Annotated in this window: 203 protein-coding genes and 1 tRNA gene (2 of these 204 only partly in view); 93 read left to right on the top strand and 111 right to left on the bottom strand. The window is 65.3% G+C overall.

Annotated elements, in window-relative coordinates; genetic code table 11:
* The 3 genes from JEY66_RS02600 to JEY66_RS02590 form a co-directional block, all read right to left on the bottom strand.
* A protein-coding gene (locus JEY66_RS02600; protein WP_016840603.1) for an FMN-binding glutamate synthase family protein crosses the window boundary here: on the bottom strand, window positions 1–1163 show its 5' portion. Its footprint begins 463 nt before the window's first position; 1163 of the gene's 1626 nt are visible here — the first part of the coding sequence; it begins with the start codon at window positions 1161–1163; its stop codon lies off the left edge, out of view.
* Window positions 1164–1732: 569 nt separating this feature from the next.
* Window positions 1733–2602 carry a patatin-like phospholipase family protein gene (locus tag JEY66_RS02595; RefSeq protein ID WP_016840602.1) on the bottom strand — a complete coding sequence of 290 codons (870 nt, stop codon included), beginning with the start codon at window positions 2600–2602 and terminating at the stop codon, window positions 1733–1735.
* Window positions 2603–2992: 390 nt separating this feature from the next.
* Window positions 2993–3766, bottom strand: coding sequence for a ferredoxin--NADP reductase (locus JEY66_RS02590; protein WP_016840601.1), 774 nt, complete (start codon window positions 3764–3766; stop codon window positions 2993–2995).
* A 297-nt stretch (window positions 3767–4063) separates the two neighbouring features.
* On the opposite strand from JEY66_RS02590, the gene JEY66_RS02585 reads away from it, so the two are divergent.
* The gene (locus JEY66_RS02585) at window positions 4064–4999 is read left to right on the top strand and encodes an ATP-grasp domain-containing protein (RefSeq protein WP_016840599.1); all 936 of its coding nucleotides are present in this window, start codon (window positions 4064–4066) and stop codon (window positions 4997–4999) included.
* Between the two features lie 58 nt (window positions 5000–5057).
* On the opposite strand, the gene JEY66_RS02580 is transcribed toward JEY66_RS02585, so the two are convergent.
* The 3 genes from JEY66_RS02580 to JEY66_RS02570 all read right to left on the bottom strand — a co-directional run bounded on the left by JEY66_RS02580 (window position 5058) and on the right by JEY66_RS02570 (window position 6105).
* Window positions 5058–5258, bottom strand: coding sequence for a hypothetical protein (locus JEY66_RS02580; RefSeq protein ID WP_016840598.1), 201 nt, complete (start codon window positions 5256–5258; stop codon window positions 5058–5060).
* A gap of 20 nt (window positions 5259–5278) precedes the next feature.
* On the bottom strand, window positions 5279–5635 hold the full coding sequence (locus JEY66_RS02575) for a response regulator (RefSeq protein WP_026191968.1): 357 nt from the start codon (window positions 5633–5635) through the stop codon (window positions 5279–5281).
* Window positions 5636–5763: 128 nt separating this feature from the next.
* On the bottom strand, window positions 5764–6105 hold the full coding sequence (locus tag JEY66_RS02570; RefSeq protein WP_240536786.1) for a hypothetical protein: 342 nt from the start codon (window positions 6103–6105) through the stop codon (window positions 5764–5766).
* Window positions 6106–6453: 348 nt separating this feature from the next.
* On the opposite strand from JEY66_RS02570, the gene JEY66_RS02565 reads away from it, so the two are divergent.
* Complete coding sequence (locus JEY66_RS02565; protein WP_016840595.1) at window positions 6454–6681, top strand: hypothetical protein; 228 nt, start codon at window positions 6454–6456, stop codon at window positions 6679–6681.
* A 160-nt stretch (window positions 6682–6841) separates the two neighbouring features.
* On the opposite strand, the gene JEY66_RS02560 is transcribed toward JEY66_RS02565, so the two are convergent.
* Window positions 6842–7798 carry an amino acid ABC transporter substrate-binding protein gene (locus tag JEY66_RS02560; RefSeq protein ID WP_016840594.1) on the bottom strand — a complete coding sequence of 319 codons (957 nt, stop codon included), beginning with the start codon at window positions 7796–7798 and terminating at the stop codon, window positions 6842–6844.
* A 12-nt stretch (window positions 7799–7810) separates the two neighbouring features.
* Complete coding sequence (locus JEY66_RS02555) at window positions 7811–9100, bottom strand: dicarboxylate/amino acid:cation symporter (protein WP_026191970.1); 1290 nt, start codon at window positions 9098–9100, stop codon at window positions 7811–7813.
* 240 nt (window positions 9101–9340) lie between these two features.
* Between JEY66_RS02555 and JEY66_RS02550 the strand changes: the two genes are divergently transcribed.
* Window positions 9341–10342 (top strand): NADP-dependent oxidoreductase, encoded by a 1002-nt coding sequence (locus tag JEY66_RS02550; RefSeq protein ID WP_018269143.1) that lies wholly within the window; start codon window positions 9341–9343, stop codon window positions 10340–10342.
* A 469-nt stretch (window positions 10343–10811) separates the two neighbouring features.
* On the opposite strand, the gene JEY66_RS02545 is transcribed toward JEY66_RS02550, so the two are convergent.
* From JEY66_RS02545 to JEY66_RS02535, 3 genes are all read right to left on the bottom strand, one after another.
* Window positions 10812–11849 carry an IS110 family RNA-guided transposase gene (locus JEY66_RS02545; RefSeq protein WP_018269073.1) on the bottom strand — a complete coding sequence of 346 codons (1038 nt, stop codon included), beginning with the start codon at window positions 11847–11849 and terminating at the stop codon, window positions 10812–10814.
* Window positions 11850–12095: 246 nt separating this feature from the next.
* Window positions 12096–15263, bottom strand: a complete 3168-nt coding sequence (locus JEY66_RS02540) for an efflux RND transporter permease subunit (protein WP_018269144.1) — start codon at window positions 15261–15263, stop codon at window positions 12096–12098.
* Between the two features lie 12 nt (window positions 15264–15275).
* Complete coding sequence (locus JEY66_RS02535; RefSeq protein WP_018269145.1) at window positions 15276–16433, bottom strand: efflux RND transporter periplasmic adaptor subunit; 1158 nt, start codon at window positions 16431–16433, stop codon at window positions 15276–15278.
* Between the two features lie 249 nt (window positions 16434–16682).
* Between JEY66_RS02535 and JEY66_RS02530 the strand changes: the two genes are divergently transcribed.
* From JEY66_RS02530 to JEY66_RS02510, 5 genes are all read left to right on the top strand, one after another.
* Entirely contained in the window at window positions 16683–17471 is a 789-nt protein-coding gene (locus JEY66_RS02530) for a cysteine rich repeat-containing protein (RefSeq protein ID WP_018269146.1), read from the top strand.
* Window positions 17472–17511: 40 nt separating this feature from the next.
* Window positions 17512–17733 (top strand): cysteine rich repeat-containing protein, encoded by a 222-nt coding sequence (locus JEY66_RS02525; RefSeq protein WP_016844082.1) that lies wholly within the window; start codon window positions 17512–17514, stop codon window positions 17731–17733.
* A 121-nt stretch (window positions 17734–17854) separates the two neighbouring features.
* Window positions 17855–18055, top strand: a complete 201-nt coding sequence (locus tag JEY66_RS02520) for a hypothetical protein (protein ID WP_016844083.1) — start codon at window positions 17855–17857, stop codon at window positions 18053–18055.
* A gap of 115 nt (window positions 18056–18170) precedes the next feature.
* Window positions 18171–19301, top strand: coding sequence for an FAD-dependent monooxygenase (locus JEY66_RS02515; protein WP_016844084.1), 1131 nt, complete (start codon window positions 18171–18173; stop codon window positions 19299–19301).
* Entirely contained in the window at window positions 19298–20908 is a 1611-nt protein-coding gene (locus JEY66_RS02510; RefSeq protein ID WP_018269147.1) for a benzoate-CoA ligase family protein, read from the top strand. The genes JEY66_RS02515 and JEY66_RS02510 overlap by 4 nt, the downstream gene beginning before the upstream one ends.
* Window positions 20909–21110: 202 nt before the next feature.
* On the opposite strand, the gene JEY66_RS02505 is transcribed toward JEY66_RS02510, so the two are convergent.
* The 3 genes from JEY66_RS02505 to maiA are packed head-to-tail and all read right to left on the bottom strand — an operon-like array spanning window position 21111 to window position 23429.
* Window positions 21111–22295, bottom strand: coding sequence for a 3-hydroxybenzoate 6-monooxygenase (locus JEY66_RS02505; protein WP_016844085.1), 1185 nt, complete (start codon window positions 22293–22295; stop codon window positions 21111–21113).
* On the bottom strand, window positions 22295–22807 hold the full coding sequence (locus JEY66_RS02500) for a MarR family winged helix-turn-helix transcriptional regulator (RefSeq protein WP_026191972.1): 513 nt from the start codon (window positions 22805–22807) through the stop codon (window positions 22295–22297). The genes JEY66_RS02505 and JEY66_RS02500 overlap by 1 nt, the downstream gene beginning before the upstream one ends.
* A complete protein-coding gene (gene maiA, locus JEY66_RS02495) occupies window positions 22797–23429 on the bottom strand; it encodes a maleylacetoacetate isomerase (RefSeq protein WP_018269148.1) in 633 nt (210 codons plus the stop codon). Before maiA ends, JEY66_RS02500 begins: the two co-directional genes overlap by 11 nt.
* 157 nt (window positions 23430–23586) lie before the next feature.
* Here maiA and gtdA point away from each other — a divergent pair, with 157 nt between their 5' ends.
* On the top strand, window positions 23587–24627 hold the full coding sequence (gene gtdA / locus JEY66_RS02490; RefSeq protein ID WP_016844090.1) for a gentisate 1,2-dioxygenase: 1041 nt from the start codon (window positions 23587–23589) through the stop codon (window positions 24625–24627).
* A 184-nt stretch (window positions 24628–24811) separates the two neighbouring features.
* Here the strand turns inward: gtdA and JEY66_RS02485 are convergent, their stop codons facing one another.
* From JEY66_RS02485 to JEY66_RS02470, 4 genes are all read right to left on the bottom strand, one after another.
* Window positions 24812–25639, bottom strand: coding sequence for an ABC transporter permease (locus JEY66_RS02485; protein WP_016844091.1), 828 nt, complete (start codon window positions 25637–25639; stop codon window positions 24812–24814).
* Entirely contained in the window at window positions 25632–26405 is a 774-nt protein-coding gene (locus JEY66_RS02480) for an ABC transporter ATP-binding protein (RefSeq protein ID WP_016844092.1), read from the bottom strand. Before JEY66_RS02480 ends, JEY66_RS02485 begins: the two co-directional genes overlap by 8 nt.
* A 192-nt stretch (window positions 26406–26597) precedes the next feature.
* Window positions 26598–27602 carry an ABC transporter substrate-binding protein gene (locus tag JEY66_RS02475; protein WP_026191973.1) on the bottom strand — a complete coding sequence of 335 codons (1005 nt, stop codon included), beginning with the start codon at window positions 27600–27602 and terminating at the stop codon, window positions 26598–26600.
* 12 nt (window positions 27603–27614) lie between these two features.
* The gene (locus JEY66_RS02470) at window positions 27615–28976 is read right to left on the bottom strand and encodes an FAD-dependent oxidoreductase (protein WP_026191974.1); all 1362 of its coding nucleotides are present in this window, start codon (window positions 28974–28976) and stop codon (window positions 27615–27617) included.
* 116 nt (window positions 28977–29092) lie between these two features.
* Here JEY66_RS02470 and JEY66_RS02465 point away from each other — a divergent pair, with 116 nt between their 5' ends.
* Together JEY66_RS02465 and JEY66_RS02460 are read left to right on the top strand one after the other, a co-directional pair.
* The gene (locus JEY66_RS02465) at window positions 29093–29977 is read left to right on the top strand and encodes a LysR family transcriptional regulator (RefSeq protein WP_016844095.1); all 885 of its coding nucleotides are present in this window, start codon (window positions 29093–29095) and stop codon (window positions 29975–29977) included.
* Between the two features lie 63 nt (window positions 29978–30040).
* The gene (locus JEY66_RS02460; RefSeq protein WP_240536784.1) at window positions 30041–30304 is read left to right on the top strand and encodes a type VI secretion protein; all 264 of its coding nucleotides are present in this window, start codon (window positions 30041–30043) and stop codon (window positions 30302–30304) included.
* A gap of 2 nt (window positions 30305–30306) precedes the next feature.
* On the opposite strand, the gene JEY66_RS02455 is transcribed toward JEY66_RS02460, so the two are convergent.
* Window positions 30307–31104: an enoyl-CoA hydratase-related protein gene (locus JEY66_RS02455; RefSeq protein WP_016844097.1), complete on the bottom strand. Its 798-nt coding sequence runs from the start codon at window positions 31102–31104 to the stop codon at window positions 30307–30309.
* A 178-nt stretch (window positions 31105–31282) separates the two neighbouring features.
* Between JEY66_RS02455 and JEY66_RS02450 the strand changes: the two genes are divergently transcribed.
* Together JEY66_RS02450 and JEY66_RS02445 are read left to right on the top strand one after the other, a co-directional pair.
* Window positions 31283–32257, top strand: a complete 975-nt coding sequence (locus tag JEY66_RS02450; RefSeq protein ID WP_016844098.1) for a 2-dehydropantoate 2-reductase — start codon at window positions 31283–31285, stop codon at window positions 32255–32257.
* Window positions 32258–32297: 40 nt separating this feature from the next.
* Window positions 32298–33080 carry an SDR family oxidoreductase gene (locus JEY66_RS02445; RefSeq protein WP_016844099.1) on the top strand — a complete coding sequence of 261 codons (783 nt, stop codon included), beginning with the start codon at window positions 32298–32300 and terminating at the stop codon, window positions 33078–33080.
* On the opposite strand, the gene JEY66_RS02440 is transcribed toward JEY66_RS02445, so the two are convergent.
* Window positions 33072–33803, bottom strand: a complete 732-nt coding sequence (locus tag JEY66_RS02440; protein ID WP_016844100.1) for an aspartate/glutamate racemase family protein — start codon at window positions 33801–33803, stop codon at window positions 33072–33074. The genes JEY66_RS02445 and JEY66_RS02440 overlap by 9 nt on opposite strands.
* 158 nt (window positions 33804–33961) lie before the next feature.
* On the bottom strand, window positions 33962–34642 hold the full coding sequence (locus JEY66_RS02435) for an alpha/beta hydrolase family protein (protein ID WP_016844101.1): 681 nt from the start codon (window positions 34640–34642) through the stop codon (window positions 33962–33964).
* A 263-nt stretch (window positions 34643–34905) separates the two neighbouring features.
* On the opposite strand from JEY66_RS02435, the gene JEY66_RS02430 reads away from it, so the two are divergent.
* On the top strand, window positions 34906–36741 hold the full coding sequence (locus JEY66_RS02430; RefSeq protein WP_016844102.1) for a c-type cytochrome: 1836 nt from the start codon (window positions 34906–34908) through the stop codon (window positions 36739–36741).
* 226 nt (window positions 36742–36967) lie between these two features.
* Here JEY66_RS02430 and JEY66_RS02425 read toward each other — a convergent pair whose 3' ends face one another.
* Window positions 36968–38503, bottom strand: coding sequence for an aspartate ammonia-lyase (locus JEY66_RS02425; protein ID WP_018269150.1), 1536 nt, complete (start codon window positions 38501–38503; stop codon window positions 36968–36970).
* 323 nt (window positions 38504–38826) lie between these two features.
* Between JEY66_RS02425 and JEY66_RS02420 the strand changes: the two genes are divergently transcribed.
* On the top strand, window positions 38827–39540 hold the full coding sequence (locus JEY66_RS02420; RefSeq protein WP_016844106.1) for a hypothetical protein: 714 nt from the start codon (window positions 38827–38829) through the stop codon (window positions 39538–39540).
* Window positions 39541–39854: 314 nt separating this feature from the next.
* Here the strand turns inward: JEY66_RS02420 and JEY66_RS02415 are convergent, their stop codons facing one another.
* Both JEY66_RS02415 and JEY66_RS02410 read right to left on the bottom strand, forming a co-directional pair.
* Complete coding sequence (locus tag JEY66_RS02415; protein WP_018269112.1) at window positions 39855–41144, bottom strand: IS4 family transposase; 1290 nt, start codon at window positions 41142–41144, stop codon at window positions 39855–39857.
* A gap of 284 nt (window positions 41145–41428) precedes the next feature.
* A complete protein-coding gene (locus JEY66_RS02410) occupies window positions 41429–42265 on the bottom strand; it encodes a tetratricopeptide repeat protein (RefSeq protein WP_075969007.1) in 837 nt (278 codons plus the stop codon).
* Between the two features lie 231 nt (window positions 42266–42496).
* Between JEY66_RS02410 and JEY66_RS02405 the strand changes: the two genes are divergently transcribed.
* Window positions 42497–43747 carry a glycosyltransferase family 87 protein gene (locus JEY66_RS02405; protein ID WP_016846727.1) on the top strand — a complete coding sequence of 417 codons (1251 nt, stop codon included), beginning with the start codon at window positions 42497–42499 and terminating at the stop codon, window positions 43745–43747.
* 32 nt (window positions 43748–43779) lie between these two features.
* On the opposite strand, the gene JEY66_RS02400 is transcribed toward JEY66_RS02405, so the two are convergent.
* From JEY66_RS02400 to JEY66_RS02375, 6 genes are all read right to left on the bottom strand, one after another.
* The gene (locus tag JEY66_RS02400; RefSeq protein ID WP_016846726.1) at window positions 43780–45381 is read right to left on the bottom strand and encodes a hypothetical protein; all 1602 of its coding nucleotides are present in this window, start codon (window positions 45379–45381) and stop codon (window positions 43780–43782) included.
* Complete coding sequence (locus JEY66_RS02395) at window positions 45381–46127, bottom strand: SDR family oxidoreductase (protein ID WP_016846725.1); 747 nt, start codon at window positions 46125–46127, stop codon at window positions 45381–45383. Before JEY66_RS02395 ends, JEY66_RS02400 begins: the two co-directional genes overlap by 1 nt.
* Window positions 46127–47512 (bottom strand): FAD-binding oxidoreductase, encoded by a 1386-nt coding sequence (locus JEY66_RS02390; RefSeq protein ID WP_018269151.1) that lies wholly within the window; start codon window positions 47510–47512, stop codon window positions 46127–46129. The genes JEY66_RS02395 and JEY66_RS02390 overlap by 1 nt, the downstream gene beginning before the upstream one ends.
* Before the next feature lie 2 nt (window positions 47513–47514).
* Window positions 47515–48933 carry a UbiA family prenyltransferase gene (locus JEY66_RS02385; protein WP_016845920.1) on the bottom strand — a complete coding sequence of 473 codons (1419 nt, stop codon included), beginning with the start codon at window positions 48931–48933 and terminating at the stop codon, window positions 47515–47517.
* A gap of 156 nt (window positions 48934–49089) precedes the next feature.
* Window positions 49090–49166, bottom strand: a tRNA-Arg gene (locus JEY66_RS02380).
* A gap of 109 nt (window positions 49167–49275) precedes the next feature.
* The gene (locus JEY66_RS02375) at window positions 49276–50778 is read right to left on the bottom strand and encodes a flavin-containing monooxygenase (protein ID WP_016845919.1); all 1503 of its coding nucleotides are present in this window, start codon (window positions 50776–50778) and stop codon (window positions 49276–49278) included.
* Between the two features lie 85 nt (window positions 50779–50863).
* Between JEY66_RS02375 and JEY66_RS02370 the strand changes: the two genes are divergently transcribed.
* The 3 genes from JEY66_RS02370 (at window position 50864) to JEY66_RS02360 (ending at window position 53678) form a co-directional block, all read left to right on the top strand.
* Entirely contained in the window at window positions 50864–51514 is a 651-nt protein-coding gene (locus tag JEY66_RS02370) for a TetR/AcrR family transcriptional regulator (RefSeq protein ID WP_016845918.1), read from the top strand.
* Between the two features lie 199 nt (window positions 51515–51713).
* Complete coding sequence (locus JEY66_RS02365; protein WP_018269153.1) at window positions 51714–52811, top strand: helix-turn-helix transcriptional regulator; 1098 nt, start codon at window positions 51714–51716, stop codon at window positions 52809–52811.
* Window positions 52812–53012: 201 nt separating this feature from the next.
* Window positions 53013–53678, top strand: a complete 666-nt coding sequence (locus JEY66_RS02360; protein WP_338120988.1) for a hypothetical protein — start codon at window positions 53013–53015, stop codon at window positions 53676–53678.
* On the opposite strand, the gene JEY66_RS02355 is transcribed toward JEY66_RS02360, so the two are convergent.
* From JEY66_RS02355 to JEY66_RS02345, 3 genes are read right to left on the bottom strand one after another with little or no spacing between them, the layout of a single operon-like run.
* Window positions 53668–54090, bottom strand: a complete 423-nt coding sequence (locus JEY66_RS02355) for a CAP domain-containing protein (protein ID WP_016842381.1) — start codon at window positions 54088–54090, stop codon at window positions 53668–53670. The genes JEY66_RS02360 and JEY66_RS02355 overlap by 11 nt on opposite strands.
* Before the next feature lie 18 nt (window positions 54091–54108).
* A complete protein-coding gene (locus JEY66_RS02350) occupies window positions 54109–54315 on the bottom strand; it encodes a hypothetical protein (protein ID WP_016842382.1) in 207 nt (68 codons plus the stop codon).
* A 40-nt stretch (window positions 54316–54355) separates the two neighbouring features.
* The gene (locus JEY66_RS02345; protein ID WP_016842383.1) at window positions 54356–55378 is read right to left on the bottom strand and encodes a 2-dehydropantoate 2-reductase; all 1023 of its coding nucleotides are present in this window, start codon (window positions 55376–55378) and stop codon (window positions 54356–54358) included.
* A 148-nt stretch (window positions 55379–55526) separates the two neighbouring features.
* Here JEY66_RS02345 and JEY66_RS02340 point away from each other — a divergent pair, with 148 nt between their 5' ends.
* Together JEY66_RS02340 and JEY66_RS02335 are read left to right on the top strand one after the other, a co-directional pair.
* Entirely contained in the window at window positions 55527–56132 is a 606-nt protein-coding gene (locus tag JEY66_RS02340) for a YidB family protein (RefSeq protein WP_026191978.1), read from the top strand.
* A gap of 36 nt (window positions 56133–56168) precedes the next feature.
* Window positions 56169–56447 (top strand): GlsB/YeaQ/YmgE family stress response membrane protein, encoded by a 279-nt coding sequence (locus JEY66_RS02335; RefSeq protein ID WP_016842385.1) that lies wholly within the window; start codon window positions 56169–56171, stop codon window positions 56445–56447.
* 187 nt (window positions 56448–56634) lie between these two features.
* Here the strand turns inward: JEY66_RS02335 and JEY66_RS02330 are convergent, their stop codons facing one another.
* Both JEY66_RS02330 and JEY66_RS02325 read right to left on the bottom strand, forming a co-directional pair.
* Window positions 56635–57417: an SDR family NAD(P)-dependent oxidoreductase gene (locus JEY66_RS02330; RefSeq protein ID WP_026191979.1), complete on the bottom strand. Its 783-nt coding sequence runs from the start codon at window positions 57415–57417 to the stop codon at window positions 56635–56637.
* Between the two features lie 89 nt (window positions 57418–57506).
* Window positions 57507–58166, bottom strand: a complete 660-nt coding sequence (locus JEY66_RS02325; RefSeq protein ID WP_018269155.1) for an N-acyl homoserine lactonase family protein — start codon at window positions 58164–58166, stop codon at window positions 57507–57509.
* 304 nt (window positions 58167–58470) lie between these two features.
* Here JEY66_RS02325 and JEY66_RS02320 point away from each other — a divergent pair, with 304 nt between their 5' ends.
* The 7 genes from JEY66_RS02320 to JEY66_RS02290 all read left to right on the top strand — a co-directional run bounded on the left by JEY66_RS02320 (window position 58471) and on the right by JEY66_RS02290 (window position 66709).
* On the top strand, window positions 58471–60099 hold the full coding sequence (locus JEY66_RS02320) for an AMP-binding protein (RefSeq protein WP_063709264.1): 1629 nt from the start codon (window positions 58471–58473) through the stop codon (window positions 60097–60099).
* A 15-nt stretch (window positions 60100–60114) separates the two neighbouring features.
* Entirely contained in the window at window positions 60115–61332 is a 1218-nt protein-coding gene (locus JEY66_RS02315) for an ABC transporter substrate-binding protein (RefSeq protein WP_018269156.1), read from the top strand.
* A gap of 58 nt (window positions 61333–61390) precedes the next feature.
* Window positions 61391–62524: an NADH:flavin oxidoreductase/NADH oxidase gene (locus tag JEY66_RS02310; RefSeq protein WP_016842391.1), complete on the top strand. Its 1134-nt coding sequence runs from the start codon at window positions 61391–61393 to the stop codon at window positions 62522–62524.
* 2 nt (window positions 62525–62526) lie between these two features.
* The gene (locus JEY66_RS02305) at window positions 62527–63378 is read left to right on the top strand and encodes an IclR family transcriptional regulator (RefSeq protein WP_016842392.1); all 852 of its coding nucleotides are present in this window, start codon (window positions 62527–62529) and stop codon (window positions 63376–63378) included.
* A gap of 230 nt (window positions 63379–63608) precedes the next feature.
* Complete coding sequence (locus tag JEY66_RS02300; protein WP_018269157.1) at window positions 63609–64676, top strand: acyl-CoA dehydrogenase family protein; 1068 nt, start codon at window positions 63609–63611, stop codon at window positions 64674–64676.
* 31 nt (window positions 64677–64707) lie between these two features.
* Window positions 64708–65868, top strand: coding sequence for an acyl-CoA dehydrogenase family protein (locus tag JEY66_RS02295; RefSeq protein ID WP_018269158.1), 1161 nt, complete (start codon window positions 64708–64710; stop codon window positions 65866–65868).
* A gap of 40 nt (window positions 65869–65908) precedes the next feature.
* The gene (locus JEY66_RS02290) at window positions 65909–66709 is read left to right on the top strand and encodes an enoyl-CoA hydratase/isomerase family protein (RefSeq protein ID WP_018269159.1); all 801 of its coding nucleotides are present in this window, start codon (window positions 65909–65911) and stop codon (window positions 66707–66709) included.
* 308 nt (window positions 66710–67017) lie between these two features.
* Here JEY66_RS02290 and JEY66_RS02285 read toward each other — a convergent pair whose 3' ends face one another.
* From JEY66_RS02285 to JEY66_RS45020, 6 genes are all read right to left on the bottom strand, one after another.
* Window positions 67018–68055, bottom strand: a complete 1038-nt coding sequence (locus JEY66_RS02285; RefSeq protein WP_018269073.1) for an IS110 family RNA-guided transposase — start codon at window positions 68053–68055, stop codon at window positions 67018–67020.
* A 183-nt stretch (window positions 68056–68238) separates the two neighbouring features.
* A complete protein-coding gene (locus tag JEY66_RS02280; protein ID WP_018269160.1) occupies window positions 68239–70353 on the bottom strand; it encodes an acetate--CoA ligase family protein in 2115 nt (704 codons plus the stop codon).
* Between the two features lie 297 nt (window positions 70354–70650).
* The gene (locus JEY66_RS02275) at window positions 70651–71406 is read right to left on the bottom strand and encodes a VOC family protein (protein ID WP_016840374.1); all 756 of its coding nucleotides are present in this window, start codon (window positions 71404–71406) and stop codon (window positions 70651–70653) included.
* 3 nt (window positions 71407–71409) lie between these two features.
* Window positions 71410–72204: an enoyl-CoA hydratase gene (locus JEY66_RS02270; protein WP_016840375.1), complete on the bottom strand. Its 795-nt coding sequence runs from the start codon at window positions 72202–72204 to the stop codon at window positions 71410–71412.
* 142 nt (window positions 72205–72346) lie between these two features.
* Window positions 72347–73552 (bottom strand): ABC transporter substrate-binding protein, encoded by a 1206-nt coding sequence (locus JEY66_RS02265; protein WP_026191980.1) that lies wholly within the window; start codon window positions 73550–73552, stop codon window positions 72347–72349.
* Between the two features lie 158 nt (window positions 73553–73710).
* Window positions 73711–81225: a beta strand repeat-containing protein gene (locus tag JEY66_RS45020; RefSeq protein WP_026191981.1), complete on the bottom strand. Its 7515-nt coding sequence runs from the start codon at window positions 81223–81225 to the stop codon at window positions 73711–73713.
* A 476-nt stretch (window positions 81226–81701) separates the two neighbouring features.
* Between JEY66_RS45020 and JEY66_RS02245 the strand changes: the two genes are divergently transcribed.
* Together JEY66_RS02245 and JEY66_RS02240 are read left to right on the top strand one after the other, a co-directional pair.
* A complete protein-coding gene (locus tag JEY66_RS02245) occupies window positions 81702–82448 on the top strand; it encodes a thermonuclease family protein (protein WP_016848457.1) in 747 nt (248 codons plus the stop codon).
* A 70-nt stretch (window positions 82449–82518) separates the two neighbouring features.
* Window positions 82519–84012 (top strand): M48 family metalloprotease, encoded by a 1494-nt coding sequence (locus JEY66_RS02240; RefSeq protein WP_018269161.1) that lies wholly within the window; start codon window positions 82519–82521, stop codon window positions 84010–84012.
* 173 nt (window positions 84013–84185) lie between these two features.
* Here the strand turns inward: JEY66_RS02240 and JEY66_RS02235 are convergent, their stop codons facing one another.
* Entirely contained in the window at window positions 84186–84587 is a 402-nt protein-coding gene (locus tag JEY66_RS02235) for a c-type cytochrome (RefSeq protein ID WP_016848459.1), read from the bottom strand.
* Between the two features lie 192 nt (window positions 84588–84779).
* On the opposite strand from JEY66_RS02235, the gene JEY66_RS02230 reads away from it, so the two are divergent.
* On the top strand, window positions 84780–85589 hold the full coding sequence (locus JEY66_RS02230) for a transporter (RefSeq protein ID WP_016848460.1): 810 nt from the start codon (window positions 84780–84782) through the stop codon (window positions 85587–85589).
* A 176-nt stretch (window positions 85590–85765) separates the two neighbouring features.
* Here the strand turns inward: JEY66_RS02230 and JEY66_RS02225 are convergent, their stop codons facing one another.
* Window positions 85766–87055 carry an MFS transporter gene (locus JEY66_RS02225; RefSeq protein WP_016848461.1) on the bottom strand — a complete coding sequence of 430 codons (1290 nt, stop codon included), beginning with the start codon at window positions 87053–87055 and terminating at the stop codon, window positions 85766–85768.
* A gap of 246 nt (window positions 87056–87301) precedes the next feature.
* Between JEY66_RS02225 and cyoA the strand changes: the two genes are divergently transcribed.
* The 7 genes from cyoA to JEY66_RS02190 all read left to right on the top strand — a co-directional run bounded on the left by cyoA (window position 87302) and on the right by JEY66_RS02190 (window position 94381).
* On the top strand, window positions 87302–88468 hold the full coding sequence (gene cyoA, locus JEY66_RS02220) for a ubiquinol oxidase subunit II (RefSeq protein WP_026191983.1): 1167 nt from the start codon (window positions 87302–87304) through the stop codon (window positions 88466–88468).
* Between the two features lie 10 nt (window positions 88469–88478).
* A complete protein-coding gene (gene cyoB / locus JEY66_RS02215) occupies window positions 88479–90482 on the top strand; it encodes a cytochrome o ubiquinol oxidase subunit I (protein WP_018269162.1) in 2004 nt (667 codons plus the stop codon).
* On the top strand, window positions 90479–91108 hold the full coding sequence (cyoC, locus tag JEY66_RS02210) for a cytochrome o ubiquinol oxidase subunit III (protein ID WP_016842054.1): 630 nt from the start codon (window positions 90479–90481) through the stop codon (window positions 91106–91108). Before cyoB ends, cyoC begins: the two co-directional genes overlap by 4 nt.
* Window positions 91105–91497 carry a cytochrome o ubiquinol oxidase subunit IV gene (gene cyoD / locus JEY66_RS02205; RefSeq protein ID WP_016842053.1) on the top strand — a complete coding sequence of 131 codons (393 nt, stop codon included), beginning with the start codon at window positions 91105–91107 and terminating at the stop codon, window positions 91495–91497. Before cyoC ends, cyoD begins: the two co-directional genes overlap by 4 nt.
* A gap of 194 nt (window positions 91498–91691) precedes the next feature.
* The gene (locus JEY66_RS02200) at window positions 91692–92498 is read left to right on the top strand and encodes an SURF1 family protein (RefSeq protein ID WP_016842052.1); all 807 of its coding nucleotides are present in this window, start codon (window positions 91692–91694) and stop codon (window positions 92496–92498) included.
* Window positions 92470–93855, top strand: a complete 1386-nt coding sequence (locus JEY66_RS02195; RefSeq protein WP_018269163.1) for an ATP-binding protein — start codon at window positions 92470–92472, stop codon at window positions 93853–93855. Before JEY66_RS02200 ends, JEY66_RS02195 begins: the two co-directional genes overlap by 29 nt.
* On the top strand, window positions 93845–94381 hold the full coding sequence (locus JEY66_RS02190) for a response regulator transcription factor (protein WP_018269164.1): 537 nt from the start codon (window positions 93845–93847) through the stop codon (window positions 94379–94381). Before JEY66_RS02195 ends, JEY66_RS02190 begins: the two co-directional genes overlap by 11 nt.
* A 111-nt stretch (window positions 94382–94492) precedes the next feature.
* On the opposite strand, the gene JEY66_RS02185 is transcribed toward JEY66_RS02190, so the two are convergent.
* The 6 genes from JEY66_RS02185 to JEY66_RS02160 all read right to left on the bottom strand — a co-directional run bounded on the left by JEY66_RS02185 (window position 94493) and on the right by JEY66_RS02160 (window position 101858).
* The gene (locus JEY66_RS02185; RefSeq protein ID WP_129964792.1) at window positions 94493–94705 is read right to left on the bottom strand and encodes a hypothetical protein; all 213 of its coding nucleotides are present in this window, start codon (window positions 94703–94705) and stop codon (window positions 94493–94495) included.
* 14 nt (window positions 94706–94719) lie between these two features.
* Complete coding sequence (locus JEY66_RS02180; protein ID WP_018269166.1) at window positions 94720–95526, bottom strand: CarD family transcriptional regulator; 807 nt, start codon at window positions 95524–95526, stop codon at window positions 94720–94722.
* Between the two features lie 411 nt (window positions 95527–95937).
* The gene (gene fdxA / locus JEY66_RS02175; protein ID WP_016844914.1) at window positions 95938–96276 is read right to left on the bottom strand and encodes a ferredoxin FdxA; all 339 of its coding nucleotides are present in this window, start codon (window positions 96274–96276) and stop codon (window positions 95938–95940) included.
* A gap of 136 nt (window positions 96277–96412) precedes the next feature.
* Window positions 96413–96697: an RNA-binding S4 domain-containing protein gene (locus tag JEY66_RS02170; protein WP_016844915.1), complete on the bottom strand. Its 285-nt coding sequence runs from the start codon at window positions 96695–96697 to the stop codon at window positions 96413–96415.
* 29 nt (window positions 96698–96726) lie between these two features.
* A complete protein-coding gene (locus JEY66_RS02165) occupies window positions 96727–100272 on the bottom strand; it encodes a helicase-related protein (RefSeq protein WP_018269167.1) in 3546 nt (1181 codons plus the stop codon).
* Window positions 100273–101027: 755 nt separating this feature from the next.
* The gene (locus tag JEY66_RS02160) at window positions 101028–101858 is read right to left on the bottom strand and encodes a DUF3108 domain-containing protein (protein WP_016843497.1); all 831 of its coding nucleotides are present in this window, start codon (window positions 101856–101858) and stop codon (window positions 101028–101030) included.
* A 354-nt stretch (window positions 101859–102212) separates the two neighbouring features.
* On the opposite strand from JEY66_RS02160, the gene rpmB reads away from it, so the two are divergent.
* The 4 genes from rpmB to JEY66_RS02140 all read left to right on the top strand — a co-directional run bounded on the left by rpmB (window position 102213) and on the right by JEY66_RS02140 (window position 105032).
* Window positions 102213–102521, top strand: coding sequence for a 50S ribosomal protein L28 (gene rpmB, locus JEY66_RS02155; protein ID WP_016843498.1), 309 nt, complete (start codon window positions 102213–102215; stop codon window positions 102519–102521).
* Between the two features lie 254 nt (window positions 102522–102775).
* Window positions 102776–102973: a hypothetical protein gene (locus JEY66_RS02150; RefSeq protein ID WP_125459358.1), complete on the top strand. Its 198-nt coding sequence runs from the start codon at window positions 102776–102778 to the stop codon at window positions 102971–102973.
* A gap of 354 nt (window positions 102974–103327) precedes the next feature.
* Window positions 103328–103555, top strand: coding sequence for a hypothetical protein (locus JEY66_RS02145; RefSeq protein WP_016843499.1), 228 nt, complete (start codon window positions 103328–103330; stop codon window positions 103553–103555).
* A gap of 271 nt (window positions 103556–103826) precedes the next feature.
* The gene (locus JEY66_RS02140) at window positions 103827–105032 is read left to right on the top strand and encodes an ABC transporter substrate-binding protein (protein ID WP_018269168.1); all 1206 of its coding nucleotides are present in this window, start codon (window positions 103827–103829) and stop codon (window positions 105030–105032) included.
* A gap of 106 nt (window positions 105033–105138) precedes the next feature.
* Here the strand turns inward: JEY66_RS02140 and JEY66_RS02135 are convergent, their stop codons facing one another.
* The 4 genes from JEY66_RS02135 to JEY66_RS02120 all read right to left on the bottom strand — a co-directional run bounded on the left by JEY66_RS02135 (window position 105139) and on the right by JEY66_RS02120 (window position 112005).
* The gene (locus tag JEY66_RS02135; RefSeq protein WP_018269169.1) at window positions 105139–106101 is read right to left on the bottom strand and encodes an alpha/beta hydrolase; all 963 of its coding nucleotides are present in this window, start codon (window positions 106099–106101) and stop codon (window positions 105139–105141) included.
* Window positions 106102–106130: 29 nt separating this feature from the next.
* On the bottom strand, window positions 106131–107906 hold the full coding sequence (locus JEY66_RS02130) for an NAD(P)-binding domain-containing protein (RefSeq protein ID WP_018269170.1): 1776 nt from the start codon (window positions 107904–107906) through the stop codon (window positions 106131–106133).
* Between the two features lie 75 nt (window positions 107907–107981).
* The gene (locus tag JEY66_RS02125; RefSeq protein WP_018269171.1) at window positions 107982–111461 is read right to left on the bottom strand and encodes an acyl-[ACP]--phospholipid O-acyltransferase; all 3480 of its coding nucleotides are present in this window, start codon (window positions 111459–111461) and stop codon (window positions 107982–107984) included.
* A gap of 286 nt (window positions 111462–111747) precedes the next feature.
* The gene (locus JEY66_RS02120; RefSeq protein WP_016843505.1) at window positions 111748–112005 is read right to left on the bottom strand and encodes a hypothetical protein; all 258 of its coding nucleotides are present in this window, start codon (window positions 112003–112005) and stop codon (window positions 111748–111750) included.
* Between the two features lie 52 nt (window positions 112006–112057).
* Between JEY66_RS02120 and JEY66_RS02115 the strand changes: the two genes are divergently transcribed.
* The gene (locus JEY66_RS02115; RefSeq protein WP_026191984.1) at window positions 112058–112675 is read left to right on the top strand and encodes a TetR/AcrR family transcriptional regulator; all 618 of its coding nucleotides are present in this window, start codon (window positions 112058–112060) and stop codon (window positions 112673–112675) included.
* Here JEY66_RS02115 and JEY66_RS02110 read toward each other — a convergent pair whose 3' ends face one another.
* Window positions 112676–113095, bottom strand: a complete 420-nt coding sequence (locus JEY66_RS02110; protein WP_016843507.1) for a hypothetical protein — start codon at window positions 113093–113095, stop codon at window positions 112676–112678.
* 222 nt (window positions 113096–113317) lie between these two features.
* Here JEY66_RS02110 and JEY66_RS02105 point away from each other — a divergent pair, with 222 nt between their 5' ends.
* Both JEY66_RS02105 and JEY66_RS02100 read left to right on the top strand, forming a co-directional pair.
* Complete coding sequence (locus tag JEY66_RS02105; RefSeq protein WP_016843508.1) at window positions 113318–115585, top strand: DUF2235 domain-containing protein; 2268 nt, start codon at window positions 113318–113320, stop codon at window positions 115583–115585.
* Between the two features lie 228 nt (window positions 115586–115813).
* Entirely contained in the window at window positions 115814–117496 is a 1683-nt protein-coding gene (locus JEY66_RS02100) for a phospholipase D-like domain-containing protein (protein WP_018269172.1), read from the top strand.
* An 85-nt stretch (window positions 117497–117581) separates the two neighbouring features.
* On the opposite strand, the gene JEY66_RS02095 is transcribed toward JEY66_RS02100, so the two are convergent.
* Entirely contained in the window at window positions 117582–118682 is a 1101-nt protein-coding gene (locus JEY66_RS02095; RefSeq protein ID WP_018269173.1) for an LLM class flavin-dependent oxidoreductase, read from the bottom strand.
* A 104-nt stretch (window positions 118683–118786) separates the two neighbouring features.
* Window positions 118787–119113: a hypothetical protein gene (locus JEY66_RS02090; protein ID WP_016843514.1), complete on the bottom strand. Its 327-nt coding sequence runs from the start codon at window positions 119111–119113 to the stop codon at window positions 118787–118789.
* Between JEY66_RS02090 and JEY66_RS02085 the strand changes: the two genes are divergently transcribed.
* The gene (locus JEY66_RS02085) at window positions 118994–119716 is read left to right on the top strand and encodes an FAD-dependent monooxygenase (RefSeq protein WP_240536781.1); all 723 of its coding nucleotides are present in this window, start codon (window positions 118994–118996) and stop codon (window positions 119714–119716) included. The genes JEY66_RS02090 and JEY66_RS02085 overlap by 120 nt on opposite strands.
* A gap of 21 nt (window positions 119717–119737) precedes the next feature.
* Here JEY66_RS02085 and JEY66_RS02080 read toward each other — a convergent pair whose 3' ends face one another.
* From JEY66_RS02080 to cobS, 5 genes are all read right to left on the bottom strand, one after another.
* Window positions 119738–120850 carry an NADH:flavin oxidoreductase/NADH oxidase gene (locus tag JEY66_RS02080; RefSeq protein WP_018269174.1) on the bottom strand — a complete coding sequence of 371 codons (1113 nt, stop codon included), beginning with the start codon at window positions 120848–120850 and terminating at the stop codon, window positions 119738–119740.
* Window positions 120851–120986: 136 nt separating this feature from the next.
* Entirely contained in the window at window positions 120987–122081 is a 1095-nt protein-coding gene (locus JEY66_RS02075; protein ID WP_026191985.1) for an esterase-like activity of phytase family protein, read from the bottom strand.
* Between the two features lie 3 nt (window positions 122082–122084).
* Complete coding sequence (gene cobT, locus JEY66_RS02070; RefSeq protein WP_018269175.1) at window positions 122085–123983, bottom strand: cobaltochelatase subunit CobT; 1899 nt, start codon at window positions 123981–123983, stop codon at window positions 122085–122087.
* A complete protein-coding gene (locus JEY66_RS02065) occupies window positions 123980–124390 on the bottom strand; it encodes a GNAT family N-acetyltransferase (protein ID WP_016843550.1) in 411 nt (136 codons plus the stop codon). Before JEY66_RS02065 ends, cobT begins: the two co-directional genes overlap by 4 nt.
* A gap of 3 nt (window positions 124391–124393) precedes the next feature.
* Complete coding sequence (cobS, locus tag JEY66_RS02060) at window positions 124394–125395, bottom strand: cobaltochelatase subunit CobS (protein WP_018269176.1); 1002 nt, start codon at window positions 125393–125395, stop codon at window positions 124394–124396.
* Window positions 125396–125687: 292 nt separating this feature from the next.
* Between cobS and JEY66_RS02055 the strand changes: the two genes are divergently transcribed.
* Entirely contained in the window at window positions 125688–126350 is a 663-nt protein-coding gene (locus tag JEY66_RS02055; RefSeq protein ID WP_016843552.1) for a DedA family protein, read from the top strand.
* A 3-nt stretch (window positions 126351–126353) separates the two neighbouring features.
* On the opposite strand, the gene JEY66_RS02050 is transcribed toward JEY66_RS02055, so the two are convergent.
* Entirely contained in the window at window positions 126354–127577 is a 1224-nt protein-coding gene (locus tag JEY66_RS02050) for a citrate/2-methylcitrate synthase (RefSeq protein WP_016843553.1), read from the bottom strand.
* A gap of 76 nt (window positions 127578–127653) precedes the next feature.
* Here JEY66_RS02050 and JEY66_RS02045 point away from each other — a divergent pair, with 76 nt between their 5' ends.
* Window positions 127654–128748, top strand: a complete 1095-nt coding sequence (locus JEY66_RS02045) for a citrate synthase/methylcitrate synthase (RefSeq protein ID WP_018269177.1) — start codon at window positions 127654–127656, stop codon at window positions 128746–128748.
* A gap of 260 nt (window positions 128749–129008) precedes the next feature.
* On the opposite strand, the gene JEY66_RS02040 is transcribed toward JEY66_RS02045, so the two are convergent.
* Window positions 129009–129647, bottom strand: a complete 639-nt coding sequence (locus JEY66_RS02040) for a J domain-containing protein (protein ID WP_016843555.1) — start codon at window positions 129645–129647, stop codon at window positions 129009–129011.
* 109 nt (window positions 129648–129756) lie between these two features.
* On the opposite strand from JEY66_RS02040, the gene JEY66_RS02035 reads away from it, so the two are divergent.
* Complete coding sequence (locus tag JEY66_RS02035) at window positions 129757–130032, top strand: BolA family protein (protein ID WP_016843556.1); 276 nt, start codon at window positions 129757–129759, stop codon at window positions 130030–130032.
* A gap of 118 nt (window positions 130033–130150) precedes the next feature.
* Window positions 130151–130600, top strand: coding sequence for a hypothetical protein (locus JEY66_RS02030; RefSeq protein WP_016843557.1), 450 nt, complete (start codon window positions 130151–130153; stop codon window positions 130598–130600).
* 205 nt (window positions 130601–130805) lie between these two features.
* Here the strand turns inward: JEY66_RS02030 and JEY66_RS02025 are convergent, their stop codons facing one another.
* The 3 genes from JEY66_RS02025 to JEY66_RS02015 all read right to left on the bottom strand — a co-directional run bounded on the left by JEY66_RS02025 (window position 130806) and on the right by JEY66_RS02015 (window position 134004).
* Complete coding sequence (locus JEY66_RS02025) at window positions 130806–132113, bottom strand: HlyC/CorC family transporter (RefSeq protein WP_016843558.1); 1308 nt, start codon at window positions 132111–132113, stop codon at window positions 130806–130808.
* 119 nt (window positions 132114–132232) lie between these two features.
* A complete protein-coding gene (aroB, locus tag JEY66_RS02020) occupies window positions 132233–133375 on the bottom strand; it encodes a 3-dehydroquinate synthase (protein WP_016843559.1) in 1143 nt (380 codons plus the stop codon).
* The gene (locus JEY66_RS02015) at window positions 133372–134004 is read right to left on the bottom strand and encodes a shikimate kinase (RefSeq protein WP_016843560.1); all 633 of its coding nucleotides are present in this window, start codon (window positions 134002–134004) and stop codon (window positions 133372–133374) included. Before JEY66_RS02015 ends, aroB begins: the two co-directional genes overlap by 4 nt.
* A 145-nt stretch (window positions 134005–134149) precedes the next feature.
* Here JEY66_RS02015 and JEY66_RS02010 point away from each other — a divergent pair, with 145 nt between their 5' ends.
* The 4 genes from JEY66_RS02010 to JEY66_RS01995 all read left to right on the top strand — a co-directional run bounded on the left by JEY66_RS02010 (window position 134150) and on the right by JEY66_RS01995 (window position 138244).
* The gene (locus JEY66_RS02010) at window positions 134150–134296 is read left to right on the top strand and encodes a hypothetical protein (protein ID WP_016843561.1); all 147 of its coding nucleotides are present in this window, start codon (window positions 134150–134152) and stop codon (window positions 134294–134296) included.
* 16 nt (window positions 134297–134312) lie between these two features.
* Window positions 134313–135296 (top strand): site-specific tyrosine recombinase XerD, encoded by a 984-nt coding sequence (gene xerD / locus JEY66_RS02005; protein ID WP_016843562.1) that lies wholly within the window; start codon window positions 134313–134315, stop codon window positions 135294–135296.
* A gap of 265 nt (window positions 135297–135561) precedes the next feature.
* Entirely contained in the window at window positions 135562–136524 is a 963-nt protein-coding gene (locus JEY66_RS02000) for an acetyl-CoA carboxylase carboxyltransferase subunit alpha (protein ID WP_018269178.1), read from the top strand.
* A gap of 229 nt (window positions 136525–136753) precedes the next feature.
* The gene (locus tag JEY66_RS01995) at window positions 136754–138244 is read left to right on the top strand and encodes a L,D-transpeptidase family protein (protein WP_016843564.1); all 1491 of its coding nucleotides are present in this window, start codon (window positions 136754–136756) and stop codon (window positions 138242–138244) included.
* 435 nt (window positions 138245–138679) lie between these two features.
* Here the strand turns inward: JEY66_RS01995 and JEY66_RS01990 are convergent, their stop codons facing one another.
* Window positions 138680–138910, bottom strand: coding sequence for a hypothetical protein (locus JEY66_RS01990; protein WP_026191987.1), 231 nt, complete (start codon window positions 138908–138910; stop codon window positions 138680–138682).
* A 68-nt stretch (window positions 138911–138978) separates the two neighbouring features.
* Window positions 138979–140055, bottom strand: coding sequence for a flavodoxin family protein (locus JEY66_RS01985; protein ID WP_016843566.1), 1077 nt, complete (start codon window positions 140053–140055; stop codon window positions 138979–138981).
* Window positions 140056–140253: 198 nt separating this feature from the next.
* Between JEY66_RS01985 and JEY66_RS01980 the strand changes: the two genes are divergently transcribed.
* Genes JEY66_RS01980 through JEY66_RS01970 form a run of 3 tightly spaced genes read left to right on the top strand, consistent with a single transcriptional unit; the run spans window position 140254 to window position 141706 of the window.
* On the top strand, window positions 140254–140877 hold the full coding sequence (locus JEY66_RS01980; protein WP_026191988.1) for a phosphatase PAP2 family protein: 624 nt from the start codon (window positions 140254–140256) through the stop codon (window positions 140875–140877).
* Window positions 140874–141221, top strand: a complete 348-nt coding sequence (locus tag JEY66_RS01975; protein WP_016843568.1) for a DUF3147 family protein — start codon at window positions 140874–140876, stop codon at window positions 141219–141221. The genes JEY66_RS01980 and JEY66_RS01975 overlap by 4 nt, the downstream gene beginning before the upstream one ends.
* Complete coding sequence (locus JEY66_RS01970; RefSeq protein ID WP_016843569.1) at window positions 141218–141706, top strand: DUF3147 family protein; 489 nt, start codon at window positions 141218–141220, stop codon at window positions 141704–141706. Before JEY66_RS01975 ends, JEY66_RS01970 begins: the two co-directional genes overlap by 4 nt.
* Before the next feature lie 6 nt (window positions 141707–141712).
* On the opposite strand, the gene JEY66_RS01965 is transcribed toward JEY66_RS01970, so the two are convergent.
* The 8 genes from JEY66_RS01965 to JEY66_RS01930 form a co-directional block, all read right to left on the bottom strand.
* Window positions 141713–142414 (bottom strand): branched-chain amino acid ABC transporter ATP-binding protein, encoded by a 702-nt coding sequence (locus tag JEY66_RS01965; RefSeq protein WP_018269181.1) that lies wholly within the window; start codon window positions 142412–142414, stop codon window positions 141713–141715.
* A complete protein-coding gene (locus tag JEY66_RS01960; RefSeq protein ID WP_018269182.1) occupies window positions 142407–143141 on the bottom strand; it encodes an ABC transporter ATP-binding protein in 735 nt (244 codons plus the stop codon). The genes JEY66_RS01965 and JEY66_RS01960 overlap by 8 nt, the downstream gene beginning before the upstream one ends.
* A complete protein-coding gene (locus JEY66_RS01955; protein ID WP_050999328.1) occupies window positions 143128–144279 on the bottom strand; it encodes a branched-chain amino acid ABC transporter permease in 1152 nt (383 codons plus the stop codon). The genes JEY66_RS01960 and JEY66_RS01955 overlap by 14 nt, the downstream gene beginning before the upstream one ends.
* On the bottom strand, window positions 144230–145447 hold the full coding sequence (locus JEY66_RS01950) for a substrate-binding protein (protein ID WP_018269184.1): 1218 nt from the start codon (window positions 145445–145447) through the stop codon (window positions 144230–144232). The genes JEY66_RS01955 and JEY66_RS01950 overlap by 50 nt, the downstream gene beginning before the upstream one ends.
* A 4-nt stretch (window positions 145448–145451) precedes the next feature.
* A complete protein-coding gene (locus JEY66_RS01945) occupies window positions 145452–146309 on the bottom strand; it encodes a branched-chain amino acid ABC transporter permease (protein WP_018269185.1) in 858 nt (285 codons plus the stop codon).
* Between the two features lie 42 nt (window positions 146310–146351).
* Window positions 146352–147866: an amidase gene (locus tag JEY66_RS01940; protein ID WP_026191990.1), complete on the bottom strand. Its 1515-nt coding sequence runs from the start codon at window positions 147864–147866 to the stop codon at window positions 146352–146354.
* Window positions 147867–148163: 297 nt separating this feature from the next.
* Window positions 148164–149348 (bottom strand): substrate-binding domain-containing protein, encoded by a 1185-nt coding sequence (locus JEY66_RS01935; protein WP_026191991.1) that lies wholly within the window; start codon window positions 149346–149348, stop codon window positions 148164–148166.
* Window positions 149349–149427: 79 nt separating this feature from the next.
* Window positions 149428–150609: a substrate-binding domain-containing protein gene (locus JEY66_RS01930; RefSeq protein WP_018269188.1), complete on the bottom strand. Its 1182-nt coding sequence runs from the start codon at window positions 150607–150609 to the stop codon at window positions 149428–149430.
* Window positions 150610–150787: 178 nt separating this feature from the next.
* Between JEY66_RS01930 and JEY66_RS01925 the strand changes: the two genes are divergently transcribed.
* Both JEY66_RS01925 and JEY66_RS01920 read left to right on the top strand, forming a co-directional pair.
* Entirely contained in the window at window positions 150788–151231 is a 444-nt protein-coding gene (locus JEY66_RS01925) for a MarR family winged helix-turn-helix transcriptional regulator (protein WP_016847408.1), read from the top strand.
* Window positions 151232–151396: 165 nt separating this feature from the next.
* The gene (locus JEY66_RS01920; protein WP_016847407.1) at window positions 151397–151831 is read left to right on the top strand and encodes a VOC family protein; all 435 of its coding nucleotides are present in this window, start codon (window positions 151397–151399) and stop codon (window positions 151829–151831) included.
* Window positions 151832–151976: 145 nt separating this feature from the next.
* On the opposite strand, the gene JEY66_RS01915 is transcribed toward JEY66_RS01920, so the two are convergent.
* Window positions 151977–153497, bottom strand: coding sequence for a DHA2 family efflux MFS transporter permease subunit (locus tag JEY66_RS01915; RefSeq protein ID WP_016847406.1), 1521 nt, complete (start codon window positions 153495–153497; stop codon window positions 151977–151979).
* An 81-nt stretch (window positions 153498–153578) separates the two neighbouring features.
* Window positions 153579–154676 carry an HlyD family secretion protein gene (locus tag JEY66_RS01910; protein WP_100213794.1) on the bottom strand — a complete coding sequence of 366 codons (1098 nt, stop codon included), beginning with the start codon at window positions 154674–154676 and terminating at the stop codon, window positions 153579–153581.
* 147 nt (window positions 154677–154823) lie between these two features.
* Here JEY66_RS01910 and JEY66_RS01905 point away from each other — a divergent pair, with 147 nt between their 5' ends.
* A complete protein-coding gene (locus tag JEY66_RS01905; protein WP_026191992.1) occupies window positions 154824–155453 on the top strand; it encodes a TetR/AcrR family transcriptional regulator in 630 nt (209 codons plus the stop codon).
* A gap of 267 nt (window positions 155454–155720) precedes the next feature.
* Here the strand turns inward: JEY66_RS01905 and secA are convergent, their stop codons facing one another.
* The gene (gene secA / locus JEY66_RS01900) at window positions 155721–158585 is read right to left on the bottom strand and encodes a preprotein translocase subunit SecA (RefSeq protein WP_018269191.1); all 2865 of its coding nucleotides are present in this window, start codon (window positions 158583–158585) and stop codon (window positions 155721–155723) included.
* Between the two features lie 402 nt (window positions 158586–158987).
* Between secA and JEY66_RS01895 the strand changes: the two genes are divergently transcribed.
* A complete protein-coding gene (locus tag JEY66_RS01895) occupies window positions 158988–159914 on the top strand; it encodes a peptidylprolyl isomerase (RefSeq protein ID WP_016847401.1) in 927 nt (308 codons plus the stop codon).
* A 341-nt stretch (window positions 159915–160255) separates the two neighbouring features.
* The gene (gene argJ / locus JEY66_RS01890; RefSeq protein ID WP_026191993.1) at window positions 160256–161497 is read left to right on the top strand and encodes a bifunctional glutamate N-acetyltransferase/amino-acid acetyltransferase ArgJ; all 1242 of its coding nucleotides are present in this window, start codon (window positions 160256–160258) and stop codon (window positions 161495–161497) included.
* A gap of 162 nt (window positions 161498–161659) precedes the next feature.
* Here the strand turns inward: argJ and JEY66_RS01885 are convergent, their stop codons facing one another.
* Window positions 161660–162988: a TadE/TadG family type IV pilus assembly protein gene (locus JEY66_RS01885; protein WP_018269193.1), complete on the bottom strand. Its 1329-nt coding sequence runs from the start codon at window positions 162986–162988 to the stop codon at window positions 161660–161662.
* Window positions 162989–163162: 174 nt separating this feature from the next.
* Here JEY66_RS01885 and JEY66_RS01880 point away from each other — a divergent pair, with 174 nt between their 5' ends.
* A complete protein-coding gene (locus tag JEY66_RS01880) occupies window positions 163163–163573 on the top strand; it encodes a (deoxy)nucleoside triphosphate pyrophosphohydrolase (RefSeq protein WP_016847399.1) in 411 nt (136 codons plus the stop codon).
* A 369-nt stretch (window positions 163574–163942) separates the two neighbouring features.
* Here the strand turns inward: JEY66_RS01880 and JEY66_RS01875 are convergent, their stop codons facing one another.
* On the bottom strand, window positions 163943–164785 hold the full coding sequence (locus JEY66_RS01875; RefSeq protein ID WP_016847398.1) for a methyltransferase domain-containing protein: 843 nt from the start codon (window positions 164783–164785) through the stop codon (window positions 163943–163945).
* Between the two features lie 77 nt (window positions 164786–164862).
* Here JEY66_RS01875 and JEY66_RS01870 point away from each other — a divergent pair, with 77 nt between their 5' ends.
* From JEY66_RS01870 to JEY66_RS01850, 5 genes are all read left to right on the top strand, one after another.
* Window positions 164863–165672 carry a ComF family protein gene (locus tag JEY66_RS01870; protein WP_018269194.1) on the top strand — a complete coding sequence of 270 codons (810 nt, stop codon included), beginning with the start codon at window positions 164863–164865 and terminating at the stop codon, window positions 165670–165672.
* Between the two features lie 29 nt (window positions 165673–165701).
* Entirely contained in the window at window positions 165702–165974 is a 273-nt protein-coding gene (gene grxC / locus JEY66_RS01865; protein ID WP_016847395.1) for a glutaredoxin 3, read from the top strand.
* Complete coding sequence (locus JEY66_RS01860; protein WP_018269195.1) at window positions 165974–166852, top strand: carbon-nitrogen hydrolase family protein; 879 nt, start codon at window positions 165974–165976, stop codon at window positions 166850–166852. The genes grxC and JEY66_RS01860 overlap by 1 nt, the downstream gene beginning before the upstream one ends.
* The gene (locus JEY66_RS01855) at window positions 166849–167319 is read left to right on the top strand and encodes a DUF1178 family protein (protein WP_016847390.1); all 471 of its coding nucleotides are present in this window, start codon (window positions 166849–166851) and stop codon (window positions 167317–167319) included. Before JEY66_RS01860 ends, JEY66_RS01855 begins: the two co-directional genes overlap by 4 nt.
* 134 nt (window positions 167320–167453) lie before the next feature.
* Window positions 167454–167894 carry an EamA family transporter gene (locus JEY66_RS01850; protein WP_016847389.1) on the top strand — a complete coding sequence of 147 codons (441 nt, stop codon included), beginning with the start codon at window positions 167454–167456 and terminating at the stop codon, window positions 167892–167894.
* Here the strand turns inward: JEY66_RS01850 and JEY66_RS01845 are convergent, their stop codons facing one another.
* Window positions 167895–168794: a DMT family transporter gene (locus JEY66_RS01845; protein WP_016847388.1), complete on the bottom strand. Its 900-nt coding sequence runs from the start codon at window positions 168792–168794 to the stop codon at window positions 167895–167897. It abuts the gene before it with no gap.
* A 700-nt stretch (window positions 168795–169494) separates the two neighbouring features.
* On the opposite strand from JEY66_RS01845, the gene JEY66_RS01840 reads away from it, so the two are divergent.
* Entirely contained in the window at window positions 169495–170784 is a 1290-nt protein-coding gene (locus JEY66_RS01840) for an IS4 family transposase (RefSeq protein ID WP_018269112.1), read from the top strand.
* Window positions 170785–170827: 43 nt separating this feature from the next.
* On the opposite strand, the gene ubiG is transcribed toward JEY66_RS01840, so the two are convergent.
* Together ubiG and JEY66_RS01830 are read right to left on the bottom strand one after the other, a co-directional pair.
* Window positions 170828–171598, bottom strand: coding sequence for a bifunctional 2-polyprenyl-6-hydroxyphenol methylase/3-demethylubiquinol 3-O-methyltransferase UbiG (gene ubiG / locus JEY66_RS01835; RefSeq protein ID WP_016843302.1), 771 nt, complete (start codon window positions 171596–171598; stop codon window positions 170828–170830).
* A 14-nt stretch (window positions 171599–171612) separates the two neighbouring features.
* Window positions 171613–172080: a PH domain-containing protein gene (locus JEY66_RS01830; protein ID WP_016843303.1), complete on the bottom strand. Its 468-nt coding sequence runs from the start codon at window positions 172078–172080 to the stop codon at window positions 171613–171615.
* Between the two features lie 210 nt (window positions 172081–172290).
* Here JEY66_RS01830 and JEY66_RS01825 point away from each other — a divergent pair, with 210 nt between their 5' ends.
* From JEY66_RS01825 to prfA, 3 genes are all read left to right on the top strand, one after another.
* A complete protein-coding gene (locus JEY66_RS01825; RefSeq protein ID WP_016843304.1) occupies window positions 172291–173547 on the top strand; it encodes an aspartate kinase in 1257 nt (418 codons plus the stop codon).
* Window positions 173548–173986: 439 nt separating this feature from the next.
* Window positions 173987–176254, top strand: a complete 2268-nt coding sequence (ptsP, locus tag JEY66_RS01820; RefSeq protein ID WP_026191994.1) for a phosphoenolpyruvate--protein phosphotransferase — start codon at window positions 173987–173989, stop codon at window positions 176252–176254.
* 57 nt (window positions 176255–176311) lie between these two features.
* Window positions 176312–177391 (top strand): peptide chain release factor 1, encoded by a 1080-nt coding sequence (gene prfA / locus JEY66_RS01815; protein ID WP_018269196.1) that lies wholly within the window; start codon window positions 176312–176314, stop codon window positions 177389–177391.
* A gap of 34 nt (window positions 177392–177425) precedes the next feature.
* Here the strand turns inward: prfA and JEY66_RS01810 are convergent, their stop codons facing one another.
* Window positions 177426–177896: a MarR family winged helix-turn-helix transcriptional regulator gene (locus JEY66_RS01810; RefSeq protein ID WP_016843307.1), complete on the bottom strand. Its 471-nt coding sequence runs from the start codon at window positions 177894–177896 to the stop codon at window positions 177426–177428.
* A gap of 142 nt (window positions 177897–178038) precedes the next feature.
* Window positions 178039–178479 carry a hypothetical protein gene (locus tag JEY66_RS01805; RefSeq protein WP_240536780.1) on the bottom strand — a complete coding sequence of 147 codons (441 nt, stop codon included), beginning with the start codon at window positions 178477–178479 and terminating at the stop codon, window positions 178039–178041.
* A 293-nt stretch (window positions 178480–178772) separates the two neighbouring features.
* On the opposite strand from JEY66_RS01805, the gene JEY66_RS01800 reads away from it, so the two are divergent.
* The 4 genes from JEY66_RS01800 (at window position 178773) to JEY66_RS01785 (ending at window position 183682) form a co-directional block, all read left to right on the top strand.
* Window positions 178773–180128, top strand: a complete 1356-nt coding sequence (locus JEY66_RS01800) for a substrate-binding protein (protein WP_016843309.1) — start codon at window positions 178773–178775, stop codon at window positions 180126–180128.
* Window positions 180129–180243: 115 nt separating this feature from the next.
* A complete protein-coding gene (locus JEY66_RS01795; protein WP_016843310.1) occupies window positions 180244–181119 on the top strand; it encodes a branched-chain amino acid ABC transporter permease in 876 nt (291 codons plus the stop codon).
* A gap of 14 nt (window positions 181120–181133) precedes the next feature.
* Window positions 181134–182987 carry a branched-chain amino acid ABC transporter ATP-binding protein/permease gene (locus JEY66_RS01790; RefSeq protein ID WP_018269197.1) on the top strand — a complete coding sequence of 618 codons (1854 nt, stop codon included), beginning with the start codon at window positions 181134–181136 and terminating at the stop codon, window positions 182985–182987.
* Window positions 182984–183682, top strand: a complete 699-nt coding sequence (locus JEY66_RS01785; RefSeq protein ID WP_018269198.1) for an ABC transporter ATP-binding protein — start codon at window positions 182984–182986, stop codon at window positions 183680–183682. Before JEY66_RS01790 ends, JEY66_RS01785 begins: the two co-directional genes overlap by 4 nt.
* Window positions 183683–183999: 317 nt before the next feature.
* Here the strand turns inward: JEY66_RS01785 and JEY66_RS01780 are convergent, their stop codons facing one another.
* Window positions 184000–184425: an HIT domain-containing protein gene (locus JEY66_RS01780; RefSeq protein WP_026191995.1), complete on the bottom strand. Its 426-nt coding sequence runs from the start codon at window positions 184423–184425 to the stop codon at window positions 184000–184002.
* A gap of 105 nt (window positions 184426–184530) precedes the next feature.
* On the opposite strand from JEY66_RS01780, the gene prmC reads away from it, so the two are divergent.
* On the top strand, window positions 184531–185421 hold the full coding sequence (gene prmC, locus JEY66_RS01775; RefSeq protein WP_018269200.1) for a peptide chain release factor N(5)-glutamine methyltransferase: 891 nt from the start codon (window positions 184531–184533) through the stop codon (window positions 185419–185421).
* 513 nt (window positions 185422–185934) lie between these two features.
* Window positions 185935–186696 (top strand): DUF4167 domain-containing protein, encoded by a 762-nt coding sequence (locus tag JEY66_RS01770; RefSeq protein ID WP_016841126.1) that lies wholly within the window; start codon window positions 185935–185937, stop codon window positions 186694–186696.
* 219 nt (window positions 186697–186915) lie between these two features.
* On the opposite strand, the gene JEY66_RS01765 is transcribed toward JEY66_RS01770, so the two are convergent.
* The gene (locus JEY66_RS01765; RefSeq protein WP_016841127.1) at window positions 186916–187668 is read right to left on the bottom strand and encodes a class I SAM-dependent methyltransferase; all 753 of its coding nucleotides are present in this window, start codon (window positions 187666–187668) and stop codon (window positions 186916–186918) included.
* A gap of 184 nt (window positions 187669–187852) precedes the next feature.
* On the opposite strand from JEY66_RS01765, the gene gloB reads away from it, so the two are divergent.
* Together gloB and JEY66_RS01755 are read left to right on the top strand one after the other, a co-directional pair.
* The gene (gene gloB / locus JEY66_RS01760; RefSeq protein WP_016841128.1) at window positions 187853–188620 is read left to right on the top strand and encodes a hydroxyacylglutathione hydrolase; all 768 of its coding nucleotides are present in this window, start codon (window positions 187853–187855) and stop codon (window positions 188618–188620) included.
* Entirely contained in the window at window positions 188620–189051 is a 432-nt protein-coding gene (locus tag JEY66_RS01755) for a cupin domain-containing protein (protein WP_016841129.1), read from the top strand. Before gloB ends, JEY66_RS01755 begins: the two co-directional genes overlap by 1 nt.
* Window positions 189052–189139: 88 nt before the next feature.
* Here JEY66_RS01755 and yddG read toward each other — a convergent pair whose 3' ends face one another.
* The 3 genes from yddG to JEY66_RS01740 form a co-directional block, all read right to left on the bottom strand.
* Entirely contained in the window at window positions 189140–190012 is an 873-nt protein-coding gene (gene yddG, locus JEY66_RS01750) for an aromatic amino acid exporter YddG (protein ID WP_016841130.1), read from the bottom strand.
* A gap of 185 nt (window positions 190013–190197) precedes the next feature.
* Entirely contained in the window at window positions 190198–190923 is a 726-nt protein-coding gene (phbB, locus tag JEY66_RS01745) for an acetoacetyl-CoA reductase (RefSeq protein ID WP_016841131.1), read from the bottom strand.
* Between the two features lie 297 nt (window positions 190924–191220).
* A complete protein-coding gene (locus JEY66_RS01740; RefSeq protein ID WP_016841132.1) occupies window positions 191221–192399 on the bottom strand; it encodes an acetyl-CoA C-acetyltransferase in 1179 nt (392 codons plus the stop codon).
* Window positions 192400–192712: 313 nt separating this feature from the next.
* Here JEY66_RS01740 and phaR point away from each other — a divergent pair, with 313 nt between their 5' ends.
* Entirely contained in the window at window positions 192713–193303 is a 591-nt protein-coding gene (gene phaR / locus JEY66_RS01735; RefSeq protein WP_016841133.1) for a polyhydroxyalkanoate synthesis repressor PhaR, read from the top strand.
* 76 nt (window positions 193304–193379) lie between these two features.
* Here the strand turns inward: phaR and JEY66_RS01730 are convergent, their stop codons facing one another.
* A complete protein-coding gene (locus JEY66_RS01730) occupies window positions 193380–195770 on the bottom strand; it encodes an acetamidase/formamidase family protein (RefSeq protein ID WP_018269202.1) in 2391 nt (796 codons plus the stop codon).
* A 378-nt stretch (window positions 195771–196148) separates the two neighbouring features.
* Here JEY66_RS01730 and JEY66_RS01725 point away from each other — a divergent pair, with 378 nt between their 5' ends.
* Window positions 196149–197603 (top strand): acetamidase/formamidase family protein, encoded by a 1455-nt coding sequence (locus JEY66_RS01725; RefSeq protein ID WP_026191996.1) that lies wholly within the window; start codon window positions 196149–196151, stop codon window positions 197601–197603.
* Between the two features lie 96 nt (window positions 197604–197699).
* On the opposite strand, the gene JEY66_RS01720 is transcribed toward JEY66_RS01725, so the two are convergent.
* The gene (locus JEY66_RS01720) at window positions 197700–199391 is read right to left on the bottom strand and encodes a bifunctional diguanylate cyclase/phosphodiesterase (RefSeq protein WP_016844038.1); all 1692 of its coding nucleotides are present in this window, start codon (window positions 199389–199391) and stop codon (window positions 197700–197702) included.
* Between the two features lie 219 nt (window positions 199392–199610).
* On the opposite strand from JEY66_RS01720, the gene JEY66_RS01715 reads away from it, so the two are divergent.
* Complete coding sequence (locus tag JEY66_RS01715; RefSeq protein ID WP_016844039.1) at window positions 199611–199895, top strand: hypothetical protein; 285 nt, start codon at window positions 199611–199613, stop codon at window positions 199893–199895.
* Window positions 199896–199902: 7 nt separating this feature from the next.
* Here the strand turns inward: JEY66_RS01715 and JEY66_RS01710 are convergent, their stop codons facing one another.
* The 3 genes from JEY66_RS01710 to mtgA all read right to left on the bottom strand — a co-directional run bounded on the left by JEY66_RS01710 (window position 199903) and on the right by mtgA (window position 201696).
* A complete protein-coding gene (locus JEY66_RS01710; RefSeq protein WP_018269204.1) occupies window positions 199903–200535 on the bottom strand; it encodes a hypothetical protein in 633 nt (210 codons plus the stop codon).
* Window positions 200536–200678: 143 nt separating this feature from the next.
* Complete coding sequence (gene rpmF / locus JEY66_RS01705) at window positions 200679–200864, bottom strand: 50S ribosomal protein L32 (protein ID WP_021077536.1); 186 nt, start codon at window positions 200862–200864, stop codon at window positions 200679–200681.
* Window positions 200865–201024: 160 nt separating this feature from the next.
* Window positions 201025–201696: a monofunctional biosynthetic peptidoglycan transglycosylase gene (gene mtgA / locus JEY66_RS01700; RefSeq protein ID WP_026191997.1), complete on the bottom strand. Its 672-nt coding sequence runs from the start codon at window positions 201694–201696 to the stop codon at window positions 201025–201027.
* A gap of 199 nt (window positions 201697–201895) precedes the next feature.
* Here mtgA and JEY66_RS01695 point away from each other — a divergent pair, with 199 nt between their 5' ends.
* Window positions 201896–202816 carry a polyprenyl synthetase family protein gene (locus JEY66_RS01695; protein WP_018269205.1) on the top strand — a complete coding sequence of 307 codons (921 nt, stop codon included), beginning with the start codon at window positions 201896–201898 and terminating at the stop codon, window positions 202814–202816.
* A gap of 18 nt (window positions 202817–202834) precedes the next feature.
* Complete coding sequence (locus JEY66_RS01690; RefSeq protein WP_018269206.1) at window positions 202835–203515, top strand: DUF1345 domain-containing protein; 681 nt, start codon at window positions 202835–202837, stop codon at window positions 203513–203515.
* Window positions 203516–203599: 84 nt separating this feature from the next.
* Here the strand turns inward: JEY66_RS01690 and JEY66_RS01685 are convergent, their stop codons facing one another.
* Entirely contained in the window at window positions 203600–204034 is a 435-nt protein-coding gene (locus JEY66_RS01685; RefSeq protein ID WP_026191998.1) for a GFA family protein, read from the bottom strand.
* A gap of 203 nt (window positions 204035–204237) precedes the next feature.
* Here JEY66_RS01685 and JEY66_RS01680 point away from each other — a divergent pair, with 203 nt between their 5' ends.
* Entirely contained in the window at window positions 204238–204612 is a 375-nt protein-coding gene (locus JEY66_RS01680; RefSeq protein WP_016847513.1) for a nuclear transport factor 2 family protein, read from the top strand.
* 109 nt (window positions 204613–204721) lie between these two features.
* Complete coding sequence (locus JEY66_RS01675; protein WP_016847512.1) at window positions 204722–206329, top strand: Na+/H+ antiporter; 1608 nt, start codon at window positions 204722–204724, stop codon at window positions 206327–206329.
* Between the two features lie 176 nt (window positions 206330–206505).
* On the opposite strand, the gene JEY66_RS01670 is transcribed toward JEY66_RS01675, so the two are convergent.
* The 3 genes from JEY66_RS01670 to ispG all read right to left on the bottom strand — a co-directional run bounded on the left by JEY66_RS01670 (window position 206506) and on the right by ispG (window position 210332).
* Entirely contained in the window at window positions 206506–207846 is a 1341-nt protein-coding gene (locus tag JEY66_RS01670) for a Rieske 2Fe-2S domain-containing protein (protein WP_016847511.1), read from the bottom strand.
* 47 nt (window positions 207847–207893) lie between these two features.
* Complete coding sequence (locus tag JEY66_RS01665) at window positions 207894–208787, bottom strand: TauD/TfdA dioxygenase family protein (protein WP_016847510.1); 894 nt, start codon at window positions 208785–208787, stop codon at window positions 207894–207896.
* A gap of 255 nt (window positions 208788–209042) precedes the next feature.
* Window positions 209043–210332 carry a flavodoxin-dependent (E)-4-hydroxy-3-methylbut-2-enyl-diphosphate synthase gene (gene ispG, locus JEY66_RS01660; RefSeq protein ID WP_016847509.1) on the bottom strand — a complete coding sequence of 430 codons (1290 nt, stop codon included), beginning with the start codon at window positions 210330–210332 and terminating at the stop codon, window positions 209043–209045.
* Between the two features lie 257 nt (window positions 210333–210589).
* Here ispG and JEY66_RS01655 point away from each other — a divergent pair, with 257 nt between their 5' ends.
* A complete protein-coding gene (locus JEY66_RS01655) occupies window positions 210590–211465 on the top strand; it encodes a sulfurtransferase (protein ID WP_016847508.1) in 876 nt (291 codons plus the stop codon).
* Between the two features lie 220 nt (window positions 211466–211685).
* Here JEY66_RS01655 and JEY66_RS01650 read toward each other — a convergent pair whose 3' ends face one another.
* The 3 genes from JEY66_RS01650 to JEY66_RS01640 all read right to left on the bottom strand — a co-directional run bounded on the left by JEY66_RS01650 (window position 211686) and on the right by JEY66_RS01640 (window position 213678).
* The gene (locus JEY66_RS01650) at window positions 211686–211874 is read right to left on the bottom strand and encodes a hypothetical protein (protein ID WP_016847507.1); all 189 of its coding nucleotides are present in this window, start codon (window positions 211872–211874) and stop codon (window positions 211686–211688) included.
* Between the two features lie 126 nt (window positions 211875–212000).
* Entirely contained in the window at window positions 212001–212957 is a 957-nt protein-coding gene (locus JEY66_RS01645) for a DMT family transporter (protein WP_018269207.1), read from the bottom strand.
* 232 nt (window positions 212958–213189) lie between these two features.
* A complete protein-coding gene (locus JEY66_RS01640) occupies window positions 213190–213678 on the bottom strand; it encodes a Fur family transcriptional regulator (protein WP_026191999.1) in 489 nt (162 codons plus the stop codon).
* Window positions 213679–213845: 167 nt separating this feature from the next.
* Here JEY66_RS01640 and JEY66_RS01635 point away from each other — a divergent pair, with 167 nt between their 5' ends.
* From JEY66_RS01635 to JEY66_RS01620, 4 genes are all read left to right on the top strand, one after another.
* Window positions 213846–214325 (top strand): MarR family winged helix-turn-helix transcriptional regulator, encoded by a 480-nt coding sequence (locus JEY66_RS01635; RefSeq protein WP_100213793.1) that lies wholly within the window; start codon window positions 213846–213848, stop codon window positions 214323–214325.
* The gene (locus JEY66_RS01630) at window positions 214318–215490 is read left to right on the top strand and encodes an HlyD family secretion protein (RefSeq protein WP_016847503.1); all 1173 of its coding nucleotides are present in this window, start codon (window positions 214318–214320) and stop codon (window positions 215488–215490) included. The genes JEY66_RS01635 and JEY66_RS01630 overlap by 8 nt, the downstream gene beginning before the upstream one ends.
* Before the next feature lie 195 nt (window positions 215491–215685).
* Entirely contained in the window at window positions 215686–217242 is a 1557-nt protein-coding gene (locus JEY66_RS01625) for an MDR family MFS transporter (protein ID WP_026192000.1), read from the top strand.
* Between the two features lie 282 nt (window positions 217243–217524).
* Window positions 217525–218835 carry an ABC transporter substrate-binding protein gene (locus tag JEY66_RS01620; RefSeq protein WP_018269210.1) on the top strand — a complete coding sequence of 437 codons (1311 nt, stop codon included), beginning with the start codon at window positions 217525–217527 and terminating at the stop codon, window positions 218833–218835.
* Window positions 218836–219047: 212 nt separating this feature from the next.
* Here the strand turns inward: JEY66_RS01620 and JEY66_RS01615 are convergent, their stop codons facing one another.
* From JEY66_RS01615 to pcaF, 7 genes are all read right to left on the bottom strand, one after another.
* Entirely contained in the window at window positions 219048–220217 is a 1170-nt protein-coding gene (locus JEY66_RS01615; RefSeq protein ID WP_016847500.1) for a Gfo/Idh/MocA family protein, read from the bottom strand.
* Window positions 220218–220233: 16 nt separating this feature from the next.
* The gene (locus JEY66_RS01610; protein WP_018269211.1) at window positions 220234–221088 is read right to left on the bottom strand and encodes a shikimate dehydrogenase; all 855 of its coding nucleotides are present in this window, start codon (window positions 221086–221088) and stop codon (window positions 220234–220236) included.
* 21 nt (window positions 221089–221109) lie between these two features.
* Window positions 221110–221574, bottom strand: a complete 465-nt coding sequence (locus JEY66_RS01605; protein ID WP_016845546.1) for an SRPBCC domain-containing protein — start codon at window positions 221572–221574, stop codon at window positions 221110–221112.
* A gap of 11 nt (window positions 221575–221585) precedes the next feature.
* Entirely contained in the window at window positions 221586–221909 is a 324-nt protein-coding gene (locus JEY66_RS01600; RefSeq protein ID WP_016845545.1) for an ArsR/SmtB family transcription factor, read from the bottom strand.
* Window positions 221910–222051: 142 nt separating this feature from the next.
* A complete protein-coding gene (gene pcaG, locus JEY66_RS01595; protein ID WP_018269212.1) occupies window positions 222052–222654 on the bottom strand; it encodes a protocatechuate 3,4-dioxygenase subunit alpha in 603 nt (200 codons plus the stop codon).
* A complete protein-coding gene (gene pcaH, locus JEY66_RS01590) occupies window positions 222655–223356 on the bottom strand; it encodes a protocatechuate 3,4-dioxygenase subunit beta (RefSeq protein WP_026192001.1) in 702 nt (233 codons plus the stop codon).
* Window positions 223357–223461: 105 nt separating this feature from the next.
* Complete coding sequence (gene pcaF / locus JEY66_RS01585; RefSeq protein ID WP_018269214.1) at window positions 223462–224670, bottom strand: 3-oxoadipyl-CoA thiolase; 1209 nt, start codon at window positions 224668–224670, stop codon at window positions 223462–223464.
* A 313-nt stretch (window positions 224671–224983) separates the two neighbouring features.
* On the opposite strand from pcaF, the gene mutS reads away from it, so the two are divergent.
* Window positions 224984–227710, top strand: a complete 2727-nt coding sequence (gene mutS, locus JEY66_RS01580; RefSeq protein WP_018269215.1) for a DNA mismatch repair protein MutS — start codon at window positions 224984–224986, stop codon at window positions 227708–227710.
* 114 nt (window positions 227711–227824) lie between these two features.
* Here mutS and JEY66_RS01575 read toward each other — a convergent pair whose 3' ends face one another.
* Window positions 227825–228579, bottom strand: partial view of a hypothetical protein gene (locus tag JEY66_RS01575; RefSeq protein ID WP_016845539.1) — the 3' portion only. Its footprint extends 49 nt past the window's final position; 755 of the gene's 804 nt are visible here — the last part of the coding sequence; its start codon lies beyond the right edge, outside the window; it ends in the stop codon at window positions 227825–227827.

The following is a 228579-nucleotide window of genomic DNA, read 5'->3' as shown; positions in this document are numbered from 1 at the left end:
CGATCGCGCGCGCCGATGCCGACCAACGCGTTGTGGACGAAACTGACGCCCTCGCGCATCGGCATGCCGAGATGGTCCATGAACTCGAGCGGCGCGGCGCCGGTGCCGCCCTCATTGCCGTCGACCACGATGAAGTCGGGATAGAGCCCGCTCTCGTGCATCGCCTTGCAGATCGCGAGGAATTCCCAGGGATGGCCGATGCACATCTTGAAGCCGGCCGGCTTGCCGCCGGACAGCTTGCGCATCCGGGCGACGAATTCCATCATCTGCAGCGGCGTCGAGAACGCCTTGTGATAGGCCGGCGAGATGCAGTCCTCACCCATGGGCACGCCCCGGATCTTGGAAATCTCCTCGGAAACCTTCGCCGCCGGCAGCACGCCGCCATGCCCGGGCTTGGCACCCTGGCTGATCTTGAGCTCGACCATCTTGATCTGGTCTTCGCCCGCGACGCTTGCGAAGAGATCCGGATTGAAGGTGCCGTCGCGATTGCGGCAGCCGAAATAGCCGGAGCCGATCTCCCAGATGATATCGCCGCCCATCTCACGATGATACGGGCTGACACCGCCCTCGCCGGTGTCGTGGGCGAAGCCGCCCTTCTTGGCGCCGGCATTGAGCGCCCGCACCGCATTCGGGCTCAGCGCGCCAAAGCTCATGGCGGATATGTTGAAGACCGAGGCCGAATACGGCTTGGTGCAGTCGGGGCCGCCGATGGTGATGCGGAATTTCTGGTCGGCCCGCGGCTTCGGCGCCACCGAGTGGTGCATCCACTCATAGCCCTCGCGATAGACGTCCTCCTGGGTGCCGAATGGCCGCTTGTCGAGCACCATCTTGGCGCGCTGGTAGACCACCGCGCGGGTGTCGCGGGAGAACGGCATGCCGTCCTTCTCGCTCTCGAAGAAATACTGCCGCATCTCGGGGCGGATTTCCTCGAGCAGGAAGCGGACATGCGCCGAGATCGGGTAGTTGCGCAGCACCGCGTGGTTCTTCTGGGTGAGGTCGCGGATGCCGAGCAATGTCAGGGCGCCGAAGATGACCAGCGGAATCAGGACGATCTTGAAGACCTTGTGATCGAAAATTCCAACCAGCAGCAGCAGTGCGGTGACGACGGCGCAGATCGTCAGCACGATGAAGCGTGGCGAGAACGGAAGCAGCATCGTATCCATGAAATTCCTCCGGTCTGGCCAAATACCCTGTCGGCCGCGAGCCTAATCCAACTCGCGGAACAAGTGCACTACGGTTATACGGCCGAGCAGTCACAGATGTGACAACCGCCCGAATCGGCGGGTGCGGATACCGGTCAAATTGAAACGGTATCGCCTTTTGCACTGCAACGGAGCGCAGCGGATGCGACAACCTGCCCGTCGCAGGGGCGCGCTGCCAAAATATCGAAAACAACCCCATGCAAAGGAGCCGGCGACTGCCGGCGCTCGACAGGGCGACTTGACACGTCGGGCAACTCAGCGGCACAATTCCACTATTCCGAAATCGTGGTGTGAGTCTGCGGCTCCTCTAACCCGTCGTCCCTGCGAAAGCAGCGACCCATAACCACAAATGCCAATTGTTGGGCCACGCTGGAACGACGAGTCCCTTCAACAAGATCCGCCGCGGCGTATGGGTCCCTGCTTTCGCAGGGACGACGATGAGGATGGTTCTCGATTCAAGGCATCACACCACGCGGTGCCGCGCATGTGAGTGCGCTTGCGGGGGAGATGAGGAGAGAGCACCGTCCGCATCAATGCTCGTGCGGCTGCAGTTCGTGCGGGATGTGCCCGGGCTTCAGACCGTCGCCGTCAAGCCAGGCGTTGGTGGTGTCCAGTGCCCGGGTGATGTGATCCGCGGTCCGTGAGAAATCGTAGGGCGAGCCGACCAGCGGGCAGAGCGGCGGCACCACGAAATACTCGACATCGGGCCCGATGTTCTCGAGCTCGTTGACGAGCTGCCGCGCGATCAGGAGCGTCAGCGCGTGCAGGGCATTGGCGAGCGCGCCGACCGGCGGCGCCTGGTTGGCGCAGGCATGCCCGGTCGGCAGCACGATCAGGCGCTTGGCGCCGTGCCTGAGCGCGACGCGGACCGGCGTGTTGCTGGAGATCGCGCCATCGGCCAGGAAATGATCGCGGTAGTGCACCGGCGTGAACGCACCGGGAATCGCGGTCGATGCGACGATCGCCTCCGCGGCCGAACCTTCCGACAGCACCACGCTGTCGCCGCTGATGATGTCTGTGGTGACGATGTGGATCGGGATCCGCGCGTCCTCGAGATTGCGGAACGGAATGTAGTCGTCGATCAGCTTGCGGACGCCGTCATGCGGGATCAGGAAGTCGCGCCGCCACAGGAAGCTCACCAGCGTCCGCCAGGTCACCGGAAACACGTCCTGCCGGTCGAGGCCGCGCCAGATCTCGGCCAGCCGCGCGACGCCCGAGACCGTCGGGTCGCCGGCATAGAACGCGCCGTTCAGTGCGCCGACGCTGGAGCCGACCACCATGTCGGCGACCACGCCATGCGCGGCCAGCGCCTGCAGCATGCCGACCTGGATCGCGCCAAAGCTGCCGCCGCCGGCAAACACAAAGGCGGTCTTCGGTGCATCCGGATCGGTGATGGACAAGGTGCTGCTCCCAGATCGCCGCGTTCGGGAGGGGGTTGCGCGGCGTTGGGGGATTTATAGCAATGGGGGAATGAGTAGTGCCACGGTCCGATGTTTTGCCGAGTGGTGACCGCAGGCAAGCTGCGCTCCCTCTCCCGCTTGCGGGGGAGGGCTGGGGTGGGGGTATCGCCGCAACGAGGCTGTTCATTGCGTGGAGAAAGCCCCCACCCGTATCGCATCTTCGATGCGATACGGCCTCCCCCGCAAGCGGGAGAGGCGGACCGAGTTCGCCGATGTACCTTCCAAATGCAAAAGGCTGGAGCCCGATGGGGCCCCAGCCTTCGCAAAACAGGGAGCGGTGGTAATGGGTCCTGGCTTTCGCCAGGACGACAATCTTGACGCTCGGCGGCCTTAGCGCTCGACGAACGCCTTCTCGATCACGAAGTGACCGGGGGTGTTGCCGCTGCCTTCCTTGAAGCCGCGCGTCTCGAACAGCTGCTTCAGCTCTTCCAGCATCGCCGGGCTGCCGCACATCATGATGCGGTCGGTCTCGATGTCGAGCGGCCCCTGATGCAGATCGGTGAACAGCTGGTTGGAGGTGATCAGGTCGGTGATGCGGCCGCGGTTGCGGAACGGCTCGCGCGTCACGGTCGGGTAGTACGAGAGCTTCTCGGACAGCAGCGGCCCGAACAGTTCGTCGTCGCGCAGCTTGGCGACCAGCTCCTCGCCATAGGCGAGCTCGGAGACCTGGCGGCAGCCATGCACCAGCAGGATCTGCTCGTAGCGATCATAGACCTCGGGGTCCTTGATCAAGCTGGCGAACGGCGCGAGGCCGGTGCCGGTCGACAGCAGCATCAGCCGCTTGCCGGGAATCAGGTTGTCGGTGATCAGCGTGCCGGTCGCCTTGCGGCCGACCAGGATGGTGTCGCCCTCGCGGATCCTCTGCAGCTTGGAGGTGAGCGGGCCGTCCTGCACCTTGATCGAGAAGAACTCGAGCTCTTCCTCGTGATTGGCGCTCGCCATCGAATAGGCGCGCAGCAGCGGCCTTCCGTCGACCTCGAGGCCGATCATGGCAAACTGCCCGTTCTGGAAGCGGAAACCGGAATCGCGGGTCGCCCGGAAGCTGAAAAGCGTATCGGTCCAATGCTGAACGGAAAGAACTTTCTCTCGATAGAACGCGCTCATGGGTTTTCGTTTTCTCGACTGACCAGAATTAGAATAGTTTGATTTCTAGACGGCTCGCGACGGCGCGGAAGTGGCCGAAATCACTGAAGATCTCGCGTGTCCATTGCGCCAATGCAGGAGATAGTCAAGATCAACTGGCGTGCAAATGCGATCTCAGAATGGCAGTCGTTCGATTTCGCGCAGAGGTTCAACCGCGTCATCGTTAACACGTGGTGCTGCACGTAATTTACTTGCTGGGATCGGCATCGATCTGGCAATTAATTGCTACAAAAACCGCGGTGAAGGGAAAATGATCTCGTGGTCCTGATCAGCCAGCGAATCTTCCTGGAAACCATCAAAAAATATTGTTTGGCGCACGCGATTGCCGTCGAGGTGCGGTCCGGCGGCTGGCTGGTCACCATGACCAAGGGCAACGCGCGGCGGCTCGCGATCGGCTATGACGTCGGGCTGAACAGCGCGGTCGCGCATCAGGTCGCCAATGACAAATCGGCCTGCGCGGACGTGCTGGCATTGGCCGGCGTTCCCGCCATTCCGCACACGCTGTTTCTGGGCGCGAAGTTCAGCAAGCACATTCCGGGATCGGACTCGCTGGACGCGATGCAGCGTCTGCTCGAGCAGCATCCGCAGGGGCTGGTCATCAAGCCCAATGAGGGGACCTCCGGCGAGCTTGTCTTCCGGGTGACGACGCGGGCGCAGCTGGAGACGGCGGTTGCGCGCATCCTTGCCGCGCATCCAAGTCTTGCCATCTCGCCCTACGTCGAGATCGCGGACGAGGTGCGCGTGGTGCTGCTCGATGCGCGCGCGCTGATCGTCTACGGCAAGACGCGCCCGTCGGTGGTTGGCGACGGCATCCAGTCGCTGCGCGCGCTGGCGCAGGCGAGCGCGACGACCGAGCAGCTCAAGACCATCACCGAGGATTTCGATGCCGCCGCGCTCGACGCCGTTCCGCCCGCCGGCGAACGGCTTCTGCTCAACTGGCGGCACAACCTCGATGCCGGCGCGGAGCCCGTGCTGCTCGCCGATGACGCGACGCGCGAGGCCTGCGTCGCGCTCGCGATCAAGGCCGCGCAAGCCGTCGGCATCCGCTTCGCCTCGATCGACGTCGTGCGCACGGAGGGCGTGTGGAAAATCCTCGAGGTGAATTCCGGGGTGAAGATGGAAGCGCTGGGGCGCCGGCATCCGGCGCTGGTCGAGGCGGCCTATTCGGCGGCGCTGGACGAAGTGTTCGCGTAGCGTCTCCCCGCCCGATGACGCGGGCTCGACGGCGCTATCCTGCACTGTGAACGCCCGATCAGGCTTGCGGGTGCTCCTTTTCATAGGCGGCGACGATCAGTTCCGATTGCTCGATCTGTGCGGTGAGACGGTCGATCTCGGCTTGCGTCTCTGGAAACACGTCAGCCCCCGCCGTATTTCCGGATTGCAATTCCGCGATCAGCTCCCGGTTCTTCGCAATCTGCTCCCGGTGCCAATCGATTTCAGGATCGTCTTGCATGGGCCACCCGTCGGCGAGAATTACGACGCCAGCTCTCGCAGCAGCATGGGTGGATAAACCGGCTTCTCGAAAAACTTGACGCCCTCGGGCAGCGCGCTATCCGGGGGCCGACCCGAGATGACCATAACGCGCACACCCGGATCGCAATCGACGGCCAAACGTGCAAGCTCGACGCCATCCATTTTGCCCGAGAGCTTGATATCGGTAACCACCAGCGACGGGTGACGCATCTTGATGGCCAGCGCTGCCGTCTCGGCGTCCTCGCACTGGATGACGTCGAAATGGCCTTCCTGCAACAACAGCGCAATCATGTCGCGCTGGATCATGTCGTCTTCGACCACAATTGCTATTTGACGAACTGGTCTCGCGTAAGCCATGGCGACCTCCGAACGATCAACCAGAGTTAACGAATGAGGATGTTTATGGTTCTGGTTCCCGCTTCATGAGGGACTGCTCCGGCGAACCTTTGCAAGTTCCAAGCGGAACAACTTTGGAGGTTTCAGCGTCATTGATGGGCGACAAGCCGGACGAGTCGAACGGTTCGAGCCTGAGCAAGGGAATTCTTGCGAGATAGTGCCAGGAGGCAGAGCTCATGAAGGACGTTGTGCAGTCGGATCAGGATTCTTGCGAGCCCTACGGCGCTGACGTGACGGCTGGCGCGACAGGCCATGCGTCCTCTCGACGATGGATCGAGGATCAGGCGCTTCAACGACCCGCGGTCGCCAAGCAGCCCAGGATGCGGCACGAGACGACCGATCGGCTTCGCGCTCGCCTGCCGCACGACGTCATTTCCGAAATGGAAGCAGAGCTGAAGCAACAGGTCGATCGACTTGTCGCCGAACGACATTAGCCGCTGAAGCGACGAGTTCGCCGACTTCAACAGCCGAATCTTGCCTGCCGATGATGCTCCAGAGATCGCGGCGCGTGGACACTCGAAGGAAGATCCCGCCGGATCGACGGAGCCTTGATGGGAGCGATTGGAGCGATTCTTGGGCGCGCGATTTTCCAGGTCATGGTTGTTCTGGCGGCGGTCGGCATCGTTGCCCTCGCATGCATGGCGGTTCGCGGCGGCTGACGCGGGGACCATGGTGCGGCCGGCACGGAAGCTCTGGCCGTCATTTTGATCGATTCGGCGCCTTGCTCATCCCGCGCAAGGGAGTACGCTTCCGTGCATTGATTGATCCGGAAACAGATTATGCGCAAACTTCTTTTGGGCCTTCTCGCACTGGCGGCGTTCGCCGCCGCCTTCAATCCTCCGGCCGCCAATGCGGTGTTTTGGCGCGGCGTCACGGCCCCGACGAATATCGACATCCACGGCTACCCGATCATCAAGGAGCCGCCTCCGAGCACATGCCAGTTGATCCATGTGAACGGATACTGGGTCCGGCAGTGCCTGGATTTGTCGCGGCGCTATTGGCGGTGAACGATGCCGCGCCGGAATTCAGACCTCTCCCGCGAGGGGAGAGGTCGAAATTCGCGGCTAGAGCATTTTCGGTTCTGATTGAATCAGAACCGAAGCTCTAGATTCTTGTCTTGACGCGTTTTCCTCACGCGAACCGGTGCCCACTTCGCTCGAAAACGCTCTAGTTCGACCCGCCCGGTGAATCGTCGAGCGCCTTGAAGGCCTCTTCGAGCTGCGGCGACAGCGCGACGTTGAGCTTCTCGCCGGTCGGCAGCCGGGCGACGAACCATTTGTTGTAGAGCGGGACGATGTCGCGATTCGAGGCGAGCCTGCGGAACGCGCGCTCGACCACGTCCTTCATCTGCGGCTCGCCCTTGCGGTACATGATGCCGTAGGGGTCGTAGGACAGGTAGTCGCCGGTGACGCGGAATTTGTCCTGCGACTTGTGCCGCGCGATCAGGCCGTAGAGCAGGATGTCGTCGGTCGCGAACGCATCCGCCTTGCCGTCCACAAGCATCTGGTAGGACTGCTCGTGGTCGGGCGCCGTGACGATGTTGAGGCCGAGCTTTTGCTTGGCGTCGACATTGTGCATCGCCTGCTCGTTGGTGGTGCCCTTGGTCACCACCACCGTCTTGCCCTTGAGGTCGGCGACCTGGGTAACCCCCGAGGCTTTCGGCACCATCAGCTTGGTGCCGGCCACGAACATCAGCGGCGAGAACGCGACCAGCTTGCCGCGCTCGGCATTCGCCGTGGTCGATCCGCATTCGAGGTCGATCTTCTTGTCGACGACCGCCGGAATGCGGTCGTCGGAGGTGACCTTGACGTAGTCGACCTTGAGATTGGCGTCGTCGACCTCGGTCCCGATCTCCTCGACGATCGCATCGCACAGCTCGAGGCTGTAGCCGATCGGCCGGTTGGAGTGGTCGAGGAACGAGAACGGCGGCGAACTTTCGCGATAGCCGATCCGCACCGTGTGCGTGGCCTTGATGTTGGCGAGCGTCGGGCTGAGCCCCTCGCCCGCCGGCTGCGCGGAGGCCGGTGCGGCGAGCAGGCTTGCCGCCAGCAGACACGCTGACAGCAGGCACGTCGACAGCAGAGGCGCCTCAGCCCGTATCGGCCTCCAGCGGGCGCGATGCATGCATCCCTCCCCTCAATGGCCGGCCATCACGGCGCCGGGCACCGCATCCTGCGGCACCGCGTCGTCGGGCCCGAGCTCGTGCTCGGCCTTCAGCTCGCCCTCCCACTTCGCGACCACGGCGGTCGCCAGCGAGTTGCCGATCACGTTGGTGGCGCTGCGGCCCATGTCGAGGAAGGTGTCGATGCCCATGATCATCAGCAGGCCCGCCTCGGGGATGTTGAACTGCGCCAGCGTCGAGGCGATCACCACCAGCGAGGCGCGCGGCACGCCGGCGACGCCCTTCGAGGTGATCATCAGCGTCGCCAGCATCGCGAGCTGCGTGCCGATCGACATCTCGATGTGGTAGGTCTGCGCGATGAAGATGCTCGCGAAGGTGCAGTACATCATCGTGCCGTCGAGGTTGAAGGAATAGCCGAGCGGCAGCACGAAGGCCGAGATGCGCGAGGAAGCGCCGAACCTGTTCAGCCCCTCCAGCGTCTTCGGATAGGCCGCCTCCGACGAGGCGGTCGAGAACGCGATCATCAGCGGCTCGCGGATCAGCCGCAAGAGATGGCTGTAGCGCGGCCCGATCACGATGAACCCGACGACGACCAGGATGCCCCACAGGATCAGGAGCGAGAGATAGAAGCCGCCCATGAAGACGATGAGCTTCCAGAGCACGCCGAGGCCGTTCTTCGAGACGGTCGCCATGATCGCGGCCCACACCGCGAGCGGGGCGAACAACATCACATAGCCGGTGACCTTGAGCATGATGTGCGCGAGGTCGTCGATCAGGCTCATGATCGGCTTTGCCCGTTCAGGCATCGCGCCGAGTGCAACCGCGAAGAACACCGCGAACACGACGATCTGCAGAATCTCGTTCTGCGCCATCGCATCCGCGATCGAGGTCGGGATCAGATGGGTGAGGAATTTCTCGATCGAGAACGCCGACACCGGCAGGCCGGTCGACTGCGCCTTGTCGGGCAGCGTGCCGGGGAAGTTGGCGCCGGGCTGCAGCAGGTTGACCATCACGAGGCCGAGCAGCAGCGAGACGAAGGAGGCGGAGACGAACCAGCCCATGGTCTTGGCGAAGATACGCCCGAGCTTGGCGCCGCTTCCCATATGGGCGATGCCGCCGACAAGGGTCGCGAAAACCAGCGGCGCGATGATCATCTTGATCAGGCGCAGGAACAGCATCGCGATCAGGTTGACGTCTGCCGCGATCTCGGCACGGCTGTCAGGAAAGTAGTTGAAGACAATCGTCCCCATCGCGATGCCAAGGACCATCGCAATCAGGATATACTGCGTAAACCTGCTGGACATTCTCTTACCCCCGTAAGTTCCCGGCGAAGGGCAAGTGTGGCAGATTTACGCAGCTACGCAACACGCTTCGCGTCCAGCGCGACTTTGCCGAAACGTTCCCGTTGTGGAATGTCAGCGCGCGGATTAGCGTTCATGCAGCGCACAATCTGTGCAAGGCGCTGCGCGCGTCGCAGTCAATTGCATGCGAAACAACCAACGCCAAGGGAAGGCAAAGGGAAGGCAAAAGGGGGAGACATTGCAATGAACGACACCGTCAATCGCCAGATCCTGCTTGTCGAAAAGCCGACCGGCAAGCTTGGCCCCGAACATTTTCGTCTGACCAAGGGGACGATCCCCACGCCGAAGGACGGCGAGGCGCTGGTGCGGACGCGCTACATCTCGCTCGATGCCGCCAACCGCGCCTGGATGCACGGCGCCACTTACCGCGCTGCGGTGGAAGCCAACACCGTGATGGCCGGCGGCAGCATCGCCGAGGTGATCTCGTCGAACGATCCCGGCCTGAAGCCCGGCGATATCGTGTTCGGCGACACCGGCTGGCAGGATTACGCCGCCGTGCCCGCCAAGCACCTGGCGAAGATGCCGAAGCTCGAGCCGATGACGCATCTGCTCAGCGTCTACGGCGTTGCCGGCCTGACCGCCTATTTCGGCCTGCTCCATGTCGGCAAGCCCAGGGAAGGCGAGACCGTGGTGGTGTCGGCGGCCGCGGGCTCGGTCGGCTCGATCGTCGGCCAGATCGCTGGGATCAAGGGCTGCCGCGTCGTCGGCATCGCCGGCGGCAAGGACAAGTGCCATTGGCTGACCAGCGAGCTCGGCTTCGACGCCGCGGTCGACTACAAGGACGGCGCCACCTACAAGGCGCTGCGCGCGGCGGCGCCCAAGGGCATCGACGTCTATTTCGACAATGTCGGCGGCGACATTCTGGAAGCCTGCCTGGCGCAGATGAACAATCGCGGCCGGATCGCCTGCTGCGGCGCGATCTCGCAATATGACGGCGTCCCCTCCGCGCACGGCCCGCGCGGCGTGCCCGGCCTGATCGTGGTGAAGCGGCTGATCATGCAGGGCTTCATCGTGATGGACTACATGGACCAGCGCGATGCCGCGCTCGCCGACCTGCAGTCCTGGGTCGCCTCGGGCAAGCTCAAGGTGCAGGAGGACGTCATCGACGGCATCGAGAACACGCCGCAGGCGCTGATCGGGCTCTTGGCCGGCGAAAACCGCGGCAAGCGCATGGTGAAGGTGTAGGCGGAAGCCACGGCGTAGCTGTAATTTCTGTCATCCCCGCGCAAAGGCTTCGCCTTTGTCGCTGGAGGTGCGCGCTCTTGCGCGTCTCGAAGGATGCACAGCCCGGCTGGTGGCCGTCGACCCTTCGAGGGCCGCTGAAGAAGCGGCCACCTCAGGGTGACGGAGATACGGCGCAATCTCTCCCCTCGTCGTCCCGGCGAAAGCCGGGACCCATATGTGGACGGCCCCCGTGGCACAAGAGCTTTTTGGTGAGATCGGATCGCTTGCATCCATATGTCCGGCCTGTTGAGTGCGATCGGTCGATCGCTGGCCAAGATGGGTTGCGCGATGCGAGTTCCAAACAACCAGGCGACCTGTTGACGGCCGATGGGTCCCACGGATTGTCTCGCATCGTTGCTCGATCGATCGCTCCATCTGCTCCTGCAGCTCCGGGTCGACCGGCGAGCGAGCCCGCCGGCCGGCCAATCGATTAGGCGGCGGCTGTCATGGGCTTGATCCGTGCCGCCTCGTAACTCTCGCCCGTCGCCATCAACTTCCAGGCGATACGGGCTACTTTGTTGGCAAGCGCCACGGCCGCAAGCTTCGGCGGCTTGCGCTGGATCAGGGCCAGCAGCCAGCGCGAGTGATGACCGCGTCCGCGCCTGGCCTGCTGGATCACCGCCGTGGCCCCGATGACCAGCAGACGGCGCAGGTCCTCATCGCCCGCCCGCGTGATCTTGCCAAGCCTGGTCCTGCCGGCGGTAGAGTGGTCCTTGGGTGTCAATCCCAGCCAGGCCGCAAAATGACGACCAGAACGGAACGCGTGCGGATCAGGTGTCTTCATCACCAGCGCGGTTGCAACGATCGGACCGACCGAGGGGATCTCAGCCAGGCGCCGGCCCGTGGCATCGCCGCGGTGCCAGGCCATCAGCTTGGCCTCAACCGCCTTCAACTCACCCTCGAGCCTGGCGCGCTCCCGGCCCAGCACCACAAACAGCTCGCGTGCCAGGGCGGGAAGCGTCTCGTCCTGCGCAATCCGCGCCAGCAGTGGCTCGATCGCGTCCAGTCCTTTGGGTGCGATCAGGCCATACTCCGCCGCATGGCCGCGGATCGTATTGGTCAGCTGGGTGCGCCGGACGATCAATCCGTCGCGGACGCCCATCAGCATCAGCGCAGCCTGCTGCTCGGCCGTCTTCACCGGCACGAAGCGCATGCTCCGCCGGCTCATCGCTTCACACAGACCTTCTGCATCCCGCCCGTCATTCTTGTTCCGCATCACGTAGGGTTTAACCAATTGCGGTGCCATCAGCTTCACTTCGTGACCGAGCTTGGAAAGCTCCCGCGCCCAATGTTGCGAAGCCCCGCAGGCCTCCATCCCGATCACGGTCGGCGGCAATTTGGCGAAGAACTCCAGCACCTGTTTGCGCGACAGCTTCTTGCGCAGCACCACCTGCTCCGCCGCATCAACCCCATGCAGCACAAAAATATACTTCGACGTATCAATCCCAATGCGGATAATCTGGTTCACGGACGGCTCCCATGTATGAGATCTAGACAACCTCATTCTGGCACACTGATGCCGTAGGGGGCCGTCCACACCATCAACCACAGGGTTGAGTCGTTAGAAAGCTGTGGCCCCAGCGTCGGGCAACAATGACCTTCGGTGGTTATGGGTCCCGGCTTTCGCCGGGACGACATCGAGTATGTCGCATCATCGAGAGTCATACATTCACGGTCTCTCAGGGGGCACAGTGACAGGTTGGAATGCGCAGCCCTAATGCGCCGTGCCCGACACCTGCGGTGCAGCTTGCGGCGCCGTCTTGCCCTTTTTCGCCTTGCGCCAGTTCTCGAAACTCTGCACCACGACGAAGAACGCCGGCACGAACAGCACGGCGAGGCAGGTCGAGGCGATCATGCCGGAGAACACGGTGATGCCGATCGACTTGCGGGCGTTGGCGCCGGCGCCGGTCGCGATCACCAGCGGCAGCACGCCGAGGATGAAGGCAAACGACGTCATCAGGATCGGCCGGAATCGCGCGCGCGCCGCGTCGATGGCCGAATCCAGCACCGACCGTCCGTCGCGCAGATGACGCTCCAGCGCGACCTCGACGATCAGGATCGCGTTCTTGGCCGACAGCGCGATCAGCAGGATGGTGCCGATCTGGGTGTAGAGGTTGTTCTCGATATTCAGGCTCAGCAGCACCAGCGTCGGGCCGAGCAGCGACAGCGGCACGGCCAGGATCACCGAGATCGGCGCGTACCAGCTCTCATATTGTCCGGCGAGCACGAGATAGACCAGGAGCAGCGCCAGCGCGAACACATAGTAGATCTGGCTGCCGACCTCCTTCTCCTGGTACGACATCGCCGTCCACTCGAAGCCCGAGCCGGGCGGCAGCGTCTTTGCCGCGATCTCTTCCATCAACGCCATCGACTGGCCGGACGAGTAACCCTGCGCCGGCAGCCCGATGATGGAGGCGGACGGATAGAGGTTGTAAAGGCTGATCAGCGACGGTCCGATCGAGGGCGTGATCCTGGCGACCGTGCCGAGCGGGATCATGTCGCCGTTGCTGTTGCGCACCATCATGTTCTCGATGTCGCGCAGGCTCAGGCGGTACTGTGCGTCGGCCTGGGTATAGACCTGGAAGGTGCGGCCGAACTTGGTGAACTGGTTGACGTAGCTGGCGCCGAGATAGGTCGACAGCGCCGCGAAGATCTGGTCGGGGGTGACGTGCAGGGTCTGCGTCTTGATGCGATCGACGTCGACGTCGAACTGCGGCACCATCGAGCGGAACGACGACTGGACCCGTTGCAGCGCGCTCTGGGTCTGCGCATTGGCCACGATCGCGCCGGTGACCGCCTGCAGCTTGCCGTAATCGGCATTGCCGTCGCGCAGCTCGACCTGCATGGCAAAGCCGGCGGCGTTGCCGATGCCCTGGATCGGCGGCGGCGGGATCACCAGGATGCGCGCCTCCGGGATCACCGCGAGCTTGTCGTTGAGCCCATAGACCAGCGAACGCAAATCCTCGCCCGGCCCGCGCGCGCCCCAGTCCTTCAGGATCAGATAGGCGACGCCGGCATTGGCGAGGCTCGAGGAATTGTCGAGCGCGGAGATGCCGGCGATGCTGACCACCTGGTCGACGCCGGGGGTCTTGCCGGCGATCCTGGTGACCTCGTCGAGCACGTGCTGGGTGCGGTCGAGGGCCGCGCCGTCGGGCAATTGCACCGCGGCGAGCAGATAGCCCTGGTCCTCGATCGGAATGAATCCGGTCGGCACCCGCGACAGGCCGTAGCCGGCAAGCCCGATGATGACGAGCGCAACGGCGACCGAGGTCTTGGCATGCCCGGCGATGCCGCTGACCAGCCGGGTGTAGCCGCGCTCCAGCCGGTCATAGACCGCGTTGAAGCCGCGATAGAAGAAATTGCGCTGCTCGCGCGGCGCGGGGGGACGCAGCCATAGCGCGCATTGTGTCGGCTTCAGCGTCGCGGCATTGACGGCGCTGAGCAGCGCGGTGGCGGCGATCACCAGCGCGAATTGCGCGTACATCCGCCCGGTCAGCCCAGGCAGGAACGCCGCCGGCAAAAACACCGAGATCAAGACCAGCGTGATGCCGACGATCGGCGCGAACAATTCGTCCATCGCCTTGATCGCGGCGTCGTGGCCCGACATGCCGCGCTCGATATTGTGCGCCGCGCCCTCGACCACGACGATGGCGTCGTCGACCACGATGCCGATCGCCAGCACGATCGCAAACAGCGTCGACAGGTTGATGGTGAAGCCGAGCGCGGCCATGGCCGCGAACGCGCCGATGATCGTGACCGGCACGGTGGTTGCCGGCACCAGCATCGCCCGCCAGTCCTGCAGGAAGACCAGGATCACGACCAGCACCAGCAGGCCGGCCTCGAACAGGGTCTTGTAGACCTCCTCGATCGAGGCGTTGACGAATTTGGTGGTGTCGAACGGCGTGTCGTATTTGATGTCCTGCGGGAACTGCCTGGCGAGCTCCGCCATCTTCTTCTCGACGGCCTTCTCCACCTGCAAGGCATTGGCGCCCGGCGACTGGAACACGCCGATGCCGGTCGCGGGCTTCTGGTTCAGCGAGAAGATCTGGCTGTAGGTCTGCGCGCCGAGCTCGACCCAGCCGACGTCGCGGACCCGGGTGACGTCGCCGACATTGCCTGTCTTGACGATGATGTCCTCGAACTGGCTCTTGTCGTCGAGCCGGCCGTTGACGTTCAGCGTGTACTGGAACGCCTGGCCCGCCGGCGTCGGCGGTGCGCCGACCTGGCCGGCGGTGACCTGCTGGCTCTGCTGCTGGATCGCCTGGATGACGTCCTGCGGCACCAGCCCGCGCACCTGCAGCTTGTTCGGATCGAGCCAGACCCGCATCGAATATTGCCCGGCGCCGAACACCGTGACGTTGCCGACGCCGGGCAGGCGCGACAGTTCGTCCCGGATGTTGATGGTGGCGTAGTTCGACAGGAACAGGCTGTCATAGGTCTCGTTCGGCGAGGTCAGCGTCACGAACAGCAGGATCGAGGTCGACCGCTTCTGGACCGTGACGCCCTGGTTCTGCACCGAGGTCGGCAGCTGCGACAGCGCGCTGGAGACACGGTTCTGCACCAGCACCTGCGCGAAATTGAGATCGGTGCCGATCTTGAAGGTCACCGTCAGCGTATAGGTGCCGTCGGCGCCGCTGTAGGACTGCATGTACAGCATGTCCTCGACGCCGTTGACCTGCTGCTCGATCGGCAGCGCCACGGTGTCGACCACGGTCTTGGCCGAAGCGCCGGGATAGCGCGTCGTCACCTGCACCGTCGGCGGCACCACGTCGGGATATTGCGCGACTGCAAGATTGTACAGCGCCACGCCGCCGATCAGGATCATCAGGATCGCGATGACGTTGGAAAGGACCGGGCGCTCGATGAAGAATTTCGAGATCATGGCGCGTGCGTCCTATTTGGCGGCTGTCGGCGCCGCGTCGGCCTTCTGCACCTGCGGATCGACCTTCTGCCCGGGGATCGCGCGCAGCAATCCGGCGGTCACGATGCGGTCGTCCGGCTTCAGGCCGCTCTCGATGACGCGCAGCCCCTCATCGAGCGGGCCGGTCGTCACCTTGCGCTGCTCGACCACATTCTCGGCATTGACGACCAGCACGTAGCGGCCGGCCTGGTCGCTGCCGATCGCGACGTCGGGCACCAGCAGCGCGTCGTCCTGCTTTTCGAACGGCACGCGAACGCGGACATAGAAGCCGGGCAGCAAGGTCCGGTCCGGATTTGCGAACACGCCGCGGACCGCGAGCGTGCCGGTCGACTGGTTGAGGGTCGGCGAGATGTAATCAAGCTTGCCCTTGTGCGGATAGCCGGTCTCGGTCTGCAGGCCGACCTCGACCGGCAACTGCCTGAGTTCGTTGACCGTCAGACCACGACGGCGCGCTTCATCCCGCACCCGCTGCACGTCCTGTTCGTTGACGTTGAAATTCACATAGATCGGATCGAGCTGCACGATGGTGGCAAGCTGGGTCGGCGACGCCACGCCGACCAGCTCGCCGACCGACACAAGGTGGTTGCTGACGATGCCATCGAACGGCGCGGCGACATTGGTGTAGCCGTAGTTGACCGCGGCGATCCTGGTGTTGACCTGGGCCTGCTGCAGACTGGCCTGGGCGTTGTCCCGGGTGGACGTCGAGGTATCAAGGGTCGCCTGCGAGACCGCCTGCCGCTGCACCAGATCGGTCTGCCGCTTGAAGTCGAGCTCGGCCTGCTTCAGCGTCGCCTGCGCGCCGACCTCTGCGGCCTGCGCCTGTTCCAGCTTCAGCTTGTAGGTCTCCGGCTCGATCGTGAACAGCGTGGTCCCCTCTTTCACGAAAGAGCCGTCCTGATAGTTGATCGCCTGTAGAAAGCCCTGCACGCGCGCGACCAGATCGACGGTCTGGATCGGCGCGGTGTTTCCGGTGGCGTCCAGATAACGTGTGATGGCGCGCTGCACCGGCGGCGCAACCTCGACCTTGGGCGGCGGCGGCGCAACAAAACTGTTTTGCTCGCAGGCACTTAAACTGACGAAGGCCGATACGACGAACGCGATGCGCGCAAGCGGTGCATTTCGCAGCCGCACAAAACTACTCCGACCGAAATGTGCCGACGCGCGCGCATGCCTCATTTCCGAGCCTCGATTCAAATGACTAAATTCAAAGATCTCGTGACGGGCAAAAAATCCGCCTGCTTCATCCATAGCAACAATCCGCTTGCAGCGGAACTCGAAAGCGAAAATGATGTCGCGCGCCGAGGTTGTTACAACAAAGACTTTTCAGAACTCAGTTCAGTTGAGCCGGACGCATCCGGCGCGACCAGAGGATTTATTCAGATGATCAATGCGTTGACACGAGCAACGAAGCTGTCCGCATGTCTTGCGCTTGCGGCATTCATGAGCACCGCACCGGTCTTGTCGCAGGCGCCGACGCAGGCGCAGCGCGACGCCATCAAGTCGCAATGTCGCAACGACTACATCGCCCACTGCTCCAGCGTACCGCCGGGCGGCGAAGCCTCGCTGCAATGTCTGCAGAAGAACATGGCGAGCCTCGGCCCGGGCTGCGCCAGCGCGGTGAAGGCCGTCGAAGCGCCCGCCGCCGCACCGAAGGCAGACTCTGCGCCCGCGGCGGCCAAGACCGAAGCTGCTCCGGCGGCAACGGCCAAGCCTGCCACCGAAGCCGCCGCACCGAAGGCGGCCGGGACGCCGTCCAACGCGCAGATCTCCGCGATCCGCAGCGCATGCCGCTCCGATTATCCCAAGGTTTGCGCGGGCGTGCCGACCGGCGGCGCGCCGGCACTGCAATGCCTCGAAAAGAACAAGGGCAAGCTTTCACCGGCCTGCGAGAAGACCGTGGCCGCCGCCGGTGGCGGTGCCGCCGCGCCGGCCGCGGGCGCTGCAGCGACGACGGCAGCACCAGCCGCGGCGCCGGCCGTGATCGCGTTGCGGCCACTGCGGCCGCGCGAAGAGTTGCTCGTGCTGCGCTCGGCCTGCGGCGCCGACGTCCGCTCGATCTGTGGCGGCGTCCAGCCGGGCGGCGGGCGGATCGTGCATTGCCTCGCGACCAATGCCGGCTCGCTATCGCCGGCGTGCCGCGACGTGCTGGCGCCGTTCGCGGCGCGGTAATCCTGTTGTCACGCGATCGACCGGAAAAGGGGAGCGAACAATGCTGCGCATTATCCTGACCGCCGCGCTGCTCTGCGGCGCAACCACCGCCTACGCCCAGGAGCTGACATCAGCACAACGCGACGCCTGCATGGGCGATTACGAGAAGTTTTGCAAAAGCGTGACGCCCGGCGGCGGCCGCATCATCGCCTGTCTCGCCAAGCAGAGCGACAAGCTGGCGCCCGCCTGCAAGAAGGTGCTGGCGGAAGCGGAAAAGAAATAGCCGCGCAGGCGGTGAGACGACATGTGCCCGGCGATCGCCGGGGCACGGAGCCGTAGCACTTTGTTGTCACCTACAGGCCAAGCATACCTCACCCGGGAGAGGGAATTTCATGCGTTGAATAGTGCTGATCGCCGCAGCCCTGCTGTCCTTTGCCGCGACCACGACCTTTGAGTCCTCCGACGCCAACGCGGTCGTTTGCGCGCACGGCGTCTATCGCGCCGGCTGCGCCGGTCCCAACGGCGCGGTCGTCGCCCGCAAACCCGTCGCCGCCGGCTGCCGCTGGGTGTGGGTCGACGGGGTCAAGGTCCGCCGCTGCTACTGAGACTTTCAGCCCCAGGCGGCTTGTCGCCGCGCGCATTTTCCCTCTGGCGTTCCCGCCAGAGGGCGATTAGTCTGGACCCGGATTGTAAGTACACTGTCAATCTGGGAGGCAGACGTTGCGGATCGCCGTGATCGGCGGAGGGCCAGGCGGGCTCTATTTCGCCTATCTCTGGAAGAAGCGTCATCCCGACGCCGAGATCGACCTGTTCGAGCAGAACGCCGCCGGCGCCACCTGGGGCTTCGGCGTGGTGTTCTCCGAGCAGGCGCTGGACTTCCTGCGCGCCGACGACCCCGAGACGGTCGACGCCATCGCCCCGCTTATGGAGAGCTGGAAGAACATCACCCTCAATCTGCGCGGCGAGAGCGTCGAGATCGACGGCGTCGGGTTCTCCTCGATCGGCCGGCTGGCGCTGTTGACGATCCTGCAGGAGCGCGTCCGCAGCACAGGCGTCACGCCGCGCTTCGACACCGTGGTGCAGTCGGTCGACCAGCTCGCAGGTTACGACCTGATCGTCGCCGCCGACGGGCTGAACTCGATGGTCCGCCGCGGCTATGAGTCCGCCTTCGGCGCGTCGGTCTCGCAGTCCTCAAACAAGTTCGCCTGGTACGGCACCACGAAAACCTTCGCGACGCTGTCGCAGACCTTCGTGGCGACCGAGCGCGGCAGCTTCAACGCCCATCACTATCGCTATGCGAAGGACATGAGCACCTTCCTGGTCGAATGCGACGCGGCGACCTGGGCGGCCTACGGCTTCGCCGACAAGAGCATCGAGGAGTCGCAGGCGATTTGCGAAGAGGTGTTCGCCGCGACTCTGGACGGCCACCGGCTGATCTCGAACAAATCGGTGTGGCGCAATTTCCCGTGGATCTGGAACGAGCGCTGGTCGCACGGCAACATGGTGCTGATCGGCGACGCCTTGCATTCGGCGCATTTCTCGATCGGCTCCGGCACGCGGCTCGCGATCGAGGACGCGATCGCGCTGACCAAGGCGCTGGAGACCGAGAGCGGCATCGCCGCCGCGCTTGCCCGCTACGAGAGCGAGCGCAAGCCGATCGTGAAGAAGCTCGTCACCGCGGCGCGGACCAGTGCCGACTGGTACGAGCATTTCCCCGCGCACATGAAGCTCGATCTGATGGATTTCGCCTACAGCTACATCACCCGCTCCGGCCGGATCGACGACGCGCGGCTGCGCGCGATGTCGCCCGCCTTCATGGCCCGCTACGCAGCCGCAAAGGGACAATCATGACCGGGATCGCCGACCAGGTTCCGCTGGACAATCCCGGTGCGCGCGAGATCGGCTTTACGATCTCCGAGCGCTACAACGCGAGCTGCATCCTGTTCGACAATCTCGGCAACGGGAATGCCGAGCGCCTGGCGCTGACCGGCCCGGCCGGCACGCGGACCTATCGCGAGCTCTGCACTGAGGCCGCACGCTGGGGCCACGCCTTCCGGTCGCTTGGACTGCAGCGCGGCGACCGCATCCTGCTGTTCCTCGACGATACCCCGGCCTATCCCGCGGCATTCTTCGGCGCGGTGCGTGCCGGCTTCGTGCCGCTCTTGATCAACACGCTGACCACGCCCGAGCTGCTGCAATTCTACCTGTCCGACGCCGGCGCGCAGGTCGCCGTCACCGATGCGGAATTCTGTGCGCGCTTCAACGCGGAAGCCTGCAAGGACACGCCGCTGCGCACGCTGGTCGTGGTCAACGGCGCCGCCGGCGATCACGCCGTCGCCGAGGCGCGCAACGCCGGCGACTGGCTGCAAGGATTTCCGATCGAGCTCGACGCGGCCGACACCCACCGCAACGAGATGGCGTTCTGGATGTATTCGTCCGGGTCGACCGGCCGTCCCAAGGGCATCGTGCATCTGCAGCACGACATGGCCTATAGCGAGCGCGCCTTTGCCCGCAATGTGCTGAAGCTAGAGCCCGGTGACATCTGCTTCTCGGTGCCGAAGATCTTCTTCGCCTACGGTTTCGGCAATTCGATCACGTTTCCATTTTCCGTCGGCGCCGCCACGCTGCTGCTGCCGGGCCAGCCGAAGCCGGCTGCGATCTTCGCGGCGATCGGACAATATCGGCCGACCGTGTTCTTCGGCCTGCCGACGCTCTACATCTCGCTGACCAAGGCCGAGGGCGCCGAGCAGACCGATTTCTCGTCGCTGCGAATGGCGGTCTCGGCCGCCGAGGTGCTGTCGGCCGATGTGTTCAACGGCTGGAAGCGGCTCACCGGGCTCGAGATCATCGAAGGCCTCGGCTCGACCGAAGTGCTGCACGTCTATCTCAGCAACCGCGCGGAACGAAAGAAGCTCGGCGCCGCCGGCCTGCGCGTGCCCGGCTACGAGATCATGCTGCGCGACAGCGACGGCCGCGAGGTCGGCGACAATGAGGAAGGCATCTTGTGGGTGCGCGGCGATTCCGCGACCCCATTGTACTGGAACCGGCCGGACAAGACCGTCGAGACCGTGCGCGAGGACGGCTGGATCTACACCGGCGACCGCTTCATGCGCGACAGCGACGGCTTCCACTTCTTCCGCGGCCGCGCCGACGATCTGATCAAGATCTCCGGCCAGTGGGTCTATCCGCTGGAAGTCGAGCTCTGTCTCGCCGATCACCCCGACGTCCGCGAATGCGCCGTCTACGCCGCCGAATTGCCCGACCGGCGCATGACGCTGCGCGCCGTGGTTGTCATGAACAAGGCCGGCTTCGACACGGCCGAAACGACGCGGCGGCTGCAGGACTACGTCAAGACGAAGCTGTTGCCGTACAAATATCCGCGCGAGGTCAAATTCATCAACGAGCTGCCGAAGACCGGCACCGGCAAGATCGACCGGCAGGCGGTGATGCGGATGTGAGGGCGCGTTTCGTAGGGCGCGGCGGCCAAAAATTCGGTGTCGTCCTGGCGAAAGCCAGGACCCATAACCACGAATAGTCCTTGTTGAGGTAAGCTGGGGCCCCAGCCTTCGCACCACACACATCTGTGGTTATGGGTCCTGGCTTTCGCCAGGACGACGACTGAAGATGTGGCAATTGCTCGTCTACATTAGCCACCGGCGGCTACGCCTTCAGCCCCGTCCCACCATACAGCCAGGCGATATCATCGCACCACTCGGCCTGCGACTTCGCGCTCATGATCGCGTTGCGGATGCGGGCGTGCTCGCCCGAGGGATGGTAGACGTGTTCGCCGATCGCGCGTGACATCAGCTGCACGCGCGCAGTGCGAGGGAAGCGCTGCGCGCTGTAGGCCTCAAGCGCCATAGCCTGATCATCGTGACTGGCCAGCATGTGCGACAGGCAGACCGCGTCCTCCATCGCCTGGCAAGCGCCCTGCGCGAAATATTGCAGCATCGGATGCGCGGCGTCGCCGAGCAGCACCACGCGGCCGTCGATCCACTGCGCGTTCGGATCGCGGTCGCACAGCACCCAGAGCTTCCAGTTGGTGCCGTGGCGGATGATGTTCTGCGCCCGCTCATGGACGTGGGTAAAACCCTTCATCACCTCGGCTTCGGAGACCGGCTTGCCCGCGACCGGCTCCGGCGCGTCGTTGTGATAGGTGACGACGAGGTTGAACACCTTCCAGCCCGACAGCGGGTAATGCACGATGTGGCATTTCGGGCCGGCCCATAGCGTGGCCGCGTTCCAGCGCAGATCCTCCGGCATCTGCTCGGTCGGAATCACGGAGCGATAGGTGGTGTGGCCGGAGACGCGCGGCGGGCCATCCGCCGTCACCTGCTTGCGGATGTTCGACCACAGCCCGTCGGCCCCAATCAGCAGGCGGCCGGCGATCCGCTCGCCACCGGCGAGCTTTGCGGTCACGGACGAGCCATCCTGCTCGTAGCCTGTCACCTCGCTGGACACGCGCAGTTCGATCAGCTCGTGATTTTGGCAGGCGCGCAGGAACACGCCGTGCAAATCGCCGCGATGCACCACGGCATAGGGATTGCCGAACCGAGCGCGGAAGGCATCGCCGAGATCGATATGGGTGATCTCATCGGCGGTCAGCGCATCCATCAGCCGGAGCTGGTCGATATAGACCGCCATGTTGCGCGCGGCCTCGCCGACGCCGAGATAGTCGAAGGCGTGGAACGCGTTCGGCCCAAGTTGGATGCCGGCGCCGATCTCACCGAGCGCTGAGGCCTTCTCCAGCAGGATGGAGCGAATGCCCTTCTGCGCGAGGCCGAGCGCGACGGCGAGACCGCCGATGCCGCCGCCCGCGATCAGGACCGGTCTCGTCTGCGCCATCAGCCCGACCTCCCGAGATGCTCAAGCGCATCCTCGGCGCGCAGCGGCACCCGCGAGGCCTCATTGTTGAGGTCGACGAGTTGGGTCAACAGCGCCAGCAACGTCTTGCGGTCGGCCGGCTTCAGCGGCTGCAGCATCCGCGCCTGTGCCTTGTCGACCGAGGGCATGATATCGCTCAGCACCGCCGCGCCGGCCTTGGTGAGATAGAGCAGCTTGACACGCTTGTCCTCGGGCGCCGGCTTGCGCACGATGAACTCCTTGGCCTGCAGCCGCTCGATCACGTTGCCGAGCGTGGAGCGATCGAACGCGATCACCGCCGAAAGCCTTGTGGCGTCGATGCCGGGATGGGTCGAGATCGTGACCAGCGCGGCATATTGCACCGGCGTCAGGTCGAATGCCTTGCACTCCTCGATGAACAGCGCGACCGCGATCTGCTGCATCCGCCGGAACAGGTAGCCGGGCGCGGTGTAGACCGCGTCCATCGTGACGGGGGTTGGCTTGTTATTCGGCATCGGGCTGCTTGTCCGGGGCGGCGTCGGCGAACGCCTTGACCTGTTTGGCCGCGGCCTCGGCCTTGAGCAGGCGCGGATAGGCCGAGACGTCGACGCCGAAGCGCCGCGCATTGGCGAGCTGCGGCACCAGGCAGAGATCGGCAAGCGTCGGCTGGTCTCCAAAGCAGAACGGGCCGGACTCCGCCGCGATCAGGGTCTCGCAGGCCGACAGTCCCTCGCGATTGGCCCAGGCCGCCCATTCGGTCACCTGCTCCTCGGGAAGGCCGAGCTGACGCAGCCGCGCCAGCACCTTCAAATTCTGCACCGGATGGGTGTCGCAGGCGATCGCCTGCGCGAACGCCCGCACCTTGGCGCGCCGCAGCGGATCGTTCGGCAGCAGCGGCGGATTGGGATTGGTCTCGTCGAGCCATTCGATGATCGCGAGCGACTGGGTGAGGATCGCGCCGGCGTCGCTCTCCAGGGTCGGCACCAGCCCCTGCGGATTGATCGCGAGATAGGCCGGCGCGCACTGCTCGCCCTTGCGCAGATGATGCGGCAGATGCTCGGACGTGAGCCCCTTCAGGTTGAGGGCGATCCGGACCCGGTAGGACGCGCTGCTCCGGAAATAGCCATGCAGCTTCATCGGAACCTCCCTTGCATTGTTCTGGTTTGACGCGTTTTCTTTGCGCGAACCGTATCCACTTCGCTCGAAAACGCTACGGCCTGGTTGATTGACGCTAGCCATATTGTCAGTATACTGTCAATTAAATTGCACCGACAAGAATGATGGGAGGCTTGCCATGGAAGCCGTGCAGAAGACCCCGGAGCGCGAGGCATTCTACAAGAAGATCGACGGCCAGAACCTCTCGGCGCTGTGGAACGTGATGAACGATCTGATCACGCCGGAGCCGAAAAGCGCCTGCCGTCCTCACTTATGGAAGTTCGACCAGATCCGCGACTACATGAACGAGGCCGGCAAGCTGATCACGGCCAAGGAAGCCGAGCGCCGCGTGCTGGTGCTGGAAAATCCCGGCCTCCGCGGCCAGTCCAAGATCACGACCTCGCTGTTCGCCGGCGTGCAGATGGTGGTGCCGGGCGACATCGCTCCCGCCCATCGCCATGCCCAATCGGCGCTGCGCTTCGTGCTCGAGGGCAAGGGCGCGTTCACCGCCGTCGACGGCGAGCGCACCGCGATGTCGCCGGGCGACTTCGTCATCACGCCGTCGATGACCTGGCACGACCATTCCAACGAAACCAATGAGCCGATGTTCTGGCTCGACGGGCTCGACATCCCGATGGTGCAGTTCTTCGACTGCTCGTTTGCCGAGGGCGCCAAGGAGGACCAGCAGTCGATCTCCAAGCCGGCCGGCGCCAGCTTCGCGCGTTACGGCCACAATCTGCTGCCGATCGACCAGAAGCGGACCTCGAAGACCTCGCCGATCTTCAACTACCCCTATGAATACACCCGCGAGGCGCTGGAGAAGGCCAAGGTCGGCGACGAGTGGGACGCCTGCCACGGCCTGAAGCTGAAATTCTCCAACCCCGAGACCGGGGATTTCGCGATGCCGACCATCGGCACCTTCATCCAGCTGCTGCCGAAGGGTTTCAAGACCGCGCGCTATCGCGCAACCGATGCAACCGTGTTCGCCGCAATCGAGGGCAAGGGCCGCACAAGGGTCGGCGACCAGACCTTCGAGTGGGGACCGCGCGACCTGTTCGTGGTGCCGAGCTGGCACTGGGTCACCCACGAGGCCGATGCCGACTCCGTGCTGTTCTCGTTCTCCGACCGCCCCGTGCAGCAGAAGCTCGACCTGTTCCGCGAGGACAGGGGCAACGCGTAACGATCGTCTGCGCAAGGCACGCAGCGCTCACCTCACGTCGTCCCGGCGAAGGCCGGGACCCAACCACCAATCTCGATTGGTTGAACGCGTTGGGGCCCCAGCCTTTTTCTAACAACCACGCCCTGTGGTTATGGGTCCCGGCTTTCGCCGGGACGACGCCTTGGATGTGGTGGCAGCGCGTCCATCACCGCCAGTGCAGCAACCGTGTCTCGAGCAAATTGATCAGCTTCCCCACCGCAAGCCCGAACAGCGACAGGATCACGACGCCGGCGAGCAGCTGATCGGTCTGCATCAGATTGCCGGCCTGCAGCACGAAGGCGCCGATGCCGTATTGCGCGCCGATCATCTCGGCGCTGACCACGAGCAAGAGCGCCACCGATGCGGTGATGCGGAAGCCGGCGAGGATCGAGGGCAGCGCGCCGGGCCAGATCACGCGGCGCACGATGGCGTGGAACGGCACGTTGAAGCTTTGCGCCATCCGGATCAGGTTGCGCGGCACCGCATCGACGCCGCTATAGACCGAGATCGCGGTCGAGAAGAACACGCCTAGCGCAATGGTCGCAATCTTCGGCTCCTCGCCGATCCCGAGCCACAGAATGAGCAACGGCAGCAGCGCGATCTTCGGGATCGGGAACAGCGCCGAGATGAAGGTGATGCCGACGCCGCGCGCCATGGTCGACAGCCCGATCGCGAAGCCGACCACGACGCCGGCGGCCGTGCCGATGATCCAGCCGGTACCGATCCGCATGATCGACCACGACAAGTGCTGCCACAGCGCGCCCGACATCGCGAGCTTATAGATCGCAACCGCGATCGCCGACGGCGCCGGCAGGAACAGCGGATTGACCCAGCCTGCGCTGCCGGCGAGCTGCCAGATCGCGATCACCAGCGCGAGCGCGATCCAGCCGGCACGGCGGCTGCCGCCGGGCGTAAAGCCGGCGCCACGAAACGCGACGGGGCGCGTCGCTTCCACCGATTGGTCCTTGGTATCCTGCGGAGAGCGCTCAAGCATGCTGGACCTCGCGCTCGGCATCGATCGCTTCCTTGCGGATCAGCGACCACAGCTCACCTTGCAGCGCGGCCATTTGTCCGCGGGCATCCGCCATGCCACGCTCGGCGCGCGTCATCGGGATGGCCACGATCTCCCGGATGCGGCCGGGACGGCGCGACAGCACCACGACGCGATCGGCGAGCCGCACCGCCTCCTCGAGATTATGCGTGACATAGACCGCGCCCATTGCACCGTCGGCGAGCAGACGCACGAAATCCTCCATCAGAAGCTCGCGGGTCTGCGAATCCAGCGCCGACAGCGGCTCGTCCATCAGCAGGATCGCGGGACGAACCGCGAGTGCCCGCGCAATGCCGACGCGCTGGCGCATGCCGCCGGACAGCTGCTTCGGATAGGCGGCGCGAAAATCCGACAGCCCGGTGCGGCGCAGCGCATCGTCGATCACGGCGCGGCGCTCGCCGGCACTCAAGCCCGTATGGAGCAGCGGAAACGCGACATTCTGCTCGACCGTGCTCCACGGCAGCAGCGCAAAATCCTGGAACACGAAGGTCAGCGGATTGAGGCTGCCGGCCGGCGCCGCGCCGCGCAGCTCGGCGACGCCTTTGCTCGGCCGCAGCAAGCCACCAAGAATGGAAAGCAGCGTGCTCTTGCCGCAGCCGGACGGACCGACGATCGCGACGATCTCGCCGGCGCGCACCGTGAAGGAGACATCGTCGAGCACGTCGAGCGCGCCGAAGCGATGGCTGATATGGTCGGCGATCAGGTCCATGGCGTCATGAACTCACTGCCAGACCCGTCACCCCCGCGCAAAGGCTACGCCTTTGTCGCTGGAGGAGCCGCGCAGCGGCGTCTCGAAGGGTCGACGGCCCGGATGTAGCAGCTCGGCCGTCGACCCTTCGAGACGCGCGCAAGTGCGCGCTCCTCAGGGTGACGGGGATAGAGTTGTGCACGCGGTCCCACATCAATCCCCCTTCACATAATCCTTGGCGATGATCGCATTGGCATCGAAACCCTTGTCGACGAAACCCTGCCCCTGCAGCCATTTGATCTGGTTGTCGAGGTTCTTCACGTCGAGCTTGCCGTCGGGATCGATATAGGCGCAATTGCCGACCACCTGCGCAACCGGCAGGTTGGTGTATTTGGCGATGATCTCGAGCAGCGGTTTTGTCTTGTCGTTGATCGGCGCCACCCCGTCCTTGATCGCGGTCAGGATCACGTCGTGATATTCGTGGTCGGCGCGGGTGAGCGCGGTGAGCAGCCTGGTCACCAGCGGTGCGTTGGTCAGCGCCTTCGGCGACGCGAAGATCGCCCCCAGCTGCCACGGCGTCTCGTCGCCGACCCAGCCGAGCAATTTCGCGCCGTTGGAATCCATCAGCGTCCGCGCGGTCGAGACCGGCAGCAGCGCGGCGTCGACGGTTTCGCCCTTCAGCGCCGCGGCCGCGTTCGACAGCGACTGCAGCGGCACCACCTTCACGTCGGACAGCTTGAAGCCGTATTTGTCGGCGAGCAGGCCGAGCGAATAATGGAAGCTGGAGCCGACCTGGGTCACCGCGACGCGCTTGCCCGCCAGATCCTTCGGCGTCTTGAGGCCGCTCGCATAGGCGTTGTTGCTGGCGAAGTAGCCGATCAGGGGATAGCCGGCCTTCTCGCGGCTCATGCCGCCGATCACCTTCAGCGCGCCCTTTCCGGCGAGATTGTAGAGCCCCGCGGTGACGGCGGTGATGCCGAAATCGACGTCGCCCGACGCGGTCGCGACCGCGATCGGCTGTGCCGCGTCGAAGAACTTCAGCTCGACATCGAGCCCGGCGTCGCGGAAATAGCCCTTATCCTGCGCGATGAACACCGGCGCCGAGGACGACAGCCGCAACACGCCGATCTTCGCCTTCAGGAGATCATCGGCCCGCGCGAGGCCGCTCGCAGCCCACACCAGGAGACCCGCGAGTGCGAGCCGCGCCCAACCCATCATTGCCGTCTCCACTCATAATCCTTCAGGCACGGCCTGATCGCGGCCGATGAACGCGCCCTGCTTGCCAAGCTGTTGTTGCAACTTTTCGACGGAAATGTCGCGCGGAATCGTATTGCCCGACAATGCGAGCGCAGCCGCTGTTCCCGCCGCCTCGCCCATCACAAAACAGGCACCGGAGACCCGCGCCGCCGATTGCCCTTCATGGGTCATCGAGGCGCAGCGGCCGGCGATCAACAGATTGTCAACGCCTTCGGGCACCAGCATGCGGTACGGCAATTCATTGTAGCCGCGGCTCTCCGGGATCGGCGGAAACTCGAAGATCACATCGCCTGGCACATGGGATTCCTTCGGCCAGCCATTGACGCCGATCGAATCTTCGAACGAGGCGCAGCCCAGCACGTCCTCGCCGGACAGCATGTAGCCGCCGATCACACGCCGCGTCTCGCGGATGCCGAGCTGCGGCGGCAGATCGACGATGTAGGAATTCTCGAAGCCGGGCACCGTGCGCAGGAACTTGAACGCCTCGACTGCCTGGCGGCGCCCCTCGATCTCGCCGCGCGTCATGTCATCAGGATCGATGCCGGAGATGGCGCCGCCGTCGTTGCGCGTCACCTGGGTGAAATTCACCCGCCATTCGATCTGCGATTTCTGCGGCCGCACGATGGCGGATTTGCGCGGGAATTTATGCGTGCCGGCGGCCTCGGCCTGCGCCATCCGCTCCGGGATGGTGCGCCACGCATCGCCGGCCTTCGCCGGATCGATGCCGTTGAGGCGGAACATCATCGAGGGGTAGAGCATGCCGCCCTGGTTGTCGCCGACTTCATGGGGCGCGCCGGCCCACACCGCGAGATCGCCGTCACCGGAGCAATCGATGAAGATGCCGGCGCGCACGGCCTGCCGGCCGGCCTTGGTTTCCACCATCAGCGCACGGATGTGCGAACCGTCCATGACGACGCCGGCGCCGAGCGCGTGGAACAGGATGTCGACCTTGTGATGCGCCAGCAAATCGTCGGCTGCGATCTTGTAGGCCGCGGTGTCGTACGCCTGCGCGAAGATCTTGCCGAGGATCAGATGCGGCGCGTTCAGCCCGCCGAGCCGGTCGATCCGCGCCAAGAGGTCGGAGGCGATGCCCTGCACCACGCGGTGCATCTCGCCGAAGATGTTGGCGTGCAGTCCGCAGAAGTTGGTCACGCCGGCCGCGGTGCCCATGCCGCCGAGAAATCCGTACCGCTCGATCAGCAAGGTCCGCCGTCCGGCACGCGCCGCGCCGACCGCTGCCGCGATGCCGGCCGGTCCGCCGCCAAGCACCACCACGTCATATTCGCCATAGACCGGGACCTGCCGCGCAGGTTCTTCGATCGTGCTCGCTCGCATCATTTCCGCCCTGAACAAAGTTGATTGGGCCAACTATGAATTGATGCAGATTGCAGTACAATCCACCAAATTATGTAATCAGCTTTCGCGAATCGAGAAAGGCCCGAGCAAGGCAGATGGATACGCTGGTCAATCTCGAAGCCTTTCTCGCCACCGCCGACGCCGGCGGCTTTTCCGCCGCGGCGCGCAAGCTCAATATCGCGACATCCGTTGTCGCCAAGCGCGTCACCCAGCTCGAGGAGCGGATCGGCACCGCGCTGTTCCACCGCTCGACCCGCCAGTTGCGGCTGACCGAGGCCGGGCAGCGATATGTGCATCGCGCCCGTGGCGTGGTTGCCGATGTCGGCGATCTCTTGTCGCGGATGGGCGAGAAGCAGCGCGACCTCTCCGATCATCTGCGGGTCAAGGCGCCGACCTCGCTGACGGTTGCGCGGCTCGCCGATGCCTTCACGATCTTCCAGAAGCAGAACGGAAGCGTGAATCTCGAGATCGTGATGATCGACCGCCCGGTCGATCCGGTCACCGAAGGTTTCGACCTCGCGATCGGCGCCTTCCCGCATTCCTTTGGCGGCGTCGTAGATGAACCTTTGTGCCGGCTGCCGCGCCTCGTATGCGCCTCGCCGGCCTATCTGAAGAAGCACGGCATACCGAAGCATCCGCGCGACCTGGTCGATCATCGCTGCCTCAGCTTTTTGCCGACCGGACCGGAATGGCCGTTCGAGGGACCGCGCGGCCGCATCAATATCCAGGTGCGCCCGATCCTCTCCTCGAACGAAGGCCGCGTGCTGACTCAATGCGCCATCGCCGGCAACGGCATTGCGCTGCTCTCGCATTATCTGGTCGCGGACGCGCTGCGCGACGGCGCCTTGCAGCCGGTCCTCACCGACTTTCCGATCCCCGAATTGTGGGTCAAGGCCGCCGTTCCCGAGCGTCGCATCGATGCCGCCGCGGTGCAGGCGCTGCTCAAGACATTGAAAAAATCGCTGTCGCTGCCGCTGTGATGCGACGCCGGCCTTGCCGTCGGCATGCCGACCTGAGACAAGGACGCGAAAGGGATCGCCCGCTTGAAACGCCTGATCTCAATGTCGTTTGGTCTCATCATCGTTGCGACGCCCGCGGCGACGATCGAGACCTGCCGCTTCATTGAGGCCAGGGCGGAGCGCGAGGCCTGCTACCATCGGCAGGAGCAGGAACTTGCGGCGAAGCGCAGGCCCGAGCCGCCGGCGACGCGGTCGAGCGAATCGAAGACGTTCGATCAGCTGCAGCAGATGCGCCGCGACGACGAAGAGGTCTATCGCAGCATGCGCGGCATCTGCCGCGGCTGCTGAGCTTACGCGCCGCCGCCCCAGCGGCCCGCGCGCTTCTCGGCGAAGGACGCAAGCCCCTCGGCAGCTTCCGCGGTCTGCCGCTTGGCCGAATGCAGATGAACGAGGCGTTTGTAGGCCTCATCGTCCACCGCCATGCCGCCGAACGAGCTTTCCATCGCGAGCTTCTTGGTCTCGGCCATCGCGTCCGGCGCGTTGCCGAGCAGCTGCTCGACGACCTTGGCGCCGGCGCTGTCGAGATCGGCTGATGGCACCACCTCATGGACGAGGCCGATGCGGCGGGCATCCTCGGCGCCGAACCGTTCGCCGGTCAGTGCGTAGCGGCGCACCTGGCGGACGCCGATCGCATCGCAGAGCTGCGGGATGATGATCGCCGCGGTCAGGCCCCAGCGCACCTCGGTGATCGAGAACAGCGCATTGTCGGCCGCGATCACGATATCGCAGGCCGAGATCACGCCGGTGCCGCCGCCGAAGCAGCCGCCCTGCACCAGCGCCACGGTCGGGACCGGCAGCGTGTTGAGACGCTGCACCGCCTCGAAGGTGGCGCGCGATGCCGCCTCGTTCTCCTCGAACGATTTCGGCCGCACGCCGTTGATCCATTTCAGGTCGGCGCCGGCCTGGAAATGCTTGCCGTTGCCGTTCAGCACGACGACGCGCACCGGCCTGGTCGAGAGATCGTCGATCGCGGCGAGCACGCCCGCAATCAGCGCGCCGTCATAGGCATTGTTGACCTCGGGACGATTCAGCGTGACGGTCGCGACCCCGCGCGCATCGAGGCTCCACAGGACTGGGCTGGCCGACATGACGTTTCTCCCTCGTTCGGCATTGCTGTTGTCTTGTACCAGCTTGCACTATGGCGAGAGCAGATGCCTTGATCCATCACTTTCGAGCGCGCGCGACCGCGCCACGCGCATGACGGGTTGCGCGATGCCCCGCGCTTGTGGAAACTGACGGGGCACATTGCGGAGAATTGTTCCACTCATGCGTATTTGCATTTTCGGCGCGGGCGCCGTCGGCAGCCACTTCGCGGTCCGGCTCGCGCGCGCCGGCCACGATGTGTCCTGCGTGATGCGCGGGCCGCATCTCGACGCGGTCAGGACCAGCGGACTGACGCTGAAGGTCGGCGACACCAGCGTCAGCGCCAAGGTGAAGGCCTCAGCCGATCCTGCCGATCTGGGGCCGCAAGACATCGTCATCAGCACGCTGAAGGCGACCGGCATCGGCGCGCTCGCAACCGGGCTCCCGCCACTGCTTCAACGCGACACATCAATCGTGTTCGCGCAGAACGGCATTCCCTGGTGGTACGATCTCGGCCTGCCGCCGCAGCATCCCGCCATCCCCGACCTCGGCTTCCTCGATCCCGGCGGGCATTTGCGCAGCGTCATCCAGAAGGAGCGGATCATCGGCGGCGTGATCTTTTCCTCCAACGAGGTGATCGCGCCCGGCGTCGTCGCGAACCTGTCGCCGGACCGCAACCGCCTCATGATCGGCGAATGCGACGACCGCCAGGGCGAGCGCATCGCCACCCTGCGTGCGGCGCTCAACGACGCCGCGATCGAATCGCCCGAGGTCAAGCAGATCCGCGAGACGATCTGGTCGAAGCTGTTGACCAACATGTCGATGTCGGTGCTCTGCCTGCTGACCGGGCTGACCGCGCGTGGCGTCCGCGACGACCCCGACATGCAGGACGTGATACCGCGCCTGCTCGACGAGGCCAATGTGGTGGCGACACACTACATTCCCGAGGTCAAGCGCATCACCCGCAGTGGGCCGGCGCCGGACCACAAGCCGTCGATCCTGCAGGACTACGAACTCGGGCGCGCCATGGAGATCGATGTGCTGGTGCGCGCACCGGCGACATTTGCTCGCGCGGCCGCCATTTCGACCCCGATGCTCGACCTGATGGCCGCGCTCGCGATCCAGAAGGCGCGTGACAAGGGCCTGTATCAGGACTGACAATCCGACCCACCACGATAACAAGCAGGGACATCGAACCATGCAAGTCAAGGACAAGGTCTGTGTCGTCACCGGCGGCGCGAGCGGGATCGGCGAAGCGGTGGCGCGGGCCTATGCGGACGCCGGTGCACGCGGCGTCGTGGTCGCCGATCTCAAGACCTCGCGCGACCGGCTCGCCAGCGTCGCCGGCGATATCGACGGTCTGGCGGTCACCGCCGACGTCGGGCTCGAGGAGGACATCAAGGCGTTGATCGCCGCGGCCGAGGACAAATATGGCCCGGTCGACGTGTTCTTCTCCAACGCCGGACTGTCGCGCAAAGGACAAGAGACCGCGTCCGATGCCGACTGGGACGTGAGCTGGCGCGTGCATGTGATGAGCCACGTGTACGCGGCGCGCGCGCTGGTGCCCGGCATGCTCGCGCGCGGCTCCGGCTATCTCATCAACACCGCATCCGCCGCGGGGCTATTGGCCTCGCTGAACTCGATGCCTTACGGCGTGACCAAGAACGCCGCGGTCGCGCTCGCCGAACATCTCGCCATCCAGTATGGCGATCGCGGCGTCCGCGTCTCCGTGCTCTGTCCGCAATCGGTGCAGACGGGGATGACGACGCCGGGCCCGAGTGCGGCGCGCGTCGACGGCGTGCTGCAGCCCGGCGAGGTGGCGCGGATGGTGATCGAGGCGATGGCGGAGGAACGTTTCCTGATTCTGTCGCATCCGCAGGTGCAGGAATACATGCAGCGCAAGGCCACCAATCGCGAGCGCTGGCTGTCCGGCATGCGCCGCCTGCGCGACCGGATCTATGGCGGTGCGGCGTCAGGCTGACGGTGGCGCGAATTTCTCCAGCAGGCCGGAATAGGCCTTGGCCGCGGGCGACGCGTAAGCACCGCGACGCGACGTCGTCAGCTTGAGGCCGGCGAGCGCTTCCGCCTGCTTCACCGCGGCGGCCACGCCGTCGACCACAGGCACGCCGAACTGCATCGACAGCTCATGGGCAAGATCGGCCATACCGGCGCAGCCGAGCACGATGGCGTCCGCGCCCTTGTCCAGTGCCCGCGCGATCTCCGCCTCCAGCCTCGGTCTGGCGCCCGAGCCCGGCTTCTCGAGATCGAGCACCGCGACGTCGCAGGCGGTGACCACCGCGCGATCGGCAAAGCCGTAGCGGCGCACCAGTTCCTCCAGCGGCACGATCGAGCGCGGCAGCGTGGTGACGATGCCGATACGCTTGGCGATCTGCCCGGCGGTGACCAGCGCCGCCTCGCAGATGCCGACCACCGGATAGCGCGCCGCCGACCGCGCGGCATCCAGCCCGGTGTCGTCGAAGCATGCGATGATGCCGGCATCGGCATCGGGGGTCTTCAGCAGCGCCTCGATCAGCCCGGGAACGGCGAAGGCCTCGTCATAGAAGCCTTCGATCGAGGCCGGTCCCATCGCAGATGTGACGGCGACGATCTCGGTGCTAGGTGCGGCCACCGCTTGCGCGGCGGCCGCGATGGTCGCTGTCATCGACGCGGTGGTGTTGGGATTGACGATCAGGATCTTTGTCATGGGTGGAGAATAACATCCCTTTCGCGGCCAAGCGTAGCCCGGATGAGCCAACGGGTCGCGCGAACGCGCGCCCGATGACAGGCTCCGCGATATCCGGGACCGATCTCGCCCTCGGCATGCAGACCCCGGATGTCGCTTCGCTCATCCGGGCTACACACCTATGCATGCTTCGCCACCCAGCCCGCGAAGGCATCGAGCAGTTCGGTCATCACCTCGCGGTCGTTGCGGCCGGAGCGCTTGAGGACATGGAAGGAGTGGTCAGCCTCCTGCACCAGATGCAGCGTCGCGCGCGCGCCCAATCCCTTCACCACGGGCTCGAGCAGGTCGAGCTCGGCCAGCGCATCGCGCGTGCCCTGCAGGAACAGCAAGGGGATCTTGACCTCGGCGAGATGCTTGGCCCGCTCGCTCGACGGCTTGCCGGCGGGATGCAGCGGAAAGCCGAGGAACACCAGCCCGCGCACGCCGGCGAGCGGCACCTTGCCCTGCGCCTGCGAGGTCATGCGTCCGCCGAACGACTTGCCGCCGGCGAACAGCGGCAGTTCGCCGCAACGACGCACGGCTTCCGCCACCGCGGCACGCACCGTCGCCTGCGCGACGGCGGGCGGATCGGGCCGCTTGCTGCCCTTCTCCATGTAGGGAAACTGATAGCGCAATGTCGCGATGCCGCGCTCCGCCAAGCCCTCCGCGATCACGGCCATCGAGGGATGCGTCATGCCGGCGCCGGCGCCGTGGGCAAACACATAGGCGCTACGGGCCTGCGCCGGCCGCAACAGCAGCGCGGACACCGTGCTGTCGTCCGAGACGGTGATCGAAAGCGGTTGTGCGCCTGACGCGTTCAAGATGACATCTCGAAGAATTGTTGCTCCGTTACTTCTAGTCGCAGGCCTCGATGCGCGCAAATGCCGCCGCAACCGGCACGCCGCAAGTGAACTGGCTCACAGCCAACCAGCATTTCCTTTGCAACATTTCCGTTGTTAGACCAAGCGCCGCCACTGTAGGATGGCGCACACCGCATCACACGCTTAACGCGAACTCGTTTTTCGGCGAATTTTAACAACTCGTCCATATGACGCGCGGGTACCGCGAATTGGGGGAACGGGGCATGCCTCGCAAGACGATATTCGTCATCGGACTGTTGATTGTCGCCGGCGTCCTCTATTTCAAGGACGATATCGAGACGGTCGCGAGCGGCTTCCGGGTCAAGGTCGTCGACTACCAGCAGCCGGCAAAAACGGTGTGGCTGGATCAGAATGTCAGCGCCGAGCGGCTGCGCTGGTTCTATCACGCCGACCAAGGCACGCGGACCTTCGGCATTCCCCATGAATGGTTCATGGCGCTGGAGCAGCCGACGGTCTGGCCACTGTTCACGGCGGCGCCGCGGCTCAGCGAGACCAATTATCTCGGCCGCTTCGGCTTTATTCCCGACACGGTGATTCCGGGCAAACCCGATGCGCTGCCGATCGGCTTCGCGCAAGGCGGCCCGATGGCCGATGCCAACGGCGCCCCCTGGCGCAACCCGCACAGCAAGGCCGACATGACCGGCGTCGGCCTGACCTGCGCTGCCTGCCACACCGGGAGCTTCAACTATCGCGGCACCGAGATCGTGATCGACGGCGGGCCGGCCAACACCAATCTGTTCGAATTCCAGAAGAGCGTCGGCGTCTCGCTGCTGCTGACGCGGTTCTGGCCGGGCCGCTTTTCGCGCTTTGCCGACGAGATCCTCGGCAAGGATGCCAGCCTCGACGAGCGCATGGCGCTGCGCGGCCAGCTCGACCTCGTGCTGAAGCAATACGCCAACATCAATTCGCTCGAGAACAGGGTCGCCGCCAACAGCGTCGAGGAAGGCTATGCGCGGCTCGACGCGCTGAACCGGATCGGCAACCAGGTGTTCTCGATCGACCTGAACAACCCGAACAACTACGCCTCGCATTCGGCGCCGGTGCATTTTCCGCGGATCTGGAACGCGCCGTGGTTCAGCTGGGTGCAATATGACGGCTCGATCATGCAGCCGATGGTGCGCAACGCCGGCGAGGCGCTCGGCGTCAGCGCCGAGCTCAACCTGCTCGACGAATCCAAGGGACTTTACAAATCGAGCGCTCGGATCGACGTGCTGCACGAGATGGAGCGGATGATCGCCGGCGAGCCGCCCAGCGAGGACAAGGGCTTTGGCGGACTGGCGTCGCCGAAATGGCCGGAGAACATCCTGCCGCCAATCAACATGGATCTCGCGAAGAAGGGCGGCGAGCTCTACAAGACGCATTGCCAGGGCTGCCACGGCCCGGCGATCGACAGCAAGGCGCTGCCCGCGAGCGAAGCCTTTGCGCTGTTCAAGGACAAGAAGCGCTGGATCAAGAACGAGGCCGGCCAGCCGCTGCTCGATGTCGAGATGATTCCGATCAGCCATATCGGCACCGACAGCGCGCAAGCCGAGGGCCTCGCGCACCGCACCGTCGAGACGCCGGCCAATCTGAACATCAAGGACGGCAGTTTCGGTCCGGCACTCGGCGACCTCGTCGAGAAGACCGTCGACTATTGGTACGACCAGAACAAGGTCCCGCCGGAGGATCGCAAGCGCATCAACGGCTACCGGCCGAACGAGATCCAGGCGCCGCTCGCCTACAAGGTCCGGCCGCTCAACGGCATCTGGGCGACCCCGCCCTATCTGCACAACGGCTCGGTCCCGACCATCTACGCACTGCTGTCGCCGGTGAAGGATCGTCCCGCAACCTTCTATCTCGGCAGCCGGGAGTATGATCCCAAGGATCTCGGCTACGTCTGGAAGGACAAGATCAAGAACGCCTTCCTGCTCGACACCACCAAGCGCGGCAACAGCAATTCCGGACACGAATTCTCCAACGAGAAGCGCACCGGTGTGATCGGGCCGGAGTTGAAGGAAGACGAGCGCCGCGCCCTGATCGAGTTCATCAAGACGCTGTAGGCCCCGAAGGGGCTGCGCCCCCTCTCCCGCTTGCGGGCAGGGCTATCGCATATGACGTCTGCGGAAATCGTCCGCGGGCTGCATTCGCCTCTCCCGCTTGCGGGGGAGGCCGACGCGCGCGGCGGGTGGGGGCTCTCTCCACGATGCGACTCGTGGAGAGAGCCCCCACCCCAGCCCTCGCCCGCAAGCGGGAGAGGGAGCCGACTGCCGATGCAGCGGTTGTCCCTCAACTCTTCGGCACCGGCTGCCGGCGCGCCGGGCGGGTCATGGCCTCGAGCTCGAGGAGCTGATTGAGCTCCGCCTCGGTCAGCAGCTTCTCCTCCAGCACGATGTCGGCGACCGAGCGGTTCTCCTTGAGCGCACGGCGCGCCACGCGCGATGAGGCCTCATAGCCGAGCGACGGCGCCAGCGCCGTAATCAGGCCGATCGAGCCCTGCACCAGGCTGCGGCAACGCTCGCGATCGGCCTCGATGCCGTCGACGCAGCGCTTGGTCAGCGTATCGACCGCCGCCGTCAGCATGCGCAGCGAGCTCAAGACGCAATAGCCGATGGTCGGCTCGAACGCGTTGAGCTGCAACTGGCCACCCTCGGCGCACATCGTCACCGTGAGGTCGTGCCCGATCACCAGGAACGCCACCTGGTTGACGACCTCGGGAATGACGGGATTGACCTTGCCGGGCATGATCGACGAGCCCGCCTGCACGGCCGGCAGGCGGATTTCGCCGATGCCGGTGCGCGGCCCGGACGACAACAGCCGCAGGTCGTTGCAGATCTTGGACAGCTTGACCGCGACGCGCTTGAGCACGCCGGAGAACAGCACGAAGGCGCCGAGATCGGACGTCGCCTCGATCAGGTTGGAGGCCAGCACCATCGGCTGGCCGGACAGCCGCGACAGCTCCTCGACCGCGAGCGCCGCATAGCGCGGATCGGCATTGATCCCGGTACCGATCGCGGTGGCGCCGAGATTGACCTCGCGGAACAGCGCGGAAATCTCGTTCAGGCGCGCGACGTCCTCCTTCACGGTTACGTGGAAGGCATCGAATTCCTGGCCGAGCGTCATCGGCACCGCGTCCTGAAGCTGGGTCCGCCCCATCTTCAACACGTCCGCGAACTCCACCGCCTTGCCCTTGAGGGAGTAGGCGAGATCGTCCAGCGCGCGCACCAGCGGCTGGGTGGCGAAGATCACCGCGAGCCGCAGCGCGGTCGGATAGGCGTCGTTGGTCGACTGCGCCATGTTGACGTCGTCGTTCGGATGCAGCGCGTGATAATCGCCGGGCTTGCGCCCCATCAGCCGCAGCGCGACGTTGGCGATCACCTCATTGGCGTTCATGTTGGTCGAGGTGCCGGCGCCGCCCTGGATCGCGTCGACGACGAAGGACTCGGCATAGACCTTTTCGGTCGCGATCTGGGTGCAGGCCGCTTCGATCGCATCCGCCTTCTCGGGTGCAAGGTAGCCGAGCCGCTTGTTGGCGCGCGCGGCGGCCTGCTTCACCAGCGCCAGCGCGCGGACGAATTCCGGGAAGTGCCCGACCGGCACGCCGGTGATCGGAAAGTTCATCACCGCGCGCTTGGTGTGAATGCCCCACAGCGCATTGGCCGGCACGTCGTCCTCGCCGAGCAGATCGTGCTCGGTGCGGGACTGCGCCTGCTCGATCGGCACGGTGCGGACGGTCGCGACCGCGAGGTGGCTGGGGCCGCCGCTCTCGCCGGACGCGGACGCGGCAGCTGCAGTTTTGGCGGTCTCAACCTTCGATTCGGCCATCGGTATCTCCGTTACCTCTCGCAGATCCTGTCGTCGGCGACGCCGGCGATGATGCGCCCGCTGCGCGTCGAAAGCCAATGCCTATCGGCAGAGTCTTGCACACCGGCGAGTGGCCAGACGCGGAAAACCGGCATTGGCGCGCGCCGAACCGGGAGATTAAGGGCTTTGTCTTATCCGCCATGATAACAACAACTTATAGCTCGATATCGTGGCTCGCTTTGCGACCGATGCGGCTGCTTTCTCCGCCTCGTCGTCGCGTGCTAGACGAGCATCGACTGGCGCAAGGGCGCCGCCGACACTGAACGAACCAAGGGCCAAAAGCCGTGTCCAACAACAACGAAGCGATCACCATCAAATTCCGCTGCCCGGCGGAGCTCGAGGGCAAGATTCCGCCGCCGGTGCCGGCGTCGTTGGGTCTTCCCGGATGGCTCAAGGCGATGCCGACGCAGGCCTTCAATACGATGAGCAATCGCGACGAGGATACCGTCAAGCGCTGCCCGCCATTCGTCGATGCGATGACATCGGGTTTCCTGTTGCCGCTGGTCTGCGATCTCAAGGTCGAGAATGGCGCGATCACCTGGGACAACGACCTTCCGGCCGGCGGCGCGCTCGAATTCCCGCGCTCGCCGGTCGGATTCCACGACGAAAGCCAGGTGGTCGGCTCGCCGCTGTTCGAGCCCGACCGCTTCGTCATCAAGTTCATCAATCTGTGGACCATCGAGGCGCCGCCGGGCTACTCGCTGTTCTTCACGCATCCGGTCAACCGGTTCGACCTGCCGTTCACCACGCTTACCGGCATGGTCGATTGCGATCTGTTTCACGACAGCTGGGTTCATTTCCCGGCACGCTGGCACGATACCAGTTTCAACGGCGTGTTGCCCAAGGGCACGCCGGTTGCGCAGTGCTTCCCGGTGAAGCGCGAAAACTGGGTGGCGCAGACCGCGGCGATGACGCCGGATGAAACATCGCGCGCCCAGGAACTGACCAACAGGATGGCCCGCGAGCCCGGGCTCTATCGGCGCCAATTCCGGACGTAGAGCGGGCGCGCGAAGCTGCGCTACGGGGCCTCCGTCATTGCGAACTCCCCGGTGGGAGGCTCGGCATCCACCGTCGTCGTCCTGGCGAAAGCCAGGACCCATAGCCACCGTCTTCGGTGATGAGCGGGATCGCGGCCCGGTGTCGCTCAACAATTGAGATTTGGGGTAATGGGTCCTGGCTTTCGCCAGGACGACACCGAATATGTGGCGCGATCCTGAGCCAGTTCGGTGTCATCACCCGCATGCGGGTGAGAGACGCCAGTGCTTGAGCCGAGAGGCCGCGGCTTATCTCGGCTGTCGTCCCTGCGAAAGCACTAGGGCATGCACATATCTCTGAGGCTCCATCCTGCTGCGACGGCCAGGAAGTATTCGAGGCCATTTTTGAAGGTGATGGGGCCTGGAGGTTTAGACGACGGGTAGCCGTCCCAACCGCCAAGGCGGCCGATGATCCAGGCTGCCCAGGTGAGGCTGTCGGGCGGATGTGGGTTTTTCAGTCGCTTGCTCCTGGCCTCGAGTTGCCGGTTGAGGGCGGCAAGCGCGTTGATCTCGTTGTCGTTGAAGGCAACGCGAATGGGCTGCTGACCGCCATCGCGCGCTTGCAGAAGCTGGATGGTGATGACGGCTGCCTTGGCGGCGATAGCGACCAGTTTGAGGAGACGATCGGCGGTTCCGATCTGGCTGTCTTCGAGCTTGAGGCCCTGCGTCTTCAGGACGCGGAAGAACTGCTCGATGATCCAGCGCTGCTTGTACCATTCGACGATACGCCAGGCGTCGTCGACGGTGGCGATCTCGTGAGAGGTGATCAGACGCCAGTGCAGCGGCTCTGCGCCGGGCCCGGCATTGATCTCGCACACGTCGACCACCGCCAGCGGCAAGCTTTTCGGCAAATGGCGCAGGAACTTGCTCTGCGGGCGGGCAAGCTCGATTGCGCCAAAGCGGAGTTCGAGATGGGCCTGACGTGCCGGTCGCGCCGCGCGCGCAGGCAGTTGGATCGCCCTCCGATCCACCACAGGCATGGCGTCGGTGGCCTCATACAGGCCGGTGCGGTCGGCAAGCTTGCGATCATGCATGCTGCGCGCGATGACATGGAAGTGCTGCTCGGCCGAGCTGGCATAAAGGGCAAAGATATCGCTCTCGCGATCACCGAGGACCGTCACCGTTCCGGCAGCGGTGAGCAGCGGCTTGGCCGCAATGGCGGTGGATATCCAGCGTTGCGATTCCTTGTCAGACAAGTCACGTGCGTCATGCGTCGTGGTGCGACGCCCCTGGCGCGTCCATACCTGCCCACTCAAAAGTCCAAGACAGCTGCCATCGTCGGCATCCACGGCCAGCAGCGGATGCAGCAGCACGCCGTGGTTATTGCCCTTGCCGATTTCGCCGAGCCCGCGCCGGCGTTGCGGCGTGGTGTTGAAGTGGATCTCGCTGGTGTCCTGGATCGCCAGCACATGGCGGCCCTCTACCGCGGCAACCGTGCTGTCGCCCCAGCTTTCGATGATCCGCTCCGCCGTCACCTTGTCGTGGCCGAGAAAGCGGTTGAACCGCACCTCCAGCGCACGATCACCCCTGGAAAGCCGCCGCAGGCAGACCGTCTTGCCCGCAACCATGCGTTCGACGAGCGCCGCCCCCCTTTATCGAGACGACGATCCCCGAACCGTCCTAACGTCCAGTCAATTCGTAACAACACCCGACACCCCCGTCCAACCTGGAGCGTCGCAATAGAAATCACACGGATCGCCGATTCTGGAATCCCCTGTCTCCATCCCGAGTCAATCCGCCGCACCAAATATGTGCATGCCCTAGTGCGAAAGCAGGGACCCATACGCCGCAGCGGCTGTTGAGAGCGGGACTCGTCGTTCCAACGCCGCGGAACAAGCAGCATTTGAAAACGCTAGCTCAGGAATTCCGCAAAGGCGCTGCGACGGAAGAAGAAGCGGCCGTGCGATGACATGATCAGCGCGGCGGTCGTGCGGCCGATCATTTGCGGCCGGCCCCGCAACGCCAGACGCAGATTGGCCTCGCCGGCGGCGCGGTCGCCCATTTCCAGAAGACTGGCGGAGAAGCTGAGACGCATCAAGGGGTCGTCGGGCCGCTGCGCCATCACCTGGCGGTAGAGGTCCGCCGCGGCAGCATATTCGCCATCGAGCAGCAGCACACGCGCGAGCGCGGCGAGAACATCGGGATGTCCCGGCGCCGCAATGCGCAGCTTCTCCAGTATCGCGCGCGCCCGGCCGCGCTCATTGCGCTGGGGCAGCAGCTGCGCCAGCAGGAGCTGAAACTCGAGGCTTCCCGGCGCGAGAGCAAGCGCGCTCTCAATGACGGCAACCGCCTCGTCGATGCGACCGGCCGAGTGCAATTGCCCTGCCAGCGCCTGGAATGCCGGCAGGTAAGGCGGCCGCCGCGCGGTGGTTCGCCGCAGCACATCGATCGCCTCGCTGCCGCGACCGGCGCCGCCGAGCGCTGCGCCGAGCAGGGTCTCGAGGCCGGGATCCTCGACGCGACGCACGGCTCGCTCGAGCGGCGCGATCGCCTCCTCGTTGCGGTTCTGGATCATCAGCGCCCGTGCCAGGATCGAGGCCGCGCCGACATCGGTCCGGTTTGCCTTCAAGACCTCTGCCGCCAGCCGCTCGGCTTCGACGACCTGTCCCATCTGCAATGCGACCACGGCGCGTTGCAGGACCGGAGATGGGCTGGGCCCGCGATTGGAAGGAGGCGGCGGTTTCGGCATGCGGTCCGTCGTGAGATGGGTCTTGTCAGGCGTTATCACTGCCTCCGACGGAGCGTCCAGCGAAAGTCGCATCCGGACACCGAGATACCGTCCGGTTCCAGCCTCCACCGTCCGATTTCATGCATCCCTGCGGCTGTCAGGCGACAGGGGACCAACCGCCCTCGCCCTGCAATTTTTCGACTGCTTAACCTATTCAATCTAGCTTGGGTTGCCATAACAGGGCCCGGCTTGATGCTCGCAACAACGCTCGAAACCATTCAGTCGACGGACTCGAAGCGCACCAACTACACGCGCGGAATCCTCGTGATGCTGGTCGCCGCCCTCCTGTTCAAGGTCGTGTGGTTCTCCCAGCTGGGGCTGGGACACGGCCGCGAACTGGTCGACTTCGCCGCCTTCTACATTACCGCCAAGCTGGTGTGGCTCGGCGACCTCGACCAGGCCTATCAATTCGCGAAGCTCGCCATCATCGAGAAGCAGGCGTCGGGCGGGCACGACGGCTTCATGCCATGGACCTATCCGCCGCAATTCAACCTGCTGCTGGCTCCGTTCGCGCTGGTCCCGTTCGGAATGGCCTATCTGTTGTTCATGGCCTCGACGCTGGCTCTCTACCTCGCCGTGCTGCGGCGCATTGCCGGAAACCGGTTCGTGCTCGTGCTCATCGTTTTCTTTCCGACGATCGGGGTCACGCTGGCATGCGGTCAGAACAGCTTCCTTACCGCCGCACTGATCGGACTGGTGTGCCTGTACTTCGAAGAGCGACCGATGCTCGCGGGCGTGGCCCTTGGTCTCATGATCATCAAGCCGCATTTCGCCGTTGCCTTCGCACTCTATGCCATCCTGCGGCGCTCCTGGATCGTCGTGATGACGGCGGGCGCCGTCGTGCTGATCAGCTCGGCGATCTGCACAATGCTGTTCGGCATGCAGATCTGGACCGTGATGTTGCAGAGCGTGCATGATTCGTCAGTATTCCTGCGGGAAGCCTATTATCCGCTGTATCGAATGGTCTCGGCCTATGCCGCGTTGCGAACCACGGGATTCTCCGCATCGGCAGCGTTTATCGGCCAGGGCGTCGTCGCCCTCCTTGCGTTCGGCATCGTGCTGGTCGCGGCCTACCGCAAGATGCCGGTGCGCGAGAGCCTCGGCCTGACCGCGATCGTATCGGTCTGCATCAGCCCCTATGCGTATGATTATGATTTCCTGATCTTCAGTGTCGGAATGGCGCTGCTGTTGCCGGCGCTTCAGGCCAAGGCGCGCGAGTGGGAACGAGCGGTCATCTATGCCGCGCCGATACCGATCGGAGCCTTCGGCTACGTGCACACGGTCCATAACAACACGCCCCGCACCGACGCCCATTGGGTCGACGTGCTTTCGATCGGAGGCTTCGGGATCGCCGCGCTGATCACGCTGATCGTCGGAATCCTGCTACTGCGCGGGTCAAGCGCCGCCTCCGTTCCGGCGCAGGCGCCGCTTGCGAGGATTTGAGCACCCGGCGCGACATCCCCGCGATCACGCGCTTACGGCGCCATCATTTCGAGGCGATCGCGCGCCGGCAGGGTCGACGCGAAGGCCTGCAGGGCGCCGGCGACGAGCTTCGGCTCCGCGGCGGGCGTGACGTAGAAGGTTACGTCACCCCGTGCGCCGGTCACCGGAATCGTGTGCAGGATCGCGACCTTCCTCCAGCTCGCCGGCACGCCCTGCGCAAACCAGCTGTCGTAGATCATGGCGACGCCGACATGATACTCGTCGGCGAGCGCGGCCATCTCGGCCGGGCCATAGCGGCCCGCGCGCTTCGCCTTGCGCACGCGCTCCGAACCGAGCCCCCACAGATCCAGGACAAAGTTCGGATTTCCCCAGGCAACGAGCCCAAGATCGTTCACGGCAACCGGCCGCCGGTAGAGCTGCTGGGCGAAGCGGCCCAGCTGATAATGCTGCTCGTAGACGCCGCGCGAGGCAAACGGCGTCTCCAGGGCGGCACTGACATAGCCCACGCTGGCAAAACCGGCTAGCCCGACGCCGGCGAGCGCCGCGGCGGTCCATTGCGGGACGCTCAAGTGCGCTCGCGCGCGTGCAACCGCGTAGAGCAACGCCAGCACCGCAAGCGCAACGATGTAAACCTCATACCGGTAGAACCAGCCATATTGGCCAAAGCCGAGATGCGCAGCGATCGCGGCGAGCACCGTGGCACAGACGATCAGCGCGCCGCGGTCGGAGCGCAGCAGCGCCATCGCGCCGGCGAGCGCAAGGCCGAGCAGCATCAGCCTGAAGCCGGCGGGATCGGCGAAGCCGTCGCCGAGATTGCGGAGGACGGAGGCGAAGACGCCGCTTCCTTCATAGCCGGATTCGGCGATGCGCGATTTGAGCAATACCGAGCTCGGCAAAAGCGGCAGACCGAGCGAGGCCATTCGCGCGAAGTACGCGGCGAACGCGCAGAGCGTCACGGCGGCGGCCGCGGCGGCAAAACGGCGCCGGCCGAGCAGAGCAAACCCCATCATCGCCGCGATCGCAAACGCGATTCCCTCGAAGCGAATCAGCGGCAGCAGCACCAGCGCCGCGAAATGCATGGCGGTCGGCGACCGTCCGCGCGCGGCTTCGGTCAGGCCGCCGAAGGTCGCGACCGTGGCCCAAACGTGAAGACTGTGCTCCATGCCGGTCATCGGCAGGGCGATCGCGCTTGACGAAAAAATGGCGAGCAACGCGACGAAAAACAGCAGCGGCTTCTCTCGGCCGGGGCCGAGCAGTTCAGCCGATTCAAGAATGCGCAGGAAAGCCACGACGGTCGCGGCCGCGGCCGCGGCATTGATCAGGAGCGGACCGAATGCGCCAAGATGCAGCGTCTCGGTCACGGCCAGCAGATATGGCCAGATGATCGACGAGCTTGGCGACGAGACCTCGGACGCATTGACGCCATAGCCGCCGGACCGGATGTGATCGGCGACGGCAAGGTGAATGTAGGGATCGTCGAGGGTGAAGATCAGCCGGCCGTCGCAGAGCATGACGCTGAAGATCAGCATCGCCGCGAACAGCACGAGCCACAGCAATGCCGTCACAAGCGGGACGCTCTGCCGGATCGCACCGGATCGCGGGAACGACGCGTGGTTGGCGGCGACGCCAGGCATCAGATCCGCATCCGTTTGAAAATCGTCTCCGGCAGCGCGCAGATGATCGCCATCACGAGCCGGAAGCGGCGGGCCACATAGATCACGTCACGCGGCCTCGTCACATCGGCCCGGAAGATATCCTCCGCGACCCGATCCGGCTGCACCGTCAGGGGAGCCGGCAGCTTCATATGCGCCGTCATCCTGGTCCGCACGAATCCCGGCTTGACGGTGACGACACGGACCTTGCCCGCAAGCGCCAGGCGATTGCGCAAGCCGGACAGGAATTGCGAGAAGCCGGCCTTGGCCGCGCCGTAGTAATAGTTCGAGGCCCGCCCGCGATCGCCGGCGACCGAGCTCACGCCGACAATGGTTCCCGAGCCGCGCGTCGCGAAGGCTTGCGCGAACAGTTCGAGCAGCAGCGCGGGCGCCTCGAAATTGGTGCGCATGATCTTTGCAGCAAGCTCGGGATCGGTCTCGGCACGCGGTTGATCGCCGAGCTCTCCGACAACGCATGCGACGGTGTCGGGAAGTGTGGGAAGGCCGCCGACGAAGCCGGCAAGCTGCCCTGTCTGCAGCACGTCGAGCGCGACAACCGAGGTTTCGATGCCGCTTCGCGTCTTGATGTCGTCCGCATTGCGCTGTGCCGCCTCGATATCGCGGGCGGCGAGCATCACGCGCCATCCCTCGCTCGCGTAGCGCAGCGCGGTCGCGTGCCCGATGTCCGAGCTGCCGCCAATCACCAGAATTGATTTTGTGCCGGTCATCAAATTCCAAGCCGTGCTGAAAGATGGGACACGAGGCGGGTGTTCGCCCCGGTCTGCTGGCGAATGTCCCGCAAGGCCGCAAGGCCGGGATATCCGGATTCGAATGTCGCGCGGGACTGCCGCGCGTCCTTGGCGAGATAGAGCCGCCCGCCGGCATCGACCACCAGCGCGTCGAGCTGGTCAAGAAACCCGAACAGCGCGTCGCTGACCGGAAAGTCCATCGTCAGCGTGTAGCCGCGGAGCGGAAACGACATCGGCCCGCTGCCTTCGCCAAGCTGCTTGAGCACCGCGAGAAACGACGCATCGCCGCGCCGCGACACGCGATCGAGAATTTCGGCGAGAACGCGGCGCGCGCGGTCGAGCGGGATCACGCATTGATATTGCACGAAGCCACGCCGGCCGTAGATCCTGTTCCAATCGGCGATCGCATCGAGCGGAAAGAAATACGGGTCCCAATGGACCAGCCGCGGCTTGCCCGGATGCGCGGCGCCGCGGCGGAAGTACAGCTCATTGAACACCCGCATCGATGCGCGATTGAGCAGCCATCCCGGAAACAGCTCCGGGACCGCGAGCCGCGACGTGCGAAGCCTGGGAAACGTCTCGAGGTCGGGCCCCAGCATATCCTTGTCGCGGCGCGTGGCGTGCTCGGCCAGATAGAGCAGCGACCGTCCGAGCGCCGCGCCGCGCGCCAGGCAGTCGATCCAGGCCACCGAATAGGTGCTCGATGCGCTGCTTTCCAGCTGATCGATCGCCGCGTCGAGATTGCCGGCGACGCGGGTGTCCTGCCGCAGCCAGGCGGTCTCGATCGGCAGCAGCCGCAACGTCGCGTCGAGGATCATGCCCGTCAGGCCCATGCCGCCCAGCGTCGCCGCGAACAGCGCGGCGTTTTCCGAACGCGAGCAGGTGACGATCTCGCCGCCCGCCAGCGCGAGGCGGAACGAATCGACGATGGTGCCGAAACCGCCATCGCGATGATGGTTCTTGCCGTGAACGTCGGCCGCGATCGCGCCGCCGACCGTCACGAATTTCGTGCCGGGCACGACCTTGAGGAAGAAGCCGCGCGGCTCGAAAACGGCAAGGATGTCCGCGATAGTCACGCCGGCTTCGACCGTCAATCGCGCGGTTGCGGCATCGAAGCTCCGCATCCGGTTCAGGCCGCGCGACGAGATCGTGGATTGCGTTCCGATCGCGGCATCGCCGTAGGCCCGCCCGGCGCCGCGCGCGACGACGCCGGACCGCGCAAGCAGGTGGTCCCGCGCGCCTGCGGGCGTCTGCGGCGCCAGCAGTTCGGACGACGCCTTGGGATAGTTGCCCCAGCCGGACAGGCCAATGCCGCCCGGACTGGAGGTCGATAGCGCAGCTCCTGGTAACGCAGCCACCGGCATCGCTAGATGGCGGCGAGCATGATGGCGCCGATCGCGCCGAGCGCGACCCAGCTGACGCGATCCCTCAGCGCAAAGATGACCGGATCGTCGTCGATCAATCCGCGCTGCGCGAACAGCATCACGCGGCCGATCCAGTACATCAAGATCGGACACCCGACCCAGAGCAGTTGCGGGTGGCTGTAAAGCGCGCGCACCGTATCCGACGAGATGTAGAGCGTGAAGATCACGACGGCGTTGAAGCCTGACGCGGCGGCGAGGATCGCGATCATCGATTTGTCTTCGACCTGGTAGCCGCGCGCCGCCAGCACGGCGCCGTCCGGTTGGCTGGCGAGCTCGATATAGCGCTTCACCAGCGCCAGCGACATGAAGATGAACAGCGAGAACGCAAGCAGCCACTCCGACATCGGCACGCTGATCGCGACGGCGCCGCCGATCACGCGGACGGTGTAAAGCGTCGCGAGCACGACGACGTCGACGGTCGCGATGCGCTTGAGCCAGAACGAATACGAGGTGGTCAGCGCGAAATAGCCGAGCAGGACGCCGCCGAACTCGATCGATATCGACAAGGCGATCGCAAATGCGGCGACCAGCGCCAGGGCCATCGCGCCGACGGCCCGCGATGCCGGAATGGCGCCGCTTGCGATCGGGCGGCCACGCTTGGTCGGATGCGCGCGATCGGCCTCGACGTCGAGAAGATCGTTCAGGATGTAGGCGCCCGACGCGCAGAGCGAGAACGCGATCACGGCAAGCAGCGAGGTCGCCGCCGATCCCGATGCGAATTTGTGTGCGGTCAGCAGCGGCACCAGCACGAGGGCGTTCTTGGCGTATTGATGCACCCTGAACAGCTTCAGCCAGCTGCGCATGCCGACCTGCGCAGGCGCGGGCGGCTCGGATCGAGCGGGGCGCGCGAGGCGCGATGCGGAAGCGGGCAACGCGACTGCCGCGCTGCCGATATAGTCAAAGCCCTGGCGAAGCACGGGCGGCAGCTCTTCGCGCCGTGCCGCCGGCAATTGTCGTTCCGGCGCGGCGGCCCAGGCGGTGAAGACGCCAAGGTGCTGAGCGACCGCGCTGACGAACGGCTCGGGATGGGTTTCCGAGCAAAGGTAGACCGGGCGGCCTTCGCCCAGCACCTGCAGCAGGAACCTCACCGCGTCGTGGTCGAATTGCGCCCGGGATAGATCGAACCCCGATGGATCAGCACCACGGGTCGATTGCGCTTGCGGTCCAAAGAAAGCCGTGATCGCCACGGCGAACGCGCGAAGGCGGCGGATCAAGTCGAATACGAGATCGGCCGGGACGGAGCTTCCCCGCACCATGACCTCGTCGACATCGACGACGAGCGGCCGGGCCTTTGAACGCAGCGGATCGCGAACGGCATCGCCGCCCCCCTGCTCAACCCGTTCTGGAACGCTAGCTCGCATACGCGCGGTCTTCCGGTGCCCCCTCCCCATTGTCCCGGGCTTTCCCTAATTTGGGGTGAACTCGATCTCGGGTGAACTTGGGGGGAGCGAACGCCGGGCAGATGGCGCCGAAATGCGTGTTGAAAAGCCTCGCCGACAGCGCGCGGCGAGCAAAAATGGCGATCCCGGGAAGACTCGAACTTCCGACCTACGGTTTAGGAAACCGTCGCTCTATCCGGCTGAGCTACGGGACCGCACCGCCCGCAGCGAAGGCATGCTGGCGTCGCCATCCCATAGCAGAGCTGCCCGGTGATCGCCAGCCCGCGCCACATCGGGAGTGCGCGAAGTTGCGTGCGGCGCGCGTTACGCCACCTGCCGGGCCGGATTCGAGGCGGCGTCCGCGCGCGCCCGACGCGCCGGCAGAAACTCGATGGCTTCATCCTTCAGCGAGCCGAAGCGCAGCGTCATGATATCGAATGCATAATTCTGATAGAGCCGCCACGGCCGGCGCGAGCCCTGCTTGGGGAACCTGGCGGCGGCGCGCTGGATATAGCCCGAGGAGAAATCCACCCAGGGCAGTTCGGTCACGGTCGGATCGTTCCGCCGCGGCGTGACTTGCGCGTAGCCGTTCGCCTTCATGTGGTTGAGCATGCGGCAGACATATTCGCAGGTCAGGTCGCATTTCAGCGTCCATGACGCATTGGTGTAGCCGAAGGCGGCGGCGAGGTTCGGCACGCCCGAATACATCAGCCCCTTGTAGTTCATGGTCTTCGACAGATCGATACGCGCGCCGTCGACATTGATCTCGAGCCCGCCGAGCACCTGCAGATCGAGGCCGGTCGCGGTCACCACGATGTCGGCGTCGAGCACATTGCCGCTCTTGAGCTTGATGCCGCCGGGCGTGAAGGTCTCGATCTGGTCGGTGACGACGGACGATCCGCCGTTGCGCAGCGATTGGAAGAGATCGCCGTTCGGCACCAGGCAGAGCCGCTGGTCCCACGGATTGTAGCGCGGCGTGAAATGGGTGGCGACGTCGTAGTCGGGGCCGAGCGCGTGGCGCACGCCGCCGAGAATCAGCTTCTTCACGCGCTCCGGATCGCGCTTGCAGAGCCGGTAGAAATACATGCCGAACAGCACGTTCTTCCAGCGGGTGAGGCCGTAGGCGAGTTTCGCGGGCAGCCGCGCGCGCAACCAGTTGGCGACCTTGTCCTCGTCCGGCCGCGCCACGACATAGGTCGGCGAACGCTGCAGCATCGTGACATGGGCGGCGGTCTTGGCCATTTCCGGCACCAGCGTCACCGCGGTCGCGCCGCTGCCGATCACCACCACCTTCTTATCCGCATAGTCGATGTCGTCGGTCCATTTCTGCGGATGAACGACGCGGCCTGCGAAATCGGCGATGCCGGGGAAGTCGGGCGTGTAGCCTTGCTCGTATTTGTAGTAGCCGCTGCACATGAACAGGAAGTTGCAGGTGAAGCGCTCGATCGTCTTCTCCGGCCCGCGCTCGACCTCGACCGTCCATTGCGAGTCGGCGGACGACCAGTCGGCGCGCACGACGCGGTGGTTGAAGCGGATGTTCTTGTCGATGCCGTAGACGCGCGCGGTCTCGCGCACATAGTTCAGGATCGAGGGGCCGTCGGCAATTGCCTTCGGCTCGGTCCACGGCCGGAACGAATAGCCGAGCGTGTACATGTCGGAGTCGGAGCGGATGCCGGGATAGCGGAACAGGTCCCAGGTGCCGCCGATGCAGTCGCGGCCCTCAAGAATGGCGTAGCTGCGGTCCGGGCAGTTGGCCTGCAGATGGTAGCCGGCGCCGATGCCCGACAACCCCGCGCCCACGATCAACACGTCGAAATGAGCGGACATGCCCTGAGGCCTCCCGTGTCAGTATTGACAATGTATATTGTCAGATAACTTGACATCTGACAATGCCTCGTGTCAATACACTTTCATGGCAAGCAGCCGGAAAGCCCGCCTCTATGGCGGTATGGACGCCGAGGAACGCCGCACCGAGCGGCGGCTTAAGCTGATCGATGCGGCGATCGAGGTCTATGGCGAGGTCGGCTATCGCGGCGCCACCGTGAAGGCGATCTGCGAGGCGGCCGAGCTGACCGAGCGCTATTTCTACGAGTCCTTTGCCAACAGCGAGGCTTTGCTGATCGCCGCCTACGGCCATGTCGTCGGCCACCTGCACGAGGAAATGACCGCTGCCGCCGCAGCCGCAGGCGACGATGCCGAGATGAGGCTGCGCGCGGCGCTGACGCTCTATTTCACGCGGCTGAAGCAGCACCCGAAGCCCGCGCGGGTCTTTCTGCTGGAAATTTCCGGCATCAGTCCGGCGGTTGATGCCGTCAAGCTCGACGCCCTGCGCGTCTTCAGCGACATCCTGGTGCCGCCGGCGCTCGATCCGAAGCGCAGCGACAGGGGCGCGGCCACATCGCTGCTCTCGGTCGGCATGGTCGGCGCCGTCATCTCGATCGCGCGGCGCTGGGTGTCGAAGCAATACCCGCAGGCCGTCGAGGAGGTCGTCGCGATCGCCGCCAGCTTCTGCCGCGTGGCGCTGACCGAAGCCGACCACCGTGAGGATGGTCACTTATCGTAGCGGCCGGATCGTACCGGCGAGCCGACCCGCCGATTTTCGATCATGTTTCGCCAGTGCTTGCGGACCCGGCCCCTAGCCTGTCGCTGATTTAACTTGCATATCGGGCCCCTCGGTTTTCTTATGCCCGGTACCGGGCGCAACGAGGTGCAGCCTGTTTCGCCTTACAAAACAACGCTGTTTGCATCGGCGGAGCTGAATTTTGGTCGACCTGCGCAGGCTTGACGATGTGACCGCGCGCCTTGGCGATGTGGTTCTCGATCCCTCGACCTGGCCGTCCTTCATGGACGAGGTTTGCGCCGCCGTCGGCGCGACCGGCGCTGCGATGCTTCAGAGCGATATCCGCACCGAGGACATTCCGCGCACGGACTCCATCACCGAGTATTTCACCAAGACCTACTTCCCGCACAATCTTCATCTCACCGACATCCGCGCGGCCCGCGGCGTGCCGCTGATGCACGCCGGCGTCGACGTCATCACCGATGCGGATCTGTTCGAGTCCGAAGCCGAGATGCTGCGCGATCCGCTCTACGCCACGCTCGGCGAGTTCGGACTGAAATGGTTCGCGGCCGTCGGCTTCCACTCCGGCCCGGCATTGTGGGCGCTGACGATCCAGCGCTCACCCAGGGAAGGCTTGTTCGACGCCGACGAGATCAAGGCGCTGCGAAGGGTGTCGGCGCCGCTCACGGAAGCCGCGACGCTGTCCGCCGTCGTCGGCCGCTCCGCGCTCTCGGGCATCGCCAGCGCGCTCGATCTGATCCAGGTCGCCGCGATTGCCGTCGGCCGCTTCGGCACCGTCATTGGCATGAACAGCCAGGCGGAGAGCTGCCTCGGCCACGACCTTGCGATCCGCAACAATCGCCTCACCCTGCTCGACCGGCAAGCCAATGCCGATCTGACCAGGCTGATTGATCAGCTGGCCCACAGCTCGGACCTGCACCCATTACCGTCGTCGCCGATCGTGGTGCGCAGGATCGACAAGCGGCCGATCGTGATCCAGATCCAGCAGGTGCCGCCGGCCGCGCGCTCGCCGTTCCTGGGCGCGCGCGCGATCCTGTTGATCCGCGATCTCGAAGGCAGCGCGGCGTTCGATCAGGCGCTGCTGGCGGCGACGTTCGAGCTGACGCCGGCACAGGCGCGCCTCGCCACGCGGCTTGCGCGCGGCGATTCGGTCGAAGCGGCCGCGCAGGAGGCCGGCGTTGCCCTTGCCACCGCGCGCAATCAGCTCAAGACGATCTTCCAGAAGACCGGCACGCACCGGCAGGCGGAACTGGTCGCTTTGCTGCACAGGGTGAAGTGAACGATTCAAGGCGAATTGTTCTGATCTCCGCCCCCTACGATGGGAATTCTTCAATTATTCCAATCGGAAAGGCTGTGTTCCATCAGATGAGGCAACATTCCACAGGTCAGGAAAATCGTCGGGTTCCCGGGTGACAAGTGTCACTAAAATGGCGACAATCTGCTTACTCTGTGTCGTTCAGGTTTGGTCTCAATGTCCGTGATGCCGTCACGATCATCGACGTTGGCTGTTGCCGTTTACGCCGTCGCTTGCGTGCTGGCGCCGATGAGCGCGCACGCGCAATGGTGGCGCGGCGGGCCGAAGGACTTCGAGGACTGCGCCGACCTCGCCGAGAAGGCGAAGACCAGGGAAGACAAGACCGCGCAACTCGCCGATTGCAACGCCAAGTTCGCCGGCCGCCGCAAGCCCGGCGGCGGCTACACCTATTACGACTTCATGCAAGACCGCAGCTTCGACATCGCGGGTCCCAATCCGACGCCGGACGAGCAGAAGAAGATCGACCAGGAATACACCGGCTATCTCGAGCAGCAGCGCCGCTCGCGTATCGTCGCGGCATTCAATGCGAAGCAACTCGAGCGTCAGGAAACACAGCCGGCGCCGCCGCAGATCCAGCAGGCATCATTGCACAATGAGCCGGTGCGCAGTGAGACTGCGAAAGTCCCCGTCCCCGCCGCAAGGCCGGTCAAGCCGCGGGGCGCTGCCGTCCCTCTTCCCGAGCCGCGGCCGCGGGCAAGCAACTGCGTGAAGGGTACGTTCTCCTGCGAATGGCCGCGGCTTTCCGAGGGATTGGACGGCCTGAAGAAGCTGTTCACGCCGACACCGCCGCCACCGACCAAGGTTGCGAAGCGAACCGACGTCAATCGGTAATCACCATCGCCCAGAACCTCCGGTACGGCGACTTCGGATTGTCGACGAAGGCGACACCGACGCGCTTCGCGCCCGGCATCAACAGGTTCTCGCGATGGCCGGGCGAATTCTCCCACTGCTTCAGCATCTCGGCGAAGGCGATGAAGCCGGCGCCGATATTTTCGGCGGCGCGCTGTTTCTTGAGCGGCGCGATGCGCGTGAAGAAGCTGCCGCCTGCGGAGTGGCTGACCGATCCGGTCGCCGACATCGCCTGCGCCTGCTTCAGCGCCATCGCGTTCAGCTTCGCGTCGAGCTTCACCGCGGGCATGCGGTTGGCGCGCCGGTAGGCACTGATCGAGCCGGCATAGTCGTCGGCGCCTGCGGCCGTGGTGAAGCCAAACACGAAGGTGAGCGCGAGGAACAGCAGCTTCATCTGAGGTCGTCTCTGTAATCAGTGCGCGCGGGAGCGCTTGTAGTGTCGGGGTGCGACCGATTTGCGCGCAGGCGCGGCCGCTCGGCTCGCTGCCGCGGCCGCCGCGCGCTGCTCCTGCAAGCGCGCATCATAGCCCGGCGACGGTGTCACGGTCGGCGGCGCCGCACGGGCCGGGCCGGCCACGAGCGCAACAAGCGTGAGCAGCATGATGCTGGACCGTTTCATGATGTCACCTTCTCTGTTGTTCGATCGACGTGGCGAACGATCATCGGCGTTCATGGTCGCTGCCATCGCGGATCTGTTCGGGCGTCAGCCCCGGCGATCCCTTGCCGTCCGCCTCCGCGTTCCGGATCAGCGCGATGACGCGGCGCGACAATGGCACCGCGAGCCCGCGGCGATCCGCGATCGCGGTGATCACGCCCTGCAGATAGTCGATCTCGGTGCGGCGGCCGCGCTGCAGATCCTCCCACATCGAGGAGCGCGCCTCGGGATCGATCTTCATGGTGCGGCCGAGCAGCATGTCGAACAGCGCATCGGGCAGCCGCAGCAAGGGCGGCATCCAGCTCGACGGCAGCGGCGTCGGCGACACCGGCGCAATGCCTTCGGCGCGCACCGCGGCCAGACCCTCGGCCATCTGATCGGCAAGCAGTCGTCGCCAGCCGCGCTGCGCGAGCTGTTGCCGCAGCGGAATATTGGACAGCGCATTGAGCGCATTGTTGAGATTGACGATCAGCTTGCCCCACTGCACGCCGGCGATATTGGAGGTCGCCTTGATCGCAAGGCCTGGCACCGACAACCGCGCCGCGGTGCGCGCGTCATCCTGCGCGATCACGATGTCGCCGGAGGTCGAGCGATGGAAGCGGCCGTCGCCGAGCGCGACCACGTTGAACGGCACCATGCCGCCGAGCACCTTGCGGCCCGGCAGGCGGTCGCGCAGCAGCGGCACATTGCCGACGCCGTTTTGCAGGCTGATCACCGCGGCATCGCCAGACGCGTGGCGCGCGATCACATCGGCCATCGCAGCGGTGTCGGCACTCTTCACCGTCACCAGCACGATTTCAACGTCGGACAAGATCGACGGATCGTCGGACACAATCAGCCGGTCCGCGGATACCGTCCGCTCGGAGCCGTCAAAGCTGCTGATCCGCAAGCCGTTGCCTGCGATCTCCTGGATCAGCCGTGGCCGCGCCAGCAGCGCGACACGGCGCCCCGCGGCCGCGAGCATGCCGCCGACGAAGCAGCCGATGCTTCCGGCGCCCGCAATGCCGATCGGCCGGTCCTTGTTCATCTGGAACGTCCATCCATCATTGGCTCGATAGCAGACCTTGGGTTGCCTGCCTATTTCGACGCACCGCAGGCCGGGTGGCCCGCCTTGTAACCGTCATGGGCGGAAGCTATGTTTCCCGCTCGGGGCACGGTTGCGGCAGGAGACGATCATGGGTTTACTCGACGTACTCAACGGCATGCAGAACGGCCCCCGCGGTCCGAGCGGGCCAAGCACATCATCGGACAGTTCGAGCGGCGGCGGAATGTCGCCGATGACGATGGCGATCCTCGCGCTTCTCGCATGGAAGGCGGTCAAGCATTTCTCCGGCGGCCAGGCGGAGACGAGCGCCCCCGAGCCGAAGCCGGCGCAGGCGCCGCCGCTTCCTCCCGGCAACGTCACCGCAGGCCTGCCCGGCGGCGCCGGTGGCGGCGGGCTCGGCGATCTGCTGAAGGGCGGCCTTGGTGGCCTGCTCGCCGGCGGCGCAGCCGGCACCGTGCTCAGCGGCGGTCTCAGCGACCTGCTCAAGCAGTTGCAGGACAAGGGTCAGGGCGATGCGGCCAATTCCTGGGTCAGCAATGGTCCCAACAAGCAGATCGCGCCCGGCGATCTCGCCAGCGCGCTAGGCGCCGACCAGATCAACTCGCTGGCATCGCAGAGCGGCATGTCGCGCGACGAGCTGCTGCAGGGCTTGAGCCAGTACCTGCCCGACGCGATCAATCATCTGACTCCGGACGGACGGCTGCCGAGCGGCGACGAACTGCACCGCAGGCTCTGACGGCAACGTTGATTCCATCTGAGGAGGACGACAGTCATGGGCGGCATCATCTGGGTCATCATCGTCGGCTTTGTCGCGGGGATCATCGCGCGGTTCCTGTCGCCGGGGCCGAATAATCCGAGCGGCTTCATTCTCACCACCGTGCTCGGCATCGCCGGCGCGTTCCTCGCGACCTTCATCGGCCAGGCGATCGGCCATTACGGTCCCGAGCAAGGCGCCGGCTTCATCACCGCCACAGTCGGCGCGCTGGTGGTGCTGTTCATCTGGAACCGGCTGGTCGCGGCGCGCGTGATCCCGGATATCGGAAACAGGTGACGCCGTAGGCGTCATCCCGGAGCGATGCGAAGCATCGAATCCGGGATCTCGAGATTCCCCGGTGCGCAATTGCGCACCTGAGGTTCGATGCCAACGCATCGCTCCGGAATGACGGGGCAACGACCGGTTCAAAATCAAAATACCCGGGCCAGGCCCGGGCATTTTTCATCTGTGCAACGGCGCTCCGTCACTGAATCAGATGCATGCCGGCATCCATGCGGACGAACTCGCCGGTCATGTTGCTCGACGCCGGGCTTGCCAGGAAGCAGACCAGATTGGCGATGTCTTCGGCCGTGGAGGCGACCTTCAGCGGCACCCGCGCGACCACGGCATCGCGTACCTGCTTGGCGCCCGCCTCGCCGCGGCCCTTGGTGAACCAGGGCGTATCGATATAGCCCGGACACACCGTGTTGACGCGGATCAACGGCGCCAGCGCGCGCGCCAGCGACTGCGTCATGGTGTTGAGCGCGCCCTTGCTCGCGGCATAGGCGACCGACGAACCACCGCCGGAAATGCCGGCGACCGAGGAGACGTTGACCACCGCCGAGGGACGGCTGGATGCCTTCGCGCCGGCCTCGAGCAGCGCGCGCGCGGCACGAACCATCTGGAACGGGCCGATGGTGTTGACGGCATAGATGCGCTGGAAATCCTCCGCGGTCAGGCCGTCGAGATCGTGATGCGGGACGTGCTTGGTGGTGCCCGCATTGTTGACGAGCACGTCGAGGCGGCCCCAGCCCTGCGCGGCGGCCGCGATCTTCCTGCAGTCCTCATCGCGCGAGACGTCGCCCTGCACCACCAGCACCTCGGCGCCTTGCTTGCGGCAGGCTTCCGCGGTCGCTTCGGCTTCCACCTTGCTGTTGGAATAGTTGATGATGAGGCGCGCGCCCTGCGTGGCGAGGATTTGCGCGGTGGCGGCGCCGAGTCCCGATGCCGATCCCGTCACGATCGCGCACAAACCATCCTTGGACATCTGCATTTTCCTTGTTGTTGTGAGCCAGATGAACTCCGGCGGCGGCACACCATATCGCGTGAGACAGCATCTGCAAACCGCGCCAACCCTCACGTATACGCGTTCGGCCCCTTTTGCAGGCTGGCCCACTGCGCCTCGTCATGGCCGCAGATGATCTTGACGCCGGACGCCTCGAGCCTGGCGATCTCGTCGAGCGACTTCAGAAACTGGTCGACATCGAGGCTGTTCCTCGGTGAAGTCCGCTGGTCGAGATTGGCGCGCACACTGAGTGCGTCGGAGGCGAGCAGGAATTCGCCGCTGTTGTCGAGCTTGACCAGCGCGCCGGTCGTTCCCTTCGAGTGGCCGGGCAGCGGGACCAGCGTGAGCTTGCCGTCGCCGAACACATCCACCTGCTTATCGAAGATCTCCATCTTCAGCGGATGATCCCAATCCGCCTTGATGTATCCGCGATCAAACGCGTTATCGGCATTCGCGGCCTCGACCTCGAGTGCGTGGACGAAGATCGTCGCCTTCTTGAAGAAGGCGTTGCAGCCGCAATGGTCGGTGTGCAGGTGGGAGCAGATCACCACGTCGATGTCGTCGGCGCCGAGGCCAACGGCCTTCAGGCTCGTCAGCACATGATCATCCGCCGGCATGATCGGGCGCATGTATTTGGCCAGCGTGCCGAGCCGTCCTTCAGGATCGGTCGCGACATCGGGGTGGCATCCGGTATCGAACAGCACATTGCCTTGCGTGTGCCGCAACAGCACGCAGGACACCGGAGCTCGATCATCTCGCCGCGCGCCGCGTCAGGCAGATAGGTCCGCTTCGACATCTGGAGACGGCCGCCCGACAACATGTGCATCTTCATCTCTCGTTACCTCCGATTTTGGCTTCAAACTACATATGAGTTTTATAGAAACTCATAATGGATTTGACAGCATATTATTCGTCCTTATAGCTTCCGCGCAACGTCGCGATCGCATGACAAATGCGCTCAACGAAGCACCCGGGCTCCTTCGGATCTGCATCGTTGACATCGATCAGCGGCCGTCAAAGGGAAGTTTCGCCACGATGTACACCGTGTTCAGCACGTTTGCTGCGACATCCGATGCGGCAGCGTTCAAACCCTTTCTCTGCATTCCCGCGCGTCCCGACCGCGCATACTTTCCCGATGGCGTCGAACTGTCCTATGGCGCCATCGCGCGGCAGGTCTGCGCATTGCGCGATCTGTACCGCGCAGCAGGCTTCGGCCACGGACACCGCGCCTGCCTGCTGCTGGAGAACCGGCCCGATTTCATCGTGCATTGGCTGGCGCTCAACGGCATCGGCGTCTCGATCGTTCCGATCAACCCGGCCTATCGCGCGGCGGAAATCGCGTACCTGATCGCGCATGCCGAACCCGACCTGATCGTCACGCTGGCCGATCAGAAGGAATTGCAGAAGGCGCTGACCGGCGACGTTCCGCTGCTCACCGTCTCCGGGGACGATCTCGGCGCCAGCGTCGAGAAAGTCCCGCACGCCCAGCGGCCACCACCGCGCGCCGGCGAGCCGGGAAGCGCGACCGAGGCTGCGCTGCTCTACACATCAGGCACGACGGCGCGGCCGAAGGGATGCATCCTGACCAATGAATACGTGGTCTCGACCGGCCGCTGGTACGTCAGCCACGGCGGCGAGGCCACGTATCATGCCGGAACGGAGCGCCTCTACAGCCCGCTGCCGCTGTTCCACATGGCCGGCCTGACCTTGACCCCGATCGCGATGATGCTGACCGGCGGCTGCCTGATCCTGCCGGAACGCTTCAACGCGAAACATGCCTGGCGCGACATCGTCGCGTGCCGGGCAACCGTGCTGCATTATCTCGGCGTGATCGTCGCGGCCCTGCTGGCGCAGCCGGAAACGCCGGACGAGAAAGCCCATGCGCTGCGCTTCTCGATGGGCGTCGGCGCCAATCCCGAGCAGCGCGCGCGGGCCGGCGAACGCTTCGGCATCCCCTTCGTCGAAGGCTGGGGCATGACGGAGACCGGACGCAGTCCGTTCAACACGGTCGAACCGCGCCATCTCGAGACCAACACGATCGGCCGCAGCGTGCCCGGGCTCGAAATGATCATTCTGGATGCCGACGGCAATGCGCTGCCGGCAGGCGCAGTCGGTGAGCTCTGCGTGCGCCATTCGGAAGCGACGCCGCGGCGCGGGTTCTTTTCCGGCTACCTGAAGGACCCCGAGGCCACCGAGCAGGCCTGGCGCGGCGGCTGGTTTCACACCGGCGACAGCGCCTGGCAGCACGAGGACGGCGCCTTCGTGTTCGTCGACCGGCTGAAGCACCTGGTCCGGCGCGCCGGCGAGAACATCTCGGCGGCGGAGGTCGAGGCCGTGCTGACGACGTCGCCTCTGGTCAAGCAGGCGGCGGTCGTCGCCGCGCGCGATCCGATCCGCGACGAGGAAGTTGCGGCGTTCATCGTGAGCAACGACGACACCGATGCTTCACGCGAGCTCGCGCAAGACATCTTTCGCTTCTGCCGCGAACGCCTGGCGGCGTTCAAGCTGCCGGCGTGGATCGCCTTCGTGGCCGAACTGCCGCTGACCTCGACCAACAAGATCCAGAAACACGTGCTGCTCGGCGCGGACAGGGATCCGCAGTCGCATCCGGGCATGATCGACCTGCGGCAAGACAAGACCAACGCCATAAGGCAATCGAACTAGAGGAAACCAAGGACAATGATATCGAGATACGGATGGGTCGCCGCGAGCGCTGCAATCCTTTCAGTCGCCTTCGCCGCCGCGCCATCCCACGCGCAGATTTCCGACGACGCGGTGAAGATCGGCGTGCTGACCGATCAGGCCGGCCTCTACGCCGATGCTGCCGGCCCCGGCGCGGTCGAAGCGGTCCGGATGGCGATCGCGGATTTCGGCGGAAAGGTTTTGGGCAAGCCGATCGCGATGGTCGATGCCGACCATCAGAACAAGGCGGACATCGGCGCTGGCATCGCGCGGCGCTGGTATGAGCAGGAGAATGTCGACGTCATCGTCGACTTCGCCAATTCCGCCGTCGCTTTCGCCGTGCTCGAGCTCACCAAGCAGAAGAACAAGGCGATGCTGGTGTCGTCGGCCGGCTCTTCCGATCTGACCGGCAAGGGCTGTTCGGCGAATTCGGTGCAGTGGACCTACAATACCTATGCGCTCGCCAACAGCACGGTTCGGGCGCTGGCCAAATCGGGCGCCAAGAGCTGGTACTTCGTCACGGTCGACTACGCCTTCGGCCACGCCCTGCGCAACGACGCGGCCAGGACCGTGGAGAAGGTCGGCGGCAGCATCGCGGGCGAGGTGCGGCATCCACTCAACAGCATGGATTTCTCGTCCTATCTGCTGCAGGCCCAGAGCTCGAAGGCCGATGTGATCGCCTTTGCCAACACCGGCGGCGACCTCGCCAACTCGATCCGGCAGGCGCAGGAATTCGGGATGGCGCACACGCAGAAGCTCGCAGCCTTCCTGATGCAGACCAGCGACATCCACGCGATCGGCTTGCAGGCCGCCCAGGGGCTGCAGCTGGCGACCGCCTTCTATTGGGATCTCGACGACAAGACCCGCGACTTTGCCGCGCGCTTCATGGCCAGGACCAAGAAGCGGCCGACCATGGTGCAGGCCGGTCTCTACTCCGCGGTCATGAACTATCTCAAGGCGGTGGAGAAATCCGGCACCGACGACGGCCCCAGGGTGATCGCGCAGATGAAGGACATGCCGATCGACGACTTCTTTGCCCGCAACGCATTCGTGCGCGAGGACGGCCAGCTGATCCACGACATGTATCTCGTGCAGGTGAAGTCGCCGGCCGAATCGAAGGGCGCCTGGGACTACGAGAAGCTGGTTCAGGTGATCCCGGGCAAGGAGGCGTTCGCGACGCCCGAGGAGAGCGCCTGCCCGCTGCTGAAGAAATGATTGCGCGCACGAATCCACGCACCACAGGCAAGAAGCCACAGGCAAGGCTGGAGATCGCATGACCGAACTGCCGCTGCTCTTTACCCCGCTGCAACTGCGCGACCTCGAACTGAAGAACCGGATCATGGTCTCGCCGATGGCGACCTATTCGGCGCAGGAGGGGCGCGCCACCGATTGGCACACCGCGCATATCGGCAAGCTCGCCGCCGGCGGCGCCGGCCTCGTGTTCGTCGAGCAGAGCTCGGTGAACACCCAGGGGCGCATCACCCATGGCTGCCTCGGCATCTGGGACGATACGCACATCGCGGACCACGCCGCCCTCGCCGGGCTGATCCACAGCTTCAACGCCAAGGCCGCGATCCAGATCGCCCATGGCGGCCGCAAGGGCTCCTCGCAGCGGCCGTGGGAAGGCGGCAATCCGCTCGGCGAGGCCGACATCAAGGCGCGCGGCGAAGGCCCGTGGCAGATCGCGGCCTCGAGCGGCATTCCCTTCGACGACGGCTGGCCCGCGCCGCAGATGCTGACGTCAGAGCAGATCGATGCCCTGGTGGACGACTATCGCCAGGCGTTTCGCCGTGCCAGGGCGGCCGGTTACGACGTCATCGAGCTGCACTGCGCGCACGGCTATCTGATGCACTCGTTCCTGTCGCCGCTGGCGAACAACCGCAACGACCAGTATGGCGGGTCGCGCGAGAACCGCATGCGCCTGCCGCTGCGGATCGCGGCGATCATGCGCGAGGAATGGCCGGACAATCTGCCGGCTTTCGTCCGCATCTCGTCGGTCGATGGCGTCGACATTGGCTGGTCGATCGAGGACTCGATCGCGTTTGCGACCGAGCTGAAGGCGATCGGGATCGATATGGTGGACTGCTCGTCGGGCGGCATGAAGCTGCCGCGCGGCAATTCGCTGGTGTCGCGCACCCCCGGCTTCCAGGTGCCGTTCGCCGAGCGCATCCAGAAGGAAGTCGGCATGCCGACGGTGGCGGTCGGGCTGATCCGCGAACCGGACTACGCCGAAGCCATTTTGCGGGACGGCAAGGCGACGCTTATTGCGCTCGGCCGCGAACTGCTGTGGAATCCGAACTGGCCCGCGCAGACGGCACTTGCGCTCGGATGCGATCCGGAGTGGACGAGCTGGCCCGAGCAATATGGCTGGTGGCTGAAGCGGCGGGTGGCGCAGCAGGGACGATAGCGATGCCGGTGGCGAAGAAAGAATTGGCGAAGGCCGGCGCGGCTGCCGGCGCGCGGACTTTCGACGGCCCCGATTTCCCCGGCGACACCTCGCGCGACCTGCCGAAAATGGACAATGCGGTCAAGTCGGCGCGGCGCGTGTTCGATGTGCTCGAATTCTTCGAGGAGCACCAGCGCGCCGCTTCCGCGATCGAAGTCGCGGCCGCCCTCAAGTTCCCGCAGTCCAGCACCTCGGCGTTGATGCGAACGATGACGGCGTTCGGCTATCTCCACTATGACACCAGCCGCCGCACCTATATCCCGACGCCGCGGATCTCGATGCTGGGGCACTGGCTGAGCCCGACGCTGTTCACGAAAGGGCGCCTGGTCAATTTGATGGAAGAGCTCTCTGCGCGGACCGGAGAGACCATCATGCTCGCGGTGCGCAACGGGCTCAGCGCGCAGTATGTCCATATCATTCAGGCCAAGCTGCCGATGCGGCTGTATGTCAAGGCCGGAACGCTGCGGCCGCTGGCGCGATCCGCATCAGGGTATGCGCTGCTGTCGGCCTATCCGGACAAGGAGGTGCGCCGCCTGGTGCGCCTGATCAACGCCAACGAGACCCGGCCCGACCGGCAGGTCGACATCAAGGCGCTGCTGCTGGAGCTGAAGAAGGTCCGCGCCAAGGGGCACGCCTTCTCGCTCGGCCTGGTCACGCCGGGCGCGGGCGCCGTCGCCATGAACCTGCCGCCGATTGCGGAATCGAACGAACCGCTGGTGCTGTGCGTCGCAGGATTGAACGACGCGCTGGTCACCCAGGAGACCGAGTTCGCCGACCTGATGCGGAAGGCGATCGAGTTTCATCTGGCGGACTGAACAGATGTCGCTGGCCGATCCGCTCCCGCGCGTGGCATGCAAACAGGGACCATCGAAAGTTCACAATGCGGAATTCGTGCAAAGCGTCCGGCTTCATGCCATCCGCGCAAGTGGCCCTGCGGGCAGCGCTTGTCACGGCTATGGCTTTTCCCCATCATTGAGCGCAAGACAACATCACAAGCAGGGCATGGCCGAACGGCCAGCCCGAGCCAATCAACACGAGGAACGCTGTGGCGGAGAGTGAGAACATCGTCGCCGAGACCGCGGAAAAGATTTTCGCCGATCTCGCGGATGCCCAAACCATCAATCACGACAAGCAGGGCGCATGGAAGGCGCCGCTGTGGCAGGCGCTGACCGAAGCCGGCCTGCCGCTGTCCTGGGTGCCCGACGATCTCGGCGGTTCCGGCGCCAGTCTTGCGGAAGGGTTTAGCGTGCTCAACGTCGCCGGACGGCATGCGATTGCCGTTCCGCTGGCCGAAACAATGCTGGCCGGCTGGTTGCTGACGCAAGGCAAGATCAACTCTCCGGAAGGCGAGATGACCGTGCTGCCGGCAAGCCCGAAGGACCGCGTCACGCTCAACGCAGACGGCAGCCTCTCCGGCCGCGCCCGCGGCGTGCCGTTTGCCAAGGACGCAAAGCATTTCGCGGTGCTGGCTGTTGGCAATGGCGGGGTGTCGATTGCGCTGGTCGACGCCGCCAAGTGCCGGATCGAATCCGGCATCGGGCTCGGCGGCGATCACAACGACACCGTCACGCTCGACAAGGTGCAGCCGGTCACGACCAGGCCGGCGCCGAAGGGTTTTGATCAGACCACGCTGATGCTGATGGGCGGCGTGGTGCGCAGCCTGCAGATCGCCGGCGCGCTGGAAGCGATGCTCGACATTTCCGTGCGCTATTCCAACGAGCGCGTCGCCTTCGAGAAGAAGATTTCGAAATTCCAGGCGGTGCAGCACAACCTCGCCCGCCTCGCCGGCGAAAACGCCGCCGCACTGGCCGCCGCGACCTCGGCGGCCGACACGATCGTCAACGCCACGTCGCTCGATACCGACGCGGTGTTCCTCGAAGCGGCCTCTGCAAAAATCCGTTGCTCGGAAGCGGCCGAGAAAGGCAGCGGCATCGCGCACCAGGTGCATGGCGCGATCGGCTTCACCATCGAGCACATCCTGCACCGCTATTCGCTGCGGGCGCTGGCCTGGCGCGACGATTTCGGCTCGGAGAGCTACTGGGCGGTCGAGCTCGGCAAGCTCGTCGCGAATCGTGGCGCCGATGAATTGTGGCCGCTGGTGGCTTCGCGCTGAGATCAGGACAGAAAGATCAGGACTGGACATCATGACCGCAGCCCTTCGTTTCGATCCGATCCGCCTGCCGGAAAAGTGCGAGCAGCTCCGCAAGGAAGTGCGCGCCTTCCTCGCCGAGGAAATCGCCGCCGGCACCTTCGATCCCCACGCGCCGAACCGTGAGGACAACGACGCGCCCGAATTCTCCCGCCGCGTCGGCGCCAAGGGCTGGCTCGGCATGACCTGGCCGAAGAAATATGGCGGCCAGGAGCGCTCGTTCCTCGAGCGCTACGTGGTGACCGAGGAGATGCGGGTGGCGAACGCGCCGACCCGGCGCTTCTTCGTCGCCGACCGCCAGAGCGGGCCGGTGCTGCTGAAATACGCCCCCGAGCACATCAAGATGGATATCCTGCCGCGGATCTGCCGCGGCGAGGTCTGCTTCGCCATCGGCATGAGCGAGCCGAACTCCGGCTCCGACCTGTTCGCGGCGAAGACCCGCGCGACCAAGACCGACGGCGGCTATCTGATCAACGGCACCAAGATCTGGACCTCGTCGGCGCACATCGCCGACTACATGATCGCGATCTTCCGCACCTCGCCGCCGACCAAGGAAAACCGCCGCCACGGCCTGACCCAGTTCCTGGTCAAGATGAAGCAGCCCGGCATCCAGGTGAATCCGATCGGCCAGATCACCGGCCAGTTCGAGTTCAACGAGGTCGTGTTCACCGACTACTTCGTGCCCGACGATCACGTGCTGGGCGAGGTCGATGGCGCCTGGAAGCAGGCGACGTCGGAGCTCGCCTATGAGCGGTCCGGCCCCGAGCGCTTCCTCGAGACTTACTACGTGCTCACCGAGCTCGTGCGCGCGGTCGGCAAGAACCCGGACACCCGCAGCGCTGAGGGCATCGGACGCCTGGTGGCGCAGGTCCACACCATGCGCCGCATGTCGGTGTCGGTCGCGGGCATGCTGCAGGCCGGCAAGGAGCCGGTGGTCGAAGCCTCGATCGTCAAGGACATCGGCACGGTCTGGGAGCAGCAGCTGCCGCATCGCGTGCGCGATCTCGCCGCCTTCGTCGAGGAGACCGCGACCAACCGCGAGACGCTGGAAAAGCAGCTCGATTTCGCCATCAAGACCGCGCCCAAGCTGACGATCCAGGGCGGCACCACCGAAGTTCTGCGCGGCATCATCGCCCGCGGACTTGGTCTGCGCTAGCCGCGCGGGCTCGCCTTCGCTAGTTCAACGAGGACAGATCATGACCAAGTACACTGATATCGGCGTCGAAACCCACGGCCATGTCGGCCTGATCGAAATCCGAAAGCCGCCGCTGAATTTCTTCGACGTCGCGCTGATCAACCAGATCGCCGACGCGCTGGAGGAGTTCGACAACAATATCGAGATCCGCGCCTCGGTGCTGGCGGCGCAAGGCAAGGCGTTCTGCGCCGGCGCCAATTTCGGCGATCCGGCCCGCCAGGAGCAGGAAGAGCGCGCCAAGAGCGATCCGGCCTCCAACCTGCCGATCAACCATCTCTACGTTCAGGCGGTGCGCATCTTCCGCAACAAGAAGCCGATCGTCGCGGCGATCCATGGTGCCGCGATCGGCGGCGGCCTCGGCCTTGCCGTCTCCGCCGACTTCCGCGTCGCCTGCCCCGAAGCGCGCTTCTCGGCGAATTTCACCAAGCTCGGCTTCCATCCGGGCTTCGGCCTGACCACGACGCTGCCGGAGCTGATCGGCAAGAACAACGCCGAGCTGATGTTCTACACCAGCCGCCGCGTCACCGGCGAAGAGGCCTATCGCTGGGGCCTCGCCAATGTGCTGGTGCCGCAGGACCAGGTGCGGGCCGAAGCCATGAAGCTCGCGCAGGAGATCGCCGAATGCTCGCCGCTCGGCCTGGTCTCGACCCGCGCCACCATGCGCGCCGGCCTCGCCGACCGCGTGCTCGCCGCCACCAACCACGAGCTCGCCGAGCAGACCAAGCTGCGCGCGACCGAAGACTTCAAGGAAGGCGTCAAGGCGACGGCCGAACGCCGCGTCGCGAATTTCAAGGGGCGGTGAAGCTGCGCGCCCGTCTCTCTCAACACGTCGTCCCGGCGAAAGCCGGGACCCATATGTGGACGGCCCCCGTGGCACAAGAGCTTTTTGGTGAGATCGGATCGCTTGCATCCATATGTCCGGCCTGTTGAGTGCGATCGGTCGATCGCTGGCCAAGATGGGTTGCGCGATGCGAGTTCCAAACAACCAGGCGACCTGTTGACGGCCGATGGGTCCCACGGATTGTCTCGCATCGTTGCTCGATCGATCGCTCCATCTGCTCCTGCAGCTCCGGGTCGACCGGCGAGCGAGCCCGCCGGCCGGCCAATCGATTAGGCGGCGGCTGTCATGGGCTTGATCCGTGCCGCCTCGTAACTCTCGCCCGTCGCCATCAACTTCCAGGCGATACGGGCTACTTTGTTGGCAAGCGCCACGGCCGCAAGCTTCGGCGGCTTGCGCTGGATCAGGGCCAGCAGCCAGCGCGAGTGATGACCGCGTCCGCGCCTGGCCTGCTGGATCACCGCCGTGGCCCCGATGACCAGCAGACGGCGCAGGTCCTCATCGCCCGCCCGCGTGATCTTGCCAAGCCTGGTCCTGCCGGCGGTAGAGTGGTCCTTGGGTGTCAATCCCAGCCAGGCCGCAAAATGACGACCAGAACGGAACGCGTGCGGATCAGGTGTCTTCATCACCAGCGCGGTTGCAACGATCGGACCGACCGAGGGGATCTCAGCCAGGCGCCGGCCCGTGGCATCGCCGCGGTGCCAGGCCATCAGCTTGGCCTCAACCGCCTTCAACTCACCCTCGAGCCTGGCGCGCTCCCGGCCCAGCACCACAAACAGCTCGCGTGCCAGGGCGGGAAGCGTCTCGTCCTGCGCAATCCGCGCCAGCAGTGGCTCGATCGCGTCCAGTCCTTTGGGTGCGATCAGGCCATACTCCGCCGCATGGCCGCGGATCGTATTGGTCAGCTGGGTGCGCCGGACGATCAATCCGTCGCGGACGCCCATCAGCATCAGCGCAGCCTGCTGCTCGGCCGTCTTCACCGGCACGAAGCGCATGCTCCGCCGGCTCATCGCTTCACACAGACCTTCTGCATCCCGCCCGTCATTCTTGTTCCGCATCACGTAGGGTTTAACCAATTGCGGTGCCATCAGCTTCACTTCGTGACCGAGCTTGGAAAGCTCCCGCGCCCAATGTTGCGAAGCCCCGCAGGCCTCCATCCCGATCACGGTCGGCGGCAATTTGGCGAAGAACTCCAGCACCTGTTTGCGCGACAGCTTCTTGCGCAGCACCACCTGCTCCGCCGCATCAACCCCATGCAGCACAAAAATATACTTCGACGTATCAATCCCAATGCGGATAATCTGGTTCACGGACGGCTCCCATGTATGAGATCTAGACAACCTCATTCTGGCACACTGATGCCGTAGGGGGCCGTCCACACCATCAACCACCGATGCGAGTGGCGCGACAAGCCGTCTCCCCTTGTGCCCTTTCCGCGGGCCGCAGCGTATGGGTCCCGGCCTTCGCCGGGACGACGGTGGGGAGATGGCGCGCTATCCCTTCGGTACCACCAGCGCGTCGACGATCGTGACGCCCTGTCCCTCCGGATGCACCAGCACCGGATTGACCTCGATCTCGGCGATCTCGCTTGCGTGCTGCGCCGCCAGCACTGAAATCTGCGAGATCAATCGCGCGAGTGCCGCGACATCCGTCTTCGGCGCGCCGCGGAAGCCGTGCAACAGCGGCGCGGCCTTCAGCGTCTCCAGCATCGTGGCCGCTTCAGCCGCGCTCACCGGCGCGGGGCGATAGACCACGTCCTTGAACAGTTCGGTGGTGATGCCGCCGAGCCCCACCATCACCATCGGCCCGAAGGTCGCATCCGTCATGGTGCCGACGATGATCTCGACGCCCTTCCTGGCCATCGGCCCGACCAGCACGCCCTGGATTTCAGCGCCCGGCCGCTGCTTCTGCACCGCCTCCAGCATGTCGCGATAGGCCGTGAACGCCGCGCCCTTGGCGGCGATGTTGACGCGGACGCCGCCGACCTCGCTCTTGTGTGCGATCGCGGGCGACTGGATCTTCATGACCAGTGGAAATCCGGCGCGCTCGATCGCAGCATCAAGCCCGTCGCGGTCGGTCACCAGCACCTCGTCGGGCAACGCGATCCCGGCCGCGCGCAATAGCGCCTTGCTGTCATATTCGGACAACGTCTTCGATTTGAGATGCGCGGAGAGATCGCGCGCCTGCGCCGCGGATGCCGCGATCTCCGGCGCGGGCTTGAAGGCGGCATAGTCCGCCAGCCGCCGCATCGCGACGCCAACATGGGTCAGCCCCGAGAGCACCACCACGCCCGATTTGGCCAGCTCCTGCCGCGCGAACTGCGACGGCAGCGTGTAGGAATAGAACACCACCGGCTTGTGCTGCGCCGCGATCACCGGCTTCAATTCGGCTTCCTTGAACGGCATCCGCGTCTCGCTCGACAGCGACAGCACGACCAGCGTCGCGTCCACTTCATCAGATGTGTCGAACAGCTCGATGCTCTTCTGCAGCCCGCCGGAGGAGACGCCCTGCGCGGTGACGTCGACCGGATTGCCCGCCGCGCCATAGGACGGCATCCATTGCTTGATCTGGCTCTGGATCGCGGCCGATAGCTCCGGCACGCGCAGGCCTTGCATCGAGACGGTATCGGCGCCCCAGATGCCGGCGCCGCCGGACACCGTCAGCACCGCGACGCGATCGCCCTCCGGCAGCGGATTGGTGGTCAGAACCGCGGCAATGGTCACGGCCTCGTCGAGATCGTTGGAGACGATGAAGCCGTATTTCGCGAACACCGCGTCATAGGCCGCCGACCAGCCCGCCATGCTCGCGGTGTGCGAGGCCGCCGCGCGCTCGCCGGCGCCGGAGCGGCCCACTTTGGTTACGATGACGGGCTTCCTGAGCTCTGCCGCGCGCCTCGCCGCCGCCAGGAACTTGTCGACGTCCCTGATGCCCTCGATGAACAGCAGGATCACGTCGGTCGAGGCATCCTGCACCATGTAGTCGAGGAACTCGCCGGCGCCGAGATCGCTCTCATTGCCTGCGCTGACGACATAGCTGAGCGCGACACCAAGCGCCTTGGCGCGATGATAGATCGCAAAGCCGATGCCGCCGCTCTGCGCGACGATGCCGATCCGCCGCCTGCTCGCGGCCAGATCGGGCGCATCCGGCTTGACGTCGACGGTCGGGCTGAAGGTCGCGGCGACCTTCTGCACCTGGCTGTAAAACCCTTCGGCATTGGGCCCGGAGATCCGCATCCCGGTCCGCTTCGCCAGCGCCACGATCGCGTCCTGCATGTCAGCGCTGTCGCCGCCCTCTTCGGCAAAGCCGGATGAGATGATGACCGCATTCTTCACGCCGGCTGCGGCGCATTGCTCCAGCGCCGGCAGTACCGCACGCGCGGGAATGACGATAACGGCAAGATCGATCGGCGCGCCGATCTCGGCGACCGACTTGAAGCATTTCAGCCCGTCGATCTCGTCATAATTCGGATTGATCGGATAGAGCGCGCCGGGATAGCCGTTCTTGCGCAGCATCGCGAGCAACCGCCCGGGAATCTTCTCGTGATCGCGCGAGGCGCCGATCAGCGCGATGCTTTCTGGAGCGAAGAAGGTATCGAGCGAATGCGGCATGGGGGCGTGTTCCCGATTATTGTTGTTGCTCTTGACGATATTGGATCGCTACAGCGAGCTCAACCATTCGCCCGTCATCCCGAGGAGGCCGCGCAGCGGCCGTCTCGAAGGATGAACGGTCCGGCCGACGGCCGTACATCCTTCGAGACGCGCTACGCGCTCCTCAGGATGACGGGTTTTGTAGTCCCGTAGCCCGGATGAATCCCGTAGCCCGGATGCAGCGCAGCGCAATCCGGGGCGGTCTGTCCGCGAAGAGCCCGGTCCCGGATTTCGCTTCGCTGCATCCGGGCTACGAAATCACGCCGTCAGCTTGAACGTCACGCCGCTGAGCAGGAACTCGTCGCCCTTCACCGCACAGCCTCTGGCTTTTGCGGCCTCCAGCACCTTCGCCTTGTCGACGACCTTGAACGTCAAGCCGCTCATGATCTCGCTGTCGCCCTTGACGAAGCGGAAGGTGTTGTTCGGCAGCTTCACCACGGGACCATCGGCGGGAATGCCGATGATCCTGCCCCAATGCGCCGCCAACCCCTCAGGCTCGGGACTCTGCATCTCGACCTCGGTCAGCGACAGCGTCGTGTCCTTGCGGATCGACTTCTGCCAGTCCGGGCCGGCCGGCGGATACGGCCCCAGGATGTCATCGCTGCCGTCAGTGTGGTTGAACTCGATGAAGGCAGCGCGGCAGTCGCGCGGGTGCAGTTGCACGCCGTGATACGGCGCGTGCGTGATGACATTCGCGGTGCGCACGCCCATCGCATTGGCCTTGGCGCCGCGCGCGTCGGGATCCTCACAAGCGAAGATCGCCATATAGCCCCCGCGGCCACCGGTCTTCTCGATGAAGCGCCCGGCCGCCGTGCCCGGCCCCGGCTGGAACGGCGCGACGACTTCGAGCAGGATGGTATCGACCGGCAGCAGCGCATTCTCGAGGCCGTATTTCGCGACGTTGCCGTCGCGATAGCAGACGTCGAGGCCCATGATCGCGGAGATGTCCGCGATGACGGGCGCAAGCTGCGGCGCCACCAGGCAGATCTGCCGCAGCCGCATGTACTCGGCCATGGTCTACTGCCCCTGGAAGGTGGGCTTGCGCTTCTCGACGAAGGCTTTTGCCGCTTCCTTGTGGTCCGTGGTCTCGCCGGCACGCGTGTGATGGATCGCCTCGCCGTCGAAGCAGGCCTCCAGCGTCATGGTCTCGGCATTGTTGATGTTGCGCTTGATGTAGCCGAGCGCCACCGACGGGCCCTGCGCCAGTGACCGGGCCAGCTCCAACGTCTCGGCCTCGACATCGGCATCGGGCACCACCTTGGAGACCATGCCGAGGTTGTAGGCTTCCTGCGCCGACAGCACCGGCGACATCATGTAGAGCTCGCGCGCTTTCGCGCTGCCGAGCATCTTGGTCAGGAAATAGGTGCCGCCATAGTCGCCGGAGAAGCCGACCTTGGCGAAGGCGGTGGTGATCTTGCAGGAGGCGCCGGCAACGCGGAGGTCGCAGGACAGCGCGATCGAGAGCCCGGCGCCGGCCGCCGCACCGTCGAGCTGCGCCACCACCGGCTTCGGCATCTGGTGCAGGATGCGCGAGACCTCCATGCCGCGGCGCAGGTTGGCCATCTTGGCCTCGAACGGCAGCGGGGCGCGGCCTTCCGCCATCGACTTGACGTCGCCGCCGACGCAGAAGGTGCCGCCGGCGCCCCGCATCAGCACCGCGCGCACCTCGGTATCGTCCTGCGCCCGCCGCGCCGCCTCGACGAGGCCGCGCGTCATGTCGGGATTGAGCGCGTTGCGTCGATCGGGACGGTTCATGGTGATGGTGAGCAGGCCCTTGTCGAGGGATTGGAGGACCATCTGATTATCGCTCATGGCGTTTTGCCTTTCGTTGTTGTTTTGAATTCGTCATTCCGGGGCGATGCAACGCATCGAACCCGGAATCTCGAGATTCCCCGGTGCGCAGTTGCGCACCTGAGGTCTTGTCCTTCGGACCATCCCGGAATGACGCTTCGCGTCACTTCTTCACCAGCGGGCAGCGTGACTCCGACAGCGGCTGGAAGGCCTGGTCGCCCGACACGGTCGCCACCAGCTTGTAGTCGTCCCAGCGGCCCTTCGATTCCGACGGCTTCTTGACCTCGAACAAATACATGTCGTGCACCATACGGCCGTCCTCGCGGATCTTGCCGTTCTTGGTGAACATGTCGTTGATCGGGGTCTCCTTCATCACCTTCATGACGGCGGCCGCATCGGTGGTGCCGGCGGCCTTCACCGCCTTGAGATAGTGCGTCACCGAGGAATAGACGCCGGCCTGTGCCGAAGTCGGCACCCGCTTGGTGCGTTCCATGAAGCGCTTCGTGAAGGCGCGGCTGTCGTCGTTGAGATCCCAGTAGAAGGCTTCCGCCAGCAACAGGCCCTGCGCGGTATCGAGCCCGACGCTGTCGATGTCGGTGACAAAGGCCAATAGCGGCGACAGTTTCTGACCGCTCTTGGTGAGACCGAATTCCGCCGCCTGCTTGATCGCGTTGATGGTGTCGCCGCCGGCATTGGCAAGGCCGATCACCTTGGCCTTCGAGGCCTGCGCCTGCAGCAGGAAGGACGAGAAGTCCGAGGTGTTGATCGGATGCCGCACGCTGCCGAGCACCTTGCCGCCCGACTTCACCACGACGTTGCTGGTGTCCTTTTCCAGGTCCTGGCCGAACGCGTAGTCCGCGGTCAGGAAGAACCAGGTATCGAGACCGGATTTCACCGCGGCAAGGCCGGTCACATTGGCCTGCGCAAAGGTGTCGAACACGTAGTGCACGGTATAGGGGCCGCAGGCCTCGTTGGACAGGCGGATCGAGCCCGGACCGTTGAACATGATGATCTTGTTGCGCGCCTTGGCGATCTCGGCAGCGGCGAGCGCGGTCGCGGATGCCGCGACGTCGAAGATCATCTCGACGCCCTGGTTGTCGATCATGTCGCGGGCGATGTTGGCAGAGAGGTCTGCCTTGTTGAGATGGTCGCCGACCACGATCTCGACCTTGCGGCCGAGCACCTCGCCGCCGAAATCCTCCACCGCCATCTTGGCGGCGGTTTCGCTGCCCGAGCCGGTGATGTCGGCATAGAGGCTCGACATATCGAGGATGCCGCCGAGCTTCAGCGGAGGCTTGTCCTGCGCCAGCGACGCATTCGCTGAGATCGCAAACGCACAGGCCAACACGCCGGCCAAAACTCGTCTCATTCCAATCCTCCCTTGCAGCGCGGACCTCGTTCCATCAGGTCCGTTTCGAGGGCCGGATCATGCCGCATGGCCTGCACTGCAGCAAGCCGCGGCGGCAGCAATCTGTTTTCCGCTAAGCGGAATGAAGCGCCGCGCCGGAGCTTCCAGCCGCGCTGCGATCAGAGATGAAAGTCGGGAACGGTCTGATGGGGCGTTCCCGCCGGCAGGCCGAGGAACAGGTACTGCATGCCATAATGTCCGGCGAATGCCGCCGCCGTTGCATCCATGATGATGCGACCGCCCAGATCCAGATGCAATTCCGGCCGGGTAATGGCGCCGAGCGTGTAGGCCGGCACGATGGTCTCGTTGATATGCAGGGCGTCGAAGACGGCGGACACCGCCGAAAGCGAGGCCGCATTGCCGGCCAGGTCGACGACATCGGCGCCATTGGCGGCGAAGCCGGTCACCGCCAGCGAGCCGGCCCGATCCGTCGACGACACGATGTGATCGAATACCAGCTTCGAGGAATCGCCGAGCAGCGCCGTTGCCGCGGCGTCGTAGATTGCGGTGCCGCCATCGTTCAGCGTCAGGCTCGGCGTGCCGCCATTGACGTGCACCGCCTCGTTGAAGCCGACCGTCAGTTGCACCAGCGAACCCGGCGTCGCGACGCCACCGGAGGGCGTCGCCGTGATCCCGGTGAGATGAGGCGCCGTGGTGTCGAGGGTGAAGGTCAGGCTCGACGACGCGCCGACATTGCCGGCGGCGTCGACCTCCTGCACCGTGACGGAATGCACGCCGTCCGTTGTGAAGACCGGTGCCGCCGTCGAGAACCCCGACGCGCCGTCGGCCTTGTAGCGCAGCGTGTCGATCGCATCGAACTTGGTGTAATCGATCAGCGGATTGCTGGTGATGTGGTCGGCGCTGGAGACGCCGGTGTCCCGGTGCAGCATTAGCGTCGGTGCCGATGGCGCCTTGGTGTCGCCGGTGAAGCTGACCGCGTTGCTTGCTCCGCCGGCATTGCCGGCGATGTCGGTGTAGCTCGCCCCCGCAACCGAAATGTTAGCCGACAGATGGTCGGTGACATCGGCCGTAAAGGTCGCGGTGTAGATATCGTGGCCTGCGCCATTGACGCCGACATGGACGAGGCTGCCCAGCAGGCCGCCATGGACGGTGACGTCGCCGAGCCCGAAACCGGCGACCGCCTCGGAAAAGGTGAACGTCATCAGCGCGGCGTCGCCGGCGTGCAGCAGGGTGTGATCGGCCACCACCGATACCGTCGGCGGATGCGTATCGCCACCGATCGTCGCGGTATTGCTCGCCGCGCCGGTGTTGCCTGATACGTCGGCATAGCTCGCGGCGGTGACCCGGATCGAGCCCGCCACGACGTCGTTAATATCGGGCGTGAAGGTCGCGGTGTAGACGTCTTGGCCTGAACCATTGAGCCCGACATGGACCAGGTTGGTCACCGTGCCACCGGCAACGACGGTATCGCTGAGCGCAAAGCCCGCGACCGCTTCGGAGAAGGTGAAGGTGACAACCGAAGTCTGGCCCGAAAGCACTGTACTCGGGCTCGCGGCAACCGACACCGTCGGCGCCCTGGTATCGCCGGTGAAACTGATGGTGCCGCTCGCCGCGCCGGTATTGCCGGCAATATCGGTATAGCTCGAGGCGGTGACCTGCACCGAGCCCGCTTCAGTGTTGCTTTCATCCGGCGTGAAAACTGCCGTGTAGACGTCCTGGCCCGATGCGTTGACGCCGACATGGACCAGATTGCCCAACGCCCCGCCATGCACGGTGACGTCATCGAGCGCGAAGCTCGCGATTTGTTCGGAGAAAGTGAACGTCACCAGCGCGGTCTGGCCCGCCAGCAGCGCGTTACGATCCGCCGCGATCGACACCGTCGGCGCCAGCGTATCGCCGCCGATCGTCGCGGTGTTGCTTGCCGCGCCGGCGTTGCCGGCCACATCGCTGTAACCGGACGCATTCACCTTCACCGAGCCGGTCTCGGTGTCGCTGACATCGGGCGTGAAGGTCGCGGTGTAGACGTCCTGCCCAGCGCCATTGAGCCCGACATGCACGAGATTGCTCAGCGCGCCGCCATGGACGGTGATGTCGCCAAGGGCGAAGCCCGAGACGGCCTCCGAGAAGGTGAAGGTCGCGACCGAAAGGTCGCCGGCCAGCACCGTGTCGGGATTGAGCGTGACGGAGACCGTCGGCGCCAGCGTGTCACCGGTGAAGTTGATGACGTTGCCGGCGGCGCCGGCATTGCCGGCCGTATCGCCATAGCTCGATGCATTGACCTGCACCGAGCCAGCCTCGGCATTGGTGACGTCGGGCGTGAAGGTCGCGGTGTAGATGTCCTGGCCGGCGCCGTTGACGCCGACATGGACAAAGCTGCCCAGCGCGCCGCCGCTGACGCTGACGTCGCCGAGCGCGAAGCCCACGACCGCCTCGGAAAAGGTGAAGGTCACGACCGCGGTCTGACCGGCGAGCAGCGTGCCATGGTCAGCTGAGACCGACACGGTCGGCGCCTTGGTGTCGCCGGTGAAGCTGATCGTGTTGCTCGACGAGCCGGAATTGCCGGCCGTATCGCTATAGCTCGATGCATTGACCTGCACCGAGCCAGCCTCGGCATTGGTCACGTCGGGCGTGAAGGTCGCGGTGTAGACGTCATGGCCGGCGCCATCGACGCCGACATGGGTGAGATTGCCGAGCGCACCGCCCTGGACGGTGACATCCCCCAATCCAAAGCCGCCGACGGCCTCGGAGAAGGTGAACGTGACAACCGCGCTATCGCCGGCAACCAGCGTGGTGTGATCGGCTGCAACCGCCACCGTCGGCGCCTTGGTATCGCCGGTGAAGCTGATCGCGCTGCTTGCCGCGCCGGCGTTTCCGGCGCTGTCGGTATAGCTCGATGCGTTGACCTGCACCGAGCCAGCCTCGGCATTGGCCACGTCGGGCGTGAAGGTCGCCGTGTAGATGTCCTGGTGCGCGGCGTTGACGCCGACATGCACGAGGTTGCTCAGCGCGCCGCCGCTCACCGTCGTGTCCGTCAGCGCGAAGCCGGTGACCGCCTCGGAGAAGGTGAAGGTGACGGTCGAAGTCTGCCCGGCCAGCAGCGCGGTCGAGCTCGCCGCAACCGACACGGTCGGCGCGATCGCGTCGATCACGAGATGCAGGTCGGTCGCCGCATGGGTCACGTCGGCGTCCTGGCCGCCGGGATCCCTGATCGTGCCGCCGTTGAGCGAGAGGCTCTGCACCTGCAGATCGGACGTGCTGTCGCCGTCCTGCACCGTGTAGCTGAACACCAGCGCCTGCGAGCCGCTGCCGCTGAGATAGGTCGCGGCCTTGCCGTCGTTGAGCAGCAGTTCGGGCGCGCCGGTCACGCTCACCGTGTTGCTGAAGTTGACGGTGATAATCACGACCTTGCCGGCGTTCAGGATCGTGAGGTGATCGGTGGTGTCGGCCGTGATCGAGGCGATGCTTGCCTGCGACCGGATTTCCAGATGCGGCGTCGCCGAGCCATCGGAACCAAGAAGCAGCGAGCCGGCCGAGGCGCCGGCGCCAAAACTCAGGTTCAGCGAGGCGAGCGTCGCGCCGCTGCCGCTCTTCACCAGCAAGACGCCGTTCGCATAGGACAGCGTCGCCGCGGCGTCATAGCCGATGTTGCCGAAGTCGAGAGTATCGCCGCCGGCAAAGCCGGTGATCGACGTGCTGAACGAGGTGCCGGAGAATGCCGCGGCATCGAGCACGAGCTTCTCGGTGCTGCCGTCGGTGAAGGCGATCGCGCCGGTTCCCGCCGCGCCGTTCGCCGCCAGCTCGAGGATCGAGCCCTTGATGACGGTGCCGCCCGAATAGGTGTTGTGCGCGGACAGCACCAGCCGGCCGCCGCCGGTCACCTCGACATCACCAGGCGTCGCGCCATCGGAGATGACGCCGCTCTGGGTGACGGTCTCGCCGGCGGCGACATTGAAGACCGGATCGCCGGCGACGGTGATGTTGCGGGTCTGCGTGAAGCCATCGGTGAAGCTGATGCCGGTGCCGTCGCCGAGCTTCAGGACGCTGGTGACCGCGCCGAGATTGACATTGGCGGAGATCGATACCCTCGTGCCGGTGCCGCTGACCGTGGTGTTACCGGTGTAAGTATTGTTGCCACCGAGGATGACGGTGCCGCCGCCGCTAATGACGAGGCCGCCGACACCGGCATTCGCACCCGTGCCGCCATTGCCGCTCTGGTCCGCGATGTCGTTGGCGACAGTCAGCGTCTGGCCGCTGCCAGGCGTGAAGCTGAGATTGCTGTTGCCCTGGATGAAGATGCCGGAGCCGATGCCCGAGCCGCTGGCCTGGCCGCTCCCGTTGGTGCCGCCCTTGACGGCGTTGAAGCCAGAATCGTTTGAAAGCGAGCCGCCCTTGATGGTCAGCGAGCCGCCCTGCTGAACGAAGACCGTGCCGCCCGCACCAAGCCCGCCGCCGCCGCCCGGCGCGCCGTTGCCGTTGGTGCCGCCATTGCCGGCGCCGAACCCGCCCATGGCCCCGATGCCGCCGCCGCCGCCGAAGCCACCATTGCCGCCGTAGCCACCGCCGCCGCCGAAGCCGCCATTGCCGCCCGCGCCGCCGCCGCCGCCGTAACCGCCGTTGCCGCCGTCCAGCGAGTTTCCACCGCCGATGCCGCCGCCCGCCCCGTTCGCGCGGGAGCTGAGGCCGACGTATCCCCCGGCGGCGCCGCCACCGCCATTGGCGCCGCCGATGCCGCCCGCGTCGTAGTTATGAATGTACCCGTCCATGTACGGGTAGTCGTATCCGTAGCTGCCGCGGCCGGCCGAGGCCGCGCCGAGCACAATGCCGCCAGCGCCGTTGGAAAATGCGTCATTGTCCGGGGCTCGCGCGCCAAGGCCAATGCCGCCGCCGCCGCTGCTTCCGCCGCGGCCGCCCATCCCGCCACCACCGCCGAGACCGTAGATGTTGGCGAGACTTCCACTCCCGCCGGGACCGCCGTTGCCGCCGATGGCCGCGCTGTTGTGGAAGGTGACATTGTCGATCGTCGCGCTGCCGTTCGACGAGATGAACAGCCCGCCGCCAAGCCCGGCGCCGCCGCCACCGCCGCCACGGCTGACGCCACCGCCCACCGCCACCGTGTTCTGGATGGTCAGGTTCTCGAGGTTGACGTTGCCGGCATAGACGAAGAAGCCGCGTTGCGCGTTGAGGCCGTCGATCGTGTGCGTGCCGCCGTGGCCGTCGCTGCCGTTGATCGTCACGCTCGATCCGCTCAAGAGGTTGAACGCGTACAGCTCCGACGTCAGGCTGAAGTCGGCGGTGATGTTGATGGTGTAGTTGGCATTCTGGGCTGCGTTCTGCCCGCCGGAATCCATCTGCGTGATGGCGGCATTGAGCTCGGCGACGCTGGAAACGTTGAAGATCCGCGTCGAGACGATCTGCACGACCGTGCCGCCGTTCGCATCCTGCGTGAGCTGGAAGCGGGTGCCGCCGTCGAGCCCGGTCACGGTCAGCGTGTCGGTCGTGGTGCCGTTCGAGATCGAGAGCGTGTTGCCGGACAGGCTGACCGTGTTGAGCGAGGGGTTCTGGGTGTTATACGCCAACCCGGTCAGATCGATCTTCTGGCCGGGATTGAAGTTCGAGATCGTGTTGGTGAAGGCGTTGCCGTTCAGCGCGGCGTTGTCGATCTTCAGCGTGCCGGCAAGGCCGGTGCTGAAGGAGATGTTGCCGGTGCCGGCGGCGCCATAGGTCGTGAGCCAGGCGGTGCCCGAATAGATCGTCGTGCCGCCATAGGTGTTGGCATGGCTGAGCACGAAGGTGCCGCCGCCGTCGATGCCGAGATTGCCGCCACCGCTGATCAGGCCAGTGTCCGTGACGGTCGCGCTGGTCCCGACCGCAACAACGGAATTGCCACCTACGACGATGGCGTCATCAAAAATTCCGCCGGTCGTCAATCCGAGGTGCCCGCCGCTCAGGTTGAGCGTCCCGGTCAGCCTCGCGAGCTGACCAAGGCCAAGCTGCAACGTGCCGGCGCCGGACAGCGTGAACGTTCCGGAGCCGCTGATCGAGCCGGTGTCGACGATCGTGCCGGAGGATATGTCGAAAGTGCCGCCAGCGGCGGTGACCTGGATATCGTGAGTGAAGGTGTAGCCGCCGGTCGTGGTCAGCGTGCCGCCGTTGAGGATCAGTGCACTGGCCGAACCGCCGATATTGTTGTCGGCCGTGATCGAGAGCGTGTTGCCGGCATCGATCTGCGTGCCGCCGACATAGCTGCTCGCACCCGTCAACGTCAGCGTACCGCCGCCGGAGACCTGCAGCTTTCCGCTCGCGCCGGTGCCGCTGATGGCCTTTTCATCCGCGATGGTGTCGGCGATGGTCAGCGTGGTGACGGTTTGCAAGCCCTGGAAGAGCGTGGAAACGGTGTGCGTCGGCGTGACGACCATCGTGCCCTGGATGAAGATGTCGCCATAGGCCGAGCCGTTGCCGGCACCGTTGGCGCCGGTGCCGCCGGTCTCGGTTGCATCCATCAAGGTGCCGCCGATGACGGTCAGCTTGCCGCCTTGCTGAACGAAGATGTCGCCGCCGGCGCCGAGGCCGCCGCCACCGCCGCCGGCGAGCGAGCCGCTGCCGGCGCCGAATCCGCCGGTGCCGGGCGTGCCGTTCGAACCGCCGCCACCGCCGCCGAAGCCGCCATTGCCGCCGGTATGCGCGTATCCGCTGCCGTTGCCGGAGCCGCCGCCACCGCCGGCGAAACCACCGTTGCCGCCGCCATAAATGCCGCCGCCGCCACCGCCGCCCACGCCGCCGGCGCCGCCGAAGCCGATCAGGGTGCCCGAGGGGCCGCCGCCCACCGAGTTGGCGCCGCCGATGCCGCCGCCGCCGCCACCGACACCGCCGCCACCACCGCCGCCACTCGCGCCACCGCCGGCATGTGCGCCGTAGCCTGAGCCGCCGTAATTGTCGGCGCCCTGTCCGCCGCCCGCCGCACCTTCTATCGTCGCCGGCGTGCCACCCGCGGTCTGCGCCCCGGTCGAGGGATGCTGGCTGTCGGAGCCCGCCTCGCTGTAACCGCTGCCGCCATTGCCGTGGTAGCCGTAATAGTCCTGGCCGCCGAAGCCGCCGCCGCCACCACCACCGCCATTGCCGCTGCCGCCGTCAGCACCGATGCCGCCGCCTCCACCGCCACCGCCGGCTGGATCGACCGTGCCGCCATTGCCGCCCTTGGCGGTATTGCTGCCGAAGTTGACGTTGTTCAGCGTGACGTCGGCGTTCTGTCCGACGAACAGGCCGCCGCCCAGACCCGCGCCGCCGCCGCCACCGCCGACCCCGCCATTGCCGCCGCTTGCCACCGCATTGATGATGGTCAGGTTCTTGAACGTCACCTTGCCCGCGACGACGACGAAGCCTTGATGGCCGCGCGCGTCGATGACGTCGCTGTAGTCCTGTCCGCCGAGCTGGTTGTTGTAGTCGGTGTTGCCGTCGAAGGTGAGCGTCGAGCCGTTCATCAGATTGATGGCCGGCAGATCGTCGAGCAGCTGCAATGTGCGGGCGCTGCCGGAGGTCGAGAAGTTGATGACGTAGTCGGTGTTGGCCGACGCTAGTCCGCCGCCGACGCTGATCGCCGAGATCGCGTTGTAGAGCTGGAGATAATCGTGGAGCGGATCGCTGGTCGTCAGCGTCAGAACAACGGGATTCGACACAAGGACCTCGGCAATATGCGTGAGCGACCGCGACGGGTCGCTGTTTCAAAAAATTGCCGAATAGTTACCTTGTGCCGCAAGTCATTGGCAATAATGACGAATTCTCATTCCGTGCACGGAGTTGAGATGCTGAATGGGTAAGGTTGACGCGTGTGAGGGCCGCTCGACGCACGATCGGACGGCAATTTTCGTCACGACAGGGGCGCTGAAGACGGGTTCGTCCCGCGACAGGCACGCATTGATGTGGAACACGAATTTCGCCTGTGCACGCGATGAGAAGCGCTGCAGAAAAATTGACTACCGAATCAACGATGCATCCCTGATGCGATCTCGCTTCGCTTGTGGTGGCTCCGAAGCGATCTTTCCGTCAGACTGTCCTTGTTGGCGACCACGCTCCGAACGGAGCGCGCCGGAGTGACGAGTGCCGCATGACGCCTCCACGCGATAGAGCATGGCGTCGCCGTCCGCGGGCGGTGATGATGACAGCATGCGCCCTTGCGACCGGCACGTGCATCGGACGCGCCGAAGCGACTGGCTGCAATTTCGAGATTCAGGGCGAGGGTCGCGTCGCAGCTGTCGTTGATACGCGCAGCCTTCGGCTCGACGACGGCCGCGAGGTCAAGCTCGCCGGTATCGAGGTGGCCGACAAGACGAAAGCCACGGCAGCGCTGACGGCGCTTTTGGTCGGCCGCGAGGTGACGCTGCGCGGACAGGACGACACGCCGGACCGCTACGGCCGGCAGCCGGCCTACGCATTCCTCGAAGGCAGCGAAAAGCCCGTGCAAAGCGAGCTGCTGCGCCAGGGTCTCGCGCTGGCGTCATCCGAAGTCGCCGACAAGGACTGCGCCACGGCGCTGATGGCGGCCGAGGCCGAGGCCAGGGCCGCCCGATCGGGAACCTGGGCCGAGGCCACCGTCATAAAAAACGCCGAAAGTCCGGACGATATTTTGGCCGGGATCGGGCGCTTTACGGTGGTCGAGGGCAGGGTTTTGTCCGTGCGTCAGGCCGGGGCGACGACCTACCTGAATTTCGGCCGAAACTGGACACGGGACTTTGCTGTGACTATTTCAAGGCGCATAGTCCCTGCGTTCGAGGCGGCCGGGCTTGCGCCCAAGTCTCTGGAAAATCGTAAGATTCGTGTACGAGGCTGGGTGGAAGCACGACGTGGGCCGCGAATCGAACTGCTCCGGGTGGGGCAGCTTGAAGTGCTCGGCGGGAACTAGGCCCAAGGGACTCAAGAAACCCAAGGGCCCTGCCCCGGTCTTTTTACGGGACAATTTGTGAGTTTTTGACGTGATTGAGCGCGCAGGACGGCGTGAAAAGGGGACTGGCCGCCGCCTTTCGGCTGCGCCGGCGCTCGTTTGCGCCGCCCTGACGCTATCGGCCTGCGGCAATATCGGCCGGTTCGAGCAGGCCACGCCGACGGCAGCGGCGGCGCCGGTGAAGCCGAACCGCGTGGTGCAGCAGACGCCCACGAGCGAGCGCGAGCATGAGCGCATCCTGTCGTCCTATGGCGGCGCCTATGACGACCCGAAGCTCGAGGCCCTGATCAGCAAGACCGTGGAGCGGCTGGTCGCCGCCTCCGAACGGCCCGACCAGGCCTACAAGGTCACGATTCTCAATTCCGGCGCGGTCAACGCCTTCGCGCTGCCGACCGGCCAGCTCTATGTCACGCGCGGCCTGATTGCGCTCGCCAGCGACACCTCCGAGCTCTCCTCGGTGCTGAGCCACGAGATGGCGCATGTGCTGGCCAAGCACGCGGCGATGCGCGAGGACCAGGCCCGCCAGGCGGCGGTGGTGACGCGCGTCGTCACCGACATGAGCACCGATCCCGATCTCACCGCGCTGGCGCTCGCCAAGACCAAGCTGACGATGGCGAGCTTCTCGCGCCAGCAGGAGTTCGAGGCCGACGGCATCGGCGTCGGGATCGCCGCGCGCGCACATTTCGATCCCTACGGCGCGGCGCGCTTCCTGACCGCGATGGAGCGCAATGCCGCGCTCAAGATCGGCAAGACCGCGCTCGATCCGCGCGCGCAGGACTTCACCTCGTCGCATCCGGCGACGCCCGAGCGCATCAACAACGCGCAGACCACCGCACGGCAATACTCGTCGCCCGAGAGCAACGAGCGCGACCGCGAGACCTATCTCGCCGCGATCGACAACATCGTCTATGGCGAGGATCCCAGCGAAGGCTTCGTGCGCGGCCGCCGCTTCCTGCATCCCAAGCTCGGCTTCACCTTCACCGCGCCCGACAATTTCACGCTCGACAACACCGCGCAAGCGGTGATCGGCGTGCGCGAGGGCGGCAGCCAGGCGATGCGCTTCGACGTGGTGCGGGTGCCGGCCGAGCAGTCGCTCGGCGACTACCTGAATTCGGGCTGGATGGAAGGCGTCGAGAAGTCCTCGACCGAGGACCTCAACATCAACGGCTTTCCGGCGGCGTCGGCCACCGCACATGGCGACCAGTGGCAGTTCAAGGTCTACGCGCTGCGCTTCGGCAGCGACGTCTACCGCTTCATCTTCGCCGCCAAGCAGAAGTCCACCGAGAGCGAGCGCAACGCGCGCGAGACCGTCAATTCGTTCCGCCGCCTGACGCTCGACGAGATCCAGGCCGCGCGGCCGCTGCGCATCAAGGTCATCAACGTGCAGCCCGGCGACACCGTGGAATCGCTGTCGCACCGCATGTCCGGCGTCGATCACCCGGCCGAGCGCTTCCGCGTGCTCAACGGTCTCGACGCCCATGCCCAGGTGAAGCCGCGCGACCGCGTCAAGATCGTGGTGGATTGAGGCTGCGAGGCGTCGCGCTCGCGCCTCACTACCGCTGTCGTCCCGGCGAAGGCCGGGACCTATAACCACAGCTATCGATTGATTGAAAAAAGCTGGGGCCACAGCGCGCCCTAACAACATATTCCAGTGATCATGGGTCCCTGCTTCCCCAGGGACGACGTGGAGAGAGCGCTCTACTTCGCCTTCTCCTTGAGGAAGGCGATGATGTCGGCGCGGTCCTTCGGATCCTGAACCTCGTAGAACATCTTGGTGCCGGGAACCATGGCGTCCGGACCGGTGAGCCATTTGTCGAGATTCTCCTCGGTCCACACGATCTTCGAATTCTTCAGCGCGTCCGAGTAATTGTAGCCCGCGACGGAGCCGGCAAGCCGGCCCACCACGCCCCTGTGCATCGGGCCGACGTCGTTCTTCTCGATCGAATGGCAATCGCCGCAGCCCTGGTACAGCGTGGCGCCGCGCGCCGCATCTCCCGCGGCACGGGCGCTGTTCACGGCGAGCAGAATCGCGATCGCCGCCATCGCGGCAATTTTGGCTTGCCGCGGCGCCAGCACGCCTGCGATCGAACGAATGGTCATTCCCGGGGCTCTCCTGTTTGCCACCACAACAGGAGCAGCCATGCTGCCATTCTATTCCCTGAAATGCCGTGCGCTTCGCGCGGCCGGCGACTGACGAAGATTTTTGAGCCAGCCGGGAATTTCCCCGCGCGCCGCCGATCTCTATCGAAGCTGCCACCTCCGCAGCGGCGCCGGGCTATTGGAGCATCCCCAGTGTTTCAGAATCGGTTCGGCGCCGTCGCTCGACTTGCCGAACTCGGGTGCGTGCTTGCTGCGCTCACGCTCGCAGCAGCCACCGCCGCGCGCGCGGACGGCTGTCCCAAGCCGGGCGACGAAATCGCGACCGACCGGCCCGACGTCACCAATTCGAGTATCGTCGTGCCGGTCGGGAGCCTGCAGAACGAGAACGGCATCAACCTGACCGGCCGCAGCAGTGGTCGCAGCATCGACGGTAGCAACAGCCGCTGGCGGCTTGGGATTGCGCCCTGCCTCGAAGTGCTGGTCGACCTGCCGAGCTATGTCAGCACTGTGAAGTCGCCCGGCGCCTCGGGCTTTTCCGACGTCGCGCCGGGGATCAAATGGCAGATCAGCCCGCTGCCGGGGAAGCTCGACCTCTCGATCACGGCCGGCGTCGCGCTGCCGACGGGCGCAGCCGAAATCGCCGGGCGCGGCGCGCAGCCCTATGTCCAATTGCCGTGGTCATGGGAGCTCCATGACGGCTGGGGCGTCAGCGGCATGTTCACCGAATTCTTCCGCCCTGCCGAACTGACCGGCCGGCACATGTCGGAGGCGACCTTCGTGATCGAGAAGAAGCTGACCGAGCGGATCAGCGTGTTCACCGAATATGTCGGCGACTATCCCGACGGCGCGCGGCCGACCCAGCTCATCAACTCCGGCGGCCTGTACCGGATCACGCCGACCCAGCAGGTCGACTTCCATGTCGCGTTCGGACTCAACCGCAACTCGCCGAACACCATCGTCGGCCTGGGCTATTCGTTCCGCGTCGACGGGCTGTTTCGCTGAGGATGGAGATGGGTATCGGGCACCATCCGCGAGGCCTATCCACCTCCCCTTGAAAAGGGGAGGTCGCTTTGCTCGCCAGAGCAAAGCGGGTGGGGATCTTGTCTCTCCACACACGCCTGCGCGTGCGGCAGACCCCCATCCCGACCTTCCCCCTTTTCAGGGGGAAGGAGAAGAGTTCAAGCCTCCGCTTCGCGCAATCCGCTTAGCCACAGCGCCAGCAGCGTCCACACCGCGCCCGACAGAAGGTAGGCGCCCGCCGAGATCAGGCCGAAATGCGTCGCCAGCAGCAGCGCCGCGAGCGGCGCGAAGCCGGCGCCGAACAGCCAGGCGAAATCCGAGGTCAGTGCCGAGGCCGTGTAGCGATAGTTGCGCGCGAAGCTCGAGGCGATCGCGCCCGATGACTGGCCGAACGACAGGCCGAGCAGCACGAAGCCGAGCACCATATAGACGGTCTCGCCGAACGCGCCGGCGTCGAGCAGCTGCGGCGCGAAGCCGCTATACACCGCGATCGCGACCGCAGAGCCCAGCAGCAGCGGCTTGCGCCCGACGCGGTCGGCGATCATGCCGGAGGCGACGATCGCGAAGACGCCGACCATCGCGCCGATCATCTCGATGATCAGGAAGCGCACCGGGCTTTCCTTGGTAAACAGGAACACCCAGGACAGCGGAAACACCGTGACCATGTGGAACAGCGCAAAACTCGCCAGCGGCGCGAAAGCGCCGAGCAGGATGTTGCGGCCCTCCTGCGCGACGGTCTCGCCGACCCGTGCCGGCTCGAGATCGCGGCTTTCGAACAGCTCGGAATATTCATCCGTCGCCACCATGCGCAGCCGCGCGAACAGCGCCACCACGTTGATGGCGAAGGCGACGAAGAACGGATAGCGCCAGCCCCAGTCGAAGAAATCATCCGCCGAGAGGTTGCCGGCGAAGAAGGCGAACAGCGCGCTGGCCACGATCAGCCCGAGCGGCGCGCCGAGCTGCGGCACCATCGCGTACCAGCCGCGGCGATGCGCCGGCGAATTCATCGCGAGCAGCGAGGCAAGACCGTCCCAGGCGCCGCCCCAGGCGATGCCCTGCAGCACGCGCGCGGCGGCCAGCAGCCAGATCGCCGCGACGCCGATCGTGTCGTAGCCGGGCAGGAAGGCGAGCGCGACCGTGGCGGTGCCGAGCAGGAACAGCGCGATGACGAGCTTGGCGCCCTTGCCGTGGCGGCGGTCGACCGCCATGAAGATCACGGTGCCGAGCGGCCGCGCGGCGAAGGCCAGCGCGAAGATGCCGAACGAATAGAGCGTGCCGGTCAGTTCATTGACGAACGGAAACACCAGCTTCGGAAACACGATGACCGAGGCGATCGCATAGACGAAGAAGTCGAAGAATTCCGACGTGCGTCCGATGATGACGCCGATGGCGATATCGCCGGGTTTCGCCTGCGCGTGACCTGATGCGGTCGGGGTGCCGTGAGCCATTGCTGGGGCTTGTGCCATCGCCGGAGAACCGTCCTTTGGAGCATGATCCGGGAAAGCGGAAACCGGTTTTCCGAATCGATCATGCTCAAGCAAGAGATGAGGCCACGGGCGGAATTTGCCACGCGGTCCACCTCACCTTCTGATCTCTCATCCCGCAGTGCAACATTGGACAAATTGTCCAATGTGAACTTTGCTGCATCGCAGCTACCCCTTGGCGGAACTCATAAAATTCCAGTGGGGTGAGCCGTGCGCGCCTTGAAATTATTGGCCTTATTGCCGTTCGCGGCGCTCCTTGGCGGGTGCGATTTCGTCGTCCTGGCCCCTGCCGGCGACATCGCCGCGCAGCAGCGCGACCTCGTCGTCATCTCGACCGTCCTGATGCTCATCATCGTGCTTCCGGTGATGGCGCTGACCGTCTTCTTCGCCTGGCGCTACCGCCAGTCCAACGCCGCGGCCCCCTATGAGCCGGAGTGGGATCACTCCACCCAGCTCGAGCTCGTGATCTGGTCGGCGCCGCTGCTGATCATCATCTGCCTCGGCGCGCTGACCTGGATGGGCACGCATCTGCTCGATCCGTACCGCTCGCTCGGCCGCATCGCCGCCGACAAGCCGATCGAGAGCAAGGACGCCCCGCTCAATGTCGAGGTGGTCGCGCTCGACTGGAAGTGGCTGTTCATCTACCCGGACTATGGCGTCGCCGCCGTCAACGAGCTCGCGGCTCCGGTCGACCGCCCGATCCGCTTCCGCATCACGGCGTCCTCCGTGATGAACTCATTCTATATCCCCGCGCTCGCCGGCCAGATCTACGCGATGCCCGGCATGGAGACCAAGCTGCACGCGGTCGCCAACAAGGAAGGCACCTATCGCGGCTTCTCCGCCAATTACAGCGGCGCCGGCTTCTCCGGCATGCACTTCGACTTCAAGAGCCTGTCGGCAACGGATTTCGACAAGTGGATCGGCAGCGCCAAGGCGAGCAGCAACATGCTCGGCCGCACCGACTATCTGCAGCTCGAGCGTCCGAGCCAGAACGATCCGATCCGGCTCTACCGCTCGGTCGACCGCGATCTCTACAAGGCGATCCTCAACATGTGCGTCGAGCCCGGCAAGATGTGCATGAGCGAGATGATGGCGATTGACGCCAAGGGTGGCCTCGGCCGCGAAGGCTTCAACAACACGCTGCCGCTGACCTACGACAAATACGCCCGCCGCGGCGCGCCGCTCGGCTCCGAGCCGACCTTCGTCGCCGGCATCTGCTCGATGGACGAGATCAAGGACGCGCCGTCGCACGAGATCACCGCGCCGCTCGACCTGACGCCGCTGCGCGGCTTCGGGCTGAAGCGCCCGCCGTTCTCGCCCGCGCATCCGTCATCGACATCCCTGCTGCTCGGTCAGCGTCCGAAATCAGAGTCCTGAGGAGGACCGCATGAATCCCGATCTCGTCAAGATGATCTTCGGCCGCCTCAATCTGGAGGCGCTGCCGATCCATGAGCCGATCCTGGTCGGCACTTTCGCGGTGGTGGCAATCGGCGGCCTCGCGCTGTTCGCGATCGTCACCTACTTCTGGCTCTGGACCTATCTGTGGCGCGAGTGGTTCACCACCGTGGACCACAAGCGCATCGGCATCATGTACATGATCCTCGGCATCGTGATGCTGCTGCGCGGCTTCGCGGACGCGCTGATGATGCGGCTGCAGCAGGCGATCGCGTTTGGCGGCTCCGACGGCTATCTGCCCGCCCATCACTACGACCAGATCTTCACCGCGCACGGCGTGATCATGATCTTCTTCGTGGCGATGCCGCTGGTGACCGGCCTGATGAACTATGTTGTACCGCTGCAGATCGGCGCCCGCGACGTCTCGTTCCCGTTCCTCAACAATTTCAGCTTCTGGATGACGGTCGGCGGCGCCGTGCTGGTGATGATGTCGCTGTTCGTCGGCGAATTCGCCCGCACCGGCTGGCTCGCCTACCCGCCGCTGTCGAATATCGGCTACAGTCCTGATGTCGGCGTCGACTATTACATATGGGGACTACAGGTCGCCGGCGTCGGCACGACGCTATCGGGCATCAACCTGATCTGCACCATCGTCAAGCTGCGCGCGCCGGGCATGACGATGATGAAGATGCCGGTGTTCACCTGGACCTCGCTCTGCACCAACGTCCTGATCGTCGCCTCCTTCCCGGTGCTGACGGCGGTGCTGGCGCTGCTGTCGCTCGACCGTTACGTCGGCACCAACTTCTTCACGAACGACTTCGGCGGCAACCCGATGATGTACGTGAACCTGATCTGGATCTGGGGCCACCCCGAGGTCTACATCCTGGTGCTGCCGGCGTTCGGCATCTTCTCCGAGGTGACCGCGACGTTCTCCGGCAAGCGATTGTTCGGCTACACCTCGATGGTCTACGCCACCGTCGTCATCACCATCCTGTCCTACCTGGTCTGGCTGCATCACTTCTTCACGATGGGCTCCGGCGCCAGCGTGAACTCGTTCTTCGGCATCACCACGATGATCATCTCGATCCCGACCGGCGCGAAGATGTTCAACTGGCTGTTCACGATGTATCGCGGCCGCATCCGCTTCGAGCTGCCGATGATGTGGACGGTGGCATTCATGCTGACCTTCGTGATCGGCGGCATGACCGGCGTGCTGCTGGCGGTGCCGCCGGCCGATTTCGTGCTGCATAACAGCCTGTTCCTGATCGCGCATTTCCACAACGTGATCATCGGCGGCGTGCTGTTCGGCCTGTTCGCCGGCATCAACTACTGGTTCCCGAAAGCGTTCGGCTTCAGGCTCGATCCGTTCTGGGGCAAGCTGTCGTTCTGGTTCTGGGTCTCGGGCTTCTACTTCGCCTTCATGCCGCTCTACGTGCTCGGCCTGATGGGCGTGACCCGAAGGCTCCGCGTGTTTGACGATCCGTCCTTGCAGATCTGGTTCATCATCGCGGGCTTCGGCGCCTTCCTGATCCTGCTCGGCATCGTCGCGATGCTGGTGCAGTTCGCGGTCAGCATTCTGCGCCGCGAGCAGCTGAAGGACACCACCGGCGATCCCTGGAACGCGCGGACGCTGGAATGGGCGACCTCCTCGCCGCCGCCGGACTACAACTTCGCGTTCACGCCCGTGGTCTACGACAACGACGCCTGGTGGGACATGAAGCGCCGCGGCTACAGGCGCCCGCTGACCGGCTTCAAGCCGATCCACATGCCTTCCAACACCGGCACCGGCATCATCCTCGCCGGACTTGCGACGGTGATGGGGTTCGGCCTGATCTGGTACATCTGGTGGCTCGCCGCCGTCAGCTTCGTTGCGCTGCTCGCGGTCGCGATCGGCCACACCTTCAACTATCACCGCGACTTCCACATCCCGGCGGATGAGGTGGTGCGGACTGAAGACGCGCGGACACGCGTGCTTGCCGCGGGAGCCCGGACATGAGCGTTGCAATCATAACCACACAGGACTCCGAGCCGGTCTTCCACGTCATCGACGAGCATGATCATCCGGAAGGCGCCAGCACCATGCTGGGCTTCTGGATCTACCTGATGAGCGATTGCCTCATCTTCGCGATGCTGTTTGCGACCTATGGCGTGCTCGGCGGCAACTATGCCGCTGGCCCATCGCCGAAGGATCTGTTCGACCTCAAGCTGGTCGCGCTCAACACGACGATGCTGCTGCTCTCCTCGATCACCTATGGCTTTGCCATGCTGACGATGGAGAAATCGAGGATCAGGGCGACCCAGCTCTGGCTCGCCATCACCGGGCTGTTCGGCCTCGCCTTCCTCGGCATCGAGCTCACCGAGTTCGCGCACATGATCCACGAGGGCGCGACGCCCCAGCGCAGCGCCTTCCTGTCGTCGTTCTTCACGCTGGTCGGCACCCACGGCCTGCACGTCACTTTCGGCCTCGTCTGGCTGGTGACGCTGATGGTTCAGACCGCGCGCTTCGGCCTCACCGAAGCCAACCGGCGCCGTCTGATGTGCCTCTCGATGTTCTGGCACTTCCTCGACGTGGTCTGGATCGGCGTCTTCACCTTCGTCTATCTCCTGGGAATGCTGCGATGACAAAAGAAGCTCACGCTCTCGAAGCCAACGCCGGCGGGCACGGCCACGACGCTCACGGCGGGGCATCCCATGGCTCGCTGCAGAGTTATCTGATCGGCTTCGGTCTCTCCGTCGTCCTCACCGCGGTGCCGTTCTGGCTGGTGATGACCGGTGCCGTCGCCGACAAGCAGGTCACCGCGCTGATCGTGCTGGTGCTCGCCGCGGTGCAGATCGTCGTGCACATGGTGTACTTCCTGCACATGAACACGCGGTCCGAGAACGGCTGGACCATGATGGCGATGATCTTCACCGTGGTCATGGTGGTGATCGCGCTGACCGGCTCGCTGTGGGTCATGCACCACCTCAACATCAACATGATGCCGGTGCACGACATGAGCCAGATGCCGTGACGATGCGGGGTGCCGTAGGCCCCTCTTCACCTCTCCCACTTGCGGGGGAGGTCGACGCGCGTAGCGCGGCGGGTGGGGGCTGTCTCCATTCCGAACGGTCCGACTCGCGGCGACACCCCCACCCCAACCCTCCCCCGCAAGCGGGGGAGGGAGCGCAGTCCCGACGCGGCCGCAACTTTACTCTCCGTCGCTATGTGCTGCTCACGCTCGGCATGCTGGGCGTGGTGCTGCTGGGCGCGCTCGGCGTCTGGCAGGTCGAACGCAGGAGCTGGAAGCTGGCGCTGATCGAGCGGGTCGAGCAGCGCATGCATGCGGCGCCGGTCGCGCCGCCGCCCCCATCGTCATGGCCGTCCGTCACGGGCGCGAGCGATGAATACCGCCGCGTCACCGTACGCGGCACGTTCCTCAACGCCGATGAAACGCTGGTGCAGGCCGTCACGGCCGAGGGCCCCGGCTTCTGGGTACTGACCCCGCTGCAAGCGGACGACGGAACCACCGTGCTGGTCAACCGCGGTTTTGTTTCCCCTGACAGGCGCGATCCCGCGACGCGGCGCGATGGCGAGCCGCAGGGCGCTGTCAGCGTCACCGGACTGCTGCGGATGTCGGAACCGAAGGGCGGCTTCCTGCGCAGCAACGACGCTTCGGCCGGCCGCTGGTATTCCCGCGACGTCGCCGCGATCGCCGCCGTGCACGGATTGTCGCACGTGGCCCCCTTCTTCATCGACGCCGATGCGACGCCAAATCCGGGCGGCTACCCAATCGGCGGGCTCACAATCGTGCGGTTTCCGAACAACCACCTGATTTACGCGCTGACATGGTTCGCACTGGCCCTTATGCTGGCGGGCGCGCTCCTGCGCGTCATCAGCGGAAGGAGCCGCGCCGGCGCCTCCGATCCAAGGTGGGACTCACGACGCGCCGCCGTGCGCCGCCTGATCGGCGCAGCCCGCAATCTGTCTCGCGACACAGGCCCAGATGCTCGAGCGCACATCGGATCTGCATGACGACAAGGCCGCGACCGGCACGGCGGTGATGCCGTCCGCGGCGGGCGCGGCCGCCGGCATGCCGTTCGATCTCGCAGCGCCCGCCGACATCGCGACCAATCGCAAGAACATGGCCCTCTTGGTCCAGCTGCGCTGGATCGCCGTGATCGGCCAGATCGCCACCATCGGCTTCGTGCAGTTCTGGATGGGCGTCGCACTGCCGCTGCTGCCCTTGGCGGCCGTGATCTCCGGGCTGGTGGCACTCAATGTCGTCAGCCTGCTGTGGCTGCGCTACCGCGCCGACATCAACAACCGCGAGCTGCTGGTCGCGCTGGCGCTCGACGTGGCGGCGCTGACCGCACTGCTCTATCTCAGCGGCGGCGCCACCAACCCCTTCACCTCGCTCTATCTGCTGCAGGTGACACTTGGCGCGGTGCTGCTCGATGCGCCCTCGACCTGGTCGCTGGTGGCGCTGGTGTGCATGAACTTCGCCTGGCTGACCAGCTATTACCGGCCGCTGGAGCTGCCGCTGCATGGCTTCGCCGATGCCTTCAACCTCTATATCGCCGGCACCTTCATCGGCCTCGTGCTCGACGCCGTGCTGCTCGTGGTGTTCATGACCCGGATCAACCGCAATCTGCGCGATCGCGACCTGCGCCTCGCGGCGCTGCGCCAGCACGCCGCCGAGCAGGATCACATCGTCCGGATCGGCCTCCTGGCCTCCGGCGCCGCGCATGAGCTCGGCACGCCGCTCGCCTCGCTCTCGGTCATCCTGGGCGACTGGCGCCGGATGCCCGCGCTCGCCTCCGACCCTGAAATGTCGCAAGACCTCGGCGAGATGGAGATCTCGGTGCAGCGCTGCAAGTCGATCGTCACGGGCATCCTGCTGTCGGCGGGCGAAGCCCGCGGCGAAGGCTCCTCGCCGACCACGGTCGCGGCGTTCCTGACCGCGCTGGTGGAAGAATGGCGGACGACGCGGCCGTCGGCCACGCTGTATTTCCGCAACGCCTTCGGCTCTGATCTTGCGATCGTATCCGACATCGCGCTCAAACAGGCGATCTTCAACGTGCTCGACAACGCCGCCGAGGTCTCGCGCGACTGGATCGAGCTGACCGCCGAGCGCAATGCCGACCGGCTGGTGCTGTCGGTGACCGATCGCGGCCCGGGCTTCTCGCGCGAGATGCTGGCGCATATCGGCAAGCCGTATCAATCGACCAAGGGCAGCCCCGGCAGCGGCCTCGGCCTGTTCCTGGTGGTCAACGTCGTGCGCAAGCTGGGCGGCGTGGTGGCGGCGCGCAACCGGCCGGACATCGGCGCCGCGGTCAGGCTCGAGCTGCCGCTCTCGACGCTCGCGATCGGAGACCATCTTGACGGATGAACGCCAGCTCCTGATCGTCGAGGACGATACGGGTTTCGCCCGCACACTGAAGCGCTCGTTCGAGCGCCGCGGCTATGATGTGGCGGTGTCGGCCTCGCTCGACGAGGTCCGCCAGCTGCTGGAGCAGCAGTCGCCCGGCTATGCGGTGGTCGACCTGAAGCTCGCCGGCGGTGCATCGGGCCTTGCCTGCGTCGAAGCGCTGCACGCGCATGACCCCGAGATGCTGATCGTCGTGCTGACCGGGTTCGCCAGCATCGCGACCGCGGTCGAGGCGATCAAGCTCGGCGCCTGCCACTATCTGGCCAAGCCGTCGAACACCGACGACATCGAGGCTGCGTTCCAGAAGGCCGCCGGCAACGCCGCCATCGAGCTCGGCGCGCGGCCGACCTCGATCAAGACGCTGGAATGGGAGCGCATCCACCAGACCCTGATCGAGACCGACTTCAACATCTCGGAAGCCGCCCGCCGCCTCGGCATGCACCGCCGCACCCTGGCGCGCAAGCTTGAGAAGCAGCGGGTGAAGTAACGCGGGCCCCGCTGGCACCCGTAGCCCGGATGGAGCGCAGCGCAATCCGGGACGGCTTCATCCGCGGTTGCAGCGACCCCTGATTTCGCTGCGCTCCATCCGGGCTACGGGCTACGGATCCGGCGCGCCGTTGCCGTTCGCCTCGCCGCCGATGTATAGCGGCGGCATGAGCAGTGCCGACAACCTCTTCCAGCCCAGCGCGGATGATGCCGACGACGCGACCATGATCGCGGCGGCGATCCGCTGCATCGCGTCGGCAGCAGAAGCCGCCCGCTCGGCGCCGAAACAAAAAGCCCGGTCTTGCGACCGGGCTTTTGTTTTCAATCCGTCGAACCCTTTCAGGCGGCTTCGTCCTCGACGGCAGTGTCGTCGCCATCGTTGTCGAGATCCTCACCGTCGGCATCGCCCTCGGCGTCGCCTTCAGCGGACTCGGCCTTGGCGCCGCGGCGCGGGCTCTTGGCGAGCTGGCCTTCGATCTCCTTGATCGCCTCGGTCTCGGTCGAGTGCTGCACGACCGCGATCTCGCGCGACAGACGGTCGAGCGCCGCTTCATAGAGCTGGCGTTCAGAGTAGGACTGCTCGGGCTGCGATTCCGAACGATAGAGATCGCGGACCACCTCGGCGATCGCGACGATGTCGCCCGAGTTGATCTTCGCTTCATATTCCTGGGCGCGGCGCGACCACATGGTGCGCTTGACGCGGGCGCGGCCCTTCAGCGTCTCCAGCGCCTTCTTGACCAGCGCCGGCTCCGACAGCTTGCGCATGCCGACATTGGCGACCTTCGCCGTCGGGACGCGCAGCGTCATCTTGTCTTTCATGAAATTGATCACGAACAGTTCGAGCTTGGCGCCCGCGATCTCCTGCTCCTCGATCGCCAGGATCTGGCCGACGCCGTGAGCGGGATAGACCACGAATTCGTTGGCCTTGAAGCCCTGGCGCTGGGTCACGACCTTCTTCTCTTCCGGGCGCGGCGCGGCGGCCGGCTTGGCGGCGGCCTTCGGAGCAGCGGCGGGGACGGCAGTCTTCGGGGCGGCCGGCTTCGGCGCAGCAGCCGTCTTGGTCGCGGCAGGCTTGGGGGCGACCTTGGGAGCAGCGGGCTTCGCAGCTGCCGCTTTCGCGGCAGTCTTGGCAGTCTTTTCTGGCATCACGCTTCTTTTGTTCTTTGAGGACTTTGCAGCCGCCGCCTTCTTGGCCCCCTTCACGGACGCCTTGGCACGGCCCTTGGTTGCGCTGCGAGCAACGACAGCGGCTTTTTTCGTCGTCTTTGAAGCACTCTTTTTACGCGTTTTCTGTGACACAGCCTGCGCGCGGAAACTGCCACGCCCCTGTTCGAGTTTGCGGGAACCTCGAAGCCACAAGGTACGCATGGCAGGGGGTTCTTGGCCTGTAATGTGTCAGATATAGCACATTTTCCGCAAAAATCAATGGTTTACGCCCGATTCCGGGCATAACAGGGGCCGTTCAGGTCATATGTCCGTCATTAGGGTTAAATCGGCGGCCGAACGGAGGGCCGCGGCGGACTGAAGCCCACCCTTACCGTGGTAATCCCTGGCGAATCAGTCGCCGCTGCCCGGATTCGGAGAAAAATACTTCTCGAACTTGCCTTCCTTGCCTTCCCACTCCTTGGCGTCCTCGGGCGAGTCCTTCTTCTGGGTGATGTTCGGCCAGCTCTTGGCGTAGTCGCGGTTGACCTCGAGCCACTTCTCCAGCCCCGGCTCGGTGTCCGGCTTGATGGCGTCCGCCGGGCATTCCGGCTCACACACGCCGCAATCGATGCATTCGTCGGGATGGATGACCAGCATGTTCTCGCCCTCGTAGAAGCAATCGACGGGGCAGACCTCGACGCAGTCGGTATATTTGCACTTGATGCAGGCTTCAGTGACGACGTAGGTCATCCAAAACTCCGGAACGATCGATTTTCTGGGGTTGCGTAGCGCAGGAATACCGGGGCCGCAAGGGAAGCGGCCCTCGAAAAACGCCAGTATTCTCACGCTCCTGCCACCCCAAATTGAGATAGCAAGCGCTAGATAACTACTCCTTACCGGCCTGCAAATTGCCGGCCTGCAAATCCTCGTACAGCACACGCGCCGAACTGGCATCGCCGCGCCGCTCGGCAAAGCCTGTTACCTTCAGCACGCGGACGCTGTTGTCGAGCGCGACGGTGACGACATCACCCGCCTTCACCGCATGGCCCGGCGATTTCTCGCGCGTGCCGTTGACGCGGACATGACCTGACGCGACGAGTTCAGCCGCGCTGGTGCGGGCCTTCACCAGGCGCGCGTGCCACAGCCATTTGTCGAGGCGCTGTCGATCCAAACTAGACCAAGCGTTAAACCAAGGGTGGACTATTCCTTCCGGCCGGCGAGCTGCTCTTTCAGGGCAGCGAGCTTGGCGAATGGCGAATTCGGATCGATCGGCCGGTCGCGCTCGCGCGGCGCGCTCGAGGCGTAAGGGCGATGCGACGGGCCGCCCTCGCGCTTGTCGCGGCCGCCCTTGCCGAAATCGCGGCCGCCGCGGTCACGATCGCCGCGCTCGCCCTTGCGATCGCCGCCGAACTTGTTGTCGCGGCGACGCTCATTGTCGCGATCGCGACCTTTGCCTTCGAAGCGCTCGCGGCGCTGGCCCTTGTCGTCCCTGTTGTCGCGCGCCTGCGCGCCCTCGGCGGGCGTCGCAGCCGGATCCGCGGGCGCACCCGGGCGCGGCGTGCGGAAATCCTGGTGACGGCGCGGACGGCGATGATGCTCGCGCTTGCTGTCGCCCTCACCGCCGCCTTCAGCAGCCTGCGCGCCCTCGGCGGGCTTGCCCTGATGACGGCCGCGGTTGCGATCATGGCCGCGATGATGCGGGCGGCGCTCGTCGGAACGGCCACCGGGACGCCAGACTTCGACCAGCTGCGGCTCGGCCGGCGTCTCCGCGGTGGCGGAAGCTGCTTCAGCCGGTGCTGCCTCGGCACCCGCGGTCTCCGCGGCCGCCTCAGTGGCGGTCTCGGACGGCGTCTCGGCAGTGGCTTCCGCGGCAGGCGCGGGCTCGGATGCCGCTTCCGCGGCGGGCGCCTCGGCAGCGGGCTCTTCGGCGACAGCGGCGGGCGCCGCGGCAACTTCTGCCTCCGGCTCGGGCTTGGTCTCGACGACGACCGGCGTCACTTCGCTGGGCACCACCTCGGCAAAGCCGACATCGGGCAGCAGCGCGGCCGACGGTGCGGGATCGCCGGACACCGGCTGATCCGTGGCAGCCTCCGGCGCATCGGCCACAACTTCGGCAGTGGCACCGGCAGTGGCCCCGACCGGCGCATCCACGGCGGCGTCGGACGTCGCCTCGACCGGCGGCGTCTCGGCGGCGACCGTCTCGGTGGTCCCGGCCACGGCCTCGGTGGTCTCGGCGACGGCCTCGCTAATCTCTGCCGGTGTGGCCTCAACGAGCTTCGGCGGCAGCGGCGGACGGCGGTCCATGCGGTAGCCGAGCGCGCGCAGGATCGAGGCAAAATCCTCGCCGGCGGAGCCGGTCAGCGAGGTCATCGCCTGCGTCACGACAAAGCCGCGGCCATCGAACGCACCGGCGGGCTTCTCGCCCGGCGAGGTCTCGCGCCAGGCGAGCGCCGGGCGGATCAGGTCGGCGAGCCGCTCCAGGATGTCGACGCGCACCGCGCGCTCGCCGCACTGGCGATAGCCGAGCACGCGATAGGCATCGCGGGCGAGCTGCTTGTCGACCGGGAACGAGGTGCGGCCGCTACTCGCCAGATGCTGCACATTCGACAACGCAGCCATGTCGACATTGCTCTGCTTCTCGGCCCACAGCAGCGAGGCCAGCGAGCGCGCCGCGGGCTTCAGCAGCTGCGGGAAATAGATGTGGTAGGCGCCGAACCGCACGCCGTATTTGCGCAAGGCCGCGCGCGAGGGCTGGTCGAGATCCTTCATCTCGGCCGCGATCTTGCTGCGCTCCAGCACGCCGAGCGCCTCGACCAGTTGGAAGGCGATGCCGCGGGCGATGCCCTGCAGGTCCTCGGCCTTGGCCAGTTCGAACAGCGGCCCGAGCAGTTTTTCGATATGCGTCTTGAGCCAGAGATCGAGCCGGGTCTGCACCGCTTCGCGCGAGGCGCCGGTCAGCCGCTCGTCGGAGATGATGCGCAGCCGCGGATGCAGCGCGTCGTCGGCGGCCACCAGCTTGGCGACCGCATCGCCGGTCCAGCGGATGGTGCCGTCGGAGGTCAGCACGAACTGCTCGTCGGGGGCGGCGCCCAGTTTCTCGGCGCGCGCATCGATCTCGCGCGCCAGCACCTGCTGGGCGGCGGCTTGCAGCGCCTTGGCGTCGCTGCCGGCCTCGGCCGCATCAGGTGCGAAGGTGAAACCATCGAGCCGGCCGATCACGTGGCCTTCCACGATCACTTCACCGGTCTTGCCAATTTCCGTATTCAAAACTGAGTTCTCCCGCAGGCGGCGCATCAATACACTGGTCCGCCTGTCAACGAAACGCTCCGTGAGCCGTTCATGCAGCGCATCGGATAATTTATTTTCGAGCTCGCGCGTGATCCCCTGCCAGTGGTCCGGGTCGTAAAGCCAGTCCGGCCGGTTGGCAACAAAGGTCCAGGTCCTGATCTGCGCGATCCGGCCCGATAGCGTGTCGATATCGCCATCGGTCCGGTTGGCCTGGTCGACCTGGGCGGCAAACCATGCGTCAGGGATACGCCCCTTTTGCATCAGGAAGCCATACAGCGTGGTCACGAGTTCGGCATGGGCGGCCGGCGACAGCTTTCGGTAGTCCGGAACCTGGCAGGCCTCCCACAGCCGCTCGACCGCTTTAGCCCCATGCGCCAATTCGCGCACCTCGGCGTCGCGCGCAACATGCTCGAGCACACGCAGATCCTCGGCCACCGGGGCCCGCGTCAGTGCCTCATGATTGGGCGTCAGCGCCAGCGACACCTGCAACGCGCCGAGCGAGGCGAAGTCCAACTTCGCGTTGCGCCATTGCAGCACCTTGACGGCGTCGAAGGTGTGGTTCTGCAGCGCGTTGACGAGCTCCGGCTCGAACGGCGCGCAGCGCCCGGTGGTGCCGAAGGTGCCGTTGCGCGTCGCGCGGCCGGCGCGGCCCGCGATCTGCGCGAATTCGGCCGGCGTCAGGCGGCGGAACTGATAGCCGTCATACTTGCGGTCGGAGGCAAAGGCGACGTGATCGACGTCGAGATTGAGCCCCATGCCGACCGCATCGGTGGCGACAAGGTAATCGACGTCGCCGTTCTGGAACATCGCGACCTGCGCATTGCGCGTGCGTGGCGACAGCGAGCCGAGCACCACGGCCGCGCCGCCATGCTGGCGGCGGATCAATTCTGCGATCGCGTAGACCTCGTCCGCCGAGAACGCGACAATTGCTGTTCTGCGCGGCTGCCGCGTGATCTTGCGGTCGCCGGCGAATTCAAGCTGCGACAACCTCGGCCGCGTGATGATCGAGGCGCCCGGCAGCAGCCGCTCGATCATCGGCCGCATCGTCGCCGCGCCCAGCAGCAGCGTCTCGTCGCGGCCGCGGCGATTGAGGATGCGATCGGTGAACACATGGCCGCGCTCGAGATCGGCGGCGATCTGGATCTCGTCGACCGCGAGGAAGGACACATCGAGATCGCGCGGCATCGCTTCCACGGTCGAGACCCAGAAGCGCGGCGCCTTCGGCTTGATCTTCTCCTCGCCGGTGACCAGCGCGACATTGTCGACGCCGGCGCGATCCGCGATCTTGTTGTAGACCTCGCGCGCGAGCAGCCGCAGCGGCAGGCCGATCAAGCCCGACGAATGCGCCAGCATGCGCTCGATAGCGAGATGCGTCTTGCCGGTGTTGGTCGGCCCGAGCACCGCGGTGACGCCTGCACCGGGCACGCGGTCATTTCCGAACGAAGTTGAGAAAGCCATGTTTTGCAGATGTTTCTTGAATTTGTTGGCTGGATACTCGATCCCGTCATCCCCGGTACAACGGCGAATTCGCCGTTGTACCTGCGAGGAGCGCGTCAGCGCGTCTCGAAGGATGCACGGCCGAGATCGATCCGTTTGCGGCGATCTTGATGAGACAGCAGGGCCGTCGCCCTTCGAGACGGCCGCTGCGCGGCCTCCTCAGGGTGACGGTGAGAGATTGACGCTCCGGTCTTCACGCCTTCACGCGTCCTTTCACAAAATCTGTCTCACAATGCGACGCTTTCCGCGCCCGGCTTAAGCTCTGGAACGAGTCTAGAACGAATCGCGGCCGAATCGCTGACTCCATTCCGGGCTCGAAACGTTCACCGCAACATCTCGGGTAGGCTGACGGCGGCGGCACTAGATCAAGTTTGAGAGGGCTCCACAAGCACAGGATATGCGGACTGAATTCCTTAAGTTCCAGGGGTGACCGAGTCGAATCAGAAGCGGACAAGAGTCAACTGGATTCCGGTGACGTTCGTTGCATTCCGCGCGCCGCGAAGGGAAGCATTCTTGCTTGGACCCGTCATCCTGAGGTGCGAGCGGAGCGAGCCTCGAAGGATGCACGGCCCCGCCGGTGGCGTCGCCCTTCGAGACGGCCGCTACGCGGCCTCCTCAGGGTGACGGTCTGGCTACCGCGTAGCCCGCATGAGCGAAGCGATATGCGGGACGACTGTCCCCGGATGGCGCTTCGCTTATCCGGGCTACGACAGGGGTTACTGCGTCTTCGCCACGCGCGGCGGCGCGGCTGTGGTGACGAAGGAGGTCGCTTCCAGCATGGCCTGGCCGAGCGGGGTCGGGATCGTCATGCGGAACGGCACCAGAAGGCGGGTGCCGGCGATCGGCACGAAGGCGATCTCGATGTTGCGCTGGGCGGCGAGGTATTTGATGACCGGGCGATCCGGGATGTAGCCCGAGATCGGCACGAAATAGAGCGCGCAGACCAGCGCCGGGCCGTGGTAGCCGCGCTCGGCCTTGACGATCTCGACCCGCTTGAAATCGAGCTTGAGGTCGTAGCGCATGCGGCCGTCGAAGATGCCGGCGCCGCTGCGGCAGATATCCGGGCTCATCAATTCGGCATTGCCGGGCGCGCGCAGGAACGAGCCGGTCATCGGATCGAACACGTTCTTCTTCTGCGCGTCGGTCACCGGCAGGCGGTCGGCATCGACCGGCGGCTCGGGCTCGATCGCCGATTCCTTGATGCCGCCATTCGCCAGCACCATCCGGATCGTCTCCGACTTCTTCGAGGTGGTGGTGGTCGCGGTGTAGGAGGAGGCCGCCAGCGCCCCGTTGACGACGCGGCCCTGCGAGGCGCCCGCGCCCGAGCCGCCGGAAAACGCCTTCAGCAGGCCTGCGGTGCCGCCCTGGGCCGAGGCCGAGAAGGTGTCGTCGCCGATTTCGATGGTCCAGCTGCCCTTGCCGACCGGGATACCGGCCAGGGTCGCCTCGTACTGGGCGTCGAGCCGACCCTGCGCGCTGGCGCGCTCGGCGCAGAACAGCAGCAATGCGCCCGCGCACAGGCCGAGCAGCCGGCCGAGCGGGGGCAAAATGGCAATGGCGGTGGTCACTTAACCTACCTGACGGTCCTGCTATCGGCGCTCTATCCGTTGTCCATCTCGGCGTTCAATTCGGCCGGACAACAAGGCGCATCTTGTATGGAACCTAGACTTGCAGCCGAATACGCCCTTTATATGGTTGCCATATCCGCCGTTAAGTGGCTGGAAGACCTTATGAACCGGCAATTCCGGTGCCCCGCATGCGGCGATATAATCTTGACGCTCGGGTATTCTCCCCCTATACACCCGCGGTTCCTGGAAAATGGACGCGAATTCAAAACCCCCGCGCGGGCCGTGTGATTGCACGCCCTTCGAGCGGCGGGGATGCAATAAGGATTTTGTAAGATGTCCCGGCGCTGCGAACTGACGGCCAAGGGCCCCCAGACGGGCCACAAGGTGAGCCACTCGAACATCAAGACCAAGCGGCGTTTCCTGCCGAACCTGGCCAACATCACCTTCATCTCCGAAGCGCTCGGCCGCAACGTGCGCCTGCGCGTCTCGACCAATGCGCTGAAGAGCGTCGACCACAATGGCGGCCTCGATGCCTATTTGCTCAAGGCCAAGGCCGACGTGCTCTCGCCCCGCGCCCTCGAACTGAAGCGCGCGATCGAGAAGAAGGTCGGCAAGCCCGCGCCGGTGAAGAAGGCAAGCTGAGCTAAGCCACACACGCGGAATTCGCGGAGAGAGTTTTGAACGGCCGGGTCGGATGACCCGGCCGTTTTTGCTTGGCCAACAAACTGGCTACCGAGATGGTCGCGCTGGTTGCATCCGTCGCACATTCATGTCGTGAACGCTGGACCAATTTCGGAAAGCGACACGCGGGCTCTCGCGTCAAGCGACGCGTCAGTGCATTTCGTCGAATTGGTATCGAAGCAATAGAATTGAAATGAGACCGCGATCGAGGCGCGATGGCGAAGTGGAATCTTCTTTGCGCAATGACGAACGAAGTAAAATCATCCATTGCCCTGCGTGAGGAGAGATGGATTGCTTCGTCGCGTCGCCATGACGGCGTCGCTAATGACTACGACAGTCCGCTGACAGCTGCCGCCAATGACAGCGGCATCATCTCTTCCATCACGCGCACATCACACGAATCTTCTGCTTGAAGCATCGAGAGTGCGTGAAGAAACGCTTAACGCACGCGCCCCGACCGACAAAGAAACCCTATAAATAAAGGTAAAGCGAGCTTCTCGCGTGGCCATTAATCACAACATCACTGCGCATCATCACGAGCGCATGAGGCGCATGCAAAACGCCACGATCTCTTCCAGATATTAGTGTGCAAACAAGCCGTCCGACACGAATGCGATTCGACGCGGTACGCCGCATCGTCTCGAAGACCGTGAGGGACATCACGGCCAGCACAACTGATTGTGAGGCAGGTGCGCCGCACTCTTGGGAAGAAGCCTGGCCGTTCCTATGTCACGTCCAAAGAACGACCCCGATAAAGGAATTGCTCGATGCAAGTTCGCGCAGCCGATCCGCGCGGAAGACTGGTGCCTGCGATTGCAACCGCCGCCGTGGCGGTGCTCGCCACGGCCGCCCTCGTCATCCTCGAATTCAACCCGCCTCGCAATGTGCAGGCCGCGGCCGAGCCCGGCATGATCACCTCCGCCGCCGCCAGCAGAGCCGGCGCCACCGTGCTGCCGACCGATCCGGTCACGACCGGCAGCGTGCGCTACCGGTAAGGGGCGCTTTCTCGTCATCGTCGTCGTCCCGGCGAAAGCCGGGACCCATAACCACCAACGTTTGCGGTTACGCGCGGAATGTTGCCCCAGCCTCGCACCAAATAAGCAGCCGGGGTCATGGGTCTCGGCCTTCGCCGGGACGACGGTAATTATTGCTACCCCGCCGCATTTTCGCATCCCTGCCCTGGCGTCTCGCCACAAGCCGCGCGCTCGTCACCTAACGTAAGCTCTCCCTCGCGAACAAAACAAAAAAGCCACAGGGAGGCTCACGATGATCTGGAAGGCCGTCACGGCAGCCATCGCGCTCGCGCTCGCGACGCAGGCACACGCCGCCGACAAGAAATATGGCACTGGCGCCAGCGACACCGAGATCAAGCTCGGACAGACCTCGCCATTCTCCGGCGCGGCGTCGGCCTATAGCGTGATCGCGAAGACGCAGGCCGCCTACTTCAAGATGATCAACGACCAGGGCGGCGTGAACGGGCGCAAGATCAACCTGATCACGCTCGACGATGGCTACTCGCCGCCGAAGACGGTGGAGCAGACCCGCAAGCTGGTGGAGCAGGAGGAGGTCGCCGCGATCCTCAATCCGCTGGGCACGCCGACCGGCCTTGCCGTGCGCAAATATCTCAACGACAAGAAGGTGCCGCAGCTGTTCGTTGGCGCCGGCGCCACGCTGTGGGGCGATTACGCGCATTATCCGTGGACGATCGGCTTCCAGCCGTCCTACCAGGCCGAGACCGCGGTCTACGCAAAATATGTGCTGACCAACAAGCCGGACGCGAAGATCGCGCTGTTCTACCAGAACGACGACGCCGGCAAGGATTACGGCAACGGCTTCAAGAAAGGCCTGGGGCCGGAGAACACCGCCAGAATGGTGGTGGCGGAGACGACCTATGAATCGACCGACCCGACCGTCGACAGCCAGATCGTGAAGCTGAAAGCCTCCGGCGCCAACGTGCTGTTCATGCACGCGATCCCCAAGCAGGCGGCGCAGGCGATCAAGAAGATCGGCGAGATCGGCTGGAAGCCGGATTTGTTCTTCCTCGCCGCGACCTCGACCTCGGTGTCCTCGGTGCTGAAGCCCGCCGGCTTCGAATATTCCAGGGACATCATCTCGTCCTACTCGCTGAAGGATCCGAACGATCCGCAATGGAAGGACGATAAGGACGTAATCGCGTGGCAGGACTTCATGAAGACATATTTTCCGGACGGCAATCTGCAGGACCAGCTGATCGTCTACGGCTATGTGGTGGCGGAGGCGACGGTGCAGGTGTTGAAGCAGTGCGGCGACGACCTCACCCATGAGAACATCATGAAGCAGGCGGCCAATCTCGACATCGCGCTGCCGATGTTCCTGCCCGGCATCAAGGTGAAGACCTCGCCGACCGACTACTTCCCGGTCGAAGCAATGCGGCTGCAGAGGTTCAACGGCGAGACCTGGCAGCTGTTCGGCGACACGATCGGGAATGATTGAGGGGAGTTGTTGAAAGCAGAACTACCCACATCGTCGTCCCGGCGCAGGCCGGGACGACGCGGAGGTTAGAGTCCCTCTGCCAACAACGGCCGGTGCAACGAGGAGGCTACGCGCCCCGCTCCAGCAACACCTTGAAATCCGCCCGCGCACGCTGCGCCTCGGCGCGTGCCGCGTCCGAGGCATCGCCGAGACCAAAGTAGCCGTGAATCAACCCCTCGCCGGAATGATACGCGACCGGCACGCCCGCCGCCTGCAACGCCTTGGCATAGGCATGGCCCTCGTCGCGCAGCGGGTCGAACCAGGCTGTGGTGACCACCGCCGGCGCCACACCTTTGAGGCTCTTCGCACGCAGCGGCGAGACGCGCCAGTCGGTGCCCTCAGCCCTGTCGGCGAGATAGTGCCCGCAGAACCACTGCATCGTCGCCCGCGTCAGGAAGTAGCCGTCCGCATTCTCGGCGCGTGACGGAAACTTGGCGTTCTCGGCGGCATCGGCGAAATTGCCGGCCACGTCGGTGACGGGATAGACCAGCAGCTGCCCGGCGAGCCTGATGCTGGCGTCGCGGCAGGCCAGCGCGGTGGTGGCGGCGAGATTGCCGCCCGCGGAATCGCCGGCGACGCCGATGCGGGCGAGATCGCCGCCGAATTCACCGATCCGCGTGACCACATCGCGGATCGCGGCGAACGCATCCTCGAAGGCGCCGGGAAAGCGCGTCTCCGGCGGCTGGCGGTAATCGACCGAGATCACCACCGCGCCGGTGTCGATCACGAGGTTGCGGGCCTGGCGATCATGGGTCTCGAGATCGCCGGCGACCCAGCCGCCGCCGTGGAAGAAGATCACGGTCGGCGCCGTGCCGCGGCCGTTGCGATAGAGCCGCGCGCCGAGCTTACCGGCCGCACCCTGCACCTCGATATCGCGCGCCACGTCGACCGGCGGCGGCGGCACCGCCTTGCGCGCCTCCGCCAGCGCCCGCAACGAGTCGCGACAGCTCTGCGGCGTCATGGTGTCGGGATCGCACAGCGGCAGCAGCGGGATGATCTTCTCAATGACGGGGTCGAGCGGAAGCGGCATGGGAGTCCTTCGGTGTGAGTGCGTGGAGTTCAGGTGAGTTGCTTGGAAACTGTGCCGGCCTCGATCGCTGCGATCTGCAGCGCGATGAAGCGGCTGTAGATGCGGGCCTGCGAGAACGCGCCGCCGGCGAACCAGAGGCCGGGCTGCGGCGTCCGCGTCCACATGTTGCGCAGCTCCTGGGTCGCATCGTCAAAGCCCCAGACGCGGCCGACGCGCTTGGCGACATCCTCGCCGAACAATCTGCCGACCAGATGGTCGGGGCCCTTGTAGCCGGTGGCGAGCACGAACAGCTCGGCGCCGAGCGACGTGCCGTCGTTCAGCGCAAGGCCGGTGGCGGTGATATCAGCGATGTCGGCGGCCTGGATCAGGCGGATCTTGCCGTCGGCGATGAGCTCGGAGCAGCCGACATTGAAGTAGTAGCCGCCACCGCGGGAGCGGAATTTCAGCGGCCAGCCGGTGCCGTCCTCGCCGAATTCGAGCCGAAAGCCGGCGCGCTCCAGCCGCGACAGCAAGGGCGCATCGAGCCGCTTCACCTCGTCGGTGATGATCCGGTGCGCGATCTTCATCACGGCGAGCGGCACGCCGGAATTGAGGATATCTCGCACCTCGATCGGCGGGCCGTCGCCGAGATAGGTCTTGTCGTAGAGCTGCGCCGGCTCGACATTGACCACCATGGTCGGGCTGCGCTGCACCATGGTGACGTCGGCGCCGGCAGCGTGCAGCTCCTGGCAGATGTCATGCGCGCTGGTGCCGGTGCCGAACACGACGACCGAGCGCCCGGCCCATTCGCGCCCGGCCGCGAACGCGCTGGAGTGCAGCACCTTCCCCTCGAAATTCTCGATGCCGTCGATCCGGGGAATGTTCGGCGTGCCGCTGACGCTGGTCGCGAGCACGATGTGCTTCGGATGCAGCATGCGCGGGCCGCTGGTCCCTTGCAGCGTCACCGTCCAGCGCTGCGTTGCATCGTCATAGCGCGCGCCCTCGAACGAGGTCTCGGTCCAGAAATCGAGCTCCATGATGTCGACATAGCTTTCCAGCCAGTTCGCGATCTTGTCCTTCGGGATGTAGTCCGGAAAGCTCGGCGGGAACGGCAGGTAGCGGAACAGATTGACCGGCGTCTTGTTGTGCAGCTTGAGACCGCGATAGCGCAGCCGCCAATTGTCGCCGATGCGCCGCTCCCGATCGACGATCAGGGCATCGAGCCCGATCCGCTTGCACTCGACCGCGGCCGCGATGCCGGCATGGCCGCCGCCGACGATCAGCACGTCAGGCTCGCGGTCGGCATAGGCGCGCGAGGCCTGCCGCTGCTCCAGCCAGTCGGGTGCGGCGAAATCGCGCGCGTGGGATTGCTCGGCGGCGCCGTCGGCGCGCGCCTCGCAGATGCGGTTGAAGTCGAGCATCGTGGAGAACGTCCACGCCGCGGAATTTCCGCTCCTGTCATGCAGCAGGCGGACCGCGCCGGTGCCGGGACCATTCGACGTGTCGAAGGTGAAGACAGCCTCGATCGCCTCGCGTCCGGCCACCACGGCGCGCCGCGGTATCAAGGCACGGTCATCGAGACGAAATCCGCTCGCGCCGACCGCTTCAGCGCGCGCAAGCAGTTCGGCAACGACGCGCTGCCGCCCGCTGAAGGTCGCAAACTGCCAGGAGATGCCGAAGATATTGCGCCAGTGGCTCTCGGGCGCAAACAGCGCGGCGAGAGCCTCCGTGGAGCGGCTCGCGAACGCCGCATCCAGCGCGCCGATCCATTGCTCGGCGGCAAGTTCAGGCGCGTCCTCGGTAGCCGGGTTCAGTTTGTCGAGCATGATCGTGCTTTCTCGGGAGCAGTTGCCGTCTATCTGACAACATGCTCCCGAAAAGCACAACCATCATGCCAGGACTCATGCAACGTGTTGCGCGAGCTGCGCCGGCTCGGCCTCGCCCTCATCGCCGGCGGGCTCGGCCTGCGGCGCAGGCGCAGGCGCCGGCGCCGGCGTGGCTGCAGCGAGTTCCTTGGCCAATGCAGTGGCGCCGACATAGTCGGTCTTGCCGGTGCCGAGCAGCGGCACCTTGTCGACGACGCGGATATCGGCCGGCACCGCGAGCTCGGAGGCGCCGACGCTCTTGGCCTGGCGCTGCATCGCGACGCGGTCGGCGTCCTTCTGCGTGGTGAGCAGCACGATGCGTTCACCCTTGCGCTGATCGGGCAGCGTGACCGCAACCGACATCGCCTGCGGCCAGATCGCAGCCGCGATCGCCTCCACCGCCGACAGCGAAACCATCTCGCCGGCGATCTTGGCAAAGCGCTTGGCACGGCCCTTGATCGCGATGAAGCCCTGCGCGTCGACCGTGACGATGTCGCCGGTGTCGTGCCAGCCTTCAGGCAGCGGCTCCAGTACGCCGGGATTCTCGGCGCGGAGATAGCCGAGCATCACGTTGGGGCCCTTCACCGACAGCCGGCCACCTTCCTCGACGCCGGGGACCGGATCGAGACGGTACTGCATCAGCGGCGAGATACGGCCGACTGTGCCCTGGCGGTTGGCCATCGGCGTGTTCATCGCCAGCACCGGCGCGGTCTCGGTGACGCCATAGCCTTCGAGGATGCGGATGCCGTAGCGCTCCATGTAGATCTGCCGCGTGCGCTCCTTCACCGCTTCCGCGCCGGCAATCACCAGCCGCAAGGTGCGGAAATCATAGGCATGCGCCGAGCGGGCGTAGCCGGTGAGGAAGGTGTCGGTGCCGAACAGGATGGTCGCGCCGGTCTGGTAGATCAGCTCGGGCACGATCCGGTAATGCAGCGGCGACGGATACATGAAGATCGGGATGCCGCCGAGGATCGGCATCATCATGCCGCCGGTCAAACCGAACGAGTGGAACACCGGCAGCACGTTGAACACCCTGTCGTTGGCATTGGCATCGACCCGCGCCAGCGCCTGCGCCGCGTTGGCGAGGATGTTGCGATGGGACAGCACGACGCCCTTCGGCGTGCCTTCCGAGCCCGAGGTGAACAGGATGACCGCGGGATCGTTGGCCTTGCGGGCGACGCGCGGCGCGATGCCGGCGCGGAAGCCTGCGATCTTGTCGGTGAGACCGATGCCGGCCCTGACATCCTCGAGATAGACGACGCGCGCCTGGCCGGCGAGCGCCGCGATCAGCTTGTCGAGCTTGCCCTTCTCGATGAAGGCCTGCGAGGTCAGCACGGTCTTCACCTGCGCCGCCTTCATCGCCGCCAGCACGTTGACCGGACCGGCCGAGAAGTTGAGCATCGCCGGGACGCGGCCGATGGTCTGCAGCGCCATGAACACGACGGCGACGCCGGCCGAGTTCGGCAGCAGCACGCCGACATTCTCGCCGACCGACGTGCCCTGCTCGAGCTTGCGGCTCAACACCTGGGCGCCGAGGATCAGCTTGCGATAGGTCAGCTTGGCACCGAGCGCATCCTCGATGATCGGCTTGCCGGTGTCGCGGTCGCGATAGGCGTGGCCGAGGCCCTCGAACAGCGTATGATCGAGCATCGCGTTCTGGACCATGGCGTTGATCATGACGTCCTGCAGCGCGGCGCCGGCGGCATTGCGGCGCGCCTTGCCCCGCAGCGACTGATCGACCGGCAGCTTCACCGGCGGCAGGATCGAGATCGTCACCTTGGGGAACCAGGAACGCTTGATCTCGCCATTCTTGAGATAGCTGAGATGCGAACGCTGCGCGCCCTCGATGCGGACAGGGACGACGACCGCATCGGCCTTGTCGGCGATCATCGCGGTGCCGTCATAGACCTTCATCAGCGAACCCGAGACCGTGATGCGCCCTTCCGGGAAGATCACGACGGGCTCGCCGGCGGCGACCAACTTGATCAGGTCGCGCGCGGCCAGCGGCTTCGACGGATCCATTGTGTAATGCTTGATCATCTTCAGGAACGGCTTGGCCCACCACGCCTTCGAGATGCCGGTGTCGACCGCGAAGCTCGCATCGATCGGCAAAGTGGCGTGCAGCAGCGGGCCATCGACCAGGCTGACATGGTTAGGCGCGATCAGCATCCGCGTGCCCGATGGCGGCAGGTTCTCCATGCCACGCACCTCGACGCGGAACAGCGCCCGGAACAGCAGCGCGCCGAAGTCGCGCACGCCCTCCTTGCCCCACTTGCTCAGCACGAACCAGACGGTGCCAAAGCTCGCTACGGCGAGGCCGAAGAAGATCCAGGCGATCGGCAGGCCGACAGCCTGCAGCGCGCCGACGAACACCGCACCAGCGACCATGAAGCCGGCCTGCAGGATATTGCCGGCGGCGATGATGCGGGCGCGCTCGGACGGCGCAGTCCAGGCCTGCACGGCGGCAAACGACGGCACCACGAACAGGCCGCCACCGAACGCGAACAGGAAGAAGTCGACCAGCATACGGAAGCCACCGAACGAGGTCGCAAACGCGGCCGCGGTGATGTCCTTGCCGAGCGAGGTGGTGGCGATCGCCCAGGCGAGGTCGAGGCCGACCACGCCCATCACGATGGCGCCGATCGGCACCAGCGCGAGGTTCGGGCGAACGTGGCTCAGCTGCGCCGCGAACAGCGAGCCGGCGGCGATGCCGATCGCGAACACGGCGAGGCACAGCGTGACCACGCCCTCGGTACCGCCGACCCCTTCCTTGATCAGCGCAGGCAGCAGCGACAGCACGATCGCGCCGACCATCCAGAACCAGGACACGATCACCATGCCGTCCCACAGCCGCGGCTCGGCATAGAGCGACTTCAACAGGCGCACGGTCGAAGTCCAGGGATTTTTGGTGATCGGCAGATCGGGCGCGGACGGCTGTGTCACCGGGATCCGTGACGCAAAGCCCCAGGACAGCACCGACAGGCCGACCACGGCGGCGCAGATCCAGCCCATATGGCTGGCGCCGGCGACGAATATGCCGCCCGCGATGGTGCCGATCAGGATCGCCATGAAGGTTGCGCCCTCGACCAGCGCGTTGCCGGTCGCGAGTTCGGACACCGACAGCTGGTCGGGCAGAACGGCATATTTCACCGGACCGAACAGCGCGGCGACGATGCCGAACAGCGCCAGTGCGATGAACAGCAGCGGGATCGAATGGGTGAAGAAGCCGGCGGCGGCAAAAGCCGCGGCGAAGATCTCGAAGAACTTCAACCGGCGGGCGACGACGGATTTGATGTAGCGGTCGGCGAGCTCGCCGCCGAGCGCCGAGAGCACGAAGAACGGAGCGATGAACACCGCCCCCGCGAGCTGGACCAGCGCCGGCCCCTGCTCATTGGCGACACCGTACAGCAGCATGATGACGAGCGCGTTCTTCAGCACGTTGTCGTTCAACGCCGAGCAGAACTGCGACCAGAACAGCGGCGCGAAGCGGCGGGACGTCATCAATTCCTTGATCATGACCGGTTCCTTGGGTTAGCGCGCACGGCGCTGGCAGGTCTGCGAATTCGGATGGCAGAGAATGGTGAGCGTGGAGAAAATGACGGAGATGCCGCAGCCTTTAGTCTTTTCCGCAACGTATCGGTTCGAACCGGCGCAAAATCGGTCGCACCGGGACGTCGCGACATTGCCCGCCAGAGATGTACGAGACCTTATCCAGACCTGGGGTTGATCGACGCCGGACGGGCTCGCAGAGGACATGGTGAGCGCTTTGTTGAGGTTTCGCCGACAATTGCCGGGGCCCGCTTCAGGTCAGTTCACTCAAGCCGCGGAACGGCGACCATCGGCAATTGCGCGACTTGCAGCGGCCTCCGCTCGCAGCCGCCGGGCGCGGCGCGCGCCGACCCGCGCGCCGCTGCTCCAGGATGCCAGCGACGTCGCAGGCACGGGCGATCCGCTCGATCGGCGCGGTCGCCAGATTGAGGACGGCGCGGCCAAAGCCCTTCACGAGCTCGATCGCGTCATCGACAAGAGTGGTGGTCAATTGAAGTGCTAGGGTCTGCATCTGAGTGGCCTCCTATGCCAACTTGAGCAACGCTCAAATTAGTAGTATGAAAATGAACATTGTTCAAGAAGAATCGCGACGGGATCGGAAAAAACTTCAGCGGCGAGCCCTGCTGATCGAGATCGTGCGCCGGTCAATTGCCACTAAAGGATTGAGATCACTCAAGGTTCGTGATGTCGCCGAGGCCGCCGGCTGCTCCATCGGCAGTGTCTATAATGAGTTCGGCGACTTCGACGGCCTGATCCTGACCGTGAACCGGGAGACCGTTCACGCCCTGACCACGCGGCTCAAGGCGGTTCCGGCCGACGATCCGCTGCGCCAGCTGCACGGGCTTGCCGACGCCTATCTCGGCTTCGCCACCGAGCACGCCAATCTGCTGCGTTCGCTGTTCGAGCACCGGATGGAGGACGACCGACCGTTTCCGGAAGATATCCTCACGATGGTGATGGACGCGTTCGCGCTGATGCATGCGCCGCTGGTGCGGCTGCTGCCCGATCGCGATCCCGACGACATCGCGCTGCTGTCGCGGATGATGTTCTCCGCGGTCCACGGCATCATCTCGCTCGGCCTCGAGGAGCGCATGGTCGCGGTGCCGCCCGAGATGCTGCGCGAGCGGCTCGCGCAGTTCGTCGACACGCATCTGGCGGGATTGGGCGTCACGCGCGGCTAGTCAGACGCGCGTGCGCGCGATCGTGCCGGCGACGATCTGCATGGCGACGCCGAGCACCCAGCCTGCCATGATCGCCGCGGTCCAGCCGATGTCCGGCTCGCTCCGCAGCACGACGACGCCAACCGAGAAGAACGCGACCATCGTCGCGAGGAAGGTGCCGACCGCGCTCAGCAGCTCTGCCGCATCAATCTTGCGCGTCGAGGCGGTGTCCTTCGGATGGAAAAGCTTGGGGGGCGTATCGATACCGAGATAGAAGCCGATCGCGCCGCCCAGCATCATGATCAGCAGGAACGCCTGCGAAGTCAGCGCTGATACGCTGGAGCCGACATGGATGGCGACGAACAAGCCGCTTGCGGCTCCCGCCAGCGCAAGGCCGAAGCGTTCCAGGATATGGGCAAATTTTCTGACGCGGCTGCGCATTGCTCTGCCTCATCAATGAATTGCACCATGGATCAAGCTAGGCCTTTTCGCAGCATCGCGAAAGCCGCCACGTCTCACATGGGCGCGACCTCGTGACGCTTTTGTGCGCCAGTTCACAGCCGACTTGGCACAGAACGACTAAATATCGATCCAAGGTAGCAATCGAATTCGCTACTACTACGCTGCGCCATCCGCTTCATTCATTTCAGCGAGCGTCTTTCAATGCCGAGTCCGAAGATCATTATTCTGTCCGACGGCACCGGCAACGCCGCTTCCAGCGTCTGGCGCACCAATGTCTGGCGGATATTCCAGTCGCTCGATTTGCAGGGCAATACGCAGGCCGCCAAGTATGACGACGGCGTCGGCACGTCGAAATTCATTCCGCTGGCCATCCTCGGCGGCGCCTTCGGCTATGGCCTCAAGCGCAACATCCTCGATGCCTACAAGTTCATCTGCCGGAACTACGATCACGAGAGCGATTCGAAGATCTACCTGTTCGGATTCAGCCGCGGCGCATTCACCGTGCGCACGCTCGCTGCACTCATCCTCGATCAGGGCCTGATCGTCGCGGACACCGAATCCGAGTTGCACGACGGCGCGGTGAAGGCCTATCGCGCATACCGGGCCGAGGGCTACCACTCGATCTGGCGCATCGAGGTGCCATTCCGCGCATTGCGCGATTATGTTCTTGTGCGGCTGTGGGATCGCCTTCGAGGCAACAAACCCTATGCGGAGATCACCCGCAAACCGGTGCCTGCGATCGAATTCATCGGCATCTGGGATACCGTCGCGGCCTATGGCCTGCCGATCGACGAGATGACGCGCGGCATCTCCAACTGGGTGTGGCCGCTTGAACTGCCGAACCGGATTCTCAGCCCGAAGGTCAAGTGCGCCCGACACGCGCTGGCGCTCGACGACGAGCGCACGACCTTTCATCCGGTGCTCTGGACCGAGCAAGAGCCGGGACAGCCCGCACCGGCGGTGCCGGCCAGCATCGATGGCGAGCGCCTCGTCCAGGTCTGGTTCGTCGGAATGCATGCCAATGTCGGCGGCGGCTATCCGGACGACGCCGTCGCGTTCGTGCCGCTGGCCTGGCTGGTCGACGAAGCCGTCAAGCGCGGCCTCGACTTCAAGAGCGCGCCGGTCGCCGACCCTGACGCGATCAAATCAATCAAGTCCTCCGAGGACAAGGATGGTCGCCTCTACGATTCGCGGGCGGGCCTCGGCGCGTATTACCGTTACGGTCCGCGCAAGGTCGCCGACCTCTGCAACGATCCCTATGCCGGCGTCAGCGTGCCGATGCCGAAGATCCACGAGAGCGTGTTCGAGCGAATCGACAGCGGCGCCAATGCCTATGCCCCGATCGGACTTCCGCCGAACTACGTGGTCGTCTCGCGCAGCGGCCAGGTCATCCCGCTCGGCGCCAATACGTTTGAGACGCCCGCGGGCGCACCGGCGCGCTATGCCGCGCAGGAGAAGCTGTGGAATTACGTCTGGATGCGCCGGATCGCCTACTTCGCCACGCTGGCGGCGTCGCTGCATCTGGCCGCGTTCTGGCTGTTCCATAACCAGCACAAGGAGCACGAGTTCAGCTCCTATGTCAGGATGATCTCTGAGCTGGTGCGCTTCGTTCAATCGTTCCTGCCCGATTCCTTTCATTGGTGGACCGATTGGTACGCCGGCAATCCGGAATGGTTCACCGGCGGCATCCTCGCTGTCATCGTGCTGATGGGTGCAGGCAGTTCGCTCAGCGCGACGATCCGGGACAGGATGCGGATCATCTGGCGTGACCGCGCGAAGCCGACGCCACTCTCTGGGTTCATGCACGATGCGATCTATCGATTCCGTACCAGCGCGGTCTATCAGTGGATCCTCAATGTCGGAAAGCGGCATGTCGTGCCGTTTGCGCTGACAGCCTTGCTGGTCTGGTTCGGTGCAACCCTGCTCAGCCATTTCCTGTTCAATGCCTTCGATTCCATGGGCGCCTTCTGCACGGGGACCGCCGCCGACAAGCTGGTCGCCGTCGACAAGGGCATCCCGCAGGATGCGGCCGGCTTCGACACCGGCGCGATCTGCGCGCCGACCGGCCTCAAGGTCCGCACCGGGTTTGAATACGAGATCGCGATCACGATGTCGGAGCCCTGGGAGGACGCCGGCCGCGCGGTGACGCCGATCGGATACCGGACCTCGACCATCGAAGGCACAAAGCGCTGGCGTGGATACGCCACGATCTTCCTGCGGCGGATCCTGTTCCGGCCATGGTTTCGGCTGATCGCGCGGGTCGGAGAGACCGGGGTCGACGAGTACTTCCTCGACCCCCTGCCGGTTTCGAACACCGACCCGCAGGTCTACAAGGCGAGGTTCACCGCCGATCGCAGCGGCGAGATCTTCCTCTATGTCAACGAGGCCGTCATCGGCCTCCCCTGGGTCTACCGATGGTTCTACGGCGATCATAAGGGCAAGGCGAAGGTCACGGTGCGGTTGCTGTAGGACGCCGCGACCGGGCTCACTGCATCGCGGCCCAAGTAGTCCGTACGGCGTGATCGATCTGTGATCCAGTCGACAGACCGGGTTGTAAATTACCTGTCATACTCTCCCTGCTAGATCATCTGCCCGACGCCCGAAGGATCCGAGGCGACATCTCCGATCTCCTGCGGCGCCGACGCGCCAAGTTCATATCGACCGGATATTTCTCACCAGCGATTTGGAGGCATCACCATGATTTCCGCAATTCAGGCGTTCCCGACCACCGACGGCATCTTCGTGGTCTGGGAGGTGGCGGCAATGATCCCGGACTGTCTCGGCTTTGCGCTCTATCGCCAGCAGCAGGGCAAGAGCGCGACTGTGGTCGACACCTGGGTCGGGTTCGAGGACCAGGCGCAAGGCCACAGGGCGGGCGAACATCGGCCGAGCACCGAATGGCCGGTGCAGAAGACGAACTGGACCGATTTTCTGGCGCCGACTAATGCGCCGGTCCGCTATGGCGTCGTTCCGGTTCTCAAGGACGGCGCCACCAAGGTGAGGCCCGCCTACAGTGCGCCAGCGACATGGACCGAATACGTCTCCGCAATGCCGTCGGGCCCGCTCAAGCCGTGGTTCAACCGCGGCACGATCTCGGCGCAATGGCTGTCGCGCGCGATCGGCAAGGACAAGAAGCCGGCGCAAACCCTGGAGAAGTCGATCTCGACCAAGGGCAACAAGATCCGCGACTTCCTCAAGGGCCAGCTCGGCGCCCGCCTGCTCGCGCTGTTGGCCGATGCCAGGAAGAGCAAGCGCGACGTCTATCTCGCGCTCTACGAGCTCAACGACCCTGAGCTGATCGCCGCACTGACCGCGATGAAGGGCAAGGCGCACGTCGTGCTCGGCAACAGCACCGGCAAGTCCGATGCCACGGCCAAGGACACCGAGAAGAACGCCACCGTGCTGAAGAAGGCCAGCGTCGACATCGTCCGCCGCAAGATCGCGCCGAGCCGCTACGCCCACAACAAGTTCGCGGTGTTCTGCGACGGCGCGCAGAAGCCGAAGGTGGTCTGGACCGGCAGCACCAACTGGACCCGGACCGGACTATGCACCCAGAACAACAACGGGCTCGAGATCACCGACGACAAGGTCGCCGCGGCCTATCACGACCATTGGAAAGCGATCTACGCCGACGGCAGCAAATCGCCGAAGGCGCTGGCCGTGGCCGGCGATCACGAATGGCCTTTCACTATCGGCGAGTCGAAGGTCAGCGTCTGGTTCACGCCGACCACCAAGAGCGGCGACCTCAAGGAAGCCACCAAGATGATCGAGGACACCGAGCATGGCGCGGTATGCCTGATGCTCAATCCCGGCAACAAGGGCCTGCTCGGCCCGATTCTGGAGAAGGCGCAGGACAAGAAGCTCTATGTGCGCGGGGTGCTCAACAATTTCCCGGCGCAGGGCAAGGACAGTCCGAAGGATCAGCTGCAGCTCTTGGCCGGTGACGGACAGCAGCAGGTCTTCAAGGGCAAGCAGATCGCCGACGTGATCCGGCCTGCCGGCATCGACAAGACCGCGGACTGGTGGGAGCACGAGATCAAGAACACCGGCAAATTCATGATCGCCGTGCACAGCAAGGTGATCGTGCTGGATCCGGCCGGCAAGAACCCGGTGGTCATGACCGGCTCGCACAATTTCTCCGACCGCGCCAGCACCAAGAACGACGACAACCTCGTCATCATCAGGGGCGATTCGCAGCTGGCGCTGACCTATGCGGCGCGCATCGTCAGCATCTACGGGCAGTATCGCTGGCAGGCCTGGCGCAACACGCCGGAGGGCCAGAAGGACAAGGGTCTGAAGCGCAGCGACAGCTGGCTGAGCAACCGCATCGGCAAGGGCTGGGCGGAAAGCGAAACGCGGTTCTGGCTCGGCACCACCTGACGCCAGCGATCGTTCGACCGGAGTTATGGTGTGAAACGCGGGGCGGCGTTGCCGCTGCCCCGCGTTCTCCACGTCGTCCCGAGTCCTACGCCGCGCGGCCGACCGAGGCATCGAGATGCTTCAGCCGCGGCAGCACCTCCTGCTTCAGCAGTCGCAGCGAATTGTGCCAGGCTTCCGGCTTGTGCTTGTAGTCGAAGCCGAACACCAGCAGCACGCCGAAGCCGCCGACCTCCTGGTAGATCTTCTCGATCTTCTCGGTGACCGTCGCGGGCGAGCCGACGATCCAGTTGTTGCGCGCGCAATATTCGACCGTGACGTCGCTATCCGGCACGTCGGGCGAGGCCTTCAGGTAATCCTTGAAACCAAAGTGGCCGAGCAGCGGCAGGAAGTATTCGCCCATCATCCGGCCCATCATGTCGCCGGTCGACAGCTTCCATGCTTCCTCATCGGTGTCGGCGACGAATACCTCGCGCACCATTCGCCAATCCCTGCGACTCGGCGTGCGGCCGGTCTTGGCCGCGCCCGCCTCTACCGAGTCCCAGTGGCTGCCGACATAGGCGGGGTTGAGGTTGAGGCTCATCGGGATGAAGCCGCGCTCGCCGGCGAGCTTCAGCGTGTCCGAATTCTTGGAGAGCCCCGCGACGCCGATCGGCGGATGCGGCGCTTGCTGAGGCTTGATGTGCGGTTTGAGGAAATCGAACATCGTGTCCGGCTTGGTCACGGTCCAGAACTTGCCCTTGTGGGTCCAGGGAGCCGGCTCGGTCCACATCATCAGGATGATCTCGAGCGCCTCGCGGGTCATGTCGCGGTTCTGTCCCGACATGCCGTCGACGTTGAACATCGCCCAGTCGCTCGGCAGGCCGGAGGCCGCGACGCCGAAGTTGAGCCGCCCGTTCGAGAGATGATCGAGCATCGCGACGCGGTTGGCGAGCTCCGCCGGGTGATGATACGGCAGCAGGAAGCCGCCGGGCCCGATGCGGATGTTTCTGGTCTGCAGCAGCGCCTGCGCGATCAGGAGATCAGGCGACGGATGCGGCTCCCAGGGCGCGGTGTGGTGCTCGCCGATCCAGGCTTCCTGGTAGCCGAGCTCGTCGAGCCAGCGCAGCACCTGCAGGTCCCAGTCGTGGCCCTCCTTCAATCCGCACTCCGGCGGATGCGACGGCATCGCGAAGTATCCGAGTTCCATGGGTTTCCTCTCTTTGTTCGATGCGTGTCTTCCGCACGCGCTTCGAGAGTACCTGCCCCGGCTGCGGCAGAACAATGGCCTTGTCGCATCAGCTCGGCCCGGATTTATGCGTAGGGCGTATCCTTCAGCATGATCGCGATACCGGAAAAGCTTCGCTCCATGATCCGCAGGAAGGTCTCGCGTGACGATGCGGCCGACCTGCGGACCTTGTGCTCGCGAAGCCCTTCCGCATAGGCGACGGTCAGCGCCGTGACCACCATCGACGCGGCGCGCCGGGCACACGCGAGGAGATCGAGACCACCCTGCGCCGGATCAGCGGGGCCGACGTTCGTGTCACCGCCGTCAAGACCGCGACGCGCTTCACCGACAATGCGCGGCAGGCCGACCGCTATCGCAGGGGCCGCGTCCTCTTGGCGGGCGATGCGGCGCATGTGCACTCGCCGTTCGGCGGACAAGGCCTCAATCTCGGCCTGCTCGATGCGGTCAATCTCGGCTGGAAACTTGCGGCGGTCGTGTGCGATCGCATGCCCGAAAGCCTGCTCGACAGCTACACGGAAGAGCGGCATCCGATCGCGGCAAGGGTGCTCGCCAACACCCGCGCCCAGGTCGCCTTGATGCGGCCTGATGTCATGACGGACGCCTTGCGCGAGATCGTCGCGGACCTGGTGAGCCTCGACGAGGGCACCCGCTACTTCGGCGAGATGATCAGCGGCATCAGGATCCGTTACGATCTTGGCAGCGACCATCCATCGGCCGGCCGGCTCTCCGGCAATTTTGCTCTCGGCGACGACTGCGCGGAAACAACCTTGTTCGATCAGATGGAGGACGGCAGGGCCGTGCTGGTCGATGCGACTGATGGAGCTGCGTCGGCGATCGCGGCGCGCTGGGACATCTTGGTCCGATGCGTGCCGCGACGCGGCGGCGCTTCGCTGCTGATCCGTCCGGATGCCTGCATCGCCTGGGCGGCCGACGACGCCGACACGACTGGCCTTGACGCTGCGCTGACGCGCTGGTTCGGGCCCGCCACGCAGTGACCTCGCAAGCAAGGTGCGCTGTCAGCGCGTCCCAAACGTGGTCTTGCCGAACAGCGCCTTCTGCGTCGAGGGCTGCGAGCGCCAGTATTGTGGCGGCGCGCTCACCTCGCCGCCGAGCTCGGCGGCGGCGTGCCAGCCCCAGCGCGGGTCGTAGAGCATGCCGCGGGCGAGCGCCACCATGTCGGCCTTGCCGGACGAGACGATCTCCTCGGCCTGCTTGGCTTCCGTGATCAGGCCGACCGCCATCGTGGTAACGCCGGTCGCCTCCTTGACCGCCTGCGCCGCCGGCACCTGGTAGCCCGGCCCGAGCGGGATCTTCTGCAACGGCGAGACGCCGCCGGAGGAGACATCCATCCAGTCGACGCCGCGCTTCTTCAGCTCCCTGGCAAACTCGATGGTCTGCGCAAGGTCCCAGGCGCCCTCGACCCAATCGGTCGCCGACACCCGCATGCCGATCGGCTTGTGATCCGGGAATACGGCGCGCACGGCGTCGAACACTTCCAGCGGGAAGCGCATGCGGTTTTCGAGCGAGCCGCCATAGCGGTCGGTCCGCTTGTTGGCGATCGGCGACAGGAACTGGTGCAGCAGATAGCCGTGCGCGCCGTGCAGCTCGAGCGCATCGATGCCGAGCCGGTCGGCGCGCTTTGCCGACGCGACAAAGGCCTCGCGGATGCGCGTCAGGCCGGCGTCGTCGAGCGCCGCCGGCGCAGCCTCGCCTTCCTTGTGCGGGACGTCAGATGGTCCGACCGTCTGCCAACCGCCTTCGGCAATCGGGATCAACTGCCCGCCCTCCCAGGGGCGCTGGCTCGACGCCTTGCGGCCGGCATGGGCGAGTTGCATCGCGACCGCCGCTTTCGAATGCTTGCGCACCGAGGCCAGGATCGGCTTCAGCGCCGCCTCGTTGGCGTCGTTGTAAAGACCGAGGCAACCCGGCGTGATCCGCCCGATATCCTCGACATGGGTGGCCTCGATGCAGAACATCGCCGCGCCCGACAGCGCCAGCATGTTGATGTGGGTGAAGTGCCAGTCGTTGGCGGAGCCGTCGATGGCCGAATACTGACACATCGGCGAGACCATGATGCGATTGGAGAGTTTCAGGTCGCGCAGTTCGATCGGGGAAAACAGGGTGCTCATGCGGCGGATATCCGGGATCGGGGAGAGGGCCCGGTTAAGATAGAGGCACCGCGGCCGATCACCAACCGTCCGGAAGGCCGCGCGGGCCGGGGCGCAGATCAGCAATGTCCTGACCGCGTCTCTCCGGGACGGCGCCTCAGTCCAGCAGCGTGAACTGCAGCAGCAGATTGCGCTGGATCAGGGAGAAATTGTCGTCGGAGACCATGGTCAGCACGGTCTCGCCCTCCTCCGTGACATGGGCATCGATGCCTTCCATGTTGTCGATCTCGTTGCCAAGATCGGCATTGAAGATTGCGGGGCCATCGACCACGGCACCGGGCGCGATCTCGGACAGCGCGAGACGGCGGATGCGGATGCCGACGCCGCCGAACCAGGAGAATTTCCGCTCCAGAATCAACAGACCACCCGACGGCAGCAGGACCGCGTCGCTGATGTCGAAATTCTCGCTGCGGCGGACGCTGAACTGACCCGGCGTCTTGCCGCCGACCAGGAAGGCGATCAGGTTGCCATTCGCATCGAGCCCGCGTTCCGAGAACGCGATCAGCGTGCCGGCAAGCGGCTGGCCCGTGGACATGGCCTTGGGCACGAAGACGAGGCCCTCCAGCCCCTTGTTGTTCGGAAGTTTGCGGGCCGCCGCCGGCAGCGCCACCACCTCGCCGCGCGCGCGGGTAAAGCCCTTGGCGAAATCGAAGCGCAGCACCTGGTTGACCCGCTCGAGCCCGACATAGGCGAACGAGCCGTCGAGCGCGAGCGATTCCGAATCATACCAGCCACGGGTCACGGTGATCGGCCTGCCGTCGGCGCCGAGCAGCGGTGCCGCCTCGACGTCGCCGAGCCCGACCATCTCCCGGCCACGATAGACGATGCGGCCGGTGAACCAGCTGCCCTGATCGCTGACCGCGATGAAGCGTTCGCCCTTGGGATCGAGCCGCAGCGCGGAGAGGCCGCCGAAGCCGGAGAACGACGAGGTCAGGATCAGCCCGCTGCGATACTCCAACGCGCCGAACCGCGTGCGCGCGCGATCGCGGATGTCGAACGACGGCAGCGGCCGTGCGTTGACGTCGATCGAAACCGGTTCGTTGACCCGATAGGGGCTCGGCTTCGCAGCCGGCCTCGGCGTTGCCGGCGGCTGGGTCGCGCTCTGCGCCTGCGCAAGACGCGGCAATGCGGCGGCCGACAGCCCCGCCGCCATACCCTGGAGGAAACGGCGGCGGCTAGGGAGTGAGCGCATGTCTCACGAGTGGAGGCGGCGCCGGACGCCCGGCGCGGGCGCCGAGCCGTGAGTCTCGCTGAACAGCTCGGCGAGCTTTTCGGTGATGGCGCCGCCGAGCTCTTCGGCGTCCACGATGGTCACGGCGCGGCGATAGTAGCGCGTCACGTCATGACCGATACCGATCGCGATCAGCTCGACCGGCGAGCGGGTCTCGATCTCGTCGATGATGTGACGCAGATGCCGCTCGAGATAGTTGCCGGGATTGACCGACAGCGTGGAGTCGTCGACCGGCGCGCCGTCGGAGATCATCATCAGGATGCGGCGCTGCTCGGGACGCGCGAGCAGGCGCTTGTGCGCCCAGTCGAGCGCCTCGCCGTCGATGTTCTCCTTGAGCAGGCCCTCGCGCATCATCAGCCCGAGATTTTTTCGCGCGCGACGCCAGGGTGCGTCGGCCGATTTGTAGATGATGTGCCTGAGATCGTTGAGGCGGCCCGGATTGGCCGGCTTGCCGGCGGCGAGCCACGCTTCGCGCGACTGCCCGCCCTTCCAGGCGCGCGTCGTGAAGCCGAGGATCTCGACCTTGACGCCGCATCGCTCCAGCGTGCGCGCCAGGATGTCGGCGCAGGTGGCGGCGACCGTGATCGGGCGGCCGCGCATCGAGCCGGAGTTATCCAGCAGCAGCGTCACCACGGTGTCGCGGAAGGTGGCCTCCTTCTCGTGCATGAAGGACAGCGGATGATAGGGATCGGTGACGACGCGCGACAGCCGCGCCGGATCGAGGATGCCCTCCTCGAGATCGAACTCCCAGGCGCGGTTCTGCTGCGCCATCAGCCGGCGCTGCAAGCGATTGGCGAGCCGCGCCACGATGCCCTGCAGATGCGCGAGCTGCTTGTCGAGATAGGAGCGCAGCCGCTCGAGCTCGTCGTGATCGCAGAGGTCTTCGGCGGCAATCACCTCGTCGAATTTCGGCGCGAAGGCGTGATATTCCGGACCGCGCGGCTCGTTCTGGCCGCGCGCATTCGGCCGCGTCGCCTCGCCCGGGGTCTCGTCGTCGCCGAGCTCACCGTCGTCGAAAGTGTCCGACGTGGAGGCCTGCGCGCTCTCCATTGCGCTTTCGCTCATCTCTTCCGCTGACGTCTGCGCCTGGTCGGCGCTCATCTCCTGCGCGGCATCGGAGTCGGGCGAGCCCTCGGCGCCGGACTGATCGCTCTCGCCGTCCTGGTTCTCGTCCTGGTCGTCGTCATCGTCGGAATCCATGTTGCGGTCGTCGCCGAGATCGAGCGCCGACAGCAGATCATGGACGAGGTCGCCGAACCTCGCCTGGTCCTCGGTGAAACGGCTGAGCTTGTCGAGCCGCGAGCCGATCTTGTCCTCCAGGGTCGGACGCCAGAGATCGACCATCTTCTTGGCGGCCGCGGGCGGTGCCATGCCGGTGAGACGTTCGCGCACCAGCATCGCCAGCGCATCCGACAGCGGCGCGTCGGCGCGATCGGTGATCTCGTCATACTTGCCGCGGTGGAAATGATCGTCGAGCATCGCGGTGAGGTTCTTGGCAACGCCCGCCATCCGCCGCGAGCCGATCGCCTCGACGCGCGCCTGCTCGACCGCCTCGAACACGCCGCGTGCCTGCGGATTGCCGGGCATCAGCTTGCGATGCACCTTGGGATCGTGACAGGCGATCTTGAGCGCGATCGAATCGGCGTGGCCACGCACGATCGCCGCATCGCGCTTGGTCATCTTGCGCGCCGGCTCCGGCAGCCGCGCCTTGCCGGGCGCGAGCCCGGGGCGCTCGGCGGCGAAGGAGACTTCGAGCTCCGGCTTCTTGGCGATCGCCTTCAGGCACGCCGACACCGAGCGCTTGAACGGCTCGGTCGGCGCTTCCTTGGATCCGGGGCGAAATTTGATGTTGGAGGTTGTCATAGCGATTTCGTAAACCAATGGCGCGTGACGCCGCCGGGATACCCCTCAATCGAACCGAACTCTTTATATCCGTTGGCGCGGTAGAAGCCCGGCGCCTGGAAGCTCATCGTATCCAGATAGGATCGCGTCGCTCCGAAGCGCCGCGCCTCGTCCTCGATCGCCTTGATCAGCTTCGCGCCAAAGCCCTTGTTGCGAAACTTCTGCTCCATCCAGAACAACTGGATGAACAACACCGCGGTCCAGACCTCGCCGACGATGCCGCCGACAATCTTGTCATCTTGCCGCAGCGAGATGGCGAAGCGCTTGTACTTCTGCTTCCCCATCTTCTCGTTGTTGTAGCGGAGCAATCCGCCGAGCACCGCTTTCTTCGTCTGTGTGACTGTGCGCTCGACGGAGATTTTCGGCATGGACTAGCTGAGCGCCACGTTGACCGAGGATTCCGGCAGCTCGACGTTGAAGCAGCGCTGGTAGAACTCGGCGACCAGCGGCCGCTCCAATTCGTCACACTTGTTGAGGAAGGTGACGCGGAACGCGAAGCCGATGTCGTTGAAGATGTCCGAGTTCTCGGCCCAGGTGATCACCGTGCGCGGGCTCATCACCGTCGACAGGTCGCCGTTGGCGAAGGCGTTGCGGGTGAGGTCCGCAAGCCGCACCATCTTGTTGACGATGTCGCGGCCTTCCTGCGTGCGGTAGTGGCGCGCCTTGGCCAGCACGATCTCCACTTCCTCGTCATGGGCGAGGTAGTTCAGCGTGGTGACGATCGACCAGCGGTCCATCTGGCCCTGGTTGATCTGCTGGGTGCCGTGATAGAGGCCCGAGGTATCGCCGAGGCCGACCGTGTTGGCGGTCGAGAACAGGCGGAACGCCGGATGCGGCTTGATCACCTTGTTCTGGTCGAGCAGCGTCAGGCGGCCGGAGACTTCCAGCACGCGCTGAATCACGAACATCACGTCCGGGCGGCCGGCGTCGTATTCGTCGAACACCAGCGCGATATTGTGCTGCAGCGCCCAGGGCAGGATGCCGTCGCGGAATTCGGTGACCTGCTTGCCGTCCTTGACCACGATGGCGTCCTTGCCGACGAGATCGATACGGCTGATGTGGCTGTCGAGGTTGACGCGCACGCAGGGCCAGTTGAGGCGGGCCGCAACCTGCTCGATGTGGGTCGACTTGCCGGTGCCGTGATAGCCGGTGACCATCACGCGGCGATTCTTGGCAAAGCCGGCGAGGATCGCGAGCGTGGTCGCGCGATCGAAGCGATAGTCCGGATCGGTTTCCGGCACATGCGGATCGACTTCCGAATAGGCGGGAACTTCCAGATCGCTATCGATCCCGAAGACCTGCCGGACCGACACCTTCATGTCGGGCAGGCCGACGACGGGTTCTTGTGCTTTGGTCTGGACGGCGGTCGTCATTCATCCTCCGAGGTCACGGGCATTCCCGAAACCAGATTGATCGTTTGGCTGCGGATGGGGTGCTAGACACAAGCCTAGCAGAGAGCAACGGCTGGCAGAAGCCCGCGGGCCAATCAAAGTTCCGTTGTCCTATCATGAAGATAGGTCCGGACGCCGGTTTTTGAAAGGCTGCCCTGCGAATCACGCCGTACTTTCGCCGCAGCGCGTGGGCGCCCTGTCTTTCCAGGGCACTTTTCACCCCGGCAGAGAGTTGTTAGCTCTCAAATCGATACCACCGCTGCATGGGAATTTTGTGACTTCATTCCTTGACCCGTTCATCGCGTTCGTTTCGGCCCATGCCTGGCTTGCCTATCTGACGCTGTTTCTGGCCGCCCTGCTGGAAGCGGTTCCGGTGATCGGCTCCCTGGTACCGGGTTCGACCATCATCCTGGCGTTGAGCGCGCTGGTGCCGGGCGGGGAACTGAAGCTGCTCCCGGTGCTCGCCGCGGCGGCGGCCGGCGCGATGCTCGGCGACGGCACCGCCTATCTCATCGGCCACCGCAGCCAGCGCGAGATTCTGTCCGCCTGGCCGCTCTCCAACTACCCGCGCGTGGTGGCGCAGAGCGAGGCGTTCTTCAACCGCTGGGGCGTGCTCGCGGTGTTCTTTGCCCGCTTCGTGCCGCCGATCCGCGCCTTCGTGCCGATCACGGCCGGCGCGCTCGACATGCCGCCGGCGCGCTTCTACGCGGTCAACATTCCCGCGATCCTGCTCTGGGCGCCGGCGCATGTGCTGCCCGGCGTGCTGGCCGTGACCGCGCTGCACGACTATGCCGGCCTGCCGCATCATCAACATGTCGGCAAGCATCTCTGGATGTTTGCGGTGGCAGGTGGCGCCGTGATCCTGGCGCTGGCGATCTGGACCATCCGCCGCCGCCATGGCGGCGGCCTGATCGAACCGGCCAGGCCGGCAAAATAGCAGCTAAATACTATTGGTCGTACCGGCCCGGCCGGGTGCCGGACCGACATAGCGCGCGCGGGGCCGGATCAGCTTGCCATGCTGAAGCTGCTCGCTGGCATGCGCGATCCAGCCGACGCTGCGGGCCATCGCAAACAGCGCGAGCTCGCTGCCCGCGGGCATCCGCAGCGCATGCACCAGCACCGCCAGCGCGTAGTCGATGTTGACGAATTCGCCGGTCGCCTCCGCGATCCGCTCCGGGACTTCCCTGGTGAATTTGCGCGGCGCGCCGGCCCGCGTCAGCGCCTCGAGCAGCGAGATCGCGCGCGGATCGCCCTTCTTGTAGACGCCGTGCCCGAAGCCGGCGAAACGCTCGCCAAGCGCGACGCGCTCGCGAACCACTGGCGCAACGTCGTTGTCGAGCATCGTCTTGACGAGGCGCGAGGCGAGCACGCCGGCACCGCCATGCATCGGTCCCTTCAACGCGACGAGACCCGCGATGACAGCGTCGTACAGATTGAGCCCGGTCGATGCCGCGCAGCGCGCGGTGAAGGTCGACGCATTCAGTTCGTGATCGGCGAGCAGCACCAGCGCGCGGCGGATCAGGTCGGGCGCGTGCTTGTTGTCAGGCGTCCAGACCCGCGCCACCTGCTCGTGCAGCAGCTCGTTCGATGGCGCAGCGTTCAGCATGGTCGCGACCAGCAGCCGCAGGATGCGGCCGCCGACCATCGCGCGGCCGTCCGGCGCGCGGGTGAAGGCGCCGGGATCGGCGCTTGCCGCCAGTGCCAGCACGGCGACCGTCCGATCGATCGGCTGGGCGCGGCGCGCGGCCTCAGCGATGGCGCGCATTTCGTCCGAGATCTGCGGACAATTGTCCGGCGCGAACGGATCGACGCCGGTGACGTCCCACAGCAGCGTCGCGGTGTGCTCCAGCGTGTCGCGCTCGGCGAGCTCGACGCAGTTGACGCCGCGATAGATCGGACCCTGCTCGGTGATGGTCGCGATCGCCGAATCCATCACCGGCAGGTCGGCGTCGAAATTGCGGAAGCCGCGCGGCTCCGGCGACGGCACGCGGCGCTCCTTCAGCCCCCTGATGTCCTCGGCGCGGTAGCGGTGGCTGCGCGAATCCGGCGACGGCTCGGAGCGGATCAGCCCGCGGCTGACATAGGCGTAGAGGGTCGCCGGCGAGACCGCGAGTTCGGCCGCGGCCTCCCGGGCGGAGAGATAGAGCTCGGCGGATTTTTTCATATTGATTTATATAATCAAGATTGATCAACTCGTCGAGAGGCCTGACCTTGAAGGGGTGAAGCAAGGAGATCAGGCCATGAATATGCATCTCACCAAGAGCCAGATCGGTCTGGACGGCGTTCCCGCCGCCGAGACCGTGTTGAGCCATGTCGACGGCGAGCGCGGCGAGTTGATCATCGCCGGCGAGCACGTCGCCGACCTCGCGGGCAAGTCGAGCTTCGAGGGCGTCACCGCGCGGCTGTGGAACGGCGCCACCGGCAAGGCGCTGAGCGAAGCCAATGTCCGCGCCAGCCTTGGCGCCGCCCGCGAACGCGCCTTCGCCCGGTTGCCGGACCTGCTGCCGGCGACGCGCGGCATGTCGATCGTCGACGGCTTCCGCGCGGCGATCGCCGGCCTTCGCGGCGAGAACGGGCTGGAGCACGAGGCGACCATCGTCGGCGCCTTCCCGGTGATCGCGGGCGCCCTGGTCCAGCACGCCAGGGGGCATGACCCGATCGCGCCGGACCCGAATGCCGGCCACGCCGCCGACACGCTGCGGATGCTGCTGGGCCGCAAGGTCGAGCCGCGCGAGGTCGCCGCGCTCGACGCCTATCTCGTCACCGTATGCGACCACGGCATGAATGCGTCGACCTTCACCACGCGGGTGATCGCGTCCACCCAGGCCGATCTGTTCGCGGCGATCACCGGCGGCTATTGCGCGCTGACCGGCCCGCTGCATGGCGGCGCACCTGAGCCGGTGCTCGAGATGCTGGACGCGATCGGGACGCGCGAGCGCATCAAGCCCTGGGTCGACGGCGCGCTGGCGCACGGCGAACGGCTGATGGGGTTTGGTCACCGCGTCTATCGCGTGCGCGACCCGCGCGCCGACGTGCTGAAGGTCGCGATCGAGCGCCTCGAGGCCAGTGGTGCCGACCTGCCGTTTGCCGCCGAGGTCGAGGCCTATATCCGCGAGGCGCTGCGGAAGAAGAACCCGGAGCGGCCGCTCGAGACCAATGTCGAGTTCTTCACCGCGATCCTGCTCGATGGGCTGGAAATCCCGCGGCAGGCGTTCACGCCGATCTTCGCGGTGGCCCGCGCCGCCGGCTGGACCGCGCACGCGCTTGAGCAGCGGCGCACCGGGCGGCTGATCCGGCCGAGCTCGTCCTATGTCGGGGCGATGCCGAAGGGGTGAGGGCTAACCGCGAACCGCAGCCCGGATGGAAGCGCCCCGGATTGCGCTGCGCTTCATCCGGGCTACAAACCTGCACCGTTGGACGATGGCGGAGCCACACACTCCGCCGTCGTCCCGGCGAAGGCCGGGACCCATACGCCGCGGCCCATCGATGGGGCAATCGGGCGGACATCTGTGCAAACGATAAACGGCCGGTGGTTATGGGCCCCTGCTCCCGTGGGCAACTGCGCACTAGGCAGCGGCGACGAGGACGAGAGAGCTCAGGCCTCGCGCACCACGGTCTTCAGATAATTGTACGCCTTGATGATCTCGATCAGGCGATCCTCGGTGGAACGGTCGCCACCATTGGCGTCGGGATGGTGCTGCTTGACCAGCGCCTTGTACTTCGACTTGACGTCTTCGAGCGTCGCCTCGGCCCCTAACCCCATCACCTGCAGCGCCTTGCGCTCGGCGTTCATGACCTTGCGGGTCTCGGGCTTGGGCTCCGCGCCGCCCGGTCCGGGGCGCCAGCGGCCACGGCCGTTGAGCTCGGAGAACACGTGGAACGGATCGGAAGCGGCATCGAGACCGCTGTCGCCCTTCTTGCCGTTGTTGGCACCCATCTTCCAGGTCGGACGGTGGCCGGTCAGCGCGTCCTTCTGGTAGCGCGCGACGTCGTCAGGATTCATGCCCTGGAAGAAATTGTAGGACTGGTTGTACTCGCGGACGTGATCGAGACAGAAGTGCCAATACTCGCGCGAATTCTCGCGGCCTTTCGGGGCGCGGTGCGCGCCCTTGTTCTGGCAACCCGCCCACTCGCAGGTCACAGCCTGCTCGCCGGCCTGCGCCTGGCGCTTCGCACTCACCTTGGTCGGCTTGATGCGAATGGAGTCGAAGAATTTTGATGAATCGATCGGCATGTTCTCTTTGACTACGCAATGCACAAATCTTCAAGTCTTGACATTGCGCAGACCTCGTTTCCCGCTTGCACCATTGACGAAAAGCTGTCGCGAACCTAACTCCGCCGCCATGAACACCAAAGACGTTATCATAAACAAGTTGCGTGAAGCTTTCTTGCCGGAAAGCCTCGACGTCGTCGACGAGTCACATCTGCATGAGGGCCACGCCGGCCACAGGCCAGGCGGGGAGACGCATTTCCGGGTATATATTGTGTCTCCGGCCTTCGAAGGGAAGAGCCGGATCGAACGCCATCGCATGATAAATGCGACGCTGGCTCAGGAACTCGCCGGCTCGGTGCATGCGCTGGCGATCCACGCCCACGGCCCCGGGGAAAAGCCGCGCTAGTGCGCGCTTGCCTCAAGACGAAGCGGTGGTTTTCCTTTATGAGAACAGGATGGACCTGCTCCATAGGTGAGCAGGTGAAACTACGGATTGCACCGCCACGCATGATATGGGGCCACTGATGATCCCTTGCTGGCCACGTTTCCGGTCGATCGTCACCGCCGCCGGCCTGCTCCTGATCAACGCGATGCGCCCGGCCTCGGCGCTGGACATGCCGAGCCCGTTCGTCCAGGAGGTGCTGGTCAAGAGCATCCTGGTGTCGCTCAATGATGCGGTAGCCGCGAATAATTTCACCGTGTTCCATGCCAAGATCTCAAAGCCGTTCCGCGACCAGTTTCCGCCCGACAAGCTCAAGACCATCTTCAAGGATCTGGTCGACAAGCATGCGGTGTTCGACGCCGTGGTGGCCAAGCCGATCGTGCTCGATGAGGACGCCAAGGTCGACGACAAGGGCGTACTGCGGCTGAAGGGGCATTTCGACACCACGCCCAAGCAGGTGAAGTATCAGCTCGGCTTCATCCCCTCCGACGGCGCGTGGAAGCTGTCGGGCATCTCGATCGATATCGAGTAGCGAGGCACATCCATCAGACCCGTCATCCCCGCGCAAAGGCTGCGCCTTTGTCGCTGGAGGAGCGCGCAGCGCGTCTCGAAGGATGCACGGCCCGGCCGATGGCCGTCGACCCTTCGAGACGCGCTACGCGCTCCTCCAGCGACAACGGCGAAGCCGTTGCGCGGGGGTGACGGTGATAGGGTCGAGTTGCGCTTGCCGCCCAGCCCTAGAACGCCGTCCCCGCCCGCTTCGGCTTCTTCTCGTCCAGCTCGGTCTCGCGCGGGACGGCGACGATGCGCAGCGCGGTGATGCGGTTGCGCTCGCGGCGGAGCACGCGGAAGCGGAAGCCGTGGAAGGTGAAGCTCTGGCCGCGCTCCGGGATCGAGCGCGCCTCGTGGATCACGAGGCCGGCGACCGTGGTCGCCTCCTCGTCCGGCAGGCGCCAGTCCATCGCACGGTTGAGATCGCGGATCGGCACCGAGCCGTCGACCACGACCGAGCCGTCCGGCTGGGCACGCACGCCGGCGACGACGACGTCGTGCTCGTCGGAGATGTCGCCGACGATCTCCTCCAGGATGTCCTCCAGTGTCACCATGCCTTCGACCTCGCCATATTCGTCGACCACGAGCGCGAAGTGGGTCTTGCGGCGGCGGAATGCCTTCAGCTGTTCGGAGACCGGACGCATCTCCGGCACGAACCAGGGCGGCAGCGCGATCGCGGTGGCATCGATCGCGGACATGTCGCCGTCGTTGGCGCGCATCGCGCGCAGCAGGTCCTTGGCGTGCAGCACGCCGACGATGTTCTCCGGCTTCTCCCGCCACAGCGGGATGCGGGTATATTCGCTCGCCAGCACCTCGCGCACCAGTTCCTCGGGCGGCAGGTCGGCGTTGACCATGGTCATCTCGGTACGATGGACCATGACGTCGGAGACCTGCAGCTCGCTGAGATCCAGCAACCCGCCGAGCATGTCGCGGTCCTGCTTCTCGACCTTGCCCTCGTGATGCAGCAGATCGACCGCACCGCGCAGACGTTCGGTCGGCGACAGCACCGCCTGATGCGCCCCGACCTTGATGCCGAGCAGCTTCATCAGCGCCAGCACGATGGTCTCGATGATGGTGAGCAGCGGCCCCAGCACGAAGATCGTCAGCCGCATCGGCCGCGCGACCAGCAGCGAGATGCGGTCGGGCGCGTTGATCGCGATGGTCTTGGGCAGCACCTCGGCGAACACCACCACCATCACGGTCATGACCGCGGTGGCGTAGAGCACGCCGACGTCGCCGAACCAGGCCGTGAACACGCCGGTCGCCAGCGCCGAGGCGCCAATATTGGCGATGTTGTTGCCGAGCAGCAGCGCGCCGATCATGCGCTCGCGCATGTTGAACAGCTTCGACACCACACCGGCATCGGTGTTGCCCTGCTTCGACAGCCGCAGCATGCTGGCGCGCGAGGCGCCGGTCAGCGCCGTCTCACTCGCCGCGAAGAACGCCGAGATGAACAGACAGAGCAGCACGATCGAGAAGGTGAACCATCCCACTGAATTGATCCGTGGTTAGAGCATGATCCGGAAACGTGTGCAGCGGTTTTCCGAAAAGATCATGCTCAAATCAAAAAGAATAGAGTGGGATGACGATCCGAAGAAGAGTTCATCCCGCTCTAGGCCTTCAACTTGGCTTGCAGGAAGTCGCGCACCGGCTGCGGCTCGACATTGTTGGCGATCACGGCGCGGCCGACGGCCTCCAGCAGGATGAAGGTGAGCTTGCCGCGCTTGACCTTCTTGTCCTGCGCCATCAGCGCCAGGAGCGTGTCGGCGTCGGCAAGACCTTCCTGCGCGAAGCCTGCGATATCCTGCAGGCGCGTCGGCAATCCGACCGCGGACAGATGACGCGCGATGCGCCCCGCATCGTCGGACGAGATCATGCCGAGCTGCGCCGAGAATTCCGCCGCCAGCACCATGCCGACCGCGACGCCCTCGCCGTGGAACAGTCGGTCCGAAAAGCCGGTTGCGGCTTCCAGCGCATGGCCGAAGGTATGGCCGAGATTAAGCAGCGCCCGCTCGCCGGTCTCGCGCTCGTCACGGGACACAACGCCGGCCTTGGCACGGCAGGAAGTTGCGATCGCGTGCTCGCGCCCGGCGCCGCCGGCGAAGATGTCGGCATGGTTCTTCTCGAGCCAGGCGAAGAAGGCCTCGTCACCGAGGATGCCGTATTTCGCGACCTCGGCGTAGCCGGCGCGGAACTGGCGCGGCGACAGCGTGTCGAGCACCGAGGTGTCGGCGATGACCAGCACCGGCTGGTGGAACGCGCCGATCAGGTTCTTGCCCTGCGGCGAGTTGATGCCGGTCTTGCCGCCGACGGAGGAATCGACCTGCGCCAGCAGCGAGGTCGGCACCTGCACGAAATCGACGCCGCGGCGCAGGATCGCGGCCGCGAAGCCGGCGAGATCGCCGACCACGCCGCCGCCGAGCGCGATCACGAGGTCATTGCGCTCGATCTTCGCCGCGATCAGCGCTTCGCTGACCTCGGTCAGCGTGGCATAGCTCTTCGAACCCTCGCCCTCCTCGACGACGATCCGCGACGTCGGCACGCCGGCCGCTGCGAGCGACGCCTCGGTCGGCTCCAGCCAGTGCTTGGCGACGGTGCGGTCCGTGACGATGGCGGTACGCACGCCGGGCCGCAGCGCCGCGACACGCTCGCCGAGCGACTGCAGCACGCCGCGGCCGATGACGATGTCATAGGCGCGGTCGCCGAGCGCGACGTCGACGGTAACGGAGGCGGAATGTTTCAAGGGCGCAGTCATGAGGTCGCGTTCAATCCATCAGATGGTGGCTCGTCGGCCGGGCGCGCACCGCACAGATGCGCATGCAGGGCCTCGAGGCATTCGTCGACGATGCGGTCGTGCGGCACGTCGCGCGAGGCAATCGTCAAATCGGCGGTGCGGTAGACCGGCTCGCGCTCGCTGAGCAGGCGGTTGACGGTCGCCTCCGGGTCGGGGGTGTGCAACAGCGGACGATCGGCGCGGCGGCGCACCCGGCGCATGATGATATCACTGTCGGCCTTGAGCCAGATCGAGATCGCGCGGTCGCGGATCCGGTTGCGGGTCTCCTCGCGCATGAAGGCGCCGCCGCCGGTCGCCAGCACGACCGGGCCATTGCCGAGGATGCGGGCGATCACCCGCGCCTCACCGTCGCGGAAATACGGCTCGCCCTTGCTCTCGAAGATCTCCGGGATCGTCATGTCCGCCGCCGCCTCGATCTCGGTGTCGGCATCGGTGAACGGCAGCTTGAGTCGCGCCGCCACCCGCCGGCCGATGGTCGACTTGCCGGCCCCCATCATGCCGACCAGCACGATCGACCGCGTCCCCAGCGCGGCCGCGATGTCGGCCTCCAGGGTCGGGTGGGTGGGCGCCGGTACGGCTGCGTCGGACATCAAAAAGCTCGGATATTGGGACGAATTGTTCAGAATTCGAGCCACCTATACTACCCCCGGCGACACCCTTACCAGCGACTCTTGCAACCGCGCGGGGAACATGTTGGATGATTTCATTGGTTAATTCGCCGCCCGAGTCGCCTTCATGCCCAGCCTGTTCCGCTTCCTGACGGTCGTCGCCGTGATTTTCGGGATCGGCTATGGCATCGTCTTCGCGCTGGCGAATTTCGTGCACCCGAAACCGCGGGAAATGACGGTGACCATCCCACCGGATAAGTTCCTCAAGAAATAGACGCTATGATTCCGGCATGCCCGCTGCTGCCAAAAATCCCGCCAAGACCCTCGCCAAGTCCTCCGACGCCAAACTGACCGCGTTGTTCCTCGACATGCTCGCCGCGGAACAGGGCGCCGGCGCCAACACGCTCGACGCCTACCGGCGCGACCTCACCGATTTCTCGGACTATCTCGCCCATGCCGGCGCCGACTTCACCAGCGCCGACACCGAGAGCCTGCGCGGCTACCTCGCCGACCTCGATACCCGCGGCTTCAAGTCGACCAGCGTGGCGCGGCGGCTGTCGGCGATGCGGCACCTCTACCGTTTCCTGCTCAACGAGCGGGTCCGCACCGACGATCCGGCCGCGATCCTGTCCGGCCCGAAGCGCGGCCGCGGCCTTCCCAAGGTGCTGTCGATCGCCGACGTCGACCGCATGCTGACCCGCGCCAAGGAGCTGACCCAGACCGACGTCTCGCCGGCGCAGCGGCTGCGCGCGCTGCGGCTCTACTGCCTGCTCGAGGTGCTCTACGCCACCGGCCTGCGCGTCTCCGAGCTGGTGTCGCTGCCGGTCTCCGCGGCGCGGCGCGATGCGCGAATGATCGTGGTGCGCGGCAAGGGCAACAAGGAACGGCTGGTGCCGCTGAACGACGCCTCGCGCCAGGCGATGGCGGACTATCTCGCCGCGCTGGAGGTGATGCAGCCGAAGGCGAAGAAGGCCGCGCAGTCGAAATGGCTGTTTCCGTCCTCCGGCGAGAGCGGTCATCTGACCCGGCAGCATTTCGCCCGCGACCTGAAGGAGCTCGCGGGCGCCTCCGGCCTTGCGCCGCGGCTGGTCTCCCCGCACGTGCTGCGTCATGCGTTTGCCAGCCATCTGCTGCACAATGGCGCGGACCTGCGCATCGTCCAGACCCTGCTCGGCCACACCGACATCTCGACCACCCAGATCTACACCCATGTGGTCGAGGAGCGGCTGAAGAGCCTGGTCCGCGACCTGCATCCGTTGGCGGAGAAATCGTAGCGGTCCGTAGCCCGGATGAAGCGCAGCGCAATCCGGGATTGGTATTTCCGCCGATATAGCTTCCCGGATTGCGCTTCGCTCCATCCGGGCTACGAGCAATCCGCCTTGACTTCCGCTTCGTCTCCGCAGAAAGAGCGTCACCTGCTTGCGATCCCGAAGCGTGCATTCCACCCGGATGCGCGTTAACCGTTTGAAGTTACAAAGCTTCTCTTTCCGACGCCGAAACCGCTTCGCCCCTCGCACCGTTCCTCCCTATATTGAGTTGATGCCCGACCCGATGCGCAGCTATCTCGACTTCGAAAAACCCGTCGCCGAGCTTGAATCCAAGATCGACGAGTTGCGTGCGCTTGCCGCGAGCGGCAGCGACATCGGCGACGAGGTCGCGCGGATCGAGGACAAGGCGGCGCAGGCGCTCACCGAGCTCTATTCCAATCTGACGCCGTGGCAGAAGACGCTGGTGGCGCGGCATCCGCAGCGGCCGCACTTCACCGATTTCATCGGCGGCCTGATCACCGAATTCACGCCGATGGCGGGCGACCGCAAATTCGCCGACGACGAGGCCCTGGTCGGCGGCTTCGGCCGCTTCCGCGGCGAGAGCATCTGCGTGGTCGGCCAGGAAAAGGGCGCCACCACCGAGAGCCGCATCAAGCACAATTTCGGCATGGCGCGCCCCGAAGGCTACCGCAAGGCGGTGCGCCTGATGGAAATGGCCGACCGGTTCGGCATCCCTGTGCTGTCGATCGTCGATTCCGCCGGCGCCTATCCCGGCATCGGCGCCGAAGAGCGCGGCCAGGCCGAGGCGATCGCCCGCTCGACCGACGCCTGCCTGTCGCTCGGCGTGCCCAATGTCGCGATCGTCACCGGCGAAGGCATGTCGGGCGGTGCCATCGCGATCACTACGGCGAACCGCGTCCTGATGATGGAGCACGCGATCTACAGCGTGATCTCGCCGGAGGCGGCATCCTCGATCCTGTGGCGCGACGGCACCAAGGCGCAGGAAGCCGCCAACAGCATGAAGATCACCGCCCAGGACATGCTGCGCTTCGGCGTGATCGACCAGATCCTGAAGGAGCCCTCGGGCGGCGCCCATCGCGACCCCGCCGCGATGATCGCGACCACGGGCGACGCCATCGCCCAGGCGCTCAACGACCTACGAAATCTTGATCCGGACGCGATTCGCAAACAGCGGCGCCAGAAGTTTCTCGATATCGGCCGCAAGCTCGGCTGACGCGCCCAAACGGCCCGATTTTTCGTCCAAATCGACCAATTTTGCCGTAATTGGGCCCCGAGCCGGGTCTTTAACATTCCTTGAACCATGCCTGCTACCGTGAGGGCTGTCCGCCCCGGTTCAGGTTGCGAGCAGGGGTCGTCGAAGGCTAATATTTTAGACAATGGCTTCAGGGCATATTCGCCGTGTTGGGGTCGCGAAAATCGCCCGGTGGGTGTGGAGCTCGGACTTGACTCATCGCACGCTCGTACGCGCGCTTCTGACCTCGGCGGTCCTCGCCGCAGGCGTCATGCTCGCCGGTTGTGACAGCGACCAGATCTCGCTCGCGCAGAACGCCAAGGCCAACCAGCCGGTCCCGCCAAAGCTCGTCGCTGCCATGACCGAAAAGGACATGGACATGCAGTCGCCGATCCTGGTGCGGCTGTTCAAGCAGGAGGCCGAGCTCGAGGTCTGGAAGCAAAACCGCTCCGGCCAGTTCGCGCTGCTCAAGACCTATCCGATCTGCCGCTGGTCGGGCGATCTCGGTCCGAAGGTCCGCGAGGGCGACCGCCAGGCACCCGAAGGGTTCTACTCGATCAACCCGAGCCAGATGAACCCGCAATCAGCCTATTACCTGTCGTTCAACACCGGCTATCCCAACGCCTTCGACAAGGCGCTCGGCCGCACCGGCTCGCAGCTGATGGTGCATGGCGATTGCTCCTCGCGCGGCTGCTACGCGATGACCGACGAGCAGATCGCGGAAATCTATTCGCTCGGCCGCGAATCCTTCTTCGGCGGCCAGAAGGCGTTCCAGCTGCAGGCCTATCCGTTCCGGATGACGCCGGTGAACATGGCCAAGCACCGCAACAATCCGAACATGCCGTTCTGGAAGATGATCAAGGAAGGCTACGATCATTTCGAGGTGACGAAGCAGGAGCCGAAGGTCGACTTCTGCGAGAAGAAGTACGTGTTCGACGCGGTGAAGGCGCCGGGCGCGACACGCGATCCGGTGTTCGACGCCTCTGCGAAGTGCCCGGCCTATGTGATCCCCGAGGAGATCGCGAGCGCTGTGCACGAGAAGGAACAGCGCGACGCCGCCGAGACCGCCAAGCTGGTGTCCAAGGGGACGCCCGTTGCGCGCCTCAACACCGGCATCGACGGCGGCATGAACGCGATCTTCGCCTCGAAGATTCCGGAAGGAAACACCGGCCTCTCCGAAGGCGGCGACAGCCAGGCGCTGGCGTCGATGTCGCTGGCACGCGCGCCCGGCACGATCCCCGGCACGGTCAATCCGCCGAAGCCCAATCTCGCGGTCCAGCAGGAAGAGCCGGTCGTGGCGACGACGTCGTCGACCGCATCGTCGGCCGGCACCCGCGTTGCCTCGGCGAACGCGTCAGACAAATCCGCCGCTGACAAATCCACCTCTGACAAATCCGAAGGCTTCTTCTCCAGCTTTGCGCGCAAGGTTGGCATCGGCGGCACCGCCGACGCCAGCAAGACGACCGCGCCGGCTCCGGCCGCTGCCGCACCGGCCAAGCCGAAGGTCGCCGAGGCCAAGCCGCAATCGGTGGTTCGCGTCGCCCCCAAGGCTGAGCCGAAGCAGGCCGCCAAGCCCGCGCCGAAGCCGCAGGTTACCACCGCCGCAGCCGCGCCGGCCCCGACGTCGTCGACCCAACTCGCCGGCTCCGCGCCTGTGGTACAGACCAACTCGTTCGACACCCGCTTCTCGGCGGTGAAGTAGCAAGGGCGGCACCTACGCGCCGCCGGTCGTTTGCGATAAACATTTCAAGCAGCTCACAGTGTCGTCCCGGCCTGGTGCGCAATTGCGGTCTGTTGCGCCGCTGCCGCAAATATTGTCGTCGTCCTGGCGAAAGCCAGGACCCATAACCACCGAACTTGATCGTGAATGGGATCGTGGCCCCAGCGTCGCGCAATAACTCTCATTTGGGGTAATGGGTCCTGGCTTTCGCCAGGACGACACTGAATGTGTGGCGCTGTCTGTGAGTCACACCGCGACGTTCTCGCGACATGATTTGCCCCAGCTTTGCTCTTCTTTCCGCCGGGTGCCGATCGCACCCAGGGCGTCAGTACCGCGCGCAGACGCCTCGTCGCTGCCGCACCGCCAGCTCGCAGGTTCGAACACCCCGCTCCGTCACCGTCGCGTGCGCGTTGACCGTTACATGCCGTGGCTTTCGAAAACCTTCTTGCAGCTTGTGCTCAGGCTGGCCCGCTTCATCTGCAGGCAGTTCTGCACGGCGCCGTCATTGCCGAGGTCCTTGCGGCAGAAACGCTGGACATCGCGCGAACATGCGTTCTGTTCCGATGGCGTACCGGAATGCTGCGCCAACGCGGCACCGCTGCTCATCACGGCAGCCGCAACAAGAGCTGCAATCGAAATATAGCGCATTGTGACTTCCTCCCGCGGCCTAACGGGCAGCCGGGGCGCTTCGTTCCTTTGGGAACTCGGATTCCACCCTACTTCGGCCGCGGGTCCTCGAGCCCCTTGCCGGGATCTTCCAGATGCCCGGTGCGCGCGAGGTCGACGGCGGCGCCGAGCGCCAGCGCGACATTGCGCACCTGTTCCTGGAAGGCCCTGTCGTCGTCGAGATCGCGATGCGACATCGCATAGGGCTTCATGTAGCCGACATAGCCATCGATCTCGGCCCTGCCGCCGGCCGAGATCAACTCCATGTCGGTGAGCCAGTCCGCAAGAAAGCGACGGCAGGTTTCCGCACCGACGCTGTCGCCGTGGACCACGATGCCGAAATGCCGGCCGCGCAAATGCTTGGGGTATGGCCAGCCCTTGAGTTCGAGCGCCTTGGCTTCGCTCGCGGTCTTGCCGTGGGTTGAGGTCGGATCGGGATTGCCGCCATCGGCGCAGACCAGGCGATCGATCATCGCCTTGAGCCCGGTCGGCGTCTGGTACCAGTTGACCGGCGAGATGATCATGATGCCGTGCGCGCGCACCCACAGCGGATAGATCTCGTTCATCCAGTCGTCGGTTTGCCCGAGCGAGTAGTTCGGATAGCAGCTGCACGGCCAGTGGCAGAGCGCCATCGAGGTGGAGACGCAGGACTTGCAGGGGTGAATCTCCCTGCCGAACTCGGACGTCAGCCGCGACAGATCGAGCACATCGACCGCGAGGCCCATCTCGCGAAAGGCGGCCTCCGCGATCTCGACCAAGCGCCAGCTTTTCGACATCTCGCCGGGACACGTATGTTCGCTGCGCGAGGAGCCGTTGATCAGCAGGATATGCGGCGCCTCGTTTGGATCGTCGTGCCTGCGCTGCGCTTCATCGATGGCATCGCGCGCGGACAGCCAATCGACCGCGAGATCATAGTCGGGATCGGCAAAGCCGGGGCCGGCCTTGCGGGTAACCGGCGCCTTGCGCGAATGACGATAGGCGTCCCAGGCGCCGGCGATGATCGTCGCGAGCTCCGTCTGCATGGATTGAAAGACCGGATCGGCAAATCGCTTCCGGTAGCGCCGCTCGAATTCATCGCGCGAAAGCTTGACCGGCGGCATCCCCTTGCGAACGTCCGGCTCCGTCATCGACACCTCTCCCTGAGAACAACTATCGCCCGCCGTGCATCCCGGTTGGCGCGCGAAGCCTCGGGATGAAGCCTCGGAATTGAGCCTTGGGATCAGGTCGAGACGGGCAAGAGTTCAAGAGCATCGATCTGCATTTGGTTCCTTGCATGCCCTGTTAGGACCCATGCCGCGGCTGGCGCGTTGGATGGGAACCTGACCATGCATACGACAGCCAGAGTTCGCGTACGCCGCCATCAAGGCGCCCCCTTCCCGATCACCATTCGCCCGACCGCGGCGGACACCATGATCGCGCGTGCGATCGCCCGCAACACCGCACCTGCGCCGGAAGAGATCGCCCGCGGATTGACCTGGGGCGCTGACGAAAAGGTCCTGCTTGCGCTCGCCGCCGCCGGCTGGCTCGCCTCACGCGGGCGCGGCGCCTCGCTCGAGCGCGCCGGCAATCACGCGCTGCTGGTGACGGTCGCAGCATCGCTGCTGCCGCATGGCCTGAAATTGCTGTTCAATCAGACCCGCCCGGATCGCCTGACCGTGACCGGCCACGCCAATGGCATCCCGATCTCGGGCAAGCGCGACGACGCCTTCCCATCCGGCCACGCGCTGCATATGGGCGCGCTGGCGTCGGCGGCCGCGACATTGCCCGCCGGCGCGCGCCGCGCGATGCAGTCCGTCGCGATCGGCCTTTCGCTGACGCGCATTGTGGTTCTCGCACACTGGACGAGCGACGTGATCGCGGGATTTGGGCTCGGGGCAGTTCTCGAGCGGCTGCTGCGATTATGGACCGGCTATCCCGGTGACGATCCGCCGCGGGGCAAGGCGCGATGAGCGAATATGTCATCCGCTTTCTCGTGGGCGGAGCCGTGGTGTCGGCCTTCGCGATGCTGGGCGACATTCTGCGTCCGAAGAGCTTTGCCGGCCTGTTCGGCGCGGCGCCGTCGGTTGCGCTCGCCACCCTCGGCATCGCCGTGTACCAGCACGGCGCCGACTACGCCGGCCTGCAGAGCCGCGCGATGATGGCCGGCGCCGTTGCGCTGGCCATCTATAGCTTCGTGGTCTGCCAACTGCTGATTCGCGCAAGACTCCGCGCTGCCCCCGCCACCTTGCTGGCGCTTGTCGTCTGGCTCGCGATCGTCTTCGGCTTGCTGGGCGTTGCCGGAGGGCAGGCATGACACCGGTCCGCGTCTCACTGTCCTCGCTCAGGGAAAGCCGCTGGACCGAATATCTGATCCGCTTCGTGCTCGGTGGCGGCGTCACCGTCCTGACCGGCCTGATCAGCAGCACCTGCGGCGCCTATGTCGGCGGCGCCTTTCTTGCACTCCCCGCCATCTTCTGCGCCAGCGCGACCTTGATCGAGAAGCATGAAATCCGCCGCAAGCGGAACGCCGGGCTCGATGGCACGTGGCGCGGGCAGCAGGCCGCGGCGCTCGATGCCGCAGGCGCAGCACTCGGCGCGGTCGGCATGCTGGCATTTGCCATCGTCTACGCGCTGACGGTGGACCGCAGCGTGCCGGCCGCCTTCATCGCCGCATCGCTGGCCTGGCTGATCTGCTCGATCGCGGCCTGGTATGTGCGTCGCGAGATGCGATCGGCACGGCGGACGCGGACGCCGGGCGACGGCGTGATCGGCCGCAAGGCCGACCGCCTGCCGCATTGAAGCCTGCTACGGCGCCAGATAGCGCAGCAGTTCCGGATCGCTCCGCACCTCGCTCGCGCCGCCCTGCAGCGCGACGCGGCCGCGGTCCAGCACATAGGCATAGTCGGCGACGCGCAGCGCGAGGTCGAGATGCTGCTCGACGATCACGACCGAGATGCTCTTCGCGAGCTCGATCAGCCGCTCGGTGATCTCCTCGATCACGCCGATCCAGACGCCTTCGGTCGGCTCGTCCAGCAGCAGCAGTTTTGGATTGCCGAGCATGGCGCGGCCGATCGCCAGCATCTTGCGCTCGCCGCCGGACAGCGTGCCGGCCGGCTGGTCGAGCCGCTGGCCGAGTTTCGGGAAGATCTCCAGCACGCGATCGACCGCGCTGGCATCCGGATTGAACAGCGAGCCGACCGCGAGGTTGTCGCGCACCGACAGGCGGGCGAACACCGAATGCTCCTGCGGCACATAGCCGATGCCGGAGCGCACGCGCTCCTCGGTGCGGCGCCGCGTGATGTCGCGGCCGTCGAAGAACAACTCGCCTTGCGAGCTTGCGAGCTCGCCGACGATGGTCTTCATCAGCGTGGTCTTGCCGGCGCCGTTGCGGCCGAGCACGGCGACGCCGCCGCGCCAGGGAATGCCGATGTTGACATCGAACAGAACCTGGCTGCGGCCATAACCGGCATCGAGATGCCGGATATCGAGGAAGGTTTGCTCAGGCACGGCGAAGATAGATCTCCTGGACGCTCTTGTTGGCCTGGATTTCCGCGACCGTCCCCGAGGCCAGCACCTTGCCCTGGTCGAGCACGGTGAGGCGGTCGCAGATGTCGCGGATGAAATCGAGGTCGTGTTCGACGATGACGAGCGAGCAATGCTGCTTGATCGGCTGCAACAGCTCGCCGGTGACGCGGCGCTCCTCGAGGCTCATGCCGCCGGTCGGCTCGTCCAGCAGCAACAGCCGCGGCTTGCCGGCGAGCGCCATCGCGATCTCGAGCCATTGCTGCTGGCCATGCGACAGCGCCGCGGCGGCATCATGCGCGCGATCGGCGAGCCGAAACTGGGTCAGCATCGTCATCACCTGATCGTGCAGCCTCTTGCGGGTGCGCGAGAGCACCAGATCGAACAGCGAGCACTGCGCCTGCAGCGCCAGCAGGATGTTGTCGTACAGCGTCAGCGTCGGCAGCACCGAGGTGATCTGGAACTTCAGGCTCATGCCGGCGCGGGCGCGCTCGGTCGGCGTGAACGCGGTGATGTCGGTGTTGACGAAGGAGACCTTGCCCGTGGTCGGCACCTCGGCGCCGGCGACGCATTTCATCAGCGTGCTCTTGCCGGAGCCGTTCGGGCCGATCAGGCCGTGGAACTCGTTCTCGCCGACGGTCAGCGCCGCACCGTCGAGCGCGGTGAGCTTGCCGAACACCTTGCTGATGCCTTGCGCCTCAAGGAGCGGCATTGCCGGTCTCCTTCGGGGCCTTGCCGAAACTGCCGACCCGCTCGCGCTCGCCGAGCACGAAGGAGATCAGCCCGAGCGGCCGGAACATGATGACGAGCAGCAGCAGCACGCCGAGGATGATCGGCCAGACGTCGCGGTAATTGTCCGACAGCCAGAAGCTGACGCCCTCGATGATCACGGTGCCGATCACGGCGCCGATCAGCGTACCGGAGCCGCCGAACAAGACGTAGAGCACGACCTGGGTCGAGAACACGACGCCCAGCATGTTGGGCCAGACGAAGCCCTCGTGGAAGGCATAGAGGCTGCCGGCGAGACCGGCGATGGTGCCGCCGACCGCGAAGATGATCGCCTTCAGATGCTGCGCCTTGTAGCCGAAGAAGGCGATGCGCTGCTCGTTCTCGCGCAGGCCGGCGAGCGCGAGGCCGAATTGCGAGCGGACCAGGAAGCGGCAGAGCAGATAGACGACCACGAGGATGCCGAGCACCATGTAGTAGTAGATCGGCCCCTCCTCGAACTCGTAGCTGCCGAGGGTGAGCGGCGGGATCGACGGGATGCCGTTCTGGCCGCCGAGATAGTACCAGCCGCGCGCCAGCCGGTCCGCGGCATAGGAGCCGGTCAGGGTGCCGAGCGAGACGAAGATCACGCTCGAGGGATAACGCCCGAGCAGCAGGAAGCCGCCGAGCAGCAGCGACGCAGTGAGCCCGATCAAGATGCCGGCGGGCAGGATCAACAGGATCGAGGTGACGTTGAGGTCGCGTGCCAAGAGCGCCACGCCGTAGCCGGCGGCGCCGAAGAACAGCGCCTGGCCGAAGCTCATGATGCCGGCGTAGCCCCACACCAGGTCGAACGACAGCGCGAACAGCGCGAGGATCACCACACGGGTGGCGAACACCGTGAGATAATCCTGCAGCACCCATGGCAGGACCAGTGCGATCAACAGCACCAGCCCCTCCACGATCGGCAGGACTTTCCATCCTGCCGATGTCCGTCCCGCCGGCGCGCTTGCGGCCGGTGCACCCTCGCCCGTCACGGCATCTGGTTCCTCACCGACGCGTGCGACCGCTTCTCTTGCTCCAACCATTGATCGCTCAGCATTCCTTGGGATCAACGAGACCGTCGCTGCGCGCCACGATCTCATAGTTCCCGCCTTTGGCAACAGCGGTGTACATCTTCATCTTGCAGTGACGCTTGCCTGGCACCATCTCCGCGGGTCCGCCCGGCCCTTCGGCGATCTTGGCGTGGTCGAGCGCGGCCGCAACGGAGTCGCGATCGACCTTGCCGGCCTCCTTGACCGCCGCCTCCCACAGCTTGAGGCCGCGATAGGTTCCGGTGGCGGCGCTGCCGGCCGCGAACAGGAAGTTGCCGGGGAAATCCTTTTCATAGGCCGCCTGCAGCTTGGCGTCGAACGGATCTTCCTTGGTCAGCACCTTGAAATAATCGAGGCAGCTCGCCAGCCCCTCGATCTCGTTGGCCTGGTTGATGTTGAGCGTGTTCTCGTCATAGTAGACGCAGGCGAGCCGCCCGCCGTTCTTGAGGAAGCCGGCTTCATAAAGCTGCTTGAAGAACGGACCGACGCCGGGCGGGATCACGGTGTTGAAGACGACGTCGACCTTGTTGGAGATGACGCGGTTGACGGTGGCCGAGAAGTCGACCTGGTCGAGCGGGTAATACTCCTCGAACACCACCTCGCCGCCGTTCGACTCGATCACCTTGCGGGCGTAGACGTTGAGCGTGTGCGGCCAGACATAGTTGGCGCTCGGCAGCGCGAATTTCTTGCCGCCGTTCTTGATCAGCCAGGGGATGAAGGTGTCGCATTGTTGCGCCGGCGTCGGTCCGGTGCAGAACAGATAGGGCGTGCACTCCTTGCCCTCGTAGAGCTGCGGATAGATGTAGAGCGTCTTGCCGCGCGCCACGATCGGATCCTTGATCGCGTTGCGCATCGACGAGGTGATGCCGCCGAGCACCATGTCGACCTTGTCGCGCTGGATCAGCTTGCGGACATTGCCGACCGCGACCGATTCGTTCGAGGCGGTGTCCTCGATATAGAGCTCGAGCGGCCGGCCGAGCAGGCCGCCGGCGGCGTTGATCTCCTTGATCACCATCTTGGCGACGTTGGCGTCGGCGTTGCCGGCATAGGCGATCGGGCCGGTCAGGTCGGTCGCGATGCCGACCTTGATCGGTCCCTCGGCGGCGTTGGCCCAGTCGGGCCTGACCACCCAGCTGCCGACCCCGGTCGCGAGCGCGCCGGTCGCGAAGGCGAAATTGCTCATGAAGCGGCGGCGCGAGAGATTGGTGCGATCGAACATCTGACTAAACCCCTTTTCCCGATATGAGGCCCTGCGGGCGGAATTTGATGAAGGCAATGGCGAGCACGAAGACGAGGACGTCGGCGACGACCGGAGACATCACCCAGGGCAGCGCCGCGCTGAGCGTGCCGATCACACCGGCGCCGGCGACCGGACCGATGAAGGAGCCGACCCCGCCGACCATCACGGCGACGAAGCCCTGGATCAGGAAGCGGATGCCAAGGTCGGCAAACAGACTGAACACCGGCACGATCAGCGCGCCGGCAAGCCCGGCGAGCGCCGCGCCAAACGCGAAGGTCGCCCCGTAGATCAGGGGCGTCGAGATGCCCGAGGCGCGCGCCAGCGCCGGATTCTCCAGCGTGGCGCGGACCCGAAGCCCGAACGAGGTGCGCGCCAGCAAGAGATAGCAGGCGCCCATCACCAAGAGCGTGATCACGATGATGGTGAAGCGCCAGGCCGAGATGTGGACCGAGCCGAGGTCGATCGAGCCGCCGATCGGCTCCGGCACCGTGAGATAGAAGCCGCCGATCAGGCCGCGCACGCTCTCGCGGATGATCAGGCCGAGCGCATAGGTGCCGAGCATCGCCACGATCGGCGCGGCGTAGAACCGCCTGATGATCAGCGCCTCCAGCACGAAGCCGATCGCGCCGACCACGAAGGGCGCCGCGACCATGCCGACCCAGACCGGCGCGCCATGGGCGTAGGCCAGATAGGTCACATAGGCCCCGAGCAGGACGAACTCGCCCTGCGCGAAGTTGAAGATGCCCATCATGCTGGCGATGATGCCGAGCCCGAGCACCACCAGCACGATGATCGCGCCGAAGCTCACGATCTCGAACGCCGCGGCAAAAGTGCTAGCCATGGCGCTCGATCCATCCAGCCTGCGTCTGCAACAAGCGGCGCCTCACATCTTCTTCCAGTCGCCGGCCTGCTCGAAGGCGTGGGCGGCGCGGTAGATGGTGGATTCCTCGAACATCCGGCCGACCAGCATCAACCCGACCGGCAGGCCGTCGATCATGCCGCAGGGCAGCGACATCGCCGGGTGATGGGTGATGTCGAACGGCGCGGTGTTGGTGATCATCTCGAGCGCGCGGGCGACATAGTCCTCGCGGCTGGCATTGGCCGCCGGCAGCGCCGGCGCCTTCATCGGCGTGGTCGGCAGCAGCAGCAGGTCATAATCCTTGAACGCCTTGTCATAGGCGGCGGTGAGGCGACGGGAGATGTTGAGCGCCTTGCCGTAGAAGCGCGGACCGAAGCTGTTGTTGATGTAGGTGCCGAGCATCATGAACAGCTTGGTGGTTTCCGACAGCGAGTCCGCCTGGCGGCGCCAGCCGCGATGGAAATCCATCAGCGAGGTCGAATAGAGGTCGGGGCGGCTGAGGCCGTAGCCGTCGCCGAACATCATGGTCTGGGTCAGGCCTTCGGTGCCGATCGGCGTCCAGATCGCCGGGCCGACCATGTGCATCGGGATCGACACGGTGTCGACCGACGCGCCGAGATCCTTGAAGCGCTTGGCCGCCTCGCGCACGCTTTCGTTGACCGCGGCCTCCGCGGTCGGCTGCTCGAAGCCTTCCTTGAGGATGCCGATCTTCATGCCCTTGACGCCCTTGCCCAGCGCCTTGGTGTAATCCTCGACCTTGGGCGCCTTGATGCGCGGATCGTAGCCGTCGTCGCCGGCGATCACTTCGAGCAGCAGCGCGTTGTCCTCCACCGTCGCGGTCATCGGGCCGGTGTGGTCGACGAAGATTTCGATCGGCATGATGCCGGTATAGGGCACGAGGCCCCAGGTCGGCTTCATGCCGTAGGTGCCGCAGAACGAGGACGGCATGCGGATCGAGCCGCCCTGGTCGCCGCCGATCGCCATGTCGACCTCGCCGAGCGCGACCACGACACCGGAGCCCGACGACGACCCGCCGGCCGAGTAGCCCATCTTGTGCGGATTGTGCACCGCTCCGTAGGAGTTGGTGTGGCTGCCGCCGGACAGGCAGAAGTGCTCGCAATGGGTCTTGCCGGCGATCTCGGCGCCGGCATCGAGCATGCGCGTGACGATGGTGGCGTCGAAATCGGGGATATAGCCTTCCAGCGTCGACGAGCCGTTCGTCATCGGCACGCCGGCCAGCATGATGTTGTCCTTCAGCGCCACCGTCTTGCCCTTGAGCTTGCCGGAGGCCGCGCCCTTCACGGTCGACTTGTAGTACCAGGCGTTGCGCGGGTTTTCCTCCGCCGACGGGCGATAGCCCGGCGTGCGCGGATATTTCACCTTGGGCAGCTCGTCCGGCATCGCGGCGATCACGTTGTAGGCGTCGATCGAGCCCTGCATCAGGCCGCGGAACGAGGCCACATCCTCATCGGTCAGTGACAGGCCGCACTGCTCGGCGACGGCACGAAGTTGCGTTGGCGTGGGAAGGACGACGGTCACGGCGCTCTCCTGATAGCTTTTGATCTTTGGATTTGATCCCTCGACGCAGGGTGCAGCGGCGCGTTGCCCGCGCGAACCGCTCACCCCGTTGCTGTATTGAAAACGGAAATATTTTCCTTTTCAAGTATTATTTCGCAAGGCTCCCTCTCCCGCTTGCGGGGGAGGGTTGGGGTGGGGGTGCCACCGCGAGTCATATCGTGGAGAGAACCCCCACCCGCATTGCATCTTCGATGCAATGCGACCTAAGAGCCTGCTCCGCTGGTCTCGACCCCGCAAGCGGGAGAGGTGAAGAAAGACTCAGATCGGCTTGATCACCCTGAAGTCGAGACCGTCGGCTTCGGCAAGATACATCGGCATCCGGGCGTGGCCGCTGCGCACCGTGACCGGACCGCGCGGGCCGCGATAGACGAGGTTGTCCGCCGCCGCGAGCAGCGGCCGCATGTCCAGCGTGCCGGCGCGCTTGGCGGCGGCCTCGAGCAGGCAGAACCCTTCATAGGCGGACTCGCTGCACGAACCGACCGGCGGCGCGAACGCACCGAACATCGCGCGATAACGCTCCCTGAAATCGTCGCCTTCGCGCGAGCCGACGGAGGGGAAATAGCCGGAGGCGCAGTACAGGTTCTCGGTCTTGTCGGCGCCGATGCCGAGCAGCGCGGTCTCGTCGAAACAGCCGGCAAAGCGCAGCGTGGTGGCGGCAAGGCCGGCATCGGCGAAGGCGCGGTTGAAGGTCACGCTGTCGGTGCCGATCAGCGAGATCAGCACGACATCGGGCTTCGCGGCACGGATGCGCTCCAGCTGCGCCTCGTGATTGTCCTCGCCGACCGGCACAAACTCCTCGCCGACCACCTGGCCGCCGGTTTCCTTGATGTAGCGCTTCACCGCGCGGTGCGACTGCCAGGGCCAGACATAGTCGCTGCCGATCAGGTACCAGCGCGAGGCGCGCTTCGCCTCGGCCAGCCAGTGGATCGACGGCCGGTTCTGCCAGCGCGGCGTCTCGCCGATCGCGATGACGCCGGGCGTCCGTTCGCCGCCCTCATAGACCGGCGTGTAGATGTAGGGGATCTTGCTGCGGGTGATCAGGCCGCGCAGCGCGACGCGCACCGCGCTGGTGTGCATGCCCATGATGAGATCGACGTCGTCGGACGCGATCGCCTGCTCGGCGCGGTCGAGCACCTCCTCGATCGGTCCGCCGGCATCATAGACCGAGAACTCGATCTCGCGGCCGAGGATGCCGCCGCGCCGGTTGATGTCGGCGACGGCGAGCTGCGCGCTCGAGGTCGCGGCCGGTCCCCACATCCCGGGCGAGCCGGTGCAGCAGACGAAGCCGGCGATCCGCAGCCGGCTGCGCGCACCGCGCGGACCGAAACCGTCCCGATCCATCGGGGAAAACACCCGATCGGACCGCGCCGACGTCAGGTTCCGGAACAGCAGGGATGGCGGGCATGGAAGGCCGCCATACCTGTTGCTGGAGGTTCGGGCCATGACGTAGGGCGTCGAATGCACACCTGCTCCTGTCTGGCACCGGCAAGCCGCGCGGCGAGCGCGGCATTGCCCGGTCCAACTAGATCGTCCTGATCACATTGAAGTCGAGACCGTCGGCCTCGGCAAGATAGATCGGCATCTCGGCGCGGCCGTCGCGGATGGTGACGGTGCCGCGGGCGCCGCTGTAGACGAGGTTGTGCGCTGCGGCGGACAACGGTCCGATCGACAGCGAGCGCGCCTGATTGGCCGCCGCCTCGAGAAAGCGCATCCCCTCGTAGTTGGACTGCCCGACCGAGCCGATCGGCGGCGCATGCTCGCCGAACATCGCGCGGTAGCTGGTCCGGAAGTCGTCATTGGCGCGCGAATCGATGCAGCCGAAATAACCGGAAGCGCAGAACAGGTTCTCGGTCGAGTCCGGGCCGACGCCGAGCATCACGGTCTCGTCCATCGCGCCGGCGTAACGCAGCGTGGTCGCCGCAAGCCCTGCCTCGGCGAAGGCGCGGTTGAAGGTGATGCTGTCGGTGCCGATCAGGCTGATCAGCACTACGTCGGGCTTGGCGGCGCGAATCCGCGCCAGATGCGGCTCGTGATTGTCCTCGCCGAGCGGGACGAATTCCTCGCCGACGACATGACCACCGGCCTCCTTGATGTAGCGCTTCACCGCGCGATGCGACTGCCAGGGCCAGACATAGTCGCTGCCGATCAGGTACCAGCGCTGCGCCTTCTTGACCTCGGTGAGCCAGTGGATCGCCGGCCGGCTTTCCGCGCGCGGCGTCTCGCCGATCGCCATCACCCCCGGCGTCCGCTCGCCGCCCTCATAGACCGGCGTGTAGACATAGGGGATGCGGCCGGCCGTGACCTTGCGCAGCGCGAGGCGCACCGCCGAGATATGCGAGCCCATGATGACGTCGATCTCGTCGAAGGCGATAGCCCGCTCGGCGCGGCGCACCACCTCCTCGATCGGGCCGCCGGCGTCGTACATCGACAATTCGACCTCGCGGCCGCGGATACCGCCGCGCCGGTTGATCTCGGCGACCGCGAGCATGACGCTGTTGGCGGAGATCGGCCCCCAGATCCCGGGCGCCCGGGAGAAGGTGATGAAATTGCCGATTCGAAGCTTGCTGTCGGTGCCGCCACGCCGCGACGAGCCCGGCTTGACGGTCAAAGCGAGATCGGCCGCGCAGGACGACGGGTTTCGAAACAGCAGCGGCGGCGCGACGGGCATGCCGCCATACGCCTGGAAAGAGACCGTCGAGAGCACGCCAACTCCTGTCTGGGAAGCAGTACGCAACGCAGCCAGCGGGCGGTCGCGGCATCCGCCCCTTGGTTGGGGGAATATCCTAGGTGAAAATATTGAATATTCAACAATTGAAGTGCATATAGAAACGGCATGAGTTGCCGGACATTCATTCACCGGGTCAGGAACCAGGTCTCACGCCGTGGCTAAACCGCCGAAAGAAAATTCCCCGATCACCGAACATCTCGCCTACCTGCTGGCGCAAGCCAACCGGGAGATCAACCGGCAGTTGGAGACGCGGCTCGCCAAGGAAGGCGTGCCGGTCGAGCAGTGGCGCATCCTGAAAGTGCTGTCCGACGGCAACGGCCACTCGATGGGCGAGCTTGCGGATGCCGTGCTGCTCAACCATCCGACGCTGACCAAGATGATCGACCGCATGGTGTCGGACGCCCTGGTCTATCGCGTCCAGGATCCCAAGGATCGCCGCAAGGTGCTGATGTTCGTCTCCGACCGCGGCAAGGCGCTGTGCCGGCGGCTCAACTCGCTCGCGGTGAGCCAGGAGGAGCACATCGTCGAGAGCTATGGCGACAAGTCGACCACCGAGCTCAAGCGCCTGCTGGAAAGCCTGATCGGCAGCGCCAATTAAGGCCGCGCCGGCCCGGCGCATTCCTATCGAAACCATCGAAAAAAGACCGGCAGGAAATGTCGGGATGCGGCGGTTTGATGCGTCCTTGGGGCGCGCCCTGCGGCGCAGCCTTCGCGTGCCGTTGCGCAGGCTTCCCCGATCGACAATTAGCGAGGACTTCCCGTCATGACTTCGATCACGCCGTTCCTCTGGCTCGACAACAACGTCCGCGATGCCGTCGCCTTCTACAAATCGGTGTTTCCGAACGCCAAGATCGAGACCGTCAGCGATTTCATGGCGACCTTCGAGCTCGAGGGGCAGCGGTTCCACGCGCTCAATGGCGGGCCGCAGCACAAGTTCAACGAGGCGGTGTCGTTCTTCCTGAGCGTCGAGACCCAGGAGCAGGTGGACTACTTCTGGGAGAAGCTCACCGACGGCGGCCAGGAATCGCGCTGCGGCTGGCTCAAGGACAAATTCGGCCTGTCCTGGCAGGTGATCCCATCAGCGCTGGGCCGCTATCTCAGCGCCGCTGACCGCAAGGCAGCCGATCGCGCGATGCAGGCGATGCTGAAGATGCAGAAGATCGTGATCGCCGATCTCGACAAGGCCTTCGCCGGGTAAGCTCTGCCTGCGTTAGCCCTTGCGATACGGCCCGTGCAAGCCGCTGGTTTTGCCAGCGGCAGCACCGACCTGCCGCGGCTCGCCTTCATATCGATCGGGTGTGACTGCGGCCAGACTTGTCGGATGCACCGGCAGAGTCTGCCTCTCATGGCATGGGTCGATGAGGAGAAAGGCGATGCAGCATGATCTTGGCCAGGATCAGGACTGGAGCGGCGCCGAGAAATAACACCGCGACCGCCAGAAAGCATTCGTTGAATGACACGGTTGCGACTTGGCGTCCGAATTCCTGCTGAATCACCCTGATCGCGGCTTGTCCCGCGTCTTCGGGGTTGAAGCCTCTCGAAATCAGCGCCGTCTCGATAGCTTCCCGGCGCTGAATGAAGGCCGGATTTCCAGGAGTGATGAATTGGGAGAGCACAGTCCTGTTCAGCACGTTCTGATGATCAAGATAGGTCGCGAGCCAGCCGATCCCGACCTGGCCTCCCAGCTGGCGCCCTACATTGAACAAGGCAATTCCGTGAGCGAGAGCCACGCCGTTCAATCCGTTGAGCGTCACGAGCGTGAGAGACACGAACAGCAAACCCAGGCCAAAGCCGCGGAGGAGCAGGACAGCAACCAGATCGGGTAATCCGCTTTGTGAGGTCGATCCCGACATCACCCACATCGCCGTCATGAAGCAGAGGATGCCAATGGGGATTGGCCTCGTAGGATCGAGCGATCTGAACTGGATCGCCGAACCCGCCGCGAGCAGGCCGGCGCACACGCAAAGTCCACTCGGCAACAGCAGAAAGCCTGCATAGGTCGGCGAGAAATCAAGGACGTTCGTGGCAAAAGCCGGAATGATAAACGCACTGCCGAACAGCGCGCATCCGGCGACGAAGCTCACCAGGAAGCCGAAGCTGAAATGCTCGTCCCTAAAGGCGCCGAAGTCGATCAGCGCGCCACGGCGCTGCGACGCAAATTGCCAGACGACGAACGACACAGTGGCAATCATGGCGACAATCGTGAGCACGACGATTTCGGGCTCATCGAACCAATTGTATCGGCTGCCTTCCTGGGTGACGAACACGATCGCCGTCATGGCGGTAGCCATAAGGCTGACGCCGGTCCAATCGAATGGCCTGCTTTCCGTTCTGGGTATGCCGGCAAGGGGAAGCAGGAGAGCGGCGATCAATCCGCAGAGTGCGAGCGGGAAACTGGCCCAAAATATCCATGACCAGCTTCCGGTATCGACCGCCCATCCCTGGAGCGCTGGCGTCAACGTCGTCGGCGCCATGATGACGCTGAATGCAAAGGCCGCTTGCACGACGCCCTGCTGCCGTCGTGGAAAGGCTTCGAACAAGACAAATTGGCTGCAGACGAGCAGCACCGCACCGGCGACACCCTGGAGAATGCGCCACATGATGAGAACTTCGAGGTGGTGAGTCATCGCACAGCCGACCAAGCTCACGAGCAGCACCGTCGTGGCAGCAAGGATGAGCTTTCCTGAAGCTACCCGAACGCAAAGCCAGGCAGCGACGGGAAAGCAGGTGAGCTTTGCCGCGAGGTAGGCCATGTTGACCCATGCGATCTCATCGGTCGTGGTGTGGGTAGAACCCATGAGCTGGGCCCGCGCGATCACCAGCACCGTGCTGTTGATGGCATCTGTGGCTGTCGCAAGGATCAAGAGGAGGAGGACCCATCCTCGCAAGGCAGATCGTTCACCTGAAGAGGCCTCCGCCACAGATTGCGCAGAGCAGCTCATGACCTAGTGCGCCTCGCGAAAGAGCGATACCGTGGCATCCTCAGGCGCGCGGCCTGGGGCCGGCTTCGCATGCGTCGTGAGGTCAACCGACACGTCGACGGACATTCCCGGAACGAGCCGGCCGTGTAATGCGTTCGCGTGGTCGAGGCGGATCTTGACGGGGACACGCTGTACAATCCGCACGAAGTTTCCGGTCGCGTTATCGGGCGGAATGAGGCTGAAGGCGGCACCACTGCCCGGTGAAAGACTGTCGATCGTTCCACGCATTCTGACATTCGCGTAGCCGTCGACAGTTATCTCGGCGGGCTGCCCGACTCGCATCCGGGAAATCTGGGTTTCCTTGAAGTTGGCGACCACCCAGACGCCGTCAACCGGAACGATCGAGAGCAGACTTCCGCCGGGGCGAACATACTCGCCCAGCCGAACCCGGCGATTTCCAACGATGCCAGCGACCGGAGCGCGGATAATGGTTTCGGACAAAGCGATCTCAGCAAGCGAAAGGCCGGCTCGGGCCTCCGCGAGACGCCCCGCGAATTGAGCCGATTCTGATGCGAGCACTGCCTCTTGCTCGCGCGCTGCGGTGATCGCTGCCTGGCTGCGCGCCAGCGCAGCTCGCGCGCGGCTTTGATCCGCAATGGCGGTGTCGTGGACACGGACGGAGACTGCGCCGGTTTGCAGCAGATGGCTGGTCCGACCGAATTGACGTTCGGCAAGATCCAGATCCGCTTGGGCCATCTGGGATGACGCCTCAGCTTCGCGAACGACTGCCTGCTGCAGGTCCTTACGCCTCGCAAGGTTCTCGATGGCCGCCTGGACCTGGCTGACCGAAGCCGTAGCCCGGTCCCGCTGTGCGCGATAATCCTCGTCCGCGATTCGGACGAGGATGTCTCCGGCTGAGACCGCCTGATTGTCGTGTACTGCGACTTCCGCGACGTAACCTGCAACCTTCGGCGCGATCGCGGTGATATCGCCGTGGACGTACGCGTTGTCCGTCGTCTCTGTCGAGAGGGCGTACTCCCACCACGCCCATCCGATCTCAACCGCCAAGATCGTCACTGAAACGGCTGCCCCGACGATCACACGGCGTCCAATTCGTCTCATCTCAAGGCTTCCTTGCGTCGGCTAATCGGTTTGCTACGGTACGGTACCGTACCGTATTGAGAGATGCAGGTCAAGATGAGAGGGTTATGGTTGGAAGGGCCCGCGAGACGCGACGAACAGCGGCTGGCAGCAGAGAGGTGCACAAACTTGGCTGAAGTTGATGATCCTTCGAGCGGCTCGGGGAAAAGAGATGCGCGACGCGCGGAGTTTCTCGAGGCAGCGACTGAAGTGTTTTTTCGTTCCGGCTTTGCTGGAGCGAGCGTCGATGAGGTGATCGCGAAGGTCGGAGGATCGAAGCGGACGATCTACAGCTATTTCGGCAACAAGGAGCAGTTGTTCGCGACGATCGTGGGGGAGATTTCGCAGCGCGCCATGGCGCCTCTCTCGGAGAGCACGTTCGAACGCAACGACCTTGAATCAACCCTTTACGAGGTCGGCAGAAGGTACATCGACGTTGTCATGTCTCCGGAAGCTCTTCAGCTTTACCGTACTGTCGTCGGCGAGGGCGCGCGCTTCCCTGATCTAGCGAAAACCTTCTTTGCCGCCGGCCCGGGTCAGGCGAGCGCTCGGCTGGCTGCGGTTCTTCGCGAGAACGCGAAGCAATGGGGCCTTCAACAGCGCGATTGCGAAAGACTGGCCGAGCACTTCCTTGGCATGATCCGCGACGATCTGCACCTTCAGGTCGTTTTGGGATTGCGACCGCCGCCGACATCCGCACAAGCCGAAGCGGCTGTTCGATCGGCCGTTCGTGTTTTCATGGTCGGCGCGGCTCGGTGAGCGACGGGCACAACGGCTTGAACAGAAGCTGGAGTGCCCCGCGTGATGTCGATGTCAGAGGCAAACAAGAACGGTTGCCCAGCCCGACGACGTGTCCACTCTTGAGGACTCAAGCGGACGGGCGCGACGCAGCGCTCCGCTCCGTCATCGAGCCCGTTATTGCGCTCTGGTTTAGATACCGATGCCTGCGGGCACCCGCTCCGGATAGCGCGAAGACCACATTGCATCACGTGCGTGCCTGAGATGGCCGCCGGCGCGTGCGATGGCTTACGCGTACCGCCCGTGGCAGTGCTTGTACTTCTTGCCTGATCCGCAGGGGCAGTCCTCGTTGCGGCCGACCTTGCCCCAGCTTGCGGGGTCATTCGGATTGCGGTCGGTGGCAATCATCCCGGGCGCCAGCGAGGCCTGGGCGTATGTCGCCTCGGTCAGGCGGGCCTGCGCGAACTCGTCCTCGCCGGTGCTGGGATCGAGCTTGTGCGCTTCCATCAGCGGCAGCGGCTGCGGCGGCTCCTCCGGCGGCACGATCTCGACCCGCATCAGCTGCGCGGTGACGGCCTCGCGCAGATGCGCGCTCATCTCCTGGAACAGGTTGAAGGCCTCGGTCTTGTACTCCTGCAACGGGTCGCGCTGGCCATAGCCGCGCAGGCCGATCACCTGGCGCAGATGATCGAGCATGATCAGGTGCTCGCGCCAGAGATGGTCCAGCGTCTGCAGCAGGATGGTCTTTTCGACGTAACGCATCACGTCGGGACCCCATTGCGCGACCTTGGCCGCCATGCGCTCGTCGACATGGGTCTCGATGCGGGTCAGCAGCTCCTCGTCGGCGATGCCCTCTTCCTTGGCCCATTCGTCGACCGGCAGATCGACATCGAGCACGCGCTTCAGCTCGTCCTTGAGGCCGGCGGTGTCCCACTGCTCGGCATAGGCGTGCTCCGGAATGTATTTGGCGACCACGTCCTCGACGAAGGCATGGCGCATGTCGGTCACGGTCTCGACGACGCTGTCATCCTTCATCAGGTCGACGCGCTGGTCGAAGATCACCTTGCGCTGGTCGTTCTGGACGTTGTCGAACTTCAGGAGGTTCTTGCGGATGTCGAAGTTGCGCGCCTCGACCTTCTGCTGCGCCTTCTCGAGCGCCTTGTTGATCCAGGGATGGATGATGGCCTCGCCTTCCTGCAGGCCGAGCCGCTGCAGCATGCTGTCGAGCCGGTCTGAGCCGAAGATGCGCATCAGATCGTCTTCCAGCGACAGGAAGAACTTCGAGCGGCCGGGATCGCCCTGACGGCCGGAACGGCCGCGCAGCTGGTTGTCGATGCGGCGGGATTCGTGACGCTCGGAGCCGATGATGTAGAGGCCGCCCGGCTTCTTCACGGTCTTCGCGGGCTTGTTGCCCTTGGCGGGCTCGACCTCGAAATCCTCTTCCGCCTTCAGCACGATCTCGCGGAAGCGCTCGATGTCGGCCTTGATCTGCTCGATCTTCTTGGCCTTGTCGGCCTCATCGGTGATCGCGGCGGTCTCCTGCTGGATCCGCATATCGAGCGAGCCGCCGAGCTTGATGTCGGTGCCGCGGCCGGCCATGTTGGTCGCGATCGTGATCGCGCCCGGCACGCCGGCTTCCGCGACGATATAGGCTTCCTGCTCGTGGAAGCGCGCGTTCAGCACCGCGAACAGCTTTGCCGGCTTGCCGGCGCGCGCGGCGGCATAGAGCTTCTCCATGCCGGATTCGGACGTGAAGTCGATCTGCTTGTAGCCGTGCTTCTTCAGGTACTCGGCCAGCACTTCCGACTTCTCGATCGAGGCCGTGCCGACCAGTACCGGCTGCAGCCGCTTGTTGGCGCGCTCGATCTCGGCAAGGATCGCGGCATATTTCTCGTTCTGGGTGCGGTAGACCTCGTCGTCCTCGTCGAGGCGCGCCACCGGCAGGTTGGTCGGGATCTCCACGACCTCGAGCTTGTAGATGTCGAACAGTTCGTCGGCTTCGGTCAGCGCCGTGCCGGTCATGCCGGACAGCTTCTGGTACATCCGGAAATAGTTCTGGAAGGTGATCGAGGCCAGCGTCTGGTTCTCGGGCTGGACCGTGACGTGCTCCTTGGCTTCCAGCGCCTGGTGCAGGCCTTCCGAATAGCGGCGGCCCTGCATCATGCGTCCGGTGAACTCGTCGATGATGACGACCTCGTCGTCGCGGACGATGTAGTCCTTGTCGCGCGTGAACAGCGTGTGCGCGCGCAGCGCCTGGTTGACGTGATGCACGACGGAGACGTTCTCGACGTCGTACAGCGAGTCGCCCTTGAGCTGGCCGGCGTCGCGCAGCAGGTTCTCCAGCTTCTCCATGCCGGCTTCGGTCAGCGTCACCGTGCGCTGCTTCTCGTCGACCTCGTAGTCGTCCTTCTTGGCGAGATTCGGCATGAAGGTGTCGATGGTGTTGTAGAAATCCGAGCGATCGTCGAGCGGGCCGGAGATGATCAGCGGCGTGCGCGCCTCGTCGATCAGGATCGAGTCCACTTCGTCGACGATCGCGTAGTAGTGCTCGCGCTGGACCATGTCCTCCAGGCGGTACTTCATGTTGTCGCGCAGATAGTCGAAGCCGTATTCGTTGTTGGTGCCGTAGGTGATATCGCAGCCATAGGCGGCCTTGCGCTCGGCGTCGTCGAGGCCGTGCACGATCACGCCGGTGGTCAGCCCCAGGAACGAATAGATCTGGCCCATCCAGCCGGAGTCGCGGCGGGCGAGGTAGTCGTTGACGGTGACGACGTGAACGCCCTTGCCGGCGAGCGCGTTGAGGTAGACCGCAAGCGTCGCAACCAGCGTCTTGCCTTCGCCGGTCTTCATCTCGGCGATGTCGCCCTCATGCAGCACCATGCCGCCGATCAGCTGAACGTCGAAATGGCGCTGGCCGAGCGTCCGCTTGGCGGCCTCGCGCACCGTGGCGAAGGCCGGAACCAGGATGTCGTCCAGCGTCTTGCCGCTGGCGAGCTGCTGCTTGAATTCGGCGGTGCGGGCCTTGAGCTGATCGTCCGTCAGTTTGACGAGCTCGGGCTCCAGCGCGTTAATGGCGTTGACGCGGGACTGATACCCTTTGACCCGACGGTCGTTGGCGGAGCCGAAAAACTTGCGGGCGAGCGCGCCGATCATGCGAAATTCCTGTTCTTCGGTCTCGGGTTCGGTCTTCGTTCAGTCTTGACGTTCGGTCTTGGAATAGTCTTGGAATTCAGTCTGGATTACAGCCTGAGATGGTCCGCCGGATCGCCTATCAACTCACCGTGACGCGCTACGGTTCGAGCCCCGGCCCGGAGCTCCTCCGCCAATTGAGTGGGAAACAGGCCATCCTGGGTTCAACGGCGAAAAACGCAGCAAAATAAGCGCTCTCACCGCTGACGCGGTTGGCCAGAGATATGGCCCGGTCGGGGGGTTGTCAACGCTGGCAAGATGTCAAGGAATTCATCATTTTGACAAGACTTTCGCGTTGCCAATGTAACACGATTGGGCGAGTGTCCGCCCCGCTCGAGCTTCCCCCCTTTGAGACAAGGATTTTGCATGACCACCTCGCCCCCGGAAACCAAAACCGGCCTGCGCCTCGGCCTCGCCACCCTGGCCGCGACGGGCTGTCTTGTCGCAGTGCTGGCTGCCGGCCTCCCGGTCCGGGCCGCGGAATCCGACCCGGTGCTGGCGAAGGTCAACGGCTCGGAGATCCACGCCAGCGACGTGGCGCTCGCCGAGGAGGAACTCGGCCCGAGCCTGCAGCAGATGGACCCCTCGACCCGCAAGGACAACGTGCTGTCCTTCCTGATCGACATGAAGATCGTGTCCAAGGCCGCCGAGGACAAGAAGATCGAGAACAATGACGACTTCAAGAAGCGGCTCGCCTTCACCCGCAACCGCCTGTTGATGGACAGCCTGCTTGCCAGCGAGGGCAAGGCCGCGACCACCGACGACGCCATGAAGAAGGTCTATGAGGAGGCCGCCAAGCAGATCACCGGCGAGCAGGAGGTGCGCGCCCGCCACATCCTGGTCGAGACCGAGGACGAGGCCAAGGCGATCAAGGCCGAGCTCGAGAAGGGCGCCGACTTCGGCGAGCTCGCCAAGAAGAAGTCCAAGGACCCCGGCGCCTCCGACGGCGGCGACCTCGGCTTCTTCACCAAGGAGCAGATGGTGCCGGAATTCTCCGCGGTCGCCTTCTCGCTCGAGCCGGGCAAGATCTCCGATCCGGTGAAGTCGCAGTTCGGCTGGCACATCATCAAGGTCGAGGAAAAGCGCAACCGCAAGGCGCCCGACTTCGAGCAGGTGAAGGCCCAGATCGAGACCTATGTGACCCGCAAGGCGCAGGCCGACTACGTCGCCAAGCTGCGCGAGGCCGCCAAGGTCGAGCGCATGGACAAGCCGGCCGACGCCGCCGCGCCGGCGGATGCCGCCAAGGACGCGCCGAAGCCGGCCGACAACAAGATGGCGCCGGCGAAGAAGTAAGCCTCGCGAAACAGATGCAGTTGCGATGGCCGGGCATGTCCCGGCCATTTGCGTTTTTGCGGCGCCTTAACCTCCCCTTGAAAAGGGGAGGTCGCTTTGCTCGCCAGAGCAAAGCGGGTGGGGATCTGCTCTCTCAGCATGCAGCGGCATCCGCGGCTGACCCCCATCCCGACCTTCCCCCTTTCAGGGGGAAGGAGCAGATGGGACACGACCCGTTGGGCTCTATCGGGACTGCGGCTTCCTTGAACAATTCATGACAGCGCGTTCGCATCGCAGCCCTCTCCCGCTTCGCACGTCGAGATGTTATGGAGCGCTTCCCTCCCCTAGCCGGAAGCTTGCCGATGTCCACCGCCGTCTCTCCCCTCGCCCCATCAGACGTTCCCGAGATGCCCGCGATCGCGGGTGTGCGGCTTGCGACCGCTGCCGCCGGCATCCGCTACAAGGGACGCACCGACGTGCTGCTCGCGCTGCTCGACAAGGGCACCACGGTGGCCGGCGTCTTCACCAAGTCGAAGTGCCCGTCGGCGCCGGTCGAATGGTGCCGCGCCAAGCTGAAGGGCGGGGCTGCGCGCGCGCTGGTGGTCAATTCCGGCAATGCCAACGCCTTCACCGGCAAGACCGGCAAGGCGTCGACCGCACTGACCGCGCAAATCGCGGCGAAGGCGGTCGGCTGCTCGACGTCGGACGTGTTCCTCGCCTCGACCGGCGTGATCGGCGAGCCGCTCGACGCCACCAAGTTCGACGGCGTGCTGGCGCAGCTCGCGGAGACCGCGACCCCCGATCGCTGGATGGACGCGGCCAGGGCGATCATGACTACCGACACTTTCCCCAAGGTCGCGACCGCGACCGTGAAGCTCGGCAAGGCCAGGGTGACGATCAACGGCATGGCCAAGGGCGCCGGCATGATCATGCCCGACATGGCGACCATGCTGTCGTTCATCTTCACCGACGCGCCGCTGTCGGCATCGGTGCTGCAATCCCTGCTCAAGGCCGGCGTCGAGGACACCTTCAATGCGCTGACCATCGACGGCGACACCTCGACCTCGGACACGCTGCTGGCATTCGCGACCGGCGCCGCTGCCGCCCATGGCGCGCCGAAGATCTCGCGCGCCAGCGACCCGCGGCTGAAGGCCTTCACCAAGGCGTTCCAGCAGATTCTCGCCGATCTGTCCGAGCAGGTGGCGCGCGACGGCGAAGGCGCCCGCAAGCTGGTCGAGGTCGTGGTCGAGGGCGCCACCACCAAACCGTCGGCGCGCAGAATCGCGATGTCGATCGCCAATTCGCCGCTGGTGAAGACCGCGATCGCCGGCGAGGACGCCAATTGGGGCCGCGTGGTGATGGCGGTCGGCAAGGCCGGCGAGCCCGCCAACCGCGACAAGCTCTCGATCTCCTTCAACGGCATCCGTGTCGCCAAGAGCGGCGCGCGCGACCCGTCCTACAATGAGAAGGAGGTGTCGGAGGCGATGAAGGCGCCGAAGATCCAGATCAAGGTCGCGCTCGGCCTCGGCAAGGCCAAAGACCGCGTGCTGACCTGCGACCTCACCAAGGAATACGTCGCGATCAACGGCGATTACCGGTCGTAATCGCACACCTCTCTACCCGTCATCCTGAGGAGCGCGCTCTTGCGCGCGTCTCGAAGGATGCACAGCCCCGATGGCGGCGCGAGGTAAAAGTCGGGCCGTCGCCCTTCGAGACGGCCGCTTCGCGACCTCCTCAGGGTGACGGGAGAGATAAGACGTGCGACGTCAGCTCGAGATCCGCGCGTCGGCGACGGCCTTCTTGAACAGCGCATTCATCGCGTCGGCAATGCCCTGCGTCGGGCTGACCTCGAAATAGAAGCCCGGCGAGGCGCAGGCCTGCATGTTCTGCGCGATCTGGCTGTTCGGCGACGGGCCGAACGGGCCCTGGTTGAACGGATCGATCCAGGTCATGTACCAGCTGTTGGTCGGCAGCTGCAGGTAAGTCGTGTAGAGCACCGCGATCTTGATGCCGCGGTTCTTGATGGCGGTGCACAGCGCCGGATTGATCGGCGACTGGCAGCGATTGCCGCCGCTGATCGGCTTCAGGCAGCTTGAATTCGGCTCGTCGGCCACGCCGTCGGAAACGAAGAACAGATATTTCATCGGCGCCGCCGCCGTGCCCGGGCCCGGTGCGCTGATCGCGTTGCTGATGGCCGGAAGCACCGTCGAGAACTGGCTGTCCTTGTCGGCGGTGTAGGCATCGTTGTTGCCGTAGACGCCCATCAGGTCGATGTTGCCGGCCGCGGACTTGGCGCTGGACAGGCTGGTCGACAGCGAGAACAGCGCGCGCAGGCCGATCGTCTTCGACGACGCGCCGAAATCGTAGATTGCCATCCGGTACTGGCTGGCATAGGTCGCGGTGTTCGCGGCCGTGTCCATCAACTGCTGGGTCGCGCTGCGCAGCACGTCGATCCGCGTCGTGACGCCGAGCGTCTTGGCGAGATTGTAATAGTTGTTGGCATTATTGTAGTCGTGACAGGCGAAGGCGCACTGGTCGGACGTGTTGTTGACCATCTTGGTCACGTCGGTGGGCGTCGCCGCGACGCCCATCGACGGCGAGTTGTCGAGCAGGAGATAGAAGTCGATATAGAGCGGCATGTTCGCGGTCGAGGTCGACGCGCCGGTCACCGTCATCTTGCTTTGCCCGATCACGCCGAGAAACATGGTCGGGACATCGGCGGTGAACTTGACCGTCGAGGTGATGACGCCGCCGGTCTTGGTCATGGTCGGCGTCACGCTGGTCAGCGTGAAGCCGTTCTGGTTGAAGATGTTGCCGTTGAATATCTTGGTCGCATCGGCTTCGCCCGCCGATATCTCGCCGTCCGAGGTCATGGCGCCGGCGGCAATGAAGCCGGGCGATGCCTTGGCGATCGACCCGACGCTCGCGGCGTCGGCGGCCGATATCAGCTTGCTGCGGATCTGGTTGGCGCGGGAATAGTCGACCGCGCATCCGACTGCGACGACGAGCGGCAGCACAGCGAGGCCAAAGGTCATTGCGATGTTGCCGGAGCGATCGCGGCGGAAACGGCTGATGGTCCGGATCAAGGTGCTCATGGATTATGTCGGCAAAGAATATGATGGGCTGATAAATGAGAACCTTCACCCTGCCGGATACGAATTAAGGCCGGCTTATCGCGATCGCGGAAAGCCGCGCGGGCATAAATCGTTTGGCTGGCGCCGCGTTGCTGGTTAATGAAAGCTTGCAGACTGGAAGGAATCCCCCGCCGCATGGCTGACATCAAACTGACCCTCGTCGTCGCCTGCGCGCTGGTCGATGCCGACAAGCGCGTGCTGCTGGCACAGCGCCCCGAGGGCAAGGCGCTGGCCGGCCTGTGGGAATTCCCCGGCGGCAAGATCGAGCCCGGCGAGCGGCCGGAGCAGACCCTGATCCGCGAGCTGCATGAGGAGATCGGCATCACCGTGAGCGAGCCGTGCCTCGCGCCGCTGACCTTCGCCAGCCATGCCTACGAGACCTTCCATCTGCTGATGCCGCTCTACATCTGCCGGCGCTGGGAAGGCGTCGCGGTGGCGCGCGAGGGCCAGAACCTCGCCTGGGTCCGCGCAAGCAAGCTGCGCGACTACCCGATGCCGCCCGCGGACATCCCGCTGCTGCCGCATCTGATCGATCTGCTGCTGTGACCCTCGCAGCCTCTCCCGCTTGCGAGGGAGGCGCGGCTATCCAAAATATCGAAAACAACCCCATGCAAAGCAGGTGGAGCTGGCCGGCGTTCGACCGGGCGACTTGACACGTCGGGCAACTCACGGGTATTTTTCCAATATTCCGAAATCGCGCAAACGCCCCACGCCTTCCCCCCGAAAGGGCAGGGCAATCGCATATGAATGCGACTTATCCGCTGGCTCGGTCGGCCTCTCCCGCTTGCGGGGGAGGCCGGATCGCATCGCAGATGCGATCCGGGTGGGGGCTATTTCCGCGATACGACTCGTGGAGAGACCCCCACCCCAACCCTCCCCCGCAAGCGGGAGAGGGAGCCCTTGCATCGTGCGTCCCTAACGCTTCGTCCCCTTCACCGCCGCCTCCAGGCTCGCCTTCGCCGAGCCGGGCTTGAGCGGCTTCGGCTGGCTCTCATGCGGCGCCCAGCCGGAGAGCCAGACGATGTCGAAGGTGGCGCGGATGCGGCCGTCGGCATCGGCGAAGCGCTCGCCGTAGATCTGCGCCATCCGCAGCATGGTGGCGCGGCGGGTTAAGGCGTGCCGGCGCTCGCGCAGCACATTGGTCGCGCCCATCCGCCGCAGGTCAGCCATCAATGCGAACGCGCTGGCATAGCGCACGACGACGCGGTCGACGTCGGTGACCGGCAGCGCGAAGCCGGCCCGCTGCAACAACGCGCCGATGTCGCGCAGATCGGCGAACGGCGCGACGCGCGGCGAGGCCCCGCCCTCGCACTCGGCTTCTGCCGCGGCAAAGCTCTGCCGCAGCTCGGTCAGCGTATCGCCGCCGAGCATCGCCGCGAGCAATAGCCCGTCCGGCTTCAGCCCCCGGCGGATCTGCGCCAGCACGCCCGGCAGATCGTTGACGAACTGGAAGGCGAGCGCGGAGACGACAAGATCGAGCGACTCCGGCGGCAAGCCGAGCGATTCCGCCTCGCTGAAACCGATCCCCTCGACCGCGGCGACACGTCCGCGCAGAACGTCCGCGAGCCCGTCACCCGGCGTCCAGACATCGGCCGCCGCCGAAAAGCTGCGCGACACCGCCAGCAAGCGGTCCGCCATGTCTTCGCTGGCACGCTCGAGCAGGAACGTCGCCGCCCCCTCGCGCCGCGCGCGCGCCAGCCGCGCGCCGAGCAATGCGCGGTCGAACAGGATGGGAGCCGTGGCCGGGGTCGTTGCCATGTCCGCTGGTTACGCCGGACCGCCGCCACAGGCAATGCGCCTTGAGCCCGCGTTGTTCAAACGCTAGCCTCGCCGCCATGGACGCCGAGGCATCACCGACACGCTCCATTACCGGACACGTTCAGCGCGCGCTTGGCGCGGTCGGGGGTGCGTGGCTGCGCACGGCGCGGCTGGCGCTCGATATCGCGCTGCCGACCCTATGCGTTTCGTGCCGTGAGCCGGTCGATGGCGAGGGGGTGTGCGCGGCCTGCTGGGCCAGATTGTCGTTCATCGCGCCGCCGTTCTGCCCGCGGCTCGGGATTCCCTTCGTCTACGATCCCGGGCCCGAGTTGCTGTCGATGGAGGCGATCGCCAATCCGCCGGCCTACCAGCGCGCCCGCGCCGCGGTGCGCTATGACGATGTCGCGCGCACACTGGTGCACGCATTGAAATACCAGGATCGCACCGATCTGGCGCCGACAATGGGCCGCTGGATGGCGCGGGCGGGAAAGGAATTGCTCCGCGAGGCCGATCTGCTGGTTCCGGTTCCTCTGCACTGGCGGCGCGGCTGGAGCCGGCGCTACAACCAGTCCGGGGCGCTCGCCAAGGTGATCGCGCGCCAGAGCGGCGTCAAAATGGCTGCCGAAGCGCTGCGGCGCATCCGCCCCACCGAGCAGCAGATCGGGCTGTCACGCAAGGACCGCGCCAGCAATGTCCAGGGCGCATTCGGGGTCGCCGATGAACGCAAGGCTGACGTCCAGGGCCGCCGCGTGATCCTGATCGACGACGTCCTGACCTCGGGCGCGACAGTGGATGCCTGCGCGCGGGCGCTGCTCCGCGCCAAAGCCGCGCAGGTCGACGTGCTGGTGTTTGCCCGGGTTGTCGATACCCACCGCGCTCCCATATAATCTGACATTCTGGTTCAACCGAGCGCACCATGACCGCTGCCATTGAAATCTACACCCGCCCGGGCTGCGGTTATTGCACCGCGGCCAAATCGCTTTTGACACGCAAGAACGCCGCGTTCACCGAATTCAGCGTCGCCAGCAACCCGGCCTATCGCGACGAGATGTACGGTCGCGCCGGTACCGGCTCGACCTTCCCGCAGATCTTCATCGGCAAGACCCATGTCGGCGGCTGCGACGAACTCTACGCGCTCGACCGCGAGGGCAAGCTCGACGGCCTGCTCAGCAACGGAGGCGGTGCCTGATGACGGAGAACATTTTCACCGCCGCCATGGTGCAGATGCGCACCGGATTGCTGCCGGAGCCGAGCCTCGAGCAGGGCACGCGGCTGATCCGCGAGGCGGCGGCGCAGGGCGCCAAGTACGTGCTGACCCCCGAGGTCAGCAACATGATGCAGCTGAACCGCAAGGCGCTGTTCGAGCATTTGGCGAGCGAAGAGGACGATACGTCGCTGAAGGCGTACCGCGCGCTGGCCGCCGAGCTGAAGATCCACCTGCATATCGGCTCGCTGGCGCTGCGCTACTCGCCGGAGAAGGCGGTCAACCGTTCGTTCCTGATCGGGCCCGAGGGCAATCTGCTCGCGAGCTACGACAAGATCCATATGTTCGATATCGATCTGCCGGGCGGCGAAAGCTACCGCGAATCGGCCAATTATCAGCCCGGCGAGACCGCCGTGATCTCCGACCTGCCCTGGGGCCGGATCGGACTGACGATCTGCTACGACGTGCGCTTCCCGGCGCTGTACCGCGCGCTGGCCGAGGCCGGCGCGTCGTTCCTCACCGTGCCGTCCGCCTTCACCCGCAAGACCGGCGAGGCGCATTGGCACACGCTGCTGCGCGCCCGCGCCATCGAGACCGGCTGCTTCGTGTTCGCAGCGGCGCAGGCCGGCCTGCATGAGAACAAGCGCGAGACCTTCGGCCATTCGCTGATCATCGACCCCTGGGGCGAAATCCTCGCCGAAGGCAGCGGCACCGAGCCGGGCGTGTATCTGGCCGAGATCGATCCCGCCAAGGTCGAGACCGCGCGCAAGACCATTCCTTCGCTGCAGCATGGCAGGCGTTTCGGCATTGCCGACCCCAAGGCCGGCCCGGAGCATCTGCACCTCGTCCGGGGTTCGGCATGATCCGCTACACGCTGCGCTGCGAGCGCGGCCACCAGTTCGAGAGTTGGTTCCAGAGCTCCTCGGCCTATGAATCGCAGGAGCGGCGTCACCTGATCGATTGCCCGTCCTGCGGCTCGAGCAAGATCGAGCGCGCGATCATGGCGCCGCAGGTCGTCAGCAAGAAGGGCCGCGAACCGGCCCGGCCGGCGCCGGCCGCGCCCGTCGAAGCGGCTGGCAATGAATCGACGTCGCTGATGATGGCGCAGGAGCGCGAGCTGCGCAGCAAGCTCAAGGAGCTGCGCGACCATATCGTGAAGAACGCCGACAATGTCGGCGACCGCTTCCCGAACGAAGCGCGCAAGATGCATTACGGCGATATCGAGCACCGGCCGATCTATGGCGAAGCCTCGCCCGAAGAGGCCCGGGCGCTGATCGACGAGGGCGTCGAGGTCTCGCCGCTGCCGACGCTGCCGGAAGACCGGAATTGATTCACTCCGTCATTCCAGGATGGTCCGAAGGACCAGACCTCAGATGCGCAATTGCGCATCGGGGAATCTCGCACCACAATCTCCGGATTCCGGGTTCGCGCTGCGCGCCCCCGGAATGACGGCCACGAGGCAGCATGACCCCCGACTCATTCTCCTCCTGGCAGGTCTGGGCGTTTCTTTCCGCCGTTTTCGCCGCGCTGACCGCGATCTTCGCCAAGGTCGGCGTCGAGGGCATCAACTCCGATCTCGCCACCCTGATCCGCACCGTGGTCGTGCTGATCACGCTGTCGGCCATCCTGTTCGCGACCGGACAGTTCACCCAGTCCGGGCCGATCTCGGGCAAGAGCTGGCTGTTCCTGCTGCTGTCCGGGCTCGGCACCGGCGCGTCATGGATCTGCTATTTCCGCGCGCTCAAGCTTGGACCGGCCACACTCGTCGCGCCGATCGACAAGCTCAGCGTGGTGCTGGTGGCGCTGTTCGGCGCGGTCTTCCTCGGCGAGCGCCCGTCGGCCTATGGCTGGCTCGGGATCGCGCTGATCTCCGCCGGAGCGGTGCTGATCGCGGTGAAAGGTTAATTACGCGGCGATCAAGAGCGCGACGCCGATCACGATCAGCACGATGCCGAACACCTCGCGTAGCGAGAACGGCTGCTTGAGCGAGACATACGCCACGCCCTGCGCGAACAGCACCTCGATCAGCGCCAGCGTGCGCACATTGGCGGCGGCGGTGAGCGCGAACGCCAGGAACCAGAATTGCGATGAGAACGCGCCCATGAAGCCCGCGAACATCGAGGGGCGCCACAGCTTGAGGATCGACCTCAGCACGTCGGGCGCGCGCAGCAACAGATAGACCGACAGGATCAGCGTCTGCACGAGGAGGCTCCACATCAGCGTGTAGGAGGCCGCCGTGACAAATGAGACGCCGGGCACCGCGATGATCGCGCCGCGAAAGCTCACCGCCGAGATCGCGAACACCGCGGCGGCGCCAAGGCCGAGCACAGTCGGGCGCAGGTCGGCGAAACTCTTTTGCCCGCCGGGCCGCAGCGCGGTGATGACGACGCCGATAGTCGCGATCACGATCGCGATCACCTTGGTCGTTGTGAGATGGTCGCCGAGGAAGATGAAGCCGAAGATCGCGGTCTGGATCGCCTCGGTCTTCATATAGGCCGTGGTCACCACGAAGGAGCGGTCGTTCATCGCCAGCAGCATGAAGCCGGTGCCGACGATCTGGCTGAGCGCGCCGGTCAGCAGCCACGGCCAGAACGCGGCCGCCGGCCACGGCACGCGATCGCCGGTCAGCAGCACCGCCAGCGCGAAGAACAGCACCGAGAACGGCAGGCCGAACAGGAAGCGGATATTGGTCGCGCCCCAGGTCCCGAGCGGCCCGGTCAGATGCCGCTGCATCGCATTGCGCGCCACCTGCCCGAACGCGGCAATGATGGTGAAGGGAATCCAGAGCGAGGCGATCGTGAGCATCGGGGATAAGGAAAGCATGCCGGCGGGGGGACACGCACAGGGTGCCCGGCGTGACGCATGCGGTCAACCGAATGGGCGCATGACAGGCCTGCACCGCGTCCACAAACTCGCTGTCGTCCCTGCGAAAGCAGGGACCCATAACCACAGGAAGCGATTTGGGGCACGGTGGTTGAACGGAAGATGAGTCGAATGGTGTTGATCAGATTGCGAAGCAGGTCCTGAACCAAGATCGCACTCAACAACCAGGGCCGGTGGTTAAGGGTCCCTGCCTTCGCAGGGACGACACTGTTCGGGAGGCAACAGCGTCTCACATTTCCACCGATTGCACCACAATCTCGCTGTCGTCCCTGCGGAAGCAGGGACCCATAACCACAGGGAGCGGTTTGGGGCACGGTGGTTGAACGGAAGATAAGACGGATGGTGTTGATCAGATTCCGAAGCAGGTCCTGAACCAAGATCGCAGTCAACAACATTGGCCGGTGGCTATGGGTCCCTGCTTTCGCACTAGGGCATGCACATATTTGGTGCGGCGGATTGACTCGGGATGGAGACAGGGGATTCCAGAATCGGCGATCCGTGTGATTTCTATTGCGACGCTCCAGGTTGGACGGGGGTGTCGGGTGTTGTTACGAATTGACTGGACGTTAGGACGGTTCGGGGATCGTCGTCTCGATAAAGGGGGGCGGCGCTCGTCGAACGCATGGTTGCGGGCAAGACGGTCTGCCTGCGGCGGCTTTCCAGGGGTGATCGTGCGCTGGAGGTGCGGTTCAACCGCTTTCTCGGCCACGACAAGGTGACGGCGGAGCGGATCATCGAAAGCTGGGGCGACAGCACGGTTGCCGCGGTAGAGGGCCGCCATGTGCTGGCGATCCAGGACACCAGCGAGATCCACTTCAACACCACGCCGCAACGCCGGCGCGGGCTCGGCGAAATCGGCAAGGGCAATAACCACGGCGTGCTGCTGCATCCGCTGCTGGCCGTGGATGCCGACGATGGCAGCTGTCTTGGACTTTTGAGTGGGCAGGTATGGACGCGCCAGGGGCGTCGCACCACGACGCATGACGCACGTGACTTGTCTGACAAGGAATCGCAACGCTGGATATCCACCGCCATTGCGGCCAAGCCGCTGCTCACCGCTGCCGGAACGGTGACGGTCCTCGGTGATCGCGAGAGCGATATCTTTGCCCTTTATGCCAGCTCGGCCGAGCAGCACTTCCATGTCATCGCGCGCAGCATGCATGATCGCAAGCTTGCCGACCGCACCGGCCTGTATGAGGCCACCGACGCCATGCCTGTGGTGGATCGGAGGGCGATCCAACTGCCTGCGCGCGCGGCGCGACCGGCACGTCAGGCCCATCTCGAACTCCGCTTTGGCGCAATCGAGCTTGCCCGCCCGCAGAGCAAGTTCCTGCGCCATTTGCCGAAAAGCTTGCCGCTGGCGGTGGTCGACGTGTGCGAGATCAATGCCGGGCCCGGCGCAGAGCCGCTGCACTGGCGTCTGATCACCTCTCACGAGATCGCCACCGTCGACGACGCCTGGCGTATCGTCGAATGGTACAAGCAGCGCTGGATCATCGAGCAGTTCTTCCGCGTCCTGAAGACGCAGGGCCTCAAGCTCGAAGACAGCCAGATCGGAACCGCCGATCGTCTCCTCAAACTGGTCGCTATCGCCGCCAAGGCAGCCGTCATCACCATCCAGCTTCTGCAAGCGCGCGATGGCGGTCAGCAGCCCATTCGCGTTGCCTTCAACGACAACGAGATCAACGCGCTTGCCGCCCTCAACCGGCAACTCGAGGCCAGGAGCAAGCGACTGAAAAACCCACATCCGCCCGACAGCCTCACCTGGGCAGCCTGGATCATCGGCCGCCTTGGCGGTTGGGACGGCTACCCGTCGTCTAAACCTCCAGGCCCCATCACCTTCAAAAATGGCCTCGAATACTTCCTGGCCGTCGCAGCAGGATGGAGCCTCAGAGATATGTGCATGCCCTAGTGCTTTCGCAGGGACGACACCGGTTATGCCGCTGCAGATCGCCTCACGCCTCTTCCGCCACCACCATGTAGTTCACATCCATGTCGGTCGACACGGTCCATTTGTCGGCGAGCGGGTTGTAGACCACGCCGGCCTGCTCGGTGACGGTGAGGTTGACGTCGCCGAGGTAGCGCTCGAGCTCGGCGGGGGTGACGAACTTGCTCCACTCATGGGTGCCGCGCGGCAGCCAGCGCAGCACGTATTCGGCGCCGACGATCGCCAGCGCGAAGCTCTTCCAGTTGCGGTTCAACGTCGAGACCACCATCAGCCCGCCGGGCTTGAGCATGACAGCGCAGCGCTTGATGAAGGCGCCGACGTCGTTGACGTGCTCAACCACCTCCATCGCCAGCACGATGTCGAAGCGCTCGCGGGCGTCCATCTCCTCCACCGTGGTGCAGCGGTAGTCGATCGACAGATGGCCCTTGTCGGCGTGCAGCTTCGCGGCAGCGATGTTGGTGGCGGAGGGATCGATCCCGATCACCTGGGCCCCTAACCGCGTGAACGGCTCGCACAACAGGCCGGCGCCGCAGCCGATGTCGAGCAGGCGCAGACCGGACAGGCAGCTCAGGCTCTTGGCGTTGCGCTCGAACTTGCGGCAGGCCGCGTCGCGGATATAGGTCAGGCGCAGCGGGTTGATCTTGTGCAGCGGCGCCATCTTGCCGCGCGGATCCCACCATTCATCGGACAGTTTCGAGAATTTCGCGACCTCGGCCGGATCGACCGAGCTGGCGGAGGCATTGGCGGAGGAACTGGAAACAGTTGATTGCGTAGCCATGATTGCGCGCGCCCCTATCGCGCGGTGATCGAATTGCGGAACGAGAGCGGCGCGGCGATGGTCCTGATGGTCTCGATGCCCTCGCCGACACCGCGGATGGTGACGTCGCCATAGTTGAGCAGGCGCCCCATGATGCTCTGGTTGACGTCGACGCTCTCGACCTTGTCGAGGCTCATCTCGAAGGTCCGCCGCTTGATGAAGCCGCTCTTGTGCACCACGCGGAAATTGGTGACGTCGGTTTCGGTGGTCCAGCGGTGGAACCAGGCCGCGGCGGTCCAGTACAGCGCCGCGACCGCGACCACGGCAGCGGCCGCCAGGCAAGCCATCACGAGGCCGTCAACCGTCGTCATCCGCGACAGGATCAAGAGCGCCAGCACCACGATCCAGGCCCCGATCGCCGGCAAATAGAACATCCAGTGCGCATTGGTGGAATACAGCACCTTCTCGCCAGGCTGCAGGATCTCGTCGATATAACGTCCCATCCAATCCGCCTTCGAGTTGCCCTCGTGTTACCCGTGCGCCACAACCCGCCCGCAACCGGTCAAAACACCCCCAAAAGACACGCGAGGGCCCCCTACCTACCGGCTTGCCCCCGGGCGCGGCGCTATGTATACGCGCGTTTCGGTCCCCGCGCTTGCGGTTTTCGGCGTGGGTTAACCTACTTATCCTCTTAAAGGAATAGACGCGTCGTCATGGGCCGCCTCGTGATGAAATTCGGCGGTACATCCGTCGCCAATATCGATCGTATCCGCAACGTCGCGCAGCATGTGAAGCGCGAGGTCGACGCGGGCCACGAGGTCGCCGTCGTCGTCTCCGCGATGTCCGGCAAGACCAATGAGCTGGTGGCCTGGTGCACCGACGCCTCGCCGATGCACGACGCGCGCGAATATGACGCGGTGGTCGCCTCCGGCGAACAGGTCACCTCGGGCCTGCTCGCGATCGTGCTGCAGGGCATCGGCATCCAGGCGCGCTCCTGGCAGGGCTGGCAGATCCCGATCAAGACCTCGGACGCGCACGCTTCGGCGCGCATCCTCGATATCGACGGCACCGAGATCATCACCCGCTTCAAGGAGCGCAAGGAAGTCGCCGTGATCGCCGGCTTCCAGGGCATCAATCCCGACAGCGGCCGCATCACCACGCTCGGCCGCGGCGGCTCGGACACCTCGGCGGTGGCGATCGCGGCCGCGCTGCGCGCCGACCGCTGCGACATCTACACCGACGTCGACGGCGTCTACACCACCGACCCCCGCGTGGTGCCGAAGGCGCGCCGGCTCGACAAGATCGCGTTCGAGGACATGCTGGAACTGGCCTCGCAGGGCGCCAAGGTGCTGCAGGTTCGCTCGGTGGAACTCGGCATGGTGCACAACATGCCGATCTTCGTGCGCTCCAGCTTCGACAAGCCAGAGGATATCGACCCGCACGCCAACCAGCCGCCGGGCACGCTGATCTGCAGCGAGGAGGAAATCATGGAAATGCACGTCGTCACCGGCATCGCCTTCTCCAAGGACGAAGCCCAGATTTCCGTGCGCCAGATCGAGGACAAGCCCGGCGTCGCCGCCGCGATCTTCGGGCCGCTCGCGGATGCCAATATCAATGTCGACATGATCGTGCAGAACGTGTCCGAGGACGGCAAGACCACCGACCTCACCTTCACCGTTCCGGCCGGCGACTATAACCGCGCCAAGGACACGATTACCGCCGCCAAGGCCAAGATCGGCTACGCCCGCCTCGACACCGCGACCGACGTCGCCAAGGTCTCGGTGATCGGCAGCGGCATGCGCAGCCATGCCGGCGTCGCGGCCAAGGCGTTCAAGGCGCTGGCCGACCGCAACATCAACATCCGCGCCATCACCACCTCCGAGATCAAGTTCTCGGTCCTGATCGACGCCGCCTACACCGAGCTCGCGGTCCGCACGCTGCACACGCTGTACGGCCTGGACCAGGCGTAGGTCCTGCCTTTCACCTCTCCCGGAGGGGAGAGGTCGGATTTCGAGCGCAGCGAGAAATCCGGGTGAGGGGCTTCCGGTCCATCGAGAGACCTGATCCCCTCACCCGGCGCTTCGCGCCGACCTCTCGCTCCGGGAGAGGTAAGAAGCGGCCCTGCTCGCTCCCGCCCTGGAGTTAGAATTTCTCTTAGCGGGCGCAGCATTGGGCTGACGCAGACGTTATTTGCTACTGGCAGGCGTTTTGCTTGGCAAAGCAAGCCTCGATTGGCTATACGGCCAGTCAGGTAGGCTGTCGCAAACTGTGGCACAGTTTCGGTGATCGCGAATCGGCGGGAACTGGCGAGCGGCGACACCGAATGACTAAAATTGTTGTTTTTGACGAGTTTTGCGCCAGCGGCCGGCCGCACCGGTGTGCTGGCTTCGTGGGGAGGGACTGAAACACATGCGGAGCGCGTCGGGAGGCCCCCGCATCCTGTTGAGACGGCTTCGCGAGACCATGGCGGAGCAAGTCTCCGCCCAGGAGCGGCTCGACAAGATCGTGGTGCTGATCGCGGCCAACATGGTGGCCGAGGTCTGCTCCTGCTACGTGCTGCGCATCGACAACACCCTCGAGCTCTACGCCACCGAAGGTCTGAACCGCGACGCCGTCCACCGCACCGTGATGAGCGCGCATGAGGGCCTGGTCGGCCTCGTCGCCAGCGAGGCGACGCCGCTCAATCTGTCCGACGCGCAAAGCCATCCGGCCTTCGCCTATCGCCCGGAGACCGGCGAAGAGGCCTACCACTCGTTCCTCGGCGTGCCGATCCTGCGCGCCGGCAACACGCTCGGCGTGCTCGTGGTGCAGAACCGCGCCAAACGCACCTATGTCGAGGAAGAGGTCGAGGCGCTGCAGACCACCGCCATGGTGCTGGCGGAGATGATCGCCTCCGGCGAGCTTGCCGCGCTGGCGCAGCCAGGCGCCGAGCCCGCCGCGCGGCACTCGCTGCACAAGACCGGCGCGGTGCTCTCCGACGGCATCGCGCTCGGCCATGTCGTGCTGCACGAGCCGCGCGTCGTCATCACCAACTATATCGCCGAGGATCTGCCGAAGGAGATCAAGCGGCTCGACACCGCGCTCGCCAATTTGCGCGCCGATCTCGACCGCATGCTGGAGCGCGGCGACGTCGCCGACGGCGGCGAGCACCGCGAGGTGCTGGAAGCCTACCGCATGTTCGCCAACGACCAGGGCTGGTCGCACAAGCTGCATGAGGCGGTCGCCACCGGCCTCACCGCAGAAGCCGCCGTCGAGCGCGTGCAGTCCGACACCCGCGCGCGCATGCTGCGCTCGACCGATCCCTATCTGCGCGACCGCCTGCACGACCTCGAGGATCTCGGCCATCGCCTGATGCGGCAGCTGGTCGGCCAGGACCATGCGCCGTCGCGCGAGCAATTGCCCGACAACGCCATCCTGATCGCCCGCGCGATGGGCCCCGCGGCGCTGCTCGACTATGACCGCAAGCGGCTGCGCGGCCTGGTGCTGGAGGAAGGCACCGCGAATTCCCACGTCTCGATCGTGGCGCGCGCACTCGGCATTCCCGCGGTCGGCGAGGTGCCGAACGCGCCCGGCATCGCCGATCCGGGCGATGCCATCATCGTCGACGGCATTTCCGGCGAGATCTATGTCCGCCCCTCGGCCGAGATCGAATCCGCCTATGCCGAGCGCGTCCGGTTCCGAGCGCGCCGGCAGGCGCAATATTCGGCGCTGCGCGACAAGGCCTGCGTGACCAAGGACGGCCAGCCGATCGAGCTATTGATCAATGCCGGCCTGACCATCGACCTGCCGCATATCGACGACACCGGCAGCGCCGGCATCGGCCTGTTCCGCACCGAATTGCAGTTCATGGTGAGCCCGAACCTGCCGCGCTCGAGCGACCAGCTCGCGCTGTACCGCACCGTGCTCGACGCCGCGGGCTCCAAGCCCGTCACCTTCCGCACGCTCGACATCGGCGGCGACAAGGCGCTGCCCTATATGGAGACCGTGATCGAGGAAAATCCCGCGCTCGGCTGGCGCGCGATCCGGCTCGGTCTCGACCGCCCCGGCCTGTTGCGCGGCCAGATCCGCGCGCTGCTGCGCGCCGGCGGCGGCCGCGCGTTGAAGATCATGTTCCCGATGATCTCCGACATCGCCGAGTTCGACCAGGCCAAGGCGATCGTCGAGCGCGAGCTGACCTATCTGCGCCAGCACGGCCATTCGCTGCCCGAGCGGATCGATATCGGCACCATGGTCGAGGTGCCGGCGCTGCTCTACCAGCTCGACGAGCTCTTGAAGAAGGTCGACTTCGTCTCGGTCGGCTCCAACGACCTGTTCCAGTTCCTGTTCGCGGTCGACCGCGGCAATGCCAAGGTCTCCGAACGCTTCGACATTTTGTCGGCGCCGATCCTGCGCGCGCTGCGCGACATCGTGCGCAAGGCCAAGGCGGCGAAGAAGGCCGCCTCGCTGTGCGGCGAGATGGCGTCGAAGCCGATCGGCGCGCTGGCGCTGATCGCGATCGGCTACCGTTCGCTTTCATTGTCGGCAACCGCGCACGGGCCGGTCAAGGCGCTGATCCTCGACCTCGACGCCAGGAAGGCCGAGGCGATGATCAATCCGCTGCTGGACGCGCCGGTCGGCAGCGTCTCGATCCGCGAGGCGCTGACGAAGTTTGCGGAAACCGAGGGGCTGGCCTTGTAGCGACGCTGCCGTCGCCGCTGCCGCCCTTCCGTACCTTCCGCAATTCGAGATACCGCCATGCTACCCGAAGCCAAACTCGACGTCCTGCTCGCCCATCACGCCTCGCTCGAGGCCGAGCTGCTCGGCGAGGTCAAGTCCGAGCGCTATGTGCAGATCACGCGCGAGCTCGCCGAGCTCAACCCGCTGATCGACGCCGTGAAGCTCTATCGTTCTGCGCGTAGCGAGCTCGCCGACACCGAGGCGATGCTGGCGGATGCCGGGACCGACGCCGAAATGCGCAGCATGGCGGAAGCCGAGCTGGAAACGCTGCAGGCGAGGCTCGGCGAGCTGGAGCAGCAGATCCGGATCGCGCTGTTGCCGAAGGACGCGATGGACGACCGCAACGTGATGCTGGAAATCCGCGCCGGCACCGGCGGCGACGAGGCCTCGCTGTTCGCCGGCGACCTGTTCCGGATGTATGAGCGCTTCGCGTCCTTGCAGGGCTGGAAGGTCGAGGTGATCTCGGCGAGCGAAGGCACCGTCGGCGGCTACAAGGAAATCATCGCCGAGGTGCAGGGCCGCGGCGCGTTCGCCAAGCTGAAATTCGAATCCGGCGTGCACCGCGTGCAGCGCGTGCCCGACACCGAGACGCAGGGCCGCATCCACACCTCGGCCGCCACGGTCGCCGTGCTGCCCGAGGTCGAGGACGTCGACGTCGATATCAAGGACACCGACTTGAGGATCGAAACCATGCGCGCCGGCGGCGCCGGCGGCCAGCACGTCAACAAGACCGAATCGGCGATCCGCATCACCCATCTGCCGACCGGCATCGTGGTGATGATGCAGGACAGCCGCTCGCAGCACAAGAACCGGGCGTCGGCGATGAACATCCTGCGCTCGCGCATCTACGATGCCGAGCGCCAGCGCGTCGAGGCGGCGCGCTCCGCCGACCGCAAGGAGAAGGTCGGCTCCGGCGACCGCTCCGAGCGCATCCGCACCTATAATTTCCCGCAAGGGCGCGTCACCGACCACCGCATCAACCTGACGCTCTACAAGCTGCCGCAGGTGATCGCGGGCGAAGCGCTCGGCGAATTGATCGACGCGCTGACCACCGAGCACCAGGCGGCACAGCTCGCCGCGCAGGGCGCCGCGGCCTGACGCGCGCCGCCGCTTGCGCCGGCGGATGCTACGCTCAGTCCTCTCCGGAAGTCGGCGAGGACTTCAGCAAGCGGCGCAACGCCGGGCTCGCGACGCGGCGCAGCTCCTCGATGTTCTTCTTCGAGACCGCCTGGAGCTTCTGCTCGCCCTTTGCCGTCAGCCTGAGCTGAACCCGCCGCGCGTCGTCGGGATCGGCAAGGCGACTGACCAGCCCGAGCTTTGCCATGCGGTTCATCAGCTCGACGGCGGAGTGATGCCGTATCAGCAGAAACCGGGCGATGTCGCCGACGGTCGGCGGACCGGGATCGACGAAACCCTTGATGCCGAGCAGCGCCTGATGCTGCCGCGGCGTCATTCCGACCTTCCGGGCGCCCTCCTCGCTGAATGCGAGAAACCTCCGCAACTCGTAGCGAAACTGCGCGAGCGCCCGGTAGTCCACCGTCGCGGCGGCCGCCTTGCGTTTCGTTGCGCCGGCCGACGCTCGTCGTTGCTTTGGTTGCGGCATTCGATCGTCCTGCTGCTGGCTCGCTCCGCCGGACGGCAGACGCCGTGCAACGCTATCAAGCCAACGCCGGACGCACCATACTACCGGCCGCCCTTCCACCCATGTTTTCAACGATTTGACGGTCGAGCGGAGGCGCGCAAGCTCAGGGCTGCGGCCAGTGATCGTAGGTCGAGCTCAATATCTTCAGTAGCACGATCTGGAAGGCGACCGGAATCCGCGGGCTCCTGCGGCGAATGGATTTCTCCAGCGCTTCGGTGATCTCGCTCTTGGTCAGATGCCCGGCCGAGGCGCGCGCGACCAGATCGCCCCAGACCTCCGACAACGACTTGCCGGTGTGATGTGGAGACGGGATCGTTATTCCGCGCGCTTCGGCCCAGGCGATGATCTCGCGCATGGTTTGCCGTCCGCAGTTTCGCGCGGTCGCGAGATGGCGCGCGGTGAGCAGGCGCAGCAGATCGTCCGGCGGCGTCCAGCCCATCTTCGGCGGCACTTCGTCGAGCAGCTCGACCGCCAGTTCCTTCAGGACGTTGACCGCGCGGATGCTCAGGCTGCCCGATTGCTCGGCGCCACCGTGCTCGGTCACTGCGTGCTCTCCGGCATTTCCGGTGCGACTTGAAGGCTCCTGGATCATCGCTCCCTCACTTACAGGACCCGCACCCGGTCGGCAAACCCTTCGATACATCGCCTGACGATATTAATTCTATCGTAGGCCGATATGATTCGACGAAAGGTGACATTGACTAAATATGCCGGTGGGGAATTGTAGCTGTGACAGGCTGCTCGATTGCAGCCGGCGCGTCGTGCCGCCGATCGATCCGATCCGGCGACGAGTGAACATGCGCGCCAACAATCAATAGAATTGGAGGATACTGAGCGATGAGCACCAGGGATTTTCGGCCGGGCAGCGCCCTCAACGTTTCGCGCCGCACTTTGCTGCAAGCCGGCGCGGGCCTGATCGGCGGCACCGTGCTGCCGGCCTCGATCGCATCGCGGGCATTCGCCGAGGACCATCCGGCGATCGGAACCTTTCCCGCGGGCACGTCGGGCTCTTCGGCCTTCATCGGCATCTCGGTGCCGCGCACCGGCACCTATGCCGTGCAGGGCGAGGATGAGCTCAAGGGCTATCAGCTCGCGATCGAGCACATCAACAGCGGCCACGAGCTGATCAAGAAGATCTCGCCGAAGACCAGCAAGGGCGTGCTGGGCAAGGAGCTGAAGTTCGGCGTCGCGGATTCCGCGGCGAAGCCGAACGAGGCCGTGCAGGCGCAGCAGCGCTTTATCTCCGAGAACAAGGCGGTGATGATCACCGGCGGCACCTCGAGCGCGGTCGCGGTGGCGCTGAACAAGCTGGCGCAGCGCGAGAAGGTGATCTTCGTCTGCGGCATTTCCGGCTCCAACGACACCACCGGCAAGGATTGCGTGCGCTACGGCTTCCGCCAGAACTTCTTCGGCCAGACCGCCGCGGCGGCGATCGCGCCGGTGCTGATCAAGCAGTTCGGCAAGAACAAGAAGGCCGCCTACCTGACGCCCGACTACACCTACGGCCACACCGTCACCAAGTCGATGCAGGACTACCTCGCCCAGGCGGGCTGGACCACCGTCACCAACCAGGTCTCGCCGCTCGGCGCGCCGGACTATTCGTCCTATCTGCTCAACGTCGCGAACTCCGGCGCCGACGTGCTGATCAACGTCAACTGGGGTCACGACGCCGTGCTGTCGACGCAGCAGGCCAAGCAGTTCGGCGTGCTCGACAAGATGAAGCTCGTGGTGCCCTACCAGGTGCCGTTCATCGCCCGCGAGACCGGCGGCCTGATGCAGGGCGTCTACGCCGCGACCGATTATTGGTGGACCATCGAGGACAAGTATCCGCTGGCCAAGATGTTCAACGAGGCCTTCGAGAAGAAGTACGGCTACAAGCCGGAATGGGGCGCCGAGAATGCCTATGTCAGCTTCGCGCACTGGGCCCGCATGGTCGAGGAAGCCGGCAGCTTCTATCCGCCCGACGTCATCAAGGCCTATGAGAAGGGCGAGACGCTGCCTTCGCTGGTCGGCGACGTCCACTATCGCCCCGAGGATCACCAGTGCGTCCGCCCCGTCGTCATCGTCCGCGGCAAGATGGAAAAGGAGATGAAGAACAAGGAGGACTATTACGAGGTGATCGAGATCGTCCCCGGCGACGGCCTGATGCAGAAGCCGGATGCGTTCGGCTGCCATCTCGGCGACTACACCTGATTAACGTGGGAAGACTCGGCGCCGTGGGCGGGGCGACCCGGCCCGCGGCGCCGCTTTTATCGGAACGCATCCTCCATCGACCGGGCCGGATAAAACGGCTGAGTGAACGCGCGCCATGATCAACTGGCCAAATTTCGTCTCGCAACTTTTCAACGGGCTGGCGCTCGGCGCGCTGCTGGCGCTGATCAGCTCCGGACTGACGATCATCTACGGCACGCTCGGGGTGCTCAACCTCGCCCACGGCGCCATGTTCATGATCGGCGGCTACGCCGGATATGTGACCTATTCCTACACCGGCTCGTTCATCCTCGCCGTGATCGCGGGCTCGCTGTTCGTGATGGCGCTCGGCGTCGCGATGGAGCGGATCATCATCCGCCATTTCTACCATCGCCCGCATGAGGACCAGCTGCTGGTCACGTTCGGCCTCGGCATCTGCTTCGTCGAGATCGTGCGGCTGATCTTCACCAGCCAGTCGCAGGTGGTGCCGCCGCCGGCGCTGCTGCAGGGCATCACCTCGCTCGGCTTCCTGTTCTATCCGACCTACCGGCTCGCGGTCGTCGGCATCGTCGCGGTCGCGCTTGGCGCGCTGTTCCTGATCCTGTACCGCACCCGGCTCGGCATGATCGTGCGCGCCGGCATCGAGGATTCGGTGATGGTCGATTCGCTCGGCATCAACGTCTACCGCGTCTTCATGATCGTGTTCGGCATCGGCGCGATGGCCGCGGGCTTCGCCGGCATCATCAACGCGCCGGTGGTGTCGCTGACGCCGGGTGTCGGCGACGACATCCTGGTCGAGACCTTCGTGGTGGTGGTGATCGGCGGCGTCGGCTCGTTTCCCGGCGCCATCCTCGGCGGACTGATCGCCGGCGAGATCATCAGCATCACCTCGATGTTCAACCCCGGTTACGCCTACGTCATGCTGTTCGCGGCGATGACGCTCGTGCTGGTGCTCAGACCGCACGGCCTGCTCGGCACGCAGGGCCGCGAATGACGACGGATATTTAGATGCTTAAGCAGCGCCCATACCTGATCGAATTCCTGACGGCCGCCGGCCTGATCGTCGCGCCCTTCGTGCTGCCGTGGCTCGGCTTCGCGCCCAACACGGTGAACCGGATCCTGGTCTGGGGCCTGTTCGGCCTCGGCTTCGACATCCTGTTCGGCTTCACCGGCCTGCTGTCGTTCGGCCAGTCGGCCTTTTACGGCACCGGCGGCTTCGTCGCCGCCTGGCTGCTGACGCGAGCCGGCTTTCCCTACGTCGTGCTCGCGCTCGTCATCGGCATGATCGCGGCCGCCGCCACCGGCTATCTGATCGGCCTGATCGCGTTGCGCCGCACCGGCATCTATTTCGCGATGATCACGGTGGCGATCGCCGAGGTGTTCTTCTTCGTCGAGTTCAATCCGCTGTCGGACTTCACCGGCGGCGAGAACGGGCTGCCGGGTGTGCCGACCCCGAGCTTCAATCTCGGCTTCACCACCTTGCACTTCACCACCGGCTGGTCGCTCTACCAGTTCCTGGCGCTGTGTTACTTCATCGGCGTCGTGATCGCGCTGCGCATCGTGCGCTCGCCGGTCGGCGCCGTGTTCAGCGCGATCCGCGACAACCCGCTGCGCGCAACCGCGGTGGGCCACAACATCCACGGCTACAAGCTGACCGCCTTCGTGATCGCCGCCGCCTATGCCGGCTTTGCCGGCGGGCTGCTCGGCGTGCTGCAGGCCTTCATGCCGCCCGACGCGTTCACCTTCGATACGTCGGGGCAGCTCGTGATGCAGACCGCGATCGGCGGCCGCGGCACGCTGTTCGGGCCATTGGTCGGCGCCGCGGTGTGGCTGTCGCTGCAGGACTTCCTGCAGGCGGCGCTCGGGCTCGGCGCGGCCTGGAAGCTCGTGCTCGGCATCGTGTTCGTGCTGCTGGTGTGCTTCCTGCGCCGCGGCATCATCGGCGGCCTCGCCGACCTGTACCGCCTCCTGACCGGACAGCGCGGCGCCAAGGAGCCGGACGAGAGCGCACCAGAGGTCGTCGCCGTGGCAAGAGACCGGCACGCCGCAGCGCCCGCGCCGAAGCCGGCAGCGCCTCGCGCGGGCGGCAATCCGTCCGGCCCGATTCTCCAGGCCAAAGGCCTGACCAAGCGCTATGGCGGCCTGCTCGCCAACAGCGACATCGACTTCACCGTCAATCACGGCGAGCTGCGCGGCATCATCGGCCCGAACGGCGCCGGCAAGTCGACTTTCTTCAAGATGCTGACCTGCGAGGTGCACCCCACGTCGGGCACCATCCTGTTCGAGGGCCGCGACATCACCGGCATGAACGTCACCGACGTCTGTCAGCTCGGCCTGACCAAGAGCTACCAGGTCAACCAGCTGTTCGCCGGTCTGACGGTGCGCGAGAATCTGGTGATCGCGTCGCTGTCGGCGCTGCGCGGCAAGTTCAAGCTCGACCTGTTCCGCAGCATCGACAGCATCGGCGGCCTGTCCGAGCGCGTGCAGCAGACGCTCGAGCTGGTCAATCTGACCTCGAGGCCCGATACGCCGGTGTCCGAGCTTGCCTATGGCGAGAAGCGGCGGCTGGAAATCGGGCTGGCGCTGGCGACGTCGCCGAGCCTGTTGCTGCTCGACGAGCCGCTCGCCGGCATGAGCCCGCGCGAACGTGTCGAGACCGTCAAGCTATTGAAGTCGATCAGCCAGGGCCGCACCATGATCATCATCGATCACGACATGGATGCGCTGTTCGAACTCGCCGAGCGCGTCACCGTGCTGCAGGAAGGCCGGGTGCTGGTCGAGGGAACGCCGGAAGAGATCAAGACCAATTCGACCGTCCAGGAGGCCTATCTTGGCGGCGTGCATGGAGTGCTCGCCGCATGAGCCTGCTCGAGGTCAACGGACTGAACAGCTATTACGGCGACTCCCACATCCTGTTCGACGTCTCGATGCGCGTCGAGCGCAACGAGGTGGTGGCGCTGCTCGGACGCAACGGCGCCGGCAAGAGCACGACGCTGAAGAGCCTGATGGGCGTCGTCACCCCGCGCCGCGGCTCGGTGGTGTTCGACGGCGTCGAGATCTCCGGCCGGAAGAGCCACAATATCGCGCAGGCCGGCATGCAGCTGGTCCATGAGGAGCGCCGCATCTTCGGCAGCCTGAGCGTCGAGGAGAACCTCGTGATCGCCGGCCTGACCGCCTCGCAGCGCTGGCCGCTCGACCGCATCTACGAGATGTTTCCGCGGCTGCGCGAGCGGCGGAGCAATCGCGGCACCGACCTGTCGGGCGGCGAGCAGCAGATGCTGGCGATCGCGCGCGCCCTGGTGCGCGATCCCAAGATCATCCTGCTCGACGAGCCGTTCGAGGGACTGGCGCCGGTGATCGTGCGCGACCTGATGAAGGCGTGCCGCGATCTCGCCGAGGCCGGACAGACCATCGTGCTGGTGGAGCAGAACCTCGCCGCGACGCTCGCGCTGGCGCAGCGCATCTACATCATCAACAACGGGCACATCGTCCACGAAGGTCCCGCGCAGGAAATCAAGGCGCAGCCCGACGTCCTGCAGCGCTATCTCGGGGTGTAGGGCGCTAATTCGTGATGAAGCCAGACAGAATAGATCTCGCCGCAAACTTGCTGCACCTCTCCCGCTTGCGGGCAGGGCAATCGCATATGGCCGTTTGAGGTAATCGGAGTTCCCATAAACTCGTCATGCCCGGGTTTGTCCCGGGCATCCACGTCTTCGTTTCTACGCGAAGAAAAGACGTGGATGGCCGGGACAAGCCCGGCCATGACGGCGCGGAAGAATCGGTACATTCCATATGCGATTGCCCTGCCCGCTTGCGGGGGAGGGAGCGCGCCGCCGTCGCGACTGCTTTTAGCGCTAACCCTTCAGGCTCCAGCTCAGTCCGCAAGCGCCGCGATCATCCGCCTGGCGTGATCGGCTAGCACATCCATCTCCGCCTTGACGGTCTGCGCGGGCAGCAGCGCGACGCCGGCCTTCACCGGCATCACATGCATGTGCAGGTGAAACACCACCTGGCCGCTGGCGGGCTCGCTGAATTGCTGGATGATGATGCCGTCGGCGGCGAACGCCTTCATCGCGGCGATGGCGAGGCGCTTGGCCGACCGCGCCACCGCGGCAAGGTCGTCTTCGGCGATGTCGAGGATGCCGCGCGCAGGCGCCTTCGGAATCACCAGGGTATGTCCCGGGGATCGCGGCATGATGTCGAGAAAGGCAAAGGTCCGGTCGGTCTCGTAGACCTTGAAGCTCGGGACCTCGCCGCGCAGGATCTTGGCGAAGATGTTCTGGTCGTCATAGCCCGTCATGGTCGCGCGTTCCGGATCGATGGGTTGAGATTTCGACCGTGCGCGCCGGCCGCGCGCGGCGCAAGCCATATCGACGCCGCATCGACCATCGGCTAACAACGCGCGATGAGCGAACCCGCTGGACATGGCAGCCAGACCGTCGAGCGTATCAGGCGCAGCCTCGCCGCCCGCCTCAAGGCGGCCGGCCGCGACGGTGCCGAGCTCGATGCGCGCCTGCTGGTCGGCGCCGCGCTGGGTCTCGATCTGACCGGCATGATCACGGGCGCCAAACGCACGCTGACGAAGGACGAGGCTGATCACCTCGAGCGCCTCGCGCAGCGCCGCCTCGCCGGCGAGCCGGTCGCGCGCATCCTCGGCATCAAGGAGTTCTGGGGATTGCCACTGCATCTGTCCGCCGCGACACTGGTGCCGCGCCCGGACACCGAGACGGTGGTCGAGCGCGCACTCGAACTGCTGCGCGCCGATGGCATGGCCGAGCGCGCCTTGCGGATCGCCGATCTCGGCACCGGTTCTGGCGCGATCCTGCTGGCGCTGCTCTCGGAACTGCCGAACGCGCATGGCTTCGGCACCGACATCTCGGCGGAGGCGCTGCAGACCGCGAGCCGCAACGCCGCCGCGCTCGGACTTAGCCAGCGCACGACATGGATCGAGTGCGACTACGGCAGCGGACTGGCCGGCACGTTCGAACTGATCGTGTCCAACCCGCCCTACATCCCCTCGGCCGACATCGCCGGTCTCGACATCGAGGTGCGCGCGCATGATCCGCGCGCGGCGCTCGACGGCGGTGCCGACGGGCTCGACGCCTACCGCGCGCTGATTTCGCAATCCGCGGGTCTTCTGGCCTCAGGAGGATTTCTGGTTGTGGAAGTCGGACAGGGTCAGAGCGACGACGTTGAAGCGCTGATGACGGCATCCGGATTATCCCCAACGGGGCCGCCCAAGGCCGATCTGGGGGGCATTCCGAGGGCCGTTTCCGCCCGCCGGCTGCCCCGATAAAGTCCTATTGGAACGAAAAAAAACCTCTTGGATTATCCCCCGGGAACGACTACGTTCCGGGCACAACATCGGTGCTGGCCCCGTAATCCGTTACGGGTGATGACCAGGGTTCAGCAGAGCCCGCCGATCGAAAGGTTCCAGGAACGCAGGTCTCATAGAGCGCAATAGCCGAAGCTGTGCTGCTCTCGACCGCCAAGCGAACGAAAGCCTGTTATTGCGCTTGAAGACTTACGCACGAGAACTGAGCCTGTCTCAACGGGCGGAATGATTTGGTCGCTGGCGCGATTGCCGGCGGTTGGGGAACGCGTCTTTGCTGCACGCGACTTTGCTGAACGAGATGGTCGGCGACATCGAAACCACTTCGAACGGTATTGCGATTCCGTGTGCCTAGGCGCGCGCCGAATCGAACTCTGGGAATCGGACTGCTGAGAAATCGGACTGCTGAGAAATCGGACTGCTGAGAAATCGGACTGTGGACTGCAATAGCTTCAGGGCTGGAATAAAAGGCGACAGATGAGAAACGGTCAGAACAACAAGCGGATGCGCAACCGGAATAACAACAACAATAACAACAACAATAACCGGCGCGGCCAGAATCCCCTGACACGGGTGTACGAATCGAACGGACCCGACATCAAGATCCGCGGCACGGCCTCGCACGTGGCCGAGAAATACGTTCAGCTTGCGCGCGATGCGCGCTCCTCCGGCGATCCGGTGGCAGCTGAGAACTACTACCAGCATGCTGAGCACTACTACCGGATCATCGCGGCCGCGCAGGAGCAGTTCCGGCAGAATCAGCAGCCGCCGCGTCCCGACGCCGAGGTCACCCCGACCGAAGACGACGACAGCGACGGCTATTCGAGCTTCGGCCAGGAGCCGGGCTTCGTGCCGCAGCAGCAGCAACCTTTCATGCGCGACAACGGCCAGCAGCCGTACCAGCGCGATCAGCAGCAGCCGCGCGAGCATCGTGAGCGTGACCAGCAGCCGCGTGAGCACCGCGAGCGCGAGCATCGTCCGCAGCCGCAATATCAGCCGCAACCGCAGAACCAGCCGCAGCCCGCGATGGCCGATGCCGGCGTCGATCGCCTGCCCTCGTTCATCACCGGCGGCGCGCAGCCGCAGGTCAACGGCGCTTATGAAGGCAATAATGGCGGCGCAGAACGCGGCGAACGGAGCGAGCGGTTTCCGCGCCGCCGCCGCCGTCCGCACGGCCCGCGCCCCGACATGGCGGCGCAGCCCGCGCCGAGCGACGACTTCAATCCGGGCAACGAGTAACGCACGTATGCAGCCACCCTCCCCTTTCGGGGAGCAGGGCTATCGCATATGAGCTCGGTCGCTCCACAAACTCGTCATGCCCGGGCTTGTCCCGGGCATCCACGTCTTTGTTTCCAGGCGAAGAAAGACGTGGATGGCCGGGACAAGCCCGGCCATGACGGCGCGGACAAATCCATTTCCTCTCATATGCGATAGCCCTGCTCCGGGGAGGGTGAAATTTCACGCCTCGGTGTGAGTCGATTTGCGCGTCGCCGTCGAGGACGGCACCAGCACCGGACGCAATGACGGGATCAGCTGCGTGCGCTCGCGGCGCGCGGGGATCGCGCGATAGACCTGCTTGGTCGCCTCCACGATGTGCACGCCAGCGAACGGCATCGACAGCGCCGCGCCGACCCGCTCCCACGCCATCGCCGAGCGCAGGAACCAGCTGCCCTGCACCGGCGGCATGAACAACGCCTCGCCCCACGACGACGGCGTGAACCAGGTCTGCCGTAACAGCTGCGTGATCTGCGCCCGCGAATAGGGCCGGCCATGGCCGAACGGCGTGGCATCGGTGCGCGTCCAGACGCCGCGGCGGTTCGGGATGATCGCGATCAGCCGCCCCGACGGCGAGAGCACCCGCCATACCTCGCGCAGCAGCCGCTCCGGATCATCGGACATTTCCAGCGCGTGTACCAGCAGCACGCGGTCGACCGCGGCATCCGGCAGCGGCATCGAGAATTCGTCGATCAGGGTGGCCAGCGCCGGCCGGCCGGTCGGCCATTTCAGCACGCCCTGGGCCGCCGGCATGAAGGCAATGCAGCGCTCGCAGGACTCACGGAACAGGCCGAGATAGGGGGTCGGATAGCCGAGGCCGAGCACGCGCTGGCCTTCCGCGTTCGGCCACCGCGCGCGGATACCCCGGTTGATCAGCTGCCGCGCCACGATGCCGAGGCGCTGCGAATAGAAGTCGCGCAGGTCGATGACGTCCATGGTGCTTAGCCTAACACGCCCCCTGCGGCCGGGGTGCGCCGAAAATTGCATTGCCGCCGGAGCGTTAACGCCATATTTCACCCCTATATTGGGCGCGTTTAAAGCATGATCCGGGAAAGTCGATACCGGTTTTTCGAAGACATCATGCTCTGAAATGTCCGTCCCGTTTGTTCGTGGAGATATCATGACCGCCGAAATTCGCACCTTCAGCTGCCTCACCGACAATTTCGGTTATTTGATCCACGATCCCGCGACCAAGGCGACGGCGTCGATCGACGCGCCGGAGGCCGGCCCGATCATCAAGGCGCTGGAGCGCGAAGGCTGGACGCTGACCGATATCCTGATCACCCATCACCATGGCGATCATGTCGGCGGCGTCGCCGAGCTGAAGCAGAAATATGGCTGCCGCGTCGTCGCCCCGCACGATCAGTCGGCCAGGATCGCCAATGTCGATCTACGCGCTGCCAATGCCGATGTCATCAAGGTCGGCAGCCTGCTCGCACGCGTCGTCGAGACGCCCGGCCATACGCTCGACCATATCTCCTATGTGTTCGATGGCGAGAAGGCGGTGTTCGCCGCCGACACGCTGTTCTCGATCGGCTGCGGCCGGGTGTTCGAAGGCACCTACCCCATGATGTGGGATTCGCTCTTGAAGCTGCGCTCGCTGCCGGACGATTTCCGCCTGTATTGCGGCCATGAATACACCGCCGCGAACGTGAAGTTCGCGCTCACCATCGAGCCCGACAATCCGGCCCTGCAGGCGCGCGCCGAGGAAGTGACGAAACTGCGCGCCGAGAACAAGCCGACCATCCCCGTGCTGCTCGGCGACGAGAAGAAGGCCAACGTGTTCCTGCGCGCCGACGAGCCGGCGGTGGCGGCAAAGCTGCACATGAAGGGCGCCGACCCGGCGCTGGTGTTCGGCGAGCTCCGCGAGCGCAAGAACAAGTCGTGATGGCCGACCTCTCGGCGGCCGATATCATCGCGCGGCTTGCGCTGCAGCCGCATCCCGAAGGTGGACATTATCGCGAGACGTTTCGCGACGCGCGCTGCGACGCCAGTGGCCGCGCGCATTCGACCGCGATCTATTTCCTGCTCGCGCGCGGCGAGCGCTCGCATTGGCACCGCATCGACGCCGTGGAGATGTGGCACTATTACGCCGGCGCGCCGCTGACATTGCGGATCGCGCAGGACGGCGCCCCACATGCGATCACGCTCGGGCCGGATGTGGCGCACGGCGAGCAGCCGCAGGCGATCGTGCCGGCGGGCGCCTGGCAGGCCGCGGAGAGCAGCGGCGACTGGACGCTGGTCGGCTGCACCGTCGCGCCGGGATTCGAGTTCGCGAGGTTCGAGCTGGCGCCGAAGGGCTGGGAGCCGACTTCGTAAGAGCTCTTGTAGGATGGGTAGAGCGCAGCGAAACCCATCATCTCGCCGCGTGGATAGAATTGATGGGTTTCGCTGCGCTCTACCCATCCTACGTCCTTTTTCTAAGCACCATGTCCTTTGCCGCGATCAGCCCGCCGCCGGCGATCAGGATCGCGGCGATCGCGATGTTGGCGCTGGGCTTGGCGAAGCCCGCGAGGATGAGGAACGCGGTCGAGAGCAGCGGCGTGGCGTAGGACGCGGCACCGAGCACGCGGATGTCACCGCGCTTCATGCCGATGTCCCAGGCGAAGAACGCAGCCCCCACCGGACCGATGCCGAGCGCGATGACGGCCAGCCATTGCAGCGGCGTCGCGGGCCACACCGTCGTCTCCACCATCATGTGCACCAGCGCGGCGAGCACCGCGGTCGCGAGGCAGAAGCCGGCCACCGCATCGGTCGGCACCGCCTTGAGCCGGCGCGACATCACCGAATAGGAGGCCCAGACGAATGCCGCGACGAAGGCGGCCGCGAAGCCTGGAATCTGCTCTGTTGTGAAGGCGCCGGTGTTACCGGCGAACAGCAGCACGGTGCCGGCGAGGCCAAGCAGCGCGCCGACGATGTGATGCACCGCAAGCCGCTCGCCCGGCAGCAGCGAGGAGAACAGCACGATCAACAGCGGCCAGAGATAATTGAGCAGGCCGGCCTCGGCCGGCGGGGCGAAGCGCAGCGCCAGGAAATACAGCGCGTGATAGCCGAACAGCCCGCCGACGCCGACCACCCAGGCGACAAGCGGTTGCTTCAACGCGCCGAAGGCTGACGGACGCAACAGGAAGCTCGCAAACGCCACCGCGGTGCCGATCGCGAACGTCATGGCGGCGAGCTGGAACGCCGGGATAGCCCCGGTCGCGACCGTCATGACCGACAGCAGCGACCACATCAGGATGGCGGTCAGTCCGACGAGGGTGGCAGTTCGGGTCGTCATCTCAATTCAATCCGTCGTGGCCGGCATGACCGTCTGAAGGATGGCCGTCTGAAGCCGCTTGCCGATGTCCGGCCGGCCGCGTCTTCCTTCGCGTGTGGTGCGTTGTAAAGACGAAAATGCCCGGCGCAAGGCCGGGCATTCGCTGGTCGATTATGCGCGCCTGCGACGCGACGACGCTTCGCGCGTCAGGCGTGATACTGGCCGCCGTTCACGGTCAGCGTCGAGCCGGTGATGAAGCCGGCATCGTCGGCGGCGAGGAAGACCACGGCCCGCGCGATCTCTTCGGGTTCGCCGAGCCGGGCGACCGGAATCTGCGGGATCACGTTCTTCTCGAGCACGTCCTTCGGCACCGCCTGCACCATCTCGGTGTTGATATAGCCGGGGCAGATCACGTTCACGGTGATGCCGCCCTTGGCGTTCTCCAGCGCTAAGGCCTTGGTGAAGCCGATGTCGCCGGCCTTGGCCGCCGAGTAGTTGACCTGGCCAAACTGACCCTTCTGGCCGTTGATGGAGGAGATCGAGATGACGCGGCCGAACTTGCGGGCGCGCATGCCCTCGATCACCTGGCGCGTCATGTTGAACAGCGAGCCGAGGTTGGTGTTGATCACGGCATTCCACTGCTCGACCGTCATCTTGTGAAATGCGGTATCCTTGGTGATGCCGGCATTGTTGACGAGCACGTCGACCGGGCCGAGATCGGCCTCGACCTGCTTGACGCCGGCCGCGCAGGCGTCGAACGAGGCGACGTCCCACTTGTAGACCGGAATTCCGCTCTCCGCCTTGAACTTCTCAGCCGCGGCGTCATTGCCGGCGTAGCTCGCCGCCACCTTGTAGCCCGCCGCTTTCAGCGCCTTGCTGATCGCAGCTCCAATACCGCGCGTTCCGCCCGTCACCAATGCAACACGTGCCATGTCCGTTTCCTCCTTGGCCGTCTTTTATGACCGGATAACTCCGGCCTACGCACTCACTGAACAAAGCGCGACGAAGATCAGGCTGAATCGTCATCGCGCTTTGGCTCCCTTCTTTTGAGCATGATCTCCGCGCAAACGCGTTCCGCGTTTGTCGCGAGGGAAAACCGCTTCACACTTTTCAGGATCATGCCCTCGAAACAAAAATGCCCGGCGCAAAGCCGGGCATCTTATTTATCAGCTCGCCTCGCGGTTGACAGATGATCTTTTCATCACCTAACCAGCCTCGCTGCCTTTTGTTCAGTCGCGTGCAACGCACATAGCGATGCCCATGCCGCCGCCGATGCACAGCGTCGCGAGGCCCTTCTTGGCATCGCGCTTCTGCATCTCGTGCAGCAGCGTCACCAGCACGCGCGCACCCGACGCGCCGACCGGATGGCCGATCGCGATCGCGCCGCCATTGACGTTGACCTTGGCCGGATCCCAGCCGAGGTCCTTGTTCACTGCACAGGCCTGCGCCGCGAACGCCTCGTTGGCCTCGATCAGATCGAGGTCGGCGATGTTCCAGCCGGCCTTCTTCAGCGCGGCGCGCGAGGCGGGGATCGGACCGGTGCCCATGATCTTGGGGTCGACGCCGGCCTGGCCCCACGAGACGATGCGGGCCAGCACCTTCTTGCCCTGCTTGGCGGCCTCCTTGGCGGTCATCAGCACGACGGCGGCGGCGCCGTCATTGATGCCCGAGGCGTTGCCCGCGGTCACGGTGCCGTCCTTCTCGAAGGCCGCGCGGAGCTTGGCCATCGCGTCGAGCGTGGCGCCGTGGCGCGGATACTCGTCCGCGTCGACCACGATATCGCCTTTGCGGGACTTGATGGTGACCGGGACGATCTCGTCCTTGAACTTGCCGGCCTTCTGCGCCGCCTCGGCCTTGTTCTGCGAACCGACCGCGAACTCGTCCTGCTGCGACCGGGTGATCTGGTACTGCTTGGCGACGTTCTCGGCGGTGTTGCCCATGTGGTAGCCGTTGAAGGCATCCCACAGCCCGTCCTTGATCATGGTGTCGATCAGCTCGAGGCCGCCCATCTTGACGCCGCCGCGCAGATATTGGGCGTGCGGGGCCATGCTCATGGATTCCTGGCCGCCGGCGACGACGATCGAGGAATCGCCGTTGAGCAGCGCCTGGTAGCCGAGCGCCACCGTGCGCAGGCCCGAGCCGCAGAGCTGGTTGACGCCCCAGGCCGGGCTTTCCACCGGGATGCCGGCCGCGATCGAGGCCTGGCGGGCCGGGTTCTGGCCCTGCGCGGCGGTGAGGATCTGGCCCATGATGACTTCGGAGACTTGACCGCCCTCGACGCCGGCACGCTCCAGCGCCGCCTTGATGGCGATCGCGCCGAGGTCGTGGGCCGGCGTGGTGGCAAAAGCGCCGTTGAAGCTACCGACGGGGGTGCGGGCGGCGCTGACGATGACGACATCGTCTGACATGGACATCTCCTATGGGTTGTAGCTGGGTTTCTCGACGGCTGGCGGCCGGTTTGGCGGGCCTGTCTCTTAATGACTATCCTGTAAATCTCATTGAGGCATGTCAATCGGACTGTCGCGCAAATCGCGCCGCGGCGCACTCAAAATGACGCCCTTGGCACTTTCCTGAGCAAATCCTATGCTTTGGAATTAACCGCACAGCACAAAACTGTAGCCGAACCGCTTTGAAAATGCTTACCTTTGCTGCGATGCGTTGCATTTTGCCCTGCGGCGATGCCGTAGGGTTCCAGGTTCTTCGGTGTTGAAGTGAGAGCCCATGGCAAAATCTGAACAACCGACCACGATCAAGAAATACGCGAACCGGCGGCTCTATAATACCGGGACGAGCACCTACGTGACGCTCGAGGATCTCGCGGCGATGGTGAAGGAAGGCGAGGATTTCCTCGTCTATGACGCCAAGACCGGCGACGACATTACCCGCTCCGTGCTCGCGCAAATCATCTTCGAGCAGGAAAACAAGGCCGGGCAGAACCTGCTGCCGACCACCTTCCTGCGCCAGCTGATCCGGTTCTACGGCGACAGCATGCAGATGGTGGTGCCGAAATATCTCGAACAGTCGATCGAGACGCTGACCAAGGAACAGGAAAAATTCCGCAAGCAGATCGCGGGCGCGCTGAGCGGGACACCGTTTGCGCCGCTGGAAGAACAGGTCCGCCGCAACATGGAGCTGTTCCAGCAGACCTTCTCGATGTTCAAGCCGTTCGTGCCGCAACGCGGCGGCGGCGAGGCCGAGAAGGCGCCGGAGCCCACGCCCGATGACGGCAACATCGACGACCTTCGCCGCCAGATGAAGGACATGCAGGAACGTCTCGAGCGCATGTCGCAGCCGACGAAGAAGGACGAGTAGGTCGCTTCGCCGATCGGCCGGACGCACCGGCCACTTTCGTTTCGCGAAATCCTGACGGCGGCAACCCTGGCCGGCGTCAGGCGCCGCTTGCCCCGAGAAGCATGCTCTTGCGGACGATCGCGTGCACGCCCCAATTGCCGTCGGCAACCTGCGTGACGCCGAAATCGACGCCGAGCGAGATCAGCGCCAGCGCCTCATCCTCGCTGAGGCGATAACACTCCATCAGGAATTTGCGCGTCGCCCGGAACGCGTTGCGCAGCGCGAGATCGACCGACGAGCGCTGGTAGATTTCCGACTGCGCGTTGCGCCCGAGCTCGCGCAGATAATTGCCGTAGCTGAAGCCGTGCAGGATCCACTCCTCCGGCGTTTCCAAAAGCGGGTGCGCCAGCCCTTCGACATGCGGCTTGGTCGCCTTGCCGCTCTTGTGCAGGATGAAGCGAAACTGGCCGGTGAGCGAAAGCTCGAGCGCGGTGCCGTTGACCTCGCCATCGCCTTGCGCGAAGTGCGGATCGCCGATCGAGAACAGCGCGCCCGGAACGGCGACCGGCAGATAGAGCGTGGTGCCCTTGGTGGCGCGCCAATTGTCGACATTGCCGCCGAAATAGCCTGGGGGAATCGAATCGATGATGTCGGATTCGCGCGGCGCCACCGCCATGAAGCCGAAATGCAGCCGCGCCGGAATCCGCACGCCGGCGAGCACGCCGGACCGTTTCTCGACGGTGGCGTGATCGACCGGCACGCCGGGATAATCCATCGTCTCGTGGCGCACGCCGAACGGATCGGTCTGCGGCGTCCAGCGGTAGGAATAGACGGCGCGGGCCCACTCGGCCTCTGCATCGGTCTCGAAGATCGTGATGGTCTCGCGCTTGGCCGGCGGATCGATCAGATCGTTGTATTGAAAGCCCCACCAGGCCGCGGCATTGCTGCCGAACGACTTGCCGGCGTAGGCCGGATTGGCTGATGGCCGCGGCCAGATATCGAGGATCTGCACCTCGAGCACATCGCCCGGCTCCGCGCCGCAGACATAGATCGGCCCGGTGCAGATGTGCACGCCGAACCCTTCGCCGGCGCCGCGGCCGAAGATCGAACCGTCCATCGGGCCGGCGCCGCGCCGTTCGACCGACTTGCCCTCGGCGGTCCAGCGAAACACGCTCTCCGCGCCGGGATCACCCTTGATCATGCGCTCGTAATCATCGAAGGCGTGCTGGGTCAGCGTCTCGATCGTCACCACCGCGCCAGACTGCACGCTCATGACAGGCGGGATGGCGCGGCTGAGATAGCCCCAATGGGCGGTCTCCCTGGACACCTTGAGATGGTGATGCGAGGCGCCCCGCCCTTCCGGCACAGCCGCCGGCGGTTCAACCGGTACGACCGGCTCCAGCGGCGCAACCGTCTCGCGTGCCACCGGGCTTGACGCGAGACTTGACGCGAGATTTGGCGCGAGCCGCAACACCGTTGCGGTGCCACGCGCCAGCCGCGGCCGGCCGCGCGTGCGCTCGCCCTCCACATCGCGCGGCACCGCCTTGCGGAAGTCGCGCGGCGAGGTGCCGTAGGTCGCGCTGAACATCCGGCTGAAATGCGCCTGATCGGTGAAGCCCCAGCGGTAGCTGATTTCGGCGATGCGCTGGTCGGCATAGTTCGGATCGATCAGGTCGTTGCAGCAGCGTTCCAGCCGCCGCTCGCGCACATAGGCCGAGAACGTCGTGTTCTGCCGCTCGAACAGCCGTTGCAGATAGCGTTGCGACAGCCCTTCCTGCCGCGCGATGTCGGCGATGGTCAGGCCGGCATTGCCGAGCTGGGCCTCGATCGCGGCATCGACCCGGCGCAGATGGCCGGCCTGGACCTGCGTCATCGCTTCGGCATCGAGCCGCGTCTCGCCGAGCAGCGCGCCGGCAACGAGTTCGGTGACCGCGACCTCGGCGGTGGCGAGATCGGCCTTGTCCAGGATCGCGAAATTGCCGCCCAGGGTCCGCATCACCGGACGCACGGACGCAGCGGCAATCGTCGCGCCGAGCACCGCCGGCAAACGCAAGCGATTATGCCCGAGCCGGCCGAGCAACCGCTCTCGCGGCAGTTCGAGCAGCAGGATCTCGAAATCCTCGCGCAAGGTCATCCGCCACGGCGATTGCAGGTCGCACACCGAGACGTCGTTGTCGGCGAACTCGCAACTGCGTTGGCCGGACGTGATGCTGCCGCGGCCGTAGCCGTGGAAGATGATGGCGACCCGCGCCGGCATTCCCGGCGAGGCTGCATGACCGCTGCAGACGATCTGCTGCTCGGTCGAACGCAGCAGCGCGAGCTGGCCGCCGCTGGTCGAGCGCTTCGCGGTCAATTCGCCGAACTGGAATTGGCCGGCCTCCGGCAATTCGCAATCGAGCTGCAAACCGGCCAGCGCCTCGCGCCAGACCTCCCGCCGGTTTTGCCGCGGGATCGCATCGACCGAAACCCGATAGGTCGTCGCGACCATCACCCCTCCAGGCCCGCGGCCTTCCACTCACAGAGCCGTGAACGCAGCCTGCACCGATTGCAGGCAGGCGGCAAGCATGTTGCGACGGCACATGTTGCCCAGCCTGCGTGCAACGCGCGGAAGCGGCCGCTTTCGCGTGGCAGCGCTATCAGCGGCGAACGCAGTGCAACTTGATCGAATGCGCCCAAATTCTTGACCGCTCCGGCCATCCCGCGATGCGAAGGTGGCCGCCGCAGATGTCTTGCACGCTATTGCACAGGCCTTTGCGCCGCGACGACAGCAAGCGCGCCGACAAATTATTGGGCGCGCCCGGTCATGTCGGAGCGGCGCGGCGCCATGCACTCTCATGCGCACTTTCGATCCAAGGAGGAGCTCAAGATGTGCGCAGGTGACGACAAGAACTGCCCGGACTTCGAATTGCATCATCGCCAGTTCAAGGAGACGCTCGACCGGGAACGCCGTTCGTTCCTGCGCTCGAGCTTCGCGGCGGCGGGCGGCGCCGCGGCAATGACCGCCGGCGGCATCTCGCTGGTGACGCCGAAAATGGCGGCCGCCGCCGAGAAGCATCAGCCGGCGCAGCGCGCCTATCACCATCTGCCGGCCAATGCCGACACCGTGCATTGGGGCTATTTCAGCAAGTCGCTGAAGCCGCGCGTCGAGATCAATTCCGGCGACTTCATCACCATCGAGGCGCTGACGCATCACGCCAATGACGATGCCGAGCGCATGGTGAAGGGCGATCCCGGCGTCGAGAGCGTCTATCTCTGGACCAAGGAGAAGAAGGGCGTGAACCGGCGCGGCGCCGGCCCGATGGATGCCTCGCTGTTCGGACGCGGCGCGGGCGAAGGCCTCGGCGTGCATATCTGCACCGGGCCGGTGTTCGTGCGCGGCGCCGAGGAAGGCGACGTGCTCGAGCTGCGCATCATCGACGTCGCGCCGCGGCCCTGCGCCAACCCGAAATATTCCGGCAAGGCATTCGGCAGCAACGCCGCGGCATCGTGGGGTTTCCACTACAAGGATCTGCTCACCGAGCCGAAGCCGCGCGAGGTCGTCACCATCTACGAGGTCGACGCGACAGGTGAGCGCAACTGGGCGCGCGCCGTCTACAATTTCACCTGGACGCCGCAGACCGATCCATCCGGCGTGGTGCACAAGACCATCGATTATCCCGGCGTGCCGGTCGATCATTCGACGGTCAAGGAAAACCACGGCATCCTGAAGAACGTGCGCATCCCGGTGCGTCCGCATTTCGGCGTGATCGGGCTCGCACCGAAAGAGGCCGAGTTCGTCGATTCGATCCCGCCGAGCTACACCGGCGGCAACATCGACAATTGGCGCATCGGCAAGGGCGCCACGATGTATTACCCGGTGGCGGTCGAAGGCGGACTGCTGTCGGTCGGCGATTCCCACGCCTCGCAGGGCGATTCCGAACTGTGCGGCACGGCGATCGAATGCTCGCTCAACGGCACCTTCCAGATCATCCTGCACAAGAAGGCCGACCTCGCCGGCACTGCGCTGGAAGCGCTCGACTACCCGATGCTGGAGACCCAGGACGAATGGCTGGTGCACGGCTTCAGCTATGCCAACTATCTCAGCGAGCTGGGAGCCGGCGCGCAGACCGAGATCTACAAGAAGTCGTCGGTCGACCTCGCTCTGCGCGATGCCTTCCGCAAGATGCGCAAATTCCTGATGACGACGAAGAAGCTGACCGAGGACGAGGCCATCTCGCTGATCTCGCTCGGTGTCGACTTCGGCGTCACCCAGGTGGTGGACGGCAATTGGGGCGTCCATGCGGTGATCCGCAAGGACATCTTCGCCGGCGGCGAGAGCTGATGAAGGACGAGTAGGCGTTTTATTTCGCCCTACTCACCCCGTCGTCGCCCCGGCTTTCGCCGGGACGACGCCGGCAGCTTGACTCGCGATCGTGGATCAGCCCGTGGCGGGCACGGGCTTCTCCGCTTGCCCGTTCCACGGGCGGTCCGGGGAGGCGAGGCCGATCAGGCGACCCTGGATGAAGTCGCAGCCCCATTCGCGCAGCATCACGGCGGCTTCCTCGTCCTGCACCCATTCGGCGACTGTCTTGATCTCGAGGCGGCGCGCGAGATCGATCAGCGTTTGCACGAAGGCGCGGTCGTCGGCCGAGCGCACGATGTTCTGCACGAAGGCGCCGTCGATTTTGACAATATCGACGCCGAGCTTGCGCAAATTGCGGAACGAGGTGTAGCCGGCGCCGAAATCGTCGATCGCGATCCGGCTGCCGAAGTTCTTCAGGCGCGTGACAAAGCCACGCACGTCGTCGATATCCTGGATCGCGACCGTCTCGGTGATCTCGACGATCAGCCGCTCGCCGACGCCGGGATGCGCGCGCATCAAGGATTCGATGGTGGCCCACCAGTCCGGATCCATCGTGGTGTCGGGCGAGATGTTGAGGCTGAGCTGTACGCCGGGGGCGGCGGCGAGCTCGGCGATGGCGAGCTCCAGCACGCGGTGATCGACCAGCCGGATCAGGCCGAGCCGCTCGGCGACCGGCACGATATCGGGCGCGAGCAGCGCGCGGCCGTCGTCCTGCTCCATGCGGACCAGGCACTCGTAGAACGCGGGCTGCCGCAGGCGCGCATCGACCACGGGCTCGAAGCCGATCACGATGCGGCGCTCGTTCAGCGCGGTGACGATCTCGTCGGTGACGCGGATGTTGACGCGGCGCTGGGCGTCGCGCTCGACATTGGGCTTCCACAGCGCGAACGATCCGGCGCGGCGGCTCTTGGCGGCGTCCAGCGTCTCCTGGGCGCGATTGACCGCCTCCTCCGCCGACCTCGCATGGCGCGGAAGGGTGACGGCGCCGATCGAGACCGTGACCGACACCGGGCCGGACTTGGTCGGCACCACCTCGTCGCGCACCGCGGCCAGGAAGCGCTCGGCCGCGACATTGGTATCGTCGACGGTGCAATTGCGCAGGATCAGGCCGAACTTGTTGCCGGAGAAGCGGCCGAGCATGTCGCCGCTGCGCAGCCGCGCACGAATCCGCTTCGCGACCTCGGCGATGACGGCGTCGGCGACATCGAAGCCGAAGGCATCGTTGACGCGCGCCAGATGATCGATGCCGATCAGCATGAAGGCGCAGGAGGAGCGGAAGCGCGCGCACTCCTCCATCGTCTCGGCGAGCGAGGCGATCAGATGGGTGCGGTTGAGCTCGTTGGTCAGCGGATCGTGCCGCGACAGCTTGAGCAGCTGCTCGTCGCGGGCGTGCCGCTCATTGTTGATGCGGACGACACCCTGCACACGCGCCGGCCTGCCGTCGGCGCCGGCAAACCAGCAGCCGGTCTCCTCGATCCAGATCACCGGCGCCGAGGTGACGGCCCGCACGCCATATTCGATCCGGTAGGGAACGCCCTCCCCGCTGCGCACCGGCGCCGGCGCGCCGAGCGCATCGGATCGCACCGAGCGCGATGGCTCGATCAGCTTTGCGAGCTCAGCGCCGCTCGCAAGCGCCGCGACCGGGATATCCGGGAAGACCGCCGCCACATTGTCGCTCCAGGCAATCGCATCGCTCGCCAGGTCCCAGGCGAATGTCGCTTGGCCGAGCGAGGCGAGGATGCTGGCAGCTGGCGGGACAGGGGGCATCGAACATGTCTCGATTTGGGACGGCGCCCGGTGATTCTACACGCTCTCACGATAGTGGTTCCGGCGAATCCAACGCTAGGTGAAGTTGATAAATAATCTGGAAACCACGTTTTCGACTGGCCGGGAACGAACTGGGGACGGCGGGCATGACCCTTGCCACGGGGGTGTTGCGGAGGGACGCAACGTCCCAAACTATGACGCTCCAACGGGTCGCAGACGATGCCGGATATCGATCAATCGGAAATCCTCGACGGTGAGTGCACCGGCGATGCTGCGGCGGCCAGCACGGCGCTGGTGCCGCTGGCCGCGACCACCCATTGGGCGCCCAAGATCCCGCTGCCGCATGCCGATCCATCATTTGTGGCTCACCTGATCGCAACCGCCGCACACGAACCGCAGACGTGCGGGCAGCGGCGTGGGTCATTGGCCGACGCGCAGAACGCTTACGGCCCGCACGTCGACGAACGCCGCAGCGTGGCGCGGCGGACCCGGCAGATCATCTAGGAAAATATCAGCGCTGCGGCGCGTCCGACGGCGGATGGCCGCCCGGCTGCAAATCCGGTGAAGCGACGGTCGGCTTCGGCGCGGACTGATCGAGCAGCACGGATTCCGCAACCGACGTCGCTGGCGGAACGGGCGCGGCCGGCGGCGGAGCAGCAGGCGCCGGTGGGGCGACGGGTGCGGGCTCGGAACGCGGCGCGGGCGTCTCTGCCGGCGCGGGCTGCGGCGCCTCGGGCTGCGCCCTGCTGACGCTTGGTGCCGCAGGCGCGACCACCGCACGGCGGCGGGTGCGCAGCGCAATTCCGGAGATGAAATCGACCAGCGCCAGCAGCGCGAGCAGGCCATAGGTCGAGTTGCCGAATTTCGGCCAGAGCACGAATTCGGCGGCGGCGGCGCCGAACACGATCAGCGACAGCAGATGGTCGGTGAGATATTTCGCGCCGGGGCGCGCGCCCTTGATGACCTCGAGCAGCAACAGCAGCACGGCAGCGGCGAGCAGCATGTCGCTGAGCGTGATCTGCCATTGCTCGCCCGACAGCAATGTCAGCCTGATCAGCGGGTCCGTGAAGGACACGCCGGGCATCAGGAAGGCGATGATGTTGTAGACCGCGAGCGGAACGAGCAGCAGCGGAAAACCGACCATCGGGGCTTGCGCCTTATTCAGGGAGAACCAGCAATGCGGCGATGCTCATTGGCTTCGCCGCTGACGCGCCCGTGTTGACCGCACTCGTTGGCCGAATTCGGGCGCCGCGCCGCATGGCTGCGGCGCGCAGGCCGAATGTCCGATCAGGACTCTTTCTTGGCCTTCAGGACCTGGCGGCCCTTGTACATGCCGGTCTTCAGGTCGAGGTGGTGCGGACGGCGCAGTTCGCCGGAGTCCTTGTCCTCGACATAGGTCGGGGTCTTGATCGCATCGGCCGAACGGCGCATGCCACGGCGCGACGGCGAGGTTTTTCTTCTGGGAACGGCCATGACGGTGTCCTCTAGGGGTGTTGCGGAGGCATCGTCCGAAATGGGGACGAGCGCACAGCGCTTCAAAGCGCCAGCTGCGATGCCGGTAAGGCCGCGCTTATAGAGGAAGGCACTGCGTAAAGCTAGGGCCGGAGGCAGCAAAAAGCGTCCGAAATCGGCCTCAGGAGCCGCGATTTTCGCGCCAGCAGCGCGTCACGGAGTTGGCCCGGACCATATAGGTGGCGGACAGCCTGCGGACCCCCGGGCCGGGGTTCCGGGCGCTTCTTTTGACCGGATTTGGCAGGATCGCCGCCAAAAGCGCGGCCTCGCGGGGTGACAGCCCCGCGGCGGACCGGCCAAAGGCATATTGGGCGCCGGCTTCGGCGCCGAACTGGCCGGACGGGCCCATTTCCGCGATATTGAGGTAGATTTCCAGGATCCGCTGCTTGGGCAGCACGAGATCGATCCAGAGCGCCAGCGGCAGTTCCAGCCCCTTGCGGATCACGCTGCGGCCAGACCACAGGAACAGGTTCTTGGCCACCTGCTGGGTGATGGTCGAGCCGCCACGGGCCACCTCGCCATCCTCGGCGTCGTCGAGCACCTCGCGCAGCGCGCCCCAATCGACGCCCCGATGCCTGCAGAAATGGGCGTCCTCCGAGCCGACCACGGACCGCACCAGATACGGGGATACCGCGCCGAAATCGATCCAATGCCGCGTGACCGGAGCCCCGCGCAGGCTCCGCCAGGCCATCAGCGCCGAAACCGGATGGCCGGTGCGGTAGAACGGCGTCACCAGATACGGCAGCAACAGCAGGGCCAGCAAAAGCAGCAACAAAATTCGGACGATGCGCAAGACAGGGGTTTCCGGGGAGGACCATTCCAGGAAGGATTTGGGACCCGCCCGCCAGAACACGGCCGGCGCCGTCGACGTCTGCGGGATAATTCACGGTTTTTCCAGCACTTTTAAGGCGCATTCCGTCGCAGGGCAGGAATTGACGAAGCCGATCCCATCAACGATTGTCCGGCCGCAAATCGATCTGGAGCAATTCTTAATGACGACCGGTACTGCAGAGTTTTCCAAGCGGCTGGACCAGACCGCGGAGGATACCGAAGCCCTGCTCGCCAAACTGCTGTCCGACGCGACCGAAAGCGACGAGATCGTGCGCCCGAAGCGGCTGATCGAGGCGATGCGCTATTCGAGCCTCGGCGGCGGCAAGCGGCTGCGGCCGTTCCTCGTGGTCGAGAGCGCGGCGGTGTTCGGCATCCCGCGCGAAGCCGCCCTGCTGGTCGGCGCCGCGCTCGAATGCATCCACTGCTACTCGCTGATCCACGACGACCTGCCGGCGATGGACAATTCCGATCTGCGCCGCGGCCGCCCGACCCTGCACAAGGCCTATGACGACGCCACCGCGATCCTCGCCGGCGACGCGCTGCTGACGATCGCCTTCGACATCATCACCCGCGATGCGATCCACAAGGACGCCCAGGTCCGCCTGCTCCTGACCCGCGCGCTGGCGCGCGCCTCCGGCATCGGCGGCATGGCCGGCGGCCAGATCCTCGACCTCGCCGGCGAAGGCCGCTTCGGCGATCGCGAGCCGGTCGACGTCGCGCGCGTGCAGCAGATGAAGACCGGCGCGCTGCTCCGCTTCGGCTGCATCGCCGGCGCGATCCTCGGCCAGGCCTCGCAGAAGGAATACCAGGCGCTCGACGATTACGGCAAAGCGCTCGGCGAAGCCTTCCAGATCGCCGACGATCTGCTTGACGTCGAGGGCGACGCCGCCGCGCTCGGCAAGCCGGCCGGCGCTGATGCCGCGCTCGGCAAGACCACCTTCGTCACCCAGCTCGGCATCGATGGCGCCAAGCAGCGCGTCCGCGACCTCCTGGCGCGCGCCGACGCCGCGCTGTCGGTGTTCGGCGACCGCAGCGACGTGCTGCGCGCGGCCGCCCACTTCGTCGCCGAGCGCAAGAATTAGCCGAGAGCACCGCGCGAAATGAACAGGGAGATCGACGACCGCCTTGTTCGCTTCCGCAAGCTGCCGCTGCCGGTCCGCGTCGTCGTGGGCCGGCCGCGTACCTTCGGCTCGATCGCTTTCGGCGTCCTGGCTGCGCTATTGGTGCCGGGAGCACCGCGCATCGTCACGCGCCTGCTCGCGGGCTGGGATGCCTTCGCCGCGCTCTATCTCGTGCTCGCCTATGTGATGATGCTGCGCTGTGGCGTCGCCCATATCAAGCGAAGCGCCATGCTGCAGGACGACGGCCGTTTCCTGATCCTGCTGCTGACCGCGTTCGGCGCGCTGGCGAGCCTCGCAGCCATCGTGTTCGAGCTCGGCGCATCCAAAGGCAGCCCTGCCGGACTGACGCTGGCAATCGTCACCATCACGCTGTCATGGACGATGGTCCACACCGCGTTCGCGCTGCACTACGCCCATGAGTATTATCGCGGCAAGACGCCCGGCGGATTGCAGTTTCCGAGCGGCGAGGAACATGTCGACGCCGATTACTGGGACTTCGTCTATTTCTCGTTCGTGATCGGCATGACGGCGCAGGTCTCCGACGTCGGCATCACCGACAAGATCATCCGCCGCACCGCGACCGTGCATGGCATCATCTCGTTCGTGTTCAACACCGCGCTGCTCGCCCTGATGGTGAATATCGCGGCGAGCGCGATCTAGCTGCGCCGCCAGTACATGATGAGATGCCGTGCGCAAGGCGGTCGGCAAGGACGACAAGCAGCACGCCGATGACGTCGCGCGGATCTATTCCGCGCCTTGCGTCACGTGCTCCTGATATTGCGGCAGATCGTCCGATATCGTGTACCACGGCGCCTTGGAGCCGACGAAGATGTGGGCGGTCGGCCGGATCGCCGGCGCGTCGCGCAGCGTGCCCATCGCGACATGGACATAGGCACCGGCGCGGACCAGCGAATAGAGCAGCGAGCCGCAGCGGCCGCAATGCGCGTCGTGGGTGAGCTCATCGCCGTAGATCAGGAGCCCATCAGCACCGCTGACCACGGTGAATCTGTCGCGCGCGATTCCAGCGAACGGCTTGAACGCCGATCCCGTGGTGCGCCGGCAGTTCGAGCAGTGACAATTGAGCGCATAGGCAAACGCGTCGGCCACCTCGTAGCGCACGTCGCGGCAGAAGCATTCGCCGGTCAGGATATGTTCGTTCGAATTTGCAGATGCGGTCACAACTCGTCCCTCACGCAGAATTTTGTCGCCGGCCATGGCGCAATCCGGCGGTTCATGGCTAAATCCTAGAGCCCTTTCCGCTCCAATTGAATCGGAACGGGGCTCCAGATTCGAGCTTTGACGCGTTTTCTTCGGGCGAACCGGCACCCGCTTCGCTCGAAAGCGCGCTCCAGCCGATCCAATCCTGCCGGGAGGACCAACCAATGAGCCAAGATCGATCCAGCGTCGAAAGCGTCGTGCAAACCTATTTCGACGGTCTCTACGAGAGCAATGCCGACAAGCTTGCCGAGGCTTTTCATCCGAGCGCCGACTTGCGCTGGGTTGAGAAAGGCGAGCTGAAGGTCCTGACCGTGCCGGACTGGCTTGCCTTGGTGCGCAAGCGCACCTCGGCGAAGGCCGAAGGCAAGCCGCGCGAGGATTTTATCGTCACCATCGACCGCTCCGACGACAACACCGCCTTCATCAAGGTGCGCTGCCAGCTGCCGCCGCGCTATTTCACCGACTATCTGGTGGCGATGAAGCTCGCCGACGGCTGGCAGATCGTCTCGAAGTCGTACCGCTACGACCTCAGGGATTGATCGACCCGGCGCGGCGCGCCCCGCGACGGCTTTGGTGACACGCCCCCGCGGTCCGGCTCCAGCCGGACCGCATTGACTGGCACCGGTTTCCGGGCGAATTGAGCCCATTATGGAAGCCAAGTTTCAGATTTTTCTCACTTTGCTCGGCGTGCTGGCGGGAACCGCCCTGGTGGCGCGGCGGACCGATATCGCGCCCGCGATCCTGCTGCTGCTGGTCGGCATCGTGCTCGCCTTCGTGCCGGGCATGCCGTCGCTGGAACTGCCGCCTGAGCTCGTGCTGCTGGTGGTGCTGCCGCCGCTGATCTATTCGGCGAGCGTCGCGATGAGCTGGCGCGAGTTCAAGGCCAATCTGCGGCCGATCATCCTGCTGTCGGTCGGCTGCGTGATCTTCACCGCCTTCATGGTCGCAACCGCGACCCATTATCTGATCGGCCTGCCCTGGAGCATCGGCTTCCTGCTCGGCGCCATCGTCGCGCCGCCGGACGTGGTCGCGCCGCTGGCGATCGCCCGCAAGCTCGGCATGCCCCGCCGCATCCTGGTGGTGCTCGAGGGCGAAGGGCTCGCCAATGACGCGACCGCGCTGATCCTCTACCGCTTCGCGCTCGCCGCGATCACCACCGGGCTGTTCTCGCTGCCGAAGGCGACCGGCACGTTCCTCGTCATCGTCGCCGGCGAGATCGCGTTCGGCACCGCGGTCGGCTGGCTCAGCCTGCGCGCCCGCCGCCGCGCCCGCGATCCGCAGGTCGAGATCACGCTGTCGCTGATCACGCCCTATCTCGCCTACTGGATCCCGGAGCATTTCGGCGGCAGCGGCGTGATCGCGACCGTCGCCTGCGGCCTCTACATGAGCTGGAACGGGCCGCTGCTGATCTCGGCCGCGACGCGCCTGCAGGGCATCTTCTTCTGGGACCTGATCATCTATCTGATCGAGGGCCTGCTGTTCCTCTTGACCGGCTTCCAGATGCGCTCGCTGTACGAGAAGTCGAAGTCGTTTCCGCTGCACGACATCCTCACCGCGACCGTGCTGGTCGCCGTGATCGTGATCGTCGCGCGCTTCGTCTGGGTGTTTCCCGGCACCTATCTGCCGCGCTGGATCAGCGCCCGCGTGCGCGAGCGCGATCCGCTGCCGTCGTGGCGGGCGGTGTTCGTGGTGGCCTTCACCGGCGTGCGCGGCGCGGTCTCGCTCGCCGCGGCGCTGGCGCTGCCCCTGACATTGCCGAACGGCGATGCCTTCCCGTATCGCGACCTGATCCTGTTCGTCGCCTTCGGCGTGATCTTCGTGACGCTGGTCGGGCTCGGCCTCACTCTGCCGCCGGTGGTGCGCTGGCTCGGCCTCGCCAGGGACGGACGCAGCGAGCACATCGCCGAGCACGAGCAGGAGATCGCGGCGCGGCGCGAGGCGCTGAACGCCGCGCTGAAGTCGCTCGATGCCATCACCGACGATCGCGAGCTTTCCGACGAGGTGATCAAGCTCTTGCGCTCGCGGCACGAGATCCGCATCAACCAGCTGCCCGACTCGCTCAACCCCGACACCCACGACGTCTCCGCCACCGGCACCGAGCTGACGCGGGAGCTGATCGCCTCCGAGCGCAAGTTCATCCATATGCTGCTGCGCGACGGCAAGATCACCGACGAGACCAGGCGGCGCATCGAGCGCGACCTCGACCTCGAGGAAGCCAGCCTCGCCAACCGCGAGTATCGCAGGATTCCGCTGTAGCCCCGATGTCGTCCCGGGCAAGCGACTTGTCCGTCGTAGCTCAACGAGCGAAGGCGGAAGCGCGACCCGGACCCATAACCACCGTTGCCGGTTTGGCGAAGGTTGGGGCCCCAGCGTGGCACAACAACGAACACCTGTGGCTATGGGTCCCTGCTTTCGCAGGACGACAGCGGAGGTTACTCCGCGGCGGCGTTCTGGCCGGGACCGCCGACGAAGCCGGCGGGATCGCCGAACCGCTCGATCATCACAGCGGTGAGATCCTTGGTCTTGCTGGTGACACAGGCGCCGGAGCGCACGGTGTAGCGGTCCTGGTGCTGAGTATGCGGCGGCGCCTCGCCCTTCTGCAGCGCACGGGCCGCCTCCATCACCAGCTTGCGGAAATGCATGATGCCGAGATCGGTCGGGCCGAGATGCTCGCGGGTGCGATCGGCGATCGGGCCCTGGCTGTCCTGCACCGCGGCGTCCTGCTCGGAAACGCCCTTGATGCCGGTATAGCTCTTGGTCCGCTGCAGCTTGCGGTCGATCAGATAGTCGTTGGCCTTGTTGCGCAGCGGCACGTAGTTCTCGTCGACGACAGCCATCACGCCATTGCCGTTGGCGTAGCCTTCACGCTCGGCATCGGTCAGCGGGCGGTGTGGATTCCACGCATAGGTGTAGATCCAGCAATTGGTGTCGGTGACCGGCACGAAGGTCTGGCCGAACATGTTCTCGCCCGGCATCGAGCTCGGCGCGTAGCTGTGGAACGGCATCAGGAACTGGGCGATGCGCCAATAGATGTTGTCGCTGCCGGTGAGCCGTCCGCCCGCCACCGTGAGGCCGGCCTCATGCGGATTGATCTTGATCACCGGGCGCGGGTCCTCGGCGATCCAGCGCATGTGATCGGTCGCGACCCGCGTCAGCGGGTTCACGAAATGCTTCTTGATGTCGAGGATCTCGTTCTCCTCCTTCTCGAAGGAGAGATGCGCGAAGGTGAAATGCGCGGTGTCGATCGAGCCTTCCACCGCCTGCACCCAGTTGCAGTCCTGCCACTTCTTGGTGACGAAGCGGTGCGAGGCCGGCAGCAGCGCCATCTCCAGCGCCGGCAGTTCGGGCATCTGATCGGCCGGGCCCATATAGGCCCAGATCATGTCGCCCCATTCGCGCACCGGATAGGACTTGATCCGGATCAGGTCCTTTGCGTTGAGGTCGGGATACGACGTCGGCATGTCGACGCAGCGGCCGTCGGTGTCGAACTTCCAGCCGTGATAGACGCAGCGGATGCCGCATTCCTCGTTGCGGCCGAGCCAGAGATTGGCGCCGCGATGCGGGCAGTACTGGTCGATGACGCCGACCACGCCCCTCGTGTCGCGGAAGGCAAGCAGCTCCTCGCCCATCACCACGATCTTCTTCGGATCGCTGTCCGGCTCCGGCAGCTCCTCCGACAGCAGCACCGGAATCCAGAACCGCCGCAGCAATTCGCCCATGCCGGTCCCCTCACCGGATTCGGTGAGGAATTTGTTGTCTTCGGCGCGAAGCATGGACGACCTCCCGGATTACTTTTTCAGTTCGTCGTTCGCAGGCCTCCTCACACTGGCCGCTCGCCCTTCACGGTCACGCGGGTGCCGGAGCGGGTGTGCGGCCAGTAATCCCACATCGCACGGTGCTGGGCGCAGCGATTGTCCCAGAACGCGATCGCGTTCTCGGTCCAGCGGAAGCGGCACTGGAACAGCGGGTTCTCGGCGTGCTGGTAGAGATAGGCCAGCATGGCGTCGCTCTCGTCGCGCGGAATGCCGACGATGAAGCGGGTGAAGCCGCGGTTGACGTAGAGCGATTTCTTGCCGGTCACCGGATGGGTGCGGACCACCGGATGCTCGGCGCGGGGATACTCCCGTTTGTCGGCGACGCCGTAGTTGGCGTAGAGCCCGCGATAGGTCTGCTCGCCGTCATGCAGCGCGGTCAGCCCGTCGAGATAGGCCTTCATGCGGTCCGACAGCGCCTCATAGGCGGCGTACATGTTGGCGAACAGCGTGTCGCCGCCGCGCGGCGGGCACTGCTTGATGTAGAGGATCGAGCCCATCGGCGGCTCGAGGTCGCAGGACACGTCGGTGTGCCAGCCCTCGCCATTGGCGCGTGGGGAATCCTTGTCGGCGTAGATCTTCATCAGCGCCGGATCGCCCTCATTGGGCGCGGCGGGGTGCACGTGCAGCTCGCCGAACTTGCGGCCGAAGGCGAGATGCTGGTCGGGGCTGATGTGCTGGTCGCGGAAGAAGATGACCAGGTTTTCGGCGAGCGCGCGATGGATCTCGTCCATCTGCTGGTTGGAGCGGGCATCGTCGCCGACGAGCTTGCCGATATCGACGCCAGAGATCTCCGCGCCGATGATCGGCGTCAGCTTCTCAACGCCGATGGTCTCATAGGGCTCGGATTGGTCGGCGAGGTGGCGGTAGCGCGGGCCTTGCTTGCCGGACAGCGAGCTCATGGGCGTTCTCCCGATGGTTCTTGATTGGGAGACATGGTACCGCGCATCGATGGAAGCGCAATCCGCACCGCAAACATATCTGTCGTCCCGGACAAGCGAAGCGCAGATCCGGGACCCAACCACAGGATTGTGTTTTGCGAAGGTTCGTAACCCACATCTCGCGCCATACCCGCCGTTTGGGGTTATGGGTCCCGGCCTTCGCCGGGACGACATTCGAGTTGGGTCACGCGCGTGCGGGTCACGCGCGGAGTGAAACTACTCCGCGGCGCCGGCGTGCTCCGGCAGCTTGGCGCCGTTGCCGTAGCGCTGGTCGATATAGTCGATCACCAGCGCCTTGAAGTCGGCGGCGATGCCGGGGCCGCGCAGGGTGCGGAACTTCTTGCCGTCGACGAAGACAGGCGCGGCCGGTGCTTCGCCGGTGCCGGGCAGCGAGATGCCGATATTGGCATGCTTGGATTCACCGGGGCCGTTGACGATGCAGCCCATCACGGCGACGTTGAGCTGCTCGACGCCCGGATATTTGGTCTTCCAGGCCGGCATCTCGTCGCGGATGAAATCCTGGATCGAGCGCGCCAGCTCCTGGAACGTGGTCGAGGTGGTGCGGCCGCAGCCCGGGCAGGCCGCAACCAGCGGCACGAAGGTGCGGAAGCCCATGGTCTGCAGCAATTCCTGCGCGACCTGCACTTCCAGCGTGCGATCGCCGCCGGGCTCCGGCGTCAGCGAGATCCGGATGGTGTCGCCGATGCCCTGCTGCAGCAGGATGCCGAGCGCGGCCGAGGAGGCCACGATGCCCTTCGAGCCCATGCCGGCCTCGGTGAGGCCGAGATGGATCGCATAATCCGAGCGGCGCACGACTTCCTGATAGACCGCGATCAGATCCTGCACGGCGGAGACCTTCGCCGACAGGATGATCCGGTTCTTCGGCATGCCGAGCTCTTGCGCGCGCGCCGCCGACAGCAGCGCCGACTGCACCATCGCCTCGCGGGTCACCGCGCGGGCATCGCGCGGATTCGCAGACGCCGTGTTCTCGTCCATCAGCTTGGTGAGCAGCTCCTGGTCGAGCGAACCCCAATTGGCGCCGATGCGCACCGGCTTGTTGTTCTTGTTGGCGATCTCGATGATGTCGGCGAACTGCGTATCGCGCTTGTTCTTGAAGCCGACATTGCCGGGATTGATGCGGTACTTGTCGAGCGCCTCGGCGCAATCAGGATATTCGGCGAGCAGCTTGTGGCCGATATAGTGGAAGTCGCCGATCAGGGGCGTGGTGATGCCGCGCTTGCGCAGGCCGTCACGGATGTGCGGCACCGCAGCGGCGGCTTCCTCGCGGTCGACAGTGATGCGCACCATCTCGGAGCCGGCGCGGGAGAGCGCGGCGACCTGGGCGATGGTGCCGTCGACATCGGCGGTGTCGGTGTTGGTCATCGACTGCACGACGATCGGTGCGCCGCCGCCGACGGCGACGTTGCCGACCATGACCTGCGTGGTTTGGTGCCGCGGCGCGGGACCGGCGACGTCGTCTTGCGGCAAAATCTCGGGCTTGTTCATGGCGTCTCGAATATCAGGTTTTGGTGACATTCACCAAGGGGGCGATGGGCCTCGCGGACGGCGGGCCAAACGACCATGTTTCGGAGTGAATTCAACAGCTTATGGCGCCGATTGAGGCCAAACGCAAGCCATGCAGCGGCGTCCTGCATGCCCAGCTATATTGGACCGGATTGGGGTGAATCAAAGGGCAAAGTGACGGCTTTTCATGTGATCTGGCGCATCTTAGCATTGCCTTAAGATCATTCCGGGAGGACGAAATGGCCGGCCACAGCGAGCTGATCACCACGGCGGAACTTGCCGAGATCCTGACCCGGCCGGACCTTCGCCTGTTCGACTGCACGACCTATCTGGAGCCGGCCCCCGCCGGCAGCAACGTTCCCTATATTGTCGTCTCGGGCCGCCAGACGTTCGAGGCCGGCCACATCCCGGGGGCGAATTTCCTGGATTTGCAGGCCGAATTCTCCGAGGCCCGTACCGAGCTGCGCTTCATGATGCCGCCGACAGCGCAGCTCGAAGCCGCGTTCGGCCGCCACGGCATCTCGGCGGGCAGCCGCGTCGTGCTCTATTCGATCGGCACCGCAATGTGGGCGACGCGGTTCTGGTGGATGCTGCGCTCGCTCGGCTTCGAGGGTGCCGCGGTGCTCGACGGCGGCATCGACAAATGGACCGCCGAGGGACGCGACATCGAGACCGGACTTGCCGGCGGCTATCCGCCGGCGACGTTTCCGGCGCGGCCGAAGGACGGCATGTTCGTCGACAAGCATGACGTGCTCGCCGCGACCACGGAGGGCGACACCGTCATCGTCAATGCGCTCGGCCCGCAATTCTACAAGGGACTGGAGCCGAGCCGTTACGGGCGGCGCGGCCGCATCCCCGGCAGCGTCAGCGTGCCGGCGGCGACCTTGATCGATCCCAAGGCCAAGACGTTCGTGCCGCTTGAGGAGGCCGAAGCAACCTTCGCCGCACAAGGCATCACCAGGGACAAGCGCGTCGTCGCCTATTGCGGCGGCGGCATCTCCGCGACCATCGACCTGTTCCAGCTGCACCGGCTCGGCTACGACAATCTCACGCTCTATGACGGCTCGATGGGCGAATGGGCGAAGGATGCAGAGTTGCCGATCGAGACGGGGTAGCGGACGGGGCGCGATGTCTCCTCCGTCGTCCTGGCGAAGGCCAGGACCCATACGCCGTGGCGATTGTTGTTGAAGGGACTCGTCATTCCAGCGTCGTTCAACAATGACCATTCGTGGTTATGGGTCCCGGCCTGCGCCGGGACGACACTGAATTTGTTGCGCCACCAGTGAGTCATGCATCCGCATTCTCGCGGCATGAATCGTCGGAGTCTTGAGGCGATCAAGCCGGCTTCTTGACGATCTCAAGGCCTCGGGCCGCCAATTCTTTCAAGATGCTCCGTGCGAGGTGGGAGCACTCATCCGGCTTGATCCAGCAGGCGCTCCGCCAATCCGGATCATCCTCCTTGGAATATGCGGTGAACGCGGACCGGATTCCGGCTTCAATTGCAGCGGTGGCATCGGTTGGCATCGGCGCGCCTCCACGGCCTTCCTCCCTTGGGAGGGTTCACGGAGTATCGGTGGCAGTGTTGATGTAGATCAACACCGCATCAAGCGGCCTCATTCGCCGCCGATGATGTGGTCGTGTGCCGCGCTCTCACGCAGGCACGTTCGGATCCGGCGTCACCTTCGGGTCGGGCTTGTTGACGAGATAGAGCCCGGCGATCACCAGCAGCGCGGCGACGCCGAACACCGCCGTCAGGGTGTCATGCATGATGAAATAGGCCGCGACGACGCCGAACAGTGGCGTGACGAAGGTGAAGGCGGACAGCTTGCTCGCGGAGTAGGTTTTCACCATCGCAAACCAGATGACAAATGTGCAGCCCACCACCCAGACCGCCTGATAGGCGAGCAGCGAGATCGACAGCGCGCTCGGCACATGCTCGATGCGCTCGCCCGCGATCCAGGCGGCGAGGCCGAGGATCGGAATCGAGATCGCGACCTGGTAGCCGAGCGCCTTTTCCGGCGCGGCCTTGCGCAAGCCCGTGCCCTTGGCGACCAGCGTGGTCGCCGCCCACAGCGCGCCGCCGCCGACCACCATGAGGTCGCCGAGCAGCACCTTGGCATCGACGTTCGGCTGCGGCACGCCGATCGCGAGCGCGACGCCGGCAAAGCTCAGCGCAAGCCCGCTCCACTGCACGGTCGAGAGACGCTCGCCGAGGAACTGGTGCGAGCCGAGCGCGACGAAGAACGGCGCGGTGTAGAGGAACACCGACGCACGCGAGGCCGAGGTGAAGACGAGGCCGGTGAAGATCAGCACGAACTCGCAGCCGAACATCAGCCCGGCGATGATCCCGGGCACCAGCGTGCCGTCGCGCTCGAAGAATTTGACGCCGCGCAGGTGGCCGACGATCAGCATCACCGGCAGCGCGCCGGCGGAACGGATCAACGCCTGCAACATCGGCGGCACGTCGGGCAGCGCGAGTTTCACCGCAAGCTGGTTGAAGCCCCAGCTCACGCACAGCATCAGCATCACGGCGATGGCGCCGGGCGGCAGCCCGTGTCCGACGCTGACGGGCCTCGTGACGCTGGCGGAGATCGCTTGGGTCGACATGTTTCCTCGCGGGCCGGCTTGGTGCCGCTGTTGTTATAGGCTCAAGCGTTCGTTGTTACCTCACCTCTCCCGCTTGCGGGGGAGGTCGCATCGCATCGAAGATGCGATGCGGGTGGGGGCTCTCGCCACAGAACAACTCGCGGAGACACCCCCACCCCGGCCCTCCCCCGCAAGCGGGAGAGGGAGCAGAGCGCGTTTGCGGTAACCGTTCGACTCAATCGCATCAGCGCCATCACGTCTTCTGGCAATGCGCGCAGGTGCCGGCGATCTCGACGACGGAGAGTTTCGGGATGAACCCCGAGGCCCGCGCCGCCGCGGTCAAGCTTTGCGCGACGGGGGCGGCCGGGATCTCGCCGACCGAGCCGCAATGGTCGCAGATCAAGAACGCCACCATCGAGGTCTCGTCATGGTCATGCGCGCAGGCGAGGAAGGCGTTGCGGCTCTCGATGCGGTGGACGAGGCCGTTCTCCATCAGGAAGTCGAGCGCGCGGTAGACGGTAATCGGTGCCGGCCGCGGCATCGTCTTGGCCAACTCGTCGATCACCTCATAGGCGCCGAGCGGGCGATGGCTCGACAGCAGCGCCTGCAGCACCTGACGGCGGATCGGGGTGAATTTCTGGCCGCGGCGCGCACAAACCTGTTCGGCATGCGCCATCGCGTCCGCGGCGCAGCGGCCGTGATCGTGGTCGGGGGCAGGAAATGTCGGCTTAGCCAAGCTCATTGCCTCCATATCTAGCATTTGCGCGCCCGTTCCCAAAGCCCGGCTCCCAACCCCGGTCCGTCGCCGCGTTGCAGCCATGCCCGCAATGCGGGGCAGCCTCGCGTTAACCCGGCATGCAGAAATCATAAGCAAGCTTATTATATCCAAAGCTTATGGAGGCAGGATCGATGCGCGGTTCGGTGGACACCGATTTCTTGTTTACGCTGGGCGAGGTGTTCCGGCTGATCCGGGTCTATGCCGACAAGGAGGCCGCACGCTATGGCATCACTCGCGCGCAATGGGCCGTGCTGTCCAAGGTGGAACGCCAGGAAGGGCTGAAGCAGACCGAGCTCGCCGAACTGCTCGAGGTACAGCCGATCACGCTGACGCGGCTGATCGACAAGCTCTGCGACAATGGCTGGATCGAGCGCCGCAGCGACGAGAACGATCGCCGCGTCAACCGCCTTTACCTGAAGAAGGCCGCGCGCCCGCTGCTCGGCAAGCTCGCCGGCCTCCGCTCCGAACTCACCGCGACCGTGCTCGAGGGCATCAGCCCCGCTGACGCGTATCGCCTGCTCACCCAATTGGAATCGATCAAGGAAAACGTTCGCAATGCCGTCCAGACCCCAGCCGGCGAGCCCTCCCGAAAGGAACAGCGCTATGGCTGAACCCGTCCTCAAGCTGGCCCCCGAGCAGAAGAGCAATCCGGGCGAGCCCAGCCCGTCGGGCAAGGCCAGCCGCGCGCCGCGCCGTCGCCTGATGGCCGGCCTGCGGCGCTATCGCCGCACGCTGCTGCTGGTCGTGCTGCCCACGCTCGCTGCGATCGGCGGCATCGTGTTCTATCTCAATGGCGGCCGCTATGTCGGCACCGACGACGCTTATGTCGGGGCGCAGAAGGTGCTGATCACGCCGGAAATCTCCGGCAAGATCGACAAGATCGTCGTGAAGGAAGGCCAGCACGTCAAGAAGGGCGACGAGCTGTTCGAGATCGACCCGGTGCCGTTCCGTCTCGCGGTGGCGCAGGCCAAGGCCGCGCTCGACCAGACCAGGACCACCTATGACAACCTGGTCGACAACATCAAGATCAACGGCAGGATGCTGGAATTCGCCCAGCAGAGCATCGAGTTGAAGAAGCGCGACGTCGAACGCAAGTCGACGCTGGCCAAGCAGAATTTCGGCTCGCAGCTCGACCTCGACAACGCGGCGAATGCGCAGGTGACGGCCGAGAGTCTGGCGCAATACATCAGGCAGCAGATCTCCAAGGACAAGACCCAGCTGCTCGGCGATATCGACCTGCCGATCGAGCAGTTCCCGCCCTACGCCCAGGCCAAGGCCAAGCTCGACGACGCTCAGCGCAATCTCGACCACACCGTGCTGCGCGCGCCGATGGACGGCGTCGCGACCCAGGTCGACCAGATCCAGCTCGGCCGCTTCGTCGCCGCCGGCTCGCCGGTGTTCTCGATCATCGACGTCGACCATCCCTGGGTCGACGCCAATCCGAAGGAGAGCGACTTCACCTATGTCGCGGTCGGCCAGCCGGTTGAGCTCGATGTCGACGCGTTCCCGAACCATCGGTTCAAGGGCAAGGTCGGCTCGCTGTCGCCCGGCACCGGCGCGCAGTTCGCGATCCTGCCGCCGCAGAACGCGACCGGCAACTTCGTCAAGGTGGTGCAGCGCGTCCCGGTGCGAATCTACTTCGACGAGAACGATCCGTTCGTGAAGAAGCTGAAAGCCGGCATGAGCGTCTACGCGACGATCGACACCAACCACCGCCGCACGCTGGCCGGCCTGCTCGGGCTGGCGCCGGCCTCGGCGCACCCGGACCACGAGTAAGATGAGGCGAGCTCGCAGCTCCGCGCGTCACCTCTCCCCTTGTGGGAGAGGTCGGATTGCATCGCCAGATGCAATCCGGGTGAGGGGTTACGCTCTCTCGTGGGACCCGGTCCCCCTCACCCGCGCCTTCGGCGCGACCTCTCCCCGATGGGGAGAGGTGATTCCCGCCGCATCGACGAACCGGACTGACACTCGATGAATGCACCGTCACCATCCGCCGTGCCCGGCATGCGCCGGAACATGGTGACGATCTGCGCGATGACCGCGACGATCATGCAGGCGCTCGACACCACGATCGCCAACGTCGCGCTGCCCTATATGCAGGGCTCGCTGTCGGCTTCGCAGGACCAGATCAACTGGGTGCTGACCTCCTACATCGTCGCGGCCGCGATCATGACCGCGCCGGTCGGCTGGATCGCCAACCGCTACGGCAGGAAGCGCATCTTCATCATCTGCTCGGCCGGCTTCACCGTCGCCTCGGTGTTCTGCGGCCTCGCCCAGGACATCACCCAAATGGTGCTGTTCCGCCTGCTGCAGGGCGTGTTCGGCGCGGCGCTGGTGCCGCTGTCGCAGGCGGTGATGCTCGACTCCTACGCGCTGCATGAGCGGGCGAAAGCGATGTCGATCTGGGGCATGGGCGTGATGATGGGCCCGATCATGGGCCCCTCGCTCGGCGCCTGGCTGACCGAGACCTATTCCTGGCATTGGGTGTTCTTCGTCAACCTTCCGTTCGGCGCAATCACCGTGCTCGGGCTCGCGATCTTCATGGACGAAACCAAGCAGGACCTCAACCTGCGCTTCGACTGGTTCGGCTTCACCGCGCTCGCGGTCGCGATCGGTTCGCTGCAGCTCGCGCTCGACCGCGGCGAGCAGCTCGGCTGGCTGGAATCCAACGAGATCTTCGTCGAGTTCGTCGTCGCGGCGGTCGGCGCCTATTTCTTCTTCGCCCATTCGCTGACCACGAGCCGGCCGTTCATCCAGTTCGCGCTGTTCAAGGACAAGAACTTCCTCGGCGGCTGCGTGTTCATGACGGTCATGGGCCTCGTGCTGTATTCGACCATGGCGCTGTCCTCGCCCTATCTGCAAAACGTGATCGGCTATCCGATCATCACCGCGGGCCTGTTGCTGGCGAGCCGCGGCGTCGGCACCTTCGTCGCGATGATGCTGGTCGGCCGCATGATGCGGTATATCGAAGCGCGCACGCTGATCATCTCGGGACTCGCGCTGACCGCGGCCTCGCTGTTCCAGATGACCGGCTGGACCGACATGACGCAGGCGAGCGAGATCATCGTCGTCAGCGTGATCCAGGGCTTCGGCTTCGGCCTCGTGTTCGTGCCGCTGTCGACGGTCTCGTTCCTGACGCTGCCCAATCACCTGCGCACCGACGGCACCTCGATGCTGACGCTGCTGCGCAACGTCGCAAGCTCGGTCGGCATCTCGATCGTGATCGCGCAGCTCACCGAGGGCTCGCGGCGGATCTACGCAAAGCTGTCGGAGCAGATCAATCCGTTCAACCACGCGCTGCAGATGCCCGACGTATCGGGCATGATCAACCTCAACACCGACGCCGGCCGCGCGATGGCCGACAAGATGGTGGCCGCGCAGTCGCAGATCATCGCGTTCTCGCACGACTACCAGCTGGTGATGCTGTTCATCCTGGTCTCGATTCCGCTCGCGATGATGATCGGCTCGACCAAGGCCGCGCTGCGCACGCAGTCGGCGCCGTCGGATCATGCCGCGGTGATGGAGTAGATTTTCGCAGTCCACCATCGCCGTCGTCCCTGCGAAGGCCGGGACCCATCAACCACAGGGTCGTGTTGTAAGAGGAACTGCAGCCCCGGCGTCGCGCAACGATTTACGTTTGGGGTAATGGGTCCCGGCCTTCGCCGGGACGACGTAGGAAGCCAAGCTTCTCCTCCCAAAGCGCAAGACGCCGCAGTCGCAAGCCGCGTTGACTTTCCGACCTCGCCTCCCAATACTCCGCGAAAACAAGCAAGACCCGTCACACAACCGACGGTTTCAGGGGAGGACGCGATGCCGACTTCACGCAGGACGCTGCTGAAGACTTCAGCGGCTGCCGCCGCTGCTTTCAGCTTCGATTGGACACGGGCGCAGGCGCAGGCCGAGACGGTCCGGATCGGTGTGATCTACGACCTGACCGGCCCGTTCGCCGCCGGCGGCTCGGTCGCCTCCTCGATCGGCACCCAGATCGCGATCGACCTCGTCAACGAGAAGGGCGGTGTCGGCGGCAAGTACAAGATTGCGCCGGTCAACGTCGATTCCCAGAGCAAGCCCGATATCGCGATCAACGAGGCCAATCGCCTGATCGACCAGGAGAAGGTCGACATCCTCAACGGCGTGTTCGCGAGCTCCCACGCGGTGCCGCTCGCCGCCAAGGTCGAGCAGCAGAAGCGGATCCTGTGGATCACGACCGCGGTCTCGACCGCCGTCTTCAAGGACAAGAACCTGCAATACGTGTTCCGCGCGCAGATCCATTCCGACCAGTACGGCCAGGCCTTCGCGAGCTTCATCAACGAGCACGCCAAGGCCAAGCTCGGCATGGAGCCGAAGGACGTCAAGGTGGCGCTGATCCACGAGGACGGGCCCTATGGCGTCGGCGTCGCCGCGGCGGACGAGGCCTTCGCCAAGGAGGTCGGGCTGCAGGTCGCGCTGAAGGAGGGCTATTCCGCCTCCGCGCCCGATCTCTCGGTGCTGGTCACCAAGCTGAAGCGCGCCAAGGCCGACGTGATCTCGCATGCCGGCTACAATCCCGACATCACGCTGTTCCTGCGCCAGGCGCGCGAGAGCGGGCTAAGGTTCAAGATGCTGTTCGGCGCCGGCGCCGGCTACAGCCAGCTCGACAAGCTGCGCGCGACCTTCGGCGCCGACATCGACAATTTCTGCAACATCGACCCCGTTCCGGCACAGCTGCTCGATCCCGCCAAGCTCGCGCCCGGAATCGGCGACCTCACCAAGACCATGGTCGCGCGCTACCGCGAGAAGACCAACGCGACCGAAGTGCCGCCGCACTGCTCGATGGGCTTCAACCAGACCTGGATCCTGCTCAACAATGTGCTGCCGGTCGCCAAGGACAAGTATGGCGGCTTCGATCCCGAGGCGATCCGCAAGGCGGCGCTCGACGTCGACATCCCCGCAGGCGGCACCATCCAGGGCTATGGCGTGAAGTTCTATCCGCCGGGTACGCCGCTGTCCGGCCAGAACGAGCGCTCGACGCCGGTCGTGATGCAGAACGCCGGCGAGCGCATCACCGTGGTGTGGCCGACCAATATCCGCACGCAGGACCCGGTGTTCCCGCTGCCGAAGGGCTCGGTGTACGGGGCGTAGGATTGATCCTTGTCGCGGCTAGTTGGCAACTATCCCCGTCATCCTGAGGAGCCCGCACTTGCGGGCGTCTCGAAGGATCGACGGCCACCGGCCGGGCCGTGCATCCTTCGAGACGCGCTACGCGCTCCTCCAGCGACAAAGGCGAAGCCTTTGCGCGGGGATGTACGGGTCTGGCGTGAGTATACGCGCGTAGTCTCGTTGTTGCCGCCACCCTACAACACCACCCGCCTGCCCTCATCCGCGGCCCAATAGCCGGCGTAGTTCACCCTGGTCGTCTCATACGCCAGCGCGAGGTCCGCGAGCGGCTGCCGGCCGGTCGCCACGCACTCCATGAAATCCTGGATCTCCTGCAGGTAGCCGCGGGTCCATTCCTCCTCGAGACAGACATATTGCCAGCCGGTTTTGCGATCGACCTTTTCGGTGATGTACACGGACGCGAGCTTCTCCTCGCTCGTCTGGTAGCTCGTCAGATGCGTGTTTGGAGTGATGTTGGCGAATAGCGAGCCGCCGCTCGTATAGGTCTCGATCAGGTTGCGTACGCCGCCCATGATCATGTCGCCCGAAAACACCGTGGCCTTGGTGCCGTCGGAGAAGGTTGCGGTCAGCGTGCCCCAATCCTCGACGTCGACCGGATTGGCCTTGATGTAGGCGCGCTCCTCTGGCTTGAGACCGGCGGTGACATTGCCGACGTCGCAGGTGACGCTGGCGACCGTGATGGTCTCGCCGCGCGCTTTCGCCTCGACCTGCTTGAGATAGAGCACCGCCGACAAGGGATGACAGCCCATCCGGATCAGCGAGCCGCCGCCGGTCATCGCCCACTGCGCGGCATGCGCGGCATGCGAGCCGGAATGGCTCTCCTCGCCCTTCATGAACAGGATCTTGTCGCCGGTCGCGCGGATGATCTCCGCGGTCTTGGTCACCGCCGGCGCGTAGATCCAGTCCTCGGCATACATGAAGAGTTGTCCGCTTCGCTCGATCGCGGCGCGGGTCACCGCCATCTCCTCCATCACCCGCTGGTACATCAGCGCTTTCGGCACATGCCTGCCGATCGGCGCCTTGTCGCCGTCGCGGCCGAAATAGCCGCTGAACGGTTTCTCGCAGATCACGTGCTTGCCGGCCCGCATCGCCTCCACGATCATCCCGGCATGCAGGTTCGGTGGCGTGCAGATGTCGATGACGTCGAGCTCGCGGTCGGCGACCAGTTCGGCGAAGCTGCGATAGGCGTTCGGGATTGCGTGCTTGCGGGCGAACGCATTGACATGATCGCCGCGCGCCGCGACCGCCCTCACCTCGACGTCGACGCCATAGACGCGCCGGTAGGCAACCATGTGCAGCTCCGACACGAAGCCGCAGCCGGCCAGCCCGATCCTGATTTTTGTCATTTGATGTCTCCGCCCCTCAGGCGGGCACAGAGTAGCGTGCGGCCATCACCGCGTCGAACGCATTTGCCATGACATCAGTCGAAGGCATCATCGTCGTGAACAATTCGAACGCGTCCGCTGCTGCGTAGATCGCAAGATCGCGCCCGGTCAGGACTTTGGAGCCCTTGGCCTTGGCCGCCAACAGCAGCGGCGTCCACAGCGGCGTGTAGACGGCGTCGGCGACCCACATCGACGGATGCAGCAACGCGTCCGGCACGGGACTGTCGCGGTTCGGCAGCATGCCGACCGGCGTTGCGTTGACGACGCCGGTCGCGCCATCGACCGCGGCCTCGACGCCGGCGACACCACGAACCGCATGACGGCCGGCCAACTGGCCGGCCAGCCGCGCGACCTTCGCGGCATCAGCGTCGAAGATGCGGAGCTCACCAACGCCGAGGCCGGCCAGCGCAAAGGCGATCGCCTTGCCGACGCCGCCGGCACCGATCAGCGCGATCGGGCCGCGCGGCGTTGATGCAAGCAGCGGCGTGATCGCACGCACAAAACCTGACGCGTCGGTGTTGTGTCCGACCAGCCGCGCATCATCGACGACGATGGTGTTGACCGCGCCGATCGCGCGTGCATCCGGCGCGAGGCTATCAATGAGATCGACGACCGCCTCCTTGTAGGGAAAGGTGACGTTGACGCCGGCGAAGCCGAGCCGCCTGATGCCCTCGAGCATCGCGCGCAGATCGTCGCGGCCGGCGCCCTTGACCTCGATGAGCTGGTAGTGACAGCGGACGCCGAGCGCTGCTGCGGCCTTCTCGTGCATCGCAGGCGCCGCCGAATGCGCGATCGGATAGCCAATCAGCCCCGTCAGGAAACGGTCGCGCATTGTCCCTCACGTCAGTCACGTTCAGCTCATGCGGTCGAGCCGAGCATAGCTGTCTTCCATGCCGTGCTCCATGCCGGTCGCGAGCATCGCCGCGCGCGTCTCCGCATCCGGCAGCGTCATCCGCATCGTCATCAGGGTGCCGTCGCCGTCGGGCGCGAAACGCGTCTCGACGTGATTGTCCGGCGTCGGATCCGGCAGATGCATGCGCTCGACATGGACGATGCGGCTAAACGGTTCGAGCGCGAGATATTCGCCGGTCAGATGGAAGCCGCCACCCTTGCCGTCGGTCCATTCGTAGCGGATCCTGCCGCCGGGCTTCGCCTCGCTGATGCAGACCGGCATGGTCCAGCCGTCGGGACCGAGCAGCCACTTTTGCAGCAACTCCGGCACGGTATGCGCGCGATACACCGCCTCCGGCGGCGCGACGAAGCGCCTGGTCACGACGACATAGCGGTCGCCTTCGGTCTTCAGCGTCAACTTGCTCATGGGGGTACCCTTCACTGCTCAGGCTTCATTGCGGCCAGCACGTCGTCCAGCCGGTCGTAATTGGTTTCCAGCGCGCGGCGCAGCATGCCGAGCCATTGATCGATCTCGGCAACCGCCGATGGCGCCAGCCGGCACGGCCGCTTGGTGCCCTCGATCCGCCGCACGATCAGGCCGGCGCCCTCGAGCACCTTGAGATGGCGGGAGATCGCGGGCTGGGTCATGTCGAACGGCTCGACCAGCTCCATGACCGTCGCCTCGCCCAGCGCGAGGCGCGCCAGGATCGCCCGGCGGGTCGGGTCGGCGAGCGCGGAAAAGGCGGCGTCGAGGTTGGCCATGCATGATCTCGTATCGGTTATATAAATGACTTGTTATATAACCGATGACGCATGGTCAAGCGAAATCCGCTGCGTCGAACGCGCGCAGCGGATTCCGCTCGTCCCTTCGATGCTGGAATTGCGCAGCGGTCGCGGCGCGCAGCTAGACGTCGAAGAACACGGTCTCGTTGTCGCCCTGCAGATGGACGTCGAAGCTGTAGGTGTTGCCCACACCGGCCTTGCGCCTGGCGATCAGCGTGGCGCGGCGATCAGCCGGCACCAGCGCGAGCGTGGAGTCGCCGGCGTTGCCGGCCTCGTCGTCGAAATAGATCCGGGTGTAGAGGTGCAGCAGCATGCCGCGCGCGAACACCGCGAGCAGGATGTGCGGCGCCTGCGGCTTGCCGTCGGCATCCGGCACCACGCCCGGCTTGATGGTGTCAAACGCGTAGGCGCCGTTCTTGTCGGTGCCGCAGCGGCCAAAGCCCTTGAAGGTCGAGTTCGGCAATGCGCGCGCATCCTGCGGATCGGAGAAGCGGCCCTGCGCGTCGGCCTGCCAGATCTCCAGCATGCAGTCCGGGATCACGGCGCCATCGCCGTCATAGACCTTGCCCTCGACGCGGATGCGCTCGCCGGACACATCGGGCGTCAACAGGTTGCTGGTGAAGGCGTCGTTCCACTCATACTCGCCGTTCGGCGTCAGGCCATACTTGAAATAGGGACCGACGGTCTGCGAGGGCGTGATTCCATCAGGGCGCTGGTTCGACACTTACCTGGTCTCCATCGGCGTGGCACTCTGCCCGCGCAGCACGATATCGAAGCGGTAGCACAGCGCCCATTCCGGCTTGGTGTTCTCGAGATCGAAGGACGAGATCATCCGCGCCCGCGCCTTTTCGTCGGTCACCGAATTGAAGATCGGATCGAACGGAAACAGGGGATCGCCGGGGAAATACATCTGCGTGACGAGACGCGAGATGAAGGAATGGCCGAACACCGAGAAATGGATGTGCGCGGGCCGCCAGGCATTGTGGTGATTGCCCCAGGGATAGGCGCCCGGCTTGATGGTGGTGAATTTGTAGTAGCCTTGGGCATCGGTCTGGGCACGGCCGGCGCCGGTGAAGTTCGGATCAAGCGGCGCCGGGTGCTGGTCGACGACATGGATGTAGCGGCCGCAGGCATTGGCCTGCCAAAGCTCGACCAGCGTGTTCGGCACACCGCGGCCGTCCTCGTCGAGCACATGACCATGCACGATGATGCGCTCGCCGAGCGGCTCGCCCTTGGCCTGGATGGTGAGATCGTTGTCGTGCGCGCGCACCGTCTCATGACCATAGACCGGTCCGGTCAACTCCGAGAGCGTGTGCCGCATCGGGATCAGCGGCTTTTGCGGCGAACGCTTCACGGTGGAGCGATAGTCCGGCGACAGCCGCGCCGGATGGGCTGCAAGCGATTGCAGCGGGTACAATAAGGTCATGGCGAATTCCTCCGCGGCCCACGCGCCCGGTGAGCTCACATCAGATCATTATAATGCATAACCAAATTGGGGAAGGGCTGTTTTCAGCCCCTCCAAGTCACTGACCTAGTTCAGCTTTTCGATCGCAACCGCGACGCCTTGGCCGACCCCGACGCACATAGTTGCCAAGGCAAGCTTCCCGCCCCGCTTCTCCATGCCGTGGACGGCGGTCAAGACCAGCCGCGCGCCGCTCATGCCGAGCGGGTGGCCGAGCGCGATAGCGCCGCCATGCGGATTGACGAAATCGGCGTCTTCCTTGACGCCGAGCTGGCGCAGGCAGGCGATGCCCTGCGAGGCGAAGGCCTCGTTGAGCTCGATCAGATCGAAGTCCGACACCTTGATGCCGAGACGCTCGACCAGCTTCCTGGTCGCCGGCACCGGGCCGATGCCCATGATGCGCGGCGGCACCGCGGCCGACGCCAGGCCGAGGAGCTTTGCACGCGGGGTCAGGCCGTGCTTTTTCACCGCGGCTTCGGAAGCGAGGATCATCGCGGCGGCGCCGTCATTGACACCGGATGCGTTGCCCGCGGTCACCGTGCCCGGATTGCGCACGATTGGCTTCAGTTTTGCCAATCCTTCGAGCGTGGTCTCGGGACGCGGATGCTCGTCCTTGTCGACGGTGATGGGGCCGGCCTTGCCGCCGGGCACCTGGATCGGCACGATCTCCTCGGCGAAATAGCCCGACGCGATCGCCGCGCCCGCGCGCTGCTGCGAGCGGATCGCCATCGCATCCTGATCGGCGCGCGACACCTGGAATTCCTCGGCGACGTTCTCGCCGGTCTCCGGCATTGCATCGACGCCGTACTGCGCCTTCATCAGCGGATTGATGAAGCGCCAGCCGATCGTGGTGTCGTAGATCTCGGACGAGCGCGAGAAGGCTTCCGCGGCCTTGCCCATCACGAACGGTGCGCGCGTCATCGATTCGACGCCGCCCGCGATCGCGAAATCGATCTCGCCGGCGCGGATGGCGCGGCCCGCGGCGCCGACCGCATCGAGCCCCGAGGCGCAGAGCCGGTTCAGGGTCTGGCCGGGAACCGACTCCGGCATGCCGGCGAGCAACAGCGCCATGCGCGCGACGTTGCGGTTGTCTTCGCCGGCCTGGTTGGCGCAGCCGAAATAGACCTCGTCGACCTCGTTCCAATTGAGCGTCGGGTGCTTGGCCATCAGCGCCTTGATCGGGGCCGCCGCGAGATCGTCGGCACGCACCTTGGCGAGCGAACCGCCGAAACGGCCGATCGGAGTCCGGACGGCATCGCAAATGAACACATCACGCATTGAATCTCTCCCTGAATGCCGCGACTTAGGCGCTGGATCGGCTGGAACTCAAGATCGGTTTTAGGAGCGTGCCCGCGGCAGGTCAATTGACGCCGCTGCGCGCCCTGCACGCATTACCGTGAGGGCTGTCATCATGGCACCGTGGACAGGGTGGAAAACTCCGGTCTCGCGGATAGGACCGCGTGGCGAAATTCTGTAGTTTCCGCCGTCTGGAGCCTGACGGTTCTGATGAGATCAGAACCGGGCTCCAGATTTTTCTTTGGACGCGTTTTCTTCACGCGAACCGGTACCCACTTCTCTCGAAAACGCTCTAATGACCATTCAGCAGCCCATCCCCGTTCCGCCCGAAGCCACTCCCGCCGAGGCGCCGTCGCGCGTCACGCCGATGATGGAACAGTATCTGGAAATCAAGGCCGCCCATCCCGGGCTGCTGCTGTTCTACCGGATGGGCGATTTCTACGAGCTGTTCTTCGAGGATGCCGAGATCGCCTCCAAGACGCTCGGCATCGTGCTGACCAAGCGCGGCAAGCATCAGGGCATGGACATCCCGATGTGCGGCGTGCCGGTCGAACGCTCCGAGGATTACCTGCATCGCCTGATCGGCGCCGGCCACCGTGTCGCGGTGTGCGAGCAGACGGAAAATCCCGCCGAGGCAAAAGCCCGCGGCAACAAGAGCGTGGTCCGCCGCGGCGTGGTGCGGCTGGTGACGCCGGGCACGCTGACCGAAGACACGCTGCTCGACGCCCGCACCAACAATTACCTGATCGCGATCGCGCGCGCCCGCGGCTCGGCCGGCGCCGACCGGCTCGGGCTGGCCTGGATCGACATCTCGACCTCCGAATTCATGGTGACGGAGTGCGCGACCGCCGAGCTCGCGGCAACGCTGGCGCGCATCAATCCGAACGAGGCGATCGTCACCGATGCGCTCTACAGCGACAGCGAGCTGGCACCGACCCTGCGCGAGCTGCCGTCGGTGACGCCGCTGACCCGCGACGTGTTCGACAGCGCCACCGCCGAGCGGCGGCTGTGCGACTATTTCGCGGTCGCGACCATGGACGGCCTGTCGGCGATGTCGCGGCTGGAAGCGACCGCTGCCGCCGCGGCCGTTACCTATATCGACCGCACCCAGGTCGGCAAGCGGCCGCCGCTGTCGCCGCCGGCGCGCGAGGCCGCCGGCACCACGATGGCGATCGACCCGGCGACCCGCGCCAATCTCGAGCTGACGCGCACGCTGGCCGGCGAGCGCCGCGGCTCGCTGCTCGATGCGATCGACTGCACCGTCACCGCGGCGGGCTCGCGCCTCTTGGCGCAACGCCTTGCCGCGCCGCTGACCGATGTCGCCGTGATCGCGCGGCGGCTCGATGCGGTCGCCGTTTTCGTTGCGGACACCGCGGCGCGCGAGGACATCAGGACCGTGCTGCGCGCGGCACCCGACATGTCGCGCGCATTGGCGCGGCTCTCGGTCGGCCGCGGCGGCCCGCGCGATCTCGCCAGCCTGCGCGACGGCATCCTCGCCGCCGACCAGGCGCTGGAGCTGCTGGCGCAGCTTGCCGATCCGCCGGCCGAGATTTCGACCGTAATGGCGGCATTGCAGCGGCCGTCACGCGATCTGGCGCGGGAGTTCTCCCGCGCGCTGTCCGAGCAATTGCCGCTGATCAAGCGCGACGGCGGTTTCGTCCGCGAGGGGTATGAGACCGCGCTCGACGAGAGCCGCAATCTGCGCGATGCCTCGCGCCTCGTCGTCGCCGCGATGCAGGCGCGCTATGCCGAGGACACCGGCATCAAGACGCTGAAGATCCGGCACAACAATGTGCTCGGCTATTTCGTCGAGGTCACCGCGCAGCACGGCGACAAGCTGTTCGCGCCGCCGCTGAATGCGACCTTCATCCATCGCCAGACGCTGGCCGGACAGGTCCGCTTCACCACCGCAGAGCTCGGCGAGACCGAAGCCAAGATCGCCAATGCCGGCGAGCGCGCGCTCAATCTCGAGCTCGAGATCTTCGAACGCTTGAGCGCGATGGCGCTCGCCGCCGGCGACGACCTGCGCAACGCCGCGCATGCCTTTGCGATGCTCGACGTCGCGACGTCATTGGCCAAACTTGCGATCGACGACAATTACGTGCGGCCCGACGTCGACGGCTCGCTCGGCTTTGCGATCGAGGGCGGCCGGCATCCGGTGGTCGAGCAGGCGCTGAAACGCGACGGCCAGCCGTTCATCGCCAATGCCTGCGATCTCTCCCCGGCGCCCGCACAAAAATCCGGCCAGCTCTGGCTGATCACCGGTCCGAACATGGCCGGTAAATCGACCTTCCTGCGCCAGAACGCGCTGATCGCGCTCTTGGCGCAGATCGGCTCCTACGTGCCGGCGTCGCGGGCGCGGCTCGGCATCGTCGACCGGCTGTTCTCGCGCGTCGGCGCCGCCGATGATCTGGCGCGGGGACGCTCGACCTTCATGGTCGAGATGGTCGAAACCGCGGTGATCCTGAACCAGGCCAGCGAGCGGTCGCTGGTGATCCTCGACGAGATCGGCCGCGGCACCGCGACGTTCGACGGATTGTCGATCGCCTGGGCCGCGATCGAGCATCTGCATGAGAGCAACCGCTGCCGCACGCTGTTCGCCACGCATTATCACGAGCTGACCGCGCTCTCGGCGAAACTGCCGCGGATGTTCAACGCCACGGTGCGGGTCAAGGAATGGCAGGGCGATGTCGTGTTCCTGCACGAGGTGCTGCCCGGCTCCGCCGACCGCTCCTACGGCATCCAGGTCGCAAAACTCGCCGGCTTGCCGCCGGCCGTGATCACGCGCGCCAAATCGGTGCTGGCCAAACTCGAAGCCCAGGACCGCGGCCAGACCGCGCGCGCTCTGGTCGACGATCTGCCGCTGTTCGCCGTCCCCTCCCGCGCCGCCGCCGAGGACGCCCCGCCGAGCGACGCGGATCTGCTGGTCGAGGCGGTGAAGGCGCTGCATCCCGACGAGATGTCGCCGCGCGAGGCGCTGGACGCGCTGTATGCCTTGCGGGCGAAGCTGCCGAAGCATTAGATCCGTAGCAAGGTCGGGATGGGGTCAGCCGCAGGCAACACCGTTTGCGGAGAGAGCAGATCCCCACCCGCTTTGCTCTGCCGAGCAGAGCGACCTCCCCTTTTCAAGGGGAGGTTAAGACGCCTTCCCACTCTTCCTCCGCCCGATCCGCCACAGCACCAGATTCCAGACGATGCAGGTGGCGAGCGCGCAGCAGAGGCCGATTGGCGAGCCGAATTGCAGCACCGCGACGTGCAGCACGGCAACGCCGAGACCGAAGCCCATCAGGCCCCAGGCGCTGTTGGCGAGCACGGCGGCGGTTGCGGGGCCGCCGATGCGCGGATGCAGGATCAGCATCATCGAGGAGAATACGATCGGAAACAGCGCCATCACGCCGGTGACGCGAGGGCCGACCCAGCCTGACGCCGTGACCACGGTGCCGACCAGGCTTGCGACCAGCGCAGCGCGCAGCGGAATGTCGTACCAGCGCCGCGCGATCAGCGGCATTTTAGCGACGTGCCGATAGGGCTTCAGCAGCGGGATGCAGATCGCAAAGGTGATGGCATTGACGATCAGGCCGGCGGCGAGCGACCACTCGAACTGGCGGATGATGGTGGCGAGCACCAGCCACACCGCAATCGCGCTGCCCGCGCTGATCCACATGCTGAAGCGCTGCGCCAGCACGGCGTAGGTCAGGCCCATATAGATGGTGGCGGCGTTGACCGGCAGGCTCGCCAGCGCGCCCTCGGCGATGAAGGCGGCGTCATGGTCGAGCGCGAGGAAGGTGTAGGATGGCCCGGCCGAGATCGGCAGGGTCGCGATCAGCGCGCCGATCACCGGTCCCGAACGCTCCGTGATGATGGACGCGCTGACCACGAATGCGGCCGCCA

Source organism: Bradyrhizobium elkanii USDA 76 (assembly GCF_023278185.1).
In the GTDB taxonomy this organism is placed as follows: domain Bacteria; phylum Pseudomonadota; class Alphaproteobacteria; order Rhizobiales; family Xanthobacteraceae; genus Bradyrhizobium; species Bradyrhizobium elkanii.
This window is presented reverse-complemented; position numbering and strand designations above follow the sequence as displayed.

Excerpts from the sequence above, each read along its gene's own strand:
- JEY66_RS01675 (WP_016847512.1), top strand. The coding sequence starts at position 204,722 with ATGGAAGCCAAGTTTCAGATTTTTCTCACTTTGCTCGGCGTGCTGGCG.
- JEY66_RS01990 (WP_026191987.1), bottom strand. The coding sequence starts at position 138,910 with ATGCGCTATATTTCGATTGCAGCTCTTGTTGCGGCTGCCGTGATGAGC.
- JEY66_RS01630 (WP_016847503.1), top strand. The coding sequence starts at position 214,318 with ATGGCTGAACCCGTCCTCAAGCTGGCCCCCGAGCAGAAGAGCAATCCG.
- JEY66_RS02425 (WP_018269150.1), bottom strand. The coding sequence starts at position 38,503 with ATGGCCGAATCGAAGGTTGAGACCGCCAAAACTGCAGCTGCCGCGTCC.
- JEY66_RS02065 (WP_016843550.1), bottom strand. The coding sequence starts at position 124,390 with ATGCCGAAAATCTCCGTCGAGCGCACAGTCACACAGACGAAGAAAGCG.
- JEY66_RS01845 (WP_016847388.1), bottom strand. The coding sequence starts at position 168,794 with ATGCTCACGATCGCCTCGCTCTGGATTCCCTTCACCATCATTGCCGCG.
- JEY66_RS02095 (WP_018269173.1), bottom strand. The coding sequence starts at position 118,682 with ATGGAACTCGGATACTTCGCGATGCCGTCGCATCCGCCGGAGTGCGGA.
- JEY66_RS01795 (WP_016843310.1), top strand. The coding sequence starts at position 180,244 with ATGATCAACTGGCCAAATTTCGTCTCGCAACTTTTCAACGGGCTGGCG.
- JEY66_RS02560 (WP_016840594.1), bottom strand. The coding sequence starts at position 7,798 with ATGCATCGCGCCCGCTGGAGGCCGATACGGGCTGAGGCGCCTCTGCTG.
- prfA (WP_018269196.1), top strand. The coding sequence starts at position 176,312 with ATGCTACCCGAAGCCAAACTCGACGTCCTGCTCGCCCATCACGCCTCG.
- JEY66_RS02150 (WP_125459358.1), top strand. The coding sequence starts at position 102,776 with ATGGCGAAGTGGAATCTTCTTTGCGCAATGACGAACGAAGTAAAATCA.
- JEY66_RS01920 (WP_016847407.1), top strand. The coding sequence starts at position 151,397 with ATGACTTCGATCACGCCGTTCCTCTGGCTCGACAACAACGTCCGCGAT.
- JEY66_RS02470 (WP_026191974.1), bottom strand. The coding sequence starts at position 28,976 with ATGCGAGCGAGCACGATCGAAGAACCTGCGCGGCAGGTCCCGGTCTAT.
- JEY66_RS01725 (WP_026191996.1), top strand. The coding sequence starts at position 196,149 with ATGTGCGCAGGTGACGACAAGAACTGCCCGGACTTCGAATTGCATCAT.
- cobS (WP_018269176.1), bottom strand. The coding sequence starts at position 125,395 with ATGACGACCGCCGTCCAGACCAAAGCACAAGAACCCGTCGTCGGCCTG.
- JEY66_RS01785 (WP_018269198.1), top strand. The coding sequence starts at position 182,984 with ATGAGCCTGCTCGAGGTCAACGGACTGAACAGCTATTACGGCGACTCC.
- rpmB (WP_016843498.1), top strand. The coding sequence starts at position 102,213 with ATGTCCCGGCGCTGCGAACTGACGGCCAAGGGCCCCCAGACGGGCCAC.
- prmC (WP_018269200.1), top strand. The coding sequence starts at position 184,531 with ATGAGCGAACCCGCTGGACATGGCAGCCAGACCGTCGAGCGTATCAGG.
- cobT (WP_018269175.1), bottom strand. The coding sequence starts at position 123,983 with ATGACAACCTCCAACATCAAATTTCGCCCCGGATCCAAGGAAGCGCCG.
- yddG (WP_016841130.1), bottom strand. The coding sequence starts at position 190,012 with ATGACGACCCGAACTGCCACCCTCGTCGGACTGACCGCCATCCTGATG.
- phaR (WP_016841133.1), top strand. The coding sequence starts at position 192,713 with ATGGCAAAATCTGAACAACCGACCACGATCAAGAAATACGCGAACCGG.
- JEY66_RS01975 (WP_016843568.1), top strand. The coding sequence starts at position 140,874 with ATGAGCGAATATGTCATCCGCTTTCTCGTGGGCGGAGCCGTGGTGTCG.
- JEY66_RS02110 (WP_016843507.1), bottom strand. The coding sequence starts at position 113,095 with ATGCGCAGCCGCGTCAGAAAATTTGCCCATATCCTGGAACGCTTCGGC.
- JEY66_RS02360 (WP_338120988.1), top strand. The coding sequence starts at position 53,013 with ATGCCGTCACGATCATCGACGTTGGCTGTTGCCGTTTACGCCGTCGCT.
- JEY66_RS02580 (WP_016840598.1), bottom strand. The coding sequence starts at position 5,258 with ATGCAAGACGATCCTGAAATCGATTGGCACCGGGAGCAGATTGCGAAG.
- JEY66_RS02550 (WP_018269143.1), top strand. The coding sequence starts at position 9,341 with ATGAACGACACCGTCAATCGCCAGATCCTGCTTGTCGAAAAGCCGACC.
- JEY66_RS01600 (WP_016845545.1), bottom strand. The coding sequence starts at position 221,909 with ATGGCCAACCTCGACGCCGCCTTTTCCGCGCTCGCCGACCCGACCCGC.
- JEY66_RS02030 (WP_016843557.1), top strand. The coding sequence starts at position 130,151 with ATGATCCCTTGCTGGCCACGTTTCCGGTCGATCGTCACCGCCGCCGGC.
- JEY66_RS01800 (WP_016843309.1), top strand. The coding sequence starts at position 178,773 with ATGAGCACCAGGGATTTTCGGCCGGGCAGCGCCCTCAACGTTTCGCGC.
- JEY66_RS01825 (WP_016843304.1), top strand. The coding sequence starts at position 172,291 with ATGGGCCGCCTCGTGATGAAATTCGGCGGTACATCCGTCGCCAATATC.
- argJ (WP_026191993.1), top strand. The coding sequence starts at position 160,256 with ATGTCCACCGCCGTCTCTCCCCTCGCCCCATCAGACGTTCCCGAGATG.
- JEY66_RS02330 (WP_026191979.1), bottom strand. The coding sequence starts at position 57,417 with ATGTCCAAGGATGGTTTGTGCGCGATCGTGACGGGATCGGCATCGGGA.
- JEY66_RS02245 (WP_016848457.1), top strand. The coding sequence starts at position 81,702 with ATGATGACAGCATGCGCCCTTGCGACCGGCACGTGCATCGGACGCGCC.
- gtdA (WP_016844090.1), top strand. The coding sequence starts at position 23,587 with ATGGAAGCCGTGCAGAAGACCCCGGAGCGCGAGGCATTCTACAAGAAG.
- JEY66_RS02395 (WP_016846725.1), bottom strand. The coding sequence starts at position 46,127 with ATGACCGGCACAAAATCAATTCTGGTGATTGGCGGCAGCTCGGACATC.
- cyoB (WP_018269162.1), top strand. The coding sequence starts at position 88,479 with ATGAATCCCGATCTCGTCAAGATGATCTTCGGCCGCCTCAATCTGGAG.
- JEY66_RS02570 (WP_240536786.1), bottom strand. The coding sequence starts at position 6,105 with ATGTCGTTCGGCGACAAGTCGATCGACCTGTTGCTTCAGCTCTGCTTC.
- JEY66_RS02500 (WP_026191972.1), bottom strand. The coding sequence starts at position 22,807 with ATGCCGAATAACAAGCCAACCCCCGTCACGATGGACGCGGTCTACACC.
- JEY66_RS01855 (WP_016847390.1), top strand. The coding sequence starts at position 166,849 with ATGATCCGCTACACGCTGCGCTGCGAGCGCGGCCACCAGTTCGAGAGT.
- JEY66_RS01755 (WP_016841129.1), top strand. The coding sequence starts at position 188,620 with ATGGCCGACCTCTCGGCGGCCGATATCATCGCGCGGCTTGCGCTGCAG.
- JEY66_RS01830 (WP_016843303.1), bottom strand. The coding sequence starts at position 172,080 with ATGGGACGTTATATCGACGAGATCCTGCAGCCTGGCGAGAAGGTGCTG.
- JEY66_RS02145 (WP_016843499.1), top strand. The coding sequence starts at position 103,328 with ATGCAAGTTCGCGCAGCCGATCCGCGCGGAAGACTGGTGCCTGCGATT.
- JEY66_RS01635 (WP_100213793.1), top strand. The coding sequence starts at position 213,846 with ATGCGCGGTTCGGTGGACACCGATTTCTTGTTTACGCTGGGCGAGGTG.
- JEY66_RS02345 (WP_016842383.1), bottom strand. The coding sequence starts at position 55,378 with ATGAACAAGGACCGGCCGATCGGCATTGCGGGCGCCGGAAGCATCGGC.
- JEY66_RS02125 (WP_018269171.1), bottom strand. The coding sequence starts at position 111,461 with ATGATCAAGGAATTGATGACGTCCCGCCGCTTCGCGCCGCTGTTCTGG.
- JEY66_RS01910 (WP_100213794.1), bottom strand. The coding sequence starts at position 154,676 with ATGAGACGAATTGGACGCCGTGTGATCGTCGGGGCAGCCGTTTCAGTG.
- JEY66_RS02105 (WP_016843508.1), top strand. The coding sequence starts at position 113,318 with ATGCCGAGTCCGAAGATCATTATTCTGTCCGACGGCACCGGCAACGCC.
- rpmF (WP_021077536.1), bottom strand. The coding sequence starts at position 200,864 with ATGGCCGTTCCCAGAAGAAAAACCTCGCCGTCGCGCCGTGGCATGCGC.
- JEY66_RS01850 (WP_016847389.1), top strand. The coding sequence starts at position 167,454 with ATGACCCCCGACTCATTCTCCTCCTGGCAGGTCTGGGCGTTTCTTTCC.
- cyoC (WP_016842054.1), top strand. The coding sequence starts at position 90,479 with ATGAGCGTTGCAATCATAACCACACAGGACTCCGAGCCGGTCTTCCAC.
- JEY66_RS02505 (WP_016844085.1), bottom strand. The coding sequence starts at position 22,295 with ATGGCGCAGACGAGACCGGTCCTGATCGCGGGCGGCGGCATCGGCGGT.
- gloB (WP_016841128.1), top strand. The coding sequence starts at position 187,853 with ATGACCGCCGAAATTCGCACCTTCAGCTGCCTCACCGACAATTTCGGT.
- secA (WP_018269191.1), bottom strand. The coding sequence starts at position 158,585 with ATGATCGGCGCGCTCGCCCGCAAGTTTTTCGGCTCCGCCAACGACCGT.
- JEY66_RS02465 (WP_016844095.1), top strand. The coding sequence starts at position 29,093 with ATGGATACGCTGGTCAATCTCGAAGCCTTTCTCGCCACCGCCGACGCC.
- JEY66_RS02135 (WP_018269169.1), bottom strand. The coding sequence starts at position 106,101 with ATGCCGCTTCCGCTCGACCCCGTCATTGAGAAGATCATCCCGCTGCTG.
- JEY66_RS01945 (WP_018269185.1), bottom strand. The coding sequence starts at position 146,309 with ATGGCTAGCACTTTTGCCGCGGCGTTCGAGATCGTGAGCTTCGGCGCG.
- JEY66_RS01860 (WP_018269195.1), top strand. The coding sequence starts at position 165,974 with ATGACGGAGAACATTTTCACCGCCGCCATGGTGCAGATGCGCACCGGA.
- JEY66_RS02335 (WP_016842385.1), top strand. The coding sequence starts at position 56,169 with ATGGGCGGCATCATCTGGGTCATCATCGTCGGCTTTGTCGCGGGGATC.
- JEY66_RS02075 (WP_026191985.1), bottom strand. The coding sequence starts at position 122,081 with ATGCGCTCACTCCCTAGCCGCCGCCGTTTCCTCCAGGGTATGGCGGCG.
- JEY66_RS01615 (WP_016847500.1), bottom strand. The coding sequence starts at position 220,217 with ATGACAAAAATCAGGATCGGGCTGGCCGGCTGCGGCTTCGTGTCGGAG.
- JEY66_RS02475 (WP_026191973.1), bottom strand. The coding sequence starts at position 27,602 with ATGATGGGTTGGGCGCGGCTCGCACTCGCGGGTCTCCTGGTGTGGGCT.
- JEY66_RS02530 (WP_018269146.1), top strand. The coding sequence starts at position 16,683 with ATGATCAATGCGTTGACACGAGCAACGAAGCTGTCCGCATGTCTTGCG.
- JEY66_RS01980 (WP_026191988.1), top strand. The coding sequence starts at position 140,254 with ATGCATACGACAGCCAGAGTTCGCGTACGCCGCCATCAAGGCGCCCCC.
- JEY66_RS02390 (WP_018269151.1), bottom strand. The coding sequence starts at position 47,512 with ATGCCGGTGGCTGCGTTACCAGGAGCTGCGCTATCGACCTCCAGTCCG.
- JEY66_RS01895 (WP_016847401.1), top strand. The coding sequence starts at position 158,988 with ATGACCACCTCGCCCCCGGAAACCAAAACCGGCCTGCGCCTCGGCCTC.
- JEY66_RS02225 (WP_016848461.1), bottom strand. The coding sequence starts at position 87,055 with ATGGCTCACGGCACCCCGACCGCATCAGGTCACGCGCAGGCGAAACCC.
- JEY66_RS01765 (WP_016841127.1), bottom strand. The coding sequence starts at position 187,668 with ATGGACGTCATCGACCTGCGCGACTTCTATTCGCAGCGCCTCGGCATC.
- JEY66_RS02385 (WP_016845920.1), bottom strand. The coding sequence starts at position 48,933 with ATGCGAGCTAGCGTTCCAGAACGGGTTGAGCAGGGGGGCGGCGATGCC.
- JEY66_RS02525 (WP_016844082.1), top strand. The coding sequence starts at position 17,512 with ATGCTGCGCATTATCCTGACCGCCGCGCTGCTCTGCGGCGCAACCACC.
- JEY66_RS02510 (WP_018269147.1), top strand. The coding sequence starts at position 19,298 with ATGACCGGGATCGCCGACCAGGTTCCGCTGGACAATCCCGGTGCGCGC.
- JEY66_RS02195 (WP_018269163.1), top strand. The coding sequence starts at position 92,470 with ATGCTCGAGCGCACATCGGATCTGCATGACGACAAGGCCGCGACCGGC.
- JEY66_RS02115 (WP_026191984.1), top strand. The coding sequence starts at position 112,058 with ATGAACATTGTTCAAGAAGAATCGCGACGGGATCGGAAAAAACTTCAG.
- JEY66_RS02555 (WP_026191970.1), bottom strand. The coding sequence starts at position 9,100 with ATGTCCAGCAGGTTTACGCAGTATATCCTGATTGCGATGGTCCTTGGC.
- JEY66_RS01870 (WP_018269194.1), top strand. The coding sequence starts at position 164,863 with ATGGACGCCGAGGCATCACCGACACGCTCCATTACCGGACACGTTCAG.
- JEY66_RS02480 (WP_016844092.1), bottom strand. The coding sequence starts at position 26,405 with ATGGACCTGATCGCCGACCATATCAGCCATCGCTTCGGCGCGCTCGAC.
- JEY66_RS01610 (WP_018269211.1), bottom strand. The coding sequence starts at position 221,088 with ATGCGCGACCGTTTCCTGACGGGGCTGATTGGCTATCCGATCGCGCAT.
- JEY66_RS02040 (WP_016843555.1), bottom strand. The coding sequence starts at position 129,647 with ATGCCGATCGATTCATCAAAATTCTTCGACTCCATTCGCATCAAGCCG.
- JEY66_RS02315 (WP_018269156.1), top strand. The coding sequence starts at position 60,115 with ATGATATCGAGATACGGATGGGTCGCCGCGAGCGCTGCAATCCTTTCA.
- JEY66_RS01620 (WP_018269210.1), top strand. The coding sequence starts at position 217,525 with ATGCCGACTTCACGCAGGACGCTGCTGAAGACTTCAGCGGCTGCCGCC.
- JEY66_RS01730 (WP_018269202.1), bottom strand. The coding sequence starts at position 195,770 with ATGGTCGCGACGACCTATCGGGTTTCGGTCGATGCGATCCCGCGGCAA.
- JEY66_RS02275 (WP_016840374.1), bottom strand. The coding sequence starts at position 71,406 with ATGGCCGAGTACATGCGGCTGCGGCAGATCTGCCTGGTGGCGCCGCAG.
- JEY66_RS01655 (WP_016847508.1), top strand. The coding sequence starts at position 210,590 with ATGGCCGGCCACAGCGAGCTGATCACCACGGCGGAACTTGCCGAGATC.
- JEY66_RS02350 (WP_016842382.1), bottom strand. The coding sequence starts at position 54,315 with ATGAAACGGTCCAGCATCATGCTGCTCACGCTTGTTGCGCTCGTGGCC.
- JEY66_RS02045 (WP_018269177.1), top strand. The coding sequence starts at position 127,654 with ATGAATATGCATCTCACCAAGAGCCAGATCGGTCTGGACGGCGTTCCC.
- JEY66_RS01695 (WP_018269205.1), top strand. The coding sequence starts at position 201,896 with ATGACGACCGGTACTGCAGAGTTTTCCAAGCGGCTGGACCAGACCGCG.
- JEY66_RS01640 (WP_026191999.1), bottom strand. The coding sequence starts at position 213,678 with ATGAGCTTGGCTAAGCCGACATTTCCTGCCCCCGACCACGATCACGGC.
- JEY66_RS01955 (WP_050999328.1), bottom strand. The coding sequence starts at position 144,279 with ATGAGATCGTGGCGCGCAGCGACGGTCTCGTTGATCCCAAGGAATGCT.
- ispG (WP_016847509.1), bottom strand. The coding sequence starts at position 210,332 with ATGAACAAGCCCGAGATTTTGCCGCAAGACGACGTCGCCGGTCCCGCG.
- JEY66_RS01665 (WP_016847510.1), bottom strand. The coding sequence starts at position 208,787 with ATGAGCTCGCTGTCCGGCAAGCAAGGCCCGCGCTACCGCCACCTCGCC.
- JEY66_RS02440 (WP_016844100.1), bottom strand. The coding sequence starts at position 33,803 with ATGACAAAGATCCTGATCGTCAATCCCAACACCACCGCGTCGATGACA.
- JEY66_RS02180 (WP_018269166.1), bottom strand. The coding sequence starts at position 95,526 with ATGCCAGAAAAGACTGCCAAGACTGCCGCGAAAGCGGCAGCTGCGAAG.
- JEY66_RS01680 (WP_016847513.1), top strand. The coding sequence starts at position 204,238 with ATGAGCCAAGATCGATCCAGCGTCGAAAGCGTCGTGCAAACCTATTTC.
- ubiG (WP_016843302.1), bottom strand. The coding sequence starts at position 171,598 with ATGGCTACGCAATCAACTGTTTCCAGTTCCTCCGCCAATGCCTCCGCC.
- JEY66_RS02565 (WP_016840595.1), top strand. The coding sequence starts at position 6,454 with ATGCGCAAACTTCTTTTGGGCCTTCTCGCACTGGCGGCGTTCGCCGCC.
- JEY66_RS01715 (WP_016844039.1), top strand. The coding sequence starts at position 199,611 with ATGCCGGATATCGATCAATCGGAAATCCTCGACGGTGAGTGCACCGGC.
- fdxA (WP_016844914.1), bottom strand. The coding sequence starts at position 96,276 with ATGACCTACGTCGTCACTGAAGCCTGCATCAAGTGCAAATATACCGAC.
- JEY66_RS02540 (WP_018269144.1), bottom strand. The coding sequence starts at position 15,263 with ATGATCTCGAAATTCTTCATCGAGCGCCCGGTCCTTTCCAACGTCATC.
- phbB (WP_016841131.1), bottom strand. The coding sequence starts at position 190,923 with ATGGCACGTGTTGCATTGGTGACGGGCGGAACGCGCGGTATTGGAGCT.
- JEY66_RS01810 (WP_016843307.1), bottom strand. The coding sequence starts at position 177,896 with ATGCCGCAACCAAAGCAACGACGAGCGTCGGCCGGCGCAACGAAACGC.
- JEY66_RS02455 (WP_016844097.1), bottom strand. The coding sequence starts at position 31,104 with ATGTCGGCCAGCCCAGTCCTGTGGAGCCTCGATGCGCGCGGGGTCGCG.
- ptsP (WP_026191994.1), top strand. The coding sequence starts at position 173,987 with ATGCGGAGCGCGTCGGGAGGCCCCCGCATCCTGTTGAGACGGCTTCGC.
- JEY66_RS02000 (WP_018269178.1), top strand. The coding sequence starts at position 135,562 with ATGCCCGACCCGATGCGCAGCTATCTCGACTTCGAAAAACCCGTCGCC.
- JEY66_RS02445 (WP_016844099.1), top strand. The coding sequence starts at position 32,298 with ATGCAAGTCAAGGACAAGGTCTGTGTCGTCACCGGCGGCGCGAGCGGG.
- JEY66_RS01605 (WP_016845546.1), bottom strand. The coding sequence starts at position 221,574 with ATGAGCAAGTTGACGCTGAAGACCGAAGGCGACCGCTATGTCGTCGTG.
- JEY66_RS01650 (WP_016847507.1), bottom strand. The coding sequence starts at position 211,874 with ATGCCAACCGATGCCACCGCTGCAATTGAAGCCGGAATCCGGTCCGCG.
- JEY66_RS01690 (WP_018269206.1), top strand. The coding sequence starts at position 202,835 with ATGAACAGGGAGATCGACGACCGCCTTGTTCGCTTCCGCAAGCTGCCG.
- JEY66_RS01885 (WP_018269193.1), bottom strand. The coding sequence starts at position 162,988 with ATGAGCACCTTGATCCGGACCATCAGCCGTTTCCGCCGCGATCGCTCC.
- JEY66_RS02270 (WP_016840375.1), bottom strand. The coding sequence starts at position 72,204 with ATGAGCGATAATCAGATGGTCCTCCAATCCCTCGACAAGGGCCTGCTC.
- JEY66_RS01720 (WP_016844038.1), bottom strand. The coding sequence starts at position 199,391 with ATGCCCCCTGTCCCGCCAGCTGCCAGCATCCTCGCCTCGCTCGGCCAA.
- JEY66_RS02290 (WP_018269159.1), top strand. The coding sequence starts at position 65,909 with ATGACCAAGTACACTGATATCGGCGTCGAAACCCACGGCCATGTCGGC.
- JEY66_RS02415 (WP_018269112.1), bottom strand. The coding sequence starts at position 41,144 with ATGGTTGCGGGCAAGACGGTCTGCCTGCGGCGGCTTTCCAGGGGTGAT.
- pcaH (WP_026192001.1), bottom strand. The coding sequence starts at position 223,356 with ATGACCTTATTGTACCCGCTGCAATCGCTTGCAGCCCATCCGGCGCGG.
- JEY66_RS02430 (WP_016844102.1), top strand. The coding sequence starts at position 34,906 with ATGCCTCGCAAGACGATATTCGTCATCGGACTGTTGATTGTCGCCGGC.
- JEY66_RS02310 (WP_016842391.1), top strand. The coding sequence starts at position 61,391 with ATGACCGAACTGCCGCTGCTCTTTACCCCGCTGCAACTGCGCGACCTC.
- JEY66_RS01935 (WP_026191991.1), bottom strand. The coding sequence starts at position 149,348 with ATGGCCCGAACCTCCAGCAACAGGTATGGCGGCCTTCCATGCCCGCCA.
- JEY66_RS02375 (WP_016845919.1), bottom strand. The coding sequence starts at position 50,778 with ATGTCCGCTCATTTCGACGTGTTGATCGTGGGCGCGGGGTTGTCGGGC.
- maiA (WP_018269148.1), bottom strand. The coding sequence starts at position 23,429 with ATGAAGCTGCATGGCTATTTCCGGAGCAGCGCGTCCTACCGGGTCCGG.
- JEY66_RS01710 (WP_018269204.1), bottom strand. The coding sequence starts at position 200,535 with ATGGTCGGTTTTCCGCTGCTGCTCGTTCCGCTCGCGGTCTACAACATC.
- JEY66_RS02165 (WP_018269167.1), bottom strand. The coding sequence starts at position 100,272 with ATGGCTTTCTCAACTTCGTTCGGAAATGACCGCGTGCCCGGTGCAGGC.
- JEY66_RS02015 (WP_016843560.1), bottom strand. The coding sequence starts at position 134,004 with ATGTCCGACGCAGCCGTACCGGCGCCCACCCACCCGACCCTGGAGGCC.
- JEY66_RS02410 (WP_075969007.1), bottom strand. The coding sequence starts at position 42,265 with ATGCCGAAACCGCCGCCTCCTTCCAATCGCGGGCCCAGCCCATCTCCG.
- JEY66_RS02280 (WP_018269160.1), bottom strand. The coding sequence starts at position 70,353 with ATGCCGCATTCGCTCGATACCTTCTTCGCTCCAGAAAGCATCGCGCTG.
- JEY66_RS01950 (WP_018269184.1), bottom strand. The coding sequence starts at position 145,447 with ATGTTCGATCGCACCAATCTCTCGCGCCGCCGCTTCATGAGCAATTTC.
- JEY66_RS02400 (WP_016846726.1), bottom strand. The coding sequence starts at position 45,381 with ATGCCTGGCGTCGCCGCCAACCACGCGTCGTTCCCGCGATCCGGTGCG.
- JEY66_RS02405 (WP_016846727.1), top strand. The coding sequence starts at position 42,497 with ATGCTCGCAACAACGCTCGAAACCATTCAGTCGACGGACTCGAAGCGC.
- JEY66_RS02295 (WP_018269158.1), top strand. The coding sequence starts at position 64,708 with ATGACCGCAGCCCTTCGTTTCGATCCGATCCGCCTGCCGGAAAAGTGC.
- JEY66_RS01875 (WP_016847398.1), bottom strand. The coding sequence starts at position 164,785 with ATGGCAACGACCCCGGCCACGGCTCCCATCCTGTTCGACCGCGCATTG.
- JEY66_RS01670 (WP_016847511.1), bottom strand. The coding sequence starts at position 207,846 with ATGCTTCGCGCCGAAGACAACAAATTCCTCACCGAATCCGGTGAGGGG.
- JEY66_RS02130 (WP_018269170.1), bottom strand. The coding sequence starts at position 107,906 with ATGCTCGACAAACTGAACCCGGCTACCGAGGACGCGCCTGAACTTGCC.
- JEY66_RS02090 (WP_016843514.1), bottom strand. The coding sequence starts at position 119,113 with ATGCGCCGCATCGCCCGCCAAGAGGACGCGGCCCCTGCGATAGCGGTC.
- JEY66_RS02080 (WP_018269174.1), bottom strand. The coding sequence starts at position 120,850 with ATGAGCACCCTGTTTTCCCCGATCGAACTGCGCGACCTGAAACTCTCC.
- JEY66_RS01740 (WP_016841132.1), bottom strand. The coding sequence starts at position 192,399 with ATGTCAGACGATGTCGTCATCGTCAGCGCCGCCCGCACCCCCGTCGGT.
- JEY66_RS01645 (WP_018269207.1), bottom strand. The coding sequence starts at position 212,957 with ATGTCGACCCAAGCGATCTCCGCCAGCGTCACGAGGCCCGTCAGCGTC.
- JEY66_RS02120 (WP_016843505.1), bottom strand. The coding sequence starts at position 112,005 with ATGCAGACCCTAGCACTTCAATTGACCACCACTCTTGTCGATGACGCG.
- JEY66_RS02035 (WP_016843556.1), top strand. The coding sequence starts at position 129,757 with ATGAACACCAAAGACGTTATCATAAACAAGTTGCGTGAAGCTTTCTTG.
- JEY66_RS02265 (WP_026191980.1), bottom strand. The coding sequence starts at position 73,552 with ATGAGACGAGTTTTGGCCGGCGTGTTGGCCTGTGCGTTTGCGATCTCA.
- grxC (WP_016847395.1), top strand. The coding sequence starts at position 165,702 with ATGACCGCTGCCATTGAAATCTACACCCGCCCGGGCTGCGGTTATTGC.
- JEY66_RS02140 (WP_018269168.1), top strand. The coding sequence starts at position 103,827 with ATGATCTGGAAGGCCGTCACGGCAGCCATCGCGCTCGCGCTCGCGACG.
- JEY66_RS02575 (WP_026191968.1), bottom strand. The coding sequence starts at position 5,635 with ATGGCTTACGCGAGACCAGTTCGTCAAATAGCAATTGTGGTCGAAGAC.
- JEY66_RS02305 (WP_016842392.1), top strand. The coding sequence starts at position 62,527 with ATGCCGGTGGCGAAGAAAGAATTGGCGAAGGCCGGCGCGGCTGCCGGC.
- JEY66_RS02050 (WP_016843553.1), bottom strand. The coding sequence starts at position 127,577 with ATGAAAAAATCCGCCGAGCTCTATCTCTCCGCCCGGGAGGCCGCGGCC.
- cyoD (WP_016842053.1), top strand. The coding sequence starts at position 91,105 with ATGACAAAAGAAGCTCACGCTCTCGAAGCCAACGCCGGCGGGCACGGC.
- JEY66_RS02235 (WP_016848459.1), bottom strand. The coding sequence starts at position 84,587 with ATGACCATTCGTTCGATCGCAGGCGTGCTGGCGCCGCGGCAAGCCAAA.
- JEY66_RS02340 (WP_026191978.1), top strand. The coding sequence starts at position 55,527 with ATGGGTTTACTCGACGTACTCAACGGCATGCAGAACGGCCCCCGCGGT.
- mutS (WP_018269215.1), top strand. The coding sequence starts at position 224,984 with ATGACCATTCAGCAGCCCATCCCCGTTCCGCCCGAAGCCACTCCCGCC.
- JEY66_RS02370 (WP_016845918.1), top strand. The coding sequence starts at position 50,864 with ATGGCAAGCAGCCGGAAAGCCCGCCTCTATGGCGGTATGGACGCCGAG.
- JEY66_RS02320 (WP_063709264.1), top strand. The coding sequence starts at position 58,471 with ATGTACACCGTGTTCAGCACGTTTGCTGCGACATCCGATGCGGCAGCG.
- pcaF (WP_018269214.1), bottom strand. The coding sequence starts at position 224,670 with ATGCGTGATGTGTTCATTTGCGATGCCGTCCGGACTCCGATCGGCCGT.
- JEY66_RS01840 (WP_018269112.1), top strand. The coding sequence starts at position 169,495 with ATGGTTGCGGGCAAGACGGTCTGCCTGCGGCGGCTTTCCAGGGGTGAT.
- JEY66_RS01880 (WP_016847399.1), top strand. The coding sequence starts at position 163,163 with ATGGCTGACATCAAACTGACCCTCGTCGTCGCCTGCGCGCTGGTCGAT.
- JEY66_RS01970 (WP_016843569.1), top strand. The coding sequence starts at position 141,218 with ATGACACCGGTCCGCGTCTCACTGTCCTCGCTCAGGGAAAGCCGCTGG.
- JEY66_RS02590 (WP_016840601.1), bottom strand. The coding sequence starts at position 3,766 with ATGAGCGCGTTCTATCGAGAGAAAGTTCTTTCCGTTCAGCATTGGACC.
- JEY66_RS01960 (WP_018269182.1), bottom strand. The coding sequence starts at position 143,141 with ATGCCGCTCCTTGAGGCGCAAGGCATCAGCAAGGTGTTCGGCAAGCTC.
- JEY66_RS02100 (WP_018269172.1), top strand. The coding sequence starts at position 115,814 with ATGATTTCCGCAATTCAGGCGTTCCCGACCACCGACGGCATCTTCGTG.
- JEY66_RS02485 (WP_016844091.1), bottom strand. The coding sequence starts at position 25,639 with ATGCTTGAGCGCTCTCCGCAGGATACCAAGGACCAATCGGTGGAAGCG.
- JEY66_RS01625 (WP_026192000.1), top strand. The coding sequence starts at position 215,686 with ATGAATGCACCGTCACCATCCGCCGTGCCCGGCATGCGCCGGAACATG.
- JEY66_RS01780 (WP_026191995.1), bottom strand. The coding sequence starts at position 184,425 with ATGACGGGCTATGACGACCAGAACATCTTCGCCAAGATCCTGCGCGGC.
- xerD (WP_016843562.1), top strand. The coding sequence starts at position 134,313 with ATGCCCGCTGCTGCCAAAAATCCCGCCAAGACCCTCGCCAAGTCCTCC.
- JEY66_RS01790 (WP_018269197.1), top strand. The coding sequence starts at position 181,134 with ATGCTTAAGCAGCGCCCATACCTGATCGAATTCCTGACGGCCGCCGGC.
- JEY66_RS01770 (WP_016841126.1), top strand. The coding sequence starts at position 185,935 with ATGAGAAACGGTCAGAACAACAAGCGGATGCGCAACCGGAATAACAAC.
- JEY66_RS01985 (WP_016843566.1), bottom strand. The coding sequence starts at position 140,055 with ATGACGGAGCCGGACGTTCGCAAGGGGATGCCGCCGGTCAAGCTTTCG.
- aroB (WP_016843559.1), bottom strand. The coding sequence starts at position 133,375 with ATGACTGCGCCCTTGAAACATTCCGCCTCCGTTACCGTCGACGTCGCG.
- JEY66_RS02450 (WP_016844098.1), top strand. The coding sequence starts at position 31,283 with ATGCGTATTTGCATTTTCGGCGCGGGCGCCGTCGGCAGCCACTTCGCG.
- JEY66_RS02355 (WP_016842381.1), bottom strand. The coding sequence starts at position 54,090 with ATGAAGCTGCTGTTCCTCGCGCTCACCTTCGTGTTTGGCTTCACCACG.
- JEY66_RS02010 (WP_016843561.1), top strand. The coding sequence starts at position 134,150 with ATGCCCAGCCTGTTCCGCTTCCTGACGGTCGTCGCCGTGATTTTCGGG.